Source organism: Neisseria weixii, assembly GCF_002327085.1.
Classification (GTDB): Bacteria; Pseudomonadota; Gammaproteobacteria; order Burkholderiales; family Neisseriaceae; genus Neisseria; species Neisseria weixii.
Genome location: NZ_CP023429.1, coordinates 634384 through 865069, shown reverse-complemented (window position 1 = coordinate 865069; position 230686 = coordinate 634384). Strand labels below are relative to the sequence as shown.

General features: G+C 48.9%; 216 protein-coding genes, 6 tRNA genes, 34 pseudogenes, 1 CRISPR repeat array and 1 riboswitch (1 of these 258 cut by a window edge). Of the genes and pseudogenes, 98 read left to right on the top strand and 158 right to left on the bottom strand.

What is annotated here, in order from left to right; genetic code table 11:
- Positions 1-189 precede the first annotated feature (189 nt).
- The 6 genes from CGZ65_RS04320 to CGZ65_RS04295 all read left to right on the top strand — a co-directional run bounded on the left by CGZ65_RS04320 (position 190) and on the right by CGZ65_RS04295 (position 5758).
- The gene (locus CGZ65_RS04320; protein WP_096294953.1) at positions 190-1605 is read left to right on the top strand and encodes an SLC13 family permease; all 1416 of its coding nucleotides are present in this window, start codon (positions 190-192) and stop codon (positions 1603-1605) included.
- 109 nt (positions 1606-1714) lie between these two features.
- The gene (locus tag CGZ65_RS04315) at positions 1715-2224 is read left to right on the top strand and encodes a peptidylprolyl isomerase (protein WP_096294952.1); all 510 of its coding nucleotides are present in this window, start codon (positions 1715-1717) and stop codon (positions 2222-2224) included.
- 181 nt (positions 2225-2405) lie between these two features.
- Entirely contained in the window at positions 2406-3233 is an 828-nt protein-coding gene (gene ypfJ, locus CGZ65_RS04310; RefSeq protein WP_096294951.1) for a KPN_02809 family neutral zinc metallopeptidase, read from the top strand.
- 110 nt (positions 3234-3343) lie between these two features.
- Positions 3344-4189, top strand: coding sequence for a 23S rRNA (adenine(2030)-N(6))-methyltransferase RlmJ (locus CGZ65_RS04305; protein ID WP_096294950.1), 846 nt, complete (start codon positions 3344-3346; stop codon positions 4187-4189).
- 141 nt (positions 4190-4330) lie between these two features.
- The gene (locus CGZ65_RS04300; RefSeq protein WP_096294949.1) at positions 4331-4720 is read left to right on the top strand and encodes a hypothetical protein; all 390 of its coding nucleotides are present in this window, start codon (positions 4331-4333) and stop codon (positions 4718-4720) included.
- 63 nt (positions 4721-4783) lie between these two features.
- Positions 4784-5758 carry a class 1 fructose-bisphosphatase gene (locus CGZ65_RS04295; RefSeq protein WP_096294948.1) on the top strand — a complete coding sequence of 325 codons (975 nt, stop codon included), beginning with the start codon at positions 4784-4786 and terminating at the stop codon, positions 5756-5758.
- A gap of 73 nt (positions 5759-5831) precedes the next feature.
- Here the strand turns inward: CGZ65_RS04295 and cls are convergent.
- Positions 5832-7323, bottom strand: a pseudogene (gene cls, locus CGZ65_RS04290) (cardiolipin synthase).
- Between the two features lie 222 nt (positions 7324-7545).
- Here cls and CGZ65_RS04285 point away from each other — a divergent pair.
- A complete protein-coding gene (locus tag CGZ65_RS04285; protein WP_096294947.1) occupies positions 7546-7869 on the top strand; it encodes a hypothetical protein in 324 nt (107 codons plus the stop codon).
- Positions 7866-10487, top strand: coding sequence for a pitrilysin (gene ptrA, locus CGZ65_RS04280; RefSeq protein WP_232507578.1), 2622 nt, complete (start codon positions 7866-7868; stop codon positions 10485-10487). Before CGZ65_RS04285 ends, ptrA begins: the two co-directional genes overlap by 4 nt.
- Before the next feature lie 61 nt (positions 10488-10548).
- On the opposite strand, the gene hemE is transcribed toward ptrA, so the two are convergent.
- From hemE to dnaQ, 10 genes and pseudogenes are all read right to left on the bottom strand, one after another.
- Entirely contained in the window at positions 10549-11610 is a 1062-nt protein-coding gene (gene hemE / locus CGZ65_RS04275; protein ID WP_096294945.1) for a uroporphyrinogen decarboxylase, read from the bottom strand.
- A gap of 162 nt (positions 11611-11772) precedes the next feature.
- Positions 11773-12996, bottom strand: a complete 1224-nt coding sequence (locus CGZ65_RS04270) for a heme biosynthesis HemY N-terminal domain-containing protein (RefSeq protein WP_096294944.1) — start codon at positions 12994-12996, stop codon at positions 11773-11775.
- The gene (locus CGZ65_RS13845; protein WP_232507577.1) at positions 12993-14279 is read right to left on the bottom strand and encodes a uroporphyrinogen-III C-methyltransferase; all 1287 of its coding nucleotides are present in this window, start codon (positions 14277-14279) and stop codon (positions 12993-12995) included. Before CGZ65_RS13845 ends, CGZ65_RS04270 begins: the two co-directional genes overlap by 4 nt.
- A 177-nt stretch (positions 14280-14456) precedes the next feature.
- Positions 14457-15176, bottom strand: a pseudogene (locus CGZ65_RS13840) (uroporphyrinogen-III synthase); the annotation flags it as partial.
- 139 nt (positions 15177-15315) lie between these two features.
- Positions 15316-15984, bottom strand: coding sequence for a thermonuclease family protein (locus CGZ65_RS04260; RefSeq protein ID WP_096294942.1), 669 nt, complete (start codon positions 15982-15984; stop codon positions 15316-15318).
- Positions 15985-16058: 74 nt separating this feature from the next.
- Positions 16059-16730, bottom strand: a complete 672-nt coding sequence (gene rpiA, locus CGZ65_RS04255; protein WP_096294941.1) for a ribose-5-phosphate isomerase RpiA — start codon at positions 16728-16730, stop codon at positions 16059-16061.
- A gap of 77 nt (positions 16731-16807) precedes the next feature.
- Positions 16808-17296: a 2-C-methyl-D-erythritol 2,4-cyclodiphosphate synthase gene (gene ispF / locus CGZ65_RS04250; RefSeq protein WP_096294940.1), complete on the bottom strand. Its 489-nt coding sequence runs from the start codon at positions 17294-17296 to the stop codon at positions 16808-16810.
- Positions 17297-17380: 84 nt separating this feature from the next.
- A complete protein-coding gene (locus CGZ65_RS04245; protein WP_096294939.1) occupies positions 17381-17761 on the bottom strand; it encodes a hypothetical protein in 381 nt (126 codons plus the stop codon).
- Between the two features lie 63 nt (positions 17762-17824).
- Positions 17825-18511, bottom strand: coding sequence for a 2-C-methyl-D-erythritol 4-phosphate cytidylyltransferase (gene ispD / locus CGZ65_RS04240; protein WP_096294938.1), 687 nt, complete (start codon positions 18509-18511; stop codon positions 17825-17827).
- A complete protein-coding gene (gene dnaQ, locus CGZ65_RS04235) occupies positions 18508-19233 on the bottom strand; it encodes a DNA polymerase III subunit epsilon (RefSeq protein ID WP_096294937.1) in 726 nt (241 codons plus the stop codon). The genes ispD and dnaQ overlap by 4 nt, the downstream gene beginning before the upstream one ends.
- Before the next feature lie 360 nt (positions 19234-19593).
- Between dnaQ and CGZ65_RS04230 the strand changes: the two genes are divergently transcribed.
- The 8 genes from CGZ65_RS04230 to clpP all read left to right on the top strand — a co-directional run bounded on the left by CGZ65_RS04230 (position 19594) and on the right by clpP (position 28645).
- Positions 19594-20070 carry a hypothetical protein gene (locus CGZ65_RS04230; RefSeq protein ID WP_096294936.1) on the top strand — a complete coding sequence of 159 codons (477 nt, stop codon included), beginning with the start codon at positions 19594-19596 and terminating at the stop codon, positions 20068-20070.
- A gap of 138 nt (positions 20071-20208) precedes the next feature.
- The gene (locus tag CGZ65_RS04225) at positions 20209-20898 is read left to right on the top strand and encodes a 16S rRNA pseudouridine(516) synthase (protein ID WP_096294935.1); all 690 of its coding nucleotides are present in this window, start codon (positions 20209-20211) and stop codon (positions 20896-20898) included.
- A gap of 539 nt (positions 20899-21437) precedes the next feature.
- Complete coding sequence (locus CGZ65_RS04220) at positions 21438-21635, top strand: CsbD family protein (protein WP_096294934.1); 198 nt, start codon at positions 21438-21440, stop codon at positions 21633-21635.
- A gap of 277 nt (positions 21636-21912) precedes the next feature.
- Positions 21913-23145, top strand: coding sequence for a sodium-dependent transporter (locus CGZ65_RS04215; protein WP_332457934.1), 1233 nt, complete (start codon positions 21913-21915; stop codon positions 23143-23145).
- A complete protein-coding gene (locus tag CGZ65_RS14880; protein WP_332457933.1) occupies positions 23103-23273 on the top strand; it encodes a hypothetical protein in 171 nt (56 codons plus the stop codon). Before CGZ65_RS04215 ends, CGZ65_RS14880 begins: the two co-directional genes overlap by 43 nt.
- Positions 23274-23535: 262 nt before the next feature.
- A complete protein-coding gene (locus tag CGZ65_RS04210; RefSeq protein WP_378595455.1) occupies positions 23536-25860 on the top strand; it encodes a DNA translocase FtsK in 2325 nt (774 codons plus the stop codon).
- Positions 25861-26521: 661 nt separating this feature from the next.
- Positions 26522-27832, top strand: coding sequence for a trigger factor (gene tig, locus CGZ65_RS04205; protein WP_096294932.1), 1311 nt, complete (start codon positions 26522-26524; stop codon positions 27830-27832).
- A 183-nt stretch (positions 27833-28015) separates the two neighbouring features.
- Positions 28016-28645: an ATP-dependent Clp endopeptidase proteolytic subunit ClpP gene (clpP, locus tag CGZ65_RS04200; protein WP_096294931.1), complete on the top strand. Its 630-nt coding sequence runs from the start codon at positions 28016-28018 to the stop codon at positions 28643-28645.
- A 65-nt stretch (positions 28646-28710) separates the two neighbouring features.
- Here clpP and CGZ65_RS04195 read toward each other — a convergent pair.
- From CGZ65_RS04195 to CGZ65_RS04180, 4 genes and pseudogenes are all read right to left on the bottom strand, one after another.
- Positions 28711-31190, bottom strand: a pseudogene (locus CGZ65_RS04195) (glycogen/starch/alpha-glucan phosphorylase).
- A gap of 275 nt (positions 31191-31465) precedes the next feature.
- Positions 31466-33458, bottom strand: a pseudogene (glgX, locus tag CGZ65_RS04190) (glycogen debranching protein GlgX).
- 150 nt (positions 33459-33608) lie between these two features.
- Positions 33609-37924: pseudogene (gene glgB / locus CGZ65_RS04185) on the bottom strand (1,4-alpha-glucan branching protein GlgB).
- Positions 37925-38172: 248 nt separating this feature from the next.
- The gene (locus CGZ65_RS04180; RefSeq protein WP_096294930.1) at positions 38173-38652 is read right to left on the bottom strand and encodes an FKBP-type peptidyl-prolyl cis-trans isomerase; all 480 of its coding nucleotides are present in this window, start codon (positions 38650-38652) and stop codon (positions 38173-38175) included.
- Between the two features lie 530 nt (positions 38653-39182).
- On the opposite strand from CGZ65_RS04180, the gene CGZ65_RS04175 reads away from it, so the two are divergent.
- Both CGZ65_RS04175 and CGZ65_RS04170 read left to right on the top strand, forming a co-directional pair.
- Positions 39183-39488, top strand: coding sequence for a hypothetical protein (locus CGZ65_RS04175; protein ID WP_096296092.1), 306 nt, complete (start codon positions 39183-39185; stop codon positions 39486-39488).
- Positions 39489-39645: 157 nt separating this feature from the next.
- Positions 39646-41016, top strand: a complete 1371-nt coding sequence (locus CGZ65_RS04170) for an FAD-binding oxidoreductase (protein ID WP_096294929.1) — start codon at positions 39646-39648, stop codon at positions 41014-41016.
- Between the two features lie 572 nt (positions 41017-41588).
- Here CGZ65_RS04170 and CGZ65_RS14875 read toward each other — a convergent pair.
- The 6 genes and pseudogenes from CGZ65_RS14875 to metF form a co-directional block, all read right to left on the bottom strand.
- Positions 41589-43816, bottom strand: a pseudogene (locus tag CGZ65_RS14875) (DNA internalization-related competence protein ComEC/Rec2).
- 178 nt (positions 43817-43994) lie between these two features.
- A CRISPR array of direct repeats spans positions 43995-44821; the repeat unit is 36 nt; unit sequence GTTGTAGCTCCCTTTCTCATTTCGCAGTGCTACAAT.
- 63 nt (positions 44822-44884) lie between these two features.
- A complete protein-coding gene (cas2, locus tag CGZ65_RS04160) occupies positions 44885-45211 on the bottom strand; it encodes a CRISPR-associated endonuclease Cas2 (protein WP_096294928.1) in 327 nt (108 codons plus the stop codon).
- Entirely contained in the window at positions 45204-46118 is a 915-nt protein-coding gene (cas1, locus tag CGZ65_RS04155) for a type II CRISPR-associated endonuclease Cas1 (protein WP_096294927.1), read from the bottom strand. Before cas1 ends, cas2 begins: the two co-directional genes overlap by 8 nt.
- 77 nt (positions 46119-46195) lie before the next feature.
- A pseudogene (cas9, locus tag CGZ65_RS04150) lies at positions 46196-49413 on the bottom strand (type II CRISPR RNA-guided endonuclease Cas9).
- A 354-nt stretch (positions 49414-49767) separates the two neighbouring features.
- Positions 49768-52041, bottom strand: coding sequence for a 5-methyltetrahydropteroyltriglutamate--homocysteine S-methyltransferase (metE, locus tag CGZ65_RS04145; RefSeq protein WP_096294926.1), 2274 nt, complete (start codon positions 52039-52041; stop codon positions 49768-49770).
- Between the two features lie 61 nt (positions 52042-52102).
- Positions 52103-52996: a methylenetetrahydrofolate reductase gene (metF, locus tag CGZ65_RS04140; protein WP_096294925.1), complete on the bottom strand. Its 894-nt coding sequence runs from the start codon at positions 52994-52996 to the stop codon at positions 52103-52105.
- Positions 52997-53117: 121 nt separating this feature from the next.
- On the opposite strand from metF, the gene CGZ65_RS14870 reads away from it, so the two are divergent.
- The gene (locus CGZ65_RS14870) at positions 53118-53996 is read left to right on the top strand and encodes a transposase (protein WP_332457942.1); all 879 of its coding nucleotides are present in this window, start codon (positions 53118-53120) and stop codon (positions 53994-53996) included.
- A 118-nt stretch (positions 53997-54114) separates the two neighbouring features.
- Here the strand turns inward: CGZ65_RS14870 and CGZ65_RS04130 are convergent, their stop codons facing one another.
- On the bottom strand, positions 54115-54447 hold the full coding sequence (locus tag CGZ65_RS04130; RefSeq protein WP_096294923.1) for a hypothetical protein: 333 nt from the start codon (positions 54445-54447) through the stop codon (positions 54115-54117).
- Positions 54447-54641: a Fe-S cluster assembly protein IscX gene (iscX, locus tag CGZ65_RS04125; protein ID WP_096294922.1), complete on the bottom strand. Its 195-nt coding sequence runs from the start codon at positions 54639-54641 to the stop codon at positions 54447-54449. Before iscX ends, CGZ65_RS04130 begins: the two co-directional genes overlap by 1 nt.
- Before the next feature lie 188 nt (positions 54642-54829).
- On the opposite strand from iscX, the gene CGZ65_RS04120 reads away from it, so the two are divergent.
- Positions 54830-55468, top strand: coding sequence for a hypothetical protein (locus CGZ65_RS04120; protein WP_096294921.1), 639 nt, complete (start codon positions 54830-54832; stop codon positions 55466-55468).
- A gap of 71 nt (positions 55469-55539) precedes the next feature.
- Here CGZ65_RS04120 and fdx read toward each other — a convergent pair whose 3' ends face one another.
- The 4 genes and pseudogenes from fdx to hscA form a co-directional block, all read right to left on the bottom strand.
- Entirely contained in the window at positions 55540-55881 is a 342-nt protein-coding gene (gene fdx, locus CGZ65_RS04115; RefSeq protein ID WP_096294920.1) for an ISC system 2Fe-2S type ferredoxin, read from the bottom strand.
- Between the two features lie 103 nt (positions 55882-55984).
- Positions 55985-56283 (bottom strand): annotated as a pseudogene (locus tag CGZ65_RS04110) (TIGR02328 family protein); the annotation flags it as partial.
- Between the two features lie 39 nt (positions 56284-56322).
- Positions 56323-56760 (bottom strand): tetratricopeptide repeat protein, encoded by a 438-nt coding sequence (locus CGZ65_RS04105; protein WP_096294919.1) that lies wholly within the window; start codon positions 56758-56760, stop codon positions 56323-56325.
- 53 nt (positions 56761-56813) lie between these two features.
- The gene (gene hscA, locus CGZ65_RS04100; RefSeq protein ID WP_096294918.1) at positions 56814-58676 is read right to left on the bottom strand and encodes a Fe-S protein assembly chaperone HscA; all 1863 of its coding nucleotides are present in this window, start codon (positions 58674-58676) and stop codon (positions 56814-56816) included.
- A 228-nt stretch (positions 58677-58904) separates the two neighbouring features.
- Here hscA and hpnD point away from each other — a divergent pair, with 228 nt between their 5' ends.
- The 8 genes from hpnD to cysD all read left to right on the top strand — a co-directional run bounded on the left by hpnD (position 58905) and on the right by cysD (position 66184).
- Positions 58905-59753 (top strand): presqualene diphosphate synthase HpnD, encoded by an 849-nt coding sequence (gene hpnD, locus CGZ65_RS04095; protein WP_096294917.1) that lies wholly within the window; start codon positions 58905-58907, stop codon positions 59751-59753.
- 259 nt (positions 59754-60012) lie between these two features.
- Positions 60013-60687 (top strand): CsgG/HfaB family protein, encoded by a 675-nt coding sequence (locus tag CGZ65_RS04090; RefSeq protein WP_096294916.1) that lies wholly within the window; start codon positions 60013-60015, stop codon positions 60685-60687.
- A 33-nt stretch (positions 60688-60720) separates the two neighbouring features.
- Positions 60721-61062, top strand: coding sequence for a DUF4810 domain-containing protein (locus tag CGZ65_RS04085; RefSeq protein WP_232507527.1), 342 nt, complete (start codon positions 60721-60723; stop codon positions 61060-61062).
- Positions 61059-61709 carry a DUF799 domain-containing protein gene (locus CGZ65_RS04080; protein ID WP_096294914.1) on the top strand — a complete coding sequence of 217 codons (651 nt, stop codon included), beginning with the start codon at positions 61059-61061 and terminating at the stop codon, positions 61707-61709. Before CGZ65_RS04085 ends, CGZ65_RS04080 begins: the two co-directional genes overlap by 4 nt.
- A 434-nt stretch (positions 61710-62143) precedes the next feature.
- Positions 62144-63514 carry a hydroxysqualene dehydroxylase HpnE gene (gene hpnE, locus CGZ65_RS04075; RefSeq protein ID WP_096294913.1) on the top strand — a complete coding sequence of 457 codons (1371 nt, stop codon included), beginning with the start codon at positions 62144-62146 and terminating at the stop codon, positions 63512-63514.
- A 70-nt stretch (positions 63515-63584) separates the two neighbouring features.
- Positions 63585-64250, top strand: coding sequence for a glutathione S-transferase (locus tag CGZ65_RS04070; RefSeq protein ID WP_096294912.1), 666 nt, complete (start codon positions 63585-63587; stop codon positions 64248-64250).
- A 97-nt stretch (positions 64251-64347) separates the two neighbouring features.
- The gene (locus tag CGZ65_RS04065; RefSeq protein ID WP_096294911.1) at positions 64348-65067 is read left to right on the top strand and encodes an SDR family oxidoreductase; all 720 of its coding nucleotides are present in this window, start codon (positions 64348-64350) and stop codon (positions 65065-65067) included.
- A gap of 202 nt (positions 65068-65269) precedes the next feature.
- Positions 65270-66184: a sulfate adenylyltransferase subunit CysD gene (cysD, locus tag CGZ65_RS04060; RefSeq protein ID WP_096294910.1), complete on the top strand. Its 915-nt coding sequence runs from the start codon at positions 65270-65272 to the stop codon at positions 66182-66184.
- A 219-nt stretch (positions 66185-66403) separates the two neighbouring features.
- On the opposite strand, the gene arsB is transcribed toward cysD, so the two are convergent.
- The 6 genes and pseudogenes from arsB to CGZ65_RS04030 all read right to left on the bottom strand — a co-directional run bounded on the left by arsB (position 66404) and on the right by CGZ65_RS04030 (position 74044).
- Positions 66404-67405 carry an ACR3 family arsenite efflux transporter gene (gene arsB, locus CGZ65_RS04055; RefSeq protein WP_096294909.1) on the bottom strand — a complete coding sequence of 334 codons (1002 nt, stop codon included), beginning with the start codon at positions 67403-67405 and terminating at the stop codon, positions 66404-66406.
- A gap of 63 nt (positions 67406-67468) precedes the next feature.
- Positions 67469-67882 (bottom strand): arsenate reductase (glutaredoxin), encoded by a 414-nt coding sequence (gene arsC, locus CGZ65_RS04050; protein ID WP_096294908.1) that lies wholly within the window; start codon positions 67880-67882, stop codon positions 67469-67471.
- 96 nt (positions 67883-67978) lie between these two features.
- The gene (locus tag CGZ65_RS04045) at positions 67979-68281 is read right to left on the bottom strand and encodes an ArsR/SmtB family transcription factor (protein WP_096296091.1); all 303 of its coding nucleotides are present in this window, start codon (positions 68279-68281) and stop codon (positions 67979-67981) included.
- 306 nt (positions 68282-68587) lie between these two features.
- Positions 68588-71037, bottom strand: a pseudogene (locus CGZ65_RS04040) (heavy metal translocating P-type ATPase).
- Between the two features lie 640 nt (positions 71038-71677).
- Positions 71678-72874: a GTPase HflX gene (hflX, locus tag CGZ65_RS04035; RefSeq protein WP_096294907.1), complete on the bottom strand. Its 1197-nt coding sequence runs from the start codon at positions 72872-72874 to the stop codon at positions 71678-71680.
- Between the two features lie 324 nt (positions 72875-73198).
- The gene (locus CGZ65_RS04030) at positions 73199-74044 is read right to left on the bottom strand and encodes a phosphatidylserine decarboxylase (protein ID WP_096294906.1); all 846 of its coding nucleotides are present in this window, start codon (positions 74042-74044) and stop codon (positions 73199-73201) included.
- Between the two features lie 159 nt (positions 74045-74203).
- On the opposite strand from CGZ65_RS04030, the pseudogene uvrA reads away from it, so the two are divergent.
- The 4 genes and pseudogenes from uvrA to CGZ65_RS13810 all read left to right on the top strand — a co-directional run bounded on the left by uvrA (position 74204) and on the right by CGZ65_RS13810 (position 79028).
- A pseudogene (uvrA, locus tag CGZ65_RS04025) lies at positions 74204-77060 on the top strand (excinuclease ABC subunit UvrA).
- Entirely contained in the window at positions 77038-77937 is a 900-nt protein-coding gene (locus CGZ65_RS04020; RefSeq protein WP_096294905.1) for a DUF6685 family protein, read from the top strand. The pseudogene uvrA and the gene CGZ65_RS04020 overlap by 23 nt, the downstream one beginning before the upstream one ends.
- Positions 77938-78027: 90 nt before the next feature.
- Complete coding sequence (locus CGZ65_RS04015; RefSeq protein WP_096294904.1) at positions 78028-78324, top strand: hypothetical protein; 297 nt, start codon at positions 78028-78030, stop codon at positions 78322-78324.
- 491 nt (positions 78325-78815) lie between these two features.
- Positions 78816-79028: a transposase gene (locus CGZ65_RS13810; protein ID WP_232507526.1), complete on the top strand. Its 213-nt coding sequence runs from the start codon at positions 78816-78818 to the stop codon at positions 79026-79028.
- A 7-nt stretch (positions 79029-79035) separates the two neighbouring features.
- On the opposite strand, the gene CGZ65_RS12750 is transcribed toward CGZ65_RS13810, so the two are convergent.
- Entirely contained in the window at positions 79036-79185 is a 150-nt protein-coding gene (locus tag CGZ65_RS12750) for a hypothetical protein (protein WP_157742704.1), read from the bottom strand.
- Positions 79186-79749: 564 nt separating this feature from the next.
- Between CGZ65_RS12750 and CGZ65_RS04000 the strand changes: the two genes are divergently transcribed.
- The 4 genes from CGZ65_RS04000 to CGZ65_RS15085 all read left to right on the top strand — a co-directional run bounded on the left by CGZ65_RS04000 (position 79750) and on the right by CGZ65_RS15085 (position 81755).
- Positions 79750-80364, top strand: a complete 615-nt coding sequence (locus tag CGZ65_RS04000) for an ankyrin repeat domain-containing protein (protein ID WP_232507525.1) — start codon at positions 79750-79752, stop codon at positions 80362-80364.
- A 375-nt stretch (positions 80365-80739) separates the two neighbouring features.
- Positions 80740-80815, top strand: a tRNA-Pro gene (locus tag CGZ65_RS03995).
- A gap of 170 nt (positions 80816-80985) precedes the next feature.
- A complete protein-coding gene (locus CGZ65_RS03990; RefSeq protein WP_096294902.1) occupies positions 80986-81294 on the top strand; it encodes a hypothetical protein in 309 nt (102 codons plus the stop codon).
- Between the two features lie 326 nt (positions 81295-81620).
- Positions 81621-81755, top strand: a complete 135-nt coding sequence (locus CGZ65_RS15085) for a hypothetical protein (protein WP_269768626.1) — start codon at positions 81621-81623, stop codon at positions 81753-81755.
- A gap of 169 nt (positions 81756-81924) precedes the next feature.
- Here CGZ65_RS15085 and CGZ65_RS03980 read toward each other — a convergent pair.
- Positions 81925-83204, bottom strand: a pseudogene (locus CGZ65_RS03980) (amino acid permease).
- A gap of 226 nt (positions 83205-83430) precedes the next feature.
- On the opposite strand from CGZ65_RS03980, the gene CGZ65_RS13180 reads away from it, so the two are divergent.
- Together CGZ65_RS13180 and CGZ65_RS03970 are read left to right on the top strand one after the other, a co-directional pair.
- Positions 83431-83583, top strand: a complete 153-nt coding sequence (locus tag CGZ65_RS13180) for a hypothetical protein (RefSeq protein WP_198345339.1) — start codon at positions 83431-83433, stop codon at positions 83581-83583.
- Between the two features lie 253 nt (positions 83584-83836).
- Positions 83837-84720 (top strand): annotated as a pseudogene (locus CGZ65_RS03970) (DMT family transporter).
- 58 nt (positions 84721-84778) lie between these two features.
- Here CGZ65_RS03970 and lepB read toward each other — a convergent pair.
- The 3 pseudogenes from lepB to CGZ65_RS03955 all read right to left on the bottom strand — a co-directional run bounded on the left by lepB (position 84779) and on the right by CGZ65_RS03955 (position 88389).
- A pseudogene (gene lepB / locus CGZ65_RS03965) lies at positions 84779-85764 on the bottom strand (signal peptidase I).
- Positions 85764-87554, bottom strand: a pseudogene (gene lepA, locus CGZ65_RS03960) (translation elongation factor 4). Before lepA ends, lepB begins: the two co-directional pseudogenes overlap by 1 nt.
- 134 nt (positions 87555-87688) lie before the next feature.
- Positions 87689-88389: pseudogene (locus CGZ65_RS03955) on the bottom strand (5'-methylthioadenosine/adenosylhomocysteine nucleosidase).
- 200 nt (positions 88390-88589) lie between these two features.
- On the opposite strand from CGZ65_RS03955, the pseudogene CGZ65_RS03950 reads away from it, so the two are divergent.
- Positions 88590-89722 (top strand): annotated as a pseudogene (locus CGZ65_RS03950) (PilT/PilU family type 4a pilus ATPase).
- Positions 89723-89791: 69 nt separating this feature from the next.
- Here the strand turns inward: CGZ65_RS03950 and CGZ65_RS03945 are convergent.
- From CGZ65_RS03945 to CGZ65_RS14855, 4 genes are all read right to left on the bottom strand, one after another.
- Positions 89792-90448 carry a sulfate/molybdate ABC transporter ATP-binding protein gene (locus tag CGZ65_RS03945; RefSeq protein WP_096294901.1) on the bottom strand — a complete coding sequence of 219 codons (657 nt, stop codon included), beginning with the start codon at positions 90446-90448 and terminating at the stop codon, positions 89792-89794.
- Positions 90448-91122, bottom strand: a complete 675-nt coding sequence (gene modB / locus CGZ65_RS03940; RefSeq protein WP_096296089.1) for a molybdate ABC transporter permease subunit — start codon at positions 91120-91122, stop codon at positions 90448-90450. Before modB ends, CGZ65_RS03945 begins: the two co-directional genes overlap by 1 nt.
- Before the next feature lie 191 nt (positions 91123-91313).
- The gene (gene modA / locus CGZ65_RS03935) at positions 91314-91880 is read right to left on the bottom strand and encodes a molybdate ABC transporter substrate-binding protein (RefSeq protein ID WP_332457932.1); all 567 of its coding nucleotides are present in this window, start codon (positions 91878-91880) and stop codon (positions 91314-91316) included.
- The gene (locus CGZ65_RS14855) at positions 91820-92056 is read right to left on the bottom strand and encodes a hypothetical protein (RefSeq protein ID WP_332457931.1); all 237 of its coding nucleotides are present in this window, start codon (positions 92054-92056) and stop codon (positions 91820-91822) included. The genes modA and CGZ65_RS14855 overlap by 61 nt, the downstream gene beginning before the upstream one ends.
- A 214-nt stretch (positions 92057-92270) precedes the next feature.
- Between CGZ65_RS14855 and CGZ65_RS03930 the strand changes: the two genes are divergently transcribed.
- From CGZ65_RS03930 to rlmB, 4 genes and pseudogenes are all read left to right on the top strand, one after another.
- Entirely contained in the window at positions 92271-92921 is a 651-nt protein-coding gene (locus CGZ65_RS03930; RefSeq protein ID WP_096296088.1) for an AzlC family ABC transporter permease, read from the top strand.
- Complete coding sequence (locus CGZ65_RS03925) at positions 92918-93217, top strand: AzlD family protein (protein ID WP_096294900.1); 300 nt, start codon at positions 92918-92920, stop codon at positions 93215-93217. The genes CGZ65_RS03930 and CGZ65_RS03925 overlap by 4 nt, the downstream gene beginning before the upstream one ends.
- 92 nt (positions 93218-93309) lie before the next feature.
- On the top strand, positions 93310-95028 hold the full coding sequence (locus tag CGZ65_RS03920; protein WP_096294899.1) for a phospho-sugar mutase: 1719 nt from the start codon (positions 93310-93312) through the stop codon (positions 95026-95028).
- 310 nt (positions 95029-95338) lie between these two features.
- Positions 95339-96087: pseudogene (gene rlmB, locus CGZ65_RS03910) on the top strand (23S rRNA (guanosine(2251)-2'-O)-methyltransferase RlmB).
- Between the two features lie 192 nt (positions 96088-96279).
- Here rlmB and CGZ65_RS03905 read toward each other — a convergent pair.
- From CGZ65_RS03905 to pdxH, 3 genes are all read right to left on the bottom strand, one after another.
- Entirely contained in the window at positions 96280-97209 is a 930-nt protein-coding gene (locus tag CGZ65_RS03905) for an aldose 1-epimerase (protein WP_096294898.1), read from the bottom strand.
- Positions 97210-97493: 284 nt separating this feature from the next.
- Positions 97494-98621, bottom strand: a complete 1128-nt coding sequence (locus CGZ65_RS03900) for a pseudouridine synthase (RefSeq protein WP_198345338.1) — start codon at positions 98619-98621, stop codon at positions 97494-97496.
- A gap of 248 nt (positions 98622-98869) precedes the next feature.
- The gene (pdxH, locus tag CGZ65_RS03895) at positions 98870-99502 is read right to left on the bottom strand and encodes a pyridoxamine 5'-phosphate oxidase (protein ID WP_096294897.1); all 633 of its coding nucleotides are present in this window, start codon (positions 99500-99502) and stop codon (positions 98870-98872) included.
- Positions 99503-99600: 98 nt separating this feature from the next.
- Between pdxH and dut the strand changes: the two genes are divergently transcribed.
- A complete protein-coding gene (gene dut / locus CGZ65_RS03890) occupies positions 99601-100053 on the top strand; it encodes a dUTP diphosphatase (protein WP_096294896.1) in 453 nt (150 codons plus the stop codon).
- A 64-nt stretch (positions 100054-100117) separates the two neighbouring features.
- On the opposite strand, the gene CGZ65_RS03885 is transcribed toward dut, so the two are convergent.
- Positions 100118-100714, bottom strand: a complete 597-nt coding sequence (locus tag CGZ65_RS03885) for an LURP-one-related/scramblase family protein (protein ID WP_096294895.1) — start codon at positions 100712-100714, stop codon at positions 100118-100120.
- A 144-nt stretch (positions 100715-100858) separates the two neighbouring features.
- Positions 100859-101047: a hypothetical protein gene (locus CGZ65_RS03880; RefSeq protein WP_096294894.1), complete on the bottom strand. Its 189-nt coding sequence runs from the start codon at positions 101045-101047 to the stop codon at positions 100859-100861.
- Positions 101048-101356: 309 nt separating this feature from the next.
- Between CGZ65_RS03880 and CGZ65_RS12740 the strand changes: the two genes are divergently transcribed.
- Both CGZ65_RS12740 and CGZ65_RS03870 read left to right on the top strand, forming a co-directional pair.
- The gene (locus CGZ65_RS12740; protein ID WP_157742703.1) at positions 101357-101698 is read left to right on the top strand and encodes a hypothetical protein; all 342 of its coding nucleotides are present in this window, start codon (positions 101357-101359) and stop codon (positions 101696-101698) included.
- Positions 101616-101819, top strand: coding sequence for a helix-turn-helix domain-containing protein (locus CGZ65_RS03870; RefSeq protein WP_096294892.1), 204 nt, complete (start codon positions 101616-101618; stop codon positions 101817-101819). Before CGZ65_RS12740 ends, CGZ65_RS03870 begins: the two co-directional genes overlap by 83 nt.
- Before the next feature lie 248 nt (positions 101820-102067).
- Here the strand turns inward: CGZ65_RS03870 and CGZ65_RS03865 are convergent, their stop codons facing one another.
- From CGZ65_RS03865 to CGZ65_RS03835, 6 genes and pseudogenes are all read right to left on the bottom strand, one after another.
- The gene (locus tag CGZ65_RS03865; RefSeq protein WP_269768639.1) at positions 102068-103744 is read right to left on the bottom strand and encodes a TonB-dependent siderophore receptor; all 1677 of its coding nucleotides are present in this window, start codon (positions 103742-103744) and stop codon (positions 102068-102070) included.
- Positions 103744-104109, bottom strand: a complete 366-nt coding sequence (locus CGZ65_RS03860) for a TonB-dependent receptor plug domain-containing protein (RefSeq protein ID WP_096294890.1) — start codon at positions 104107-104109, stop codon at positions 103744-103746. Before CGZ65_RS03860 ends, CGZ65_RS03865 begins: the two co-directional genes overlap by 1 nt.
- Before the next feature lie 266 nt (positions 104110-104375).
- On the bottom strand, positions 104376-105188 hold the full coding sequence (locus tag CGZ65_RS03855; protein WP_198345336.1) for an ABC transporter ATP-binding protein: 813 nt from the start codon (positions 105186-105188) through the stop codon (positions 104376-104378).
- 22 nt (positions 105189-105210) lie between these two features.
- Positions 105211-106209 (bottom strand): FecCD family ABC transporter permease, encoded by a 999-nt coding sequence (locus CGZ65_RS03850; RefSeq protein ID WP_096294888.1) that lies wholly within the window; start codon positions 106207-106209, stop codon positions 105211-105213.
- A pseudogene (locus CGZ65_RS13805) lies at positions 106206-107122 on the bottom strand (FecCD family ABC transporter permease). The gene CGZ65_RS03850 and the pseudogene CGZ65_RS13805 overlap by 4 nt, the downstream one beginning before the upstream one ends.
- A 300-nt stretch (positions 107123-107422) precedes the next feature.
- Complete coding sequence (locus CGZ65_RS03835) at positions 107423-108469, bottom strand: ABC transporter substrate-binding protein (RefSeq protein ID WP_157742699.1); 1047 nt, start codon at positions 108467-108469, stop codon at positions 107423-107425.
- Between the two features lie 376 nt (positions 108470-108845).
- Between CGZ65_RS03835 and CGZ65_RS13800 the strand changes: the two genes are divergently transcribed.
- From CGZ65_RS13800 to nudB, 3 genes and pseudogenes are all read left to right on the top strand, one after another.
- Entirely contained in the window at positions 108846-109037 is a 192-nt protein-coding gene (locus tag CGZ65_RS13800; RefSeq protein WP_232507523.1) for a hypothetical protein, read from the top strand.
- Positions 109037-110308 carry a mechanosensitive ion channel family protein gene (locus CGZ65_RS03830; RefSeq protein ID WP_332457930.1) on the top strand — a complete coding sequence of 424 codons (1272 nt, stop codon included), beginning with the start codon at positions 109037-109039 and terminating at the stop codon, positions 110306-110308. Before CGZ65_RS13800 ends, CGZ65_RS03830 begins: the two co-directional genes overlap by 1 nt.
- A pseudogene (gene nudB / locus CGZ65_RS03825) lies at positions 110305-110759 on the top strand (dihydroneopterin triphosphate diphosphatase). Before CGZ65_RS03830 ends, nudB begins: the two are co-directional and overlap by 4 nt.
- Before the next feature lie 82 nt (positions 110760-110841).
- On the opposite strand, the gene phoU reads toward nudB, so the two are convergent.
- Positions 110842-111531 (bottom strand): phosphate signaling complex protein PhoU, encoded by a 690-nt coding sequence (gene phoU, locus CGZ65_RS03820; protein ID WP_096294883.1) that lies wholly within the window; start codon positions 111529-111531, stop codon positions 110842-110844.
- Positions 111532-111724: 193 nt separating this feature from the next.
- On the opposite strand from phoU, the gene CGZ65_RS03815 reads away from it, so the two are divergent.
- Positions 111725-112258, top strand: coding sequence for an inorganic diphosphatase (locus CGZ65_RS03815; RefSeq protein WP_096294882.1), 534 nt, complete (start codon positions 111725-111727; stop codon positions 112256-112258).
- A gap of 51 nt (positions 112259-112309) precedes the next feature.
- Here CGZ65_RS03815 and pip read toward each other — a convergent pair.
- Positions 112310-113243: pseudogene (pip, locus tag CGZ65_RS03810) on the bottom strand (prolyl aminopeptidase).
- A gap of 135 nt (positions 113244-113378) precedes the next feature.
- Here pip and yciA point away from each other — a divergent pair.
- Both yciA and CGZ65_RS03800 read left to right on the top strand, forming a co-directional pair.
- A complete protein-coding gene (gene yciA, locus CGZ65_RS03805) occupies positions 113379-113834 on the top strand; it encodes an acyl-CoA thioester hydrolase YciA (protein ID WP_096294881.1) in 456 nt (151 codons plus the stop codon).
- A gap of 2 nt (positions 113835-113836) precedes the next feature.
- Positions 113837-114193 carry an MmcQ/YjbR family DNA-binding protein gene (locus CGZ65_RS03800; protein WP_096294880.1) on the top strand — a complete coding sequence of 119 codons (357 nt, stop codon included), beginning with the start codon at positions 113837-113839 and terminating at the stop codon, positions 114191-114193.
- A 223-nt stretch (positions 114194-114416) separates the two neighbouring features.
- Here CGZ65_RS03800 and CGZ65_RS15330 read toward each other — a convergent pair whose 3' ends face one another.
- From CGZ65_RS15330 to CGZ65_RS03790, 3 genes are all read right to left on the bottom strand, one after another.
- Complete coding sequence (locus tag CGZ65_RS15330; protein ID WP_232507522.1) at positions 114417-115115, bottom strand: PhoH family protein; 699 nt, start codon at positions 115113-115115, stop codon at positions 114417-114419.
- Positions 115100-115831: a PIN domain-containing protein gene (locus tag CGZ65_RS15325; protein WP_232507521.1), complete on the bottom strand. Its 732-nt coding sequence runs from the start codon at positions 115829-115831 to the stop codon at positions 115100-115102. Before CGZ65_RS15325 ends, CGZ65_RS15330 begins: the two co-directional genes overlap by 16 nt.
- 330 nt (positions 115832-116161) lie before the next feature.
- Positions 116162-117685, bottom strand: coding sequence for a fumarate hydratase (locus CGZ65_RS03790; RefSeq protein ID WP_096294879.1), 1524 nt, complete (start codon positions 117683-117685; stop codon positions 116162-116164).
- 827 nt (positions 117686-118512) lie between these two features.
- Here CGZ65_RS03790 and CGZ65_RS03785 point away from each other — a divergent pair.
- The 6 genes and pseudogenes from CGZ65_RS03785 to CGZ65_RS03760 all read left to right on the top strand — a co-directional run bounded on the left by CGZ65_RS03785 (position 118513) and on the right by CGZ65_RS03760 (position 126206).
- Positions 118513-119148: a 2Fe-2S iron-sulfur cluster-binding protein gene (locus CGZ65_RS03785; RefSeq protein WP_096294878.1), complete on the top strand. Its 636-nt coding sequence runs from the start codon at positions 118513-118515 to the stop codon at positions 119146-119148.
- Between the two features lies 1 nt (position 119149).
- Positions 119150-120777, top strand: a pseudogene (locus CGZ65_RS03780) (FAD-binding protein).
- Positions 120774-122030, top strand: coding sequence for a complex I 51 kDa subunit family protein (locus CGZ65_RS03775; RefSeq protein ID WP_096294877.1), 1257 nt, complete (start codon positions 120774-120776; stop codon positions 122028-122030). Before CGZ65_RS03780 ends, CGZ65_RS03775 begins: the two are co-directional and overlap by 4 nt.
- 309 nt (positions 122031-122339) lie before the next feature.
- Positions 122340-123821 carry a DASS family sodium-coupled anion symporter gene (locus CGZ65_RS03770; RefSeq protein WP_096294876.1) on the top strand — a complete coding sequence of 494 codons (1482 nt, stop codon included), beginning with the start codon at positions 122340-122342 and terminating at the stop codon, positions 123819-123821.
- A 130-nt stretch (positions 123822-123951) separates the two neighbouring features.
- Positions 123952-125355, top strand: coding sequence for a Trk system potassium transporter TrkA (gene trkA, locus CGZ65_RS03765; protein WP_096296086.1), 1404 nt, complete (start codon positions 123952-123954; stop codon positions 125353-125355).
- 143 nt (positions 125356-125498) lie between these two features.
- Positions 125499-126206 carry an SIMPL domain-containing protein gene (locus tag CGZ65_RS03760; RefSeq protein WP_096294875.1) on the top strand — a complete coding sequence of 236 codons (708 nt, stop codon included), beginning with the start codon at positions 125499-125501 and terminating at the stop codon, positions 126204-126206.
- Between the two features lie 173 nt (positions 126207-126379).
- Here the strand turns inward: CGZ65_RS03760 and CGZ65_RS03755 are convergent, their stop codons facing one another.
- Together CGZ65_RS03755 and CGZ65_RS03750 are read right to left on the bottom strand one after the other, a co-directional pair.
- Positions 126380-127150: a M48 family metallopeptidase gene (locus CGZ65_RS03755; RefSeq protein WP_096294874.1), complete on the bottom strand. Its 771-nt coding sequence runs from the start codon at positions 127148-127150 to the stop codon at positions 126380-126382.
- A gap of 147 nt (positions 127151-127297) precedes the next feature.
- Positions 127298-128239: a serine hydrolase gene (locus CGZ65_RS03750; protein ID WP_096296085.1), complete on the bottom strand. Its 942-nt coding sequence runs from the start codon at positions 128237-128239 to the stop codon at positions 127298-127300.
- 269 nt (positions 128240-128508) lie between these two features.
- Between CGZ65_RS03750 and clpX the strand changes: the two genes are divergently transcribed.
- Positions 128509-129807: an ATP-dependent Clp protease ATP-binding subunit ClpX gene (gene clpX, locus CGZ65_RS03745; protein ID WP_096294873.1), complete on the top strand. Its 1299-nt coding sequence runs from the start codon at positions 128509-128511 to the stop codon at positions 129805-129807.
- Between the two features lie 395 nt (positions 129808-130202).
- Positions 130203-132787 (top strand): annotated as a pseudogene (gene acnB, locus CGZ65_RS03740) (bifunctional aconitate hydratase 2/2-methylisocitrate dehydratase).
- Positions 132788-132971: 184 nt separating this feature from the next.
- Here the strand turns inward: acnB and CGZ65_RS03735 are convergent.
- Positions 132972-134012, bottom strand: a complete 1041-nt coding sequence (locus tag CGZ65_RS03735) for a zinc-dependent alcohol dehydrogenase family protein (protein ID WP_096294872.1) — start codon at positions 134010-134012, stop codon at positions 132972-132974.
- A gap of 182 nt (positions 134013-134194) precedes the next feature.
- Here CGZ65_RS03735 and mutY point away from each other — a divergent pair.
- Positions 134195-135247 (top strand): annotated as a pseudogene (mutY, locus tag CGZ65_RS03730) (A/G-specific adenine glycosylase); the annotation flags it as partial.
- A gap of 62 nt (positions 135248-135309) precedes the next feature.
- On the opposite strand, the gene tkt reads toward mutY, so the two are convergent.
- From tkt to CGZ65_RS13780, 4 genes are all read right to left on the bottom strand, one after another.
- A complete protein-coding gene (gene tkt, locus CGZ65_RS03725) occupies positions 135310-137298 on the bottom strand; it encodes a transketolase (RefSeq protein WP_096294870.1) in 1989 nt (662 codons plus the stop codon).
- A gap of 72 nt (positions 137299-137370) precedes the next feature.
- Positions 137371-137673: a hypothetical protein gene (locus tag CGZ65_RS13785; protein WP_232507519.1), complete on the bottom strand. Its 303-nt coding sequence runs from the start codon at positions 137671-137673 to the stop codon at positions 137371-137373.
- Positions 137674-137712: 39 nt separating this feature from the next.
- Positions 137713-138573: an aminotransferase class I/II-fold pyridoxal phosphate-dependent enzyme gene (locus CGZ65_RS03720; RefSeq protein WP_232507518.1), complete on the bottom strand. Its 861-nt coding sequence runs from the start codon at positions 138571-138573 to the stop codon at positions 137713-137715.
- Between the two features lie 31 nt (positions 138574-138604).
- Complete coding sequence (locus CGZ65_RS13780) at positions 138605-138736, bottom strand: GntR family transcriptional regulator (protein WP_232507517.1); 132 nt, start codon at positions 138734-138736, stop codon at positions 138605-138607.
- Between the two features lie 234 nt (positions 138737-138970).
- Here CGZ65_RS13780 and ccoG point away from each other — a divergent pair, with 234 nt between their 5' ends.
- The 11 genes from ccoG to CGZ65_RS03670 all read left to right on the top strand — a co-directional run bounded on the left by ccoG (position 138971) and on the right by CGZ65_RS03670 (position 143570).
- Complete coding sequence (ccoG, locus tag CGZ65_RS03715; protein WP_096294869.1) at positions 138971-140500, top strand: cytochrome c oxidase accessory protein CcoG; 1530 nt, start codon at positions 138971-138973, stop codon at positions 140498-140500.
- A 1-nt stretch (position 140501) separates the two neighbouring features.
- Entirely contained in the window at positions 140502-141053 is a 552-nt protein-coding gene (locus CGZ65_RS03710) for a FixH family protein (protein WP_096294868.1), read from the top strand.
- Positions 141054-141212: 159 nt separating this feature from the next.
- A complete protein-coding gene (locus CGZ65_RS03705; RefSeq protein WP_232507516.1) occupies positions 141213-141638 on the top strand; it encodes a DUF2062 domain-containing protein in 426 nt (141 codons plus the stop codon).
- The gene (locus CGZ65_RS13775; RefSeq protein ID WP_232507515.1) at positions 141632-141754 is read left to right on the top strand and encodes a DUF2062 domain-containing protein; all 123 of its coding nucleotides are present in this window, start codon (positions 141632-141634) and stop codon (positions 141752-141754) included. The genes CGZ65_RS03705 and CGZ65_RS13775 overlap by 7 nt, the downstream gene beginning before the upstream one ends.
- A 3-nt stretch (positions 141755-141757) precedes the next feature.
- A complete protein-coding gene (locus CGZ65_RS03700; RefSeq protein ID WP_232507514.1) occupies positions 141758-142282 on the top strand; it encodes a type IV secretion protein Rhs in 525 nt (174 codons plus the stop codon).
- 125 nt (positions 142283-142407) lie between these two features.
- A complete protein-coding gene (gene pgsA, locus CGZ65_RS03695) occupies positions 142408-142980 on the top strand; it encodes a CDP-diacylglycerol--glycerol-3-phosphate 3-phosphatidyltransferase (protein ID WP_096294867.1) in 573 nt (190 codons plus the stop codon).
- Positions 142981-143073: 93 nt separating this feature from the next.
- Positions 143074-143149, top strand: a tRNA-Gly gene (locus CGZ65_RS03690).
- A 17-nt stretch (positions 143150-143166) separates the two neighbouring features.
- A tRNA-Gly gene (locus CGZ65_RS03685) sits at positions 143167-143242 on the top strand.
- A 17-nt stretch (positions 143243-143259) separates the two neighbouring features.
- Positions 143260-143335 (top strand) — tRNA-Gly (locus CGZ65_RS03680).
- A 40-nt stretch (positions 143336-143375) separates the two neighbouring features.
- A tRNA-Cys gene (locus tag CGZ65_RS03675) sits at positions 143376-143449 on the top strand.
- 31 nt (positions 143450-143480) lie between these two features.
- A tRNA-Leu gene (locus tag CGZ65_RS03670) sits at positions 143481-143570 on the top strand.
- A 61-nt stretch (positions 143571-143631) separates the two neighbouring features.
- Here the strand turns inward: CGZ65_RS03670 and CGZ65_RS13770 are convergent.
- From CGZ65_RS13770 to CGZ65_RS12725, 12 genes and pseudogenes are all read right to left on the bottom strand, one after another.
- Positions 143632-144189, bottom strand: a complete 558-nt coding sequence (locus tag CGZ65_RS13770; RefSeq protein WP_232507513.1) for a site-specific integrase — start codon at positions 144187-144189, stop codon at positions 143632-143634.
- Between the two features lie 185 nt (positions 144190-144374).
- A complete protein-coding gene (locus CGZ65_RS13765) occupies positions 144375-144698 on the bottom strand; it encodes a hypothetical protein (protein WP_232507618.1) in 324 nt (107 codons plus the stop codon).
- A 68-nt stretch (positions 144699-144766) separates the two neighbouring features.
- Positions 144767-144901: pseudogene (locus tag CGZ65_RS14580) on the bottom strand (helix-turn-helix domain-containing protein); the annotation flags it as partial.
- 3 nt (positions 144902-144904) lie between these two features.
- Entirely contained in the window at positions 144905-145165 is a 261-nt protein-coding gene (locus tag CGZ65_RS03655; RefSeq protein WP_096294865.1) for a lipopolysaccharide heptosyltransferase, read from the bottom strand.
- Between the two features lie 10 nt (positions 145166-145175).
- Positions 145176-145613, bottom strand: a complete 438-nt coding sequence (locus tag CGZ65_RS03650) for a hypothetical protein (protein WP_096294864.1) — start codon at positions 145611-145613, stop codon at positions 145176-145178.
- A 1-nt stretch (position 145614) separates the two neighbouring features.
- A complete protein-coding gene (locus CGZ65_RS03645; RefSeq protein WP_157742697.1) occupies positions 145615-146394 on the bottom strand; it encodes a nucleotide-binding protein in 780 nt (259 codons plus the stop codon).
- Between the two features lie 112 nt (positions 146395-146506).
- Positions 146507-147379 (bottom strand): antA/AntB antirepressor family protein, encoded by an 873-nt coding sequence (locus tag CGZ65_RS03640; RefSeq protein WP_096294863.1) that lies wholly within the window; start codon positions 147377-147379, stop codon positions 146507-146509.
- A gap of 197 nt (positions 147380-147576) precedes the next feature.
- Complete coding sequence (locus CGZ65_RS12730; protein WP_157742696.1) at positions 147577-147750, bottom strand: hypothetical protein; 174 nt, start codon at positions 147748-147750, stop codon at positions 147577-147579.
- A gap of 956 nt (positions 147751-148706) precedes the next feature.
- The gene (locus CGZ65_RS03635; RefSeq protein ID WP_096294862.1) at positions 148707-149039 is read right to left on the bottom strand and encodes a virulence factor; all 333 of its coding nucleotides are present in this window, start codon (positions 149037-149039) and stop codon (positions 148707-148709) included.
- Positions 149040-149245: 206 nt separating this feature from the next.
- Positions 149246-149779: a TrbM/KikA/MpfK family conjugal transfer protein gene (locus tag CGZ65_RS03630; protein ID WP_096296084.1), complete on the bottom strand. Its 534-nt coding sequence runs from the start codon at positions 149777-149779 to the stop codon at positions 149246-149248.
- Between the two features lie 107 nt (positions 149780-149886).
- Positions 149887-150063 carry a hypothetical protein gene (locus CGZ65_RS13175; RefSeq protein WP_198345335.1) on the bottom strand — a complete coding sequence of 59 codons (177 nt, stop codon included), beginning with the start codon at positions 150061-150063 and terminating at the stop codon, positions 149887-149889.
- An 18-nt stretch (positions 150064-150081) separates the two neighbouring features.
- On the bottom strand, positions 150082-150219 hold the full coding sequence (locus CGZ65_RS12725) for a hypothetical protein (RefSeq protein ID WP_157742695.1): 138 nt from the start codon (positions 150217-150219) through the stop codon (positions 150082-150084).
- 144 nt (positions 150220-150363) lie between these two features.
- Between CGZ65_RS12725 and CGZ65_RS03625 the strand changes: the two genes are divergently transcribed.
- A complete protein-coding gene (locus tag CGZ65_RS03625; protein WP_096294861.1) occupies positions 150364-150933 on the top strand; it encodes a plasmid fertility inhibition factor family protein in 570 nt (189 codons plus the stop codon).
- Here the strand turns inward: CGZ65_RS03625 and CGZ65_RS12720 are convergent.
- The 6 genes from CGZ65_RS12720 to CGZ65_RS03605 form a co-directional block, all read right to left on the bottom strand.
- The gene (locus CGZ65_RS12720) at positions 150881-151276 is read right to left on the bottom strand and encodes a hypothetical protein (protein ID WP_157742694.1); all 396 of its coding nucleotides are present in this window, start codon (positions 151274-151276) and stop codon (positions 150881-150883) included. The genes CGZ65_RS03625 and CGZ65_RS12720 overlap by 53 nt on opposite strands.
- Positions 151254-151412, bottom strand: a complete 159-nt coding sequence (locus CGZ65_RS12715; protein ID WP_157742693.1) for a hypothetical protein — start codon at positions 151410-151412, stop codon at positions 151254-151256. The genes CGZ65_RS12720 and CGZ65_RS12715 overlap by 23 nt, the downstream gene beginning before the upstream one ends.
- Complete coding sequence (locus CGZ65_RS03620; protein WP_096294860.1) at positions 151391-151603, bottom strand: hypothetical protein; 213 nt, start codon at positions 151601-151603, stop codon at positions 151391-151393. The genes CGZ65_RS12715 and CGZ65_RS03620 overlap by 22 nt, the downstream gene beginning before the upstream one ends.
- A 922-nt stretch (positions 151604-152525) precedes the next feature.
- A complete protein-coding gene (locus tag CGZ65_RS03615) occupies positions 152526-152861 on the bottom strand; it encodes a hypothetical protein (RefSeq protein WP_096294859.1) in 336 nt (111 codons plus the stop codon).
- A 22-nt stretch (positions 152862-152883) separates the two neighbouring features.
- Positions 152884-153297: a S24 family peptidase gene (locus CGZ65_RS03610; protein WP_096294858.1), complete on the bottom strand. Its 414-nt coding sequence runs from the start codon at positions 153295-153297 to the stop codon at positions 152884-152886.
- On the bottom strand, positions 153264-153569 hold the full coding sequence (locus CGZ65_RS03605; RefSeq protein ID WP_096294857.1) for a helix-turn-helix domain-containing protein: 306 nt from the start codon (positions 153567-153569) through the stop codon (positions 153264-153266). The genes CGZ65_RS03610 and CGZ65_RS03605 overlap by 34 nt, the downstream gene beginning before the upstream one ends.
- Before the next feature lie 119 nt (positions 153570-153688).
- Here CGZ65_RS03605 and CGZ65_RS03600 point away from each other — a divergent pair, with 119 nt between their 5' ends.
- From CGZ65_RS03600 to CGZ65_RS03585, 4 genes are all read left to right on the top strand, one after another.
- Positions 153689-153901 (top strand): helix-turn-helix domain-containing protein, encoded by a 213-nt coding sequence (locus CGZ65_RS03600; RefSeq protein ID WP_096294856.1) that lies wholly within the window; start codon positions 153689-153691, stop codon positions 153899-153901.
- 11 nt (positions 153902-153912) lie between these two features.
- Complete coding sequence (locus CGZ65_RS03595; protein ID WP_096294855.1) at positions 153913-154701, top strand: hypothetical protein; 789 nt, start codon at positions 153913-153915, stop codon at positions 154699-154701.
- A 521-nt stretch (positions 154702-155222) separates the two neighbouring features.
- Entirely contained in the window at positions 155223-155489 is a 267-nt protein-coding gene (locus tag CGZ65_RS03590) for a hypothetical protein (RefSeq protein ID WP_096294854.1), read from the top strand.
- Positions 155486-155773, top strand: a complete 288-nt coding sequence (locus CGZ65_RS03585; RefSeq protein WP_096294853.1) for a type II toxin-antitoxin system RelE/ParE family toxin — start codon at positions 155486-155488, stop codon at positions 155771-155773. The genes CGZ65_RS03590 and CGZ65_RS03585 overlap by 4 nt, the downstream gene beginning before the upstream one ends.
- 60 nt (positions 155774-155833) lie before the next feature.
- Here CGZ65_RS03585 and CGZ65_RS03580 read toward each other — a convergent pair.
- The 4 genes and pseudogenes from CGZ65_RS03580 to CGZ65_RS03565 all read right to left on the bottom strand — a co-directional run bounded on the left by CGZ65_RS03580 (position 155834) and on the right by CGZ65_RS03565 (position 156961).
- A pseudogene (locus CGZ65_RS03580) lies at positions 155834-156219 on the bottom strand (type II toxin-antitoxin system VapC family toxin).
- The gene (locus CGZ65_RS03575) at positions 156216-156461 is read right to left on the bottom strand and encodes a type II toxin-antitoxin system Phd/YefM family antitoxin (protein ID WP_096294852.1); all 246 of its coding nucleotides are present in this window, start codon (positions 156459-156461) and stop codon (positions 156216-156218) included. Before CGZ65_RS03575 ends, CGZ65_RS03580 begins: the two are co-directional and overlap by 4 nt.
- 96 nt (positions 156462-156557) lie before the next feature.
- Entirely contained in the window at positions 156558-156770 is a 213-nt protein-coding gene (locus CGZ65_RS03570) for a hypothetical protein (protein ID WP_096294851.1), read from the bottom strand.
- Positions 156767-156961, bottom strand: coding sequence for a hypothetical protein (locus tag CGZ65_RS03565; RefSeq protein ID WP_157742692.1), 195 nt, complete (start codon positions 156959-156961; stop codon positions 156767-156769). The genes CGZ65_RS03570 and CGZ65_RS03565 overlap by 4 nt, the downstream gene beginning before the upstream one ends.
- Positions 156962-157467: 506 nt before the next feature.
- On the opposite strand from CGZ65_RS03565, the gene CGZ65_RS03560 reads away from it, so the two are divergent.
- The 4 genes from CGZ65_RS03560 (at position 157468) to CGZ65_RS03545 (ending at position 158795) form a co-directional block, all read left to right on the top strand.
- On the top strand, positions 157468-157707 hold the full coding sequence (locus tag CGZ65_RS03560; RefSeq protein WP_096294849.1) for an AbrB/MazE/SpoVT family DNA-binding domain-containing protein: 240 nt from the start codon (positions 157468-157470) through the stop codon (positions 157705-157707).
- A 34-nt stretch (positions 157708-157741) separates the two neighbouring features.
- Positions 157742-158026: a type II toxin-antitoxin system PemK/MazF family toxin gene (locus CGZ65_RS03555; protein WP_232507512.1), complete on the top strand. Its 285-nt coding sequence runs from the start codon at positions 157742-157744 to the stop codon at positions 158024-158026.
- 200 nt (positions 158027-158226) lie between these two features.
- A complete protein-coding gene (locus CGZ65_RS03550; RefSeq protein WP_096294848.1) occupies positions 158227-158514 on the top strand; it encodes a CopG family ribbon-helix-helix protein in 288 nt (95 codons plus the stop codon).
- Positions 158502-158795, top strand: a complete 294-nt coding sequence (locus tag CGZ65_RS03545; protein WP_096294847.1) for a type II toxin-antitoxin system RelE/ParE family toxin — start codon at positions 158502-158504, stop codon at positions 158793-158795. The genes CGZ65_RS03550 and CGZ65_RS03545 overlap by 13 nt, the downstream gene beginning before the upstream one ends.
- Before the next feature lie 27 nt (positions 158796-158822).
- On the opposite strand, the gene CGZ65_RS03540 is transcribed toward CGZ65_RS03545, so the two are convergent.
- The gene (locus tag CGZ65_RS03540) at positions 158823-159119 is read right to left on the bottom strand and encodes a hypothetical protein (RefSeq protein ID WP_157742691.1); all 297 of its coding nucleotides are present in this window, start codon (positions 159117-159119) and stop codon (positions 158823-158825) included.
- A 795-nt stretch (positions 159120-159914) separates the two neighbouring features.
- On the opposite strand from CGZ65_RS03540, the gene CGZ65_RS03535 reads away from it, so the two are divergent.
- From CGZ65_RS03535 to CGZ65_RS03525, 3 genes are all read left to right on the top strand, one after another.
- Positions 159915-160313, top strand: a complete 399-nt coding sequence (locus CGZ65_RS03535) for a phosphoglycerate kinase (RefSeq protein WP_096294845.1) — start codon at positions 159915-159917, stop codon at positions 160311-160313.
- Positions 160314-160378: 65 nt separating this feature from the next.
- Entirely contained in the window at positions 160379-160840 is a 462-nt protein-coding gene (locus CGZ65_RS03530) for a hypothetical protein (protein WP_096294844.1), read from the top strand.
- On the top strand, positions 160830-161375 hold the full coding sequence (locus tag CGZ65_RS03525) for a hypothetical protein (RefSeq protein WP_096296083.1): 546 nt from the start codon (positions 160830-160832) through the stop codon (positions 161373-161375). The genes CGZ65_RS03530 and CGZ65_RS03525 overlap by 11 nt, the downstream gene beginning before the upstream one ends.
- Positions 161376-161659: 284 nt before the next feature.
- Here CGZ65_RS03525 and CGZ65_RS03515 read toward each other — a convergent pair whose 3' ends face one another.
- From CGZ65_RS03515 to CGZ65_RS03495, 5 genes are read right to left on the bottom strand one after another with little or no spacing between them, the layout of a single operon-like run.
- Positions 161660-162157, bottom strand: a complete 498-nt coding sequence (locus tag CGZ65_RS03515) for a DUF4113 domain-containing protein (RefSeq protein ID WP_096294842.1) — start codon at positions 162155-162157, stop codon at positions 161660-161662.
- The gene (locus CGZ65_RS03510; RefSeq protein WP_096294841.1) at positions 162154-162609 is read right to left on the bottom strand and encodes a Fic family protein; all 456 of its coding nucleotides are present in this window, start codon (positions 162607-162609) and stop codon (positions 162154-162156) included. The genes CGZ65_RS03515 and CGZ65_RS03510 overlap by 4 nt, the downstream gene beginning before the upstream one ends.
- 6 nt (positions 162610-162615) lie before the next feature.
- Positions 162616-162825: a hypothetical protein gene (locus CGZ65_RS03505; RefSeq protein ID WP_096294840.1), complete on the bottom strand. Its 210-nt coding sequence runs from the start codon at positions 162823-162825 to the stop codon at positions 162616-162618.
- Complete coding sequence (locus CGZ65_RS03500) at positions 162826-163446, bottom strand: recombinase family protein (protein ID WP_089036151.1); 621 nt, start codon at positions 163444-163446, stop codon at positions 162826-162828.
- An 8-nt stretch (positions 163447-163454) separates the two neighbouring features.
- On the bottom strand, positions 163455-164129 hold the full coding sequence (locus CGZ65_RS03495) for a Fic family protein (protein WP_096294839.1): 675 nt from the start codon (positions 164127-164129) through the stop codon (positions 163455-163457).
- Positions 164130-164319: 190 nt separating this feature from the next.
- Here CGZ65_RS03495 and CGZ65_RS15075 point away from each other — a divergent pair, with 190 nt between their 5' ends.
- From CGZ65_RS15075 to CGZ65_RS03475, 5 genes are read left to right on the top strand one after another with little or no spacing between them, the layout of a single operon-like run.
- Complete coding sequence (locus CGZ65_RS15075) at positions 164320-164451, top strand: TraY domain-containing protein (protein ID WP_415906965.1); 132 nt, start codon at positions 164320-164322, stop codon at positions 164449-164451.
- Positions 164452-164456: 5 nt separating this feature from the next.
- Positions 164457-164564, top strand: coding sequence for a hypothetical protein (locus CGZ65_RS15320; protein WP_463139855.1), 108 nt, complete (start codon positions 164457-164459; stop codon positions 164562-164564).
- Entirely contained in the window at positions 164548-164820 is a 273-nt protein-coding gene (locus CGZ65_RS03485) for a type II toxin-antitoxin system RelE family toxin (protein WP_096294838.1), read from the top strand. The genes CGZ65_RS15320 and CGZ65_RS03485 overlap by 17 nt, the downstream gene beginning before the upstream one ends.
- Positions 164821-164845: 25 nt before the next feature.
- Positions 164846-165937, top strand: a complete 1092-nt coding sequence (locus CGZ65_RS03480; RefSeq protein WP_096294837.1) for a DUF262 domain-containing protein — start codon at positions 164846-164848, stop codon at positions 165935-165937.
- Entirely contained in the window at positions 165934-166764 is an 831-nt protein-coding gene (locus CGZ65_RS03475) for an MAE_28990/MAE_18760 family HEPN-like nuclease (RefSeq protein ID WP_096294836.1), read from the top strand. Before CGZ65_RS03480 ends, CGZ65_RS03475 begins: the two co-directional genes overlap by 4 nt.
- Here CGZ65_RS03475 and CGZ65_RS15070 read toward each other — a convergent pair.
- The 41 genes and pseudogenes from CGZ65_RS15070 to CGZ65_RS03295 form a co-directional block, all read right to left on the bottom strand.
- Positions 166715-166960 carry a DNA cytosine methyltransferase gene (locus tag CGZ65_RS15070; protein ID WP_198345334.1) on the bottom strand — a complete coding sequence of 82 codons (246 nt, stop codon included), beginning with the start codon at positions 166958-166960 and terminating at the stop codon, positions 166715-166717. The two genes, CGZ65_RS03475 and CGZ65_RS15070, sit on opposite strands and share 50 nt — an antisense overlap.
- Positions 166957-167757, bottom strand: a complete 801-nt coding sequence (locus tag CGZ65_RS03470; RefSeq protein ID WP_198345333.1) for a DNA cytosine methyltransferase — start codon at positions 167755-167757, stop codon at positions 166957-166959. Before CGZ65_RS03470 ends, CGZ65_RS15070 begins: the two co-directional genes overlap by 4 nt.
- A 56-nt stretch (positions 167758-167813) precedes the next feature.
- A complete protein-coding gene (locus CGZ65_RS03465) occupies positions 167814-168881 on the bottom strand; it encodes a relaxase/mobilization nuclease domain-containing protein (protein WP_096294835.1) in 1068 nt (355 codons plus the stop codon).
- Positions 168882-168891: 10 nt separating this feature from the next.
- Positions 168892-169443 (bottom strand): plasmid mobilization relaxosome protein MobC, encoded by a 552-nt coding sequence (gene mobC, locus CGZ65_RS03460; protein WP_096294834.1) that lies wholly within the window; start codon positions 169441-169443, stop codon positions 168892-168894.
- A gap of 67 nt (positions 169444-169510) precedes the next feature.
- A complete protein-coding gene (locus tag CGZ65_RS03455; protein ID WP_096294833.1) occupies positions 169511-170986 on the bottom strand; it encodes a hypothetical protein in 1476 nt (491 codons plus the stop codon).
- Between the two features lie 371 nt (positions 170987-171357).
- The gene (locus CGZ65_RS03445; protein ID WP_096294831.1) at positions 171358-173628 is read right to left on the bottom strand and encodes an LPD7 domain-containing protein; all 2271 of its coding nucleotides are present in this window, start codon (positions 173626-173628) and stop codon (positions 171358-171360) included.
- Between the two features lie 311 nt (positions 173629-173939).
- Positions 173940-175952 (bottom strand): type IV secretory system conjugative DNA transfer family protein, encoded by a 2013-nt coding sequence (locus CGZ65_RS03440; protein WP_096294830.1) that lies wholly within the window; start codon positions 175950-175952, stop codon positions 173940-173942.
- Positions 175953-176083: 131 nt separating this feature from the next.
- Positions 176084-176269, bottom strand: a complete 186-nt coding sequence (locus CGZ65_RS03435) for a hypothetical protein (protein ID WP_096294829.1) — start codon at positions 176267-176269, stop codon at positions 176084-176086.
- Positions 176270-176272: 3 nt separating this feature from the next.
- Positions 176273-176623, bottom strand: a complete 351-nt coding sequence (locus CGZ65_RS03430; RefSeq protein ID WP_096294828.1) for a toxin C-terminal domain-containing protein — start codon at positions 176621-176623, stop codon at positions 176273-176275.
- A gap of 89 nt (positions 176624-176712) precedes the next feature.
- The gene (locus tag CGZ65_RS03425; RefSeq protein WP_096294827.1) at positions 176713-177222 is read right to left on the bottom strand and encodes a thermonuclease family protein; all 510 of its coding nucleotides are present in this window, start codon (positions 177220-177222) and stop codon (positions 176713-176715) included.
- Between the two features lie 59 nt (positions 177223-177281).
- Positions 177282-177650 (bottom strand): single-stranded DNA-binding protein, encoded by a 369-nt coding sequence (locus tag CGZ65_RS03420; RefSeq protein ID WP_096294826.1) that lies wholly within the window; start codon positions 177648-177650, stop codon positions 177282-177284.
- 13 nt (positions 177651-177663) lie between these two features.
- Positions 177664-178161, bottom strand: coding sequence for a class I SAM-dependent methyltransferase (locus tag CGZ65_RS03415; protein WP_232507511.1), 498 nt, complete (start codon positions 178159-178161; stop codon positions 177664-177666).
- 35 nt (positions 178162-178196) lie between these two features.
- Entirely contained in the window at positions 178197-179288 is a 1092-nt protein-coding gene (locus tag CGZ65_RS03410) for an ATPase, T2SS/T4P/T4SS family (protein ID WP_096294825.1), read from the bottom strand.
- 57 nt (positions 179289-179345) lie between these two features.
- Complete coding sequence (gene virB10 / locus CGZ65_RS03405; protein ID WP_232507510.1) at positions 179346-180560, bottom strand: type IV secretion system protein VirB10; 1215 nt, start codon at positions 180558-180560, stop codon at positions 179346-179348.
- Positions 180557-181162: pseudogene (locus CGZ65_RS15065) on the bottom strand (TrbG/VirB9 family P-type conjugative transfer protein). Before CGZ65_RS15065 ends, virB10 begins: the two are co-directional and overlap by 4 nt.
- Before the next feature lie 93 nt (positions 181163-181255).
- Positions 181256-181384 (bottom strand): hypothetical protein, encoded by a 129-nt coding sequence (locus CGZ65_RS14575; RefSeq protein ID WP_269768624.1) that lies wholly within the window; start codon positions 181382-181384, stop codon positions 181256-181258.
- The gene (locus tag CGZ65_RS03395) at positions 181381-182124 is read right to left on the bottom strand and encodes a VirB8 family type IV secretion system protein (protein WP_198345332.1); all 744 of its coding nucleotides are present in this window, start codon (positions 182122-182124) and stop codon (positions 181381-181383) included. The genes CGZ65_RS14575 and CGZ65_RS03395 overlap by 4 nt, the downstream gene beginning before the upstream one ends.
- Entirely contained in the window at positions 182124-182249 is a 126-nt protein-coding gene (locus CGZ65_RS14570; protein ID WP_269768623.1) for a hypothetical protein, read from the bottom strand. Before CGZ65_RS14570 ends, CGZ65_RS03395 begins: the two co-directional genes overlap by 1 nt.
- Positions 182250-182313: 64 nt before the next feature.
- Complete coding sequence (locus tag CGZ65_RS03390; protein ID WP_157742690.1) at positions 182314-182478, bottom strand: hypothetical protein; 165 nt, start codon at positions 182476-182478, stop codon at positions 182314-182316.
- A gap of 17 nt (positions 182479-182495) precedes the next feature.
- Positions 182496-182963, bottom strand: coding sequence for a cytochrome C oxidase subunit III (locus tag CGZ65_RS03385; protein ID WP_232507509.1), 468 nt, complete (start codon positions 182961-182963; stop codon positions 182496-182498).
- 172 nt (positions 182964-183135) lie between these two features.
- Positions 183136-183705: a type IV secretion system protein gene (locus CGZ65_RS13755; protein WP_232507573.1), complete on the bottom strand. Its 570-nt coding sequence runs from the start codon at positions 183703-183705 to the stop codon at positions 183136-183138.
- 29 nt (positions 183706-183734) lie between these two features.
- The gene (locus CGZ65_RS13750; RefSeq protein ID WP_232507508.1) at positions 183735-183944 is read right to left on the bottom strand and encodes a hypothetical protein; all 210 of its coding nucleotides are present in this window, start codon (positions 183942-183944) and stop codon (positions 183735-183737) included.
- A gap of 53 nt (positions 183945-183997) precedes the next feature.
- A complete protein-coding gene (locus CGZ65_RS03375) occupies positions 183998-184207 on the bottom strand; it encodes a conjugal transfer protein TraH (RefSeq protein ID WP_096294822.1) in 210 nt (69 codons plus the stop codon).
- A gap of 15 nt (positions 184208-184222) precedes the next feature.
- On the bottom strand, positions 184223-184849 hold the full coding sequence (locus CGZ65_RS03370) for a type IV secretion system protein (RefSeq protein WP_232507507.1): 627 nt from the start codon (positions 184847-184849) through the stop codon (positions 184223-184225).
- A gap of 109 nt (positions 184850-184958) precedes the next feature.
- Complete coding sequence (locus CGZ65_RS13745) at positions 184959-185354, bottom strand: hypothetical protein (protein ID WP_232507506.1); 396 nt, start codon at positions 185352-185354, stop codon at positions 184959-184961.
- Entirely contained in the window at positions 185351-186184 is an 834-nt protein-coding gene (locus CGZ65_RS13740; protein WP_232507505.1) for a VirB4 family type IV secretion/conjugal transfer ATPase, read from the bottom strand. Before CGZ65_RS13740 ends, CGZ65_RS13745 begins: the two co-directional genes overlap by 4 nt.
- Positions 186112-186981, bottom strand: coding sequence for a VirB4 family type IV secretion/conjugal transfer ATPase (locus tag CGZ65_RS13735; RefSeq protein ID WP_232507504.1), 870 nt, complete (start codon positions 186979-186981; stop codon positions 186112-186114). Before CGZ65_RS13735 ends, CGZ65_RS13740 begins: the two co-directional genes overlap by 73 nt.
- Entirely contained in the window at positions 186872-187357 is a 486-nt protein-coding gene (locus tag CGZ65_RS13730; protein ID WP_232507503.1) for a hypothetical protein, read from the bottom strand. Before CGZ65_RS13730 ends, CGZ65_RS13735 begins: the two co-directional genes overlap by 110 nt.
- Positions 187257-187685: a VirB3 family type IV secretion system protein gene (locus CGZ65_RS03360; RefSeq protein WP_096294821.1), complete on the bottom strand. Its 429-nt coding sequence runs from the start codon at positions 187683-187685 to the stop codon at positions 187257-187259. Before CGZ65_RS03360 ends, CGZ65_RS13730 begins: the two co-directional genes overlap by 101 nt.
- Positions 187686-187696: 11 nt before the next feature.
- Positions 187697-187960 (bottom strand): hypothetical protein, encoded by a 264-nt coding sequence (locus CGZ65_RS03355; RefSeq protein WP_232507502.1) that lies wholly within the window; start codon positions 187958-187960, stop codon positions 187697-187699.
- 111 nt (positions 187961-188071) lie between these two features.
- On the bottom strand, positions 188072-188572 hold the full coding sequence (locus CGZ65_RS03350; RefSeq protein WP_232507501.1) for a lytic transglycosylase domain-containing protein: 501 nt from the start codon (positions 188570-188572) through the stop codon (positions 188072-188074).
- A gap of 1017 nt (positions 188573-189589) precedes the next feature.
- Positions 189590-191461, bottom strand: a pseudogene (gene thiC / locus CGZ65_RS03340) (phosphomethylpyrimidine synthase ThiC).
- 94 nt (positions 191462-191555) lie between these two features.
- A riboswitch (TPP riboswitch) is annotated at positions 191556-191652 on the bottom strand.
- Between the two features lie 122 nt (positions 191653-191774).
- Complete coding sequence (gene rfaD, locus CGZ65_RS03335; RefSeq protein WP_096294819.1) at positions 191775-192779, bottom strand: ADP-glyceromanno-heptose 6-epimerase; 1005 nt, start codon at positions 192777-192779, stop codon at positions 191775-191777.
- A gap of 68 nt (positions 192780-192847) precedes the next feature.
- Positions 192848-193810, bottom strand: a complete 963-nt coding sequence (rfaE1, locus tag CGZ65_RS03330) for a D-glycero-beta-D-manno-heptose-7-phosphate kinase (RefSeq protein WP_096294818.1) — start codon at positions 193808-193810, stop codon at positions 192848-192850.
- 125 nt (positions 193811-193935) lie between these two features.
- A complete protein-coding gene (gene pyrF, locus CGZ65_RS03325) occupies positions 193936-194673 on the bottom strand; it encodes an orotidine-5'-phosphate decarboxylase (RefSeq protein ID WP_096294817.1) in 738 nt (245 codons plus the stop codon).
- A 148-nt stretch (positions 194674-194821) separates the two neighbouring features.
- Positions 194822-195469 (bottom strand): adenylate kinase, encoded by a 648-nt coding sequence (gene adk, locus CGZ65_RS03320; RefSeq protein ID WP_096294816.1) that lies wholly within the window; start codon positions 195467-195469, stop codon positions 194822-194824.
- A 259-nt stretch (positions 195470-195728) separates the two neighbouring features.
- Positions 195729-196487 (bottom strand): 3-deoxy-manno-octulosonate cytidylyltransferase, encoded by a 759-nt coding sequence (kdsB, locus tag CGZ65_RS03315; RefSeq protein WP_096294815.1) that lies wholly within the window; start codon positions 196485-196487, stop codon positions 195729-195731.
- On the bottom strand, positions 196484-196666 hold the full coding sequence (locus tag CGZ65_RS03310) for a Trm112 family protein (RefSeq protein WP_096294814.1): 183 nt from the start codon (positions 196664-196666) through the stop codon (positions 196484-196486). Before CGZ65_RS03310 ends, kdsB begins: the two co-directional genes overlap by 4 nt.
- Positions 196667-196723: 57 nt before the next feature.
- Positions 196724-197764: a tetraacyldisaccharide 4'-kinase gene (lpxK, locus tag CGZ65_RS03305; RefSeq protein WP_096294813.1), complete on the bottom strand. Its 1041-nt coding sequence runs from the start codon at positions 197762-197764 to the stop codon at positions 196724-196726.
- Positions 197765-197775: 11 nt separating this feature from the next.
- Positions 197776-198600 carry a hypothetical protein gene (locus CGZ65_RS03300; protein ID WP_157742689.1) on the bottom strand — a complete coding sequence of 275 codons (825 nt, stop codon included), beginning with the start codon at positions 198598-198600 and terminating at the stop codon, positions 197776-197778.
- Positions 198546-198944 carry a PIN domain-containing protein gene (locus CGZ65_RS03295; protein WP_096294811.1) on the bottom strand — a complete coding sequence of 133 codons (399 nt, stop codon included), beginning with the start codon at positions 198942-198944 and terminating at the stop codon, positions 198546-198548. The genes CGZ65_RS03300 and CGZ65_RS03295 overlap by 55 nt, the downstream gene beginning before the upstream one ends.
- A gap of 114 nt (positions 198945-199058) precedes the next feature.
- Between CGZ65_RS03295 and xseA the strand changes: the two genes are divergently transcribed.
- The 3 genes from xseA to CGZ65_RS03280 all read left to right on the top strand — a co-directional run bounded on the left by xseA (position 199059) and on the right by CGZ65_RS03280 (position 202114).
- Positions 199059-200414 (top strand): exodeoxyribonuclease VII large subunit, encoded by a 1356-nt coding sequence (gene xseA / locus CGZ65_RS03290; protein WP_096294810.1) that lies wholly within the window; start codon positions 199059-199061, stop codon positions 200412-200414.
- Positions 200415-200551: 137 nt separating this feature from the next.
- Positions 200552-201304, top strand: coding sequence for a CDP-diacylglycerol--serine O-phosphatidyltransferase (gene pssA / locus CGZ65_RS03285; protein ID WP_378595251.1), 753 nt, complete (start codon positions 200552-200554; stop codon positions 201302-201304).
- Positions 201305-201310: 6 nt separating this feature from the next.
- Positions 201311-202114 (top strand): sulfite exporter TauE/SafE family protein, encoded by an 804-nt coding sequence (locus CGZ65_RS03280; protein ID WP_096294808.1) that lies wholly within the window; start codon positions 201311-201313, stop codon positions 202112-202114.
- Positions 202115-202190: 76 nt separating this feature from the next.
- Here CGZ65_RS03280 and CGZ65_RS03275 read toward each other — a convergent pair whose 3' ends face one another.
- Entirely contained in the window at positions 202191-202859 is a 669-nt protein-coding gene (locus tag CGZ65_RS03275) for a sulfite exporter TauE/SafE family protein (RefSeq protein WP_096294807.1), read from the bottom strand.
- Positions 202860-203042: 183 nt separating this feature from the next.
- On the opposite strand from CGZ65_RS03275, the gene lysM reads away from it, so the two are divergent.
- The gene (gene lysM, locus CGZ65_RS03270; RefSeq protein ID WP_096294806.1) at positions 203043-203519 is read left to right on the top strand and encodes a peptidoglycan-binding protein LysM; all 477 of its coding nucleotides are present in this window, start codon (positions 203043-203045) and stop codon (positions 203517-203519) included.
- A gap of 174 nt (positions 203520-203693) precedes the next feature.
- Here lysM and CGZ65_RS03265 read toward each other — a convergent pair whose 3' ends face one another.
- The 7 genes and pseudogenes from CGZ65_RS03265 to CGZ65_RS03235 all read right to left on the bottom strand — a co-directional run bounded on the left by CGZ65_RS03265 (position 203694) and on the right by CGZ65_RS03235 (position 208053).
- Positions 203694-203933 (bottom strand): putative hemolysin, encoded by a 240-nt coding sequence (locus tag CGZ65_RS03265; protein ID WP_096294805.1) that lies wholly within the window; start codon positions 203931-203933, stop codon positions 203694-203696.
- 77 nt (positions 203934-204010) lie between these two features.
- Positions 204011-204787, bottom strand: coding sequence for a TatD family hydrolase (locus tag CGZ65_RS03260; protein WP_096294804.1), 777 nt, complete (start codon positions 204785-204787; stop codon positions 204011-204013).
- 16 nt (positions 204788-204803) lie between these two features.
- Complete coding sequence (locus CGZ65_RS03255; RefSeq protein ID WP_096294803.1) at positions 204804-205154, bottom strand: PilZ domain-containing protein; 351 nt, start codon at positions 205152-205154, stop codon at positions 204804-204806.
- A 9-nt stretch (positions 205155-205163) separates the two neighbouring features.
- Positions 205164-206160: pseudogene (locus tag CGZ65_RS03250) on the bottom strand (DNA polymerase III subunit delta').
- Positions 206161-206250: 90 nt separating this feature from the next.
- Positions 206251-207549, bottom strand: coding sequence for an MFS transporter (locus tag CGZ65_RS03245; RefSeq protein ID WP_096294802.1), 1299 nt, complete (start codon positions 207547-207549; stop codon positions 206251-206253).
- Positions 207546-207736, bottom strand: a pseudogene (ccoS, locus tag CGZ65_RS03240) (cbb3-type cytochrome oxidase assembly protein CcoS). The gene CGZ65_RS03245 and the pseudogene ccoS overlap by 4 nt, the downstream one beginning before the upstream one ends.
- Positions 207736-208053, bottom strand: coding sequence for an HLGFF motif protein (locus CGZ65_RS03235; RefSeq protein ID WP_096296078.1), 318 nt, complete (start codon positions 208051-208053; stop codon positions 207736-207738). The pseudogene ccoS and the gene CGZ65_RS03235 overlap by 1 nt, the downstream one beginning before the upstream one ends.
- Before the next feature lie 303 nt (positions 208054-208356).
- On the opposite strand from CGZ65_RS03235, the gene CGZ65_RS03230 reads away from it, so the two are divergent.
- On the top strand, positions 208357-209553 hold the full coding sequence (locus CGZ65_RS03230; RefSeq protein ID WP_096294801.1) for an acetate kinase: 1197 nt from the start codon (positions 208357-208359) through the stop codon (positions 209551-209553).
- 856 nt (positions 209554-210409) lie between these two features.
- Here CGZ65_RS03230 and CGZ65_RS03220 read toward each other — a convergent pair.
- The 13 genes and pseudogenes from CGZ65_RS03220 to CGZ65_RS03165 form a co-directional block, all read right to left on the bottom strand.
- A pseudogene (locus tag CGZ65_RS03220) lies at positions 210410-211554 on the bottom strand (DUF445 domain-containing protein).
- Positions 211555-212360: 806 nt separating this feature from the next.
- Complete coding sequence (gene trxA, locus CGZ65_RS03215; RefSeq protein WP_096294799.1) at positions 212361-212693, bottom strand: thioredoxin TrxA; 333 nt, start codon at positions 212691-212693, stop codon at positions 212361-212363.
- A 63-nt stretch (positions 212694-212756) separates the two neighbouring features.
- Positions 212757-214303 (bottom strand): annotated as a pseudogene (locus CGZ65_RS03210) (ABC transporter ATP-binding protein).
- A gap of 51 nt (positions 214304-214354) precedes the next feature.
- On the bottom strand, positions 214355-215905 hold the full coding sequence (locus CGZ65_RS03205) for a fatty acid--CoA ligase (RefSeq protein ID WP_096294798.1): 1551 nt from the start codon (positions 215903-215905) through the stop codon (positions 214355-214357).
- Positions 215906-216044: 139 nt separating this feature from the next.
- The gene (locus CGZ65_RS03200; protein WP_123803772.1) at positions 216045-216419 is read right to left on the bottom strand and encodes a DUF6979 family protein; all 375 of its coding nucleotides are present in this window, start codon (positions 216417-216419) and stop codon (positions 216045-216047) included.
- 35 nt (positions 216420-216454) lie between these two features.
- On the bottom strand, positions 216455-217477 hold the full coding sequence (locus tag CGZ65_RS03195) for an ABC transporter permease (RefSeq protein WP_096294796.1): 1023 nt from the start codon (positions 217475-217477) through the stop codon (positions 216455-216457).
- A 32-nt stretch (positions 217478-217509) separates the two neighbouring features.
- Complete coding sequence (locus tag CGZ65_RS15060) at positions 217510-217677, bottom strand: type II toxin-antitoxin system death-on-curing family toxin (RefSeq protein WP_232507572.1); 168 nt, start codon at positions 217675-217677, stop codon at positions 217510-217512.
- 216 nt (positions 217678-217893) lie between these two features.
- A complete protein-coding gene (locus CGZ65_RS14565; protein WP_269768622.1) occupies positions 217894-218025 on the bottom strand; it encodes a hypothetical protein in 132 nt (43 codons plus the stop codon).
- Between the two features lie 28 nt (positions 218026-218053).
- The gene (locus CGZ65_RS03185) at positions 218054-219100 is read right to left on the bottom strand and encodes an ABC transporter permease subunit (RefSeq protein ID WP_096294795.1); all 1047 of its coding nucleotides are present in this window, start codon (positions 219098-219100) and stop codon (positions 218054-218056) included.
- Positions 219101-219203: 103 nt separating this feature from the next.
- Complete coding sequence (locus CGZ65_RS03180) at positions 219204-219692, bottom strand: hypothetical protein (protein WP_096294794.1); 489 nt, start codon at positions 219690-219692, stop codon at positions 219204-219206.
- Positions 219693-219754: 62 nt separating this feature from the next.
- The gene (locus CGZ65_RS03175; RefSeq protein WP_096294793.1) at positions 219755-220681 is read right to left on the bottom strand and encodes a CobW family GTP-binding protein; all 927 of its coding nucleotides are present in this window, start codon (positions 220679-220681) and stop codon (positions 219755-219757) included.
- Positions 220672-221142, bottom strand: a complete 471-nt coding sequence (locus CGZ65_RS03170) for a Fur family transcriptional regulator (protein ID WP_096294792.1) — start codon at positions 221140-221142, stop codon at positions 220672-220674. The genes CGZ65_RS03175 and CGZ65_RS03170 overlap by 10 nt, the downstream gene beginning before the upstream one ends.
- Before the next feature lie 118 nt (positions 221143-221260).
- Entirely contained in the window at positions 221261-222091 is an 831-nt protein-coding gene (locus CGZ65_RS03165; RefSeq protein WP_096294791.1) for an SDR family oxidoreductase, read from the bottom strand.
- A gap of 253 nt (positions 222092-222344) precedes the next feature.
- Here CGZ65_RS03165 and CGZ65_RS03160 point away from each other — a divergent pair, with 253 nt between their 5' ends.
- Positions 222345-222797, top strand: a complete 453-nt coding sequence (locus tag CGZ65_RS03160) for a c-type cytochrome (RefSeq protein ID WP_096294790.1) — start codon at positions 222345-222347, stop codon at positions 222795-222797.
- 100 nt (positions 222798-222897) lie between these two features.
- Here CGZ65_RS03160 and CGZ65_RS03155 read toward each other — a convergent pair.
- The 3 genes and pseudogenes from CGZ65_RS03155 to mltG form a co-directional block, all read right to left on the bottom strand.
- A pseudogene (locus CGZ65_RS03155) lies at positions 222898-224176 on the bottom strand (malic enzyme-like NAD(P)-binding protein).
- A gap of 262 nt (positions 224177-224438) precedes the next feature.
- The gene (gene tmk, locus CGZ65_RS03150; RefSeq protein ID WP_096294789.1) at positions 224439-225059 is read right to left on the bottom strand and encodes a dTMP kinase; all 621 of its coding nucleotides are present in this window, start codon (positions 225057-225059) and stop codon (positions 224439-224441) included.
- 451 nt (positions 225060-225510) lie between these two features.
- Positions 225511-226505, bottom strand: a pseudogene (mltG, locus tag CGZ65_RS03145) (endolytic transglycosylase MltG).
- Between the two features lie 131 nt (positions 226506-226636).
- Here mltG and ampD point away from each other — a divergent pair.
- The 3 genes and pseudogenes from ampD to ligA form a co-directional block, all read left to right on the top strand.
- Positions 226637-227194: a 1,6-anhydro-N-acetylmuramyl-L-alanine amidase AmpD gene (ampD, locus tag CGZ65_RS03140; protein WP_096294788.1), complete on the top strand. Its 558-nt coding sequence runs from the start codon at positions 226637-226639 to the stop codon at positions 227192-227194.
- 162 nt (positions 227195-227356) lie between these two features.
- Positions 227357-228592, top strand: a complete 1236-nt coding sequence (locus tag CGZ65_RS03135) for a cell division protein ZipA C-terminal FtsZ-binding domain-containing protein (RefSeq protein ID WP_096294787.1) — start codon at positions 227357-227359, stop codon at positions 228590-228592.
- Positions 228593-228728: 136 nt separating this feature from the next.
- Positions 228729-230686: pseudogene (gene ligA / locus CGZ65_RS03130) on the top strand (NAD-dependent DNA ligase LigA) (it continues 510 nt past the right edge of the window).

Below are 230686 nucleotides of genomic sequence, written 5' to 3'. Positions count from 1 at the left end.
ATTGAAATTGCCGCTAAAAATGCTTTACATTATATATATTTACACTATTTTCAATTACAAATATACTTCTATTCAATTATTACTATTATTTTGTATTTTGAACTCAAGCAATAAAGTTACGTTCTGAATAATAAAATAATCTTTTCGAAATTCTGTCTTTTTCAATTTACTCTCACAAAGGAACGCAGTATGGATTTACATGCAAAAGACAAATCCGAACACGCGGAGAACGTCGAGCTGCTCAGCGCACAAAAGCCGATTACCGACTTTAAAGGCCTGATTATCACTCTGATGGCTGCTGTGCTCTGCTACGGCATTTACCATATTCTGCCTTACGAAACCAATGCCAACAAAGGCTTGGCCTTGCTTCTTTTCGTGGCGATTTTGTGGTTTACCGAAGCAGTACACATTACCATTACTGCGCTGATGGTGCCGGTGGCCGGTGCGATTTTGGCGTTTCCGGAAATGGACATCAAAAAAGCCATGGCCGGTTTTGCCGATCCGACCATCTATATTTTCTTCGGTGGTTTTGCTTTGGCTACCGCCATGCACATGCAGCGCCTTGACCGGAAAATTGCTGTCAGCCTGCTGAGGCTTTCACGCGGTAACATGAAAGCCGCTGTCCTGATGATGTTCGGCGTAACCGCGTTTTTATCGATGTGGATCAGCAACACCGCCACTGCGGCCATGATGTTGCCGTTGGCGATGGGCATGATGGATCACTTGGATAAAGAAAAAGACCGTAAAACCTTCGTTTTCGTGCTGCTCGGTATCGCCTATTGCGCCAGCATCGGTGGTTTGGGTACGGTAGTAGGCTCGCCGCCGAACATGATTGCTGCCAAAGCATTGGATTTGGACTTTGTCGAGTGGATGAAGCTCGGTCTGCCGATGATGCTGTTGATTTTGCCGCTGATGCTGTTGTCTTTATTTATTATTCTGAAACCGAATTTAAACGATCGTGTTGAAGTCAAAGCCGAAGTGATTCCGTGGACTTTACACCGTGTCATCGCCCTGCTGATTTTCTTGGTAACCGCTTGCGCATGGATTTTCAGCTCGAAAATCAAAGCCACATTCGGCATCGCCAATCCGGATACCGTGATTGCCTTGATGGCGGCGATTGCGGTGGTGGTGTTCGGTGTAGCGCAATGGAAAGAAGTTGCCCGCAATACCGACTGGGGCGTATTGATGCTCTTCGGTGGCGGTATCAGCTTGAGCGCATTGCTGCAACAATCCGGCGCGTCATTGGCTTTGGGTCAACAAGTGGCAACCACTTTCTCGGATGCACATCCGTTGGTGGTGATTTTTGTGGTGGCGGCGTTCATTATCTTCCTGACCGAATTTACCAGCAACACTGCTTCTGCCGCGCTGTTGGTACCGATTTTTGCCACCATCGCCGCGCAAATGGGTTTGCCTGAAGAAGTATTGGTATTCGTTATCGGCATCGGCGCATCGTGTGCATTTATGTTGCCGGTGGCCACGCCGCCGAATGCGATTGTGTTCGGTACCGGCTTGATCCGTCAGAAAGAAATGATGAATGTTGGCTTATTACTCAACATCATGTGTATATTCTTAGTTGCCTTGTGGGCATACTTTGTATTGATGTAAGCAATCGCTTATCTTTGATTCAAGGCCGTCTGAAAATAATTCTTTCAGACGGCCTTGAATTTTCTCTGTTACACTCCATTTTCAAAAAATATTTAACGAAAGGAATCCCATGATTATTCTGCATACCAATAAAGGCGACATCAAAATCGAATTGGACTTTGACAAAGCGCCGGTTACCGCGGCCAACTTTGAGCAATACGTTAAAGACGGCTTCTACGACGGCGTGATTTTCCACCGCGTGATTAAAGGTTTTATGATTCAGGGCGGCGGCATGGATGAAAACATGAGCGAGAAAAACACCCGCGAGCCGATTCAAAACGAAGCGGGCAACGGCTTGTCCAACGACAAATACACCGTTGCCATGGCACGCACTTCCGATCCGCACTCCGCCAGCGCACAATTCTTCATCAATACTGCCGACAACGCGTTCCTGAACCACCGTTCTAAAGAAATGCACGGCCGCAATGTGGTGCAAGAATGGGGTTATGCCGTATTCGGCAAAGTAGTTGAAGGCTTTGACGTCGTGGATGCTATTGAAGGCGTAGCCACCAAACGCCACGGCTACCACGATGATGTGCCGGCTGAAGCGGTGATCATCACCAAAGCCGAAACAGTTTAATCGTTTATTCATTGATTTATGCCGTCTGAGCTTTTTTCAGACGGCATTTTTATTATCTGTGTATAAAGCACAAAATCACGCATTAAATTCAAATCATCATCCGCTCATTTTCACGCTAACGGAATTTTCCATTGTCACGTATAATAAGCAGCAAAACCATAACACCATAAGGAATCCACACATGAAATGGCAAGGACGCAGACAGAGCTCAAATGTAGAAGACCGCCGCGGCAGAAGCGGTGGCGGTAAAACGCCCGGCATCATCGGCATCATCGTATTGTTGGTCGGCGCTTATTACGGTGTCGATCTATCCGGTCTGGTCGGCACCCCAAACGCGGGCATGAGCCGGCAATCCACTCTCGACACTAAATTGGAAAGCCAGTTAAACGAACTCTCGCGCGTAGTCTTAGCCGATACCGAGCAGACGTGGAGCAAAGTTTTTGCCCAACACGGCCAACAATACCGCCCCGCCAAAATGGTACTCTACATCGGCGGCACATCCACCGCTTGCGGTACCGGTCAAGCGGCAATGGGGCCTTTCTATTGTCCGGGCGACCAAACCGTTTACTTGGATTTGTCGTTTTATGAAGATATGCGCACCAAATTAGGTGCTTCCGGCGATGCTGCCTTTGCTTACGTGATTGCCCACGAGGTCGGCCACCACGTACAAAACCTGTTGGGTATTTTGCCGCAAGTTACCCAAGCGCAACGTGGTGCGGGCAAAACCCAAGCCAATGCTTTATCGGTGAAACTCGAATTGCAGGCCGACTGCTTCGCCGGTATTTGGGCGCGTGATTCCATCAACCAAAACCTGCTCGACACCAACGACGTGCAAGAAGCCATGCTGGCTGCCGAATCCGTCGGTGATGACCGCCTGCAAAAACAGTCGCAAGGTTATGTCGTGCACGACAGCTTCACCCACGGCTCATCTGCCGAGCGCATGGCGTGGCTGAAACGCGGTATCGACAGCGGCGGCATCAATCAATGCAACACCTTCGCTGCCAATTGATTTTTAGCTTTGGGAAAGGCCGTCTGAATCGTTCAGACGGCCTTTTATCAAAATCCGCCGCATCAAATTTGCTATAATCCTGTCTCTTATTCACTTTTCAGACGGCCACCATGCTCAGCTACCGCCACGCCTTTCATGCCGGCAACCATGCCGATATGCTCAAACATTTCACCCTGTTTCTCGCCTTGGAATATTTCAACCGCAAAGACAAACCCTATTGGTATATCGATACCCACAGCGGCGCCGGTTTATATGATTTAGGCAGCAGCGAAGCACAGAAAGTCGGTGAATACAAGCAAGGTATTACCCTGCTCAACCAAGCGCAAAAGCTGCCCGGCGAGCTGGCCGAATTCAAAGGCCGTCTGAAACATATTCTACCGCAACAAAATCTTTATTGCGGCTCGCCCTGGCTGGCGCAAGCACTCACGCGCGAGAGCGACAAGTTGCGCCTGTTTGAGCTACATCCGAGCGACTTTCAACATTTGCAAAACAATATGCGCGAAGCCCGCTTAGGCCGACGCGGCATCATCAGCCGAAGCGACGGCTACCAAGGTCTGATTGCCCTGCTGCCGCCCCCCGCCCGTCGCGCCGTCGTACTGATTGATCCGCCGTATGAAGAAAAACAGGATTACCAGCGCGTGGCGCAAACGCTGAAAGAAGCGCAAAAACGCTTTGAATCCGGCTGCTACATGGTGTGGTATCCATGCTTGAGCCGCGAAGAAAGCCGTAAATTACCGGAACAATTACAAAAGCTTTCACCGACAAATTATCTGCGGGCCGAATTACACGTTCACACACCACACGCCGACGGCTTCGGTATGCACGGCAGCGGCATGTTCATCATCAATCCGCCCTATCTTTTGGCCGGACAGTTGCAAAACAACCTACCTGCGCTCACCGATATTTTGGCGCAAGACCAAGGGGCGAAATTTATGCTGGATTATCAAATTAAATAAATCCTATAGACTGTAGGCCGTCTGAATGATTCCGATGTCCTAGTCTTTAGATTATCCGCATATTGCCGCCAACCGTTAAAGATAGCATACACCTGCATTTTCCATTACAATTAACTACACCTTTTCAGACGGCCTTATCTCATGCGTCCACGCCTTTATTTACTTGCTTTATCCCTTACCCCGTTCTTGTTAAGCGCCTGCAGCGGTGCGGAAAACGATCCCGTTTCCCAAGCCGTCAACGAGCAAATGCGCAACGGCTTTATCAACGTGGTTTCCGGACAATGCGTCAGCCGCGTGCCGCAAGACCAGCAATTTGTCTCGGCAGAAAAAGTCCGCCAAATCTGCGACTGCACCGCCGGTAAAATGTTCGACAGCGTTTCTACGCAAGATTTAACCGACATGCTCGCAGGAAAAATCAGCCCGGAGCTCACCGACAAACTCAGCAGCGCCGCCATGGCTTGTGCTGAAGAGAGCATTAGCCGGCCTGAAGCTGCCTCAGCCGTGGCTTCGGAAATTACCCCGGCGCAATAAAGCTGAGCGTTAGGCCGTCTGAAACCCAAATTCCATGACTTTTATTAAAGAAAAGAGTGTGACATGACTACTTTAGCGCAATTTTTACCGCAACACCTGCAACAAAACGACGTACCCGCCGAATTGGGCAGCGTGTTGCAATCCGTTGTTTCCGCCTGTGAAGAGATCAGCGATAAAGTCCGCTTGGGCGCATTGGCCGGTGTGTTGGGCATGGCCGGAACGGGCAACGTGCAAGGCGAAGACCAGAAGAAACTTGACGTCATTGCCAACGATGTATTGATTGATGTATTGAAAAGCAATCCGAATGTCGCCGGATTGGCCAGCGAAGAAGAAGACACTTTTGTCGCCTGCAACGATAACGGCGGCTATTTAGTATTGTTCGACCCGCTCGACGGTTCATCCAATATCGATGTCAACATTTCCGTCGGCACCATTTTCTCGATTTTAGCCAAACCCGAAGGCGCGTTGGATACCGAATCTTTCCTGCAAAAAGGCCAGAACCAAGTCGGCAGCGGCTATGTGTTATACGGCCCGCAAACGCAATTGGTGTTCACCTTGAAGCACGGCGTATTCGTGTTCACCCTGAATGAGCAAAACGAATTTGTGTTGACGCAAGAAAATCCGCAAATTCCGGCTGCCACTAAAGAATTTGCCATCAATATGTCGAACCGGCGCCACTGGTTCGCACCCATGCGGCAATACATCGACGAGCTTTTGGCCGGTGAAACCGGCGCGCGCGGCAAAAACTACAATATGCGCTGGGTGGCCAGCATGGTCGCAGAAATTCACCGCATTTTGATGCGCGGCGGCGTGTTTATGTATCCGCAAGACAAACGCGACCCAAGCAAACCGGGTAAATTGCGTCTGATGTATGAAGCCAACCCGTTGAGCCTGATTTTCGCCCAAAGCGGTGGCGCGGCCAGCAATGCGCTGGAGGATATTCTCAGCATCCGACCAACCGGCCTGCACCAACGCGTATCGGTCATCATGGGCAGCCGCGAAGAAGTGGAACACGTTAATGAACTGCACAAAGCTTGATATTTAAGCTGACGATTGAGTTTGAATCACTGAAAACCAAAAGGCCGTCTGAAATTTCAGACGGCCTTTTATATCAAAGAAGCGGACTCATCAGGCGTACCACGTTTTCCACCAAAATCCACCATTTCGAGCGTTGCTGCCATTCGTCGGCAGAAATATATTGACTGTCGGCTAAATAACCTTGTTGCAAACCGTAAATTTTCTGCGTCATACCTTGGTCGTAAATCGCCAAGCTGATTTCCAGATTCAGGAAAAAGCTGCGCATATCCATATTGACCGTGCCGAACAGCGCATAATCGTCATCAACCGTCATGGTTTTGGCATGCAGCAGGCCGCCGTCAAACAAAGCCAGTTTTACCCCGATTCAAGCAGCATCGGATAATAGGCACGCGAAGCGTAATGCACCATGGTCGAATCAACCTTGGCTGGCACAATCAGAGTCACATCCACGCCGCGCTTAGCAGCTGAAGTTAAGGCCAGCAGCAGCGGTTCGTCCGGCACGAAATACGGCGTGGTTATGGTGATTTGATAAGTAGCCGCATAAATTGCGCTGACAATAGTTTCGTAAATCACATGACTGCTCTGTCCGGGCGCTGATGGGATCACTTGCGCGATGACATTGCCCTGCTTCATTTTCTCGGGTAACATTTGCGGAATGCGGTCTTCATTCTGTTTCAAATATTGCTGAATGCCTTGCAGGTTTTCATCATCCTCTACCGCCAAATCGGCAAAAAACACCACCGCCATTTCCAACACCATCGGCCCCGTACAGCGCATCATCACATCAATCCATTCGCCCACGCCGGAATCTTGTTTGAAATAGCTGGGGTCAACCAAATTGAAGCTGCCGGTGTAACCGATTTTGTTGTCCACCACCAAAATTTTGCGGTGATTGCGTAAATCAGTACGCGTGAACAAGGTTTTGAACAAACCCACCGGCAAGGCACATTCAATTTCTACACCGGCCTGACGCAAACGTCCGACCCAATAGCTGTTTAGAAAATCACTGCTGCCCACACCGTCGGCCAAAATCGCACAATCAACGCCGCGCCGGGCTGCGTTCATCAGCGCTTCCAATAATTTCTCAATCCGCCCTTGCGCATCAATAATATAAAATGCCATCATCGCCGAGGCTTGCGCTTGTTCAATATCGGCAATCATGGTGTCGATGATGGCATCGGTGGTGGAAAGCAAGGTCATGGCGTTGCTTTGCGTCGCCCCAAGCCGGTGGTGTGCGCCGCCACTTGGCTGATGCCGTGAAGATGCGGTTTCATTTGGCCACTGATGTCGAGATGCACATCATGCAGGTATTTTTCGGCAAATTCGCCGTAAAAGCGCTTCATTTCGTCACTGCGTTTGGCGCGTGCAGTCCCTAAGCGCGGTTCGCCGATTAAAATATAGGCAATGGTGCCAAACACAGGAAACAAAAATAAAATAATCAGCCAGGCAAATGTCGAACCGATGTTTTTTTGTTTGTATAGCACGCGCAGCATACAGGCCAAGGCTGCCGTGGTGTGGATAACGACGAAAATCTCCGTCCAAGTAATATCTTTTAAAAAAGTCATGCTCAAAATCAGGAAAATCAGAATAAGGCCATTATACGCCAAAGCCATGCGTTAACTGCCAACCGAATGCCGTCTGAAAATATATGATTGAGAAAGATTATCAAATTTTTTAAGTTTTGTTATACTGCTTCACTATTTACTGATTCCACCATAAATCTTTATTCAGACGGCATGATATGTTAAAAAAACATCTGAACAAATAGCCCACATTCAGGAGCGATAATGAACCGATTCTTTGGGGTCCGTACTGTTTATACCGCCGTTTTCACTGTGCTTTTAAGCATTTCCCTTCCCCATGCCGCCGCAGAAAATGTTCAGACGGCCTCTGCCACAGTGGCCACCCCTTACCGCTTTATCGGTGAAACCGTCCGCAAAGCGCCGAAAGACAAGGCCGAATACCGTGCGGTAGCGTTAGCCAACGGCATGACTGTATTGCTGATTTCCGACCCTGCTGCCAACCAGTCTATCATGGCCGCTGCGTTGCCAATTGGCTCGAAAGACGACCCATCACCCAGCAAGGCATGGCGCATTATTTGGAACACATGATTTTTATGGGCTCCAAACACTATCCTGATGTCGACGGGTTGATGACATTCTTACAAAAAAATGGCGGCCGTACCAATGCGTCGACCAATTTCATGCGCACCTCCTATCATTTCCAAGTCAACCATGATGCTTTTGACGAAGCAGTGGCGCGTATGGCCGATGCTTTGGCGTTTCCGATTTTGTCACCCGAATATTCTAAAAAAGAGTTGAATGCCGTTAATGCCGAATTAGTGCGCGCCAAAGCCAGCGATGCAGCTCTGCTGGCCAGTATCGGTGCCAACACGGTCAACCCGGCGCATCCGAGTGCCAAATCCTTACACGGCAGCCGCGAAAGCCTGCGAGATAAATCCGGCAGCAAGCTCCACGATGAATTGCTGAAATTCCACCGCCAATACTATTCTGCCAATCTTTTCAAGGCCGTTTTATATTCTAGGCAGCCGATAGAGCAACTGGCCAAACTTGCGGCTGATACCTTGGGCAAAATGCCGAATAAACAGGTGATTGAACCAAAAATCAATGTGCCGCTTTACCGTGAGCAGGATAAAGCCATTGTACTGCAATACAAGCCGCTTCGACCGGAAAAATCCATCACGCTCACGTTTGGTTATCCGAAAAACGAAGAACAGTTATTCCGCGCAAAAACCGGTGCTTATTTGGCTTATCTCCTCACCAACACCACCGCCGGTACGCTCAGCGATTATCTGATTAAAAACGGCCTATCCGACAGCGGCCTGCTTGCTTTGCCGGCAGACAACAACGGCGGCAATGAAAGTGCGTTTGTGTTGACCTTGGTCCTGACCGAAAAAGGCTGGCAGCAGCGCGACCGTATTATCTCGATGATTTTCCAGCAAATTGAGCTGATTAAGCAATCCGGTATCGACGATGCCTACTATCAGGAAATCCGTGAAAGCCTGAAGCAGTCCTTCCAAACCACGGATGTGCCGAAAAGCGCAGGCTATGCCGCCGCATTGGCCGAAACCATGCTGCGCTATCCGCTGGCCAATATTATTGATGCCGGTTTTGTTGCTGACGGTTTAGATAAAGCCGCAGTCATGGAAAAACTCAACGGCATGACCCCCGACAACATGCGTCTGATGGAAGTTTCAGACGGCCTCAATCCATCGCAACACACCACGCCTTATTTCGGCGCGGTGTACGATATCCGCCCGTTTACAACACAACAAAAAGCCCAATGGCTCGACTTCAGCGGCAATCCGAAATTAGTTTTGCCACAACGCAATCCTTATTTTGCCGATGATTTCTCAGCCAATGCCCAAGGCGTGAAACGTAGTCACCCCAAAGCGCTGCGCAACCAAAAAGGCTTAAAAATCTTCCACATGCCTTCGCAGCATTTTGGCGACAATCCCGAAGTTACCATCACCATGATGTTCAGCATCATGCCCAATCAACCCGACCTCAAGCTCGGTGTAGCGGCTCTGGCCTTCGGTTACATGAACGATTTGACGCAAAGCCAACTCAGCTACCAATCGAAAATTGCCGGTATGTCGGTGGGCATTACTCCTACGGAAACCGGTTTTGTGCTCAACAGCGGCGGCTATGCCCAGCATTTAGGCAAACTCACCACCGATTATCTGCGCAATTTCACTCAAACCCCGCTCAACGCCGATCAGCTCGAACAGGCACGCAAACGTTTACTGGATGGTTTGAAAGCCCGGAAAAAAGCCGGCAGTTTGGCGCAGACGGTATCGGCGTTCCATGATTTTGAACGCTATCCTACGTTCGACTGGGACGATCTTTATACCGGTGCCAAAGAAGTGAATTTACAAGACGTTGCCATGGTACGGAACCGTATTCTCAGCAACATCAACGGCCTGCGCGTCTTTTCATTTGGTAATTTTTCCGACAAACAAGCCAAAAGCCTGGTGCGCTATGTGCAAAAAATTGTGCCGAACGCCAATCTTGATGTCTATCGCATCCGCTATCCCGATGTCGGTCAATCCGAGCGCAAACTCAACCATATTGTGAATGTGCCGCATGAAGACAACGCTTTAAGTATCATCTACATGCCCAAAGACTACGAATGGTTGGAAGGCCGCGTACGTGCTTCGTTGCTGACCCGTATTTTGAGCCGTTGGTATTTCGATGATTTACGCACCGATAAGCAGCTCGGCTACAGCATCAGCCAAGGTGTTTATACCATCGGAAAAACAGCAGGTTTGCAGTTTTCCGTGCAAAGCGCTGATGCCACACCAGCCGAAATTATGCGCCACAATCAGCGTTTCTTTGAGGAAAGCTGGCAAAAACTGCAAGACTTGAGCGAGGAAGACGTGGTACGCCAGCGCAACAATATGTTGATTCACTTGCGCCGCAAGCCCGAATCGCTGCTTCAGGAAGCCGGGCGTTATGCCAATGACTTTCTCTATGGCAACTATGAATTCGATACCCGCCAAAAAATCATAGATTTAACGGAAAAGCTCACCAAGCAGGACTTACTCGATTTCTACCGCAAAGCCGTGATGGAACGCGAAGGTTTCGTGTTCGCTTCGCAAGCACTCGGCACCAAAGCGAAAGAAAGCGATGCCGCTCGATTTGAAGGCTATGAACGAGTAACCAGCATTGCCAAATTGCAAAAAGAATTTGAAATCAAAGAATATTAAATTTTGCTTTCAGTAAAATAAAAGGCCGTCTGAAATTCAGACGGCCTTTTCTAAGCTTCAATTATTTGTGGTATTGGCGCGATAATTCATGCACGGTATCAACCAAAATTTTAGCATGTTCCGGATTGGCGTGTTGATTGATGCCGTGACCGAGGTTGAACACATGGCCGCTGCCCTGACCGTAGTCGCCGAGAATACGCGCCACTTCGGAGCGGATGCTTTCCGGCGTACCAAACAAAGCAAAAGGATCAAAGTTGCCTTGTAAAGCAACCTTGTCACCCACTCTGCGGCGCGCTTCACCAATGTTGCAAGTCCAATCCAAGCCCAGCGCACCGGCACCGATAGCCGCCATTTTTTCCAACCACAAGCCACCGCCTTTGGCGAACACAATTACCGGCACTTGACGGCCTTCGTTTTCACGTTTCAAACCGGCCACAATCTGCTGCATGTATTGCAAGCTGAATTCTTCAAAGGCGGCATCGCTCAACACGCCGCCCCACGTATCGAAAATCTGCACCGCTTGAGCACCGGCATCGATTTGCGCATTCAGGTAAGCCGTTACCGCTTGGGCATTGGTGGCCAAAATTTTGTGCAGCAAATCAGGGCGCGAATACATCATGGTTTTGATGGTACGAAATTCCTTGCTGCTGCCGCCCTCCACCATATAGCAGGCCAACGTGAACGGGCTTCCTGAGAAACCGATTAACGGCACTCGGCCGTTTAAGGCCGTGCGGATGGAGGTAACCGCGTCAAACACATATTGCAATTTAGCCATATCCGGCACTTCCAATTTGGCGATGTCGGCTTCATGCTGCAGCGGGCGCTCGAATTTCGGCCCTTCGCCTTCGGCGAAATACAAACCCAAGCCCATGGCATCCGGCACGGTCAGAATGTCAGAAAATAAAATCGCCGCATCCAAGTCAAAGCGCTCCAAAGGCTGAATGGTCACCTCGGTTGCCAGCTCGGTGTTTTTACACAAATCCAAAAAGCTGCCCGCCTGCGCGCGTGTGGCTTTGTATTCCGGCAGATAGCGTCCTGCTTGGCGCATCATCCAAATCGGCGTGTATTCAACAGGTTGCTTTAAAAGAGCACGGAGAAAAGTATCGTTTTGCAATGGAATCATGACAGCTTTCTGAATATAAGGCCGTCTGAAAAGGCGGCCAAGAACAATGAAATATGCGCATTGTGTCATCGCGCATGATGAACGTATTGTAAACACAAAAAGGCCGTCTGAACAGGTTTCATGTGTGTTGAAACGTTTCAGACGGCCTTTAATTGAATGCGCTTAAGCTTTGGCAATCAGGGCGGCCGGTTCTTCCTCTTCCACCACGCTTTCCAACACCAGCTTGCGCTGGGCATCGGCTTTTTGTGGTTGGTTGGTTTCGTCGAACACACGCGCCAAAGCCAAATGGGCACTCAAGCTCGGTTTAATCGCCAAACTGGCTTCCAAGTAGCCTTGCGCCTTGCCCCAAAGCTGCTTGCTGTAAGCCAATTGGCCCAAATACATCAGCAATTGCGCATTATCCGGACGCGCTTTCAGCCAAGAGTCGGCGGTATCGATGGCTTTTTGCTGCTCGCGGTCACTCAAATAGCGCACGCTCCCGACAAAAGGCTCCAACAATTCGACCTGCTGCGTTTGCGGATAGTATTGGCTGACCCATTTCACCGCTTGCTCATACAAGCCCAAACGCTCATATTTTTGCGCAATTTCAATACACATTTCACCGGCTTTCAAATTATCCGGAATGCGCTTCAAGCAGACCTTCAGACCATTTGGATCGGAAGCCAGCGCCAACAGGCGGCGGTATGCCCAAATTTGATATTGTTCCGCTTCGTAATCGTTAATCGCACCGGCTTTTGCCAGCTTTTCTGCTTTATTCAACACGTCCAACGCATTGCCGTGATCAAAAGCGTAACGCAACTGTAAGCGCACCAAGCGGGTCAGGTTCGGGTTGATTTGCGCGGCGGCATTCAGATTCTCTTCAGCAGCCGGATAATCGCGGCGGTTCAACGCAGATTCCGCCAGCAGCAGACAGCGCGACAATTGCTGTTTTTTCGGTAGCAATTCAATGTCTTTCAGATAACGGTCACGCAAATCCAAATTGTCCATCTGGTCGGCTGCGTGTGCGCCGAGCATCAAAGCTAAAGTGCGGTTATCACCCGCTTCTTTGTTGGTCAGCACTTTGGCCGCTTCCAGTTCTGCTTTTTCAAAGCGGCCTTCAAAAAACGCCAAACCCGCGCTGTTTAAGGCATGCACGGCTTGATTTTCTTTGCGCGCCACACCGAAACGCTGCAAACGGCTCGGCACATTCAACACGCCGGCCAAGAATTTCACCAGCAAATACAAAATCACTACCGCCGCAATCAACCCCAGAATAAAGGCATGCAGGTTAATACGCAGCATGGTTTGCTCAACCACCACATACACATTACCGGTATAAATGCCCGATGCCAGCGCCAAGCCCACGGCAGCGGCAAATAAAATCACAATCCAAATGACGCTTTTCATGCCTGTTCCCCTTTTGCTTGCGCCGGTGTTTCTTGAGCGGCTTCGGGTTTGGCAGCAGGTGCGTCCGGCGTGCGCGGCTGTGATGCTTTGTTTTCAGACGGCAATGCAGGTGCTTCAGGCATAGCGGCAGAAGCTGCCGCCGGCGCAGAGGCCTTCGTTTCCACCGCTTCAGAAGCGGCTTTCGGCTCGGCTGCTTCCGGCGTGGCGGCTATGGCGGCTTGCGCACGGCTGCCATCTTGATAAGTGCGGACAGCGGCCAAACTGTTTTTCAGCACATCACCGCCGGTCATGCGGATATCCAAGGCTTTCAACTCGGCCAATTCTTTCAGCCATGATTGGGTGGCCGGTGATTTGTTGTCGAAATATTGTTTCACCGTGGCTTCGACATTGTTCAAATCGCTTTGATACACTTCACCGTTGTGTTGCAGCAAGGCAGTGCGGGCATCCAACAGGCGCAAGCGTAAGTTTTCACGTACAAAATAAATCTGCTCCGGCGACAGCAACATCGAATCGTTGCTCTCCAAATTGCGCACTTCCACCAAGCCTTTCAATGCGCCTAGCGATTTTTCCCAGGCATTTTCCCACCACGAAAGCTGCGGATTTTCCTGTACCTGCTCCACCGCACCCGGTTTCAGTGTGCCATCTACCACCAGCGGCAAACCGGCAACCGCTGCTTCCAAGCGGTCAATACGCAGAGCAGTACCGGAAACATCGACATAAGGCCGGCTTTTCAATTCGGCCAAATCGCTGCTGACGGCTTGCTTAATCGGCAACAACTCCGGGTGGTCGAAACGGCTCAAGCGGCTGTTGACATGTTCCAACACACCTACCGCACCCGGCACGTTGCCCGACAGCATCAATTGTTGCGCAGCCAGATTCAGCATGCTCTCTGCTTCGTCCACCAACCAATTGACGCGGCCTTTGACCAATTCCTGATAGGCTTTTCGGTTTAACTCGATTTGGTCACTGTTGGCTTTTTGCGCATTGGCCAAACGCTCGATTTCGGCTTGAATCGTGGTTTGACGGTTGATGTTGTCTTTCAGCAAAGAAGCGTTTTCAGACTCACCCAATGCGGCTTTGTCGATTTTTTGGGTAAAGGCCAATTCTTGATTTTTCAACACATTCTGACCTTGAACAAACAAGAAACCGCTCGCTCCCAAGCCCAACAAAGCCAGCACCAGCGCACCGGCGGCCAAGCCTTTACCGGATGACTGCTGAATCACCACGGGCGCTGGTGCTTGGGAAGATGACTCGTTTTTCGGTGTATTTTTATTGTCTGACATAGTATTTCCTGTAATTCGATGTTCAGCCGCCGCTGGTGCAGCTGGCTTCGGTTCGGCCGGCGCATTTTCGGTTGCAGCTTTTTCAGACGGCACGGCTTTGCCTTCGGTATCGACCGCAATCACGCGTTTGTCGTCGTTTTTGTTGATTTCAGGTTGTTTGTCTTCGGTTTGGCTCATATCGGCTCCGTTTGAGACATGGGATAAAGCCGCAGCATCGAGTGCGGCGACCAATTGGATGTTTTGGGCGCCGGCCTGCCGTAAAGCCTCGGCTACGCGCTCGTGATGGGTCAAGTATAGCAAGGTTTTCAAGCGTTGCGCCAATGGCGGCGGTACTTGTGCGAACAAGGTTTTCACGCTTTCGGCGGAGGTAATGTATGCCGCTTGCACATTTTTTTCAGAGAAATCTTGCCAATTCAATTCCTTAGGCCGTCTGAAATACACTTCGGCCACTGCCACGCCAAAGCCATGTTTGCGCAAATTTTCGATGAGGGCATCGCGCCCGCCATGACCGCGCACCACCAAAATTTTGGCATTTTGCGGCAGGTTTTGCCAAATCGGCAGCCGCAATACGGCTTCGCTGTCGTTGCCGTCGGCCGGGCTGAAAATTTCGTGCGGGGTAAAACGGCTCAAGGTTCGGCGGCTGGCTTCACCGACGGTAATTTGGACTTTCATGCCGTCTGAAAAATCAACATACGGCGCAGCGGTTTCGATGGCAGTCGGGCTGACCCAAAACACGGCATCGCATTGTTGGAACACTTCTGCCAATCCGGCCAGAGCGGTTTCATCGGGTTCGATTTCGATGGGGCTGAATGCAATGGCATCCTGCCCCAATTGACGGCACACAGCAATGTCTTGTTGCGCCCGCGCCTCGGGGCGCACAATTAATAAAGTGGACATATTCAGACGGCCTCTTTTGTTAGAATCTTGATGAATCGTGAGAAAAGAATCAAATCCAACATACCGATTTATTGCCGATTTCGCAAGTCTCGGCATTCAGACGGCCTGTTTGGCGGTAAGCAAAAAGGCCGTCTGAAAACTACCAGCCAAACCATTTGGGGCCCGTGCTTTGGTTTTGCTCAGTGTTTTGCTGTTTGCGAAAATCCCACGGCGCTTGCGGATTTTTTGCCCGCCACAAGCCTTTGCGGTCGCCTTTGGCTTGTTTTTGTGCGGCGGCGTATTCGGTAAACGCCAGTTTGTTTTGCTGCTTTTTAGCATAGTATTCGTAGTGCCATGCCGCGCCTTCATGCACCATCATCAGGTTCAAATCGGTATTGCCTTTAAACACTTGCGCCACTTCACGTCCGTAGCGGTCAATCTCGAATACTTTGATTTTTACTTTGGCATTACCGGCCACGGCCTTTAACTGGTCGCGCGAACGAGTGCCGTAGGCTTGGTTTATTTCCGGCGCATCAATATGCGCCATGCGGATTTTGTGTTTACGGCCGTTGCCATCGGTGACGTGAATGGTATCGCCATCGGAAATGCTCGTTACGCGGCCGGTATAATTTTTCTTTTGGCTTTGTTTTTGTTTGTCTGTCTGCTCAATGCCGGCCAATTCGTATAAATCGGGCAGCACGCTTTTACAATCGCTCCCCTGTTTGATACGCCCGACAACTTCGCCGCCGACTTTCAGCCAGTCGATTTTATCGCTGCTGTACCCTAAACCACCGGTTACCAAGGCTGCAATGGCCAACCATTTCAACATTTTGTTATTCCATTATTGTAAAGGCCGTCTGAAAAAATGTTTGTACTTTTTCAGACGGCCTGTAAGATGAGTATTTAATCCCGGCCCGGATAAATCACTTTGGTACCTTCTGCCGTACCCAATATCAGCACATCAGCGGCATTGCGCCCGAAAATACCGTTTTCCACCACGCCGACGATTTGGTTGATTTCGTCTTCACGCGTTACCGGACGGTCGATATTCAAACCATGCACGTCAACGATTTGGTTGCCGTGGAAGGTGGTCACACCGAGGCGCAGTTCAGGCTGACCGCCCATGGCCAACAGTTTGCGCGATACCAGTGAGCGGGCATTCGGAATCACTTCCACCGGCAGCGGGAATTTACCCAAGCGCGAAACGTATTTGCTCTCATCGGCGATACAGATAAACTTATCGGCCGCGCTGGCGACGATTTTTTCATCCAAATGTGCCGCACCGCCGCCTTTAATCATTTGCAACATGTGGTTCACTTCGTCGGCACCATCAATATACACCGCCAAATGGTGTACATCGTTGAGCGACAATTCCGGAATGCCGTATTGCGCCAACAATTCGCTGGATTTCTTTGAAGTCGATACCGCGCCTTTGATTTTTTTACCGCTTTTGCCCAAGGCTTCGATAAAGAAATTGACGGTCGAACCGGTGCCGATGCCGATGTATTCGTTTTCCGGCACAAATTCAACGGCTTTTTCCGCCGCAACACGCTTCAATTCGTCTTGTGTCGCCATAACTGCTTCTCCTTTATATAAGGCTGGAATGGATAGTCTGATTCTAACATTTCAGACGGCCTGCCGTCATCGCAGGATTATTCGCTCTCCGCACGCGCCAGCAATACCGCGGCCTGCGCTTCAATCCCTTCCACGCGGCCGAGATAGCCGAGCTTTTCGTTGGTTTTGCCTTTCACGTTGACGCACGAAATATCAATGCCCAAATCTTCGGCGATGTTGGCGCACATGTCGTCGATGTGGGGGCGCAGTTTCGGCTGCTGGGCAATAATGGTGCTGTCCACATTCACCACCCGCCAGCCTTCCGCCCGCACCGCCCGATAAGCCTCGCGCAGCAAAACGCGACTGTCGGCATCCTTGTTTTCCGCCGCCGTATCGGGAAACAGCTTGCCGATGTCGCCCAAAGCCGCCGCCCCCAATATTGCGTCGGTAATCGCGTGCAGCAGCGCATCGGCATCGGAATGGCCGAGCAGGCCTTTTTCAAACGGAATCTTCACACCGCCGAGAATCAAATCGCGCCCTTCGACCAATTGGTGAACGTCATAACCTTGTCCGATACGGATATTCATGTTTGCTTTCCTATTATATAGTTTCGATTTTCAAAGGCCGTCTTAAAGTTTTCAGACGGCTTCAAACTAATAATTAAAATAACGTCAGCATGTAGAGTTCTTGATATTTCTAAATTTCTTAATATCGTCTGACATACTCTTAATACAGCTGCTCGCATTACGATTCTGCTTAATTTCAAGAGGAATAAAACTGCGCGCTTGTTTCTGACGAATATAAAAATCAATCGAAGCATTATTCCAATAATCAGACTTTCGCATATCTAAAGAGTGACGAATTTCCCTTTTCCATTCAGCTACTCTTTTATGCTCCTGCAAAAATAAGGCAAATTCCACCTGCAACCAAATTTCCCAACCCGTGATTTCTGTTTTTTCAATAGTATTTAACCTATCAATAAACTCCTGCCGTTCACAAAATTCAGTCAATACCTCTTTTAAAAATTCAAAGTCTTTTTTAAGCGTATACATTTTCACACCTTAATTTTCACACCTTAATATGTTTTATTATCTTTTTTTAAAACTTTCTTATTATTACTGCACTTCTTCACATAACAACAACCGCACGATAAACTCATCCTGTGGCAAAGTCAGTTTCAAATTGCGCGTATCGCCCGATACCAGCAACGGTTTCACGCCCAACATTTCGACGGCGGAAGCCTCATCGGTTACACGCTCCAAATCCGCAACAGACAATGCCCGCTGCAATAAGGCCGCCTGAAAAAGCTGCGGCGTTTGCGCCTGCCATAATCCGGCGCGGGAAACAGTTTCTATCACCCGGCTGCCTTCACCGGCCCGTTTTAAGGTATCTGCCACCGGCACCGCCAAAATCCCGCCTTGCTCGGCATTGGCCGCCGCCTCAATCAAGCGGCTCAAGGCTTCAGAAGGCAGGCAGCAGCGCGCCGCGTCGTGTACCAGAATATTGTCGGTCTCCGCTGCGATGCCTTGCTGCAACAGGATATTCACACCGTTGCGCACGGTCTCGGCGCGCGTCTCACCGCCTACCTTAAATACGCCGACTTTATCGGAGGCCGTCTGAAAAATATTGTCTTCGGGCGATACGATGACCGCGATAAAATCAATCTTCTGATGCCGTTCGAAAATGCCGACGGTGTGCTGCAACACGGTTTTCCCGTTGATTTCGACATACTGCTTCGGCTTGCCCGCGCCAAAACGCGCGCCGACACCGGCCGTCGGAATCAAAGCGATATTGCGTTTCATGCCTGCTGCTCCGCCGTCGCTGATTTGCGCCAAATGCATTCATCGCCCAAGCCATCTAAATATTGTTCATGCTCCGCCAATTCGGTTTCATCAGCACGCACCACTTTCAGACGGCCGTTACGTGTGGTTTGCACCGGATTAACCGGCGTTTGTCCATCGCAGCTTTCTTCGCCGGCACCGCCCATCAAATCAAATTGCTGGCGGGTCATGGCCAAATAGACATCAGCCAATAACTCGCAGTCAATCAGCGCACCATGCAGCACGCGCTTGCTGCGGTCGACGGAAAACCGGTTGCACAATACGTCCAAACTGTTTTTCTGTCCCGGGAACATTTCGCGCGCCATCGCCAGCGTGTCGGTAACTTGGCAACCCAGTTCGCGCACGTTCGGCAAACCCATTTGGGCAAATTCACGGTTTAAGAAGCCTTCGTCAAACGGCGCATTGTGGGCAATGATTTCCGCATCGCGGATAAAATCGGCAATCTTATTTCCGACAGCCGCAAAAACCGGTGCGTTTTTTTCTTCCAACACTTCTAATGTCAAACCATGCACCTTAACCGCATCTTCGGGAATATCGCGTTCGGGGTGGATATAAAGATGCAGGTAATTGCCGGTCAATTGGCGGTTAATCATCTCAACACCGGCAAACTCAATCATACGGTTGGTCGGGTCGTCGAGAAAACCGGTGGTTTCTGTATCAAATATAATCTGGCGTTTGCTCATGTGTCTGTCCTTTTATCGTTGCCCGAATCATACTAAATCAATGCATGAAAGTATAGTTTGCAAAAGTTTAGTCAGATTTTAATTCATCAAAACACTCAGGCCGTCTGAAAATTTATTTCAGACGGCATCTATATTATTAAACGGCATCTCATCTATAAGAGTGCCGTGAAAGCTGATTTTGATATTTCCTGACTAAACTACTCACATTTTGAAATTTTTTTAAAATTAATTCCAATAAAAATCACAATCTTATGTATTTTTACATTAATAATAACAATTATCATTTGCAAATTAGAAAAAAGTCCGTATAATCCAATCCAACGACACTCAACGCAACGCACAGAAAGAAAGGAGAAGCACATGCCGGAAAGTATTTTTAAGCAAGTCTCTCTCAACATTCTGAGACTGCACCAACACACCATCCGCTCACTTCTGGCCACACAAGGCTGCGGCGATTGTGAAATACACGAGGCCGTATATGTAACTTTAGATGGCAGATATTATGTCGGATTACCGTGTATGCCGTCTGAAAGCCCGTCTGATACCGGAATCCTTCTGATTGAAGACAAAGCTTCACAAGCGCGCTTAAGCTGGGTTGCCCGCGCCCGTGAAATAAAGCAGAAAGACAATTTATACCAGCGTGTCAGCAGCGCCCTACAGCGCCGCTTGGAACGCAACAAAGGTAAGCACAGCCACGCAGCCCCAAGCTGCCTATTGGAGCTTACCCCGCAACAAGGCCGCCTGACCACAGGCAGCAAAGATTTGTCGCTCTCACCGCATGATTTGATGAAAGCACTTTATCCGGCAACACATAAATTAGGAGAATTTGCCTTGTAACAGTTTTGGTAGTGGTTTGTGTTCCTTTTGCGCCCCTTAATTATTTTAAAGGGGCGATTTTTTTGTTGTCCGCATTCTTTCAGATGGTCTGAATTACAGTACAATAGGCCGTCTGAATCTTTATCCCGCACACTATTTATGCAACTTCTCAAATATCTCCAATCGCAAGGCTTAGGCAGCCGTAAACAATGTCAATGGCTGATCGACAATGATTGCGTCGTCATCAACGGCGACATTTGGAACAACGCCAAAAGCATCATCGAGCCTGTCGATGTCAAAACACTCAGCATTGACGGTGATAATGTGATGGTTGTACCCATGCCCTACTTCTATATTCTGCTCAACAAACCCGCCGATTACGAAACTTCGCATAAACCTCAACAATACCCGAGCGTGTTCAGCCTGTTTCCCGACCACATGCGCAATATCGATATGCAGGCAGTTGGACGTTTGGATGCCGATACCACGGGCGTTTTGCTGATTACCAACGACGGTCAGTTCAACCATCGTGTAACATCGCCTAAACATAAGGTAGCGAAAGTTTATCGCGTCACACTCAAACACGCCGCCGGTGACAGCCTGTGTGAAACCCTGAAAAACGGTGTCCTACTGCATGACGATAACGAAACGGTTCACGCCGCCGAAGCTTATTTGGAAGACGCCAATACACTTATCATGGCGATTAACGAAGGCAAATACCACCAGGTCAAACGCATGGTGGCCGCTGCCGGCAACCGGGTCGAACAGCTGCATCGAGATAAATTCGGCGACTGGGACACGCAAAACTTAGCCGCCGGAGAGTGGAAATTTATCCAAATCCATTATTGAATTGCGGCCTGCAAAAAAATTATTACACATTTTGAATTTTTAAACGCAATAAAATCAAATGATTATTTAACTATTTTCAACATTAACAAAATTTAACACAAATATCTATGAACTATTATATAATTCGCCTGTCTGAGTAACACTTGCTTCGAGAGAAGTAAGTAAGTGAGTAAGACGTTTTCCCCGTAATGTGTTTGGCCATCTATACTTTTCCCCTTAGTATAGATGGTTTTTTTATCTTCAATTTATTATCAATCAAAAATCTATTTATGATTAATATTTTCTATAAAAAGAATAGGCTGTAGTCTCGCGCCTGAATCATCGCCCAATCATGATTTTGTCTGTTTTCTTTAAAATTTAATTGTTTAAGTAAATACTATTTAATTCATTTTGGATATTTTTCTAGAAAACAAGGAGATAAAATATTCAATTGTAAAGACGTTGATTTTTCCACTTGCACAGCCAAGTTGATTTAGTTACGATGGTTTCACACGCGACACAAAACGTGTACCCCTTAAAACGTAACGAAAGGAACTAGTATGAACTGGGATCAAGTAGAAGGTAAGTGGGAACAATTAAAAGGTAAGGCCAAAGTGAAATGGGGTCAGCTGACCGATGATGATTGGGCAGTCGTAGAAGGCCAACGCGATCAGTTGGCAGGCCGCATTCAAGAGCGTTACGGCTACACCAAAGAACAAGTGGAAAAAGAATTGGACGATTGGGTTAATGACCGCTAATCCGATAACTTTTTAAATGAACATTAAAAAAAACCTGCCTATGGCAGGTTTTTTCGTTTTCGTCATTTACTCATTTTCTTAACAACCAGATTCCTATTCAAACCAGTTTTTTCACCTATTTTATTTTCAGACGGCCTCACTTATTCCTGCCTTTCACTATAAAAATTGTATTTTTCAGCACTATTCACTATCAGCCTTTTTAATATTCAGCTAAATTGTATACCTTATCAGGCGTATAATATCGCCCTTTAGTTTTGTTTTTCATAAATATATTAATATGAATTCTTCTCAACCCCGTCAAACTTGGTCAAACCGATTAACCTATATTCTGACTGTTGCCGGTGCTACGGTCGGCTTCGGCGCTACTTGGCGTTTTCCCTATTTGGTCGGTGAAAACGGCGGCGGCGCGTATGTGTTTTTATTTTGCATTGCCATGATTTTAATCGGCATTCCGATGATTTTGGTGGAAAATGTCATCGGTCGGCGCAAAGGGGTCAATGCACTCGATGCCTTTGGCGGCCAACTCAACGGCAAACCCGTACCCAAATTCTGGAAGCTGGCCGGTTGGATGAGCTTACTCGGGGCATTCGGCATCATGGCTTATTATATGCTGCTTGGCGGCTGGGTCATCAGCTATATCGTCAATTTAATCGGCGGCGGCTTGGATGTTTCGCAACCGATTCACGGCGAGGCAACCAAAGCATTTTTTACCGAACACATTGAAAACAGCCCCTGGGTCATCGCGTTTTATACCCTGCTGTTTGTGCTGGCTAACTATTTCATTTTGGTTAAAGGCGTGATTGGCGGTATTGAAAAAGCGGCTAAATACTTAATGCCGCTGCTGTTTTTGTTCCTGATTACCATGGTGGTGCGCAACGTTACCCTACCCGGCGCGATGAAAGGCATCACTTTTTATCTGAAACCTGATTTCAGCAAAATCACCGCACAATTGTTTGTCTATGTTCTGGGGCAAGTATTCTTCGCCTTGAGCTTGGGCTTCGGCGTGATGATTACCTTATCAAGCTATTTGGATAAAAACGAAAATCTGGTTCAGACGGCCGTGATTACTGCCGTCACCAATACTTTAATTGCGGTATTGGCGGGCTTTATGATTTTCCCTTCGCTCTTCAGCTTCGGTGTGGCACCCGATTCCGGCCCGATCCTGGTATTCCAAAGCCTGCCTATTGTGTTTTCCAATATGTGGGCAGACCCTGTTTTTGCAGTGATTTTCTTCTCTCTGCTGCTGATTGCCGCGCTTACCACTTCTTTAACCATTTACGAAGTGTTGATTACTGCTCTGCAGGAAAAAACCAAAATCCGACGTGCCGCGGCAATTACTATTGTCTTAGGCGGTATTTATTGGGCAATATTCCGTCAATTTTGGCTTATGGATCTTGGCGGGACATCTCGATTTTCGGTCGCAATATTTTTGATGCTTTCGACTTTATCAGCGGCAATATTCTGTTTATGCTCACGGCTTTGGGCTCGGCGCTGTTTGTCGGCTTTGTGATGAAGGAGGAAGCGGAAGAAGAATTGCGCCATCAAGGCAACGATACCGCAGTCAATATTTGGTTCAACTATGTCAAATATTTAGTGCCACTGGTAATTCTACTGATTTTTATCAGCAACCTGATTTAAAACAACGACTGAAGGCCGTCTGAAATATTTCAGACGGCCTTTGTGTATATCACGGCAGCGGTTTATTGTATAATTCGACATTACGCACATTACTTTTAGCTACCGTTCCAGACGGTCTCTGCAACAGAATTCTATGGCTACCAAATCTACCAAAACAACCCCGAAACCCAAAGTCAAAGCCAAAACTGAAGCCGCCAAGCCCGCCGTGCGCCGCTCGGCCAAACCGCAGCCTGCTACCCAGCCTAATAAGTTGTCGGAAAGCCTGAAAGCAGCCAAAGCCTTACAAAAAGACGAAGAAAAAAAAGCCCGTCCCGAACATGTGGTCAATCTCATCAATGACACCATGTGGCTTTTGGGCTTGGTAGTGACCATTTATCTGGCGATTTCTTTACTGAGCTTCGACATGAGTGATCCCGCATGGTCGCGCAGCGTGGCCAACAGCGGCAAAGTGCAAAACTTCGGCGGCTTGTTCGGCGCCTATGTGTCGGACATCGGCTATTACCTGTTCGGCCTGTCGTTTTGGTGGTGGATTATTGCCTCAGGCATGTTCCTTTATAAAAACTTCCGTCCGCTGCAAAAACAAGAAAACCATAAACCCTACAATCACGGCGTAGCAGCTTTGGCCCTGTTTTTGCTGCTGGTATGCAGCCCGATTTTGGAACACTTCGCATTCGATGCCGTATTGAACGACTCACTGCCCGTGGGCGCCGGCGGTTTAATCGGTGCATTTGCCGGTTCGGGATTGAGTTGGTTGTTGGGCAAATCCGGCAGCTTATTGATTATGTTTGTTGTGTTGCTGCTGGCGATTTCGTTGCTGGCACAAGTTTCGTGGTTGGAAGTATTGGCCAAAACCGGCCGCAACGCTGAGAAAAACCTACAAAATCTGAAACAGAAAATTGCCGATAAAAAACAGCAAAAAGCCGACGATACCACCGATTTACGAGACACCAAACCGGCTCGCCGCCTGCTGAAAGAAGCCAAAACCATCATTGCCGAGCCTATGCAGAAAATCGAAGGCAGCAGCAGCAACCGCAAAGCCGTGACTGTATCAGTAGTGCCGCCGCCCAAGATCCAAACTTCTTTGTTTGACGAGCATGAAGAGTCACAAACTGTGGGCGAATACCACAAACCCGGCATGAATTTGCTGCGTATGCCGAAAGGTGAACCGGCAGCAGTCAACCCCGATATGCTGCAGCAAACTGCCGAGCGTATCGAATCCAAGCTGGCTGAATTCGGCATTGGCGTGCAAGTGGTGTCGGCTACCGCAGGCCCTGTGATTACCCGTTTCGAAATTGAACCGGCACAAGGCGTGAAAGGCAGCCAGATTGTGGCCTTAGCCAAAGATTTGGCGCGCTCGATGTCGATGCAGGCTGTGCGCGTGGTGGAAACTATTGCCGGTAAAAACACCATGGGCATTGAGTTGCCGAATGAACACCGCCAAGACGTGATGTTGAGCGAGATTTTATCTTCGGAAGTGTTTAACGAAGCCCAATCGAAGCTGACTGTTGCTTTGGGTAAAGACATTTCCGGCAATCCTGTAGTCGGCGACCTCGCCAAAATGCCACATTTATTGGTAGCAGGCATGACCGGTTCGGGCAAGTCGGTCGGCGTCAACGGCATGATTATGTCCATACTTTATAAAGCCACGCCGGATGAAGTCCGCTTCATCATGATCGACCCGAAAATGCTGGAATTAAGTATTTATGACGGCATTCCGCACCTGCTCTGCCCAGTTGTCACCGATATGCGCGAAGCTGGTCAGGCACTGAATTGGTGTGTGGCCGAAATGGAAAAACGCTATCGCCTGCTTTCACATGCCGGCGTGCGCAATTTAGACGGCTTTAATAAAAAAGTAAAAGAGGCCAAAGCAGCAGGCAAGCCGTTGCTGAATCCGTTCAGTCTCAATCCTGATGACCCCGAGCCACTGGAAACACTGCCGCTGATTGTGTTGGTGATTGACGAATTGGCCGATTTGATGATGACCGAACGCAAAGCCGTCGAACAGCAAATCGCCCGTTTGGCGCAAAAAGCGCGTGCCGCGGGCATTCACATGATTGTTGCCACCCAACGCCCAAGCGTCGATGTGGTAACCGGCTTGATTAAAGCCAATATCCCGACACGCATGGCCTTTACCGTGCAAAGCAAAATCGACAGCCGCACCATTCTCGATCAGATGGGTGCGGACGAATTGCTGAAATACGGCGACTCATTATTCCTGCAACCGGGCAGTGCCGAACCGACACGCGTGCAAGGTGCGTTTGTCTCCGATGACGAAGTGCATAAAGTCGTGGCTCATGTTAAAGAACAAGCCCCAACCCACTACATTGAAGGCTTGCTCAGTGGCGAAGCAGCTTTGGAAACGACCAATATCGTCAACCCCAATGCCGACAGCGACGAATTGTTCGACCAAGCCGTTGCTTTTGTGTTAGACAGCAAGAAAACTTCAATTTCTGCTTTGCAACGCCAATTACGCGTCGGTTACAACCGCGCAGCCAATTTAATGGAAGCCTTGGAAAACGCAGGCGTGGTAACGCCTGCCGACATCAGCGGCAGCCGTCGCATTTTGGCGCAAAAAGACCAGCTTTGATTCAAAGTATTGTCAAAGGCCGTATGAAAATGAATTTTCATACGGCCTTTGCTGTCTTCTATCTCGTTTTTTGGTCAAAACAATGATACCTCTTTTAATCTACCTGAGACCTTTGCAAAACTCCCTGAAAAGCCACTACACAAAGAACCGACGTCATTCCCGCGCAGGCGGGAATCCATCTTAAAATTTCAGAAACTTATTTTATTCAATAGTTTGCCATGTTCAAAAATATATTCCTGCCTGCGTGGGAATGACGGCTGCTTTGAATTTTATTAGTGGTTCATGAGATTTTGCAAAGGTCTCTACCTGTGTTTTCATGCTTAGCCATCACCTGCCTGCCGTCACTGCCAATTACATAATGATTATTCTGTACTTGCCCACTGTCGCCTATATGTTAGGAAACGCTATTACCGGAACCATCTATACTAAGTAGTAGCAACGCTGATATTCCAAACAACACCACAGGCCGCCTGAACCGGCTAATTTTCAGACGGCCTTATCGCCTATTATTCAAACATTGTGATATACTAGTTGGCTGAATTTTATCCCTTTTGCACCCAATGGCCGCCTGAGGCTGCCGATTGTCGCTTTGCCGAATTCGAAGGCAAATCACGCAAACAGGTTTCCATCCATCAATCAACAAGATATTTAAGGGCTTACGATGAGCGTAACTGTAGAAACTTTAGAAAACTTGGAACGCAAAGTAATTGTGTCTCTGCCTTGGGCTGAAATCAACGCAGAAACCGACAAACGTTTGAAACAAACCCAACGCCGCGTAAAAATTGACGGCTTCCGTCCGGGCAAAGCCCCATTGAAAATGGTTGCGCAAATGTATGGCGCAAGCACGCAAAACGATGTAATGAACGAATTGGTTCAACGTGCGTTCTACGACATCGCCGTAAGTGAAAACCTGAAAGTGGCCGGCTTCCCGCGTTTCGAGGGTGTTGAAGAACAAGATGATAAAGCAGCTTTCAAAATCGCCGCCGTTTTCGAAGTATTCCCTGAAGTCGTGATTGGCGATTTATCGGCACAAGAAGTTGAAAAAGTAACCGCTGCCGTTGGTGACGAGGAAGTTGAAAAAACTGTTGAAATCCTGCGTAAACAACGCACCTGCTACAACCACATTGAGCGGGAAGCAAAAAATGACGACCGTGTCATCATCGATTTTGAAGGCAAAATCGACGGTGAATTGTTTGAAGGCGGTTCTTCTAAAAACTACGCATTCGTATTGGGCGCGGGTCAAATGCTGCCTGAATTCGAAGCAGGCATTGTGGGCATGAAAGCCGGCGAAAGCAAAGACGTTGAAGTCAACTTCCCTGAAGAATACCACGGTCAAGAAGTGGCCGGTAAAACTGCCGTGTTCACCATTACTTTGAACAACGTTTCTGAGCCGACTTTGCCGGAAGTCGACGCTGAGTTCGCTAAAGCTTTGGGCATTGAAGACGGCGATGTTGCCAAAATGCGTGAAGAAGTAAAGAAAAACGTTAGCCGCGAAGTAGAACGCCGCGTTCAAGACCAAACTAAAGATTCAGTGATGGAAGCTTTGTTGAAAGCCGCTGAATTACAAGTACCTAACGCTTTGGTTAATGAGGAAGCCACCCGCTTGGCCAACGAAATGAAACAAAACTTCGTAAACCAAGGCATGGCTGATGCTGCTAACTTGGACTTGCCAATCGACATGTTCAAAGAGCAAGCCGAGCGCCGCGTATCTTTGGGCTTAATCTTGGCTAAAGTGGTTGAAGAAAACAAACTGGAACCAACTGAAGAGCAAATCAAAGCTGTTGTGGCGAACTTCGCCGAAAGCTACGAAGATCCGCAAGAAGTAATCGATTGGTACTACGGCGACGAAAGCCGTTTGCAAGGCCCGACTTCTTTGGCTGTTGAAAGCAACGTGGTTGACTTCGTATTGGGCAAAGCCAAAGTTACTGAAAAAACCTTGTCATTTGACGAAGTAATGGACGCACAAGCCTAATCTGCCGTTTGAAACATAACATCATCAAAGCACTGAAGCGGCGCAAAGCGCGCTTTGGTGCTTTTATTTATCCAGTACATTAATATTCAAGTTTATTAAATTGAAATGTCGGCCATTTGGCACCATTTGCAGAAAAGATATTTTACTGATTTCCATATCACTTACCTTACAGGAAAAGCCCGCATGACTCCAGACATTCAAAACTATCTCGTTCCCACCGTTATCGAACAAAGCGGCCGTGGCGAACGTGCTTTCGATATTTATTCCCGCCTGCTGAAAGAACGTATTGTGTTTTTGGTCGGCCCCGTAACCGACGAATCGGCCAATTTGGTGGTGGCGCAATTGCTGTTTTTAGAAAGCGAAAATCCAGATAAGGATATTTATTTCTATATCAATTCTCCGGGAGGCTCGGTAACCGCGGGTATGTCGATTTATGACACCATGAATTTCATTAAGCCTAACGTATCAACCCTGTGCTTGGGCCAAGCTGCCAGCATGGGTGCATTTTTGCTTTCCGCCGGTGAAAAAGGCAAGCGCTTTGCCTTGCCGAACAGCCGCATAATGATTCACCAACCGTTGATTCACGGTGGCTTATCCGGCCAAGCATCTGACATTGAAATTCATGCTAAAGAGCTGATTAAGATTAAAGAAAAACTCAACCGGCTGCTGGCCAAACATTGCGATCGCGATTTGGCTGATTTGCAACGCGATACCGACCGCGACAATTACATGTCTGCCGATGAAGCCAAAGAATACGGCTTAATCGATCAGGTATTGGAAAGCCGCAAAGCATTGTTGGCAGAAATCAATTAAAGTCGTTATACATTAAAATAGGCCGTCTGAAAGTTTTGCTTTCAGACGGCCTATTGCATCGCATCTTATTCAGGACGACGTGGCAACTCTTTTTCAGTCAACGGTTTGATATACCAAATATCGCGACAATAATCGGCAATCGAACGGTCTGATGAGAAGAAGCCCATGTTGGCAATGTTAATCAAAGCAGAACGGTTCCAAGCGGCTTTGTCTTTGAAATGCATATCTGCTTTGGCTTGCGTATCAATGTAGCTGCGGAAATCAGCCATCAATTGGTAATGGTCGCCATAAGGCTGTAAAACATCGTTATAGCGGGTCGGCTCTTCCGGTGAGAACGTGCCATGGCTGATTTGATTCACCACACGGCGCAAGTCATGGTCTTGTTCGATGTAACTCAATGGATCGTAACCATTGCGGCGAATTTCTTCCACTTGTTCAACCGTATTACCGAATATGTAGCAGTGTTCTGCACCGACTTTATCCAGAATTTCTACGTTCGCGCCGTCCAAAGTACCCATACAAATCGCACCGTTCAGAGCAAATTTCATGTTACTGGTTCCTGAGGCTTCAGTTCCAGCCAATGAAATCTGTTCGTGTAAGTCGGCAGCAGGAATGATGATTTGTGCCAAGCTCACGCTGTAGTTCGGGATGTACACCACTTTAATCAAATCGCGGATGCGGCTGTCGTTGTTGATGAATTTGGCCACATCGTTAATCAAGCGGATGATTTTCTTCGCCATGTAATAAGCCGAGGCGGCTTTACCGGCAAAGATAAACACACGCGGCTGCCAATCGGCATCCGGATTTTCCAAGATTTTGTTGTAGCGGTCGACAATGTGCATCACATTCAACGCTTGGCGTTTGTACTCGTGGATTCGTTTGATTTGAATGTCGAACAAAGCTTCAGGATTGACTTTGATGTCCAGCTCTTTTTCGATGTAGTCGGCCAAGCGTACTTTTGCAGCTTTTTTTACTTCGGCAAATTCGGCTTGAACTTGTGCATCATCGGCTTTGTCGTTCAATTTCACCAAATTATCCAAATGCAAACGCCAATCTTGTTCGCCCAAATGTTTGTCCAAGAATGCAGTCAATGCCGGATTGGCAATATTAATCCAGCGGCGCGGAGTCACACCGTTGGTAACATTGGTGAAGCGTTCCGGGAAGATTTTGGCGAAGTCGGCAAAAATGGTGTTGACCATCAAATCAGAGTGGATTTTGGCCACGCCGTTGACTTTGTGCGAACCAATCACTGCCAACCAGCCCATGCGCACGCGGCGGCCGTGGGTTTCGTCAATAATCGACACGCGACGTACAAATTCATCATCAAAATTACCAATCGCGCGCAAGGCATTCAGGAAGTAGGCATTGATTTCAAAGATGATGTCCAAGTGGCGCGGCAGCAGACGACCCATCAAATCTACCGACCAAGTTTCCAAAGCTTCGCTCATCAAGGTGTGGTTGGTGTAAGAGAACACTTTGCAGGAAATATTCCATGCTTCAGTCCAAGACAAGCCTTCTTCATCAATCAAAATGCGCATCAATTCAGGAATCGCCAACACCGGATGGGTATCGTTCAAGTGAATTGCTACTTCGTCGGCCAAGTTACGGATATTTGCTAAACGGCATTTATGGCGTGCAATGATGTCTTGCACGGAAGCGGAAACCAAGAAATATTCTTGTTTCAAACGCAATTCGCGGCCGCTTTCGGTCGAATCGTTCGGATACAAAACGCGGGAAATGTTTTCATCACTGTTTTGCGCGCGCACGGCAGATGCATAGTCGCCGCGGTTAAAGTCGGCCAAATCAAACAGATTACCGGCATGTGCAGCCCACAAACGCAATGGATTGGCCACGTCGCCACCATAACCCGGAATAATTTCGTCATAAGCCCAAGCCGAAATTTCTTCGCTCGGATGCCATTCCTTTTTGTCCCCATATTCAACACTTGGCCGCCAAAGCTGACCGCATATTGTTTGTTCGGACGGGCAAACTGCCATGCCAAATCCTGATCCAGCCACAAATCCGGTTTCTCAACCTGTTGGCCGTCAACGATTTCCTGCTTGAACATACCGTATTGATAGCGGATGCCGTAACCCATGGCCGGAATGCGCAAGGTAGCCAACGAATCCAAGAAACACGCAGCCAATCGGCCCAAACCGCCGTTACCCAAGCCCGGATCTTGTTCTTGCTCGCACACGTCGGAAAATTCTTTGTCCAATTGTTTGAATGCTTCTTCGAATTCTGCGTACACACCTTCGTTAATCAAGGCATTGACAAATGATCGGCCTAACAAGAATTCCATAGAAAGGTAGTAAACCATGCGCTTGCTGTTTTCGATATGGGCGCGACGGGTTTTGAGGAAATCCTCGGCAATCAAGTCACGCGCAGCCAACATGGCGGCATTCAGCCATTGATGCTCGTCGGCATCTTTCGGATCGACACCCAAAATAAAAATCAGTTTGTAAACAATGGATTTTCGGATGGTTTCTGCATCCGGTTTCGGCATAACATAATCGTAGCCTGAGATAGGAAGTTTCGGAGCCATGGCAGCCTTTCTTTTTTCGTGTGTTTCAAAACACGGTAAATGAAATCAGGCCGTCTAAAACGTTTCAGACGACAAAAAACAGGAAAATCGGTTAAATAAAATCCAACAAACAATCCGATAGAAAACTACAAAACAGTTTAAATTTAGGCAGACGGTGTATCTTTCTATAGGCCCATACTCTCAGACAGCCTCAGCCAACATCTAAGAAATCTTGAGCCGAATAGAACCGATATGCGTCGATTTTACCTGAGCTTCTATTAAAACACTATTAAAATCTATGCTTTATTCGCTTTGCGTAAAACCCATATACCCATGTGCGACACTTCGCATTGCCAGGAAAACGGTTCGTAATTAAATTTCTCAGATGGTACGCAAGAAACTTTCCAACTTCCTTGAGGTAGGTTAAATAACTGCGTACTACGCTTGCCGTTAACCAACAACAGCCATTCGTCATCCAGCAAAACCTGCATGGCTTTTACGGTGTGGTCATTCCAGCATTTATCCGTCATTTCAAGGCCGTCTGAATTAAGCCAAGTAACGTGCGTTTTATTCCACCATTCATCTGCATTTAATGATTTGATTTGTTTGCGTATTTCAATCAAATCATGCACGTATTCCTGTAACACGTGCGTTTCAGACGGCCAATCCAGCCATGTCGTGGCATTGTCTTGGCAGTAGCCGTTGTTGTTGCCCCGCTGGCTGTTGCCGAATTCGTCGCCGGAAAGCAACATCGGCGTGCCGGCAGATAAAAAAAGCGATGCCAGCAAAGCTTTGGCGGTGTATTGGCGCGACTGTAATACATACGGATCATCGCTCTCGCCTTCCACACCGTGGTTGTAGCTGAAGTTTTCATTGTGACCGTCGCGGTTTAGCTCGCCGTTGGGTTCGTTGTGTTTTTCGTTGTAGCTCACCAAATCCTGCAAGGTGAAACCATCGTGCGCGGTGATGAAATTGATGCCGGCCGAAGGCAATCGCTCGCTGTGATTAAACATATCGGCAGAGCCCGACAAACGCTCGGAAAATGCGCCGAGATTACCGTTTTCCCAACTCCAAAACGCGCGCATATCATCGCGGAATAAGCCGTTCCATTCGCAAAAGGTTGTGGAAATTTGCCGACATGGTAACCGTCTTCACCAATGTCCCACGCTTCGGCAATCATTTTACGGCCGGCCAACAGCGGATCTTGAAACAGCATATTGAAGAAGCGGCCATAAGTTTTAAAGTCCGGTTCGCGGCCTAAAATCGTACCCAAATCAAAACGGAAGCCGTCAACATGAAATTCTTCCACCCAATAGCGCAGGCTGTCCATCACCCAGCGGCTGATGTCACGGTTCACCACTTTGAGCGTATTGCCACAGCCCGACCAGTTTTCATATTCATACTGCCCGTCTTGCCAATACCACAACGAATTATCCATGCCGCGTTGACATAAGGTCGGCCCTTCAATGTCTTGTTCGGCAGTGTGATTGTAGACCACATCCAAAATCACTTCGATACCGGCCGCATGCAAAGCTTTGACTGCCTGCCTGAATTCGTCGGCGGCATTGTCGGGATTAGCCGCGTAATCGGGTTCTACCGCAAAATGCGAATAAGTGTTGTAGCCCCAATAGTTCGACAAACCCATTTTCTGCAAATGGTATTCGTCTAAATGCTGATGTATCGGCAGCAACTCAATCGTAGTGATGCCCAATTGTTGCAAATAGGCAATCACGCGTTTATCCGACAATGCTTGATAGGTACCGGCGTATGCCAAATCGGGGAATTGTTTGGTGAGTCCTTTGACATGCGCTTCATAAATCACCGTGTCATTCCAAGCAATATCGGGATGGAGGTCATCACCCCAATCGAAATCTGAAGGCGGCACCACCACGCTTTTGGGTGCAATGGCGGCATTATCACGGCCGTCTGAATGATGGAACCACGCCAGTTCTTTGGCATCGCGGTAGCGCGGTACCCCGTCAACCTGCTTCGAATAAGGATCAATCAACAGCTTTTGCGGATTGAAAAAAGCGCAATATGCGCCATACCCCTGCCCGTACACGCGAAAACCGTAGCGCTGTCCTGCTTTGACACCAGGTACAAAGCCGTAAAACACCGTGCCCGAACGGCAAGGCAGCTCTAAGCGCGTTTCTTTTTCCCCATCAAACAAACACAATTCAACCGATTGTGCGTAATACGAAAATACAGCAAAATTGACCCCGTTTCCTGCAAAAACACGCCCAAAGGATACGGGCGGCCTGCTTCAATATGCCATGCTTCGGCATTCATATCACTTACCTTATTCCAACTTATTGATTCAAACTGATGATGCGGTGATTAGGCCGTCTGAACCTACCAACATCAATACTGCCATAGTGCATTCAGCCTAAACCGCTGTTTCAGGCGGCCTCTGAAACAGCGGTATCCGATAAAACTTGCTTATTCTTCAACAGAATCGCTTTCAGGCTCTCCTATTTCAAGCATCTCAGGTTTATCGGCGGCTTTATACAAATATACGGTGGCCAACGGTGGAATTTTTACCGACAGCGAATTCGGTTTGCCGTGTGATGCGACTTCTTCACTCGCCACTTCCTTGCCCGCACTCACGCCGCTGCCTTTATAGGCGGTATGGTCGGAATTCATGATTTCATGATACACACCCGCCTGGTTCACGCCGAAGCGGTAAGCATCGTGCACCACCGGTGTGAAGTTGCTGATGACAATGATGGTATTACCTTCGCGGTCGCGGCGTTCAAATACAAAAATCGAATTGTTGCCGTCGTCGGTTACCAGCCATTCAAAGCCTTCCGGCCATTGGTCAAGCTGATACAGCGGTGCATTGGCTTGATAAATGTGGTTCAAATCGCGCACATAATCCTGCATGCCTTTATGCCACCCTCCTTCTTCTTCCAGTAAATGCCAATCCAAGCCTTCGTTGTAATCCCACTCGCGGCCTTGCGCAAATTCATTGCCCATAAACAGTAATTTCTTGCCCGGGAAACCGAACATAAAACCGTAATAAGCGCGTAAGTTGGCAAACTGCTGCCAGCAATCGCCCGGCATACGCCCCAACAGCGAATATTTACCGTGCACCACTTCATCATGCGACAGTGGCAACACGAAGTTTTCGCTGTATTGATACATCATGGCAAAGGTGATTTTATCGTGGTGGTATTTGCGGTTGATCGGGTCTTCCTGCATATAGCGCAAGGTGTCGTTCATCCAGCCCATGTTCCATTTGTAGCTGAAATTCAAACCTTCTTGACGCGTCACATTCGGGAAAGAAGTCGAATCTTCGGCGATTTGTGTCGAATTCGGCACTTCCGTTTTCAACATGGTATTGGTGTCATGCAAAAATGCAATCGCTTCCAAGTTCTCATTGCCGCCGTATCGGTTCGGAATCCACTCGCCTTCTTTGCGCGAATAATCGCGGTTAATCATCGAGGCGATTGCATCCACGCGCAAACCGTCGAAACCGAAACGCTCAATCCAATACAACGCATTGCCTTGTAGGAAGTTTTTCACTTCGTTTCGGCCGAAGTTGTAAATCAGCGTGTTCCAATCCTGATGATAGCCTTCGCGCGGGTCGGCGTGTTCGTATAAAGCCGTACCGTCGAACTTGTTCAAACCGTGGTCGTCCACCGGAAAATGGCCGGCCACCCAGTCGAGAATCACGCAAATGCCCGCATCGTGCGCCGCTTTAATCAAGGCACGCAATTCGTCGGGCGAACCGAAACGGCTGGTCGGCGCATACAGGCCCGTTGCTTGATAACCCCACGAACCGTCAAACGGATATTCCGAAATGGGCAACAGTTCGATGTGGGTAAAGCCCATGTCTTTCACATACGCCACTAATTCGGTTGCCAACTGCTCATACGTCAGCCAAAAATTGTTTTCCGGATTGCGCTTCCACGAACCCAAATGCACTTCATAAATGCTGATCGGCGCATCAATGGCGTTGGCGCGGGCGCGAAACTCCGGTTCGGCCACTTTATCCGGCAAACCGCGCACTACCGAAGCCGTACCCGGGCGTAATTCGGCGCCGAAAGCATATGGGTCGGTTTTTTGGCGTACATTGCCGTGGATATCGCGGATTTCAAAGCGGTATAAATCGTTGAGCTTGATGCCCGGGATAAACATCTCCCAAATACCGTTGTCGCGATGGAAACGCATTACATGGCGGCGGCCGTCCCATTGGTTAAACTCACCAATCACCGACACGCGCTGCGCATTCGGCGCCCACACAGCGAAGCTCACACCCTTCACACCGTCCACTTCGGCAAAGTGCGCGCCCAAGGTTTCATACGGCCGCAAATGCTTGCCTTCCGCCAATAACCATGAATCCATATCCTGCAGGGCTGTACCGAAACGATATACATCTTCTTCGAGGACGGCTTCACCATGTTCGCTGTATTTCACACTCAACGCATAGTCAGGCGCATCTTCCGGCAACACGGCCACGAAGAAGCCTCGTTCATCGATTTTTTCAGACGGTCTGATCAATTTACCGTCGTGGCGGTTGACGATGTCCACACTAAACGCTCCCGGAAACAGCGTACGCACCACTTCATCACCTTCTGCCAAACGGTGTCGGCCCAGATAAGCAAACAAATCATTGTGCGTCGCCAAAAACAGGCTCTCGACCGTGTCGCGTTCGACGGAATCCAGCTCGTGGTAAGTCTTGGTGTGGCTGTTTTTCTTCATGCGTACCTCGTCAATCATGGCAAGTTGTCCGCTCATCAAGCGGTGTTTAGGGAAATCTTCCAGCGTTACCGGCATTTTGCGCGCCCAATTCGGATAACCTTCGGCCACGCCCGGCACATTGAGGTTATCGCTCATACCCAGCAGGTTTTCTAATTGCAGGGCAAGCAGTTTGCACCCGGTTTGTGCAGCATAGCGATGCACCGCGCTCATCAAATCTTCGGTCATTTCAGACGGCATATCGGCATCTTCCGCCAAACAGCGGCTTTGTTTTAATTTAGCAAACAAATCGGCTTTATCGTGTTCGCGCTGTTGCAAGGCCGTCTGAAATGCTTTGCCATCGGCAATCGTACCCAAACGGTGCATCGTGGCCAAATCTTTACCGGTCCAATAGGCAGCCAGCGGTGCCACGTCGTGGTACTGATGACCGCAATCGCTTGATGCGGATAATCTTGCGGCCACTCGAAACCTTGTGCATTTTGGCTGAAATACACCACTTTATAGGCATACACCTGATAGCGGTAGAGCAATTCCCGTGCCTGATCCGGCACCGTGCCCAAGTCTTCGCCGATAATCACGCATTGATGGCGTTGGCTTTCCAAAGCCAAAATGGCAAACATCGCTTCGGCATCGTAATGCACATACGTGCCGTGATCGGCGGTTTGGCTGCCCACAATCCACCACAGGCGGCACAAAGCCATCACATGATCGATACGCAACACGCCGTATAACCGCATGTTTGCACGCAATAATTGGGCGAATTTTTCATAGCCGCCGTGTTTGAGCATATAAGGATTCAGCGGTGGCAGATTCCAGTTTTGACCGGTCGGCCCCAACGGATCCGGCGGCGCGCCGACCGACATATCCATGCAGTAATCGCGGCGGTTGAGCCAAGTATCCGAGCCGCCGCGCGCCACACCGACAGCCAAATCGCCGTAAATACCCAGCTTCACACCGTATTTTTGTGCAGCTTGGTTCACTTCGGCCAATTGTTGCGCGCACAGCCATTGCAGCCACATATAAAAACGGATTTCGCGTTCGTGTCCTTTGGCAAAATTCCGTACCGCTTCACTCTGCGGATCCTGGTATTCAGACGGCCACGATGTCCAACCAATCTCACCCGGTTGGTTGTAATATTGATCTAAGGCTTCAAACAAGCCGAAACCGCGCAAAGCTTCGCCTTTTTCAGCGGCAAAAGCGGCAAAGGCTTCGCGCTCGCGTTGGGCTTCTTCACACGTTTCTTTTTCAAACGCGTTAAATGCCAATTGCAGCGCATCGCGTTTAAACGCCCAAACGGCGGTATAGGTGACAGTATCGGTCACGCGCAAGGCGGCGATGCGTTGCTGGATATTCGGCTGCTCCAACCACTTTTTGGCTTTTTCGCCATAGTTGAACGCAGCGACCTTGGCAACATCCAAATAAATCGGATTAAGCCATTCACGCGATGACGGACTATACGGGCTGGCATAAGCCGGACGGCTGGTAAACAGCGCATGCAGCGGATTGATGCCGATAAAATCCAATTGCTGTCCGGCCGCAAAAACCATCAAATCGGCCAAATCGGTAAAGTCGCCTATGCCCCAGTTGCGTTCGGAACGCAAGCTGTAAAGATGCGTGGTCAGGCCGTTCATCCTCAGTCCGTCTGAAAGCGCTTTGGGCTGATAAACCGATTTCGGCGCCACAATCAAACGCAGTTTCACCGCCGCACCATCAGTTCCGGCTGACAATACATAATAGCCGGAAGCCAACTCGGGCAAAGCCACCCGCACGTTGCCATTGTCATCATAGGCATTTAAAACCCAGCTTTCACCAGCTTCGTTTTCTAAACGGCATTCTGCGGCTGAATGAAATGTTGCAGGCAAGCCTAGAGTTTGCACTTCCTGCTCGCTTGCAACTAAGGTATCAGCAAACAGGCCGTCTGAAACATCGGTTTGCTGTAAAACTTGAAGGATAGCCTGCAAAACTTCGGGCATGGTTTCGTGGTACACGCCGCCGATGTCGTAAAAACCTAAATCAATGCCGTGTTCGCCGGCTTGTGTTTCTAATAAGTTCATCGCGTAAATCTGCCGTTGCGGTTAAGGGTGTGTGAAGCTAATCTTAATATAGATTGCGCGGCATCAAATATGTAATTCGACGTAGGCCGCCTCTAAAGCGCATTTTTCTCAGCTTGATTTGATTTAAGCCAAAATTTGATAATCTTTTCAATCAGCTGTTTGGATGCACCAATCAGACCAAAGGCCGTCTGAAGGGTTCGACACACAGGTCAAAACTTTTCAGACGGCCTTTATCATCCGTTCACAAATTAGTGTTGGTGACCATGCGGACCATGTACATGGCCGTGTTCGATTTCTTCAGCAGACGCTTCACGGATACCTTCGACTGTCGCTTTAAACAACACTTTCATGCCGGCCAAAGGATGGTTGCCATCAACCACAGCTTTACCGTCAGCCACATCGGTCACGCGGTAAATCAATACTTCGCCAGTTTCTGGATCATCGGCTTCAAACATCATGCCCACTTCAACTTCAACCGGGAACACACCGACATCTTCAATGCGCACCAATTCCGGATCTTGTTCGCCAAACGCATCATCAGGCGACAATGCCACTTCTACGGTCTCACCGACATTTTTGCCGTGTAATGCTTCTTCAACCAATGGGAAAATACCATCATAGCCACCGTGCAGATACACGATCGGCTCTTCGGTTTTATCCAATAATTGGTTGTTGGCATCGTACATTTCATAATGCAGGGATACTACTGAATTTTTAGCAATCGCCATTTTGTCGTCCTTGTTAATTGTTACCACAGTTGATACAAGCTGCATTCTAACACAGAGCCGCTGCTTGAAGTGTGTCATCCTGACTGGCGGCACCGAAGAAAGCCGGCAAGCACCATCTTCCACCACTTGCAAATTAAAACGCCACTTTTTACAAATTAATAATTAATATTTGTTGTTGTTTTTCCACAACAAAATGGCAAAAACTTCTCAAATTTTAACACTTTGCCAAAATTTTCACGATTTTGTCACAAACACCTTCAAGCAAGATAATAAATAGTTGAATTCAAAAATATTTAATCGGAATTTTATGGATAATTGTTACAAAATTTCCAAAAATCCGGAACTATTTTGTTATTTTATCAAACTAAGTAATTCATTCTGCGCTCTCTCTCTTAATTTCACGCCGTTGCAATGGCTTATACGGTGGGGCATAATTAAGAAAATTCAGGAATGAATTTCTACTGTAAGAGGCCGCTATGCGGCCGTTTTTTAGTTTTTACTTAAATCGATTTAAAAAAGAAGGTTATAAAATGAAAAATTCATTGTTCGCTGCTGCTTTGTTATCTTTGACTTTGGCTGCTTGTGGTGGTTCTGAGCCGGCTAAAGAAGCTGCTGTTGAAGCCGCTTCTGCTGCTTCTGCTGCTTCTGTTGCTGCCGAAGCTGCTGCTGACGCTGCGGCTTCTGCTGCTACTGAAGCCGCTTCTGCTACTACCGAAGCTACTGTTGAAGCCGCTTCTGAAGCTTCTCAAGCTGCTACTCAAGCCGCTTCTGCTGCTGCTTCTGCAACCGACGCTGCCGCCTCTGCTGCCGAAGCCGCCACTTCTGCTGCTAACTAATATTCTGTTTCAGAATAAAAAGCAGGATACTTCTCTAAAGTATCCTGCTTTTATATTTTTCAGACGACCTTTGATACCTTCTGCCTGTGCCCAGTTTATTTGCAGATTTGCGCTATAATCCTGACTCCTCACAAAACAAACACTCATCAGGCACAGCATGCACTCCCACCTATTCTCCTCGTTTCAATCGTTTCTTCACGTTTCAGAAATTCTCGAACCGGCTCCTTCGTTTATCATCGACCAACGCCGCCGCTTCACATCTACCCCGGATATTATTCTACAACCCCATTCCGTTGAAAGCGTGCAAAAAATCCTGCGCTTTTGTCATGAGAACCACATCACCGTCACGCCTCAAGGCGGTAATACCGGCTTATGCGGCGCGGCAGTTGCCCGCCAAGGCGTGTTGCTCAACCTTTCTAGGCTCGACAAGCTGCGTGAAATCAACCTAGCCGACAACAGCATGACCGTCGAAGCCGGTATGATTTTACAACACGCGCAAGAAGCCGCCGCCAATGCCGGCCGTTTTTTTCCCTTAAGTTTAGCCAGCGAAGGCTCCTGCCAAATCGGTGGCAACATCGCCTGCAATGCCGGCGGGCTGAATGTGTTGCGCTACGGATCCATGCGCGATTTGGTATTAGGCTTGGAAATCGTTTTACCCAACGGCGAATTGGTTTCCCACCTGCAACCTTTGCATAAAAACACCACCGGCTACGACTTGTGCCATTTATTTATCGGCAGCGAAGGTACGCTCGGCGTGATTACGGCCGCCACCTTAAAGCTCTTCGCCCGCCCGCAAACCACCGCCACCGCATGGGTTGGCTTATCCAGCATTGATGAAGCAGTAAGTCTGCTCACCAAAATTCAAAGCCATTTTGCCGAACGCTTATCCAGCTTCGAACTTATCAGCCGCTTTGCCTTAGATTTATCGTCTCAATTCAGTCAATTAACCAAACCGACCGATGCTGATTGGCATATTTTGATGGAACTGACCGATTCCATTCCCGACACCGATTTGGCCGAACAATTGGCCGAATACCTTTACACTCAAGGCTATGAAAACAGCGTGTTGGCACAATCCGAGCAAAAACGTCAAGAATTGTGGATCTTGCGTGAAAACATTTCCGCTTCGCAGCGCAATTTAGGCACCAGCATCAAACACGACATCGCTACCCCGATTGCGAACGTGGCTGATTTTGTGACCGAATGCGCCGCTGCCTTAAAAGCACGTTTTGCTGATATCCAAATCGTTTGCTTCGGCCATTTGGGCGACGGCAGCCTTCATTACAACACCTTCCTGCCCGATATTATGGGCAACGAAGTGTATGAATACGAAGATATTATCAACACCATCGTTTACGAACATATTTTAAAACACCAAGGCACCATCGCTGCCGAACACGGCATTGGCGAAATCAAAAACCATTGGATTCCCCATGTACGCGATGCAGCTGAAATCGCCTTAATGCGCGCCATTAAAGCGCAATTGGATCCGCATGATATTATGAATCCGGGTAAGCTATTGCCCTAACATTTATCAAACCATCAGTCTGAGACCTTTGCAAAACCCCGGATTTGAGTACAGTTCAAAAGTTATAGCAGCACAGAAAGCGCAGACATATCATCAAGACAGGCAAGCTTTCGAGCAGCGCATAACGAAGAAATGTGACAAAGATGGGGATTTTGCAAAGGTCTCGGCCGTCTGAAAAAACATCTTTCAGACGGCCTATTTATTATTGCCCAAAGTTTAAGCAATATTTTTTCTTATTAAAATTCAAACAACAAAACCAGTTATCCACATGATTCACACATCATCACACACTTTAATCACGGATATCAGCCAAACTTATCCCGTGATGACTATTCCCAAGCCATCTCCAATTCGCAACAAAATGCCGTCTGAAATCATACTTTAAGCTTGACGGATTCAGCGCTTTTTGCATGAAAATCACTTTGCCTATTTTTTAAACAATTCAATTTTTTCTTTAAATTTCAATCCACAAACCTGATTATCCACAGCAGGATTCACACAAAGCAAGGATAACTATACTTTTGTTAAGTTTACGATCAGACTGTCTGAACGCATTTTTCCATGGCATTCACTCAATCAAACGGCTTTTTCTGCCAATAAAACTTTTCCTTTTTCAGACGGCCTTGGAAGACTTCCGCGCCACCGCCCAATTCGAATACCAGTGCACCCGATAAATCCGTACGCAACAATGTCGCCCCATGTGCCGCCACCCTATTTTGCACCGCCTTGGTCGGATGGTCGTAGCTATTGGCATAGCCGCTCGAGGCTACCGCATATTGCGGCGACACCGCATTCAAAAACAAGCCCGCGCTGGCCGTATTACTGCCGTGATGCCCCAAAACCAATACTTGGCTGTAGAGCGCATTACCGTATTTTTGTACCAAATCGACTTCGCCCTTCTGCCCATATCGCCGGTAAGCAACAACGCCTGCCCGTCGGCCACCACACGCAGCACGCAGCTTTCATCATTGTCATCCTTACCCGAATGCGCTTCAGACGGCCTTAAAAACTCGAAGACCACACCATTCCACACCCATTGCGACTCATCGCAAAACTCGGCTTGCGGATAAAATTCAGGCTGACCGGCCAGCAGCTTTTCGGGTGGTTGCGCACGCTCGACTGCCGTATAGCCGCCGTCGTGATCAATATCATGATGCGACAATACCAGCTTATCCAGCCGCCGGATACCCAACGCATTCAAACTCGGCACAATACCCGCACCCACCGCATGCGCCGTACCGGTATCGAACAGCAAACGTGTTCGCGCGTCTGCATCAACACCGACAGCCCCTGCCCCGCATCCCATACCCAAACTTTCAGACGGCCTTCCGGTAAAGGCTGCAAACGGTAAAACACAAACCCAACCAACACCAAGCAAGCCCAAGGTTTCAATGCCGTGCCGCGCGGCAGCAACAAAACCAAAGCAGCCAAAACCGCCAACACCATCAACGGCCACGGCGCAGCCGCCACCGCAAACTCAGGCGAATATGCCGCCAGCCATACCAAAAACCGCAGCGTGTATTCCCCAAAGCCGCCGCCAGCCATTGCAGCGGCGCAAACTGCACAGCCGAACCTAGTAAAGCCAACGGCGTCAACACCCAAGAAAACCACGGAATCGCCAGTAAATTCACCAGTGGACTCAACAGCGGCAGCGATGCAAACATATAACCCAGCAACACCACCGATAGCAACGTAGCTGCCCATTGCCCGCGCACAGCCAACCACCATCCGCACTCGTTCAGACGGCCTGCCGACGACCAAATCAGCGCTGCCACCAAGCCGAAAGACAGCCACAAACCTACACCCAATGCCGCCAAAGGATCAAACAGCAGCACCAGCGCCAAAGCCTGGCACCAACCTGCCCACGGCGATAAACCGCTGCCGCGCCACCACGCATAGGCAAACGCTGCCAACATCAACACACTGCGCTGCGTCGGCACACCAAACCCCGCCAAACCCGCATACAATAACGCCCCAGCACACCGCCCGTCAACACCCACAATCTCGGCCGCTTCGGCACCACAGGCAACATCCGCAGCAACAGTTTCACCAAAAAGCCGAACCACACCGCCACCATCGTCACATGCAGCCCCGAAATACTCACCAAATGCGTCAAGCCCAAAGGCCTAAACGCCTGCCACAATTCCGCCCGCAACGCCGATTGTTCACCAATCCCCAATGCCCGCATCAATCCGATGCCGTCTGAAAACCCATGCCCGTAAAGATTCGCCTGCTGCCAATTACGGCTGATGCGCTCACGCCAAAGCGTCAGATTCAGGCTGTCCGACTCACTCAGCAACACCCTGCCCTTACCCAGCGAACCCATACCACCCACACCATTGGCCAGCGCCCACGCCTCACGGTTCAGCCCGCGTAAATTTACTTCACCAACCACCGGCCGCACCCGCGCCGACACCTGCCAGCGGCTGCCCACCGGCCAATCACGCAGCTGATAATCCGACAATACCAGCCGATATTCGCCGCCATCCTTATCCCAAGCCTTGGCCGCAAACTGCACCCGCCGCTTATCACGGCGAGGCAAATCGTCCACCACCACCGTCAACGCCACATTCTCCACCCGCGCCACCGGCCATTGCTGCACCAAAGCCGACTCCGTACGCCATATTCCATAAGCCATGCTAAACAACACACACAACAACAGCGCCGCCGGTTTCCAACGCCAAGCCGCCAATAAAATCAACCCAAACGCCGCAAGCCAAACCCACAACGGCGGTATGACAGGCAGCAGGAACGACACCAATACCCCGAATACCCAACACGGCAATACATAACGCAACATATATTATTTCTCTTGTAATAGTTTTTTATTATGATAAATTAGAAATAATGGATATGCATAGAAAAAGCCGTCTGAAAAATATTTTTCAGACGGCTTTTATTATTGATTGGTGTTATTTAATTTCTTTCTCATTTCGCAGTGCTACAATAGATACACAAAACGAGACAATTAGAAGGTTGTTGTAGCTCCCTTTCTCATTTCGCAGTGCTACAATGGCTTCGCGCAAAATATCCTTCCAAGATCAGTTGTAGCTCCCTTTCTCATTTCGCAGTGCTACAATAATTAAATGAAGTTTAGCACAAACAAGGAAGTTGTAGCTCCCTTTCTCATTTCGCAGTGCTACAATAATCGGTTTAAACAATTCTTCAGAAAGCCTGTTGTAGCTCCCTTTCTCATTTCGCAGTGCTACAATAGATACCTGATTGCCGTTCCAAATCGGTAAGTTGTAGCTCCCTTTCTCATTTCGCAGTGCTACAATTTGTATTTTTCGGGGTTCTTCGTGCGAACTGTTGTAGCTCCCTTTCTCATTTCGCAGTGCTACAATACCCACATACGTCGCCAGCTTGCGCGCGGCGTTGTAGCTCCCTTTCTCATTTCGCAGTGCTACAATATCGCCTGTCGGAGCGTAGCGAACACTTTTGTTGTAGCTCCCTTTCTCATTTCGCAGTGCTACAATTCAAAGCTGGAAATACAAAGATGATGAGGCGTTGTAGCTCCCTTTCTCATTTCGCAGTGCTACAATATTGGATATTTTCTTACATCAGCATAACTAGTTGTAGCTCCCTTTCTCATTTCGCAGTGCTACAATTTTTTTAACCTTTATTGATAAATTTCAAAGGTTGTAGCTCCCTTTCTCATTTCGCAGTGCTACAATTTCGCAACCGCGCAGCCCAACTTTTTTTCGTTGTAGCTCCCTTTCTCATTTCGCAGTGCTACAATAATCAGGGTGTGGCTTGTTGCAGCGTAAGGGTTGTAGCTCCCTTTCTCATTTCGCAGTGCTACAATAAACCAAGCGGAAAGACTTATTCAATAAGGTTTTCCGCTTGATTTTTCTAACTTAAAACCTTCTTAAAACAACAATAATTGGTCTGCATTAACCTTTTTTTCTTGTACTTTTAGCTCTCCTAAAAGCAATTTCATACTGGCAAATTGCTTTTCTGTTACTTCCAAACAGCGTACAGAACCTTCTTCAGGCAAATTGGCACACAGCCTATTGTGGTGTTTTTGCAACGAATCCCTACCTTTTACAATTCTGCTGTAAACGGATAATTGCAGCATTTGGTAACCATCTTTGAGCAAAAAATGTCGGAATTGGTTGGCCACTTTTCGCTTGGCTGCCGTCGTCACCGGCAAATCAAAAAAAACGATAATTCTCATAAATTTCGCCTCACTCATATTGATATGCCTTTAATGTTTGTAACTCGGGTAATTTCAAAAAACGAGCATTTTTTTGACTCAAGGCCGTCTGAAACGATGAAATCATTTTATCAATGGCTGCCAATGTGCTGAAACTTTGCTGCTCAATCATCATTTGATGGTGTAACACGCTGATAAGCTGTTGTTTTGCCATTGTGTTTAATTGTTCTCTCAGACGGCCTCTCTCTTTTAATTGAATCACCATTAAATCAGCCAATGGGCGAAGCGGTTCGATAAAATCATCAGCTAAATTAAAAGGATTTAGCTCACTTTTATGAAACAAACCCAATGCAGGCAACCACCCATATAACACTAGGCTGCGCGCCACCGCTGCACGCAATACGGCGTAAGCATAATTTAAATGTGCGTTGATTTCATTGTCTTCTGTGCGGGTAAATCTTTCGCCAAACAAAACCTGAAAATACAATGCTGCAGCTTGTGCCTCTTGATTGCCGTTGTCGCCTGATTTCACTTCAGAAGCCAATATACGCAAGCGTTTAGCGGCAATATCATTACCGGTTTCATCTACACAAAAAGCCTGATTCAAAATTTTTTGTTTCACAATTTTTTGCCAAAGCTGCTTTTTAATCGGTTCGCCCGCATATATTTGCAGCTTCAAGGTTTTGAGTTGGCGGTGATATTGTGAAAACGGCAACCACTGTCCGCAAGGCAAAAATTGTTCATCACAGGTCAGCAAAGTTACGCCATTTTCTGCTAAGGCCGATAGTAGCGGCGCCGTGATCAATGTTCCATGATTTTCCACTACGATGACCGCAATATCTTCTAAAGGAACGGTATAACTTTCTCCTTCTTGCTGGATATTGAGTTGTTTACGCAGCAAAGATAACTTGCTGCTGTTTTGAATGAGTACGCTTCTCCAAGTCATCATAATGTCCTAAAATTATCATTTATCATTAAAGACGAAAAATCCCTGTTTCAGACAGCCTGAAACAGGGAGATAAATTAACGAACCAGTGGACGTTTTTTAGGACGACATGGGGTAATGTCTTTGCCAAGTTCATCTATTTGAAACTTTTGGAACGAAAGAGCAGTTTTTACACCAACACTTTGGAAAATACCATTTTTCCCTTTACTTATATCCATATCATGTATTTTAATGTCAATAGCACCGTTCGCTCTATTCAGACTAACAAAATATCCAAAGAATTCATCTTTCTTAGTTTTTAACTTAATCAAATCATTCGAATATAAACAGAACTTAAAGTCAAACGAATTATCCACAATAACCCACTCTGACTCATCTTTTAAAGCCACAATCGCCCTATCCGGCAAAATCCCCTTAGCAACCTGCCAGCTATAAATAGGCACTAAGAAATATTTATTATCTTTTTCAAATACATCTACTCTGACCATTGTGGCATTATCGGCCACGCCGTTTTCTTCTCGTACAAGCACCCCTGATTTTTGGACTTGCTCGACACGCACAGCCTTAACTTGCTGGGTAGGAAGACCATGTTTATCCAACTTGTAAAATGGCTCTGCAAAGGCTTTCACAGGGTCATTTCCGTAGTTTTCCAAACGCACTTTCAGAGAGTCGTATAATTTAGGCTCGCGGTCACGATTGACCATTTTCTCTAAATCCGAAAGTTTTAATTGCGTTAAAGGTACACGTAAGACACTGATACCTTCAGCTAAACGTTTAGGTGATTTAATGGTTTCTAAGTGTCCCTGTCCGCTCATCTTCCTGTTTGGTGCACGAGAAACAAACAGCGGTGTAACATATTCATGTACTGCCTCAGGCCGTGATGATAATTTATCTGCCAACAAAGCTTTTAGCGCCTCTGACGTATCGGCTATCTCAAATTGAGGGTCGCCTTCCGGACGGCCAAATACACGAATCATTACTTCTTGGCGGAAGAAATCCCAAGGCTGTGGGAAGCTTAATCGTGTGACTTCACCGGTTGTTTTATCAAGCATTTCACCATCAAATGTATTCATCTCACGATAACGCACGTAATTGGTGATTTTCTGCTGCATGGCAACCGTTGAACAAGCCACCACAATGGCATCCACGGCATGATGGCGGTCATTATTAGAACGTACTTTATGCAAGCCCCAGAAGCCGCGTAGAAGATTGGTGATTTGGCCATTAGAAGCAAACACGCGACGCTTACCTTTACCTTTCAACATCATATTATCGGCCACAAATTGACACAGGAATCGGCTCACATAGCGGGTATCATTAAGATTGCGCTCTTTGAAGCCTTCTTCATCAATTTTTTGCAGCAAAATTCTTTGTTTTTTACTGTATGGAAAACGGCAGGTTTGTACACGCGCAACAAACTCCCGCCATTCACGGCTATTTTCTTTACCATTAAAATATTCATATGGCGTTTGATTGCCTTTGTTTTGGTTCTCACTGCCCAATACCAGCACTTTATTATTAAAGCTGTCGTCCCATGTTCGTGAAAATGGCAAAGCATGGTCAATCTCAACATAGCCTTTTCCATTCAGACGGCCTAAATCAATTTCTTTGCCTGAATACAAGCATTGCCCATGCTGCTGCTCATACAAGCGCATTTTCAAAATATCTTTGGCTTTAGGCTCGCCGACAAAATGAGGGAAATATTCTTTAAACTTCGCCACCGCTCTTTCTCTATCACGGCGGTTTTCTTCTTGGCGTTTTTCAATATCTTTGCGGTCTTTATAAGATTTGCCCACTTCACGCGCCGTCTCGATATGAATCCGCATCGGCGATCCATATCGACGCACCACGGCATTAATGATTTTTCGTGCTTGAGACAAAGCGCGCAACACTACCGGATTTAGGATTTGGTCGGCCGGAATCGGCGGCAAATAAATTTCTTCACGCTTTTCTTTTTGCCCATAATGGTCGCCGTAAACCGACTGGCAAGCCTCATCATAACGCAGCCCTGTTCCATCAATGGCAGAATCTTACGTAACGCTTTAAGCGAAATTTGAATAAATTTCTCAAAATTCAAATGAAGAAGCAGCGCATTTAATTCCGCTTCCGGCAATAAGCCGTTCAGACGGCCTCGAATATCATCATCGGTTTTATATAATGAAAACGCCGTTCCAATTTCGTCTTGCAATTCAGGGCTATAAGCCAAGGGCAATTTCTTATCTTTCAAACCTTCTTTTTCTAAGGCCCGGCTAATGGCATGATAAGCTTTCATTTCCATCAAAGTGCCATTTTCAGCATTGTCTGCACCATAGCGCAAACCCTTGAAATGAGCAGTTTCATTCAGCTCCAATTCCTTACGCACTTGTGCATAAGTCAGCTTGGATTTTTGATAAGCTAAGTCAATCAGTTGGCTGCGTTCGCTATCCGTTAATGCCCGCTCTGTACCCTCTTCCAAAATCCGCAGATTATTCAGCTTAGTCAACCAAACAAAACGCTCGGCGGTGTAGGTATTTTTGGCCGCCTTATATTCAGCAGTTTCAAACGTACAATGCCCCAACATTTCCTGCACCGCATTACCGGAAAGTGCTGGGCGTTGAACCATCAACAAATCTTTAACTGCTTTTTTAAGTCCGTCTGAAACATGAGGATTACCGTATTCTGTTTGCTTTTCAAACAATAAATCCAATTCGGCAAGCAAATCTTTGCGGTTAAAAGTATGAGAATAATCACCGCGTTGATTGCGGATATGACCTGCTTCCTGCTCAAATTTTTTCACCGCCAATTCAGCAGGGGTACGGAATTGTTCATCTTTCAATGCCTCATGATTGGCCTTAACCCCAGAAAGCAATGCACCCAACTCTTTATCGGCACTTTGCTCTTCATTTTTTCGCTGCGATAAATAGCCACGGTGTTTTACTATATGCAACAATACTGCCGCCCATTCTTTAGGCATTAGTTTTCGGTCAAGCGCAGCAACACGCAATTGCCAAGGCATATTCGGCAAATCATTCACCAAACCTTTTTCATCAAAATCTGCTGACGATAAAACACCTTCCCGCTTTAATAAACGGCGCGCACGCAACAAACGATGCGCACGACGACGGATAATGCGCCGCTGGCTTCGCGCTTCTCGACGAACCTTATTCAAAGATTCACCCTCTTTGGCGGTTTCGGCCTTTTCAAATACCCGAACACCGACATCAATTAAGCGTTTTGGCATTTCCTGCTCATCAATCTCAATCACAGCCCAACCAACCGAGGCAATGCCAATATCCAAACCCAAAATATAATTCATCGGTTTCAATTTCGTGGTAATCATCGTTAACCCTTTGTATGGAAATGTTAAATATAAATATATCGCATCTGGGTATTTTTATGCAATTAAATTATTGACAACATTATTTTCCAAACGTAGAATTGATTCCATTGTTGCACTGCGAAATGAGAAACGTTGCTACAATAAGGCCACCGAAAGATATTTATATCTGTGCCGAAATGCACTGTTTATTAAGAATTCATTCTTAATAAACATCATGCCCCTCAAATTTCGGTTTTGAGGGGCTTAACTTTATCTAAAAATACTAAAAGGCCGTCTGAAAGATTCCCTCTTTCAGACGGCCTTTATCACTTAATTCAAATCAACTCAAAATCAAGCCAATTCTTTGCGCAGTTTCTCGGTAACGTTCATCATCACTTCCAACTGCTCGATGGTTTCTTTCCAACCGCGGGTTTTCAGACCGCAGTCTGGGTTCACCCACAGGCGTTCAACCGGTACCACTTCGATGGCTTTGCGCAGCAGGTGCTCCACTTCAGCTTCAGTTGGCACGCGTGGGCTGTGGATGTCGTACACGCCCGGGCCGATGTCGTTCGGGTATTTGAATTCGCCAAACGCAGTCAGCAGTTCCATATCTGAGCGTGAAGTTTCGATGGTGATCACATCGGCATCCATGCTGGCAATCGCAGGCAGAATGTCGTTGAACTCAGAGTAGCACATATGAGTGTGGATTTGGGTGCTGTCTTCGCAACCGGTTGAAGACAGGCGGAAGGCTTCACTGGCCCAAGCCAGGTAAGCATCCCAGTCGGCACGTTTCAAAGGCAAACCTTCGCGAATCGCAGGTTCGTCGATTTGAATCACTTTAATGCCGGCTTTTTCCAAATCCAACACTTCATCGTTCAGCGCCAGTGCGATTTGTTTGCACACGGTGCTGCGTGGAATGTCGTTGCGCACGAAAGACCATTGCAGAATGGTTACCGGGCCGGTCAACATGCCTTTCATCGGACGTTTGGTGAGGGTTTGTGCGTAGGTTGACCAAGCCACAGTCATGGCGTTCGGACGGCTTACGTCACCGAAAATCACAGGTGGTTTCACGCAACGTGAACCGTAGCTTTGTACCCAGCCGTATTGAGTGAACGCGAAACCGCTCAACAATTCGCCGAAATATTCCACCATGTCGTTACGCTCGGCTTCGCCGTGTACCAACACGTCCAGATCCAATTTCTCTTGCTCTTCCACCACCAAGGCGATTTCTTTTTTCATCGCAGCTTCGTAGTCGGCGGCAGAGAGTTCGCCCTTTTTAAATGCGGCACGCGCTTGGCGGATTTCGGTGGTTTGCGGGAATGAGCCGATGTTGGTGGTCGGCAGCAGCGGCAGGTTCAGCCATGCTTGTTGCGCTTTGATGCGCTCGGCAAACGGTGATTTGCGCTGGTCGGCATCGGCTGGCAGTGATGCCAAGCGTTGAGCAACGTCGTCGCGGTGGATTTCTTTGCTCGCGGCGCGTGAATCGGCAGCGGCTTGGCTGTCGGCCAATTCGGCGGCAACGGCTTCTCGGCCTTGGTTCAATGCGGTTTTCAACACGCGCAATTCTTGGGTTTTCTGCAAGGTGAAGGCCAACCATGAGAACAAGGCAGGTTTGTTGGCTTTCAGTTTTTCCTCTACCGACAAATCATATGGCGTGTGCAGCAGCGAACATGAGCTGGAAATCCACAAGCGCTCGCCCAATTGGGCTTGCAAAGGCTCAAGCGTGGCCAATACGTTGTTCAAATTAGCGCGCCAAATATTGCGGCCGTCAATCACGCCGGCAGACAATACTTTGTCGTAATCGGCAAATGCATCCAATTGCTCGGGCACGCGCACCAAATCAATGTGCAAACCATCTACAGGTAAGGCTTTCAGACGGCCTGCGTGTTCTGCAACCGAGCCGAAGTAGGTGCTCAACAGGATTTTTGCGTTCACTTGGCTCAAAGTGGCATAAACGTCCTGATAAGCATCCAACCATGCTTGTGGCAGGTCAACCGCCAATGCAGGCTCATCAATTTGAATCCATTCGGCACCGGCTGCCGCCAATTCGGTCAGGATTTCCACGTAAACCGGCAATAATTTAGGCAACAGGCTCAAACGATCGAATTCGGTTGCGCCTTTTTCTTTACCGATCCACAGATAAGTCAGCGGGCCAACGATGGTCGGTTTGGCTTTATAGCCTAAGGCTTGGGCTTCTTTCAATTGCTGAACGTAATGCGCGGCATTGGCTTTGAATTCGGTATCGGCGTGGAATTCCGGCACCAAATAGTGATAGTTGGTGTCAAACCACTTGGTCATTTCGATGGCGAACTGATCTTTATTACCGCGCGCCAATTGGAAATATTGTTCCAAGGTCAGGTTTTGGCTGTCGAAACCGAAACGCGCCGGAATCGAACCGGTAGCCACTTGCAAATCCAAAATGTGGTCGTAAAAAGTGAAATCGGCCACTGCCACGAAATCCGCATCGGCTTGGGTTTGATGTTGCCAGTTTTTCTCACGCAAACCTTTGGCCACGTCCAGCAGCTCTTGTTCGCTCACTTCTTTGCGCCAGTATTTTTCTTGCGCAAATTTCAATTCACGGAATGCGCCGACGCGCGGGAAACCTGAAAAATGTAATGTAGCCATGTGCTCTCTCCTGATTTAAAATGTTCGATATTGATTAAAAAAATAAAGGGTTATTCAATACTTAAGCGGCGTTCGGCAATGGGCGTACACCCAAAGTGTGGCAAATCGCGTAGGTTAATTCGCTGCGGTTGAGCGTGTAAAAGTGAAAATCTTTCACGCCTTCACGCGACAATACTTTCACCATGTCGATGGCAATACTCGCCGCCACCAGATTGCGCGTGCCTTGATCGTCGTCCAAACCGTCATACATACGCGCCAACCAGTTCGGAATCTTCACATTGGTCACTTGCGCCATTTTGCCTAACTGCTTGAAATTGGTGACCGGCAAAATGCCCGGCACGATTTCGGCGTCAATACCGACGGTCACGCAGCGGTCGCGAAAACGCAGATAGCTTTCGACATCAAAGAAAAACTGGGTAATCACATGATTGGCGCCGGCATCGATTTTTCGTTTCAAATTAATCAAATCCGCCTGCGCCGATTTGGCTTCGGGATGCACCTCCGGGTAAGCCGCCACGGAAATATCAAAATCGGCCACCGAACGCAATACTTTGACTAAGTCTTCGGCATAAAACGGCTTTTTCGCATAGCCGGCCGGCTCGTCACCACGCAAAGCGACAATGCGGCGGATACCGCTGTCCCAATAATCTTGCGCAATTTGCTTCAGCTCTTCAGGCGAGGCATCGATGCCGGTCAAATGCGGGGCAGCCTCCAAGCCGGTTTGCTGTTTGATGTTTTTGACGATGCCGTGTGTACGGTCGCGCTCGCCCGAATTGGCGCCATAAGTAACCGACACAAACTTGGGATGCAGGTTTTTCAGGCGGTGAATCGAATCCCACAGCATGGTTTCCATTTGCTCGTTTTTCGGCGGGAAAAATTCAAACGATACGTTGATATCGCCTTTTAAATCACACAAACTGTTGTTCAGTGCATTAATCTCTTTTGCGTAACTCATGGCTTTTACCTCTTTTGCAATGGTGCTGTGCTCTCTGTTAACGCTATCTTATGTTTTTCTTTATCATGAGTCAATTTCAAAATTTTCCAATTAATCATGAATTATTTTAATAATAAATTAAATCAGCATTTTATGGCAAATAAACATATTCTCCGATACAATTCCCCCATGGCCTATTCAGAAGACTTCAAACAACCCGTACTCAAAAAACTCCGTCAAGGATGGACGATTCGCAGAACCGCAAAAGAATCCGGCACCGCCATTCTCCACCATCACGCTTTGGAGACGCCCTCCGGCTCCCCAAGCCCCTCCAAAGCAACGGAAAACCCGCAAAATCAGCGCCCAGGCACTGCTCGAAGATGTCGGGCGTTATCCTGATGCCTATTGCTGTGAAAGAGCGCAACGCTTTGGCTGTTCCCATACCGCCATACACAAAGCATTAAAGCGATACGGCATCAGCTGCAAAAAAAAGACCAACCGCCATCCGAAAGCCGGCAGAAGGCTCAGAAAAAACTTCCTGAAGTTACTGCACCGCTACATCCGCCGTAACCGTCCGGTTGTTTGTTCAGACGGGAGCAAATTCGGAAAATCCTGTTACCGGCCTTACGCTTATGCGCCAAAAAGCCGGCGTTGTCATGCGCTTCATGATTGGCAGGGGCATCATCAGACCAATGCCGTTGGAGCGTTATTTCACGGCAAACTGTTTGCCGTCGGGCTGTTTGATTGCAGTATTGACCGCCGGATATTTGATGCTTGGGTGGAGCGGGTTTTGATTCCGGAGCTGCCGCAAAACAGTGTGGCGGTGATGGGTAATGCGGCGTTTCATAAGGGTAAGGCAGAAGCCTTGCTGAAGGAAAAGGGGCATACCGTGTTATGGCTTCCGCCCTATAGTCCCGATCTGAATCAGATAGAGAAAAAGCGGGCTTGGATTAAAGGTGTTGGGAATCGGCTGAGAATGGCGGATGTGGATTGGCTATTTCAGGCGTGTATCGATAAATAAGTTTATTTGTTATAATTACTTTCTCATAATTATTCTTTAATTCAAATAAATATTAAAAAAGCCGTCTGAAAAAGATTTTCTTTTTCAGACGGCCTTGAGCGCTTTATAAAATCCAATCTTAATCCTGCTTTTGCATTTTCAACCAAAACAAATGGCGGCAAGAATCAGTAAAGCGTTTGTGCTCCGGCTTAATGCGGCCATGCTCGGGATGCGCCAACACCTGATAGCTGATTTCGCATGGCAAACAAGTGACGGCATTGGGCTCGACATCAAAATTGCCTTCATCCTGCTCCATGCTGCAACGCAATAACGCGCCATCGGCGAAATGGTACACTGTTTCATCCAACACGCCGTCTGAAAGCTTTTCAGACGGCGTGTCTTCTTTGGCAATCAATGCCACACCACCCAAACCATGCGCAGCACGGGCATACAATCCCAGCGGCAAATCCATTATTCGGCTTCTTCAATCCAAGCCTGTTGCACCGCTTCGAGGATGCGCTCGCCGCAACGTGCCGGATCGTCGTCAAATTCGGGCAGCGCCATAATCAATTCGCGCAAATGGGTGAAGCGGATGGTTTTCGGATCGATGTCGCCGTGTGCGTCATACAATTCTTCGGCAATGCGTTGGGTATCAGTCCATTTCATGAGTGCGTCCTTTCGATGTGTAGCAGCTTGGGCCGTCTGAAACCATTTCATTTAATATAAGGCAAACCATCACCCAGATCAAATCAGGTTGGCAATGGATAATATACCCTAATTTACACTTGGCTATGCAACTAAATCGGCGTAAAAGGCTCTTAAACTCTATTTCCAGCAGTAATAAGGAATCGCTGATGAACAATGCTCTGAATGCCAAACTGTCTAAATTGGTTTACGGCCCGGTACCCCAAGAGCCTGATTATCTTACCAAAGCGCACCCCGTTGACCGTTTGATTCTGCTCATTCGCCATATCTACCATACCCTGGACGAGCAACACGGCCTGACGCAAGTGACTTTGCACATTCATTGCGGCAACATGCGGGGACAAGTGCGCCTGCAGCCGGTTGCGGCGAGCGCCAATTCCGCCGTGATTCGTTTGAAACGCTGGAATCTGTACCAACGCATTGCCGAACAAGTGCTCGGCTGCGGCCAAATATCGGTGTCGCTGGCAAAAGTGAAAGTAGAAGGCGCCATCGAGCAGTCTTATTGCGAAGAGATCGTGCAGCAAATGATTGACGGCTTTGGTTTGACCACTGATGAATCTACACTCTCCATCCAAGCGGCAGACAACGCTTTTGCAGAATTGCCCAAACAATCTTCTGCTTATTCCCAACCGGAAGCGCCACGTATTGTGTCCTCACGCGGTAAAAGCTTAAGCCGGATTAACACCCGGCCCAAAACGGAAAACTACGCCGCAGCGCAAGCAAGCTTACCCAAAGCTTCGTCCATTAAGGTTTCCCGTTTCAGCTTTGGCGGCTATAAACAAAAATAAGTTTGACTGTTTCACTTTATTATCAAGGCCGTCTGAAATCAAATAATGGTTTCAGACGGCCTTTTGATCAGTTAATGATCTTCGCGCGCATGGTTGATGGTGTATTTCGGGATTTCCACCACCAAATCCTCATCGGCCAACACCGCTTGGCAGCTCAAACGTGAATCGGCTTCCAACCCCCATGCCTGGTCAAGCAAATCTTCTTCAATTTCAGTCGGCTCTTCCAAACTGTCAAAACCTTTGCGGATAATCACGTGGCAAGTGGTACAGGCACAGGATTTTTCACAGGCGTGATCCACTTCGATGTCGTAATCCAACAAAACATCCAATACGGTTTTGCCTTCCGGTGCGTTATCGATAACCGCGCCTTCAGGGCACAATGTTGCGTGTGGTAATACGGTAATTTTCGGCATTTTTATGTTCTCGTTGATGTCAATGGTTTGCGTCGGGCATGTGCAGCACGATGCCTTTTTGCTTTAAATTGTCCAAGCATTCTCGCAGATAATCCGCATCATGCTCGGGATAAATCGGATTGTCGGCAGGTAATGACAATTGCTCGGCATAAGGCGGCTCGGTTTTACCGCGATACAGCGGGTCGAACCACGCTTCATCAGGCCGATAACCGCGCCGGTGCATTTCCTGCATAATCAGCACATGATACTGAAAAAGCTTATACGGAGGATGGGTAAACACATAATCCACCGTCGCATGCGGCCGCGCCCAGCCTGCCCGCGCAAGGCGGCACATTCGCGGTGTTGCCCTAAAAGCTGCCGGTGCGGCAATTGGCTAATCAAAGATTCGTGCCACAAGCGCATGGTTTTCTTTCATTATTTTTCAGACGGCCTGAATATTTATTAAGGAATCACAATGCCGTCTACTTTGGCCGCTAAAAATTGCAGGTATTTTTCGTCTTCTCCTTCCCACAATTCTTCATCGCCCAATTCATAGGCCGTCTGTAAGGCTTCGAGTGCGGCTTTTTCTTCGCCCAATTCAAATTGGCTTTGCCCCAAGCGCAGATAGATAAACGGATTATCCAGCGCATTGATGTAGGCCAACGCTTCGGTCAAATCCTTGACGGCCTGGCGGTATTTGCCGTTCAAAAAATGAGCGTCGCCCATCGCAGCCAAAATCCACGTTGCCGCTTCCCATTGCGATTTCGGCTCGGGCAGCAGCTTCCATGCTTCTTTGTATTGTTTAACCGCTTCGTTAAACTGGCCTTCATCCGCCAAATCATCGCCTTGATCGCACAACGCGCTGATTTGCTGGTATAAATCTTGGTTTAGTGATTCCATATTGACTTTCTTTTTTCAGACGGCCTTGATTTCAAAAGGCCGTCTGAAGCTGCTTAAATACTATCCACGCTCTGCCCCATCAGCGCGCGCTGGATGTTGCGGTTCATGCGTTTGGCGGCAAAACCGTCGGTGCTGTGGCTCAACGCGGTGACGGCGGTGCGAATCTCATCGGCATGGCCATTTTCTACACTGCCTTGCAAGGCAGTGATGTCGGCTTCGATTTTGGCCAATTCTTCCGCTTCGAGCAAATCGCTGTCGAGCTCAAGCGCGGCTTTGATGGCGTCCATCAGGCTTTCGGCTTCGACCGTGGCTTCGGCGCGCGCACGCGCGGCTTTATCGTCGGCAGCATTGCTCATGCCTTCTTTCAGCATTTGCGTGATGGTGCCATCGTCCAAACCGTAAGACGGTTTCACTTCGATTTGTGCGCTCACGCCGGTGGTTTGCTCTTGCGCCGATACCGACAGCAGACCATCCGCATCCACTTGGAAAGTCACCCGAATCCGCGCCGCACCGGCCACCATCGGCGGAATGCCGCGCAAAGTGAATTTGGCCAAGCTGCGGCAATCGGATACCAGCTCGCGTTCGCCCTGCACCACATGAATCGTCATCGCGGTTTGGCCGTCTTTAAACGTGGTGAACTCTTGCGCGCGCGCCACCGGCAAAGTGCTGTTGCGCGGAATAATTTTTTCCGCCAGGCCGCCGTAAGTTTCCAAGCCCAGCGACAAAGGCGTGACATCAAGCAGCAGCCATTCGCCGTCGGTTTTATTGCCGGCCAACACATTGGCCTGCACCGCCGCACCCAGTGCCACCACTTCATCAGGATTCAGATTATTCAAAGGCGTTTGGCCGAAAAAGGCCGCCACCGCCTGCTGAACATGCAGCATGCGGGTCGAACCGCCCACCATAATTACGCCCTTGATATCGGCCTTGGTCACACCCGCATCTTTCAATGCCTGCTTTACCGGCTCGATGGTTTTTTGCACCAAATGCTGTGTCAATTGATGAAATTCTTGGCACGTAATGGTCACATCAACCTTATGGCCGTCTGAAAGCGTGGCCTGCACGGTCGTGCTGGTTTCGGTGGTCAAGGTTTCTTTGGCTTCGCGGGTCAAGGCCAGTAATAATTGGCTGTCTTGCTCACTGAGTTTCGACAAGTCGGCACGTTCCAAAATATGGCAGAACACACGATGGTCGAAATCATCACCGCCCAACGCCGAATTACCGCCCGTGGCCTTCACTTGGAACAAACCTTGGGTCAACTGCAACACCGACACGTCAAAGGTACCGCCGCCCAAATCGTACACCACGAACGTGCCTTCCGAGCCGTTATCCAAACCATAGGCAATCGCCGCTGCAGTCGGCTCGTTAAGCAGACGCAACACGTTCAATCCGGCCAAACGCGCTGCATCTTTAGTAGCTTGGCGTTGCGCATCGTCAAAATACGCCGGCACGGTAATCACCGCGCCCACCAAATCACCGCCCAAGCTCTCTTCGGCGCGCGCCTTCAACGCTTTCAAAATTTCCGCCGACACTTCAATCGGCGTTTTCGCGCCCTGCCGCGTGTTCAATTCAATCACGCGTTCGTTGTTACCGAAGCGGTAAGGCAGGTAATGCGTTTCTTTCGATAAGTCCGCCAAAGTGCGGCCGATTAAACGCTTGACCGAACTGATGGTATTAATCGGATCGATTTTTTGCGCTTTCAGGGCATCCGCGCCGGCTTCCACGCGGCCGTCTTCGCAATAGCGCACGACGGAAGGAAAGGTTTTTCGGCCGCGCTCGTCAGATAGGCAAACAGCGCTGCCGCTGCGCACGGTAGCGACCAGACTGTTGGTGGTGCCAAGATCAATGCCGACGGCCAAACGGTGTTGATGTGGTGCGGCAGACATGCCGGGTTCGGAAATTTGCAAAAGTGCCATGATTGGTGTGCCTTTTGGTTTTATTGTGTCATCGGCCGTATTTTAACAGATTTGACGCCGATAGTTGAGTGGTTTAGTCGGGAATAATAGCCAATCTCAATGAGATTTACAGCCCTATCCCATATCAAAGGCCGTCTGAAAAACACAATTTTTTCAGACGGCCTTCAGTTCAACCCCAAATCGCTATACAATCCATCACCATAACCATACCAACTCACAGGACACGCCGTGCCACCCATCGAATACTGCCGCCAAAAAGCCGCCGAAAGCGGCTCCAGCTTTTTATCGGGCTTCAAATTCCTACCCGAACACCAGCGCGATGCAATGACGGTGTTATATGCCTTTTGCCGTGAACTCGACGACGTGGTCGATGATTGCAGCGACAAAAATACCGCCCAAACCGCGCTCAATTGGTGGCGCATCGACTTGGCACGCGCCTTTTCAGACGGCCTGCCCGAGCACCCCGTCAACCAAGCTCTACAGCCCGTGGCCCGCACCTTTAATCTGCCGCAAAGCGAATTGGTCGAACTCATCGACGGCATGCAGATGGATTTAGATCAAGCACGCTACGCCACGTTTGACGAACTCAAGCTCTATTGCCGCCGCGCCGCCGGTGTGGTCGGCTGCCTGATTGCGCGCATTTTAGGCTTCACCAACCCACGAACCCTTGATTACGCCGACAAAATGGGCTTGGCACTGCAACTGACCAACATCATCCGCGATGTCGGCGAAGACGCGCGCAACGGCCGCATCTACCTGCCGATGGAAGACCTACAACGCTTCAACATCCCCGCCGCCACCATCATGCAATATCAGCCCACGCCCGAATTTACCGAACTGATGGGCTTCCAAATCCAACGCGCGCGCGACACCTACCGCCAAGCACTCGCGCTGTTGCCCGCCGCCGACAAAAAAAACCAAAAAGTCGGCTTGGTGATGGCCGCGATTTATTATGCCTTATTAAACGAAATCGAACGCGATGGTGCGCAGAATGTGTTGAAATACAAAATCGCCATTCCTTCACCGAGAAAGAAACGGATTGCGCTGAAAACTTGGGTATTTGGGTTTAAGGTTTGAGTTTGGTTTCGAGATTTGAGTAGATTGGATTAGTCACTCAACGAGAATTGTAGAAATTTGGGATTGATGAGAGATGACTCAAATCTGCAAAACACATACGAAGATACTAAAATAAATGAATCATCCCCAGTCCTTAATATTCAGATTCCCCATAAGCTTACACCTATAAAATATGCCAATTACACCTTGAAAATTAGCAGTACTTTCTCATAGAATACCAAGCTTGAATGTGATTTTTTATCAAAACAGGAGAAGCTATATGTCATTCCCACTAAAAACTACTCTTTTGTGCACAGCGGTTATCGGATTACTGGCCGCTTGCGCAACCGAATCATCGCGTAGTGTGGAAGTAGCCAAAGTCGCTACCTACAATACCCAATACAACGGTATCCGCACCCCGATTTCTATTGGCAGCTTTGACAACCGATCAAGCTTCCAAAAAGGTGTCTTCTCTGATGGGGAAGACCGCTTGGGTAGCCAAGCCAAAACTATTTTGGCAACACATTTACAGCAAACCAACCGTTTCAATGTATTGAACCGTACCAATTTGAGTGCATTGAAACAGGAATCAGGCATCTCTGGTAAAGCTCAAAATTTGAAAGGTGCCACTTATGTAATTACCGGCGATGTTACCGAATTTGGCCGTAAAGATGTGGGCGATCATCAGCTATTCGGTATTTTGGGTCGCGGTAAATCTCAAATTGCTTATGCGAAAGTGGCATTGAATATTGTTGATGTAGCTACTTCTGAAGTGGTTTACTCCACCCAAGGAGCAGGAGAATATTCTCTATCTAATCGTGAGATTATCGGTTTCGGCGGTACATCAGGCTATGATGCGACCTTAAACGGTAAAGTATTGGATTTAGCTATCCGCGAAGCGGTCAATAATCTAACTCAGGCTATAGACAGCGGCGCATGGCAGCCTAACCGCTAAGAAGGGGAAGGTATGAAAAAAGGGATAACTTGTATGCTGCCTTTGGTTGCTGCGCTATGGCTAGCAGCCTGCGGCTCTGCACCGAAACAGATGTATTATTGGAAAGATTACAGTCCTACTGTTTATGAACACCTAAAAAATGATGCTTCTCCCGGTGAGCAAATCAGTAAAATGGATAAATATTTTACTGAAGCAGACCGCAAACAAATGGCAGCTGCTCCGGGTGCTCACGCCCACATGGGCTTATTGCTGATTGAGGCCGGACAAAACGAGGCAGCACGTCAACGGTTTGAAACAGAGAAACAGCTTTTCCCCGAATCTTCGGTGTTTATGGATTTTCTGTTAAAAAATAAAACTCAAGGGGGCAAAAAATGAAGTGGTCTAAACTTTTACTGCCTTTGGCGGCCAGCTTGGCTTTGAGTGCCTGCCAAACCCATCAGCCTGCACCGTTTGACTATACCGCATTTAAAGAAAGTCGTCCGAAATCGATTTTGGTATTGCCGCCGTTAAACGAGACTCCTGAAGTTAAAGCCACTTGGGGAATGTTGACGGCCACAACCATGCCGCTATCTGAAGCCGGTTATTACGTTTTCCCTGTTGCAGTGGCTGCCGAAACCTTTAAACAAAACGGCCTAACTAATCCGGCGGATATTCATGAAGTGAAGCTGGATAAACTACATGCGATTTTTGGTAATGATGCCGTTTTATATATCACTGTTAAAGATTACGGTACACGCTATCAGGTTTTGCAAAGCGTAACGACCGTCTCTGCTGATGCTAAATTGGTTGATGCGCGTAACGGTAAAGAGTTATGGAGTGGGCAAGTAATTTCATCCGATGCCGGACAAAAAGGCAATAACGGTTTGTTGGGCGCATTGTTAGGCGCGGTTATTGACCAAGTCGTAGGGACTTTGGGCGATAAAGGTTATGATATGGCGCAAGCAGCTGGCGTTCAGCTCCTCTCTCCCCAGAAAACCAATGGTATTTTATATGGTCCACGTTCACAGCACTACCTAAAATAGCTGGTACGATAAATTAAAAAAAAGCAGAGTCATGAGATTCTGCTTTTTAAACATTGCACACGCTAAAAAAACAACCTTATATAATATTTTTATAGAAGTTGCATATTCAAAATATATTACATTTTTATGATTTATATCTCACTAGATACTCCGCTATCACACCAATTTAAAATGAGTGAATCCCTACTTAAAATAAAAATGATATTTGCACAAGCAACCTGTAACATTTATATATAGACATCCAGAGGCCATTAAGAAAGCTTAATAAATAAGAAAGCTTTATAACAGCCAATAACTCACAACTTCTCTCTAAATATCATACAAACTAAAGCCCCCGCAACACGCCACCCCGCCAATCATTGCTATAATCCCATGGTACCGAATCTTTAGGCGTCTGAAACCTTTCTCCAACCCCCAATCAAAAAAGAAAAGCCATGTTCCCTAATCAACAATCCAAACCCAAAATTGCTGTCATCGGCGCCGGATGGGCCGGTTTGTCGGCAGCGGTTAAACTCGTACAACGTGCGGATGTTACGCTGTTTGAAGCGGGCAAACTGGCGGGCGGGCGGGCGCGTTCGTTTGGCGGTGACAAGGGCGGGTTTTCGTTTTTGGACAACGGCCAGCACATCATGATCGGCGCGTACCACGGTGTGTTGGCTTTAATGAAGCAAATCGGTGTGCGCGAGCAGGATGCATTTGTGCGGCTGCCAATGCAATGGTATTTACATGATGGTTTGCGCTTTCAGACGGCCGCTTTGCCTGCGCCTTGGCATATTTTGTTTGGTTTACTGCGCGGCAAAAATCTTTCGTTTGCTCATAAAGTCAAATTATTACGCGATATGCGCGCGCTACAGGACCGCCACCGATCAAGTCTGCCCGACACCGGCGTCGGGGCATGGCTGAATCAACGCAATACGCCGCGCAAATTGATTGCCCAGTTTTGGCAGCCATTGGTATGGGGCGCGCTCAATACACCGCTGGACAAGGCGAGCTTGAATATTTTGTGTAACGTGCTTTCAGACGGCGTGTGGGCGGATAAGGCCGGCAGCGATTATCTGCTGCCGAAAACGGATTTGGGCAACATCATTGCCGAGCCTGCTTTGGCCTTCCTGCGCGGACACGGCGCGCACATTCAAATGGAAACGCGCGTGCCGCGTTTGACCACCTTACCCGGTGGCCAAGTATCGGTCGACGGCGAGGCGTTTGATGCGGCGGTATTGGCCGTGGCGCCTTATCATGCCGCGGTTTTGATGCCGTCTGAAACGCCGGATTATATTCAGACGGCCTACCAAAATATCGAATATTGCCCGATTACCACCGTGTATCTGCGCTATAACGAACCGCTCAAGCTGCCTGCGGCGATGACGGGGTTTGCCCAAGGTACGGCTCAATGGCTGGTTTCTCGCGGTGCGCTCGGTTTGCCGCCTCAGGAAGTCGCCGCTGTGGTAAGCGTATCCGACCATGTTGGCGCAGCGAAGGCAGATGAATGGGCGGCCAAAATCCATGCCGATATCAAACGCGTCTGCCCCGATATCGGCGAGCCGGCCGCCTACCGTGTGATTACAGAAAAACGCGCCACAGTCGCCGCCACAGCCAGCCGCCGCCTTCCTGATTTGGCTTGGCTGCACCACCGCAAAATCTACCCTTGCGGCGACTACCTGCACCCGCGCTACCCGGCGACGCTGGAAGCGGCGGTTCAATCAGGTGCAGCCGCGGCAGATTTGTGTTTACACGAGTGGGCGGACAGCGGCCGTTTTGATGACGGTTTTTCCGATAGGCTCTTTTTCCGCAGAGCAAATATTTGATTGCCTTCGACCAAACACTTTGCATTGAAACATTTTTAATTTTGACTCCATGCCGTCTGAAAGGACACCCATGATTACCCTTCACGCCCTCACCCAATCGCGTGCCTACCGCATCGCTTGGCTGCTCGAATTGCTTAATCTCGATTATCAGGCCAATGTCGTTGCGCGCGACGAAACCACCAAGCTTGCGCCGGAAAGCCTGCGCCAAATCCATCCTTTGGGCAAATCGCCGCTGTTGCAAGACGGTGATTTGACGCTGCCCGAAAGCGGTGCAATCGTGGAATATCTCATTGGCCGTTACGGTAAAGATTCGACGCTCAAGCCGGCAACAGACAGCGCATCCTACCCCGACTACCTGTTTTGGCTGCACTATGCCGAAGGCTCGCTGATGCCGCTTTTGGTGATGTCGCTCGTGTTCCGTAAGATTGATGAAAAACCGATGCCTTTTTTTGCCCGGCCGATTGCGCGCAAAATCACCGGCGGCGTAAAGGAAAGCTTCCTTCATCCGCAACTCAAACTGCATTTGGGCTTTATCGAAGGCCGTCTGAAAAACCAAACTTGGCTCTTGGGCGACACGCTCACGGCGGCGGACGTGATGATGAGCTTTCCGCTGCAGGCCGCCCTCGCACGCAGCGCGCTGGATTTGCCGAATATTGCGGCCTATGTGCAACGGATTGAAACCCATCCTGCTTATCAACGCGCCGAATCCAAACTTGGCAAGCTTTGCATATTGTAATCGTTAGCAAACTGCAATACACTGTTAACATTCTTTAAAAGGCCGTCTGAACAAATCACTTTTCAGACGGCCTTAAGACAGCGATTAAGGAAACCCCATGTCCACTCTGCAAAACAAAACCATCATCGTCACCGGCGCATCGCAAGGTTTGGGCGAACACGTGGCCAAAGCCTACGCCGCCGCCGGCGCGACCGTGATTCTGATTGCGCGCCACCAAAAGCGCATGGAAAAAGTGTATGACGCGATTGTCGAAGCCGGCTACCCCGAGCCCTTCGCCATCTGTTTCGACCTCTTGACTGCCGAAGAAAAAGAATTCGACCAACTGGCCGCCACCATCACCGAAGCCACCCAAGGCAAACTCGACGGCATCGTGCATTGCGCCAGCTATTTCAACGCCCTGTCGCCATTGGATTTCCAAACCGTGTCCGACTGGATCAAACAATTCCGCATCAACACCATTGCACCGATGGGTCTGACCCGTGCGTTTGCGCCGCTGCTGAAAGAATCGCCTGATGCCTCCGTCATCTTCGTCAGCGAAAGCCACAGCGAAACCCCGCAAGCCTACTGGGGCGGCTTCGGCGCCTCCAAAGCCGCGCTCAACTACTTGGGCAAAGTCATCGCCGACGAATGGGAACGCTTCCCCAACCTGCGCGCCAATATCTTGGTACCGGGTGCGATTAACTCGCCGCAACGCATCAAATCCCACCCCGGCGAAGCACAAAGCGAACGCAAAACCTATGAAGACGTGTTGCCGCAATTCGTTTGGTGGGCAAGCGAAGAAAGCAAAGGCCGCACGGGCGAGATTGTTTATTTGTAAGATTCGGGCTGAACAAAGGCCGTCTGAAAATCATGTTTTCAGACGGCTTTTTTGTGTTTAAGCCCATGCCAAAGGTGCAATGCAATGCCCCCCTTCAGCAATATAACAAAATCATCTTTCTATCAAACAAACCATTCTTTCCCTTTTTCAGACGGCCTGTTTAAAGTATGCGCTATCGAGCATTCCACAAAAGAGAAACCGCATGTCTATCCAAAACCACCACCTCGGCTGGCTTGAAGCCGAATCCGTCCACATCATCCGCGAAGTCATCACCGAGGCGAAGAATCCGGCGTTGCTGTTTTCCGGCGGCAAGGATTCCGTTGTGTTGCTGTCGCTGGCGGTTAAGGCGTTTCAAATCGAAGGCCGCCCGCTGAAATTGCCGTTCAAACTGCTGCACGTCGATACCGGCCACAATTATCCCGAAGTGATTCAGTTTCGCGATGAAACCGTCGCGCGCACAGGCGTGCAGTTGGTGGTGGGCAGCGTGGAAGAATCCATCCGTAAAGGCACGGTCATATTGCGCCGCGAAACCGATTCACGCAACGCCGCACAAGCGGTTACCTTGGTGGAAACCATTGAAGAACAAGGTTTTGATGCGCTGATGGGCGGTGCGCGCCGCGATGAAGAGAAAGCGCGCGCAAAAGAGCGCATTTTCTCGTTCCGCGACGAATTCGGCCAATGGGATCCGAAAAACCAGCGCCCTGAATTGTGGTCGCTTTACAATACCCGCCTGTTCCAAGGCGAAAACATGCGCGTGTTCCCCATTTCCAACTGGACGGAACTCGACATCTGGCAATACATCGCACGCGAAAAACTCGCCCTGCCGCCGATTTACTACACCCACAAACGCGAAGTGGTCGAGCGCGACGGCCTGCTGATTCCGGTCACCCCGCTCACACCGAAACGAGACGGCGATGTATCCGTGATTCGTGACGTACGCTTCCGCACTGTCGGCGACATTTCCTGCACCGCCCCTGTCGCCAGCACCGCCGCCACACCGGAAGACATCATCGCCGAAACCGCTTCCGCCACCATTTCCGAGCGCAGCGCCACCCGCATGGACGACCGCGTTTCAGAAGCCGCGATGGAAGAACGTAAGAAAGCAGGCTATTTCTAAAATAGAAAAGCAAAAGCCGTCTGAAAAATTTCAGACGGCTTTTTTTGTTTTAGGCATATTTTCAAACCAATCCGCAGGGCGGATGCAAACCTGACGTTGGATGCTCTCCGAAACGTGACGGGTTGACACCCGTCCTGCAAATTGCCTGACAGGTTTCAGAGGTATTTTCTGACGATTAAGGCCGTCTGAAACGTTTTCAGACGGCATCCGTTATCTTGCTCAAGCGGCCTGACGGTTAATCCACCATACCAGCGACAGCATCACCGGCACTTCCACCAGTACGCCGACCACCGTGGCCAGCGCCGCGCCCGAGTTCAGCCCGAACAGCGAAATCGCCACGGCCACAGCCAGCTCGAAAAAGTTGCTCGTGCCGATTAAGCAGGCAGGCGCGGCGATTTCATGCGGCAGGTTCAGGCGTTTGGCCATAATCCGTCCCAAAAAGAAAATGCCGTAGGTCTGCACCAAAAGCGGTATGGCAATGAGCACAATCACGGCAGGCTTGACCAGAATGGTGTGCGCTTGAAAGGCAAACAGCAGCACCACAGTCAAAATCAGCCCGGCAACGGAAAACGGTTTCAGACGGCCTGCAAAGGCTGTCGTCGGTTTGCCCGCCCGGAGCAGATGCCTGCGCGTGAGCCAACCCGCCAGCAGCGGCAACAGCACATACAGCACCATGCTGAGCAGCAGCGTATTCCACGGAATCTCAATATCGCTCACATCCAGCAGCACGCCCGCAATCGGCGCAAAGGCGAAAATCATGATGATGTCGTTCACCGACACCTGCACCAGCGTGTAATTCGGGTCACCCTTCACCAGCTGCGACCACACAAACACCATCGCGGTACACGGCGCCACGCCCAGCAATATCATGCCGGCGATGTATTCCTGTGCGGATTGCACATCTACCCAATCGGCGAAAAACACGCGGAAAAACAGCCAGCCGACCGCCGCCATCGTAAACGGTTTGACCAGCCAGTTGATGACCACCGTCATTGCCAGCCCCTGCGGCTTCCTGCCCACGTCTTTCACGGCAGACCAGTCAATCTGCACCATCATCGGGTAAATCATCAGCCAAATCAGTACCGCCACCGGCACATTCACATGCGCCACTTCCATCCGCGCCACCCATTGGAACGCGTTCGGAAATGCCGCCCCCAAAGCCACGCCTGCAACAATCGCCAAAGCCACCCAAACCGTTAGGAAACGTTCGAAAATACCCATTTTGATACCTTGTTTTAATGATAAAAATCGAAAACCGGGCCGTCTGAAACATTTCAGACGGCATCAGTATGCCGTTGGCGGCTCAATCACACCGCCGTCTTCCTTAATAAACGGCTCGCGCAGCGACACGGGCGCAATGTCCAGAAACGTTTCAGACGGCCTGCATAGTTTCGTGCCTTTTTCCGTCACCACAATCGGGCGGTTGGTAAGCAATGGTTCGCGCAACATGGCGGTAATCAGCCCGTCGTCGTCCCAAGCGGGATTGCCCAACCCCAAAGCCGCATAAGGCGGCACGTTGGTGCGCAGCAAATCGCGCGGCGTAAAATTCATGGCATGCAGCAGACCGCGCAGCGTGGCTTCGTCGGGCGGGGTTTGCAGATATTCGATAATCTGCGGCTCGATGCCCAAATGGCAGATTAAGGCCAGCACATTGCGCGAAGTACCACAGTTTGGGTTGTGGTAGATGGTTACGTGCATATTAAAATCTCAACAGTTCAAGGAATATAGAAATATCCGGCTAAAAATTTTTCAGGCAAAATCGCGGGCTCGGGCCGTCTGAAAACGCATACGGCGTCAGCGGCAGCATTCTCCCGTTTCTGCACAGCAGTTTTGAGTGAGAAATCCGGTTAAGGCCATCATCAAATCCAATTGCGCAAAGTATCGGACAAACCGCCCTTCCTGTTTTGCGCAAACCAAACCTGCATGATGCAAGGTTTTCAAATGGAAAGACAAATTGTTCGGAGCGAGATTCAGGTGCTTGGCCAGATCTCCCGCCACCATACCTTTGCTGCCTGCGGCGGCCAATTGCTGGAAAACCGCCAGGCGGACGGGAGACGAGAGGCTTTCAAACAGTTTGCTTGCGTGTAAAGTATCCATGCGCGGCATTGTAATCCTGTCATTTCCATTATTCAAGATTTATTGAAATATTTTCGCAACTCATGCGTCAGATTCAGGCAGTCTGCACAACCACAAACAGGCAAAGGCCGAGGCTTTTGCAAAATCCCTATTTTTGGCACATTTCTTCGTTGTGTGCTGCTCGAAAGTTTGCCTATCTTTATGATAGGTTCTTCGCTTTCTGTGCTGCGGCAACTTTGAACCGCACTCAAATTTAGGGCTTTGCAAAGATCTCAGGCCGTCTGAAAAATTTCAGACGGCCTTCCGTTCCCCACCAAGCTACAACAATCACTTACGTTTCAACAATCTCATCGCATTACCCAGCACCAGCAGCGAACTCAAGCTCATGCCCAGCGCGGCAATCCATGGTTTGACATAGCCCAACACGGCCAGCGGCACAGCAATCAGGTTGTAAGCGGTTGCCCAAGTCAGGTTTTGCTGAATGATTTGGTGTGTGCGGCGGGCTTGGTCGAGCATCTGCGGGATGATGCGCATATCGTCGTTGAGCAATACCACATCGGCCCCATCACGCGCCACATCGGCACCACCGGCCACGGCCACAGACACATCGGCCTGCGCCAACACAGGCGCATCATTGATGCCGTCCCCCACCATCAACACTTTGCGGCCTTGTTTTTGCAGCGATTCGACATAGCCCAACTTATCTTCGGGCGTGGCTTCGGCCTGATAGTCATCCAAAGACAAGGTTTGGGCAACATGTGCGACGGCGGCTTCCCTGTCGCCGCTCAATAAGTGCAGGCGGATGCCTTTGGCTTTCAAATCGGCCAACATTTCCGCTGTGCCGGCCTTGATTTCGTCCTGCAGTAAAAAGGCCGTCTGAAAGCCGCTTTGGTTGCCGAGAAACACCATGCTGCCGTTGTGGGCGATTTGAGCGGCTTCGGGCAACGCGCCGGCAATTTCGGCGACAAACCCTGCCCGCCCCAATGCCCAGATTTGCGTTTGTCCGCCAAAGATAATTTGCGCACTCACCCGTGGCCGACACGGTTTACCCGTTGGCCGGCAATCAGGCTGCCTGAAAAGGTTTGATCGGAGGCGTGATTCAAAATGGCACGCGCAATCGGATGTTCGGATTGCTGCTCCAAGGCTTGTGCGATGGCTAATCCGTCTTCATTGTTCAGACGGCCTAAAGCGATAATGCGGCTGACGGATAATTCACCGCGCGTGAGTGTGCCGGTTTTGTCGAACACCAAATCATCAATCTGCCCCAAGGCTTCCAGGGCGTTTTTGCCGCCAACCAACACGCCGTCTTTGGCGAGCGAACCGGTGGAAGCGGCCAGCGCGGTCGGGGTGGAGAGCGATAAGGCACACGGGCAGGTAATCACCAACAGCGCCACAGTAATCCACAAGGCGGTTTGCACGTCGGCGTATAAGGCCCAGCCGATAAACACCGGCACCGCCAAAATCAACTCGGCAGCAACAAAATTAGATGCGTATTTTTCGGCCAATTCGGCCACACGCGGCTTTTGTGCCAAGGCGCGGTCGAGCAATTTCACAATATGCGACAAGCGCGTTTCACTGCCTATTGTGTCAGTGCGGATAATGAGCGGGCTGGCGGCGTTAAGCGTACCGGCAATCACTTGATCGCCAACACACTTGGACACAGGCAGGCTCTCGCCGGTGAGCATGGCTTCGTTGACTTCGCTCTCGCCCGATAAGACTGTACCGTCAACCGGAATCACTTCGCCCGGTTTCACCACAATCATCTCGCCGCGCTGCAATTTGGCGACTACAGCTTCTTCGGTTTCATCACTATTGGGATAATCTTTCAGGCGATGGCAAAACGCGGGCACGAGCTTCACCAAGCGCTCGGCTGCATCACCGGCTTTGCGCCGCGCGATTTGTTCCATAAAACGGCCGCCGATCAGGAAAAACATCAGCATGGCAATCGACTCGAAATACATGCCCTCACTGGTGTTTTGCATCATGCTGTAAATACCGGCGGCAAACGTCATCAACACCGCAATCGCAATCGGCGTATCCATACCGGCACGACGGTTTTTAAAATCGCGCCACGCACCTTTATAAAACGGTACGGCGCAATAAAACACCACCGGCAATACCATCAAAAAGCTGCCCCAATGCAGAACCTGCAGATAAAGCGGTTCGATGTCGTTACCGTAGAGATAGGTCGGCAGGGCAAACATCATGGTTTGCATGGCACACATACCGGCCACCGCCAAGCGCACGATAAATTGCTTGCGCTTTTTATTGGCCGACTCTTCCACCTTTCGCGCATCATAAGGCGACACGGTATACCCGGTTGACTGCACACGCAATAAAATATCAGAAAGCGCCACCTGGCCGTTATTCCACGATACACGTGCGCGGTGGGTGCTGTAATTCAAATCCACGCGTTTCACCCCGGGCAGACGCAACAATTGCTGCTCAATCAGCCACACACAGGCCGCACAAGTAATGCCGCCCAGCATCAACACCGCTTCGCGCTCATCACCCTCACCCACTTCAACAAATTCAGCCTGCACCTCGGGCAAATCATAGAGCTTGAGTTGCGACAAAATATCCTGCTCGGGTAAAGCAGCCTTTTCCGCATCGGCGGTTCGCTGTTTGTAGTAGTTGCCCAAACCGGCATCAATGATGCTTTGCGCCACCGCCTGACAACCCATACAGCATGTTTCACGCTCTTCATTGTCGTAAATTACGGGTAAATGAATATGCCCGGGGATTTCGAGTCCGCAGTGGAAACAGTTTTTCTTCATGATAGTAAATTGCGATTATTGCATTAGCACACAACAATCATGCCTTATAGAGTTTATACTTAGTATTTTGTATCTAAAACTTGTGTTTCATTATTGCACACGTTACTTTCAGACAGCCTATTTATTCAAAATAAAATGAAAATATTTTTAAATAATATTTTATTTATATTTTTCATAATATTAACTTTTTATCCAAAAATAAACGGTCAATTAATTTACCTTTTATCTGGAAATTATTCCGATTATCCGAATGTAAAAATGGAACTTTTTTTAAAATTTTAATACATTTTCAATTGACCTGCGAAAATTAAAATCGCATGCTACTCCCATATTCCGCATAAGACGGAAAACAACAAAGCAGAATCATCTGCGCAACAAAATACACATTGACGAAAAATACCTAATTAACTCACTTGGAATTATCATGATTGATCGCCTTATGCCCATCTTTGCCGTTATCGGCATCTTATCCAGCACTGTTTACCTCAGCTTGGCCGTTTGGATCTTGTATGAGAACCTTCAAAAAAAATCCAAGAAGCACGTAAATGTGAAGCAGATTACTGCCCGCTAATCCGAATTTCCCCTATCAAATTACTGCACCTGCATACAATTTGACTGCCTTCTTCCGGCCGTCTGAATTTCATTGGTAAACGCTCCCTGATTTACCTTTGGCTTCAGACGGCCTGTCTGTCAATGCATATTCAACCATCGCTTCGCGCAAGGCATCCAAACCCAAACTTTTCTCTACCGAGATATTCACCGCTACCGCTTTGCCGCGGTGATCGCGCAACACACCGGCTTCGCGCTCGCCTTTGGGCAACAAATCTATTTTGTTATACACCACCAATTGTGGGACTTCATGCGCCTTAATTTCCTGCAACACTTCGTTCACATCATCAATTTGACGTTGAAAATCCGGATTGGATGCGTCCACCACATGCAGCAATACATCAGCCAGCGCGGTTTCTTCCAAGGTCGCCGAAAAAGCCGACACCAATTTATGCGGCAAATCACGCACAAAGCCGACCGTATCAGTAAGAATCACACTGGCTTCATTCGACAGAAACAGGCGGCGCGCAGTGGTGTCGAGCGTGGCGAACAATTGGTCTTTCGCCAATACATCGGCCTTGGTTAAGCGGTTGAACAAACTGGATTTTCCGGCATTGGTGTAGCCGACAATGGCAAAGGTTTTCAGACGGCCTGATTCACGCGATTTGCGGCGTGTGGCACGCTGCTTGCGCACGCTTTGCAATTGTTTTTTCAACGCGGTGATTTTTTGGTTGATCAAGCGGCGGTCTGTTTCCAATTGCGTTTCCCCCGGACCTTTCAAACCGATACCGCCTTTTTGGCTCTGCATGTGGCCGTAACCGCGCACCAATCGGCCGCTCAAATGCGACAACTGCGCCAATTCCACCTGCAATTTACCTTCTTGCGATTGCGCGCGTTTGGCAAAAATGGCCAAAATCAGACCCACGCGGTCGAGCACACGGCATTGCAGTTCTTTTTCCAAATTGCGCTCTTGTGTCGGTGTCAGCTCGTGGTTAAACACCACCAAATCCACATCATGCTGCTTGACTGCGGCGGCCAGCTCATCGGTTTTGCCCGTGCCGGCAAACAACGCCGCATGCGCCTTATCGCGCTTGGCGGTTTCTATCTGTACCAAATCACCACCGGCCGCCTGCACCAAATCAGCGGCTTCTTCCAAGGCCGTCTGAAAAGATTGCTCGCGCAACTCATTGACACCGGAATAATCCGCACTCAACATCACCCCGACCAACATCACGCGCTCAGGTTTTTCCAAAGATTTATCAACGGGAAACAAACGGGCTTTACTCAAGATATTTCCTTTTTCAGACGGCCTGGGATTTTATAAAAATGTTGAACAGCCGACATACGAAAACGACGTCATTCCTACGCAGGCGGGAATCCGTTTTTAACAACAAGCTATTGAATAAAATAGGTTTCTTAAAGCCTAAACTGGATTCCGCCTGCGCGGGAGTGACGACTACTTTAAGGTTATTCGTTATCGGCTGAACCTTAAAAATCTCAGCCTAAATCAAAAATCCTATTCTACGTCAAACACGCCAAGCATGCGCTTGTTTCATGCATAAAAAAAGGTTTTCAGACAGCCGTCTGAAAACCTTTTGATGATTTGCTGCGGTTAAGATTCAACAGCCTTAGCCGCCGCTTCGCGCACTTTGTCCGCCGCTTCTTCAATCGCTGCTTGGCTGACTTCGGCGGTGTTTTCCGAAGCAGTCACCGGCTCGGCAGATTGCGGGGCAGTTGTCGCCACTGTTTGCAGCGCTGCATTTCCCGCATTCACCGGCGCATCGTCAAACGGTTTAGCCTCCGGTGATTTCAACGGCAACCGTGCCAAGATGGTGCTCACGCCGGTCACTTTGTCGCCAATCGCCACTTCGGCTTTAGCATCCAAAGGCAGGTAAACATCGACGCGCGATCCGAAGCGGATAAAGCCGTAGCGCTCGCCGCGGCTCAATTTGCGGCCGACTTGGGTATAACACAAAATGCGGCGCGCCACCAAACCGGCCACCTGCACAAAGGTAATTTCCCGGCCGGTAGCGGTGGTCACCAACACGGCATTGCGCTCGTTTTCGGTGCTGGCTTTGTCCAAATCCGCATTCAGGAATTTGCCGCGGTTGTATTCGACTGCCTCAACCGTGCCGTCCACCGGTGATTTTTGCGAATGCACGTTGAATACGTTCATAAAAATGCTGATTTTCAGGGCTTCGGTTTTGCGGTATGGGTCTTGCGCGCGCTCAACCACCACCACACGGCCGTCAACCGGACTCAACACCGCATCCGCATCTTGCGGAATGTAGCGTGCCGGATCACGGAAAAACTGCAACGCAAAAATAGTAAACAGCCAAAACGGCAGCGACAACCAGCCGTTGACAGCCGTCACCAACACGCTGGCGATAAAACCGATGGCGATAAACGGCCAGCCTTCGCGGGCAATAATCGGATGCGGATAAGAAGGTTTGTTCATGCGGATTCCTTTATTCGTAGGGTTTGGGGGATTATAACGGATTATCGGCGTAAATAGTCGGGCCGTCTGAAAAAATCGACACTGCACATCATCAGTTGAACTGACGAAAAGTGCTACAATATCCTATTCTCGATTTTATTTTCAGACGGCCTAAACACTATGTGCAACCATCATCACAAAAACGCTTCCGACAACGACACCATCCGCATCCGCGGCGCACGCACGCATAATTTGAAAAACATCGATTTGGATATTCCGCGCCATAAATTGGTGGTAGTAACCGGTTTGTCGGGCAGCGGCAAATCGAGCCTGGCTTTCGACACCCTTTATGCCGAAGGCCAGCGCCGCTATGTGGAAAGCCTTTCCGCCTATGCGCGCCAGTTTTTGCAGATGATGGATAAGCCCGATGTCGATTTGATTGAGGGTTTGTCACCCGCCATTTCCATCGAACAGAAATCCACCAGCCACAACCCGCGCTCTACCGTCGGCACCGTCACCGAAATCCACGATTACCTGCGCCTGCTGTATGCGCGTATCGGCACGCCTTATTGCCCGAGCATAACCTGCCTTTATCGAGCCAAACCGTGTCACAAATGGTCGATCATGTGTTGGGTTTGCCGGAAGATACGCGCATGATGATTCTGGCACCGGCGGTACGCGGCCGCAAAGGCGAATTCGTCGATTTTTTTGCCGATTTGCAGGCGCATGGCTTTGCGCGTGTGCGCGTCGATGGCGAAGTGTACACGCTGGATGAAGTGCCGAAGCTGGAAAAAAACATCAAACACGACATCGACGTAGTCATCGACCGTGTCAAAGTGAAAGCCGACATCAAACAGCGCTTGGCCGAAAGCTTCGAAACCGCGCTGCGCCACGGCGAAGAGCGCGCGTTGGCTTTGGAAATGGACAGCGGCGAAGAACATTGGTTTTCCGCGCGTTTTGCCTGCCCGATGTGCTCATACAGCCTGCAAGAATTAGAGCCGCGCTTGTTTTCCTTCAACAATCCGGTCGGCGCCTGCCCAAGCTGCGACGGTTTGGGCAGCAATAATTTCTTCGACCCGCAGCGCGTAGTAGCGCATCCTGAATTATCGTTGGCCGACGGCGCCATTGACGGCTGGGACAAGCGCAATCAGTTTTATTTTCAAATGATTCAATCACTTGCCGCCCATTATGATTTTGATGTGAAAACGCCGTTTGAAGAATTGCCGGCCAATATCCAAAAAATCGTGTTGCACGGCTCCGGCAAAGAAGTGATTGAATTCCAATACCTTTCCGAGCGCGGTGGCACATTCAAACGCAACCATGCCTTTGAAGGCATCATTCCCAATATGGAACGCCGTTACCGCGAAACCGACAGCGAAACCATCCGCGACAAACTGCGCGAATACCAAAGCCACCGCGCCTGCCCGAGCTGCGGCGGCGCGCGCCTGCGCAAAGAAGCGCGCTATGTGTATGTGGGCAAACAGCCGCTGCACGAGCTTTCCGCCTGGCCGCTCACCAAAACCCATGAATTCTTTGAACAACTTGATTTGGAAGGCAACAAAAAGCAGATTGCCGAAAAAATCCTTAAAGAAATCACCGAGCGCTTAGGCTTTCTGATTAACGTCGGCCTCGACTACCTCAACCTCGCCCGTTCCGCCGAAACCCTCTCCGGTGGCGAAGCCCAGCGTATCCGTTTAGCCAGCCAAATCGGCAGCGGCCTAACCGGCGTGATGTATGTACTCGACGAACCCTCCATCGGCCTGCACCAGCGCGACAACGACCGCCTGCTGGCCACCCTCAAACGCCTGCGCGACTTGGGCAACAGCGTGATTGTGGTCGAACACGACGAAGACGCCATCCGCGAAGCCGATTTCGTGATTGATATGGGCTCCGGCGCCGGCGAACACGGCGGCAACGTGCTGGTGGCCGACACCCCCGCCAAAGTCGCCGCCTGCAAAGAATCCGTTACCGGCCAATACTTAAGCGGCAAAAAGAAAATCGAAGTGCCCTCTGAAAGAACGCCTGTCAACTCCGAAAGAATGCTGGTGTTAAAAGGCGCGCGCGGCAACAACCTCAAAAACGTTACCCTCGAACTGCCGCTGGGCTTGATTACCTGCATCACCGGCGTATCCGGCAGCGGCAAATCCACCCTGATTAACGACACACTCGCCAAAATCACCGCCGCGAGCTTAACCGCGCCCACGAAGAACCCGCGCCCTACGACGATATCAGCGGCCTCGACCATCTCGACAAAGTCATCAACGTCGACCAATCCCCCATTGGCCGCACCCCACGCTCCAACCCCGCCACCTACACCGGCCTGTTTACCCCCATCCGCGACCTCTTCGCCGGCGTGCCGCTCTCGCGCGAACGCGGCTACAACGTCGGCCGCTTCTCGTTCAACGTCAAAGGCGGCCGCTGCGAAGCCTGCCAGGGAGACGGCGTGATCAAAGTCGAAATGCACTTCCTGCCCGACGTGTATGTACCCTGCGAAGTGTGCCACGGCAAACGCTACAACCGCGAAACACTGGAGGTGCAATACAAAGGCAAAAACATCAGCCAAGTGCTGGATATGACCGTAGAAGAAGCCCGCCAATTCTTCGACGCCGTGCCCACCGTATCGCGCAAACTGCAAACCCTGATGGACGTCGGCCTCGGCTATATCCGCCTCGGCCAATCCGCCACCACCTTATCAGGTGGCGAAGCCCAACGCGTCAAACTCGCGCTCGAACTCTCCAAACGCGACACCGGCCGCACTTTGTATATTCTCGACGAACCGACCACGGGTTTGCACTTCGCCGATATTGCCTTGTTATTAGAGGTAATAGGCCGTCTGAAAGGCAAAGGCAACTCGATTGTCATTATCGAGCATAATCTGGATGTGATTAAAACGGCGGATTATATTGTAGACTTAGGGCCGGAAGGCGGCGATGGTGGGGGGAGGATTATTGCCAAGGGTTCGCCGGAAGATGTGATGAAAGTTAAGGGGAGTTATACTGGGAAGTATTTGAAAAATGTTTTATTCAATTCTAAATAAAATTCAATTACTACGATTAAATATCTCCATTCGCAAATTTATTAATCAAAATGAGTTGTTTATTGTTAACTCACTTAAAGAACCCCAGAAAAGTATTGCATTATCAAGTGTAATTCGTTGGCATGATTGGCAAGATATAGATTCTTATTATTTTCATCACCCATATGGAGCAGCAAAAGGTTGGGTATATGAAGATCATAGGTATCAATTTCGTGAATTACGATTAGATGAATTCAAGTTTTTCGGAATATGTGAAATCATAGAAAACTGGGAATGTGAGCTTCAAGATGTTACAGGTTTAGCAGCTTCCAAGTCTGAATTAAGAGACTTTTTCAGCTTAGATGAGTTAGTTGAAAACAACTCTAAAGAAATGATTTTTCCAATCAGTCATGAGAAACTTGAGCAGAACCTAAATTGGCGTGAAATAAGGATTTTTCATAAAAATTCTTCTGATTACTTTGCAACCTATGTATGGGATAAACGTTTATTCCTCATCAATGCTGGCGGATCCCATCATTTTTCTGCTGCTCGCTATCTAGCCAAAAAGCTTAACAAAAAAATTTTCTTAAAAGGTAAACTACATAGTTATAAAATTAATGAAAACTCTGTATATTCACTTATTCAAAAATTTGAAATGTTTATCGTATCCAATCATTATAGCTTTACAAATGAATTTAGAGAGATAATGGAAACTTTCAAGGCTGATTACTTTATGCGATATTTGCCTGAACCATACAAAGAAAACTATTGTGTATTACTATTACCTCGTATCAACAGGCGTTCATTGCAAGTAGCTGAAGTACTTAAGCTTAATAATACGCTAGATTTTAGTGTATTTCTTAAGGAGCTTTTGAAAATACAAAATAGCAAATGGTAGCAAGCCGGAACAAGCGTAGCCTGAATAACCCGCACCACCGCGTGCGTGGCTACACCACACACCCTTGCTGCTTAAATCGGGAGACTAAGAATGCTGCAATATTCAGAAGTAGTGAAAACAATTGTTGTAAATCCGATTGCCCTGCTGGATGATGAGTTGAATTTCAAACTTGAAATTTTGAAAAACGGTAACGGGGAGTTTTACGCACGTTTGTTCAGATTGGAAACATACCAAGTAAAACCATCTTTCACCCAGGATATACTCGCAGATGAAGCGCAATATGTACTGGATTTGCATACCGTACCCAAACTCGGGGATACTGCTGCGCTTTCTGCGGAAGAATGTTTAAATTCAGCACTACAAGCATTACAAACGAAATTCGGCTAATGGTTATTTTTAATCCCTTTTAAAAGCAAGCGTAGCCTGCATAACCCACACCATCACGTGCGTGACTGCGCCACACACCCTTGTATGTTGAAACCGATACATTTCAGGCGGCCTTTTGCTTTCTCACCGCCTTTGTTATGATAGTGCAAATCGAAATAATAACAAAGGAAATAAATGTCGCACTATCGCCGCAACTACATCGAAGACGGCACGTTTTTCTTTACCGTTAAACTTGCCGACCCGAAATCGCGTTTACTAGTCGAACATATCAATCTGCTTCGCGAAGCCTAAGCCTCGGTGCAAAAACGCTATCCGTTTGAAACCCTAGCAATTTGCGTTATACCCAACCATTTTCATGCGGTTTGGCCTTTACACGATGGCGATTGCGATTATTCGCTGCGCTGGCGCTTGATGAAAACCCGTTTCTCACATCATTTCGCTGCATCGGATGGTTTATCCGCCAGCAAACAGCGGCGGCATGAAAAAGGGATTTGGCAGCGCCGTTTTACGAACATACCGTGCGTGATGATGCGGATTTGCGGCGTGCGGTGGATGATGTGCATTTCAATCCGGTGAAACATGGTTTGGCGGTTAAGGTAAAAGATTGGCCGTTTTCTTCATTCCACCGCTTCGTGCGTGATGGTTTGCTGCCGCCGGATTGGGGCGGGACGGCTGGGGCTCGGATAATGAATTTTGGGGAATGATGGAAACTTAAATAAACAACCGCGTGCGTGGCTGCGCCGCACACTCTACCGCCGACTCAACGATCGCTGATTCCGCGTGTAGGGCGTGTGCCCCGAAGCATAGGCGCATTCGTTGGGCTTCAAACTCGAATGCCGTCTGAAATCTTTGAGACAGCATTGCTTTATTTCCAATTCTTAAAGCGGCTGAATCAGGTTATTTTTGTCTCGCTGTTCCCCTAAACATTCGCATACCGGTCATACCTCCTCATCACAAACAAGCCATCTGAAAGGTTTCAGACGGCTTGTTTTATTCCAGCCCCTTAAGCTCGTTGCCCGAGCATAGCAAATAATTTTGCAGTTTTGGGCTTTTTCTTTAACTGTAGCGGTTAGGCTTACGTTATCTGCGGTTTTAACCAAACCGGCTTGGTGCATAAAATCGGCCGCCCTTATTCTTCCGGCTCTGACCCAATCAACGGCTTGGTGTTTTGGCCGCCCATCATGTTGAATACGGTTATCAGGGTAACACGGCCGTATTCTTCGCCGCTTTTTCTGCATTTTTAACCCCGTCTGCGCTGCTGCCGCTTTTACATTGAAATTAGGGTAAAATGTTGTTTCCGATTCATATCCCGATTAAGGAATACTTAATGAAACATTTCGCGCCGCCGCATTAAGCGCGTGCAACGGACATTCTGCGCCTCATACTCAATCAGCGGATGCTGCGGTTGCCACAGACGGCTGGCGTTTGGGCCGTGCGGATATGGAAGACATTGCCAATTCGGATAAGCTGCACTGGCGCATTTTTTACGAAAAGCCTTCGGAAAGCAAAGATGCGGCTTGGTTTGATGCGGTAAAACGCGGCGATTTTGCCAAGGTTAAGCAGATGGTGGAAGCCGGTCAGGATTTGGAAGCAAAAGACGAAGCGGCTTTAGGGCAAACGGCTTTCGGCTGGGCGGCATTTATCGGTTATGAAGACATTGCCGACTATTTGATTGAAAAAGGTGCCGACCTGCGTGCGACCGACCGCGGCGATGTGTATAACGTTTTGAAGTTGGCGGCATTGGGCAAAAACACCAATATCGTGAAGAAAGTGCATCATATGCTGCGCGCGGAAACGGATTTGAACGACCAAACGGTGGAAGACGACGGCGAAACGCTGATGATTGTGTCAGCCAGCAACGGGGGCTTGGAAACGGTGAAATATCTGCATTCGCAAGGTGCGGATTTGAATTTGGTCAGCAAAAAAGACCAAAGCGCGCGGTCGTTTGCTTGTGAAAAAGGCCATAAGGCGGTAGTGGAATACTTGGTTGCGCAAGGTGCAATCAACCATAAAACGGGCAAATCGGATTGTCAGAAATAAAAGCCGCTACACGTCTATCCTATAGGCCGTCTGAAGCATCGTCAGATGTAGGATGTGAGCCCTAAGGCACGCGTGTTGGTTGGGATCGGTCAATCCATACCCTCAAAGCCGTCTGAATCATTGATTTCAGACGGCCTTTTTCTATTCATTTTTATAAACTCGTTGAGATAAAAAACAACCCGAATCCCCGCATAACCCGCCCACCGCTTCCGTGCCTGCGCCATACCCCTTTGTTTCACAAGGTCTTGCCATCAGTAAAGCTTTGCCTGTACGGCAAGTAAGTTGGCTTTCCATCATCAAGCGCATATACTGAAATCTACCTCCCACCCTGTTTGCCAAATCACCCAACAATCTTTATAATTCCTACTTCTCAACCGGAATGTAGCGCAGCCTGGTAGCGCACCTGCATGGGGTGCAGGGGTCGGAGGTTCGAATCCTCTCATTCCGACCATTTAAAAAAGCAGCCTGATTTATTTTAGGGCTGCTTATTAATTTATTGGCCGCCTGAAATCTTTCAGACGGCCTTTTGTTTATCTTTTATAAAACTTTATGCACACTCTTCTGTTTTTTGAATACCCAGTTTTATAATGACAAAGTTCATTTTTTTAAAGGAATCTCATGATGAATCATGTTTTCAAATGGTTGCTGCTGGCAGCAATGGCTGCTTCGGCTTCCGCCGCTTCGGCGCGCAGTATGCACAAACACAAACCTTTGGCTTTGGAAGAAATGCCGCCGGTCTGTCAAGAATATTTCAAACGCGCGGAGGCGTGTTATCACAAGGTAGGCGAGAAAAAGGCGTTGTTCCAAAGCGGGAACACGACATTTTTGCGCCAATCGCTGCCTGCCGCCGATGAAAAACAGCGGGTGAGAATGTGTGAAATCGCGCTGCATGATTTTCCGCAAAAGGTCAAAAATTTGAATTGCGAATAATCATGCCGTCCAGGCCGCCTGAAAAGCAGCAATATGCTGCCGCCTTTCAAACGGCCTTCTTTATTTTTGTAAGAAAACTTTTATTTTTGCCATATTGTTGCGGAGGACAGCATTTATTATAACCCCGCTTCTTTAATCTTTTGTTTTTCTTACAGAGATTGATGATGACTTTGAAACCCCCTATCCGTATTGCGGCCACCGGTGCGGTGGGCAAATTGCGTATGCGGCTTTGTTCCGCATTGCCGGCGGGATTATGCCGGGACGCGGCCAGCCGATGATTTTGCAGTTGCCGGATTTGCCGCATACGCAAAAAGCTTTGCAGGGTCATGGAAATGCACGATTACGCGTTTCTGCTGCTGCTGGGTGTGTTTGCCGCCGATGATCCCGGAAGTGGCGCGTTAAAGATGCAGATTGCGATTTTGATTAGTGCCCGCGCTTGCGCACGCTTTGTAAGCCTCTAAATTTGAACGCAGTTCAAAGCGATAGCATCGCAATATGCGCAGATAATATTTGAAATATTTTCAAACGTACGAAAAGTGTATCGCGAAGAAATGTGCCCAAGATAAAAGGTTACAAAGGTTTCAGGCAGCCTGAAAACAAGCTGCCTGAAATTTTACCATTTTTATGACTTTACGGCTTACGGAATTTTACAGCATAAGCAATACCCAAAACACCGAACCAAACGGGCATATACAGCATACCTGTGAGCGTATCCGCGTCGCGCGAGAAAAGATAAAGTGAGAACACCAAAAATGCCAAACATGCCCAAGCCATCATCACGCCGCCTGGCATTTTGTACACCGATTGCGCGTGTAATTCAGGGCGCGTTTTGCGATATTTGATGTATGCCAACAAAATCATCATCCACACAAAAATAAAACCAATACTGGAAATGGTGGTAACGATGGTAAACATTTCCATAATGCTGGTGTCTTCGCCCACATAAAGCAAAATCAAACCCAATAACAACAAGCTACAAGAGAACATCAATGCGGGCGCAGGCACACCACGTAAATTCAATAAACCAAATACGCGCGGTGCAGATTGCGTTTTGCCAAGCCGTATAACATACGCCCTGTGGAAAACATACCGCCATTGGCTGAGGATAAAGCAGACGACAAGACCACCAAATTAATCAAACCTGCGGCAATCGGAATGCCAATCATGGTAAACATGTTTACAAATGGACTGATTTTGGGATCTACCATATCCCATGGCGTAACCGTCATAATTATGCTCAATGCCAACACATAAAACACAATCACGCGAATCGGAATGCGGTTAATCGCTTTAGGCAAATTGGTATAAGGGTCTTGCGTTTCTGCTGCTGCGGTGCCTACTAATTCAATGCCCAAAAAGGCGAAAACCGCAATTTGAAATGCCGAGAAAAAGCCCCCAATGCCGTGTGGAAAAATCCCACCTTCACGCATCCATAAATGACTCAACGACGCAGGAATGCCTGTATTTGGATTCACAAAACCCGTTGCAATCAAATAAACCCCTACCAAAACCAAGCCAACAATGGCAACAATTTTAATCAGCGCAAACCAAAACTCCATTTCGCCAAACAAACGTACCGTCAGCATATTCAACGACGCCATAATGAAAATACACGCCAAACCTGGCAGCCACAGCGGTACATCAGGCCACCAGAATTGCACATAACTTGTAATCGCAATAATGTCGGCAATACCAATCACAACCCAGCAGAACCAATAGGTCCAGCCGACAAAAAAACCCACACCGCGCCCTAAAATATCGTGGGTAAAATCGGTAAAAGATTTATATTCGAGATTTGATAACAGCAATTCACCCATGGCGCGCATGACGAAAAATAGAAAAAAACCAATCAGCATATAAGTCAGCAACACCGAAGGTCCTGCCAAGCTAATGGTTTTTCCTGAGCCCATAAACAAACCCGTGCCAATAGCACCGCCAATGGCAATCAGTTGCAGATGACGATTTTTAAGATTGCGTTGTAATTTGACTTCTTGTACTTTACTCATGATGGGTACCTCTTGCATAGTGTCAAACAATTGATGAACCATTGAGCTCATCGCGCTTTGTGTTAAAGAAAACACAATATAACTGAAAAATATGAAAAATAACAAGATTGTGTTAAGTTGATTTTTTAGAATGAAACTTTTGCACAAAGGTATGGAGCGTTCGGATTTGCTCAATGCCAACGCGGCGATTTTCAAAACACAGGGCGAAGCATTGAATAAAGTGACCGGTCGTGAAATAGGTCACCATTGGTGTGCCGCCGGATGGGTCATACAGCATCCCTGAAAACGTGATTTTCGGTTTTCCTGTGATTTGTGAAAACAGCAATTATCAAATTGTACAAGGTTTGGGTTTATCGGATGACTTCAGCCGGCAGCGCATTGCCCCACCTTGAACGAATTATTGGAAAAGCAAGAAGCAGTTAAAGATTTGGTGTAAGCCGCTATAATTGATGAGACCGTCTGAAAAGTATGGTTCTATTTACACCCAAAATATGGCACAATCCAAAGCCCGATTCATCCATATTTATAGGAGCATCATGTCTGAACGGCACGCCTTACATGCTGCACCGCTGCTGGTAGCCGGCTGCATTATTTTCGGCTTGGGCAGCCTGATTGTGAAATTTGTCGATGTTGGCTCTTATGCCATTGCCTTCTGGCGGTTGGCCATTTCTGGTGTGGTGTTTTTCTTCTTGGCGCGCTTTTTCGGTCAAAAATTACCCCAAAACAAAAAGCGGTTTACACCGCCCTGCTCTCCGGCGTTTTCCTTGCCTTTGATTTGGCGCTGTGGCATGAGAGCATCCACGCTGTCGGCCCCGGTATTTCGACCCTGCTCAACAGCCTGCAAATCTTTTTCCTATCCGCCATCGGCTTTTTCTTTTTCGGCGAGCGCTTAAGCAAACTGCAAATGCTCAGTTTGCTGATTGCCGTTACTGGTGTGGCCTTTATCGGCAGCCCGGAATTCAGTTACAACAGCGATGCCGTTTGGGGCTTCGTCAGCGGGATTGCCTCAGGTGCGATGTTGGCTTTATCGATGGTATTTATCCGTAAAACCCATCAAATCGAACATACCGCGCTGTTTCCTTTAATGATGATTTTAAGCTTCGGTGGCGCATTGTCGCTGATTTTGCCGGCCTTGATGTTCGATGCGGGCGCACTCTACCCGGCCACTTTGCGCGATGTCGGCTTGGTATTGATTTACGGCGTAGTGATGCAGTGTTTTGCTTGGGGTTTGATTGCTTATGCCATTCTATTACTGTCGCTCTCGCTCACCGGTCTTTTACTGCTTTCCGAACCCGTCGCCGCCTTAGTTATCGACTATTTCTGGCTCGACAAACCGATCAACGGCTTACAGTGGCTTGGGGCGGCGATGACGCTGCTGGCGATTTATTTGGGCTCGCTTAAAAGCAAACCGGCAGATTAATCGATATGGCAAAAGGCCGTCTGAACATGGTGTTTCAGACGGCCTTTCACATCAACTTTTATTTAATCGATGTACCGATTCGGCTCATATCGCCGAAGTTCATCCACACAAAAAATGCTTTGCCAACAATCAGTTTATCACTCACAAAGCCCCAGTAGCGGGAATCTTCACTGTTGTCGCGGTTGTCGCCCATCATAAAATAATGACCTTCCGGCACCGTGCATTTAAAGGCGGAGCCGTCTGGCGCGTATTCGCAGTTTTCACGATAAGCAAAATTGGCGCGCACGGCTTGCGGCAGGAAGCTTGGCTGCTCGGCCATTTTCAACACTTGGTAGCTGTGGTTGCCGATGTTTTCACGGAAGGCTTCGGCTTCAATATCCACCATGCCGTATTGGCGGGTGTTTTCGGCGTAAGTCTGCATGCCTTCGGATTGCTCGGTAATGGTTTGGCCGTTGATGCTCAAGACTTTGTCTTTGTATTCAACCACATCACCCGGCAAGCCGATGGCGCGCTTGATGTAGTTGATGCTCGGATTTTCCGGATAGGTAAACACCACCACATCGCCATGCTCGACTTTACCGGTCGGAATCAGCAAATTATTGATAATCGGGGTGCGGATGCCGTATGAAAACTTATTCACCAAGATAAAGTCGCCTACCACCAAGCCCGGACGCATCGAACTCGACGGAATTTGGAAAGGTTCGGCGATAAAGGTACGCAATACAAATACGATTAAGATAATCGGGAAAAGCCGTTCATGTAATCGGTAAAGTGGCCTTCGTCTTGATGCGCCGGATCTTTTTTCAGACGGCCTTTATGGATAAACCACACAATGCCGGTAAACACGACAAACACCAGCAATACGGCGGTAAAACTCATGAAAAAAGACAATACACCGAACACGCCGATCATCATCAGCAGATAGCCCCATTGCAGGCCGCTGCTCCATTCCCCGTTGTCTTCACGCACTTTGCTGCTTTTCAGATACAGCACCACGCCGAACACAAAGGCAGCGATGGCTGCAAACAATAAATTTGTACCCATTATTTGTCACTCACTTGCAAAATCGCCAAGAACGCGCTTTGCGGAATTTCCACATTGCCCACCTGTTTCATACGGCGTTTCCCGGCTTTTTGTTTTTCCAATAGTTTTTTCTTACGCGTGATGTCGCCGCCGTAACATTTCGCCAATACGTTTTTACGCAGGGCTTTGACATTTTCACGGGCGATAATCTGACTGCCGATGGCGGCCTGCACGGCGATGTCAAACATTTGGCGCGGAATCAGCTCGCGCATTTTGGCAGCCAATTCACGGCCGCGGTGTACCGCGCTTTGACGATGCACAATCAGGCTCAAGGCATCGACTTTTTCTCCGTTGACCATAATATCCAGCTTAATCAAATCAGAAGCTTGGAATTCTTTAAACTGATAATCCAACGAAGCATAGCCGCGGGAGGTGGATTTGAGCCTGTCGAAGAAATCCATCACTACTTCATTCATCGGCAAATCGTAGGTCAGCATCACTTGGCGGCCCATGTATTGCATATTGACCTGCACGCCGCGCTTTTGGTTACACAGCGTCATCACGTTGCCGACATATTCCTGCGGTACGAGAATGGTTGCGGTGATAATCGGCTCGAGAATGGTCTCAATCTGGCTGATGTCGGGCAGTTTGGACGGGTTTTCCACTTCGATTTTTCGCCGTTTTTCATCACCACTTCATACACCACTGTCGGCGCAGTGGTAATCAGATCCATGTCGAATTCGCGTTCCAAACGCTCTTGAACGATTTCCAAGTGCAGCAGACCCAAGAATCCGCAACGGAAACCGAAACCCAAGGCTTGCGACACTTCCGGCTCGAATTTCAAAGCCGCGTCGTTAAGTTGCAGTTTTTCCAAGGCATCGCGCAAGGCTTCGTAATCGTGGCTTTCCACCGGATACAGGCCGGCAAATACCTGGCTTTGCACTTCTTGGAAGCCCGGCAGCGGCTCGGCGGCAGGATTGGCCGTCAGCGTGATGGTGTCGCCCACTTTGGCCGAACCCAATTCTTTAATACCGGTTATCAAAAGCCTACTTCACCGGCTTTCAATTCCGCCTTCTGCACCGATTTCGGCGTGAACACACCCAATTGCTCGACCTGCGTTTCCGCTTTGGTGCTCATGAAACGCACTTTGTCTTTGAGTTTCAGACGGCCTTGTTTGATGCGGATCAGCATCACCACGCCGACATAGTTGTCAAACCAAGAATCGATAATCATCGCCTGCAAAGGCGCATCTTCGCCACCTTCAGGTGCCGGCACTTTGGCCACGATTTCTTCCAACACATCTTCCACGCCACGCCGCTCTTGGCCGAACACTGCACTGCGCCGATGGCATCGATGCCGATGATGTCTTCAATTTCCTGCTCCACACGCTCAGGGTCGGCGGCAGGCAAGTCGATTTTGTTTAACACCGGTACGACTTCCACGCCCAAATCAATCGCGGTGTAGCAGTTGGCCACGGTTTGCGCTTCCACACCTTGCGACGCATCCACCACCAACAGCGCGCCTTCGCAAGCAGACAACGAGCGCGACACTTCGTAAGAAAAGTCAACGTGTCCGGGAGTGTCAATCAGGTTGAGCTGATAAGTCTGGCCATCACGCGCTTTGTAGCTCAAAGCCGCGGTTTGCGCCTTAATGGTGATGCCGCGCTCTTTTTCAATATCCATAGAATCCAGCACCTGTGTGCTCATTTCACGCAATTCCAAACCGCCGCAATACTGAATGAAACGGTCGGCCAGCGTTGATTTACCATGGTCGATGTGGGCAATAATGGAGAAATTTCGGATATTTTTCATGTAGTTATTTTGATGAAAAGTTCAATGGTTCAAAAGGCCGTCTGAAAAAACACGGTAAGCTTTCAGACGGCCTTCCAAATAGAATTAAAATAGCTGCGTATTTTAGCGGAAATTTACTGTTTTTGCATGGGTTTTTAAAGCTTGGCAACAACCTCCGTCACCATCTTCGCCGAACTCACCGCTGCCGTTTTCAAAAATTCTTCAAAACTAATATCCGCTTTTCATCGGCAGAATCCGACACCGCACGAATCACGACAAACGGCGTATCCAATTGATGGCAAGCCTGCGCAATCGCGGCCGCTTCCATTTCGACCGCCTGTACATCATTAAAATGACCACGGATTTCCGCCACACGCTCGCTGCTGTGGACAAATTGGTCGCCGCTGACAATCAAACCGCGGTTGACTCGGGCGTGTTCAAACGCCTGCGCCGCTTCTTTGGCCACGGCCATCAAATGTTCATCACTTTCAAATACGGCAGGCTGCTGCGGTATTTGTCCCCACACATAGCCGAATGCGGTCACATCGACATCATGATGAGCGATGCGTTCGCCAATCACGACATCGCCGACTTTCAAACCCTTGCCTAAGCCGCCCGCGCTGCCGGTATTAATCACGCAATCGGGTTGGAACTGATGAATCACCCATGAAGTGGCAATCGCGGCATTGACTTTGCCGATGCCGCTCAATACCAACACCATGCGCTTACCGTTGAGTGTGCCTTCATAGGCATTAAATTTGCCGAATTGAAACGCTTTAATGTCGTCCATACGCGTTTTCAACAATTCGATTTCCTGCGCCATCGCACCGATTACGGCCACTGTGTTCATGCTCATTTCTTGCCTTTCTGAAAGATTTGCTCCGATTATAACCCAAAGCCGTCATCTTGCCGGTCTGTGTAAAACACAACAAGGCTTAATTTTTTATCGGATATAATCGGATATATTCGATGATGACACACCGATAAGCAGCAAGCTTGCTATAATATCCTTCTAAACTAATCTCCTTCCAAACTATTTTAAATACGAAAACGCAAATGTTTGATCCAAATAATCCACCCGGCGCCAAGGAAGAATTATTCGGTTGGCTGCGCCACATGAATAAATACAAAGGTTCAGATTTATTCATCACCACCAATTTCCCGCCTGCCATGAAAGTGGACGGCAAAATCACCCGCCTCAACGACACACCGCTGACGGCTGAAAAGTGCATGGAATTGGCTTTTTCGATTATGAATACCAAGCAAATCGAAGAATTTTCCAGCACCAATGAATGCAACTTCGCCATCAGTCTGCCCGACACCAGCCGCTTCCGTGTCAATGCCATGATTCAACGTGGCGCCACGGCGATGGTGTTCCGCGCGATTACCAGCAATATTCCGAAATTCGACAGTCTCAATCTGCCGCCGGTATTGAAAGATGTGGCCATGAAAAAACGTGGTTTGGTGATTTTCGTCGGCGGCACAGGCTCGGGAAAATCGACATCGCTGGCTTCTTTGATTGATTACCGCAACGAAAATTCGTTCGACCACATCATCACCATCGAAGATCCGATCGAATTTGTACACGAACACAAAAACTGCATCATCACCCAACGAGAAGTCGGCGTAGATACCGAAAACTGGATGGCAGCGCTGAAAAACACGCTGCGCCAAGCACCGGATGTGATTTTGATTGGTGAGATTCGCGACCGCGAAACCATGGATTACGCGATTGCCTTTGCCGAAACCGGCCACTTGTGCATGGCCACACTGCACGCTAACAGCACCAACCAAGCGCTCGACCGCATCATCAACTTCTTCCAGAAGAACGCCGCACGCAGCTTCTGACTGATTTGTCGCTGAACCTGCAAGCATTTATCTCGCAACGTCTGGTGCCGCGCGAAAGCGGCAAAGGCCGTGTGGCCGCGGTGGAAGTGTTGCTCAATTCTCCGCTGATTGCCGAATTGATCAATAAAGGCGAAATCCACGGTATCAAAGAGTTGATGAAGAAATCCGCCGCCCAAGGCATGCAAACTTTTGACCAAGCCTTGTACGAACTTTATGAACGCGGCGACATCAGTTTCCAAGATGCCATTCGCAATGCCGATTCCGCCCACGATTTACGCTTGGACATCCAATTACGCAGCCGTCGCGCGCAAAATGCGGGTCCGGATTTGGAGCTGATTTGAATCATTAAAATATATCAAAGGCCGTCTGAAACATTTTCAGACGGCCTTGATTCAATCCATCATTTAATCTCAATAAGCTTTTTCCAATCGTAATACCCCGTTTGCCATGTGCCAAATTTCCTGCCCCAAGGCTTCCGCATCGGCCCGGTCATGGGTAATCAGAATCATCGGCACACCCGCCATCTGCTGCAAATCCAATACTTCGCGGCGGGTGCGTTGGCGCAACTGGGCATCCAATGCGGAAAACGGCTCATCCAGCAGCAACAGTTTCGGCCCGGTAATCAACATCCGTGCCAAGGCTGTGCGCTGTTTTTGCCCGCCGGACATTTGGTTGGGATAATGGTCGGCAATGTGTGCCAACTCAAGCAAATCCAACCAATACTGCGCTTTTTCAGACGGCCTTTTGTTCGGATTGCGCCAACCTGTTGCCAAGCCGAAATCGATATTCTGCGCCACGGTCAAATGTGGAAACAGGGCATAGTCTTGAAACAGCAAACCGGCTTTGCGCGCTTGTGTGGCCAACTTTACGCGCTCATCCCACCATGTTTCGCCGTCGATGCGGATATAGCCGCTGTCGGGTTGCATCAAACCGGCCAGCAATTGCAAGGTCAGGCTTTTACCCGAACCGGATGCCCCTAAAATCACGATGCGCTGCGCATCAGATTTCAGGGCGACATTCAAGGCTAACGACGGCAATTTCTTGTGCAACTCGATATCAAACAACATTATTTTCTCCCGTCTTTCACGCACATTAAATGTCCGGCGGCCAGTAAAATCACAATACACACCGCCGACACCAGCACCACCAACCCATTGGCCAGCGCATCATCTCCGGCCTGCACCGCTTCGTAAATCGCAATCGACAAGGTCTGTGTCTGCCCCGGGATACTGCCCGCAATCATCAATGTGGCACCAAATTCGCCCAACGCGCGGGCAAATGCCAGTAAAATACCGGCCAAAATCCCACGCCACGCCAAGGGCAGGCTGACGCGGAAAAACACCGCCGCTTCACTCAGGCCCAACACCCTCGCGGCCTGCTCCCATTGCGGATTCACTTCTTCAAACGCCGCCCGCGCCGGTTTGAAAATCAGCGGGAAAGTCACCACCACCGCCGCAATCACCGCGCCCTGCCATGTAAAAATCAGGTTAATGCCGAACGTATCTTTCAGCCACACACCGAATGCGCTGTTGCGGCCGAAGGCCACCAACAAATAATAGCCGAGTACCGTCGGCGGCAACACCATCGGCAGGGTGAGCAATGTATCCAGCACATTGCGCCCGACAAAACGCCGGCGTGCCAAGGCAAAGCCAACCGCCACCGCCAACACGGTATTCAACAACGTGGCGGTCGCCGCAATTTTGAGCGAGAGTAATAAAGTTGTGAGTAAGGTTTCGTTCATAAGCGGGTGATGATTGAAGGCCGTCTGAAAGCATAAAGCATATAGCCGTTTAAAATAGAAATAAGACAAAGCGGCAGCTGCCGTGTACATCCGGTACATAAGGGAGCTGGCAACGCTGTATTATTTTTATTTTTAAGCCACTAGATTTATATTCTTTTTCAGACGGCCTGTTTCATTTTTCATTCGAAGCATCAAGGCTTTCTAAAACCATAACGGTTCAACACCGCCTGCCCTTGCGCCGACAACACATATTGCACAAACCGCTTGGCTTCCACCGCCTGCTTGGTGCTTTTGCTCACCGCAATCGGGTAAGACACGGCGCTTGGCGTCGGCACCGTCGCCAAAATTTTGACCTTGCCTTTCATCAACACGGCATCGGTGCGGTATACAAAACCGGCATCCACCTCACCGCGCGCGATGTAATCTAAAGACTGGCGCACGTTTTGCGTGGTGATGATTTTCGGCTGCAAACCCGCCCACAAACCGGCTTTTTCCAAACTGGCTTTGCTGTAGCGGCCGGCCGGCACGCTGGCCGGATTGCTCACGGCAATGCGGCCGAAATGTCGGCTTTGCAAATCGCCGAGTTGGTTTACCGCATACCGGCTGCTCTTCGGTGCAGCAATCACCAAAGCATTGTGCGCAAACGTTTTGCGGCTGCCGGCTTCAATCACATTCTTCTGCTGCGCCTGATTCATGGTCACTTCATCGGCAAAAGCCAATACATCCACCGGCGCACCCCGCACTGCCTGTTGCAGCAAAACCCCGAACCGGCGGTATTGAGCTTGATTTTACTTTGCGGATATTGTTTGTGATAGTGCGTGATGATGTCATTGAACGCATCTTTTAAGCTGGCGGCTGCAGATACGGTGATTTCCGCCGCGGATATTTGGCCTGCGGCAAAAGCGGTCAACAAAAAGGCATAGGGGATTTTCATACGGCCTACCCGATGAATAAAAAACGTTGTTGTACCATTTCTCTTCATGCCCTTTTATAATCCTAAAGAACTAATCAATTGGATTAACACCTCAACAGACCGTCTGAAAATCAATGGGTGTATAATGCGCTTTTTTCATATCGAAATGTTTCCCCATACCATGACGGCTTCCCCGAAACAAGAATTTTTACGCGGCATCAAAGACTGCTCGCCCATGCTCATCGGCTTGTTGCCGTGGGCGATTATTTTGGGTGTGCAAGGCGGACAGAAAGGCATGAGTTGGCTAGAAATGATGCTGATGACAGGAATGAACTTTGCCGGCGGCTCGGAATTTGCCGCGGTTGATTTATGGACTCATCCGCTGCCCATTCTGCTGATTGCGGGCGTGACTTTTATGATTAACTCACGCCATATTCTGATGGGCGCGGCCTATGCGCCGTATATGAAAAATGCACCGATGAAAAAAGTGTTGCCGTCGCTGTTTTTCATGTGTGACGAATCGTGGGCGCTGGGTTTGGCTGAAGCACAAAAGCGCAAAGCGGCCGGTTTGGGCGGCTTTAATTTTGCCTATTACGGCAGCACGTGTTTCATTATGTACACTACCTGGATTCTGTTTGCCAGTATTGGCGCGGCGGTCGGTCCGATGTTCGGCGATGTGGCCGCTTGGGGCTTCGGAATGGCTTTTCCGGCGGTGTTTTTGGTGATTATGCGCGGCTTGTGGAAGAGTTTTTCGGCGGTGCGGCCTTGGTTTGTCAGCCTGATTGTGGCGGCCATCACCTGTTTGAGTATTGACGGGCCTTGGTATGTACCGGCCGGCGCATTATCAGGCCTGCTCACGGCTTACCTGCTGGGAGCGCAAGAATGATTACGCTCGACTCCTTCCTGCTTTTTTGCGCCATGCTGTGCGTGACTTATTCCACCCGCCTCATCGGCTTTTTCGCCCTGCGCAACCGTACCTTGGGCAAACGCGCCCAAACGGTGATGGAAGCCGCTCCCGGCTGCGTGTTGATTTCGGTGATTGCGCCGTATTTTGTGTCCGACAAACCGCACGAACTGATTGCCATCGCCTTGACTGTATTGGCTGCCAGCCGTTTTTCGATGTTGGCCACCGTCATCGTCGGCGTGGCATCTTCGGGCATACTCGGCTATCTGATGCGCTGATGCTGCCGTATATCGGCTTAGGCAGCGCATTGTGCCGCAATAACGTATAATCTTGTTCATAATCCGTTTATTACCCCAAAAGGATGATTCAGATGGCCTATCAAGAAACGTATCAAAAATGGTTGGATTTTGCCGGCATGCCCGATTTCTTAAAACAAGAATTGTCGGCCATGGATGAAAAAACCAAAGAAGACGCATTCTATGTACCGCTGGAATTCGGCACCGCCGGTATGCGCGGCGTGATCGGCGCCGGTATCAACCGCATCAACCGCTATGTGGTGCGCCAAGCCACCGAAGGCTTTGCGCAACTGATTGCCGGCAAAGGTGAAGCCGCAAAAAGCGCCGGCGTGGTGATTGCCTATGATTCGCGCCATTTCTCGCAAGAATTTGCCTTTGATTCCGCTGCTTTGCTGGCACAACACGGCATTCAGGCTTATGTATTCGAATCTTTGCGGCCAACCCCTGAATTATCCTTCGCCGTGCGCGAACTCAAAGCCGCCGGCGGCATCATGATTACCGCCAGCCACAATCCGGCAGAATTCAACGGTTATAAAGTCTACGGCGAAGACGGCGGCCAACTGTCGCCTGATGATGCCGCTGCGTTGACCAAACTCATCCGCGCCGTGGATGATCCCTTCACCATCCAAGTGGCCGATTTCGAGGCTGCCAAAGCCGACGGCAAAATCAAGCTGTTGAGCGAAGAAATGGATCAAAAATACTTGGCCGCCGTCAAAACCGTCACCATCAATCCCGAATTGATTGCCCAACACGGTAAAGACCTGAAAATCGTCTATACCCCGCTGCACGGCACCGGCGAAATGATGGTGCGCCGCGCGTTGAAGCAGGCCGGTTTTGAATCGTTCGAATTGGTGGAAGAACAAGCCATCGCCGACCCGAACTTTACCACCGCGCCTTCGCCCAACCCCGAAAGTCAAGCCGCGTTTGCTTTGGCGGAAAAACTGGGTGCAGCAGTCGGCGCCGATTTGCTGCTCGGCACCGACCCCGACGCCGACCGCTTGGGCGCGGAAATCCGCCAAGCCGACGGCAGCTACTTAACCTTAACCGGCAACCAAATCGGTGCGGTCATGGCGAAATACATTTTGGAAGCCCACCGCCAAGCCGGTACGCTGCCGACAAACGGCGCGATATGTAAATCCATCGTTTCCACCGAATTGGTCGGCAAAATCGCCGAAAGCTACGGCGTAACCGTATTTAACGTTTTGACCGGCTTCAAATTCGTGGCCGAAAAAATCGCCGGATTCGAGCGCACACAAGCCTATAATTATTTATTCGGCTTTGAAGAAAGCAACGGCTACTTAATCAAACCGTTTGCCCGCGACAAAGACTCGGTACAAGCCGCAGTGATGTTTGCCGAAATCGCCGCCTACTACCGCTCGCGCGGCATGACATTGGCTGACGGTCTCGACGAAATCTACCGCGAATACGGCTATTATTTCGACAAACCGATTTCCATCACTATGACCGGTATTGACGGCGCAGCGGAAATCCAAGCGATTATGGGCAAATTCCGCGCCAACGCGCCGAAGCAGTTCAACGGCACCGACATCATCAAAGTGGAAGATTTCCAAGCGCAAACCGCCACCGATTCAGACGGCAAGGTCACCGCTTTGAACACATCGCCGAGCAATGTATTGAAATACTACTTGGCCGACGGCTCTTGGGTTGCCGTGCGCCCTTCCGGTACCGAACCGAAAATCAAATTCTACATTTCCGCCGTCGGCGGCAGCATGAACGAAGCCGAAGGCAAATTCAAAGAAATAGATAAAGAAATCAAAGCCTTTATCGCTTGATTAGTTTGTTTTTTTGAACAATAAGGACGAGGCCTTTGCAATACCCTAGACTTGAGTGCAGTGCGAAGTGAGAGCAGCACGGAAAACACAGATATATCATAAAGATAGGCAAGTTTTCGAGCAGCGCATAACGAAGAAATGTGCCAAAGATAGGGATGTTGCAAAGGTTTCAGGCCGTCTGAATCATTGATTTTCAGACGGCCTTTCGCTTATGTATCGATCAAATCGTTATTCATCCACGCCACAATTTTCACGCGCCGGCATGCAAATCCCGTATAATGCCGTCTGAAACATTTTCTTAAGTAAAACAATGGCCAACCAAAGATTGATTTACGGCTTCCACGCCGTTAACGCCCGCTTGTGGCAAAACCCGAAATCCATTACCGAACTCTACGTTCAAGAAGGCAAAAACGATGCCCGCACACGTGAAGTGTTGGAAAAAGCCGCCACCGAAAACGTGCGCCTGCATTTTGCCGATGCCGGCCGTCTCGACACCATCGCCAAAGGTGCGCGCCATCAAGGCGTAGTCGGTTTTATCGACGCTTCCAAAAACCACGTCCACTTGGAAGACGTCTTGGAAAACCTGAGTGAGCCGGCCTTTTTATTGGTGCTCGACGGCATCACCGACCCGCACAATCTCGGCGCGTGTCTGCGTACCGCCGATGCCATGGCGTGCATGCGGTGATTGCGCCCAAAGACAAAAGCGCGGGCTTGAATGCCACCGTCAGCAAAGTGGCCTGCGGCGCGGCCGAAACCGTGCCTTATATCACCGTCACCAATTTGGCACGCACCTTGCGCGAATTGAAAGAATACGGTATTTGGATTGTCGGCACCGATATGGGCGGCCAATCCGATTTGTACCACACCGACCTGCCCGAAAGCGTGGCGTGGGTGATGGGCAACGAAGGCGAAGGTATGCGCCGCCTGACACGCGAGCATTGCGATATGCTGGTATCGATTCCGATGTTCGGCACAGTCGAGAGCATGAATGTGTCAGTATCCGCCGGTATGGTGTTGAGCGAAACGCGCCGTCAGCGCGTGTTGAAAGCAGAACAATAAACCTACACATCAAAATGCCGTCTGAAAACTGTTTCAGACGGCATTTTTTCTTATAAAAAATGACTTTTACAAAACTCTTTATCACACTGGCAATATTAAACCCACGTCATTCCCGCCTGCGCGGGAATGAGGTCATCTTTATCTTTGTAATGATAAAAATCTAAAGCAATTCAACAGCCTCAGTTTTCAATATTACTCCTGCCAAGACAACACATAGCGCGTAGCAAACATCCGCATTTCCCCCGCCTGCAATACCTGCAGGCCCAAACCATTATTGAAACCGTCGGGCGCGCCGCTCAAATTTTCCAATGCAACCGAATCGCGCGTTGCCGGAATATAGATTTGCAGATAAGGATAGCTTGAATCCGGATAAATGCGCAGTTGCAGCTTTTCGCCGATCAACACGCAAGCCGGTTTGTCAAAATCGGCCAACACGAAACTGTTGTCCAGCGCGATGCCTTGCATACTCAAGGCCGTCTGAAAGCGGGTGTCGGGCAGAATATTGCCGTTGGCAACCAAATCTTGGTCAAATTCCAACCGCTCGCTGCTGTTGAGCTGCATCGTCCAATCATCAACTTTGCCGCCGAGTGTGAAATAAGGATGCCAACCGTCGGCCAACGGCATGGCGCGGTTGCCGGTGTTGGTTGCGCGTGTGGTCACCGTCAGGCCGTCTGAATCCAATCGATACACAATATTCAAACGATAGGCAAAAGGATAGCCGCTGTCGTCCTGGCGGTAATCTGCCGCCAGCTCCACCCAAGCCGATTGGGCATCCTCGCCACTTTGCACAACGGCAAAATCACAGTCATACATCAAGCCGTGCAAAGCGTGGCCGGCTGCCTGAAATTTACCCTCAAGCTGATAAAGCTGCCCGTTAAACTCATATTGACCATGCCGCACGCGACAGGCAAACGGGCTGAGTTTGACGCTGTGAAAACCATCTGTCAGCGTTTGGCGGCATTGCTGCGGCGATTCATGTCCTTTGACAGCGTTGAACCAAGTACCGTCAGGCCTCATGATTTCATAGCGGTTGAGCAGAGCGCCAAAGGTGTAAATTTCGGCACGGCATTGGCTTCGATGGTTTAATACAATGGTTTCTTCAGATAAATCAAGGCTGAACATCTTCGCTCATTTCTCCATACACAAAATGAGACCTTTGCAAAACCTTATGAACCATCAATAAAAACCAAAACTGCCGTCATTCCCGCGCAGGCGGGAATTCATCTTAAGATTATAATAAACCTATTTTATTCAACAATTTGTCATACTCAAAAATGGCTTCCCGCCTGCGCGGGAATGACGGCAGTTTTAAAGCAAACTGGCTTTTGGAGTTTTGCAAAGATCCCAAAATGCCGTCTGAAAATCATTTCACAGACATTCAGACGGCATTGATTTAACTGAACAGCTTACGAACGGCGGCGGTATTCGCCCGGCAGCAGCATATCCGCCCACTTCATAATATTGGCGACTTCTGCCGGATTCAATTCATAAAACTGGCCGCGTTTCAAGCGGTTCGGCAGACCAATCGGGCCAAAGCCCACACGCACCAAACGGCTGACAGTCAGGCCTTGGCTTTCGAAAATACGGCGTACTTCGCGGTTGCGGCCTTCTTTAATCACCACGTTATACCATTTGTTCATGCCCTCGCCGCCCTGCTCGTAAATACGCTCGACCTTGGCCAAACCGTCTTCCAGCATCACGCCTTCCTGCGTCAGCATACGCATTTGCTCGGTGCTCAGTTCACCCAACACGCGCACAGCGTATTCGCGCTCGACTTCAAAGCTCGGGTGGGCAAAACGCTGCACCAATTCGCCTGAAGTGGTCAAAATCAGCAAACCGCTGGTGTTGATGTCCAAACGGCCAATCGCCACCCAACGGCTGCTGGCCGCTTGCGGCAAACGGTCGAAAATACTCACGCGGCCTTGCGGGTCGTCGCGTGATACGATTTCGCCTTCTTGTTTGTAATACAGAATAATGCGCGGCAGGCGGTCGGCCCATTTCAGCTTGATGACATTACCCTTCACCGTCACATGGTCGTCGGGCGTGACTTTTTCGCCCAACTCGGCCACGCGGCCATTGACCGTCACCCAACCGTTGGTAATCCATTCTTCCATCTCACGGCGCGAACCCACACCCGAAGCAGCCAGCACTTTTTGCAAACGCTCCGGCTCAAAACGCGACAAATCGCTGCGCCGCTCTTTCAAATCGCGCGCGTGTTCCATGATTTTTTGGTTCGGATTGCGCACCATCAGCTTTTTGGCTTTAGAGACACGCTGTTTCGGCACACGCGGATTTTGCTCGGCCGTTTGGTCGCGGAAACTTGATTTCGCCGTTTTGCCTGCTTTCAGGCCGTCTGAAACGGCTTCGCCGCGTGCACGGCGGCCGCCTTTGAATTCGGTTTCTTGTGATTTGGATTTAAAGCCGGATTCGGCTTTCGGTTTGCTTTTGAACGATACGCTTTTCTTGGCGGGCTTTTGGGCGGCGGTGGACACGCCGTCACGCCATTCGCGCTTGCTGGTCGGCTTTTTGGCCATGATGAATCTCCTAACACGTTGGATATTTTGAAAACAACGGTTCTTCTGCGGCAAATGCGGCAGGACAGTTGGACAATGGATACTGAGGGAATACTGAGGCCGTCTGAAAAATTAAGCGCTTTCAGACGGCCTTTTATATCAACCGCGATTTTACCCTATTTTATTGAATTTGTGTTGGTTTTAATTTAGAAAAGGCCGTCTGAAAACAAATGGTTCAGCGCTTCATCTTTATTTCCAAGCCAATCCGATTAAGGCGACAACCGCTCTTTCACCCACACACCGTTTTCCAAGCGATACTGAATGCGGTCGTGCAAACGGCTTGGGCGGCCCTGCCAAAATTCAATGCGGTCGGGAATCACGATATAGCCGCCCCAATGCGGCGGGCGCGGCACATGCAGCGGGTGTTTCGCGCCGACTGCCGCGGCTTTCGCCACCAACATGGCTTTGCCGGAAATTACTTCACTCTGATTGCTCGCCCATGCGCCGATGCGGCTGGTGTAGGGGCGGCTGTCGAAATATTCGTCGGAAGCAGCCGCATCCAGTTTTTCAATGCGCCCTTCAATGCGCACTTGGCGCTCCAATTCAGGCCAGAAAAACGTCATCGCGGCAAACGGGTTGGCGGCAAACGATTTGCCCTTGCGGCTATGGTAATTGGTGAAAAAGACAAAACCTTGCGCGTTCACTTCTTTGAGCAGCACCATGCGGCTGTTGGGGCGGCCGTCTTCGCCGACCGAAGCCACGTTCACAGCCGTCGGCTCGTTGGCCTGCGAATGCATAGCTTCTTGCAGCCATTGTTCGAATTGGGTAATCGGGTTGCTGTCGCACTCTGATTCCGACAGCTCGCGTTTGCTGTAGTCTTCGCGGATATTGTGCAGATCCATGATGGTTCTCCTGTGGTTTGCTCTAATGATACGCTTTTTTTCAGACGGCCTCAAGCTTGTTATAATGCCGTCTGAAAAATATCAATGCGAGAAAAACCATGCAAATAGAAGTCGAACTGAAAATCTTAAACCCGAAAATGGCCGAGCAGCTTCCCGCCTATGCCACCCCCGGCTCCGCCGGCTTGGATTTGCGCGCGTGTTTGGACGAAGCGGTGACGCTGCAACCGGGCGAAACCTATCTGGTGCCGACCGGCTTGGCCGTGCATTTGGCCAATCCTGCCTACGCCGCCGTATTACTGCCGCGCTCCGGCCTCGGCCACAAACACGGCATTGTGTTGGGCAATCTGGTGGGCTTAATCGACTCGGATTATCAGGGCGAATTGAAAGTGTCGGTATGGAACCGCAGCCAAACCGCCTTCACCATCGAACCGATGGAACGCATCGCGCAAATGGTGATTGTGCCGGTGATTCAGGCGGCGTTTAAAGTGGTGGACGACTTTGCCGCCAGCGAACGCGGCGAAGGCGGATTCGGCAGCACCGGTAAGGCTTAAAGTTTTCATTTAAAAGGCCGTCTGAAAACTTTTGTTTTCAGACGGCCTTTTAAATGAAAACCGATTAACCGTCACCACGCTCCAACAGCATCACCATCATCACGGCATTCAACACCAGCACATCATCGCGCTCATCGGTTTGGGCGAGTTTGTCCAAGCTAAACTTGCGCTCGAAAAACGACGGCTCTTTTTTCAGGCAGTAAACTTCCTGCCCATCCGGTGCGGTGATTGCGTAAGTCGGATTGAGAAAATAACCGGTCAACGAGCCGAGCAGCGGAATTTCACCGATCAAGCCGTTAACCAAGGCCACCATCGGATTGGTTTCGCGCAGTTGATACACTTCACAGCCCTGCTCGTCGAACAGCACATAGCTGGTTTTCCACAACGATTTCATGCCGTGGCGCTGAATTTTGCCGATCGCATTTCCGCTTGGATCGCGCACGGTATAAACCGCATTGAAATCAATAATGCGGTCGGCTCGGATGTTGAACAATTCGGTTTTGTCGCTGCTGCTGCGAAAAATCTGCACCGACTCTTTGATTTTAAAAATCTTCTGCCGCGTGTAGGCAATTTCTTTGCCGTCGGCATCGAATACGGAAAAATCGTTTGACGGCGTAAAGATTTTGAATTGGAAATTTAAGGGAAAACGGATATTCTGCATGATGTTCTTCTCTGAAAACGGACAAAATTGCGCTATTTAAACCATCAATTTACTCTGTGCCCCATTCTCGCACACATACATCCGTTTCCCAAATCAATCCGATCCGATTTATCAAAAATTTATCGTCAATGCATAAAACGGTGTTTACTGCGAATCACCTTCGGGATTTATTTCTTTGATCTGACCATTTTGATAAGCAACGTGTTTCGCCAGTTCTTGTTGCGCTTCTTGCCAGGTGTGGCCGCATTGCGTGCATTGCAGCAAACCGTCTGGTGTATGGTGGCAATAAGGGAATTGACAATTCGGGCAATAAATATGGCTGCGGATTTCCATGGCTGGCTCCTTTCATTGTTTGCGAAGCTTATTTCAATATGCCGTCTGAAATGTTCAGACCACATATTGGCGGGTGAAAGCGATCGTTCTTCTTAATGAGACTGTTTGAAACTTGATTTGTTTTTATTATAAACATATTAATGGAAATATTTGCCAGATTCTTTAAAAAAAACTTGCCTAATCCTGCGAAATATTTAGATTATTTTATCGTATCAAAGGATTTTGTTATGGATTCCGCCGCTGCTGAAACCGTCATCCGGCATATTCAAACCCTTAATCAACCGGGTCTTACACCCTTTTAAAGGAATCATGTTGCATACTGCTGAGCCGCCGGTCAAAATCGATGTAATTTCCGAATACACCACCGTAACATTTATTTCATCGGGCGAGCAAAATATGCGGCTGGGCGAACGCTCTTTCATGGCGCGTATCAGTGATATGCTGTTTATTCTGTTCCGGCTACCCATCTCAAGCCGCTTTCTGCCTCAAATCAAAAAAACCTGCCATGTTCTGCAAGAGGCCTTGAACCCAAAAATGAACCGTTGCCCGCTTCATCAAATTATCGGGTATGGAGAAATCGGCTTTTTATCAGCATTTCAAAATGATTACCGGCTGCACGCCCTTGCAGTACCAGAAATCGATTCGTCTTAATCATGCCAAAAGTCTGATTCTGAAAAGTGATTTGCCCATTACCCAAACCGCCTATCAAGTGGGCTATGAAAGTGCCAACCAATTCAGCCGCGAATACAAACGCATCTCCAGCACCATCTAAAGAAGACCAGCAGGCCGTCTAAAAAAAAAAAAAAAAAAAAATAAAATAAACTGCCCCCAAAGTTGGACGATCTCTCCAACCTTAAAAGATGCAGTTTTCTTATTGACAAATATTCATCAGACTTCAAATGCCTAACCTTACTCCATTATTACCAAAAGCACAACCGACATAGTTCGTTTTCAGACGGCCTTGAAAACAAATATTCGACTTAAAACAGCTCAGTCAAGCCAAATCAGGATATAGCGGATTTAGAAGGTATAGCGCAAGCTGCCGACTACGCTGCGCTCGGCACCCCAATAACAATAATAGTCACATCCCGCTACATATTTCTTGCCGGTAAGGTTGGTGGCGTTGATTTGCGCCAACCAATTTTTGCCGAATCTGTATTGTGCCGAAGCATCAAGCAAGGTGTATGACGGCACTTTGTAGCCCGGTGAGTATTGCTCATCCGCCGTGCTACCGACGTATCTTAAGCCTGCGCCCAAAGTCAGACCGTTTAATGCGCCTTGGTCAAAGGCATACTTGACTTGCACTGAGGCTTGGTGTTCCGGAATCAGCGCAGTACGTACCGATTGATTGTAACTTAAATCTTGTTTGGAATCGGTGTAAGTGTAGGCCAAGGTTGCGCTTAGGTTATCGTTCAGGGCGACATCGGCTTGAAATTCGATGCCTTTGCCGCGGCGCTTGCCGATTTGGCGTTGAACAGCGCTGGCATCGGCCACCAAGGCATTTTTCTCTTCCAAGTCAAAGTAGGCAGCGGATAGCTTGCCATCCAGCCATGACGGAATGTATTTGATACCGGCTTCATATTGGCGGCCTTCGTACGGTTTGTAACCATTACCGTAAGCATCGGTGCCGGAAACCGGCTTAAATGATTCGCTGTAGCTAATGTAGGGCGACACGCCGGACTTGAAGTTATACATTAGACTCCCTTGATAGGAAGTATGGCTGACATCATAGCCGTCTGCGGTACCGTTGGAGAAAGAATCGGATTTGGCTTTATCGTGACGCATGCCGAGATTGGCTACTAAACCGCCATAAGTGAATTGATCCCGCAGATAGAAGCCCAATTGCTTTTGCTTGACTTCATAGCGTGTACCAGATTTGACGATACCACTGCTGCTGTTATCAGGTGTGAACAAATTGGTAGCCGAAACGCTGCCAAAACCGTTGTTAACACCGCCTGTGTTGGAGTGCAGGTAATCAATACCGCCCAAGAGTGTATTTTTCCAGCCATTGCCTTTCCACTCCTTGCTCAGGCGGTTGTCAACGGTGTGGGCGTTGACCGTGCCGTCGGTGTAACTGTAGCCTCGGTAGGCGGTGTCAACGCCGTCAGTAGACCAGGCAAATGTCCCAAGCCAATCTAAATCTTGATGGTTATAGCGGTAGTTTTGGGTAAATTTATAACCGTTGCCAAAATCGTGGTTCAATTCGTAGCCAATGGAATATTGGTTGCGGCGGATGTAATCGGCATCAGAATCTTGGTAATGGATGCCGTATGCGGTTTTTTTACCTGAAATCGGATACAACACACCTGCCGACGGTAAATGTACGCTGGTCGGTGTACCTTGTTGGCGCGAAATACTGCTTAAAACCGTCAATCCGGTTTGGTCGCTGATGTCCCAAGTCAAGCTAGGCGCAAAATAATAATCGTTGATTTTGCCGTTGAAATCCCCTTTGCGGCGTTCGACTTCGCCGACCATACGATAACGGACGCTGTTGTCGGCAGCCAGCTTGCCACTGTAATCACCGAATACACCGGCACGGCCTTGGGTACCGATACGTACGCCGACTTCACCTTGGGCTGTTCTGGTGGGCCGCTTGGAAATCAGATTGACCAAACCACCGGTTTCAGACGAACCGTAAGCTAATGAGTCCGCACCTTTGACTACTTCCACTGCTTCTAGGCCGTAAGTATTGGGAATTACGGTAAAAAGCCGTTTTGCATTACAGGCGAACCGTCGACAGCAACCGAAGCGTCGAATCCGCGGATTTTAATCCATTCCTGCTTGGTGTCGGTGCCGAACTGCCCCGTGCGTGCGCCCGATTCGTAAGCCAAAATATCTTCGACTTTCTCAGGAGCTTTATCGGCGATTTCTTGATGAGTGATGACGGCATTTGATTGTGCCGACTTGAATTTGAGGCCTTCGATTTTGCCGGCGGAACCGACGACTTGAACGGTATCAAGCTCGGCCGTTTGTTCAATATCCGCAGCCAAAACTGTACCTGCATAAATGCCGAGAATAGCGGCTGCCATTGCATTTTTTGTGAAAGTGCTGTTTTTAATCATGAGATTTTCCTAAAGCCCTCCGAAATCAATATCTTGTAAGGAGGATGCGCAAGACAAAAAAGTGTAATGATATAGGTTTTTATTTATATTTACAAACATAACTTATGTAATAGCCCAGCTCAAACAGAGCCGTTACCCAACATTTACTCAAATCAACTTGAGGCCGCCTGAAACTAGCCTGCCCCAAAATTGGATATTCCTCCAACTTTAAAAGGTGCAGTTCAAATTGTTCAGACGGCCTTTCGGTGCTTAACCTGCCAAAGATTCTACTCAACAGTATGCCCGTTTTCAAAACTTTTGAAACTTTCCCTACCAAAAGGAATACACATCGGCGTACCGTAAATCGGATCAGCAATCATCATGCTTTTAAGGCCGAACACGGTTTGCACGGTTTCGGCGGTCATCACTTCCTGCGGCGTACCGCGTGCGTGGACATTGCCTTGGTATAATGCAACTATTTCATCCGCATAGCGGCATGCCAGGTTCAAATCGTGCAATACCATCAGAATGGTTTTGCCTGTTTCACGGTTGAGTTGTTGCAGTAAATCGAGGATTTCGATTTGATACGACAGATCCAAAAAGGTAGTCGGCTCGTCAAGCAGCAGATAAGGTGTATCTTGTGCCAAAGCCATGGCAATCCATGCCCGCTGCCGTTGTCCACCGGATAAGGTTTTCACCGCCTGCTCTGCAAAAGCGTCAGTTCGGGTCAGGTGCATGGCGTTTTCGACGGCGGCATCATCGCCGGGCTGCCATGCCTTACCGAATGTACGGTGCGGATAGCGGCCATAGCGCACCAATTGGCGCACGCTAATGCCCTCGGGAGTGGCCGGACTTTGCGGCAACATGGCCAAGCGGCGGGCGAATGCTTTGCTGCCGTATTCATTTACTGCTTTTCCGTCCAATACAATCTGCCCGCCCGTCGGCTGAATCTGCCGCGCCAAAGCTTTGAGCAGGGTGGACTTGCCGCAGCCGTTGGTGCCGATGAACACGCTGATTTTGCCTTGGGGGATTTGATGTGACAAATCGCGGATAACGGTATGGCTGTCGTAGGCAACGACCAAGTTTTGACCATGAAGCATAATGTTTCCTATTGAAAATGTTTCAGACGGCTTTAGGCTTAAGCGAAAGCAGAAAAACCAGATACAGTCCGCCCAAAGCCGCCGTAACGATGCCGGCAGGCAACGGAGCTGGCGTCGGCAGCAGACGCGCAGTCAAATCGGCGGCCATCATCAACACGGCACCGGTAAGCGCGGCGGGCACCACCATCGGCCGGTCTGTCTGCATCATGCGACGTACAATGTGTGGGGCTGCCAAGGCCAAAAAAGATACAGGACCTGCCACCGTAACCGCTGTAGCCGCCAATGCCGTCGCCGCCAACAACAGCAGCCATGAACTGCTTCTAACCGGCACACCCAAACCCGAAGCGGTATCGCGTCCCAATGCCAACAGGCTCAAACGTGTGTTGAGTAGCATTAAGCCCGCCAGCAACAAGGGCATGAACGTCCACACGGTGACAACGTGCTCCCACGACCGCGCTTCGAGACTGCCGCTCAGCCATGCCGTCATCTGCTGCGCGTTTTCCTGACGCACAGCGGTCAAGCCGAACTGCACCAGCGCCATTGCCGCCGCATTCACCGCCAAACCGCTGACGATAATCTCCATACCAAAATTCAGACGGCCTTTGGTGCCCAGCAGCACCAAAACCAACACCGACAGCGCGCCCAGCAGCGCGTCTTGCGCAATACCCAAATACCCCGGCCAAAGCAATCCTGCCGCCACCGCCCCGACTGCCGCGCCCGCATTGACACCGATGATGTCGGGGCTGCCCAAAGGATTGCGCGTCAGGCTTTGAAATACTGCCCCCGCCGCACCCAATGCCGCACCCGCGCCCGCTGCGGTCAGAGTGCGCGGCAGCCACAAATCATAAAACAGCCATTGCTGCATCGGGTTAGCGGTACTGCTCAGGATATCAGCTATATTGCCGAGCAGGAAATGCTGTTTGCCCCAAATGGCAGACAACACCAGCAATCCGGCCAAGATAATGATTAAGCCCGTCTGAATCTTGCGTTGGCGCTTTAAAGGCAGGAACAAACTTTTCATTTTGCTGCCCCTTTCAAACGCAGCGCGACCACATACAGCAAGGGCGCGCCGGCCAAGGCGGTAATGATGCCGGTAGCGACTTCCGCCGGTGCCGATACGACCCGTGCCAAAATATCGGATACTACCAGCAGGCACGCACCAATAAACAAGCTGTAAGGCAACAGCCAGCGGTAGTCGTTGCCCGTCCAGATTCTCGCCAAGTGTGCAGCCGCCAAGCCGACAAATGCCACCGGCCCCGCCACCGCGACGGACGAACCGGCCAATACCGCCGCACATACCAACACCGCCAGTTGAACAGGTAACACTTTTGTACCCAGCGCACGCGCCGTATCCGTCCCCAGCGCAATCAGGTTGAGATGATAGCCCAGTAGTAAAGCAGTGACGGCAGCCGGAACGGCAAAAGGCAGCATTTGACCGAGACCGGCCAAGGTCACGCCGCCGAACGCACCGCTGTTCCAAAAGCGCAAATAGTCAAATAAAACCGGATTGAGTTGCGACAGCAACGACACATACGCGCTCAAGGCCGCACCAATAGCTGCCCCGCTAACACCAGCTTGCCATAAGCTCCCCGCCGGCTGCTCAAGCCAATGCTGCAAATCACTACAGATACCACCAACGCACCACCTAAAGCCAGCCAGAATTCGGATACGTTTTGCAGAAAAGGCAGCGGCAGCGCAGAGACGATGGCCGCCGCCGCACCCGCGTTCACGCCGAGCAAACCCGGATCGGCCAGCGGGTTACGCGTCAAGCCCTGCATCAATGCGCCCGACAAGCCCAAAGCGGCACCGCAACAGGCGGCGGTAAAAGTGCGCGGCAAACGAGAATCGATTACCCAATCGTTATACACACGCAGGCCGTCTGAAAACAGGTAATGCTGCAAATCGCCGAAGGCCAAAGGCTTAGTGCCGAACACCAAGCCACACGCCAGCGCGACGACGGTCAACAAAACGACGGCCAACAGGCCACAAAATAAGGTTGCCGTGGATTTCACAGCTGCTCCTTGTCGGGAAAAAATGATTTATTGTTGAGACCGTCTGAAACCGGAAAAAAGTTTTCAGACGGTCTTTCCGGTTTTACTGCCCTATCGGATTAGCGGCTTCCAAACAGATATTGTTTGAAGCGAATGCCGTGTACACCCAGTAAATAAAGGGCTGGCAACGCCGTATTATTTTTATTGGAAACCACTATATTCCACCCATGTTTTCAGACCGCCTCAATCCAACGCGTTTTCAATACGCGTCCAATCCGCTTCCAAACGCCTCAAGCCCCAGCGCAAACTCTGCGGAGTGGCCTGATACATGGCGGCATTCACTTCGCGGTCGAGCAGCGGCAGGTATGTGCCACGTTTGACAGCCTTGATTTCACGGAATAACGGCCTCGCCTCCACCATTTTTTGATCTTCCTCGCTGAAAAACCAAGTGATGACGATGTCGCTCTGATTGAGTTTGTCGGCGTTTTCCAAGCCTAAAGCCACCGACCACGAGCCTTCATCGACACTCATCTTCACCAAATCAGGCGACATTTTCAGACCGAGTCCGTACAAGGCGTCCACGCGCGGTTCACCTTCGGCATAAACCGACAATTGCGGACTGCGGGCACCGGAGTAAATATAGGCGAAGGTTTTGCCCTGAAGTTTGGGGTGGCGACGGCGGAAATCGGCATATTCCGCGCCGATTTGGGCTTTGAGGGCGGCCGCTTGTTTCTGCTTGCCGAAAGCGGCGGCAATGATGCCGATTTGTTCATCTACTGTCGTCATCCACGGTTTGTGCGGATGGGCAATGACAGGGGCGAACCCTGACAGCAGACGGTAGTTTTCCTCGGACAAGCCCGATTGCGTGGCTATAATCAGATCTGGATTGAACGAAACCAGTTTTTCCGCATCCAATTCGGGATACATCACCACCGTGGGCGGCAAAGGACGCTTCTGTTCAGCCATAAACTCTTTAAACCATGGCATGTAGCCATTTTCATCCCCTCCCCAAAGATTGGCTTCCATCGCCACCGGCTGGATGCCCAAAGCCACCACCAAATCAACCGTACCCGCACCCAACACAACTACGCGCTCGGGTGCTTTTTGCAAAGTCACGCTGCCCAAGCTGCCATTGAGGGTGACCGGATATTGATGGCCCGCCCGTTCGTAAACCACAAACGGCTTGGCGGCCTGCTGCGCTTGTGGGCGGCAGGCCGTCTGAAAAATAATGCCGGCGACCAATAATAACGCCGTCGACAGCTTGATGATTCGATAAAACTTGAATGTCACGATATGCTTAGGAAAACAGAAAATAACAAAAAACAACTTACAAATGATAATTATTATTTATAACATGTGCGGTATTATACACATTTCCAAACATATTTCATCCTGTTTTTAACCTTAATCCGCATGGTGCTTGGCATCGGGCAATCGAGTACCGATACCTTTAAACTGGCGAAATCAGAAAAAACCCTGCCCTCATACAATCTCTGCTTTTCAGACGGCCTCCCCCTCCAAACCAAGCTTACAAATACTTTAATTTTCCATACTTTCTTTCAGTCAACTAATGCTAAAATCTACTGCCCTACTCCCACCGAACCACTTAAATAATTTATTATTTGCAATCTGTAGAGCAATCACCGACCCATCCACGAGAATACTTATGCTTTTTTTATCTGCCAACACGGCCAAACCTGTAGCCGAAGCGGCCAATCATCTTTTGGAATCGACCGGCAACGGCTTGAAAGAATTTTTTTCAATCTGTTTGCGCGTAACCAATTTACTTCCCACCTGCTCGAACGCAGCTTCAGCGAACCCATCGGCTGGCTGGAAATCGGCATCACCGTTGCGCTGATGATAGCGACTTATTATTTATCGGAATTTCTGATTCGCAAATATCCCGTTCTGCCCGACCGCAAGTGGGCAAGTGCACGCCATATTGCCAACCGCCTGCTGTGGCCTTTTCTACTGCTGATTTGCTCGATTATCGCGCTTTATACGTGGAACTTGTTTGAGCTGCGTTCGGTATGGCTACGCTTGCTCATAATGGCGGCACGCTGGATGATTCTGATTCGCTTGGTGTTGTCTTTGGTGCATGCCGCGTTGCCGAGACATAAAGTAACCGACTGGCTGGAACGCTTCTTATCCGGCACATTGTGGGTATGTTTTGTCATTTGGTTGTCGGGTATCGATGATTTGCTCATTGGCATTTTGCAAGATACCAAGCTCAGCCTCGGTTCGATTAATCTAAGCGTGTACACCATTCTCACCGGCCTGTTGTGGGTGGCGGTGGTATTGACGTTTGCCATGTGGCTCAGCCGCCTGATTGAAGGCTGGTTGATGAAAAACCACCACATGGACATGAACTTGCGCATCGTGATGTCAAAAGTGGTCAAAGCTTTCTTAACCGTGCTGGCGATTCTGATTGCGCTGCCGCTGGTAGGCATTGATTTGACTGTATTATCGGTATTTGGCGGCGCACTCGGTGTCGGCATCGGTTTCGGCCTACAGAAAGTAGCCAGCAACTACATTTCGGGCTTTATCATTTTGGGCGACCGCTCTATCCGCCCGGGCGACCGTTTGACAGTGAATAACTTTACCGGCTACGTCACCAAAATCACCTCGCGCTTTGTGGTCTTAAAAAGCGCCGCGGGTGGCGAAGCCTTGATTCCGAACGAGACTTTCATCACATCCACCGTAATCAACGAATCTTACACCGCCAAATCTTTGTGGCAGAGCATCGACGTACAAGTCGCCTACCACACCGATTTGGCCTTGGCGATGAAGATTATGGAAGAAGCCGCCAAATCGCAGGAACGCGTACAGGCCGACCCATCGCCAAAAGCCTTTTTAATCAGCTTCGGCGATAACGGCGTTAATCTGCGTGTCGGCTTTTGGGTAAAAGACCCGGAGAACGGCTTTGTCGGCCTGTTTTCAGCAATTTTGCTGGATATTTGGAAACGATTTAACGAAAGCGGCATTGAGTTCCCGTTCCCGCAACGCGAAATCCGCATTCTCAATGAAGAGCGCGCACCTGATAATGCCGCCATGATACGCGCCGGTATGGAAGTGAAAAAGTATACGCGTTCCGACAAAAATTTCGAAGCGGAACACGACGACCGATGAGCAAACCGCTGAAATACCCTATCTCCGCCTTAGTGGTGCTGCACGATAAAGACGGCAACATTCTCTTAATCGAACGCACCACACCACAAGGCTTTTGGCAATCGGTCACCGGCAGCATCGAGCCGGAAGACAACAATATTTTTGCCGCCGCCAAACGCGAAGTGTGGGAAGAAACCGGCATTTCACTTTCAGACGGCCAATTGCTTGATTGGCATCAAAGCACGGTATATGAAATCTACCATCATTGGCGCCACCGCTACCCCAAGGCGTGTTTGAAAACCGCGAACACATCTTCTCCGCCGAAATCCCGCGCGATACGGCCATCACGCTGCAAGCGGCGGAACATGTGGCTTATGGCTGGTTTAACGCCGAAGAGGCGGCGGAAAAGGTGTTTTCGCCGTCAAATAAACGCGCGATTTTAGCTTTGCAAAAAAGGCTGGAGAAACAATAACCAATGCCGTCTGAAACCTGTTTCAGACGGCATTTTTTTCGGGAAACGCAGCAGATTCATCTCCCCAAACCTTCAGACGGCCTTAAAAATTCTTGTGAATCTCATCCACCGGCACATGGCGCACATCAATACCGCGCACCAGATAAACCACATGTTCGCAAATATTTTTCGCATGGTCGCCAATGCACTCGGCCGCTTTGTTCATCAACATCGTTTCCATGCCGATGCCGTACGGGTCTTCCATCATATAGGTCAGCAAGGCGCGCGACTGATTGTGGTAAGCCATGTCTAAAGATTTATCCAACTCGTTGATTTTCAGAATGGTTTCATCGTCCAAGCGCGCAAACGCATCCAAAGATTGGCGCAACATCGGCACCGTCATTTCCAGCAAACGGTGCGTATCATAAAGCTGCTTGCAGCTGACATGGTGTTTTGCAATCAAACCGTTGGCGTGCAAAGCGATTTTCTTGATTTCATCGCCCATACGCTCCAAATCCACAATCACGCGGCTCACGGTCAATACCAAACGCAAATCGCCGGCAGTCGGCTGGCGGCGCACCAAAATCGTTTGGCAGGCATCATCAATCGATACTTCCAACTCATTGATTTTATCGTCGTTTTGCACCACTTGTGCCAAGATTTCCTTGTCGGCATCATTAAATGCTTCCAGAGTTTGTCCGAGCTGCTGCTCAATCAAACCGACCATGGCCAATACATCGGTGCGCACCTGTTCCAATTCCTGATGGAAATGCGATGAAATATGCTCGGACATTCTCGTCTCCTAGATTAAGAAGCCCTTAAAATATCAGGTTTTGATGACAATATTTTGACAAAAATATTTCAACGCGCATCTGTTGTCATCAATCATCCCCTTCCCGTCACACAAACCCTGTTCAATGTTCAGACGGCCTTTTGTTTGCTATACTTTACCCGTTTAACCCAACCTATTTTCAAAGGAAACATACATGGCAGATTTTAACCAAATCCTGACCCCGGGCGACGTAGACGGCGGCATCATCAACGTAGTCAACGAAATCCCTTGCGGCAGCAACCACAAAATCGAATGGAACCGCAAACTGGCCGCCTTCCAACTAGACCGCGTAGAGCCGGCAATTTTCGCCAAACCGACCAACTACGGCTTTATCCCGCAAACTTTGGATGAAGACGGCGACGAACTCGACGTATTGTTGGTGACCGAGCAGCCGTTGGCCACCGGCATCTTCTTAGAAGCCCGTGTGATCGGCGTGATGAAATTCGTCGACGACGGCGAAGTGGACGACAAAATCGTCTGCGTACCGGCCGACGACCGCAACAACGGCAACGCCTACCAATCATTGGCCGACCTGCCGCAGCAATTGATCAAACAAATCGAATTTCACTTCAACCACTACAAAGACCTGAAAAAAGCAGGCACCACCAAAGTCGAATCTTGGGGCGATGTGGAAGAAGCCAAAAAAGTGATTAAAGAATCGATTGATCGCTGGAACAAACAGGCTTGATTTGAATTGAAATAAAAGGCCGTCTGAAATTTCAGACGGCCTTTCCCAATCTTACCAATCTGCCCTTTCCTCCATCTCCGCCACCGCTTCTTTCAACGCCGTATCCAACCCTCGTCAAACGCAGAATGACCGCCCTGCACAATACGCAATTCGGCTTCGGGAAAGGCTTGCGCCAGTTCCCATGCGCTTTGCATCGGGGTGCATAAATCATAGCGGCCTTGGCAGATGATGGTCGGAATATGGCAGATTTGATTGATGTTGTTCAAAATCGCTTTATCGCCTTGCAACCAGCCTTGATACACAAAATAATGCGTTTCTATGCGGGCGATGGCGAGTGATTCTTGCGCGCCTTCGTCCACCTCTTTCGGCTCAAACCGCACCAAATAGCTTTCCCAATCTGCCCATGCCTTGGCCGCTTTCAGACGGCCTGGTTCGTCTTCACCGTGTAATAATTCGTGATACGCGGCAATCAGATTGTTGCGTTTGTGTTCGGGAATTGGGGCGAGAAACTGTTGCCATTGGTGCGGATAAATTTGGCTGACACCGCCCTGCTCGTTCAGCCAAGCGGTTTCAGACGATCTGCACAGGAAAATACCACGCAGCACCAATCCGGCCATGCGCTCGGGATGGGTTTGGGCATAGGCCAAGGCCAACGTGCTGCCCCATGAGCCGCCGAACACCAGCCATTTTTCAATGCCGAGCATGCGGCGCACGGCTTCAATGTCGGCCACCAAATCCCAAGTGGTGTTTTCTTCGACGCAGGCATAAGGCAGCGAGTGGCCGCAACCGCGCTGGTCAATGATCACAATCCGGTACACATCGGGATGAAAAAATCCGCGACACGCCGGCGAAGCGCCTGCACCGGGCCGCCGTGCAGAAAAATCACCGGCAAGCCGTCGGGATTGCCGGATTCTTCCCAATAAATTTGATGGCGTGCGGATACGGGCAGTAAGCCGCTGCGGTGCGGTTCGCAAATCGGGTGCATGGGAAAATCCTGATGTAAAGTGGAACAAAATTTTAGCATTGAAAATAGGCCGTCTGAAAGTCAGGATAAAGGTTTCAGACGGCCTGTTTTCATCGTAAAATAAAGTTTGATTTGCATGACAACAAAGGAAGAAACATGAGCGGAAACCAAACCACCCACGCCAAGCCCGAAGGCGAATTGATGCTGCGCACGGTCGCGCGGCCGAAAGACACCAACACCAATTTAGATGTGTTCGGCGGCTGGATTATGTCGCAGATGGATTTGGGCGGCGGCATTTTGGCGGCGGAAATCGCGCAAGGGCGGATTGTCACGGTTTCGGTGCAGGAAATGAGCTTTCTGCGGCCGGTCAAAGTCGGCCATGTGGTCGGCGTGTATGCACGTTGTTTGGGTGTGGGCAATACCTCGCTGAAAATTGAAGTGGAAGTGTGGGTGAAACCGTTTGTCGCCGATGAGCCGAATATTCCGCTCGAGCTGGTCACAGAAGCGGTATTCACTTTCATTGCCATCGACCACGAAGGCCGCCCACGCCCGATTCCGCGCGACAATAATCCGCGCTTGGATGCATTTTTATCGCCGAAACAGGCCGTCTGAATATGAATCAGGCCACTTTATTCAGCGGCATTACAGAACGCTTCGGTGCCGAGCCGCAGTATTTGTGGGCGAAATTTCCTGAATACGCTGTGTTCCGCCATACTGGGGGAAAGCAGAAATGGTTTTGCGCTTATCTGCCGGTGGCCGCTGAAAAAATCGGTCGCAACGGCAATGATAATGTGGCTTTGCTGAACGTGAAATGCCCGCCGGAAATGGTCGGCGGCTTGCGGCAGATGCCAGGTGTTTTGCCGGCTTATCACATGAACAAAACGCATTGGATAAGCTTGGTCTTGGCGGAAGTGGATGCGGATTTGGTGTGGCAATTGCTGGCGCAGAGTTTTGCGCTGACGAAAAAGTGATGAAACGCGAATCTCTTTTTTTAGGCAAATAACCATGCCGCCTGAAACGTTTCAGACGGCATGAGACCTTTGCAAACCCCGGATTTGAGTACAGGTCAAAGTTATAGCAGCACAGAAAGCGCAGACCTATCATTTAGATAAACAAGTTTTCGAGCAGCGCATAACGAAGAAATGTGCCAAAGATGGGGATTTTGCAAAGGTCTCGACATGATTATTCTTCATCCTACAACACTTCCACCGCAAAATCCGACAAACGCGAGCGTTCGCCTTGCTGCAACGTGATGCGGCCATAGTGCTGCCAGCCTTTAAACCGCTCAACCACATAACTCAAGCCGCTGCTGCCTTCGGTGAGATACGGCGTGTCGATTTGCGCCAAATTGCCCAAGGATACCACTTTCGTGCCTTTGCCTGCGCGGGTAATCAGGGTTTTCACCTGCTTGGCGTTCAGGTTTTGCGCTTCATCGATGATGACGAATTTGTTTTGAAACGTGCGCCCGCGCATAAAATTAAGCGAGCGCACTTTAATGCGGGCGCGGATTAAGTCGGACGTGGCTTTTTTCGCCCATGCGCTGAATTCGTCGCCGTCATTTTGCTGGGCCAATACTTCCAAATTGTCTTCCAGCGCGCCCATCCACGGATTCATTTTCTCTTCTTCCGTGCCCGGTAAAAAGCCGATGTCTTCGCCCACCTGCACAGTGATGCGGGTCATGATGATTTCGTTGTAGCGCTTGTCGTCAAAGGTTTGTGTCAACGCGGCGGCAAGCGTCAGCAGCGTTTTGCCGGTGCCGGCCTGCCCTAGAATCGTTACCAAATCAATTTCGGGATCCATCAATAAATTCAAGGCGAAGTTTTGTTCGCGGTTGCGGGCGGAAATGCCGAATACATTGTTGCGGCCGCTGTAATCTTTTAAGGTTTCGAGCAACACTTTACCTTGGTTTGCTCGATAACGCGTGCGCTCAAAGGTGGTTCGCCGTGTTCGTCCACCAATAATTCGTTGAGCAGTAAATGCGGCGTATCTTTGCCTTCGATATGGTAATAGGCGCGGCCGTTTTCCTGCCATGAATTCAAATGCGTGCCGTTGTTTGCCCAAAATTCCGGTGTGAGTCTGCGCAAACCGCTGTATAGAATATCGCTGTCTTCCAATACGTTATCGTTAATGTAGTCTTCAGCATTCAAGCCCAGCGTGCGCGCTTTGATGCGGATATTGATGTCTTTCGACACCAATGCGACATAACCGTAATCACCGCAAATGCGGTACGACAGGCTCATCACCACCGCTAAAATCTGATTATCGCCGGCTTGTCTGCTCAATACTTCGGGCAAATCGGCCTGCAGCATTTCGGTTTGCAGAAACAATTTACCCTTGGCATCGGCGTGCCCCAATACATTCAGCGCAATACCCTGATGCAGCCCATGCAGCTCGGCGTTGAGCAGTTCATCCAGATAACGGCTGGTCTGACGGGCATTACGCGCTACGTCAGACGAGCCTTTTTTGTGATTGTCCATTTCTTCCAAGGTCACCATCGGAATAAAAATGCCGTGTTCCTGAAAACGGAACAGGCAAGACGGGTCGTGCAACATCACATTGGTATCGGGAATAAACAGCTTGCGGCTGCCACCGGTGAGCTTTGGAGACATGGTGCGTTCCTTTTTGTGGTTGAGATGAAATCGGCTTCAGTTTGGCAAAGCTGTGTTACAAAGGCATGAAATAAATATCAACACCTTGATACCTTTGAAAAATTTTCATTTTGGACATTTCTTCGTTATGCGCTGCTCGAAAACTTGTTTATCTAAATGATAGGTCTGCGCTTTCTGTGCTGCTATAACTTTGACCTGTACCCAGATCTGAAGTTTTGCAAAGATCTCACCTTAATTTTATTGGGTTTAGAGATTGGTTGATTGTGACAAATATGAAAAAGGCCGTCTGAAAAAATAGTTTTCAGACGGCCTTTGATGATTTAAACCCGATTAGTTTTCAAGCGGAATGATACCGATTTTGGCTTGCCATTGTTTCGGTGCGATGGCGTGGATGGATTGGCCGTCGCTGTCGACCGCCACGGTCACCGGCATGTCTTTGACGTCAAATTCGTAAATGGCTTCCATGCCCAATTCAGGAAACGCCAGCACCTTGGCACCTTTGATGGCTTTGGCTACCAAATAGGCCGCACCGCCCACCGCCATCAGATACACGGCTTTGTTGTCGGCAATGGCTTCGCAAGTGGCGGCACCGCGTTCGGATTTGCCGATCATACCGAGCAGGCCGGTTTGTTCCAGCATTTGGCGGGTGAATTTGTCCATGCGGGTTGCGGTAGTCGGGCCGGCCGGCCCCACCACTTCATCACCCACCGGGTCAACCGGGCCGACGTAGTAAATCAGGCGGTTGGTGAAATCAACCGGTAATGGCTCGCCTTTGTTCAACATATCGACCATGCGTTTGTGCGCAGCATCTCGGCCGGTCAGGATTTTGCCGTTGAGCAGCAATACGTCGCCGGTTTTCCATGTAGCCACTTCTTCTTTGGTCAGGTTGTTCACGTCAACGCGTTTGCCGTTGTCGGGATTGTAGGCGATATCCGGCCAATCTTCCACGCTCGGCGGTGTCAGCCCTACCGGACCTGATCCGTCCAATTCAAATTCAATGTGGCGGGTGGCCGCGCAGTTCGGAATCATGGCAATCGGCTTCGACGCAGCATGGGTCGGGTAATCCAAGATTTTCACGTCCAACACGGTGGTCAATCCGCCCAAACCTTGTGCGCCGATGCCCAATGCGTTGACTTTCTCAAATAATTCCAAACGCAGCGCTTCGGTGGTCGACAGCTCGGCGCCTGATTCTGCTTTGGCTTGCAAATCTTGAATGTCGATATGATCCATCAGCGATTCTTTGGCCATCAACACGGCTTTTTCAGGCGTACCGCCGATACCGATGCCCAAAATGCCCGGCGGACACCAGCCCGCGCCCATGGTTGGAATGGTTTTCAATACCCAATCTACAATGTTGTCAGAAGGATTCAGCATCGCCAATTTGGATTTGTTTTCCGAGCCGCCTCCTTTGGCTGCGCAAGTCACTTCTACTTTATCCCCCGGCACAATGCTCATGTGAATCACGGCCGGCGTGTTGTCTTTGGTGTTTTGGCGTTTGCCCGCAGGGTCGGCCAATACGGAAGCACGCAAGGTGTTGCCTTCCCAAGTATAGGCACGGCGCACACCTTCGTTAACCATATCTTCCACGCTCATTTCGGCATCCCATTGCACATTCATACCGACTTTCAAAAACACGGTGGCAATACCGGTGTCTTGGCAAATCGGGCGGCGGCCTTCGGCACACATGCGGCTGTTGACCAGAATTTGTGTCATCGCATCTTTGGCGGCCGGATTTTCCTCTTTCTGCCACGCCTGATAGAGCGCGTCGATATAATCTTTCGGGTGGTAATAGCTGATAAACTGGAAAGCATCGCAAATGCTGCGGATGAAATCCTCTTGTTTGATGACGGTCATGGCAGTTCCTTTATTAAATAAAAAAGTTTGGTTTGTGTTGTTGTGGGCAGAGCCTGTTTTCAGACGGCCTATTTGTAAGCGTTATAGTGCTTGTTTTTAAGGCAGAAAAACAGTCTATATTTGCTAATCTTTTGATTTTCCTTTAATTTAATAACTGATAAATTTACTCAGAATTTGATAACCTAAATCTTTTGCCTGTATATCAATTGGGAATAATCTTACATTTCATCGAGGCAATGGTTAAACTTTGTCTATGCCGGCCAACTTTTGAATACAGGGCTGTTTTCAAAATGAATTACCTATCATTCTGTTTTCAGACGGCCTTTTGCGGTAATTTAAACTACACAATCGCAAAATCTTTGTCATCTTTTTAACAACAGCGTTTGACCAACATCAAGTTACATGCGATTAGTGAAATTAAACAACACAACAGCCCATGTTCTGTGATTTCAATTTTTCATAATAATATTCAATTAATTATGAAAATATCTGATTTATAAATAATGGTATTTATTTTTAAAAATATTCCGATTTTTTTCTATTTCTATTTTTTATGAAATTATTTTTCTTTGGTAATCAGTTTTTTAGCATTCAACCGGTTTAAAATCACGCTTTTTTTGTTCACAATCCTTCAAACAGCCTCGCCATCCCCGCCTACCATCAAATTTACCTTAATTTCTGCTACACTTATTACATTAAATAAGCCTTGATTTATAACAAAAAATTCCTGACGAATCTACTCAGGTTTTAAAAATCAAAACTTATGTAATAAAAATACATAAAACAACACGCCACTATTACTCTTTCTTTTCAACAGGACACAACCCATGAGTGATTTGATTACCCTCACCATCGACGGCCACGAAGTACACGCTTCTCCCGACTCGTCCATTATTCAGGCCTATGCCCGTGCCGGCAGCGCGCTTACCGCAAACGTCGGCTGCATGGGTCAAGGTGTCTGCGGCTCGTGCCGCTGCATGGTGCGCAAAGAAGGCGAACGTGATGTCACCACCGCTCTTGCTTGCGAAACCAAAGTTGAAGCCGGTATGCAGGTAAGCTTTATTGATTACTTTATCCCCGAGCATATTCAGTATTACGACATCAAAGAAATCGGCGATGGCTGGAACTGGCTCGACGACACCGCCAAATCTTTCCCCGAAGCGCAAAACTGCCGACACTGCGGCGGCTGCAACCGCGCCTGCCCGAAAGGCTTGCAGGTTGAAAACGGCGTAGCACAGGTGGTATTGGGCGATTTCGGCGCGGCGGCGGATACTTTCGACCAATGCGTGATGTGCAACTTATGCACTCTCGCCTGCCCCGAACACATCCGCCCCAACCATCTAGGCTTGTTTGCCCGCCGCATGAAAGCCGCACGTACGCTGCGTCCGGTGGATTTGATGCGCCGTCTGCGCGAAATCGACAGCGGCAAAATGCGCGTGGAATTTGAAGAGGAGGCCGTCTGAAATGGAAAAGCAAGTAACAGGTATTGATTACGAAACCGCTTTGGCCAATTTGCACGGGTCATCATTGGAAATGCGCACTGATTTGCCACCGAAAGACGAATTATTAAGCCGCTTCCACCCGACTACCAACCGAGCGCGCGCGTGAAGCTGCCGATTGGTCCGAATGCCGGCGACTATTGCCATCCTGATTTGGCCAAACTGTTAATCAGCCGGCCTTTGATTGACGATTACGATTTATCGCGTGCCGAACACGTTAATACCGATGTATTGGTAATTGGCGGCGGCGGTGCAGGTGCGGCAGCGGCCTTGTCGGCCAGCGAAACCGGCGCCCGTGTGATGATGGCAAACAAACTGCGCATCGGCGACAGCAATACCGTGATGGCCGAAGGCGGCATTCAAGCGGCAGTCGGCACCGAAGACAGTTTGCAACAACACTTTGACGACACCATCAAAGGCGGCCACAACGCGGCGAAAAAGGCTCTGGTGGCACAAATGGTTACTGACGCACCATCGGCCATCCGTTGGCTGATTGGCTTGGGCATGACTTTCGATTTGGCGCAAGGTGCCGACAGTAACGGCCATCTAAGCCGCAAACGCGCCGGCGGCACCACCGTGCCGCGCATTCTGCACTACCGCGACTTTACCGGTTTGGAAATGATGCGCGTGTTGCGTGAAGCGGTGGAGCTCGATGAAAACATCACCCAATTCAACCGCCATCCGGCCATCGAATTGTTGTCCGATGAACACGGCCGTTGCGTCGGTGCGATTTTGTACGATTTGGAAAAACGCAGCCTGCTGCTGGTACACGCCAAATCTGTGGTGTTGGCAACCGGCGGTTCAGGCCGTCTGCACTTGCAGGGTTTTGCCACATCCAACCACTACGGCGCAACCGCCGACGGTTTGGTGATGGCCTACCGCATCGGCGTGAAATTGCGTGATGTCGATTCCTTCCAATACCACCCCACCGGCGTGGCACACCCGCCGCACTTGGCCGGCGCTTTGATTTCCGAAGCTGTCCGTTCGGCAGGCACCAAATTGGTGAACGGTTTGGGTGAGCGTTTTGTCGATGAATTACAACCACGCGACGTGGTCGCCGCCGCGATTTTGCGCGAAGTGGCAGAAGGCCGCGGCGTGGTGCGCGACGGCCAAGTAGGCGTGTTCTTAGATACTCCGCGTTTAATTGAAAACGATCCCGAAGTGTTGAACCGCTTGGTTACTTTAGGCCACGTTGCCCACAAATGCGGTGTGGATCCGAAAGTAGAACCGATGATGATTCACCCGACGCTGCACTATCAAAACGGCGGCATGGAAATCAACGGCGACGGCTCGACCACCGTACCGGGTTTATACGCGGCAGGCGAAGTCACCGGCGGCATTCACGGCCGCAACCGCCTGATGGGCAATGCCCTGCTCGACATCATCAGCTTCGGCCGACGCGCCGGAGTGGCGGCGGCCAACTGCGGCTTACCTTTGAAAAAAGTACGCGGCGGTGTGGATCATGTGCATGATTTACAACGTGAAATGACCCGCGCCGGTTTGAGCAGCGATGTCAAAGCGCCGGTATTGTATCCGGATTACGGTAGATTCGATTTACGCGAACACGCAGGCTTGAAGGAGGTGCAATCATGAATCAGGCCAACCAAAACTTATTACACCCCGCCCGCCGGGTAGGCGCAGATTTGGCTGCTTGGCGCAATGTCGGCGGCGGAGAAGGCTTGCTGGCGGCATTGGCCGACCCGCAAAATATTGTGTCGAAGCTGCAAGAAGCCAACTTGTGCGGCATGGGCGGCGCCGGTTTCCCGACTTGGCGCAAATGGGAAGCGGCGGTCGCCGCACAAAGCAAAAACGGCGACAAATACGTCGTGTGCAACGCCAATGAAGACGAACCGGGCACTTTTAAAGACCGTGTGTTACTGGCGCAAACCCCGCATCAAGTGATTGAAGGCGTATTGATTGCGGCCGTAGCCTGTCGCGCCAACAAAGCCGTTCTGTATGTAAACCCGCACCAAACTGAATCGATTGCTTCGCTGATTCCGTCGATTGAACAATGGAAACAAAGCGATTTGTTTATCCGCATTGAAAACTATCTCGGTAAGCCTTTGGATCTGCAACTGGTGGAAACATCCGGCCGCTACATCGGCGGCGAAGAAACCGCGGTGATTTCGTGGCTGGAAGGCGGTTTCCCTTTCCCGCGCCGCAAGCCGCCATTCCCTGCGGAAAGCGGTGTCAACGGCGAACCGACACTGATTAACAATACCGAAACGTTTGCCAATATTCCGCAAATTTTGGCCAAAGGCGCAGAATGGTACCGCAGCTTAGGCTTGGGCGATGCGGTCGGCACCAAACTGTATTCGTTATCAGGTGACGTGTTAAACCCGGGCTTATACGAATTGCCGATGGGCACCACGCTTTACACGCTGATTTTCGAATATGGCGGCGGTATGCTCGAAGGCCGAACCTTCAAAGCCGTGTTTACCGGCGGCCCGTCGAATACCCTGCTGACAGCCAAAGATTTAGATGTACCGCTGGATTTTGTGTCCGTGCGCGAACGCAAATCCAGCTTGGGCACCGGTGCAATGATTGTGATTTCGGAAGGTACCAGCGTGGTACGTAAGGTATCGGAATACGTGGAATTTTTTGCGGCCAACTCTTGCGGCCAATGCCCGCCTTGCAAGGGCGGTACGTTCCAACTGTCGCGCCTGCTCAACCGTGTGGACACCGGCATCGGCACCGCCGACGACTTGCGCGCCTTACAAAGCCTGTGCCAAATTTTGCCAAAAAGTGGCCGCTGCGGCTTGATTGACGGGGCGGTTACCGTGTTGCAAAGCTCATTGCGCACCTTCCCGGAAGAATACGGTTTGGCATCGGCTGAGCAGGACTAAACCTATTTTTCAGACGGCCTTGACAGCGCATGTTGTCAAAAAGGCCGTCTGAAAATTGATGTATGCCATCCATCGTTTTAGTGTTGGCCAAGATTTCAGACGGCCTCAAGGTTTTACGCTATGATACCGCCTGAATCGCTACCCAACATCAAAAACACACCCCGACAGACTGCTTTGGCTTTTTTCAAAGCCGTCTGAAAAACATAAGAAAAACATCAAACTGCACATTATTTTAATCTTTCAGACGGCCTGATTGAAAAAGGCCGTCTGAAAACAGTTTTGACAATACTTCATGATTGGAGATGAAACATGGGTTTTAAACCTATACCTGCGGCGGTCGCGCTGGCGCTGACGCTGCTGATTTGGTTCGGCATCCCGGTGCCGGAAGGTGTGTCACCGCAAGCGTGGCACTTGTTGGCGCTGTTTGTCGGCATTATTGCGGGCATCATCGGCAAAGCCATGCCGATTGGCGCGATGGCCATGTTGGCCATTACTTTGGTTGCGCTCACCGGCGTGACCGTGCCTGAATTGGTTGACGGCAAGCCGGTAAAAAATCCGGCCGGCCAAGCCATGAAAGATGCTTTGAGCAGCTTGAACAACTCGCTGATATGGATGATTGGTGTCGCCATCATGATTTCACGCGGCCTGCTGAAAACCGGATTGGGCGCGCGCATCGGTTATTTGTTGATTTCATGGTTCGGCAAACGCACTTTGGGCGTGGGCTACAGCTTGGCGATTGCCGATTTGTTTATCGCACCGGTCACTCCGAGCAACACCGCACGCGGCGGCGCGATTGTACACCCGATTATGAAATCCATTGCTTTAAGCTTTGATTCCAATCCGGAAAACGGCACTGAAGGCAAAATCGGTAAATATCTGGCCTTGGTCAACTACCACGCCAACATCATCACCTGTTGTATCTTCATCACCGCCACCGCACCCAACCCTTTGGTGGTTGAGCTGGTTGCCAAAGCCACCAATTCCGATATCCACCTGACTTGGGGTACTTGGTTTATGGCGATGGTGGTGCCGGGTTTGGTCGCCTTGCTGATTATGCCTGTGGTGCTGTATTTCCTGTATCCGCCTGAAATCAAGCAAACACCGAATGCCACTGCGCTGGCCAAAGAAGAATTGCGCAAAATGGGTCCGATGCAGCGCAACGAAAAAATCATGCTGGCGATTTTCTTGTTGCTGCTGGTGTTGTGGGCAGGTGTACCGGAAATGTTGTTCGGCGTGAAAATCGACGCCACTGCCACCACTTTCTTGGGCTTTTCATTGTGTCTGCTCACCGGCGTATTGACTTGGGAAGACGCCTTGAAAGAAAAAGGCGCATGGGATACCATCGTTTGGTTTGCCGCTTTGGTGATGATGGCCAACTTCTTAAACAAATTGGGCTTAATCGGCTGGCTGTCTGATTACCTGCAAGCCGGTATTTCCGGCATGGGTTTGGATTGGGCCGGTGGTTGTGCCTTATTGGTGGCGGCTTATGTGTATTCGCACTATATGTTTGCCAGCGGCACTGCCCACGTTACGGCCATGTTCGGCGCATTCTACGGTGCAGGTTTGGCATTGGGCGCTCCCCCTATGCTGTTTGCCTTAGTGATGGCTGCATCGACCGGTATTATGATGTCGCTCACCCACTACGCTTCCGGTTCTTCTCCGGTGATTTACGGTTCTAATTTCGTCACCATGCAGGAATGGTGGAAAGCGGGCTTTATCATGAGCGTGTTGGAACTGCTGATTTTCGGCACCATCGGCATTATGTGGTGGAAGGTGCTGGGTTACTGGTAATCAACACCGTAAATTGACCTAACATGAATAAAGGCCGTCTGAAAATTCGTTTTTGCTCCGCAGAAACTTCGTTTTCAGACGGCCTTTGTTATACAATAAACGCATTCTGTTTATTCTCAATTCAATTACCGTGAAAATCCTGATTCTCGGCAGCGGCCAAGTCGGCTCGACCGTTGCCCAAAACCTTGCTTCCTTATCCAGCAATGACGTTACCATCGTCGATGTCGATGAAAAAGCCCTGCAACAGCTCAGCAAGCTCGATGTGCAAACCATCATCGGCAACGGCGCATCTCCTTTCGTGTTGGAACGAGCCGCCGCCGCCGATGCCGATTTGCTGCTTGCGCTGACCCGTAGTGACGAAACCAATATCGTTGCCTGCAAAATCGCTGCTGATATTTTCAACGTACCCAACCGCATCGCACGCGTGCGTTCGAGTGAATATTTGGAATACAGTTTTCCCAACAAAGAAGGCGAAGACAGCAACAGCTTAAATATTTTCGACATCACCGAAACCATCAGCCCCGAGCAATTGGTGACTGAGCAATTGGTCGGCCTGCTCAGCTATAGCAGCACGTTGCAGGTCTTGAATTTCGCCGACAATAAAGTGCAGATGGTCATTGTTCAGGCGAGGCAAGGAGGCTTACTCGTTGGCAAGGAAATTGCCGACATCAACGCTCATCTGCCTGAAGGCATCGACTGCCAAATCTGCGCCATCTACCGCAACAACCGCCTGATTGTGCCGTCATCGAAAACCGTAATTATCGAAGGTGACGAGGTGTTTTTTGTCGCCAACATCGACAATATCGATGCCATCATCCGCGAATTGCGCCCGAAAGAACAACGCAGCCGGCGCATCATGATTGCCGGAGGCGGCAACATCGGCTACCGCTTGGCTAAAAAACTGGAAAACAAATACGACATCAAAATCATCGAATACAACGCCACCCGCGCCGAATGGCTGGCAGAAAATCTCGACAATACCTTGGTGCTACACGGATCGGCGAATGATGAATCGCTGCTCAACGAAGAATACATCGACGAAATCGATATTTATTGCGCGCTGACCAATGATGACGAAAACAACATCATGTCGAGCCTGCTGGCAAAAAACCTCGGTGCCAAGCGCGTTATTGCCATTGTCAACCGCTCCAGCTACGTTGATTTGCTGGAAGGCAACAAAATTGATATCGTGGTTTCTCCCCACCTGACTACCATCGGCTCGATTCTGGCACACATCCGCCGCGGCGACGTGGTGGCCGTGCATCCGTTGCGCCGCGGTACGGCCGAGGCAATTGAAGTGATTGTGCATGGAGATGAAAACACTTCCGCCATTGTCGGCCGCAAAATCAGCGATGTTAACTGGCCGACCGGTTGCCATTTTGCTGCGCTTGTGCGCGGTGAAGAAGTGATTATGGGGCACCATACCGATGAAATCCTGCAAGAAGGCGACCATGTGATTTTCTTCGTTTCCCGCCGACGCGTGTTGCGCGAACTGGAAAAACTGATTCAAGTAAAAATGGGGTTCTTTGGCTAAATAAACCGCCGGTTTTATAAACATAACCAAGACCCTCGAACACAAAATCGCGACAAGTGAAACGTATTTTCAGACGGCCTGATACCATTTTGTATAACAATATGCTAGATTATTGCCCTATAAATCACCCGAAAGGAAAAGCCATGCTCCGCCCGACTTTAACCGCTTTATTATTTGCCGCGGCCCTGCCCGCCGCCGCCGAACAATTAAATTACAATATTGTCGAATTTTCCGAAAGCGCTGTGATGGAAGTGCCGCGCGACACCATGACCGCCCGTTTCCAAGTGCGTGCCGAAGGCAAAGATCGTCAGGCAGTGAATGCGGCATTTATCAGAAAATTCAATAGTTTCAACCGACAAGCCAAAAACAGCGCTTTCAAAACCGAGCTACTCAGCCGCAACGTTTCACCGCGTTATCAATACACAAACGGCAAGCGCACGCAAACCGGCTGGGAAGAACGCGCTGATTTCAAAGTGGAAAGCAAAGACTTCGCCGCGCTCAACCGTCTGATTGCCGATACCCAAAATGATGCCCATGTCGAATACACCTATTTCAGCGTATCCAAAGAAAAACGCGAATCAGTGATTGACGAAGTGAGTAAATCAGCCATCATCCGCTTCAAGCAACGCGCGCAAACTTTGGCTGAAACCTTAGGCCACCGCGATTACAAAATCGTCAAAATCAACTTAGGCCACATCGGCAGCAACAGTGTGCAATCAGGTCAAATGGCCGAAAGTAAAATGTATCGCGCCGCCGCACCGGAAGCCGCCATGATGATGGATACAGTGGAAACTGCCTCGCCTGGTACGGAAGAAATCAGCATTACGGTTGATGGCTCGGTTCAGATGTAAGGTTTCAGACAGCATATCAACCGAGGCTTTTGCAAAAGTCTCAACTTGCCTATCTAGATGATATGTCTTCGCTTTCTGTGCTGTTGTAACTCCGAACCGTATTCATCAAAAAAGGCCGTCTGAAACGGGCCATTCGTTTCAGAGGGCCTCATCATTTCTATTTCAGCTTTAAATCAACGTTTGTTGCGCTCGTAAATCGGCATCACCTCCGGCAGCATTTTACGGATGGCGTTAATGCGCGCATCGTTAGCCGGGTGTGTGGATAAAACCGAAATCGGTGTACCGCTTTGTGCTTGATTCATTTTCTGCCAAACACTGATGGCCGCTTGCGGATTATAACCGGCCTGTGCCATCAGGCGCACACCGCCGGCATCGGCTTCATTTTCCTGATAACGCGAAAACGGTTTGGTCGCCGCCAAGTCCGCACCCAAACCGATCAAATTACCGTCTACTCCGGTTGCGCTGGCCAAAATCGAGCCGCCGATACCGGTCAAGACTTGGCCGCCGATGGCCTTTTTGCTGTGCTCTAACAAAGCATGGGTCATTTCATGACCAACTACAGCAGCAATTTCATCATCAGTGAGCTTCAGTCGCTCCACCATGCCGGTGTACATCGCCATTTTACCGCCCGGCATCGCCCATGCGTTTATTTCATTGCTGCGAATCACATTCATCTGCCAACTAAACGGCACGCCGGTGCCGTTAGCCTGATTGGCATAAGGCTTCATGCGGTTGAATACGGCATGAACGCGATGTGCGGTTTGCGATGTGATATCCAAAACGCCTTGGCTTTGCGCCTTTTGCATGACCTGCGTATAGTTTTTCGCGGCGCTTTGGTTTAAAGCAGCAGAATCATAACCGACCATGTCCGCCACTGAAGTACAACCCGTCACCGCCAACAAAGCAGCGGTTAACCATGCATAATGTTTGTTTTGAATCGTCATAAATGGCTCCCAGTTACCAGTTAATGGACACAATATAACGTGTAAAGGTGGTTTCAAATGCTTTTATACGTAAAATATACGTAAAAAGGCCGTCTGAAACCTTGTATCTTTCCGATGATCTTCAGACGGCCTTTTTTAACCAAATCATTACGAACGGGTTTGCAACATCCAGGATTGGATACTGCGCGCGTCGTTTACTCGTGTCAGCGAGCTTGGTGAATTCAGCAATACGATGGTGACCGGCTGATTTTGCACATTGGCTTTTACCACCATTGAACGGCCTGCCTCACGGGTGTAACCGGTTTTCTGTAATTCGATATTCCATGAGCCTTCTCGAACCAAGGCATTGGAATTTTTATAGCTTTGACGACCGCGAACGGTATAAACCGAGCCATAATTAGACGTTGAATTTGAACGAATCGACGGATATTTACTCGCTGCCGCAACCAAACGGCTCAAATCATGTGCCGTAGAGACATTACGGAAATCCAAACCGGTCGGCTCATAGAAACGACTGTTGTACATACCCAAGCTTTGTGCCTTGGCATTCATCGCTGCGACAAACGCGCTCATACCGCCCGGATAAGTGCGCCCCAGAGCATGTGTCGCACGGTTTTCGCTGCTCATCAGGCTCAAATGCAGCAATTCGCTGCGGGTTAAGGTAGTACCTATACCCAAACGGCTGCCGGTGCCTTTCAAACGGTCAATTTCAGCCGGTGTAATTTCAACCATTTGGTTCATATCCAACTTGGCATCCAAAATCACCATCGCACTCATCAATTTGGAAATCGACGCAATCGGCATCACACGATTGGCGTTTTTCTGATACAACACTTCGCCCGTGCGGTTATTCAGAATCAGCGCAGATTGCGACAAAAGCAAAGGCCCTGCCATCATGGCTTGGGCTTCCACCTTACCGGCTTGCGTTTCGGCAAATGCGCCCAACGGGTCTTGCTGGGTTGGGAAATTCTGTTCTAAAAACTGGCCCAATACGTCCATATCATCGGCGGCAGCCGGAAATACACTTGCCGCGAGTGCCACGCCCAAGCAGGCCGCACTTAATTTGTTACACCATTTTTTTACTGACATAGCGGTATCTTTCACAGATTTGTTCAACATTTCAATCAATATATTCCAACATTTTCGGCAATTTTAAAAAAAATGTAAAGCAACTCATTGAATTTTTGCGTTTGTTTGCAAGCTTTCCTTAAATTTAATGCGATGTGGAAATTTTCGCAACAACTCACCGGCAAATTTGATAAACCCAGCGATACTTATTATACTTAACCGCTTTACTAAGAAATCATGCCGGAAAGATTTCTTCGCGGCTTTCATATTAATATCTTAAAGAATAAATTATGTCTGAAGAAAAACGCTCATGCTCGTTCTGCGGCAAGTCAGAACACGAAGTCAAAAATTTGATTGAAGGCGAGCACGCTTTTATTTGTAACGAATGTGTTGAAACCTGCGGTGTTATGCTGCAAGACTCCGATAGCGGCGCACCAGCCGAATCAAGCGACATCAAAACTACCGAAAACAGTGCGCTGCCGACTCCTGCCGAAATCGTGGCCAACCTTAACGACCACGTTATCAGCCAAGAGCACGCCAAAAAAGCCTTGGCGGTTGCTGTTTACAACCATTACAAACGCTTACGCCACCCCAAAGCCAACGGCAATGTTGAATTATCCAAATCCAATATTTTGCTGATCGGCCCGACCGGTTCCGGTAAAACCTTGTTGGCGCAATCCTTGGCGCGCAAATTAGACGTGCCTTTTGTAATGGCCGATGCCACCACCCTAACCGAAGCCGGCTATGTCGGTGAAGACGTGGAGCAAATCATTACCAAGCTATTGAGCAAATGCGATTTCGATGTCGAAAAAGCACAACGCGGGATTGTGTACATTGATGAAATCGACAAAATTTCCCGCAAGAGCGACAACCCGTCCATTACTCGAGACGTATCGGGAGAAGGTGTGCAACAAGCTTTGCTGAAACTGATTGAAGGCACGGTTGCCAGCGTTCCGCCACAAGGCGGCCGCAAACATCCGAATCAGGAATTCATCAACGTCGATACCACCAACATCCTGTTTATTTGTGGCGGCGCGTTTGCCGGACTAGAAAAAGTCATCCGCCAACGTACGGAAAAAGGCGGCATCGGCTTTGGTGCAGCGGTACACAGCAAAGACGAAAACATCAATATTTCCGAATTGTTCGAAACCGTCGAACCGGAAGACTTAATCAAATTCGGCCTGATTCCTGAATTAATCGGCCGTTTGCCGGTGATCGCCACCTTGGCCGAACTGGACGAAGATGCCCTGATTAACATCCTAACAAAGCCGAAAAACGCCTTGGTTAAGCAATATCAAATCTTATTCGGCATGGAAAATGTCGAATTGGAAATCGAAGAAAATGCCTTGCGCAGTATTGCCAAGCAAGCGATGGAGCGCAAAACCGGTGCGCGTGGCTTACGCTCGATTGTCGAACGCTGCCTGCTCGACACCATGTATCAATTGCCGGACTTGAAAGACGTGAAAAAAGTCGTTATCAATCAAAATGTCATTGACAAAGGCGAAGACCCAATATTGCTGCTGGCTGACGGCAGCGAATACAAAGAGCTTAACGCAGCCGCGAAAAAAACGCGCAAAAATACCAAATAAAGAGCTTTGCAAAACCCTAGATTTGAGTGCAGTTCAAAGTTGTCGCAGCACAGAGGACGAAGAGATATCATCAAGATAGGCAAGCTTTCGAGCAGCGTATAATGAAGAAATGTGCCAAAGATAGGGATTTTGCAAAGGTCTCAAATAATTTGCAATATCAAATCATTGCGTAAACAGGCCGTCTGAAAAATCTGTTGTTTAAAGTATCGCTTTACGCTCAGATATTTTCAGACGGCCTAATTCTTAATATGAGAAAAAATCTTTATTACATCTTACAACAAGAGTATTTTCATTTCTTTAAAATTAGTCTATGATGATAAAGAAGGATTGTTCACAATCTTTAACGCAAACTTTCGCAATCCCTCAGAAGAAAAACACCATAAAGGAACAAAGAGATGTTAGAAGCCTATCGCAAAGCCGCTGCTGAGCGCGCCACCCTTGGTATTCCTCCCCTCCCTCTCGATGCACAGCAAACTGCCGACTTGATCGAGCTGTTGAAAAACCCGCCTGAAGGCGAAGGTGAATTCTTAGTTGACCTGTTGGTTAACCGTGTTCCGCCGGGCGTAGATGATGCCGCCAAAGTGAAAGCCTCTTTCTTGGCTGCCGTTGCCGAAGGAAGCGCTTCCAGCCCATTGATTTCTGCAGAATACGCCACCGAATTGCTCGGCACCATGCTCGGCGGTTACAACATCCATCCGTTAATCGAATTACTCGACAATGACCAATTGGCACCTATCGCTGCCAAAGGTTTGAAACACACATTGTTGATGTTCGATTCATTCCACGATGTACAAGAAAAAGCCGGAAAAGGCAATGTTCATGCTAAAGAAGTGTTGCAATCATGGGCTGATGCGAATGGTTTACTTCTCGCGAAGCTGTTCCTGAAAAAATTACGGTAACCGTATTCAAAGTTGACGGCGAAACCAACACTGACGACTTGTCTCCCGCACCTGATGCATGGAGCCGTCCCGACATTCCTCTGCATGCCTTGGCTATGCTGAAAAACCCGCGCGACGGTATCAACCCTGATAAACCGGGCGAAGTGGGTCCAATCAAATTATTGGAAGAATTGAAAGCCAAAGGCCACCCTGTCGCTTACGTTGGCGATGTAGTGGGTACCGGTTCTTCGCGTAAATCAGCGACCAATTCTGTAATCTGGCACACTGGTGAAGATATTCCTTTCGTACCGAACAAACGCTTCGGTGGCGTATGTTTAGGCGGTAAAATTGCCCCGATTTTCTTCAATACCCAAGAAGACTCTGGCGCATTACCAATCGAAGTAGACGTATCAGCTCTGCAAATGGGTGACGTTGTCGACATCTTGCCATACGAAGGCAAAATCGTGAAAAACGGCGAAACTGTTGCAGAATTTGTGTTGAAATCTCAAGTATTGTTGGATGAAGTGCAAGCCGGTGGTCGTATTAACCTGATTATTGGCCGTGGTTTGACTGCCAAAGCGCGCGAAGCTTTGGGTCTGCCTGCTTCTGATAAATTCCGCTTGCCGCAAGCACCTGCTGAAACCAAAGCTGGTTTCTCATTGGCGCAAAAAATGGTTGGTCGCGCATGTGGCTTACCTGAAGGTCAAGGTGTTCGCCCGGGTACTTACTGCGAACCACGCATGACGACTGTCGGTTCACAAGACACCACCGGCCCGATGACCCGCGACGAGTTGAAAGACTTGGCTTGCTTGGGTTTCTCTGCCGATATGGTTATGCAGTCGTTCTGTCACACCGCAGCTTATCCGAAACCGGTTGACGTACGTACCCACAAAGAATTGCCTGAATTTATCTCTACTCGTGGCGGCGTATCGCTACGCCCGGGTGACGGTGTGATTCACTCATGGTTAAACCGTTTGCTGTTGCCGGATACAGTCGGCACCGGTGGCGACTCACACACCCGTTTCCCAATCGGCATTTCATTCCCTGCCGGTTCTGGCTTGGTAGCCTTTGCCGCGGCAACCGGCGTTATGCCTTTGGATATGCCTGAGTCTGTATTGGTACGCTTTAGCGGCAAATTGCAACCGGGCGTGACCTTGCGCGATTTGGTGAACTCGATTCCATTGTATGCCATTAAAAACGGTTTGCTTACGGTTGCCAAAGCCGGCAAGAAAAACATCTTCTCCGGCCGCATCTTGGAAATCGAAGGTTTGCCCGATTTGAAAGTTGAACAGGCATTTGAATTGTCTGACGCTTCTGCAGAGCGTTCCGCAGCCGGTTGTACCGTGAAGCTGAACAAAGAGCCGATCATCGAATACATGACTTCTAACATCGTGTTGATGAAAAACATGATCGCAGATGGTTATAAAGATGCCCGCACTTTGGAACGCCGCATTAAAGCCATGGAAGCTTGGTTGGCTGATCCGCAATTGTTGGAAGGCGATGCCGATGCCGAATATGCGGCGGTTCTCGAAATTAACATGGACGACATCAAAGAGCCAATCATCGCCTGCCCGAACGATCCGGACGACGTATGCTTCATGTCTGAAAAATCAGGCACTGTGATTGACGAAGTGTTCATCGGTTCTTGTATGACCAACATCGGCCACTTCCGTGCGGCTTCTAAATTGCTCGAAGGCAAAACCGATACTTCGGTTCGCCTGTGGATTGCGCCACCGACCAAAATGGATGCAAAACAACTGTCCGACGAAGGTCACTATGGTGTATTGGGCCGTGCCGGCGCACGCATGGAAATGCCGGGCTGCTCATTGTGTATGGGTAACCAAGCACAGGTGCGCGAAGGCGCGACTGTAATGTCGACTTCAACCCGTAACTTCCCGAACCGCTTAGGTAAAAATACCAACGTGTTCTTAGGTTCGGCAGAATTAGCCGCGATTTGCTCTAAACTGGGTAAAATCCCAACCATCGAAGAATACCAAGCCAACATCGGTATCATCGATGAAAACGGTGATCAAATCTACCGCTATATGAACTTCAACGAAATCGCCACCTACAACGAAGTTGCCGAAAAAGTGAATGTATAATTAGCGTAGGCTAAACCATCAAAGGCCGTCTGAAAGTATTTGCTTTCAGACGGCCTTTTAGTTTAATTGTCATTAATCAATCAGTAGCGGGAGCTTAAAGCATAAAATCACAAAGCCATCTGAAACATATGTTTCAGACGGCTTCTTCCAAACAGTAGCGTGATGTAAATCACATCCTGACTAATTAATCCGCAATCAACACCACTTTCATGGCTTGATTTTCAGATGCATGTTTGAACACATGATACGCTTCTTCCAATTCACTGAATTTAAAGCGATGGGTAATCATTTTGGTATAATCTACCGAGCTGGTCGAAATCGCTTTCAGCAGCATTTCGGTGGTATTGGTGTTCACCAAACCGGTGGTAATGGCAAGGTTTTTGATCCACAGTTTTTCCAGTTTGAAATCAACCGGCTGACCGTGTACACCAACTACCGCGATATGGCCGCCCGGTTTCACGATTTCTTGACACATGTCCCAAGTAGCCGGAATGCCGACTGCTTCAATCGCGCAGTCTACGCCGTCCTTACCAACAATATCGAATACTTGTTTTTCCACATTACCAGAGCTTGGATTAATTAAATGGGTCGCCCCCAACTCTTTTGCCATTTTCAGACGGTTTTCGTCCATGTCGCAAACAATCAATACTGCAGGACTGTAAAGCTGTGCGGTCAACAAAGCCGACATACCCACAGGACCGGCACCGGCGATAAATACGGTATCACCCGGCTTTACATCGCCATATTGCACACCGATTTCATGTGCGGTCGGCAGGGCGTCACTCAACAACAAAGCCACTTCATCATTTACCGAATCAGGCAACGGAATCAAGCTGTTGTCGGCATAAGGCGTGCGCACGTATTGGGCTTGTGTGCCGTCAATCATGTAGCCCAAAATCCAGCCACCATTACGACAGTGTGAATAGAGTTGTTTTTTACAGTTGTCGCAAGTACAACATTTGCTTACGCAAGAAATGATAACCTTGTCGCCTGCCTTGATATTTTTTACAGCCGAACCTACTTCCTCTACAATACCTACACCTTCATGACCGAGAATGCGGCCATCGGCAACTTCCGGATTTTTACCTTTCCAAATGCCTAAGTCAGTACCACAAATTGTGGTTTTAACGATTTTTACTACCGCATCGGTCGGGTCGATAATTTCAGGGCGCGGCTTTTCTTCAAAACGGATATCGTTCGCTCCGTGGTACACCATAGCTTTCATAGTACAGCTCCTTTTATTGTTTGATGAAACGAAAAAAGATGAAACTTCACATTACAGTATACCTTATTTATAGTCCTACTACTGATGAAAGTCAATTTCAGTTTTGCCAAATGTTATAATATATCACCCTGTTTTTAAACTATTTTTGATACAACGCAAACCCTCCTGATTTAATCTGAAGCCATGCCCCAACCCCTACTTTTTCAGACCGCCTTATTCAATGGCAACGCCAACACGGCCGCCATCATCTACCTTGGCAGACCCAAAACCCCTACACCGTTTGGTTGTCGGAAATCATGCTCCAGCAAACGCAAGTGGCCACCGTATTGGATTATTATCCACGCTTTCTGAACCGCTTTCCTGATGTTGAAAGCTTGGCCAATGCTGCCGAAGATGAGGTTTTATCACTATGGGCAGGCTTAGGCTATTATAGCCGCGCACGTAATTTGCACAAAGCTGCCCAGCAAGTGGTAAAACAATTCGGCGGCGAATTTCCGCAAACGCGAATCGAATTGGAAACCCTATGCGGCGTCGGTCGCAGTACTGCCGCCGCCATTTCCGCCTTTGCATTCAATCAGCGTGAAACCATATTAGACGGCAACGTCAAACGTGTGTTGTGCCGCGTATATGCACTTGACGGCAATCTGCAAAACAAGAAATTTGAAAATCAGCTCTGGCAGCTTGCCGAAAGCCTGTTGCCGCCTAAAAACAACGATATGCCCGCTTATATCCAAGGCTTGATGGATTTGGGTGCAACCGTGTGCAAACGCACCAAACCACTTTGCCACGAATGCCCGATGAACGACATTTGCCAAGCTAAAAAGCAAAACCGCATTACTGAATTGCCGCGAAAAAAAGCAGCAGTCGAGGTACACACCCTGTCTTTGTATTGGCTGATCGTACGCAACCAGGATAATCAAATCCTACTGCATAAACGCCCGACCAAAGGCATTTGGGGCGGCCTGTATTGTGTGCCGTGTTTTGAACACTTAACAGGCTTATACCAATACACCCAAGAAGCCCTAAATCTCGATTTAGACAGCCTCAATGAAGAAGCCGCGTTCACACACCGCCTGACCCATCGTCTTTTGATGATTACCCCGTTTACCACAGACGAAAGGCCGTCTGAAAAGATTTCAGACGGCCTGTGGGTCGCACAAGAAGATTTGGCCGCTTATGGTTTACCCAAACCCTTATTGAATTATCTCAATCAAGCACAAAAAAGCTTATTTTAATGTTGCGGGTTCACCCCAATAAAAAGGCCGTCTGAAATATTTCAGACGGCCTTTGTTCAAACTTATTTTACTGACAAAACAGATTTTACGGTTGCAACCACATTGTCTGTGGTGAAGCCAAACTCTTTAAACAGCAATTTTGCCGGAGCTGATTCACCGAAGCGGTCGAGGCCGACTACTTTACCGTTTAAGCCGACATATTTGTACCAACCATCGGTCACGCCTGCTTCTACTGCGACGCGCGGCAGATTGGCCGGCAATACGCCGGCTTGGTAAGCGGCGTCTTGGCGGTCGAACACGTTGGTTGACGGCATAGACACTACGCGCACGGCGATACCTTCTTCAGCCAAAGCAGCTTGCGCATTCAAGGCCAATTCGACTTCCGAACCGGTGGAGATGATCACAGCTTTAGCCTCGCCTTGTGCTTCGCTGATCACATAGCCGCCGCGTTGGATGTTGTTCAATTGTTCATCGCTGCGTTGCAGGAACTTCAAGTTTTGACGGCTGAAAATCAGGCTGCTCGGGTGATCGGCAGCTTTGACTGCTTCTGCCCATGCCACCAGCGATTCGGCGGTGTCGCAAGGGCGCCATACGTCCATGTTCGGAATCAGGCGCAAGGTGGCAGTTTGCTCGACCGGTTGGTGTGTCGGGCCGTCTTCGCCCAAACCGATGGAATCGTGGGTAAACACGAAAACCGGGTTGATTTTCATCAGTGCCGCCATGCGCAAGGCGTTGCGTTGATATTCACTGAACATCAGGAAGGTGGCGCCGAAAGGTTTCACGCCGCCGTGCAGTGCCATACCGTTCATGATGGCGGCCATGCCGAACTCGCGTACGCCGTAATGCACATAATTGCCCCCGTTTTGAGCAGTAACGGCTTTGCTGTGTGACCAGTCGGTCAGGTTAGAAGGAGTCAAATCTGCCGAGCCACCAACAAATTCCGGCAATACTTTGGCCAAAGTTTCGATGCTGTTTTGGCTGGCTTTGCGGGTAGCGATGGTTTCGGCTTTGTCGCACACTTCTTTCAAGGCTGTCTGAACATAAGCGTTGAAGTCTTTCGGCAATTCTTTTTCCATGCGGCGTACGAATTCGGCAGCTTCTTCAGGGAAGCGGCTTTGGTATTCAGCAAACAGTTTGTTCCATTCGTTCTCCAATTGGGCGCCTTTTTCTTTGGCATCCCAACCTTCATAAATTTCTTGCGGCACTTCAAACGCGGCATACGCCCAGCCCAAATGTTTGCGCGTGGCTTCGATTTCTTCTGCGCCCAATGGTGCACCGTGGGTTTTGTGGCTGCCTTCTTTGGTTGCGGCACCTTTACCGATTAAGGTTTTGCAGCAGATGATAGAAGGCTTATCTGTTTGAGCGCGTGCAGCGTCAATGGCCGTCTGAATCGCAGCGGTATCGTGACCGTTGACATTCGGGACAACATGCCAGCCGTAGCTTGCAAAACGTTGCGGAATATCTTCGGTAAACCAGCCGTCTACTTTACCGTCGATGGAGATATTGTTGTCATCATACAAAACAATCAATTTGCCCAAGCCCAAAGTACCGGCCAAAGAGCAGGCTTCGTGAGATACGCCTTCCATCAAGCAGCCGTCGCCCAAGAACACGTAGGTGTAGTGATCGACGATCTCCAAACCGTCTTTATTAAACTCGGATGCCAAGATTTTCTCCGCCAAAGCCATGCCGACTGCATTGGCAATACCTTGACCCAACGGACCGGTAGTGGTTTCCACACCATCGGTGTAGCCGTATTCCGGGTGACCGGGGGTTTTACTGTGAAGCTGGCGGAAGTTTTTCAAATCTTCAATAGAAACATCGTAACCGGTCAGGTGCAACAGGCTGTATAAAATCATCGACGCGTGACCGTTAGACAACACAAAGCGGTCACGGTTGTAGAATTTCGGATTGGCGGGATTGTGGTTGAGATATTGCGTCCACAAAACTTCGGCCATTTCAGCCATGCCCATCGGCGCACCCGGATGGCCGGAGTTGGCTTTTTGTACCGCGTCTGCGGAAAGGAAGCGGATTGCGTTTGCCAGTTGTGACATCAGTACCTTCTTTCTTTTAAAGATGTGAATGTGGGGAAACGGTTTGAATTATCGCTTTATTTTCCAGGGCTTTCAAGCACAGTATTGCGACAAAACCAAAGGCCGTCTGAAAACCATGCAGAAAATTTTCAGACGGCCTCTACACTCAATATATGGTTTTACGGTCTGCATTGAGTGTAGAGGCAATATCGTCGGCCAAACGTGCGCAATCCGCCAAATCGAGATTGCTGAACTAATGCGCACCGAACCGCTTTTACCAAAGTGAAATGCTGCACAACTTTGCACCGCCCAGCCCTTTGCTGCCAAAAACTGAATCACCTGCACTTCATTGACCACCGGCAGCCAAATATGGAAACCTTCACCATTTTTGCCCAAGAGAAAAATGCCGTGTTGATTCAAACATGCAAACAAGGTTTAACGGCGGATGCGATAGTTTTCTGAAATTTTATACATAGCCTCCCCTTCCAGCTGCCGCCACAGTTGCCAAGTCAAATGTTGCAGGATTTTGCTGATCCAACGCGACCCCAAGGTGAAACGCTTTTTCATGGCATGCAGGATATTGCTGTTGCCGGCCGCAATCGCTATGCGTGCATCGGTGCCCAGAAATTTGCTGGTAGACGTGGTGTATATCCATTCACCTTCAAAACCTTGCATGCCGTGAAAAGGCTGCTGGCTTAAAGCCGCCCAATGGTCATCGACAATCAGCAAGGCAGCACGCTGATTCAAAAATGCCTGCCATTGCTGCCAACGCGCGCGGCTGTAATTAATACCGGTCGGGCTATGCGCCCGCGGCGTGAGAATCACCACAGAAAAATCATTGATCAATGGCTCAGGTATCACCGCCCTCTCATCATCCATCCGTAAAGACACGGCTTCTAACCGTAAAGTAGCCAACAACGCAGGCAGCGGCGGCCAGCATGGATCTCCAATCAAGACTTTACTGCCGCTGATGCAGCGTTGCATGAGAATACGCTCGATAATATCCAAGCTGCTAGAAAGCAACATCAATTCGCTCTCAATGCCGATATATTCGGCCAACCATTTTTTTAAAAATTTCATCAATTCAGGATGGTCGCCATAATTACCCATATCGGCATTCAAGCTGTAATGATCGAACAATTCCGGCGTCAGCGGCAACAAGCGGCGATCGACATTGCCCGAAGCCAAATCGACCAAACCCCGCGGAACAGCGGTTTCGCTGTGAAGAATTTCAGTTTTATGCGGTACAAAACTGCCGCAGCTGCCATCGGTATGGATGATGCCGGCTTCACGCAATTGTTTATAAGCGGCTGATACCGTATTGGGATTAACACCTATCAGCTAAACTGCGCACCGTCGGCAAACGGTAGCCTTCAGACCACACTTTGCGGCGGATAAGCTGTTCAATGGATTGAGCAATATTGGCAGCGGTATTGCCTTTAGGCTTCAATTGATTCATACAAATCTTTTTTTGTATCAGTTCAAAAAACATTTTTTGTATCAGTTCAAAAAACATTAGATGAATTTCTAAATATCAGCAAGCAGTTTGGTCGGCAGGAGCAGTAGAAAATGTTATGATTACAAAGTTCCCGCTGCAAACATTTTTCAGATTGCCTAGGCCGTCTGAAATGGATTGCAAAACACACCACCATGATCAAAAAATATTATATTAATATTTATTAAGGAACAAGCTATGTCTGCCGAAGAAAAACCAACCCCGGCCGCCGAACATCATGTGAACGAGCCGCAAGCCGAGCCTAAACAATACAGCCAAGCGCAAGCCAAAACGGAAAAATCAGCGCCGCCGACACCTGCCAAACCGAAATCGGCTGCGATTCAAATTCATCCGGTGGGCGAACGTATTCACCCGAAAAAAGCCGAAGGCCGCTTTGCCAAACTGCGTATTGCCGCAGTATTGGCCACGCAATTCGTATTTTACATCATTCCATGGTTTAACTGGTCTGACCGCCAAGCGGTATTGTTTAACATTCCCGAGCGCCATTTCTATATCTTCGGCTTGTCTCTGGGCATGGGCGACTTGATTTACCTGGCATTATTGCTGATAATTTGCGCCTTCGGCCTGTTTTGGTGGACAACCATCGCCGGCCGCTTGTGGTGCGGTTATTCTTGCCCACAAACAGTTTATACCGAAATTATGCTGTGGATTGACAACTCAGTCGAAGGCGACCGCAACAAACGCCTGAAGCTGGACAAATCGCCGTGGAATTTCACCAAAATCCGTATTAAAACGACTAAATATCTGCTAATTTTCCTGTTCTGCGCTTGGACAGGCATTACCTTTGCCGGTTGGTTCACGCCGATTCGCGAATTTGTACCGGCTTTGTTTAACGGCTCGGCAGGCGGCGGGGCTATGTTTGCCGCAGCCTTCTACGGATTCATGACCTTCTTCATGGCGCACATCATGCGTGAAAAAGTGTGTCTGCACATGTGCCCTTACGCCCGCTTCCAAAGCGCCATGTTTGACAAAGACACGCTGATTATTTCTTACGATTACGAACGCGGTGAGCCGCGTGGTGCGCGTAAGAAAAGTGTTTCGCGCGAAGAAACCCCGCTGGGTGACTGTATCAACTGTAATATGTGCGTACAGGTATGTCCGGTCGGCATCGACATCCGCGACGGTCTGCAATACCAATGTATCGGTTGCGCCGCCTGTATTGATGCCTGCGATGAAATCATGGATAAAATGAACTATCCGCGCGGCCTGATCCGTTACACCACTGAAGGCGCATTGGAACATGAGTATCCTGAATCCGACATCAAGAAACGCTTGAAGCGCCCACGCGTAGCCGGTTACGGCGCAGTATTGGCCGTCGTGATTATTGCCTTTATCACCGGTATTTCTACCCGCAAAATGGTTGAAGTGGATATCTTGAAAGACCGCGGCGTAATGGTTCGTGAAAACAACCAAGGCTGGCTGGAAAATGCGTATAATCTGCGCATCATCAACAACAGCGAATATGACCAAGTTTTGACCGCAAGCGTCAAAGGCTTCGAAGAAATCACATTAACCGGCTTACCGGAAGAAGGCTTGAAACTGCCTGCCCGTGAAACCATCACGATTCCGGTGCAAGTCTCCACCATTCCGGAATATGCCGACAAAGGCAGCCACCCTATTGAATTTACCTTCGTTTACCAAGAATCAGGCAAAGCCGATTCGGATAAAGTGGTGATTGAAGAAGAAGCAACCTTTATCGGAGAGTAATGTGCCACAGAAAAAAAATGTCCAACCTTGGTATAAAAACTTCTGGCCGTGGTTTCTGATGGTCGGCCCGATTTTTGTGGTGATTGCCAGCGTATCCATGTTTTTTGTTGCCAAGCAAAACATGACCGACTTGGTATCCGACGATTACTACAAAGACGGCAAACACATCGGAATTGAATTGCATCGCGATGAAGAAGCAGTCAAACGCCACATTCAGGCGCAGGTATTGATCAGCCCGGATATGGATAAAGCCAAAGTATTTGTCAGTGGCGATTTCGATACTAAGCAGCCGGTTCAACTGCAATTGATGCATCCGGCCAAAAAAGCGGAAGACCAGACCATCACGCTCAAAGCAGTGGAAAGCAACGGAGCTGCCGACCGCATGGAATACGAAGCCGTATTCAAACCTTTACCTGTCACCAATCACTGGTATGTGCGTGTAGCTGACACAGCCGGTATCTGGCGCGTGGAAAACAAATGGATCACCAGCCAAGGTAATGCCATTAATCTGACCCCGATGGATAAACTCTTCGGTACGGATAACGGTCAGTAAAACTCAAGGCCGTCTGAAAGAAAATTTTTTCAGACGGCCTTTTAACATCTGTAATTTAGGCAAACTTTAACGAGGCTTATTTTTTTCAAACGGCCTTCTCTTTAAAATTCAGCTACAATCCACCATATTACGCCGTATGTTTCACTCCAACACCCATCCATGAACCAACCCAAGTCCAACGGTTTACGCCAAAAACTTCCCAACCGCCAGCAGATTTTCTCATCGCGCTGGAGCAAGCCTTTTGCACCACTGTTTGACAAACCCTATTTCTGGACGCTCAACCGCCGTCAAGCTGCGGTATCGGTGGCGGTCGGGATGTTTTGCGGCTTAATGCCCGGCCCCACCCAAATGCTGAGCGCACTGATTGTTGCCTATTTCTTGCGTACCAACCTGCCGGTGGCCGTGTTCAGCACGCTTTACACCAACCCTATTACCTATATGCCGCTCTACTACACCGCCTATAAAATCGGCTCGCTGATTTTGGGTGTGGAAGCAGCAGACTCGCTGGAATTCCAAGCTGGTCGGATACACATTTTTTCAGCGAGCTTGGTACTTGGCTGTTGGGCGCGGGCAAACCTTTGTTAGTCGGCGTACCGGTTTTGGGTTCTATTTTGGCCGTAATCGGCTACGTCGCCGTATTGGTCGGCTGGCGATTGCGCACCCAATATCATTGGCGCAAACGAAAGGAAGCGCGTGAGTAAACATTGGCGACGCTTGACGGCAAACGAAGTCGAATTGGCACGCCGTGTTTTTCAGACGGCATTGATTATGCCCGCGTCAAAATCTATCGCGGCATTCCCTATCTACCCGATATCAATGTGGCCATTGCCCCCAACGGCAACGTTTACTTCCCACGCCAAAACTGCCCTGCTGATTTCGCGCTGGCCGGCCACAGCTATCAAATGTGGCTCATTCACGAACTTACCCATGTTTGGCAGCATCAGCTCGGTTTCAAAACATGGTGGGCCGGCATATTGCTGATGGCAGTCGGCGGCTATGTGCGCCGCAAAGCCTATGTTTATCCTCCGCCACACGGCATCGAACATTTCAGCGACTTAAATATGGAACAACAGGCCGACCTACTCGCCCATTATTATGCCGCACGCTATTTGCCGCATAATCCCCATAGCCACCACCTGCACGCTTTTCAGACGGCCTTACATGCATTTTTAGACAACCCATTGCAGCGACAATTACTACCTCACTACCGAAACTTCAGCATCATCTAACCTACCCTGCGCAGAGCTTCGTGCCGGAATTTTTACCCTCAGAGATTATCGGTAGCCGATGAAATTCGCTATAATAGCCAACTTGATATCAAGCGAACCACCAGCCTACCGAAAAGGTCGCCCCAATGCCTTGGAATATTCCCATTTTTCTCACCTGGATGCGCGTTTTGCTCATTCCGGTATTTACCATACTTTTTTATCTGCCGGAAAACTGGGCAGATCCTCAAACCGTCAACTGGACAGCCGCCATTATCTTTGCCGTGGCTGCTATTACCGACTGGTTTGACGGCTTTTTAGCACGCCTGTGGAAACAAACTTCCGACTTCGGCGCATTTCTCGATCCTGTTGCCGACAAACTCATGGTTGCCGTCGCCCTACTGCTGCTCGTTAGCCTTGACCGTACTTACGTTATCTTCGCCATGATCATCATCGGTCGCGAAATCACCATTTCCGCACTACGCGAATGGATGGCACAAATGGGACGGCGCAACAGCGTGGCCGTCGCCACCATCGGCAAATTAAAAACCACCGCGCAAATGGCTGCCATCTTATTGCTGCTCATCGGCTTACCTAATTTCCACGGCTTCGACTTAATCATGATTGGTAACATATTGATGTTTATTGCATCCGTGCTCACGATTTGGTCGATGTTCTATTACCTGAAAATGGTTTGGAAAGAAATGGCGCAAAAAAGTTGAAAAAAATGATGCAAACAGCTTGACGATTGGAATCAAATCCATAATAATAGCGTCTTCCTTGTTACGGCGTGTAACAATCAGTATTAAATTTGAGCGGGAATAGCTCAGTTGGTAGAGCGCAACCTTGCCAAGGTTGAGGTCGCGAGTTCGAGACTCGTTTCCCGCTCCATTCAAATTTAATTAAATGCGGGAATAGCTCAGTTGGTAGAGCGCAACCTTGCCAAGGTTGAGGTCGCGAGTTCGAGACTCGTTTCCCGCTCCATTCAAATTTAATTAAATGCGGGAATAGCTCAGTTGGTAGAGCGCAACCTTGCCAAGGTTGAGGTCGCGAGTTCGAGACTCGTTTCCCGCTCCAAATAACAAAGTTGTTTGAAATAAAGCAACTTTTTTATTATGGCGGGATAGCAAAGTGGTTATGCAGCGGATTGCAAATCCGTCTACGCCGGTTCGATTCCGACTCCCGCCTCCACTTTCAATAGTTTTATTCCGATAAAACTATTGCCCGGGTGGTGAAATAGGTAGACACAACGGACTTAAAATCCGTCGACCCTAAACAGGTCGTGCCGGTTCGATTCCGGCTCCGGGCACCAATAATTCATTTAATTACTGATACTTACGAATTTAAATCCTTATTGAGGGCAGCCTATTTTTTTAAGCTGTCTTTTTGCTTTGTGCCTTATCTGTGTCAAATAGTACATTTCCTGTATCAACATGGTTGACTAAGTCATGCAGAACTTGCGCGTGTTGATGTAAATGCTCAGGCGAAAGATGAGAGTATCTTTGAACCATGGCAAGTGTCTTCCAACCACCCATTTCTTGAAGTACCCTTAGCGGAACACCACGCTGAACAAGCCAGCTTGCCCAAGTATGGCGCAAATCATGCCAAGTGAAATCTTCTATTCCTGCTTCCTCAAGCGAACTTTTCCAATATCGGCTATTTATATCCGTTATCGGCTTACCTCGCTTATTCACAAAAACAAAAGTTTCATGCCTTCCTATTTGACGTTCCAATACCGAAACTGCTGTTTGGTTTAGCGCAACACCTAACGCCTGGCCAGCTTTCATTTCATCAGAATGAAACCAACAGACCTTCCTTTCCAAATCAACCTGATTCCACTTCAATCCCAAGACATTAGCCTGACGAAGTCCGGTATTTAAGCTGAAAATGATTAGATCAGCAAAATATCGTGGCTTCGCAACATCTATCAATCGTTGAGCCTCTTCAGGTTTTAACCAGCGAATACGCCCATTATCCTCCTTATACTCTTCAATATATGGGGCTTTCTCTAACCACTCCCACTTATTGACGGCAGCACGGAGAATTGAACGTATTAGCGAAAGGTATCGGTTTTTGGTACTGTTTTTACAAGGTAGTTTCGCAACTATGCTATGTATCAAATCGCGGTCGATATGATGTAAAAAACACCTCTCAGCTGTGTAAGGGTGTTAATTTTGGCCATATCGTCCGCTATGGTTTTTTTATGCGATTTTTCTTGAATCCAACGTAAGGCAGCTTCATCCCAAATCCGCTTAGGCTTTTCGCCTAGCTGAGAAATACGCCATGCTTCATATTTGAGTTTATCCCTCAATTCTTCCGCTTCACGCTTTTCTTTTGTTTGAGCAGACCGTCTAACTCTTTTACCGCTGGGTGCGATAAAATCGATATACCAGATACCGTTACGTTGGTAGATTCCGCTATTGCTTTTATTGTTAGGCATTTTTCTTCACTCCTGCTTTCGAGTGATGCCTGCACCTGAACATTCTCCAATGTGATTATAAAATCGTCAAGTGCGGCTTGGGTAATACAATAAGCACGCCCAGGTTTACTTGCCTTTAAGCGTCCTTGCTTTATATAGCTGCGAATTGTGTCAACATGGCATTTACAATACTCAGCAACCTCTTCAGCGGTATAACTTTTCATAAGCTACCCTTTTCGCATAATTTCGTAAATCTCATAATCCGCGTTTTCAAGCCATAACGACAACTTTTTAAGAGCCGCATACCGTTTGATGCGCGGCTCCAACATCAGGAAACTGTCCGGACCGATATAGAAAATCAGGCAGAGATAACCCTGCCTGTCCGTATCGAGCGGAACCAGCCGGTAGTGCGGAAACCGGTCTTCCGTCGGAACAAACGACGGATTGACTTTGACCGTAGCTACAACTGCCTTTTCTTCTATCAGCATGGCTAACCTCTCAAATAAATTTCAGTAACAGGCTCAACAAGCAGAAAACCAAAAAAGCAGCCAGCCAAGACCGGTTCGTCTTGGCGGCAATTTCGTCTGCCAACGCCTTGTTCTGAGCCGCAATCTTCGGCTGCATGGCCGCATAAATACGGCCTTCGGCATCTTGAAGCTGCCCGTCGCTTTTGGCCAATAAGTCTGCCAAAATCTGCTCCCGATAGGTTTTTAACTCTTTCGCCGCCGCCACCGTTTCTTTCAGCGCATCGTCCATTTCCGCCGCGTACTCGGCCAAGCTGTGCCGAATGCCGATACGCTGCTCTTCAAACAAGGCTTTCAGACGGGCTTCCTGCACCAACAGAATAGCGATAACGGGGTCATCTGCCGTCAACTTGATGCCTGAAACGCGGAATACATCGTTAATGATGGCTTCTACATCTGCCTGTTTAGCCATATCACGCCTCTTGTCCGTTCGGTTTTACTACGGTTTTTGCCGGCTCCGTCCCGGTAGCCAAGAACGGGATTTTGTCCAGTTGTCCGTACAATTCACGTTGCACGGTTTTGAGGCGTTGACGCTCCATGATGCCGAACGACCGGATGGCCTCGTCAAAAGTCAAACTGTTGCTGACCATCACTTCGATGTCTTTACCGTAGGTATCGGGATTGCGCAGCCCCAAGTTGATCATGCCGATAATTTTCGATTTATGTTCCTGATAGACAGGCAGTTCCGTGAACCCTTTGCCGTCCGGTGCTTTGATTTCGCCTTTGTATTCGTTGAGCCAAACCACAATATCGGCATCAATCCCTTCGGCGGTCTGTTTCAGGCCGGACAGACAGTCACGCAAATCCTGCCCGCCCGTTACCGGCACATGCAGTACCAGGCGTATTTTTTCTTCTTTCAGCAACTCGTCAACATGGTTTTCTGCGATGTACGACATCAGCGGCACAAATGTAGCCGCGCCGTTATCCACCACACCGATACCTTTTTCATTGATGATTTTTTCCATCAGCCCGTCAAACACACGGGTGTTGATGGTATTGTTTTCCGTCAGAATCTTAACCATTTCGGGCTTGAGTTCCTTAAAGCGGCTAAACGTCTTATTGACAGGATCGGTGTCAAAGCAATGGACAGTATCATTAGCGGCTTTGGCTTTCAAATACTGGGCAAGAATCGTTGAAGACAGCGACTTACCGACACCGCCTTTACCTTGCACGATGAAATGGACTTCTTTCATAGCATAAACCTTTCGTTTTGTTTGCGTATGTTTTTCACAAAAAGAAACCTGCTCGTCCGAACAGGCTTTCGTTTGTAAAAAAAGCCGTCTGAAAATTTCAGACGGCCTGTACTTATCGGACCAATTCCGACAATTCGGTCAATTTGTTTTCATAACATCTGTATCGGCAATGTTCGCTTTCCGTCCATGCTCTCCAGCGCAATTCGTCATCAGATAACGGCGCAGCCTGTTTCAAATAAACCTCCAAATCTACCGCGCGGTTCATCGTACGTTGAAACGGAAACGACACACCGTTGCGGTGTTCCAAAATACCGGCCAGCGTATAGCGTGCCATTTTATCGAAGAAGCCTTCGATAAAGCCCAAACCCTGTCTGGCCACATTACGCGCATATTCCGACATATAGCGTGGCGAAAACGACAGCGCGTGATAAGCGGATTCGGGATTGTTGCCGGCCAGTTCGATAACTTCGTCAAACCATGCTTCGCCGACGGCGTAGGCTTCGCCCCAATCGTACAGCCCCCTTTCATCGACAGGCGGAACCCAGTTGATCAGCCGTCCCTGTCCGTCCCGTCGGGTAAACGACAGGTCTTCACGGTTGCGGATTCGGCGTTTGACTGTGGCGGGGAGCCGTTTCTTTTCAGACGGCCTTTGCGCTTGATGCAGCTTTTTCTCGCACTCGATGAAATAGCGGCGTGCGGCGCGGCCTTGTTCGTTGCGCTCGACCATCGCCAGTTCTTTGGCCATGTCCAGCGTGATGTGGTATTCGGTTGCCGCTCTGCCTCCTTTGGGTTTTACTGAATTTTTAGTAAAACTCAAAAAGTCTTGATTTTCCTGAAATCCGTACTCGTTAATACGGTTTTTAATCCAGTCGTTAAAACGACTGGATACCTGCAAAAATCCGTGCAGTTTGCGCGCATCGCAAAGCAAGGTTTCGGAATCGGAAAGTTTGCCGCTGAATACGGGAATGAGGTTTTGATTGTTCATTGCTGAACTCCTAACGTTTTAGTTTCAAATTGCCCACTTAGTGGGTGGGCGGGCTTCAACTACCGACGTTAGACGGCGGAACTTATTCCCCTTGCGGGTATTGTATTAGGCTCTCTCAACCCGCCATTGCAAGATGGCGGCCTGAAACGGAAATTTCAGGCATAAAAAAGCCGCAACTGACGGGTGCGAATGAACCGCTAACGTTTTAGTAGTGCGGCTATCGTGCCTGTTTTGCGGCGGTTTGTCAATGGTTTTTCCGTGTTACCAAAACCAAACCCGCCTTGATTAAAGCGGGTTTGGTTTTGAAACAGTTTCAGACGGCCTGAGGTGGGCAAGAAACGTGCGGGTTGGCGGACCGTGGTATCAGACACGGCAAGCCTTGCGGCTTCCTACACGCGCCTGCCCATAGGGGCGCGTTATGCAAACAAAAAACCGCAAAAGCGGCATTGTGTGCCTGATACGAGAGAAACAGGCCGCCAAGCCTGCGCTGCTATTGAACAGCGCATTCATAGTAGCAAGTTTCTTTCTGTCAGGCAATAAAAAAACCGCAAATCGCGGATTTTAGGTGGGCGGGCTTCAACTACCGGTTCTAGACGGCGGAACTTATTCCCCTTGCGGGTATTGTATTAGGCTCTCTGGACCCGTCATTGCAAGATGGCGGCCTGAAACAGAAATTTCAGGCGTAAAAAGCCGCAACTGACGGGTGCGATATGAACCGCTAGAACGAAATAGTGCGGTCATCGTGCCTGTTCTGCGGCGGTTTGTCAATGGTTTTTCCATGTTACCAAAACCAAACCCGCCTTAATTAAAGCGGGTTTGATTTTGAAACAGTTTCAGACGGCCTTGTGACCTGCAAAAACTTATGCAGTTTGCGCGCATCGCAAAGTAGGGTTTCGGAGTCGGAAATTTTGCCGTTGAATACGGGAATGAGGTTTTTTGAATTCATTTTGTTTGCTCCGTTGGATTTTAAACTTCCGTCTCCAGCCGCCAAGCTGGGAGGGGCGGAAACTAGGCAGGTTGGCGGACTGCTCCAACGGTCGCAGCACACCTTGCGGTGTCCTGCCTAGCTCGCCCCGTAGGGATTTCCCCGAATTTGGGGAAAACTGAAACGGATTGAATTTGCAAACAAAAAACCGCAAAAGCGGCATTGTGTGCCGTTGGAAAGAAACAGGCCGCCAAGCCTGCGCTGCTATTGAACAGCGTATTCATAGTAGCAAGTTTCTTTCGGTCAGGCAATAAAAAAAACCGTTTTCGGCTGAAAACGGGTTTTGTAATGGTTTGTTAAGTTAGAAACCGTACGAACATTTCTGACGGTTTTGGGAAATTCTCAACCAACCATTTTGAGATTTGTCTTATTGCGCTTACGGCGAAGGTTTTTTTTTATGGCAGGCATTAGGTCATTGCGCTCTTCGATACGGAGCATGCGGATGTCTTTTACCGACTCTTCCAACCAAGCATATTCTGTACTTAAATCTTGCACTGCGGTAACACAGGTTACGGCATCAACGGTATCGTCGCCAAAATAGACCGATCCTTGTTGCCGAGTAAAACCGTAGTCGGTTAAGAAGTCGGCAATATCGTCGTATGCCTTCCGCCATGAAGCCGAAGGATACCGTTTTTCAAGTTCTTTTGTATCTAAGTCAAAGGTAATGGCATACATGTGAAAAGCCTTGTATCAGCAATAAAAGAAACAGGCCGCCAAGCCTGCGCTGCTATTGAACAGCGCATTCATGGTAACAAGTTTCTTTCTGTCAGGCAATAACCCGCTTCTGAAAAAGCCGCTTTCGTTTGTAAAAAAAGCAGCCCCGATTGAGGCTGCCAAAACTGCTTTAACACTTTATGCCGAATGTTGAAGCAGGAGTGAACTTAACGCACATCCACCCATCTGCCGCCGTTTTTCTCTTCGCCGACATAGCGGACGGCATCACCGGCCGTTGTCCATCCATGCTCAAAGTAGGCTTTGCAATACGACGGCTTAGACGGACGGATATAGGTTTTGCTGACAATCGGGCAACTGTCCCGGTCACGGGAATAGTGATAACGCGGACATTGCCGAACCTGTACCGTATAACGCATAACGCGGTTCAGTTCCTTCGCGTCGCAACGGCCCGCTCCTTCAGCAACGGCATTGACCAATTCAGGCATGCCCTGATTATTAGAGGTAGGACAGAGCTTTAAAAAATTCTTACGCGCGGTAATGGTTTTGTGCAGCCGTTTATGTTTGATACTGAAATAGCGGCGCAACGAATCCGTGCATTCAGACGGCCTGTCGCCTGACGACAAACACAGAATGGCTTCGCAAGCCAAACGGACATCGCCGGTCAGCAGATCGTCTGCCTGAGCCGGCAAAGCCGCCATCAGCGCAACGGCCACGGCCGCCGCAGGTAAACACTTCTTCATATTCACTCCCATTGCATTGATAGACGAAAAAAAGGATAATCACCGTACCCCTACGAGATTATCCGTTTCTCCTAAGAAAAAGCCGCTTTGGAAACAAAGCGGTTTTTTCATTGCCACGCGATTGTGCGGACTTCAAATTGATGGCCGACCTGCACGATGTTCACACACAAATCCATATTGCCGCGCATCAGCAAATCCACCTGTTTGGACGCGGCTTTCATCGAACCGTAACGCCCGAGCAGACGTTCACGACATTTTTTCAGACGGCTTTTTTTCGCAAACATTTCAATCTCCTTCCACATTCAGGATTGGTTTTCCAACTTGTCGGCAATGGTATCCGCGTATCCGGCATTACCGTTCATTTCACAAAAATCCACAAACATCTGCCAATGCTCGCCGAGAAAATCGGCCAACAGGCGTTTTTCAAAGTTTTCCAGCATGAAGGTTCCTTTCGGTTTTAAGAGTAAAGAAAAGGCCGTCTGAAACACACACTTTCAGACGGCCTTTGCCATAGGCGGGCATTCCGCTGCCTGTGTTAAGATTGGATTACCACATCTTCTCTTTCCACGAAACAGGAAATGCCCATGGAACTTAAACCATTAAAACTTGATTGGGATATTAAATACGAATTTACACTCAATAACAGTTCTCCAGTCGAACCCATTTTGATTTTTGAAATCCCGGTTAAAAGCAGAACAGTATATATGTTCCTGCCATTTCATGATTACCCTTACCACAGCGGATATATCCTGCTGCTTGACACCACCTTATTTCTCGATGCGTGGCGTATGTCGAAAAATGATGAGGACTACCCAAACTATCATTTAGGAAATGAAATATTGTGGTGTAAAGACAGAAAATTTCAGAATACGGGATTTCTGTTCAATCAAGGCAGAAAATCTCCCGTTCCAGTCATCAGTGAGTTAACTTTTGATAAAGATAAAGGCATTGTTTTCTCCGATAGCCTGACAAGAACCATTTGGCTACTTGCCAACGGAGCGGAATATTTACCGGTGTTCAGTAAAACCCGTCAGAATGCCATGCTCTTACAGCAAGCTGCGGGCAGAACCGGATGCAATATTTATGCCTGCCATGACTTTCTCACTCATCATTTCCAAACACTAAATCATCAATATCGGGAACTAATGCCCTGATTTCGTCCAAATACGCCCTAAAATAGTAACGTCCATCCGCATATTGCGGATTCAGCAGCAAAAAACGCTCCATACACCGTACCGTAAAGGCAACATCGTCCATACTTCGACCCGTAGGCAGGTTGTGCAATGCTTCGGCCAATTGCCCTGCCGGATTCAGCCGTTGCCGCAAATCGCAAATATCCAAATTCTTGACAGGCCGGTTTTCCGAATCGTACAAACCGCCACGCCCGAAGCCGAGATTTCTGATAACGGTAAATGCTTCCCGGGCAAGTAATACGGACAGAACCAGTATCTTTTGCCCACGGTTATTTTCCATCTCACCCTCCCAAATAATACCCAACCATCCGCCGTTTCGTTTCCGCAAACTCTTCCGTCCCGCGCTCGGCACTAATACTTTCGACATAATCGTCAAACAACTGCCCATCTACTTCCATAATCACGCCGTCTGAAAGTTTCAGTTCGTCGATAAACCACAACGAATGACGGCCATTAGAAGAAAACGGGTCTCCGCCGTATTTTCGGGCTTCTTTTTTACGAACGCCCATTTTTCGGCAATCTCGCTGTCCGTCCAGCCGTTCTTCTTCAAGATATAATGCTCAGCCAGTTCAAGCGAATCAAACAAACCATGACGGTTGCCGTCGTCAGACACAAAATACTTGGTTTCCATTTCAACCTTCCTAAAAATAACTTTTGTCATTATTACAGCAGTCTTAGTGCTATAATGACCGTACCCATACTGAAACCCGCTTCATCAAACGGGCTTGGGTCTGGATACAGACCGAAGACGGCGTGTGAGGCCGTCTGAAAATGCGTGTTACCGGACACGCGCAAAGGGCATTACCGCCCTACATCTGCCCGACAGAGGCAGTTTTATCAAGTCAAATTGTCAGTCAGGGCTTCTCCGCAGATTTGCCCAACATCGGAATTACGTTCCGATTTTTTCCGTTCAACAGACCGCTTGACCCGGACGCACCCGCGCTACCGGTTAGTCGGTCTTTTTTCTTTCAGGTATGTTGACGATACCCGCAACCGTTTGTCCGATTTGACAAAGGCTGTTCTGCCTCCGAACGGTTGCTACGTTAAATTCAGCCACAAATGATTTTCCCACACGACAACGACACAGACGGCGGTGCGGCATAGGCATTTAAAGGCTGGTTGTTAAAGAGCTTGTTATCGATATATTAGCCATAGGTAACATTATTTGCAAGAAAAATATTAGCCTTGGCTAATATTTTACATTCTAATTACCGCATAGCATTGAATTTAAATAACTTTATTTTTTAAAAAATAAAAGCCCCGAGAATTCGGGGCTTCATTCAAAAACTTCTATCATTTTCTTGAAACTTCAGCTAATAAGGCTTTCCTAATAGAGGAGAAAGTCAAATGACTTTTGATCTGATAAATTATAAAAACTGCTGCCAATAAGGCTACATACAATGGAAACACAACTGGGTTTAGAGCTTTTTCAAGCGAAGGAAAAATTGATAAAACGGGAGGCAATATAAATTTCAAAATTCCTGGGAAACCAAAGAGTAAAAATAATGTCGCCCATATTGCTGGCCATTTATATTTCTGTTTTATCACTAATTTTATATTATATAAATTAGGGCAGTCTCATTTAAATTATCATTTTTTACAAGTACATATTCCCCAAGTTTTTTTCGTTTATCGAACAAAGCATACACTTGGACATTATGCCCAGGTCTCATTGAGACTCCCCAGTTATTCATCCTAAAGCAACTCTCATTACCTTCATCATCAAGTAGAAAAAACTCCGATGTTTCATGCGTTGTGCTTTTGATGGATACATAATCAAAACCGCCACCTGAAACATGGGTACTAATTTTAGTATTTGCATCAGCAACAATACCTGAATAGCATACAAGTTGAAAAAATCTATCTTCAAAGACAACTTCTGATTTCATAATTTTCTCTATTTTATGGCTTTTAAAATCTTTGAAATATCTGTGACTGGCCAAGAAGAACCTTTCCAACAACGACCATAGTAGATTTATCTTTAGGAGAAATTTCCCAGCTTTTATATTGCCGATTATCAGAAATAACTAACAGATTACTTCCAGCCATTTGTAATCTTTTTAGATGTAAGTGATTGCCTACTATAAATAAGTAAATCCCATCTCCATCATATCGATTGGTAGAAATATCTACAAATACCAAATCACCGGGTTCCAATGTACCCGACATATTGTCTACTTTGATATTAGTTAACCTGAGGCTGCTAGGATTTTTTGCTGTAAAAATTCTTCTGTATTGGTCTTCAGTATATTCAATATAAGATATATTGGCCGCAATATCAGACGTATTAATCAGATATTGCGCAAGAATATCTTCTCCAAGCATTTTGACTGTATAGGGGACGTAACAGATTCATGAGGTTTTATATTTCCATTTTTAGTATCAGCCCAAAATCCTTTGCCACTAGCCAACCAATCTGGATCACATTCCAAGAATTCAGAAGCGCGAAGCAGATTCTGTCCTTGTAGCGTTTTAGTGCCACCACTCAACCATTTAGAGACAGAAGGCGGTTTAACTTTGCAATATTTGGCTAAATCAGCTTGTGTTTTATCCAAGTCTGACAAACGTTGTTTGATTCTATCAGCAAGTGTATTCATTTTTTAATTATCGCTGCCAATTATTTTCCTTTGGGAAACTACAATCATTCAGTTGTTGATTTATTTATTAGCCATAGGTAACATATAAACTCAAATTTTTCGATAGTAGGCAAATACTGATGAGCGAACGCACATTACGAGAATGGTTGAAACAACGCCGTGGTCGGGTAACAACAATGGCTAAGGATTTAGACATTAACTACACATGGATTTCCCAAATTGCGAGTGGCAGGAAAAAAGCTCCACTTGAAACGGCAATTAAAATCTCGGAATACACCAATAATGAAGTGACGGTGGAGGCAATTGCTAAAGCCTATAAGCCAAAAAAATAGGGCTATCTGCAATGTTCATCGCCGACCTGCGCCTCTACCTCCAAGACAAATTCATCCAAGTCTATGATGAATTTATGCCCCTGTGCGCGCACGATTTTCAGACGGCCTCATTCCTGTCCAACCTGTTTTGGTGGAGCGACGTGGCTGATAAAGAACCTAAAAAACAGGGCTGGGTTTATAAGACTGCCGACCACCTGAAAAAAGAACTGGGCCTGACCCGGCGCGGCTATGAGAAGGTGCGCCGTATCCTGTTGGAACAGGGTTTGGTTCAATACCGGCGCGGCGGCATCCACGGCAAAATGCACTGGTATATCAACCGTGAAGTGCTGCTGGCCAAAATCTGCGGATTACGCGGCGTTGCCGTACCGAAAACCGACAGCAAACATCACTATGACCGCGACAATTTCCGTATTCCCAAATTTATCCCGCTCAAACTTTGGCACGACTGGCTGGATATGGTGGCCGAGAAAGGCAAAACGGCCGGCCATTCCATGAAAAAGAAAGCCGTGAAGCAACTGGCGGAACTGCACAATAAAAAGCTGGATCTGAAGCCGATTATGGAAAAATCGGTTCTGACGGGTTGGATAGGATTCTTCTTTAATGACAAAAACCAACCGTACAGGCCGTCTGAAAAAACCGTACGGGAACAGGCGGAACAGGTAAAACGTGAGCGGGAGGCCGAATATAAAGCCAAACTGGAAGAAGAGAACAAACCGCCACCCGACAAGGAGGCTGTCCGCCAAAACGAAGGCTATCAAGCCATACAGGAATATCTGAAAAAGCGGAAACTAAAAAAATAACTCAGCGCAATAAGGTCTGAAGCCTTGTTGCGCTTTCGTGCTGTCCAAACCTGCCTAAAATCCGTCTTCACCCTGCTTTTGAGCCTGGCTCGGGCAGTTTTTTACGGCTGATACCCTGTATCGGCCGTTTTTTTATGCCGTTTTGATGATTTTAAGGTTTCAGGCCGTCTGAAAAGCCGTTTCGGCTTCGTAGAAACTGCGTTTTAAAAACCTTTATAAATCATGTCTTTGTACAATTATTGCAAAGTACAATGTACAGTTAAGACAAAGGTCTTTGTACGCTAAAGCCGATCACTATACAGACAGCCCTTTCAGAGACCCTTTCAGACACTTAAAGTGCCTGATTTTTGTGCAACCGTCTCAATCATTGTGGATATGGGATTTAGTGGATAGATGTGCTGTTTTTGAGGGGGGATATATACAGGTTTTGTGGATAAGTAGCGGTATGGATACAACACACTTGCAGTTTCTGCGGTTTGTATATATATTTTATATATATTCATTTAATCAGGAGATATAACATGGCTCAATTCATCATGAATGTTCCCGATACGGAAAAAGAAGCTTTTATGGAAGCTGCACGGCAGTCGGATCGAAACGCTTCCCAGCTTGTACGTGAGTTTATGCGCGATTATATTGAGAAGCAGCGTTATGAAGCTTATGTCCGAGCCGAAGTCGAAAAAGGCTTGGCTGATATTGCAGCAGGACGGATAACCGGTGATTCTGAAGTTCGTAGAAAAATGGAAGCGAAATTTGCTTTGTGGGCGGCTGAGGAGCCATCTGAATGAATATCAATTGGTCCGAACGCGCCGTCGAACAATTGGATAAGCTGCTTGAAGCAAGGAAAGATTTTGCCGGAACAGTCTCTGCGCAAAAGGCTTTTTGGGAAATTGAACGGCTGCTTGAGTTGGCGGCCACCCAACCCAAAATGGGCAAACCCGGAACCGTTAAGGATACCCGAGAGCTGTATCCGCTTCGTTACCGTCTTATATATCAAATTGACAAAGAAAATGTACTGAATGTCATTGCAATACTCCCTCAATGGCAAAAATGGCCTGTTGATGATTTTTAGAATCCGAGTGGTAAAAAGCCGTCTGAAATTTCAGACGGCCTTATTATTAAAGATGAATTTTCATTTGCCTGCATCAATAACCCTGATTCCGTATTGCGGATATATCCGTCAACGGTCATCAGTTCCAAACCTTCCGCTTGGGTCTGGGCAATCAGCATCCTGTCAAAAGGATCTTGATGTATCGCAGGAAGCAGTCCGGCCTGCTTGGCGTGGAAGAAATCTATAGGGAGATTCTCAAAATCCTCTTGCCCTATCACATCAAAAAACTCTTCGGGCAGTTTCAGCAATCTTTTATTCAGCTTGATTGAAATCTCCCAAATACTCGCAGCACTGACAAAAATCAGATTGTTGGGGTTTTCGATCAGTTTGCGGGCATTTTTGCCTAATTTCCCGTCATCCAATACCCACCACAGCACAACGTGCGTATCCAATAGGATTTTTCTCATAGGGAAGATGTCTCAAATAAATCTGCGGTATCGCTATCACTTTCAAGGATTCGGGAAATATCGGTATTTTGGGCATGGCTGAATTTTTTCAGGCTGCCTGCTTTCCGTTCCTGTTTGATAATACCGGTCAATTGGACACATGGTTTTCCCGCTTTGGCAATAATGACGGTTTCCCCAGCCTCGGCTTTTTGAATCAATTGGCTGAGATTGGTTTTTGCCTGATGGATATTTGCATGGAACATGGCGACGCCTTTACTTAGTTCAGTTAGCTAATTATAGATTGTATTTAAACAGATCGCTACTGCTCAATAACCGAATCAAAGGCCATCTGAAAGCGTTCAGACGGCTTCTTCTTGTTTTGCCGGATGTTCAGGAGTTTGGTTTATCCCGAACAATTCATCGTCATCAGGTGGTATGTCAGTCCAACTGAATTTTCTGGGTTGGGATAGCTGCGACTGTTCGGAATCGTTTGACTGCTGTTCCGGCTCGGGAACGGTCTTCGGCTTAACCGTTAATTGATTAACATCATCTGATTTTTTCGATACTTTCACCGTCGCAGAAACCGTCTCCTGCCCCGGGAGCGGATAAACCAGTTAATCGTCGTCAGTCCGGCACGGACACCGTTTTGCGCCAAAAACTGCTGAATCTGCTTTTGGGAAAACCCGTTTTTCTTGAGCAGCAAAATATCGGCTTTGAACGGCTTCAGCTTCGATTGACGGCCTTGCCCTGTTTGACCGGCCATAAAATTTTCAACAGAAATACCCATATCCAATCACAGTCTAATTAAAACTATCTATAACCTATTATACATCCAATATAATCTATCTTCAATCCAATATCATCTAATTCAGACTATATTTCAGCCTAACAAAGGCTAGTTATTGGATTATATAAAATCTAATTATAATCTAATATAAACCTATTTATAATCTAATTCAATCTAATTTAAAACTATAATTAATCTACTTCAAACTATCAATATCTAACTAATGAGCTAATCCATCTCCCTCCGCGCGTACCTCCTCCTTCAAAAACGGATATTTTCTAAGAAAGAAGTGTATTTCTGCTAGAACGCAGGATATATTTGTATTACAAGCGATATTTTTACTGCGCCAAGTGCAGAATTATTTTTTTAATTGTATTTGCAACAAAAAGGCCGTCTGAAATTTTCAGACGACCCGAACCTTGTATACTAGCAAAGAAAGTTATACAATGTATAACATGCTTAAGATTAAGAAGGAGAGAACAATGCAACTGGCTATTAAAAAATGGGGGAACAGCGTAGGTGTTCGGATTCCTGCTTCCATCTTGGCAGCATTGCAGTTAAAAGCTGATGCGCTGGTCGATGTTCGCGAAGAAAACGGCAAAATTGTGATTGAACCTGTTAAAAGCAGGTATTGCTTGGATCAGCTTCTGTCTGCCATTACCGATGACAACCTTCATCAGGAAATTTCGAGCGGCGAACCCGTCGGCAAGGAATTGTTATGAGCAAAAACTATATACCGGATGTAGGGGATATTATTTGGCTGAATTTTACTCCCAAGCCGGGCATGAGCAGGCCGGACATCGACCGGCTGTTGTGTTAACTCCGAAGGCTTATAACAAAAACACCGGGTTGCTGATTTGCTGTCCGCTGACAACTCAAGTAAAAGGTTATCCTTTTGAAGTTAATATTGACGGCAGCAGAAAGAATGTTGCCCTTTCCGACCAAGTGAAAAGTTTGGATTGGCGTATCCGGCAAGCTGTTTTAAAGGGAAGGTCTCGGACAGCGAATTGGAAGAAATCCGGGCAAAAATTTCTGTTTTGATTGGATTGGGCAATCTTTGATAACGGGAATTAACTTCTTTGCATATTGAATAACCAGGCCGTCTGAAAATTTTCAGACGGCCTAGTTATTTCTAGTCAAGTTGCCCATTAAAGGTTAAAAGAATTAATACCGCCACGCCAAATTACCCTACTAAAGTATATAATGGTAATACCTTTTAATACTTTTATTCGGAGAATAAAATGAAACCGAAAACCGTGCCTGTGGCCGTCAAATTACCGCTGGAAATCAGAGACCGTTTGAAAGCAGTTGCCGAAACCCAAGATCGCTCTGTGCATTGGTTGATGCGGGAAGCGGTCAACCAATTTTTGGAACGTGAGGAGCAGAAAGCTGCTTTACGTGCCGCAGCCGATGCTTCTTGGGCCCACTATCAAGAAACCGGCCTGCATGTTACGTTGGAAGAGGCGAATGTATGGATGGGTGCAATTATTGAGGGAAGAGAAGCCGGGGAATTGAAATGCCACAAGTAATGTTAACCGAACATGCGACGGCTGATTTACGACGGCTCTACGATTTTTTAGCACTGAAAAACGAACAAGCTGCACGAAATGCGGTAAAAGCCGTTAGGGACGCTTTGGCAGGTTTGGCACAATTTCCTGCCGCCGGCCGTTTTTTTGATGATGAATACCGGGAATGGCCGGTTTCCTTCGGAGATGCAGGTTATACCATTTTATATCGGATTGATCCTGAAACCGTTGTGATTGTGGCGATTAAGCACCAATCGGGAATTGAGTTACAGTTTTCCGGTTAAGATTTAAATAAGGCCGTCTGAAACCGTTCAGACGGCTTTTTCTTGGTTTTCCGGATGTTCAGGAGTTTGGTTTGTCCCGAACAGTTCGTCGTCATCGGGAGGTGTGGCTGTCCAACTGAATTTTCTGGGTTGGGATAGCTGCGACTGTTCGGAATCGTTTGACTGCTGTTCCGGCTCGGGAACGGTCTTCGGCTTAACCGTTAATTGATTAACATCATCTGATTTTTTCGATACTTTCACCGTCGCAGAAACCGTCTCCTGCCCCCGGGAGCGGATAAACCAGTTAATCGTCGTCAGCCCGGCACGGACACCGTTTTGCGCCAAAAACTGCTGAATCTGCTTTTGGGAACCCCGTTTTTCTTGAGCAGCAAAATATCGGCTTTGAACGGCTCCAGCTTTGATTGACGGCCTTGCCCTGTTTGACCGGCCATAAAATTTTCAACAGAAATACCCATATCCAATCACAGTCTAATTAAAACTATCTATAACCTATTATACATCCAATATAATCTATCTTCAATCCAATATCATCTAATTCAGACTATATTTCAGCCTAACAAAGGCTAGTTATTGGATTATATAAAATCTAATTATAATCTAATATAAACCTATTTATAATCTAATTCAATCTAATTTAAAACTATAATTAATCTACTTCAAACCATCAATATCTAACCAATGAACTAATTCATCTCCCCTCCGCGCGTACCTCCTCCTTCAAAAACGGATATTTCCTAAGAAAGAAGTGTATTTCTGCTAGAACGCAGGATAGGCAACGAGTGCCAAAAAACGCCCTAACGCGTTTTTTAAATTCCGCCATATAAAGCGGAAACGCCGCAGAGCGGCTGAAGGTTTGAACAACCATCGGGGCAGCCGCCGCCGTGTTGTTGGTTGATGTCTAAATTTCAAAGCGCAAAAAGTCCAGACCAAGACGAGTGTCTTTGCACGTCTTCCACCTTTTCCACTACGCCGCAGAGGACGAACCGGACAAAGATGAAAGCCGCACAAAGCCAGTCTGGACTTTTTGCGCTTTGAAATTTTTTACGACATCACAACACGGCGGCGGCTGCCCCCGATGGTTGTTTATTTATGAACGAACCTTGATGAAAGGAGTATCCGATGGGACTGGATATGTACGGCTACACCATGCGTGCCGAGTTTGTCGGCGACCGTCAAACCGATGTGAATGTGCGTGAAGAAGAGCAGGAACAGGCAGGGCTTACGCACTTTGCCTACTGGCGCAAATTCAATCATCTGCATGGCTGGATGGAAAAGCTGTATCGGGAGAAAGGCGGCAGCAAAGAATCGTTCAACTGCTGCACCGTTCGGCTGGAGCTTGAAGACTTGGCGCGGTTGGAAGCGGATTTAGACGGCGGAAAACTGGAGCATACGCCCGGCTTTCTCTTCGGTGGCGAAGAAATCTACCCTGAAGACATTACCGAAACCAAAGCCTTTATCGAAAATGCGCGTGCCGCCATTGCCGCATGGCTGGCCGTGTTCTATGACAGTTGGTGGTAAGGCGTTTGTAACTCTGTTTTTCAGACGGTCTGAAGGCCGTCTGAAACCTCGGAAAGGAAACCGAAATGAAATACCGATTTGAATACGATAAAGCCGGCCGCCGCCTGATGGTGGCGGAACTGGATGATGAGCTTGACTGTATCAACTGCACCGATGAAGACCTTGACTGTTTGGGCGGATACTACCGAGACATGACCGTCATTTTCGACATCGACCTTTACTGCCGTCTGCATCGAATGCTGATGGCAGCGGGCGATGACCGTAAACAGGTCAAGGTCTATATGGATGCGACGATACGGAGTGTCAGCGGCTCGTTTGAATATGCGTTGATGGGGTGCTGTCTGGAAATCTGTTTTTACAGCAGTTTTGACGTGGAGGCGCATTGGTTTTGGCAGAACACGAACATTGATTTTAATGTGGCATTGGCATTTCCGCCCGAATTTTACGCAGACCCTGCCGCGTGGTTTGAACGGGAAACCAAAGCGAAGGGCATTAAAAACCATGAAAAAGGATGGGATGATGCGTGAAGAAAAAAACAGGGTGGGACATATCGTGCCCCTGATTGAAGCACTCGAGCCGAGACAGATACGCGACGTATTCATCACGGTGTGGCGCGATGTTGCAGGGCTGAATGAAGGTTTGACGGCAGATGACTGCATTGAGATTTTCGCAGGTGCGTTAAAAGGCAGTTCGGATTTTACTTACGATTTGCTGAAGCAGACTTGTGATGACTACGGTGTCGGCACGGTGACGGAGACATTCGCTTTGCTGCCGCGTGGAGAGTATGACAAGCTGTTTTCAGACTGCTTGAAAGGTGAAATTCCTGAAGGCGTTCGGCTGGATACTCAAGCACTCATTAACCTTTTGATGCTTGAAAATGTAGCCGATGTTGAAGCAAGTATCCGAAAAGGTTGTATCAATGCTACATATTTTATGAATTCGGACATGAAATATATCTATGATATAGGTATTGATGATAAAGAAATTCAATGGAAAGTAGAAGATTTTAAGACTGCTTATGCTGGGACTTGGTGGACAATCGACATAATCGTTCACCACTAAGCGGATGAAAAGAGGCCGTCTGAAGAACAGGTTTATCTTTCAGACGGCCTTTTTGAAGAAAGGATACTGCGGCCAAAGCCAGCGGCAGCTGCCGAAAAATCCCGCAGCAGCCCCGTTTCCGGCTCTCAAGGTTCGGCAGAAACGGCCCCACGCCCCCAAGCCGGACTTGACCGTGCCGTCTGCTCCGATACCTGCGGCCATCTGCGCCACCGGCAAGCCCAAGCCCGACTTGCCCCCTCCTGCGGGATTTTTTTATGATTGAATTTCTCTTTTTGAGTAAGAGTTCATGAAAGGATAGGCAAGTCGAGTACCCTGGTCGTATAACATGGGCTTAGTTTTTGTCGGTTCATCCAAAGGTGCTTTTTTAAATCAACGATCAATTTCAGGCTCATCAAATTGTTGGGATGTTTTTGAATATCCTCTGAAACGCTCTGATACAAATTCACCTTAGCTTGTAATTGTGCTTGTGGCGGTAATTGCTGAATAATTTTCTCAGCTTCATGAATAATTAACTTCTGCTTAGGTGACAGCAAATGTTGATTTTCCTGATATACCTTATCAAGCTGTTCAAATTGGATTTGGAGATTTTGAGATTGAGTAGGCTCCTGTATCACTTTATCCATCATACGCCCAAGCATTTCTTTGTTGGGCGGTACATCAATTAAATGGCCTTCATAACGTTTGGAATGAGGTACACTCAGCGCGTTGGCCATGTTCCACATCTCGGCATCAACTTTGGAATAATCCATTTTTAAATTTTGCTCGTTTGCAAGCTGGGTCATAAAAACCTGCAAAGTGCGGCCATTCCCTCTGGAAACGGATGCGAATAATTGGCTTCAATCATGATGCCGACCAATTTTTCCTTAGCCGTCTTCAAATCCAGTTTTTCAGCTTGCAAAAATTCTTGAGTGAGCTTTTGGATTTCCTGCCATTTATCCTGTAATTTTTCAGGTTCTAAAAAGAATGTAACTGTTTTGCTTAGATTATTTCCCTTTACAGACGGTCTTGTCCTTTCTTGTCCAGCCCACTCATAAATATCACCAAATAACGCTTTATGAATATCTTTCAAATGAGCTAAATCATAGCTGCTATGGTCTAGCTTGATTTCACCTGAAAGAACGGCTTCAGCCTTCATTGCGCTATGGTGGTATTCAAACTCATTTAATGCCGTTTGATCCGTAATACCTAATTTATTATGAAAAAGGCCGTTTTCATCAGTATAAGGATTACTCATAGGCTTTCATATCCAAGTTCTCGATTCAGCGAATCCTTCAAATACCTTATTTTGCTGAACGTACTCAAGCATTTCAGCTGTAACTTGCTCTCTACTTACCCGACCATCCGCAATAGCCAAGCGAATGCGTTGCATGGTTTCGGTTGGCTGAAAGCCTTCGAGGGCAAATATGGAATCAACTTGTTTGCTCACGTCTTCATTTAAATGAATGGGCATCTAATTTCCTTTCAATCTGTTTTTGTATTGTCTCATCACGAGCTTGACCAATGCTTCACTACATCCGGCCAATTTGGCAGTTTCTTTGATTGTATGGTGCTGGCGCAGTTCAATAACCAGTTTGTGTTTGGCTTTATCGGCTACACGACCTTTGAACCGTCCTTGCTTCTTAGCTTCAGCAATGCCGGCAGCTTGCCGTTGTTTGCGCTGCTCGTAGTCGTCTCTGGCCATTTGCAGGGCGATTTTCAGCAGCATGGTTTGTATGCTGTCTAAAACGATTTTGGCGATTTCGGAATCGGTTTGGATTTGGCTCAGGTCTATAATGCCGGGAATGGAAAGGAACGCGCCTTTTTCACGGATACGGTTGACCAGCTTTTCCGCCTCTGCCAGCGGCAGGCGGGTAATGCGGTCGATATGCTCGGCGATGATGACATCGCCTTGTCGCAGGTCGGTAATCAATTGGTTCAACACGGGGCGGTCGGCTCGGACACCGGAAGCCTTTTCTTTATAAACGCCGGCGATATAGTAGCCTTCGGCCTTTGCTTTCTCAATCAGGGCATTCTGCCGCTCGAGATTTTGCGCTTCTGTGCTGACGCGTTGGTAGATTCTTGCTGCTTTCATAGCCGGCCTCAATAGTCGATACCCGAAATGCAGTGCTGATACAGGAACGCCGCTACTTCGCTGTCATCGCCGGAGCGGTAGAAGGCAGACAGTTTTTCGTTGAACTCGGGCATTTTTGCCTCGGCGATTTCCAAAATACCACAGCCTTTTGCCATCATCAGGGCATTGGCAAACAGCGTGGCCGTGCGTTTATTGCCGTCCCAAAAAACCTGCTGCCGCATTAAGGCCAGCATGGTGCGTATGGCGGTTTCGGTGGTTGAGCCGCTGTGCGTTTCGATGCTGTGCATCAGTTCTGCCACTTCCGCTTCGGCCATGACCGGCGGCGTATGGCGCGAACCGTCAAACAAGGTTACGCCCACGGAGCCGGTGCGGAATTCGCCCGGAGCCAGCGAATCGTCTTGTGCCACCATATTGTTGATTTTCTTCAGCAGGGCAATATCCACAGGCAGGCCGTCTGAAAGGTGCTGTATCACATACTGATACGCGCGCTTCAGGTGGAGAATGGTCTGAATATCGCCTAAAGAAGCTGAGGCAACGTTATGGCCGTTGATAATCTGTTCGGTCTGCAACAACGTGGTCTGGCAGTTTTCAAAGCGGCTGAGATTGTGGATTTGCGCCACAAGAACCTTTTTGGCCAAGAAGAGGTTTTCTTTCAGGCTGAGTGCGTATTTGTCGGGATACATACCGAATCCTATGATTAATTTGGGCATACCCTGATTGTCTAATGTCAGAATCAGTCAAATAATGGGTAATTTAATATATTAGGGACTTTATTTATCCACATATAAATTATCTACTCTATTTGACCATGCGGCAATCTGATTTACACATTCTACCCTTTTACAACATTATCTCTGCTATAATTTGCTATACATGTATAGCAAGGAGGAAAAAATGCTTGCAATCCGTTTGCCTCAAGAAATCGAAAACCGCTTAAGTGTCTTGGCTGAGAAGACTGGCCGTACCAAAACCTATTATGCCGAGAAGCGATTCTCGAATATTTAGATGACTTGGAAGATTTTTATCTAGCTGAGCAACGCTATACCGACATTCAGGCCGGTAAAAGCAAAACCGTGTCGCTTAATGATGTGATGAGGGACTATGGTTTGGAAGATTGAGTTGGATAAATCGGCTGAAAAAGAGCTGAAAAAATTGGATAAGCAGACGGCCATACGGATTTTGAAATTCTTACACGAAAGAATTTCAAAATCCGAAGACCCGAGAAGTATCGGCGAAGCCCTCAAAGGCTCAGCATTAGGGGATTACTGGAAATATCGGGTAGGTGATTGCCGAATCATCGCTAAAATCGAAGACGGAATCATGAAAATTCTGGTTGTACGAATCGGTAATCGACGCGAAGTATACAAAAGATAAGTATGGATTTACTGGAGAACAATATATGAAGCAAACAGAACTATTCATGCCAGAGAAGTTAGATACTCTTGAGCAGGAAATTAAAGAAAAACAAAAAATTACGGATCACGAAATAAGAGAATTTCCTGTAAGTGTCATTGTGGAAAAATTCATAAATGGCCTTGAAGAGGATGAGGCGGAGCTTTATATTCCTGACTATCAGCGCGAATTTGTTTGGACTGAAAGTCAACAATCCCGTTTCATTGAATCAATGCTACTCAATTTACCTATCCCATATCTTTTTGTTGCAGATACCAATCAAAATGATGATGGAAGGTTGGAAATTGTTGATGGTAGTCAACGCATTCGAACATTGGTAAATTTTTTGACTGGTGAATTGCAATTGAATGGCCTAGAGAAGTTGCCGTCTGCAAATGGTTTACGCTTTACTGACTTTGGTAAATCTCGCCAACTTCGCTTTAATCGTAAAACCTTGCGCATGATAGAGTTAACTGAGCATGCAGATGAAGAAGCTCGTCGTGAAATATTCGATCGTCTGAATAGCGGTGGAACACGCTTGAATGATATGGAACGTCGATTTGGATCTGATGATCAACCGTTCTATAAATTCTTAAGCAATATAAGGGACAAATATGCTCCTAAAAATGGGAATGGATTGTTAAAAAAATTATGCCCTATTTCACAGGCAAGAGAGAAACGTGCAGAGTATCCAGAGTTGATTCTAAGGTTCTTTGCATACTCAAATAATTATTTAAATTTTCACCACCGTGTAGATAAATTCCTAGAAGGCTACGCTGAACAAGAAGATCACGATTTTGCAAATTTGGAAAGTGAATTTATCCTAATGCTAAATTTTGCTCAAGAACTTTTTGGAGATCAGGGCTTTCGTAAAAAACCTAATGATAATTCTGTTCCTAGAATTCGATTTGAAGCCCTTTCCGTAGGCATTATTTTAGCACTTAGGAAAAACCCTGATCTCAAACCACCCTCAACTTTACCAGAATGGCCATATAGTGCTGAATTTAAAGCACACACTCGTTCAGATGCCAGCAACGATAAAAATAAAGTAAAAAGTCGAATTGAATATGTCCGAGATAAATTATTAGGTGTTAAATGAATAAAAAATGGCATTACTTACCGGAGGTAAGCAGCTGCTTTAGCGAGAAAGTAGAAGAAATTGAACGTCATTTAAGTCTATTGGCGATTATGTTGTCCAAAGGAGCAGTCATTGAATATAAGTCAGATATGGGAAAAATGAAACAGAAAAGAGTATTAGAACTGTGTGATACTCATCCTTTGAAAGCCGGTGCAGTACTCATGATTTACAATTTTATTGAATCTATCAGTACAGCGCTAATGAAAGATATTCATGAGTATTTAAATGGAGAATTACCTTCAAGGGCATTAACTGAAATATCAGAAAAATTGCGTAATACGATCATAAATTTTAATTGTAATTTAAAATTGAATGATCTTAAGGAGTATTTCGACAATTATGCAAATAAAGAAGATAGTATAGATAAGATACTAATTGATGGATGGCTAAAGAAATCAAAGGAGTTAGCTACTGAAAAAGACGATGAAGGAGTTTCGTATGATAAATATTTCAATGGTAATGTAGATTTTAGAAAATTAAAGACTGAGTTAGATGGATTGGGCTTAAAAAGCTGCCTAATAGATGATATTGTTTCTGACAAATCCAGAAGGCGTTATAAGATTCATGCAGATTCCAAAAAGAAGCGTCCATCATCAATTTTAGAAATTAAATCAGGACGTAATCGCCTAGCACATGGAAGTATGACCTTTTCCGAATTTGGCCAAAAGAAAAGCCTTGATGAAATCAAAATGCACTTTGAAAACATCCAAGGCTTTTTCGATGGATTATTTGATATTATTAACAACTCTTTAAAGCAGCAATACCATGTACAAAACTTAAGCCAATAATCTCCCCTAGACGTACAGGAACCGCATTGCCTATCATTCTTGAAATAGCTGAAATAATAGGCTTCTCATCAGACGGAAAAAACTGATAATCTACAGGAAAACTCTGGAACAAGGCTGCTTCGCGTAATGAAATGGCACGGTCTTGTTCCGGATGACCAAAGCGGCCATTCCCAAAGCCGGTACATAACGTAGTCATAGTTGGGCAGGCTTATCCCATTCCATTCTGCCATATACCCCTCTGTAGGTTTGTCCACTTCGCTTTGTATGACAATTCGCCCGTAATTCTTTTGGCCAATCTAGCCATGTGCCTCCTGGTTTGGAGGCTCTAATACGTTTCATATTTAAATCATTTAGCCTAGAACTTCTGTGAAGTATATCTGTCTTATGTTGCTCACCTGAGGTAATTTTAGGCAATTTACCAATTATGTCCCTGACCGTAACATGATTATCGGCGTGAGTGGGAGGCAGTAATTCAATATTGCCAATACGAGAAGCCAGTAAAACATGACGTTGTCGCATTTGTGCAATTCCATAATCTGCACATTTTACTTTCGCTGCCCATATCTCATAACCTTTTTTTCTAAGCTCTTCAACAAAATCATGGTATACCTGATGTTTTGTAACATCTGGTACATTCTCCATCGTCACAAGCTCAGGATTAACTTCCTTAATTAAACGCGAAAAGGCGTATAGTAACGGCCATTTTGTGTCATTTCTTACATCTTTTCCTTGATTATATGTAGAGAAAGGTTGGCAAGGTGCGCAACCTGCTAAAAGCTTAATAGCCCCATCCGAATAATGTTTGAGAATTTCATTGCCTGAAACATCTTTTACATCTCTCAAATGAAACTTGGCACCTTTATTATTATGTTCGTATGGAAAAGCACAGCTTTCTTCAATATCATACCCTGCTTTTACAACAATGTTTGCTTTTATCAAACCTGCAGTTAAGCCTCCTACTCCACAAAATAAGTCTACTGCTTCGATTCTCATATAAATGCTCCCTTTTTTATCATTATATCAATATCACAGAAAATAATCGAGAAAAGCTAACGCGTAATATCATCATTTTGAAGGTATTCCGATATTTGTTCTGGATTCTGTGTTTTTTGTCCATTCAGACGGCCTTGCGCGTCATCATACTGCCGTTGGGCTTGTGTGGTAAACGGCTGGCCGGCCATATCTTTGGCCAGTTTGCTGATCATCCGTGCTTCGGTTTTGTGCCCCATTTTGTACAGTTCTTTGGCAATCAGGCCGTATTCGGACAAAATGTAGCCACGGGTTTTCATGGCCTCCTGAAGATAAGGGTGTTTCAGACGGTCGCTGTTTTGCATGGCTTTTATCAGTTCGGCCGCCTGCTGCTGGTGGACATTGCCGGCGACACCGCGCTGCAGCATGGCACGCAGTAAACCGTTTTCCGGTTTGACGGTTCGGCCCCGGTGCTGCCGCCTTGTCGCCGCGCACTCCACGCCTTCTTCCCTGAGCTTTTCGGCAAAACGGACGCGCCACTCGAACAGGTCGTTTTTACGCGGGTTGAGCCGCCCGCCGAATGCGTCGCGCATTAACACGCATAAGTGGACGTGCGGGTGTTCGGGTTCGTCGGCCTTCTCTGATTCATGGTGCAGCGCAAAAACGTATGGGTGGTCGCGGAACTGTTCGGCCGCAAAATTTCTTGCTGCGTTCAGTACCGCTTGCGGCGGCGTGCCGGCGGGCATGGACAATACGATATTGAGGGCTTCGCGGTGTTTGCTGTTGTCGGGGATATTGAGCTTTTTCCAGTCTTCGGTCAGCGATTTGACGGCTTTCTTACCGTCCAGCTTTTCGCCAGACTGGGTTTCTACCGTGATTTTTCCGTTGCGCGAAATATAGTCCAAATGGTTGACGACACCCTGCATACCTTTGGAAAACCGGCTGAGCCGCTTGGGGATTTTCACCATCACTTCGGGATGTTTTTTGGCGGCTGCGGTCAGGTTGGCCAAACCGCTTCCCGGTTTCAGCGGTATGCCCGATTTGCGGCGGTGCTTGGATTTTCCTATCAGAACACCGGAATCTCTGGCTTTGACGGCGCGGGTTTTATAACCTAAAAACCAATCGTCGATTTTTTTGTTGAGCGACATGGCGGTTCTCCTATTTGGCAGCCAAGCGTTTGCGGTTGGTTCTCAAAACACCGGCCACTTTTTCGGTGTGCTGTTTGATAATCCGTGTCAGCTCTTTGATATGTTCGGATGTAACAGATGCGCTTTCGCCCATATTGAGCTGTCGGGCGATTTGGTTCAGGTTGCGGCCGATACTCAGAAGCTGATAGTTGGACCGGTACAGCACGTCCACTTCGGCGGCCGACAAAGACGGATGTTTGCGGATATACGCCTGTACAATATCGCGCACGACATCGTTCACGCTGCTGTGGTGCTGCGCGGCGGCCATTTCCAAATAGGCGCGGTCTTTTTCGGGCAGCCGCACGGTAATGCGTTTGCTGCCTTTGGGTGTCGGCAGTTTGACGAGTTCGGGTTCTTCGGCTTCATCTAACTGAGCCTGTAACAGTTTTTTGGCCAATAAAGATACGCTGTCTTTACCATATTTCTTTAAAGCCAAATTCCGCAATGCTTCCAGTTCACTTTCGGTCAGTCCGAACACTCGGACCGGGCGGCGTTTGTCGGCGGTATCGATTGCATTGTTCATTGCTTCTCCTGAAAAGCATAAACCCCGACAAGCTGTATGCTTTTCGGGGTTTCAGACGGCCTATTGTTCAGCGTTCGGCAAACAGTTCCTGCTGCTCAGGTGTTCTTTCCGGTTCGCCCTTTCCGTTGATACGGCTGATTAGGTTTTCGTAAAAATTCACGCGCACCTGCAACTGCGTCTGTTCGGGCAGCCCCTTGGCCAACGCTTCCATGCCGCTTTCCATAAACCGGCTGAGTTTGCGGTCGGTATCGTTTCCTCCGGCCAACAACCGTTCATATTCCTGCTTGGCCGTTTGCAAGCGTTCGGACAGGCTCTTCGGCATATACAGGGCTGACAGTTCGGGATATTCGGCCAATACGTTTTCCGGGGGCAGTTGGGTTGGGTCGGGCTTTTTCGTCCAGCCGTGCCGCTCCGCCAGACGGTCGATGATTTTTTCCGAATAATGCTTTTCAGACGGCCTTTGCGGTTCTCTCTCCGCTTCAAGCTGCCGGCGCAGGTAGTTGTTTACATTGATGTCGTCGTAATACGGGATATGCGGCGACAGTACCGCCTGAGTTTCCACCATATCGCGTGCCATTGCTTCAAATGCGGTTTGGCGCGGATTTTTGTAACCGCTGCCGATGTAGTCTGAAGGTTTGATTTGCCCGTCACGCAATCTTTCGATATAGCGGGTAATGTCTGCCAACCGCTGCTGCGTCATCTCTGTGGTAATGCCGCTGCGCTTGCCGCTGTCTGTTTCCCGGCCGTATTCTGTCAAACCGGTATCGTCAATGCCGGCGGCGGCCAACCGCTCCCGCTGTTTTTCGATAGCCGCCGGCAGGCTTTCCACCGCCCTGAGCCAAGATGCTTTGAATGCCTTGAGGTCTTGCCCCTGCAAACCAAAGTCGGGCAAAGGCAGAAAACTGCCGTATCCGTTTGCTTTGAGGTTTTCAGACGGGCTGTCCGTATTGGCAGCCTGCTTGTCGGCCGGCGACTGCTGTAAAATTTCCATACGGCTGCCTGCGGGTTTGACAGGCTCAAGGCTGTTTTTCTGTTCCTGTCGGTGTAGGGCGCGGATTTTGCCGTAGGTTTCCTTGAACCGCAGCCGCTGTTCGGGTGGGATGCCCTGTATATGGCCGTAGCCGAATTCCTGTTTGTCTTCAAACCAAATGATGCGGGCTTTCTCTACACCCTTCACAAAAAAGCGGTTCGGATACTTGCGCCATTGGCTGATTTCTCCCGATTCCAGCAGGGGCTTCAAACAGTCCGGAATCGGGGTGCGGGCGACACGGTCGATTTTCTGCTGCTCACGTTCGATGGCGCGTTGCGTTTTTTCGATGCCCTCCTGCATGGAGCGCAGGCCGTCGTTCTGCCGCGCCCAACGGTTGAGGGTCGCACGGCCGTTGCGTTTGTCGTTGAGTGGCTGTCCGTTGGCGGATTTCACATCATCAAAATGCGCTTGCAGACGTTGGTCGAATGCAGCCTGCTTGTCGGCCAACGACTGCTGCAAAATCTCCATGCGGCGGCTGCCTGCGGGTTTGTCTTTGTCGTGTTCTTTTTCCATTGCTTACTCCCGGATAAAAACAGCCCGAAGCACGGCGGCTTCGGGCATAGGCAGATTGTCGTAATTGCTCACATCTCGGCGGAGTTTTCCGGAGTCATGATGTTTCTTTCCCGATATTCCGGTCTCCGGCCTTATCCGCCGCGTCCCTGCCGGCATATCGGATCCGGCTTCCTTCCGTCGATACGTAACGGCTTCCGTACACACGGATTTTCAGACGGCCTCCGGGCATTTTTTTCAATACATCGCAATACATCAGGTAATCTATTTTGGAACGGCTGTTCAACGAATGCGTGCATTTCAACACATGAATGCCTGCCCACGCTTCAGAGAGCTTTTTATGTATCGTCCTGCCTGTCATAGGTCTTCTCCTTTTATCGTGAAATTTCCGGTTCCTGCTCCTGGCTGCGTTCGTGACGGGGCTGTTGCTCAAGCCCCGGTTTCTGTCCTGCCGGTGTCTGTGTGTGTGAAGGAATCTGAATCGGATGCGGCAAATCCAGTTTGCCGCCCTTCATCATCTTGGCCGTGTGTTCGTAGTAATTGCGCAGCGCGTCGGTGCGGGTACCGCCTTCCAAACCGCGCAGCGTGTCCGTCACGCCGCGTTCGTAAAACGCCAGTTTCTTCTGCTCGTTTTTACTGAGTTTCCGGGCTTTTTCGGTATAGACGGTTTTGGCCGACACGAAGCGGGTATCTTGTGCGGCCGCTTTCATGTTGTCGGTTTGATGCACGACTTCGGCAGGCACTTCTTCCTGTCCGAGGCTGTGAACCGGCACACCGATGTCGGTATCGGCCCGCGGCGATGAGTTGACTTGGCTTTCAGACGGCATGGTGCTTTGGGCTTTCAAGCGTTCGGCGGCAGCCGGCATTTCGCGGTCGGGTTCGCTGCGGACGCGTTCTTCCCGTTCTGATTCAGGCTTAGCCTGCGCCTTATCCTGCTCAGGCTTGGCGGCCTCTGTCCGCCTCTCCTGCCCGCGCGTCAGTACCGGCTCGATGCCGTTTTTCGCATAGCGTTCGCGCAAGGCTTCCACCTGCTGCAAATCGGCCTGCGTCGGCGTGTAGCCGCTGGTTTTAATGCCCTGTGCGGCCGCTTCGATGAACATCATCTGCCTGAATGCCTTGCTGCCCGAAATCTTGATGTTGTCCCAACCTTTGGCCTTGACCACTTCCAGCATATCTTTCACGGTTTGCGGATCTTGCAGCGAAGTTTTAAGTTGTCGGCCTTTGTCTTCAAACAGTACGGTTTTGCCGTCGGCGGCGGAATAAAACTTGCCGCCAATCGCGTGATAACGCGTTTTAAGGGTGTCGGGGATACGGTATTCCAAATCCAAAACCGCTTTTTTGGCCTGTTCAGACGGCATGGCTGCCGTTTCAACATCGGGCTTTGGGGTGTTTGTTGTTTTGGCGGTTTCGCCGGCCGCTTTTTGCTGCGGTTGGTTTTGCTCATGCTCTTCAGGGTGGGCTGAACGTTCGGTTTCCTGTATGCGGCCGTCAAATTCGATGCTGTTGGCCTCTGCCGCTGTTGCGGCTCGGGTTTCGGTTTTCATTTGCTGCTCCTGTTGTGAAGGAATATCGGATTCGGTGTTGCCTGCTGTTTGGGAAGGCTCGGGATTCGGTTCAGGCCGTCTGAAACGGTTTTCAAATGCCGCACGCACGGCTTCGGTTCCGGCCAGATTGTACAAATCGTTAAAATCGCTCGGCAGCGGCGGACGGCCTTTTTCGTCCACACCTTTGCCTTTTTGAAACTGCTGAATCTGCGTCATGGTAAATTCGGGCTGTACTGCCGTGGCTTGGCCGTTGAAAAACGCAGCGGCCTGCCGTGCCTTTTTGATACCGGTCTGCGACGCGTCGTTATCGACCGCAATCACCACCGGCACCTGTTCGGGCAGCGTTTGGGAAAGCCGCTCTGCTACCGCCACCATATTGCCGGCGTTAAAGGCGATGATGACCGGCCTGCCCGTTGCCTGATGAATGCTGGCGGCAGTCGCATAACCTTCGGCCAGCACCACGCCGTTGGGCACGTCCTCCGATTTGCCGATAAAGGCATAGCCGCCTTCTAGCTGACCGCCCGACAAAAAGCGTTTGCCGCCGTCTTGGTTGATGGATTGCAGGTTGACGATTTCGCGCCCGTACAAAACCGGAATCACGAGATTGCTATCGCCGTTGTATTCGTTTTGTCGCAAACCGGCGACAACCGCCGAATCCGTAATGCCTTTGGCCGCCAAATACGGATGGCTGAGATCGGCCGGACGGCTGTTTTTCCAAACCGTCTGCGCCGTACCTTTCACTTTCTGCCGCGTGCGCTGCCGTTCGGCCTCTGCCGCCTGTCGGCGTGCTTCCGATTCGGCTTTGCGCCGCGCCGCTTCTTCGGCACTGGGCGGCGTATAGGGCTTCTCGGGTTTCCAGCCGTTTTGCCGGGCCATTTTCCAAACGGTTTCGATGTGCCACATACCCGGCTTCAGGCTTTTCCATGTCGCTTTCGCACCGCGGGCGGAATAGCTGTCGCCGCGCTGGGACCACTCGTCCCACAGGTCGAAACCGTTTTCGCCCAATTCGTCTTTCAAAGCTGCGCCGATATGCCACCAGTCGTCGCGGTCGTGCGGTTCGATGTAGCTCAGTGCGCTGCGGATGTTGTCGATGTCGCTCATGTTTGATTACCCCAAAAGAAAAAGGCCGTCTGAAAAATCGTTTTCAGACGGCCTGATACGGAATGCGTGTATAATTGCGTCGGGGCTGGTAGCAAAAAAGCCCCATTGCAGTGGGGCTTTATGCTGAAACCGCCCTAGAAAGGAAGGTTTCAAGTATGAACCATACCCTGCGTAAAGGTCGTTCATGGCTGAGACTGCGAACAGTCGTTAAGATTATCTTAGCCCTGTTCCTGCTCTTAGTCAACTGACGGCTGAAATAAAACCGAAAGGTTTTCCCGTCTGCCCCAAAGGGCAGACGGTTTTTTTTACACTCAAGCCGTCGGCACTGCCTGATTACCGAGAATTTTTTGAACAAACGGCATGGTATCCGCGCCCCAGTTTTCCAGTATGACCGGCACCAGTTGGGCGACGTAATCCGGCGGGCTGCCCGGCGGGATGAGGACACTCAGCAGCGAACGGGCGATGTCTTCCGCATTAGACGCATCTGCCCAATGGAAGCTGTCTAACGCTTCCGGTGGTACAAATTCAGCTTTCGGTATCGCTGCACTTACCTTATTCACTGTACGAACATCCAAAGGCGGAATCACCGGCAGCGGCCGGTTGGCGCGTTTGCTGAACTCCGGGTCTTGGTAATAAACGATTTTCTGCGCGTAAACCGGCCGGCTGTTGCCCAAACTGATGATGCAGTCGCTTTTGGGCATCATCTTGAGTTCGTCCGGATTCATCACCGCCCTGCGCTGGTCGCTGGTACTGGTGCTGCGGCTGCCGAGCTTACCCGCCGAACGTGAAACCGATTTGGCCTTGTAGGTCTCGTAACCAATCAACTTGCTGTACTCCTCCGCGTCGGTCTGTTCGCGCGGCGGATAAACGATTTGGCAAGCGAAATTGGTGAAGAAGGTACGTGTTGCGTCGCGGCCGTACAGGTCCGTTACCTGTGAAGGCGTTTGGATAATCAGCAGCAGCCGCAAGCCGTAACCGGCGATGTAGGACACGCCGTGCTGAATCGCCGGTATTACGCCCAGAGCGGTAAATTCGTCCATCAGCAGGCAGCATTGGTATTTCAGACTGTCGGGATTGTTGGAAGGTAAGCCCTGCTGCACGTTTACCGAAACCAACTGGCTGAAAAACAGGTTGGTCAGCCGTGAAAAAACCGCCGTTTCCGTTGGTACGATGCCGATATAAACCGTCATCCGCTTTTTGCGCACTTCGTCCAAGTAGAAATCGTCGCCGCTTGTAGCCGCTTCTACCACCGGGTCGATAAAGATACCCAAAGGGGCGGTCAGCGTGGCCAGAATGTCGGCACCGGTTTTGGCATTGCCGTTGGCAAAGCCCATCAAGAGGCTGCGGCAGTTTTGGCTCAATTGCGTCTGCGGTTGTTGGTCGCGCAACATCACTTCATCTTTAATCCATTCGGAAAGCGTGCGGCCGTCCGAAGGCGTGGTCAGGCGGAACAGGTTGGCCAATGTGGTTTTGTTTTCCTGAAGAGAAAGATCGCGCTCGTTTTCGGTTTCAATCATGTAAAGCAGCAAACCGACAAACAGGTTTTGCGCCGATTCCTGAAAGAAGGTTGCGCTGCCGCTGTCTTTAACCGGCTTCGGATACATAATGCCGGCAATGTCTTTCACGTCTTTGTAGGTGTAAACCGGATTGCGGCGGATATAGGTGCAGGGATTCCAGCGGTGCGACACCAAAGGTGCGTTGGGATTACGCTCGTGTTCGGGCATACGGCCGGCCGGATTGAACAGGAAGACTTCTTGGCCGTGTTCCGCACGGTAGCCGCCGCTAATAAGGAAGTTTTCCAGTTTCGGGTCAAAGACCACCATGCTGTCGCGGTAATGCAGGCAGTTGGGGATCACAATGCCGACGCCTTTGCCCGAACGGGTCGGTGCGGCCAGATACAGAAACTCATTGCCTGCCCAGCGCAGGTAATCGTTGCCGTATTTGCCGATGAGCAAATCCGGTTCTTCACCGCCGTAAAACTTCTTTTTAAGCAAGCCGTGCCTGACGATTTCCGAACGTTTGGCAAACCGCGCAGAGCCGTGCAGTTCGCGTTTGGGCTTCATCAGCACCGCCGCGCAAATGATGACTGCCGTCACTGCCGGAATCAGCAGCGCAATAAAGGCCGATACTTCAAAGGCCGTCTGAGCACCCGGTTTCAAACGGTCGTAATAGTGCCAGTAGCGGTACAGCATACCGACGGACGGCTCCGCTTTCAGGCTCAGCCATGTTGCCATGACGGTACTGCCCAAATACAGACCACCGGCCAAGCTGAGCGGCACGAAGATACCCAACGCGGCCAGCAGGCCGAAAAACTTGTTTTTCATCTTCTACCCCATTAAAAAAGCCCGCACGGGGCGGGCATACGGTTACAGTTTTTTTTCAGACGGCCTTACTGCGTCCAATGTAACAAAACAGCCTGAAAATCACTTTTCAGGCTGCCGGCTCGTTTTTACGGCTAAATATGTAAGGCACAGTACACCTTGTCGCCGTCAAAACCTTTGCTGACCAATTTGACGGTTTTGAATGTTTCTCCTTCGTCATCGGTTACGACAACAACCAGTTCTTGGTCTTCAAAGGTTTTTAATTCCTGAATCACTTGGGCAATGCTTTTCTGTCTGTCATCCCATTCGGTCATGTTCATTGTTTAATCTCCTATGCGTACTGTTAAGTCTTCGTTATAAGTGCCGAGACGGGTCTGTTTGCTGCCTAAAGCCGCAACGGTTTTGGTCGCTTTCCATGCTCCTCCCTTGTGGCTGTCAACATCGGGAGTAATGTACGGCAATCCTTTGACTTTTGCAGCTTTAGTCGCTTCATATACGGCTTGTCCGCTGGAAACCTGCCCGGTCTTTCTGTAACCGATTCTTTCCGCCGCTTTGGTTGCTGCTGCCGTTGTGGAAAAATACGGGGCAGCATATACGGAACCCAGCGGTAAAAATACGGTACCGGCCAAACTTAAAGCAACCAAAAGCGGATGCAGTAATTGCTTGGTTTTCATACGTCATTTCCATTCCCAAGTTGATGGAGTGAATATCCTAATTTTAAGGAATGAAAAAAGCAACCTAATTCATTTTCAGACGGCCTGCGTCAATGCCGTTGGCGGTACTCGGCCGGATTGACCGGACGGGCATCTGCCCACAAGCCCGATTTGCCGATTCTGGCCGCTCCTTCCGCACGGAGCATTACGGCATCTTCGTTATGCCGCCGGTACACCCAGGCATATCCGGCAGCGACCATCGCGTGATTGACATCACGTCCGTTTACATTAACCATGCCGAGTATGCGGCCGTACCGGTCTTTACCGTAGACGGTAACGGACACCGTTTTCCCGAAAACCAGTCCGGACAAAAACTCCTGGGCATCCCGGCCGTAAGCCTGTGTTTTTTCCGGGGCATCGATGCCGCGCAGACGGATGGTCGTCTTTTCCTGTCCGGACAGACAAAGGAAGGTATCGCCGTCGGCAACCCCGACCACACGGCAGCGGAACTCATGCCCGGTATCGGACAGACCGTGATACCACCAGCCCGCTGCGGCGGTGGCGATGGATAAAAGAACGGCCGGTATCGAACCGGCCGCCTGTCTCAATTTCGGAAACATGGGGGCACTCCATCAGGAACGGCTGTGTAAAAAACAGCCGGTTTGTTTTTCAGACGGCCTTACAGATAATCCAAACCGGCTGCCGTTTCTCCCTGCTGCTTGGTATGGATAATCTGCATTTCCCCGGCGATGATTTCATATACCGTTTTCTCAACGCCGTGATGGCCGTAGCGGCGCGACTGCATCTTACCGGCTACCCATAGGCAGTCACCTTTTTTCATATAGCGGCAAACCGTTTCCGCCTGTTTGCCGTACAGCACGACGGTAAACCATTCGATACGCTCGCGCGGTTCATTGGTGGCCTTGTCGCGCCATTTTTCGGTATAGGCGAGGGATATGGTGGTCACCGGTGTTTGATTGGCCAAATAACGCAATTCCGGGTCTTTGCCCAAATTGCCCATCACTTCGATACGGTTCAGGTATGGCATGATAAAGTCCTTTTTATTTCATAAAAGTAAACCACAGCGTCTTGCCGCGTTTTCCTGTGGTGTGACCGAACAGCGGTTTGTAAGGCGTAAGTTCCAATACTTGTTCGGCTCTGATTTGGTCTTCGTTCCATTTGAAAACCAATACACCGTCTGCTTCCAAAACACGGAAACATTCGGCAAAGCCCTGCCGCAAGTCTTCCTGCCATGTTTGCCCCAGTTTGCCGTATTTGAGTGCCAGCCATGATTTCGCACCGGCATGAACAAGGTGGGGCGGGTCGAAGGCAACCAGTTTGAATTGACCGTCCTGAAAAGGCAGGTTGCGGAAATCCATGCGGATGTATGGGTGAATTTCCAGACTGCGCTGATATTTTCTGTCTTTCAGCCGGTGGGTTTCGCTGCGTATATCGCCAAACAGGGCGTGCGGGTTCTGTCGGTCAAACCACATCATGCGACTGCCGCTGCATGGGTCGAGAATTTTAAGGTGCATTGGAATGTCTTCAGTACAGTTCATTTTCGTAATCCTTACCAAGGCATAAAAAGCGGCCGTTACAGACGGCCTTGCATGGCATAAAATTTTTCAACGGGGTCGTAATAAAGCTCCGTCATACGCGTTTTTTCAAAATAGCAAATCACATCAATGGTTGCCCGAACCGTATTCAAGATGTAGGAATGATCCATATTTTGGCCGGCCGGAGATTCCATTGCCAACTGTGCGATACGGTAGTGGACGGAACGGGCATCATTAGCGTGAACCGAAGTCAAACCGCCCGGGTGTCCGGTATTGAGTGCAGCCAAGTAGTCCCATGCTTCATCGCCGCGAAGCTCGGTCAAAAAAATCCGGTCGGGTTTCAAACGCATGCAGGCAGCCACAATCATTTTGGCCGAAATGTGTTCTTTATAGAAAAGATGGGCATGGTTGGGGTGATTGGGCAGACTCAATTCGTGCGTATCTTCGATGGTAATCAAACGCTCGTTTTCAGGTATTAAATCGGCAAGGGCTTTGGTAAAGGTGGTTTTGCCGGAACCCGTACCGCCGACCATGCAGATGTTCAGCTTGCGTGCGATCGCAATTTTAAAAAACTCGGCCAGATTTCCGTCGGCCTTATGCTCTAACATCAGATATTGCCAGTCAGCCAGCTTCACACCGTAAGGCAGCTTCATTTTGTCGCAGATGTCCCGGACATAGCGGTTGTCTATTTCAATTTCCGCAGCCTCACGGCATTCGGGTACGCCGTGCGCAGATACATCGTTAAATGCTTTCAGACGGCCTGTCTCGATATAGTCACCCAAGCTGAAACGGCTGTTGGACGGCTTACGGAAGGCAAACACCATTGTGCCGTCTTCGCAAGAAGGCGGCATCATGATGTGGCCGCGTTCGCCGTCAGGCAATGTCACCGAATGGATAGGAGATTCGTAACTGATGTGTTTTTTATTAAACGTACACAGCGTATTGGCCAGCTTTTCCAATACGGGCAAAGTCAAATCGGGACGTTCATATCTGATACGCCCGTATTCCCCTTCTAAAAATACCTCGCCCGGACGGTTGATAAAAACTTCCGTTATCCCCGAAGTATTGAGGTATTCGGTTAACTGAAGTTTGTCCAGCAGATTGCGGGACGAAATGGAACTGTCGTGCATATCTGTTCCTTTAACGGTCATTAAAAATTCAGCTGCTTACTGAGAAGCGGCTTGGGCTTAATAACGGTTGGAAACCGTTACGTTTTCATAGACACCGGAAAAATCGACATCGCGGGCGACAAAAATCATGATTTCCGTCCCCTGATTCACATAACCGGTCGGCGGAATGTTGATGCTGTTTTTCAGGATTTCCGTTGCAATATCTTGAGCCGATTCCGTGGTCGTCTCAAAACTTACTTCGGTTCCCTTATTGCTGCGCCGGTTATTAGCACCGTCAACAACGTCCTGAATCATGCTGATCATGACCGCGCCGCCGATGCGCTGCCAAAAGTGGTGTTTGACTTTGGCCGGATGGCCGGACGCACCCAATGGATCCCCGCCGGGACTGTCCAATGCCACACGGATGCCTTCCGGCGTTTCGAGCGTATTCCATAATGCAAAAACCCGTGCCTGTCCTTGCGTCAAAGCCGATGTCTGTTCACCGATGACCGTTGAACCGCGTTCTACCAAAAGGGTGGAACCGTCTGCGGAATAAACGTCTTTCGTTACCTGACAGCGGACCAGCCCCGGATGTGTGGTAACGATTTTGGTGGTGGTAACGCAGGATATGCCCGTTCCCCGGCTCATGAGATAAGTCGGATCGCCGCGTTCTTCAGCCTGAGTGGCGCGATATACCCCAGGACGTAATTTGGCTGTCAACGGATTACCCGAATAGGTGCCGGCAGTCTCATCTGTTGAACCGATTGACCCGCTGCCGCCTTCCGGCCGGTTTTCCCCTGATGAACCCGAAAGAGACATTGGCGAACCTCCGTTCAGACCGACCGGTGTCAAACTGCTGTCAAACCTTTCGTCAGGAGCCGGCCCGGAAGCCGCTACAGGTTCAACCGGTTCCGCAGGAGCCACAGCCTCCGAGGCAGGCTGTGGCTCCTGCGGCTCGGGTGCGACGGTATCGGAAGCAGGCCGATTATCGACTGTTTCCAACAAATCCTGCTTTTCGGCTTCCAAATCCTTGCGCCCCGTTTGCCCGCTGATGGAATTTTCTTCAGCCTGAACCGCCGCCTCATCCTCCCCGCCGGTAAAACTTAAAATACCGCCGACGGCAACAGCAGTCACCACCATTGCAGCAAGGAAAAAGCCGACCGTTGCCATCGTCCTTTTCTTCTTGACGTTCAATTCGGTGGGAATACCCCGTTCGACGGTTTTGTCGCCGATACGCTCTTTCAGGCTCCGGGGTTCATTGTCCATATTGAAGTTATCATCATTCAGGTTCATTTCTTACCCTTTCTCAAACGTACGGTTCTGCCTTTGGTACTGCCGGTCATGTTGAATTTGCCTTTTGCATCATAGCTGCGGTTTTCTATGCCCAATACCGATTTGCCGAGACGTAAAACAAATTTTTCCGCCGTCTCATGAATAACCAGCGTATCGCCTTCGACATGGCTGTTTACGGCGGCTTCCGTTCCGTCGCTGTTTACCCGGAAAACCGCCGGCAGGCTTTTGGCATCGTCGTAACGCAGATAGGTAAACCTGCCGTCATCGTAAACCGATGTGGGTGCGAGAGCCTTCTTACCCTTACCCAGTAGTTGCGGTTATAGTCCCCGCCGGCTTTGTTCCTACTCTGGCTGCTGCGCAAGACGGCAGCGGCCTGAACCTGTTTCTGTTCCTCCAGCAACTGCTTGTAACGGGCATCTCCGGGTAATTGAATGCCAAATATAGGTCGGCTGCGATTTACTGCCGGCCATACTCAGATGAAGTGCATATCTGCGCTTCTTATTTGTTGTAAACAAAAGGTTGGTCGTAGGCTGATGGTTTAAGGGTTTGAAATAGATATTGTTCCCCTTGCTGGTCAAACCCCAAGCCTTACCGTAGCCCATTGCCAATGAAGCACTGTCACCGCTATTGATGGTTTCCCATCCTGCAACTGGATCATGGTGACGAAGCCCGGCTTGGCTTTGATATTGACCACATCATTGGGTTATAGTCAACACTTTGGATACGCCCGTCATAGACGAGCGTTTGGGTGTTTCGGCAGCATAGGCCGTCTGAAAAAACAAACCGGCCATCAGGCCGGTTAAAATGAGTGTTTGTTTCGTCATGGTGCCACTTCCTCCGTAACATCATAGCTCAGCACTTGGAAACCCAAAGGATTGATCAGACGGTCTGCCTCTTTCATCGGTGTCGATTTGAATTCAAAGGCAATCGTCGCAATCATTTTTTGAGGCGGAATCGGTTGGGCGTTTTCCTCACCGGTAACGGGTATCACCCTTTTTTCAAACCGTACTTGGGCCATGTCGCCGACAAATGAAATATTGGTGACTTTAACCACTACCTTGGCATGCTGCTTAAGAATCTTATGCGGTGCCGCCGGACTGTTGTAAAACGCTTTGAACACAGCCTGAACCTGCGGTGCGCTGAGCAGGTTGGTGGCATCGTAAGTCGCCTGAATCTTATCCCAGTCATAGCTTTCACGGTAGCGGACATACATGGCCAACCAGTAACGGTTAATCACTTCTTCATACTTCATCTGCTTGTTCTTAATGGTCGTCAAGATGTCTACCGCGCCGGTTGTATCATTCACGCGCGCAACAAAGGGAATGACCTCTTTAAAAGGGGTCAGACCCATGACGGCGGCAACGGCCATACCTGCGACAACCAGCGAGCCGATACCGAAGTACCGCCAAGTTCTGGCATTGTTCTGAGCAGTTTCAACTAAAGATTTTTCAAAACCGTTAGCCATTTCCAACATTTGGTTCACTTCCTGATTGACAGATTTTTTACGCTGTTTTTCCAAGGCTTCTTCTGTCACAGGCTGTTTTTTGCGGTCACGTCCAAACATTATTTCACTCCGGTCTGATAATGGGGATTAAGGGGAAACGGCTTGCCTGAAGGCTGTTTCGGCGCAGAAGAACAGGCAGCTGCCATCAATGGCAACACACCTAATAAGAAAACGATTTTTTTCATGACAATTCCTTTGAATATAAAAAAATCCGGCGGACAGCCCACCGGATTTCAGTTGGTTTATCGGTCAGTAATCGTCCCAATATCTGCGGTTGTTGGCCGCACGGATAAAGACGATTGCCCAAAAAGAAAATGCAAAAAACATGATGATACCGACACCCAAGTTGGTATCGCGGTTGAGGTAGCCGTAAATAAAGACGGCTATGGCCAAAATACCGAAAACTTTTTTCATCGCATACTCCTGTTCCATCAGGTTGACAGTTCCCTGTCCTGCGCATAGTCGTTCACAAACGCACTCCAGTTCCTGCCGTCGTAAAGATTTTTAATGATTACCGTGCTGCCGTCCCTGCCGAACAGATAAATGGTGTACGTCTTAAAGAATAAACCTGCGGCATCCTGACGGTATAGGGCTTGGTGGAAATTTTCCCAGCGTATGCCGCGCATTTTTGATGTCCACGGCCAAACACCTTTGAAATACCAAACGCCGTCCCGATTAAAATATGCCTTACAACGCCGAACCCGGTAAACCATCCACAGAAACCCTGCCGTATAACAGACCGTCAGCACCATCAACAGGTTCACCGCCAATGTTTTATTCATAGTCACACCGAAATACGACATCATCGGAAAAACGGCAAGCACGATACAAAAATAGAGTAAAAAACCGACTGACAAATAGGGAATATATGCAACCCAGGACAAACGTGCAGTCATCATTCATATCCTTTCAATTTACGGAAGTTTGGTTCTCACGCTGCCGCCGCTGCTGCGGTTTGAAGCGGCTTTCATAAAGGCTCCGCCTATTTTGCCTGCGGTGCTGCGGCAAAACCGCCTGCCCGGGCCAACGACATCAACTGACGGCTTGCACCTTGAACAGCCGCTCCACCGGTTAATGCAGAAGCAATACTCGGAATATTAAATACGATAATGACGAAAATAATCGTCTGTAACAGGAAGACGGGGGTAACATCTCAACCGCCGCATAATCTAAAATGCCACCACTCAAAGCCATAGTTATAGTCCTATCGAAAACAGCCATCTGTACTTTGGTCAAAAGTACAAACATCGTGCAGGTAATGATATGGTTCAGGCATTGTCCTATCCAATTCATCCCATACTGCCGGGTTGACGGAAACAGCAGGCAGCCCATAAAGAACACACCTATCATCAAAACCAATGCCAAAGAAATTTTAGCTACCATATAGAAAGCAAAAGAAAGGCCGATAATTAGAGCAGCACAAATTGTAATAATTAATGCTATTTTAATTTCCAGTCCTAAATGGACACCTATTTCCATCCAACTATATTCATTATGTATGTCAGATATTTTTCCCAATAACTCTCTCACCATACTCCAACTGGCATCCATAGCTGAAGCATTCACCGAGTATCCACCGGAAAAAATAGCGGCAATTTCATCCGGCAAACCGTAAATCAGATGGGCCAATTTCATATACATCGCGGGCGAAAAAGCCAACGAGATGATCACTACCCAGCCCATACATTTTTGACAAAATCGATAAAGGCCACATCAAAACTCTGGCTGTAGTAATCCCATATAACCAGCAAAACATATATGGCAAAGGCTGCGGCAAACAGCGGTGTCAACTGACTGATAAAATCCCCCGTTCTGTTTAACAGGTTCGCACCTAAATCCGCCCCCAGCGTGTTGGATAAATCTGCAAAAAAAGTCGACATTTATCTCTCCAAAAAAAAGCCACTACCTAAGTAGTGGCTTGAATCAGGCAGGATTAGTTTTTCATACGTGGAAATTCTTTATCACAATCAATATTCGTTTTCTTAATGATATTTTGCCTGCGACAAGAATCATTTTGCTTATTTCTCTCACTTTTTTCTATATCATGATTCATTTTTTCGTAGAACTTTTCTTCTTCTGACTGTCCGCAGGCAGACAAAAGAAAAGTGATACATAATAATAAGCCAATTGCTTGAATTTTCATTTCCACCCTTCCAAATTAAGTACAGGATTTATTGCTGTCTTTGATGACATTTTGTCGTCGACAGCTATCACGAGCCGCACGTTTTTTCATTTGAACCTTCTCATCCAGTTCCATATAACGATACAGCATATCCAGATTGGTCTGGTTTTGCTGGATTTTGCTGTTTTCCAGCGCAATACGGTTTTGAAGGTCTTGTGCGGCTTTAATGTCGTTGGTTCGGTTAATCTGATTCATCAGTTTGTCGATGTTTTTCATACGCACTTCGGAATCCTGAATCGCGCGTAAAGTCAGATCAAACTGCTTGGACAAACGCTCAGTATCGGCATTCGCATTATAGCCTTTAGAGTTCAGCAAATCCTTATAGTTCCCATCTTTCAGCTTTTCAGCCGACCGGTAAACCTTTTTCCATTCGTCCGGCAATTGCTCGTAGGCCTCGGTTTTCAGAATGTTACCCAAGTTACGGTTGCCCGTTACTGCTTTTACCTGGCTTTTCAGTTCGTTGATTTGCTTAAGCTGATTATCAACCTGCTCTTTCATTACGATGGCCTGTTCAACCATTTTGGCAATGGCCGCACCGTCAATGACGGGAATACCGCCGGCTGTGGCTGAAGGCATACCCAATACCAAACTGCCGCCGACCAAGACGGCGCAAACCGTTTTGTAAAGTTTTTCAATTTCATTTGAATTTCCTTTTTAAACCAAAAATAAATAAGCCGTCTGAATATTCAGACGGCTCCGTCACTCCATTTATTCAATGTGCGGCTATTTCCTCCTTTTTACCAACCACCCGTTCCTGTAAAACAGGCAACCATACGTCGGGATCTTCAGACCCGACCTCCTCGATAATCCGGTTCATCAGATTGACGTTTTCCGAAGTGCCGGACAACACAACCAATTCTTTGTCGAAGTCGTGCAGATCCAAAGTCGCAAACGCACTCTGTTTGCTCTGTTTGATTAAGAATGTACGGCTTTCCAATGACAGTTTAAGCAACTCCGTACACTCTTTTTCCGTCAGACCGCACCGGTAATAAGATTCCCTGCTGCCGTCGGGATTAGGCAGAAAAATCTTAGTCGGTGTCTGCTGGATAATGGCTGCAAAATTAGGACTGTCGGCAGCATCTTCAGGTGACTGGGAATCAAGTATCATGAATTCACCCAGCTTACGGCCTGTTTCAGCGTTTTGAGCATAAACTCAGAGGTAATCTCAAAGCGGTCTGCATACCAGAATTCCGCAATCACGGAAGCCATCAGGCTGCCTTCTGCGGAAACCCGCTCGGACATCATATCTTTCAGATAAAACAGATAGGCCAATACCGGCCCTGTCGGTTCGTAATCTTTTTTCAGGATACAGGTCACGTCCAAACCAATCCGGTAAAAAGATTCCGGATTGAAACGGTTTTGAAGGCTGTCCAAGCACCAGGCAAATTCACCGTTTTCACTTCTGCACCATTTCGACAAGCGGGTACGCAGGGAATTGGGCATAGTCGAGTACGGCAGGTTATCCAGCAGCATACTGAAATTGCGGTTCTCGAAATTGATTTCATACAGCGTATCAACCGCCAATTTAATCTGCCCCTCCTCTTCTGCCGTGGCACCGTCGGCACATTGTTTTACCAACCGATATAAAAAACTCCGTGTTTTAGGTATATCCGGCAATTGGAACGGATTGAAACCGCTGTCCTGTCCTTCCTCAAGGTAATAATAAGTACCTTTCAAAGCACGCACAAAAATTTCCATCCCGCGATCCAAATCCAATACGAACATGTAGGGATTGAACCGTTCCATAAAAGTCAGGACAGTTGTCTCCAAAGCGGTTTTACCCGTACCTGTTGCACCGGTAATCAAGGTATGTCCGGCAATCCTCTTTCCTTTCATGTCCTTATTTTTAGCGGTAAAGTGCAGGTTCAGGTTAAAAAGCGTATTGGATAAGGTTTTGAGCGGCATGACCGGAGAGCCGTCACCAATCGGATTCCCCACGATTTTCCTTGCGAATAATTGTGCATACCGAACACGGTTGCCAAATTGTTGGTCGTTTTGGGAATCATCCGAGGACGTTTTTTGTAACCGGGAACCTGGCTGAAAAATGTGGACGGCATCGATAAGGTGGATTGGACAAAACGGTAGGTACCCGACGTGAGAAACTCTGTCGCAACGGTCGTACCGTTTTTGCGTGCATCTTTGGCCGTGTTGCCATAAACAATCAGTCCCGCCGAATAATCGCCGAACATCAGACGACCTGCTGCCAATGCTCCTTTACCCTCCGACAATTCATCCTGCTGTTCTATTGCTTGGTCTTGTGCGCTCACCAATGCGTTTTTCTGCTTATTGATGGCCGTCTGCATTTCCGAGTTTTCAACATAAACAAAACTTTGTGTCAGGGTAAATTCGCACGGTAACGACAAAATCGACAGCAAAACCATGATTTTGCTTTTACCGAAGTCTTTCAAATCATAGCAGGTCGCAAATTTCTGATGTGTCGGCGTTCTGATTTCCAGAATATCCGTACCGAAATGCAAATCGGCACAAGGAATAATCTTATAAGCAGCAGTCGGCGATAAAGGAATGTCTTCACGGATACCGCCGTTAATCAGCGTTCCGATAAATTGATAGACTTCCGAAAACCGAACGCCGTTTTGATTCTCGTAAGTTCCCAATACATGAGGGTCAAACGGACTCAATGCCCTTACCATCAGTTGCAGCAGTTCTTCTGCTTCTTCGCGGCCGTCTGAAAAATCCTGATATTTCAATACCCCTGAAATATAAAAAGGTTTCATAATACTTTTTTTGATTGAATTGACTGATGTAGTTGGCAGCAAAGTCCCGGCTGAAGGCCGTACCGAAATCATAATCGCGCTTCAGTTTGATTTCCTGACGTTGGATATGCGTCCATAATGCCAGCCGGTTGCCAAACTGCTTGCCGACGGTTGCAAACAGGTTTTTCAGCGTTTCGTTCGCGGCTATCAAATGACTGTCATTCACTCCTTCAAACGGAATACCGTCCAACTTGATGGCAAACATCATATAACCGTCTTGATAGTGAACGATATTTTCAGCTATGTGCTGACTGACTGGCGGCAAAAAGTCTTGCTGCGGTTGCTGCTTCGTCATTTTTTTGTACAAATCGCTTGTAATCATCTCGATCTCTTCCAAATTTAGTTGCGGTAATCGTGAAGTTGTTGCCAAAGTTTTCCGAACCTTTGCGTTTGAACCACCAATAAACTTCCAGCCCCAAAATCCTCAAGGCTTGGTCATCCCGCTTGACCAATATGCGCAGAAAAAACAATATCGGTAATCCCGGCAAAAAAATGGCCAATGCCCTCAATCCGAGCATGGGTATCAAGCTGAGCGTACCGAACATCATCAAAATGAGGATGATAAATGCCGGAAGAATGGGTACTCCGGCAATCATTGCCTGACGTGACATACCGTCGTAGGTATTGTATTCGTGTTCAATATCCATTTCCGGCATATTATCCATACTCGTTCTCCTTAGAATGTGGCGGATTTACCCCAATCGAAGATTGCCTTACCGATTGCCAAACTTGCACCGGCTACGAAAATCCAACAGCAGATCTGAATGATGTCTCCCAATGTTTTATGGCCGAAATAACCCCAAACGGCTACTGCCAAGATAGCTACCCCGGACAAAATGGCAACAATACCGTAGAAACCCTGTACCAATTCCTTGAGACTGCCCTCTGCCGTTGACAGCCCTCCGGCAGCCAATGCCATTTGAGCAAAGCCCAAAATCATTGAAAGAAAACGGCTTTACCCCATTGACGGGTATTTTGACTAACTGTGATCATCATTAACTCCATAAAAAAACCGCATAAAGCGGCAACAAAAAAAGCCCGAAGGCCACACTTAAAATTCTTGAAACACGTCCCATGCCTCATGCCGGCGTTTCATGGCCACCGGAACAGCCGTGGCCGTTTCCACTTGGGCGACTGCCATTTTCGGTTTGGCAGACGGCTTAACCGGCGGAGTAAAAGAAGCAGTCATCAAAGACGGGTTTTTACTCAAGCGTGCATAGCGGTATTTCACGTTTTTCACATACGCACGGGTTTCTGCGTAAGGCGGAATACCCCGGTATTTGTCGACTGCGCCTTCGCCGGCGTTGTATCCGGCCAAAACCAAATCGATATCGCACCCGGTCGGGTGATTTTTATCGGGATAACGGTTGCACAAAAAACGCAGATAACGCGTGCCTGCAATCAGGTTCGGCTCAGGCTGATACAGATGCTTCGGATTTACGCCCATCCGCGCCGCCGTCGGCGGAATTACCTGCATCAGACCGCGCGCATTTTTGTGTGATAAGGCGTTCGGATTGCCTGAACTTTCGCGCCCCATTACCGCCCAAATCATTTTCGGGTCAAGACGCTGGGCCGCCGCATGTTTTCAACTAACACAGCATACTGTGGAAACGTTAATTTCTCTGCGTTTGCTACTGAAGCTAACAGCAACACCGTCAAGAAAACTTTTCTTCTCATCCAGCCTCCTTTCAAAAATAAAAAAAGCAATATTTAAAGCCTTTGAAACTAAGGATTTAAATATTGCTTCTGTGTCAAAATTGTGACGGGGAAGTACATATCAAGATTGGCTATAACATTGTGTGCAGACATCAATCTTTAGTATTTTCAATTAGTTATAAATTTAAATAAAAACTTAAAATCCGTCGACCCTAAACAGGTCGTGCCGGTTCGATTCCGGCTCCGGGCACCACCACTCATTTTTATTCCTGCTTATTCAGGGAACTAATATAAAAAGCCGTCTGAAAAATCAGACGGCTTTTTTACTAGGTTTTTCTGGATTCTGTTTTGTGATAAGTATATTGTTTGTGACGCACTATATATATAAATTATGGTGTTTTTTCAGACGGCCTGAGATGTAGGAAATTGTCGGGTTGTTTACACTTTTTATGCAAAACAGCTTTTATTTTCTGCCTAAATGATTGTTTTAGGATTGTTGAGCATTATCAAGAACCATGCGGCGTTGCCGTGCCTTTCGGCATTCTTGACAACACTCAAAAATCCCAAAATGGGTCTTCAAGCAAAAAAGCAAAAGTGTAAACAACGCTAGGATTTTCTACACTAAAACCAAACAGCCGTCATTCCCGCGCAGGCGGGAATCCATCTTAAAATTTCAGAAACTTATTTTATTCAATAGTTTGTCATGTTCAAAAATGGATTCCCACGCAGGCGGGAATGACGTCGATTCTTTGTGCAGTGGCTTTTCAAGGAGTTTTGCAAAGGTCTCGGCCTTTTCATCAAATGAAGAGCCAGTTCCGACATTGTCTTTAAATAACCTTCCGCTTAAGCTATTCTCATCAAACCGCAATAAAACGCCGTCTGAAACACAATCGTTTCAGACGGCGTATTTTTATCAACTATAAATCTTAGCGCCCTGCTGCACAAATTCCACCGCTTTTTCCTGCATACCCTGCTGTGCGGCAGCATAGTCGCGCACTTCCTGCGTGATTTTCATCGAGCAGAATTTGGGGCCGCACATTGAGCAGAAATGCGCGGTTTTGGCGCCTTCGGCCGGCAGGGTGGCATCATGGAAACTTTCGGCGCGTTCGGGGTCGAGGCTTAGGCGGAACTGGTCGCGCCAGCGGAATTCGAAGCACGCTTTTGATAAGGCATTGTCTCTCAGTTGCGCGCCCGGCCAGCCTTTGGCCAAATCGGCGGCATGGGCGGCGAGCTTGTAGGTGATGATGCCGGTGCGCACGTCTTCTTTATCGGGCAGGCCCAAATGTTCTTTGGGGTAACGTAGCAGAGCATGGCCGTGCCGTACCAGCCGATATTGGCTGCGCCGATGCCGGAAGTGATGTGGTCGTAGCCCGGCGCGATGTCGGTAACCAAGGGGCCGAGCGTGTAGAACGGCGCTTCGAAACAGTGTTGCAGCTCTTCTTCCATATTGGCGCGAATGCGTTGCAGTGGCACATGGCCGGGGCCTTCGATCATCACCTGCACATCGTGCTGCCAGGCTTTGGCGGTCAATTCACCCAAGGTGTGCAATTCGCCAAACTGCGCCGCATCGTTGGCATCGGCCATGCAGCCGGGGCGCAGGCCGTCGCCCAAGCTGAACGACACGTCATAAGCCTTCATGATTTCGCAGATTTCGTCGAAACGGGTGTAGAGAAAGTTTTCCCGATGGTGCGCCAAATACCATTTGGCCATAATCGAGCCGCCGCGCGACACAATGCCGGTAAGCCGATCGGCGGTAAGCGGCACATAACGCAGCAGCACGCCGGCATGGATGGTGAAATATTCCACGCCCTGTTCGGCCTGTTCGATCAAGGTGTCGCGGAACAAATTCCAAGTCAAATCTTCGGCAATGCCGCCGGTTTTCTCCAAGGCCTGATAAATCGGCACGGTGCCGATGGGCACGGGCGCGTTGCGTGTAATCCATTCGCGTGTTTCGTGGATGTGTGCGCCGGTGGACAAATCCATAATCGTGTCGGCGCCCCAACGCAGCGCCCAAACCATTTTTTCCACTTCTTCGGTGAGGCTGGAGGTTACCGCCGAATTGCCCAGATTGCCGTTGATTTTCACCCGGAAATTGCGGCCGATAATCATCGGTTACAGCTCGGGGTGGTTGATGTTGGCGGGAATAATGGCACGGCCGGCGGCCACTTCGCGGCGCACGAATTCGGGGGTGATTTGGTCGGGATGGGTGGGAATTTGTGCGCCCAAGGCTTCGCCGGCGTGTTGTTTGATTAATTTGGCGTATTCAGGCCGTCTGAACAGCTCGTCCATTTTCATCTGCTCGCGCAGGGCAACAAACTCCATTTCCGGCGTGATGATGCCTTGGCGGCATAGTGCATCTGGGTCACGTTGCGGCCGGCTTTGGCGCGGCGCGGGCGGGTGATTTGGTTGAAACGCAAATGGGCGGTTTTCGGATCGTGCGCGCGCTCCTTGCCGTATTTGCTGGAGAGACCGCTCAAGATTTCGCTGTCGCGGCGTTCGTCTATCCACGCGCTGCGGATGTGCGGCAGGCCTTGTTTCAAATCGATTTCGGCGTTCGGATCGCCGTAGGCCCGCTGGTGTCGTAAACGGGAATCGGCGGGTTGACCTCGCGTCCGTGTTCGGTTACCGTGTCGTCTTGGCCGATCTCGTGTAAGGGCACGCGCATATCGGGGCGGCTGCCCGAAAGATAGATTTTGCGTGAGTTGGGGTAGGCAAACTGAATACCAAAATCGTGGGAAAGCTGGTCGAGTTGGTCGGCTTCATTGCCATTGGTTTTGAGTGCCATAAAAATGCTCCTGTTTCTCGTTTAGAATAAAACGAAACAGGAGCGGCGTTTGGGGTTTCAGACGGCCTGATGGATTCAACAAGGCCGTCTGAAAAATAAACTCGCTGAAACTCCCACGCAGGTATTATCCTGATCGGGTGGTATAAGGGTAATTCTCAGCCGCGCATGGCGCAGCACCCCTGTTTCGGTTAAGGAAAATTAAAGCATAAACGGTGAATATTGTAAATTCTGATTTGTTTGTACTGATACTTTCTAACAAAGATCACAGGCCGCCTGAAAGCATTTCAGACGGCCTGGAGATAGCATTCGGCATTTAAACCAAGTTCGCCAACATCCAGTGCACATAGCGGCTCACGCCTTCTTTGACATCAAAGAAAGATTCATTGTAACCGGCTGCACGCAGTTTGCTGATATCGGCTTGGGTAAAGCTCTGGTATTTGCCTTTTAACGCGTCGGGAAACGGAATGTAGCGAATCAATTCTTCTTTCACTAATTCGTCCAAGCTCATTTCCGGCTTGCCTTCGGCAGAGCGGCAGGCATTGACGGTGGCGGCGGCCAAGTCGTTAAACTGCTGGCTGCGGCCTGTGCCTAAGTTGAAAATGCCCGACAATTCAGGATTATCGAAGAAGAACAGATTCACTTTCGCCACGTCTTCCACGCTGACGAAATCGCGGGTCTGCTCGCCGTTGCCGTAACCATCATTGGCGCCGAACAGATTCACATAGCCGTTTTCACGGTATTGGTTGAAATGATGGAAAGCCACCGAAGCCATGCGGCCTTTGTGCTGCTCCATTTGGCCGTAAACATTGAAATAGCGGAAGCCCACTACTTGCGCGGTCAAGCCCTCTTCCATGCGGCGGCGCAATACTTGGTCGAACAGAAATTTTGAATAGCCGTACACATTCAGCGGTTTTTCCAATTCGCGCTCTTCGCGGAAAATCTCGCCCTTGCCGTACACCGCCGCGCTGGACGCATAGAGGAACGGAATATGCTCATCTTGACACCAATCCAGCAAATCCAGCGTATATTGATAGTTGTTGTCCATCATATACAGGCCGTCGTGGTTCATGGTATCGGAACACGCGCCTTGGTGGAACACAGCTTCAATATCATCATAAGGCAAGGCATGTCCGCGCACTTGGCGGATAAATTCGTGTTTGTCGAGATAATGGCTGATTTCGCATTCGGCCAGATTTTTGAATTTTTCGCCGCGCGTCAGGTTATCCACCGCCACGATGTCGGTGATGCCGCGTGCATTCAGCGCTTTGACAATGTTGCTGCCGATAAAGCCGGCCGCGCCGGTTACGATGATGGTCATAACAATTCCTTTTGTTTTTCAGACAGCCTATTGAATCAAGGCCGTCTGAATCGTTGAATATTCGATGTTTATTGGTCGGCCAACGCGGTTTGCAATTCATCAAACGAGCAAACCGCCGTCCCCAATTTCGCCACCACCACACCGGCGGCGGTATTGGCCAAATGCATGGATTCGGGCATGGTAAAACCGGCCGCCATCGCCAAGCCCATGCCGGCAATCACGGTGTCGCCCGCGCCGGAAACGTCATAGACTTCCTGCGCACGCGTCGGCTGGTATACCGCTTCGCCGTCGTTAAACAGCGTCATGCCTTCTTCACTGCGGGTCAGCAAAATAGCGGTCAAATCAAGGTGACGGCGCAAGTATTGTGCTTTGTCGGTCAACTCGTCTTCGTTGCGCCAGCTGCCGGCCACTTCTTTCAATTCGCTGCGGTTTGGCGTAATCAAAGTCGCGCCGGCATATTTTTCGTAATCATCGCCTTTCGGGTCAATCAACACGATTTTTCCCGCCTGTTTCGCCCAGTCAATCATGTCGGCGATGTGGGTCAGACCGCCTTTGCCGTAATCAGAAAAAATCACCGCATCGTAATCAGGCAACACTTCCTGATAACGCTCTTTCACCTGTTCCAACACTTCGTGATGCGGTAATTCTTCAAAATCCAAACGAATCAATTGCTGGTTGCGGGCAACCACGCGCAACTTGACCGTAGTGGCGATTTGTCCGTCGCGCATTAAATAAGATTCCACGCCGTCCTGCTGCATAAGCCGGTCGAGCGAATCGGCCGCTTCGTCATGGCCGGTTACCGACAACAATCCGGCCTTACCACCCAAGGAAGCAATATTGCGCGCCACATTGGCCGCCCCGCCAGCACGTTGGTCGATTTGATTGATTTTCGCCACAGGAACCGGTGCTTCAGGCGAAATGCGCGATACGTCGCCGAACCAATAACGGTCGAGCATGACATCGCCCACCACCAGCACGCGGGCTTGGGCAAAACGTTGTTGTACATCTGCTGCTTGGAATTTTTGTACCATATGGAATTCCTGATTTGGGTATACTGCCTGATGGCGTGAATCGTTTTTCGCGCTCACGCCGATATGCTTTTTTCATTCAATGCTATTTGTTTTTCAACCCGCTCTGGTTTTAAGGCCGTCTGAAATTATTCCGTCGGATTGGCCACTCGGTTCACTTCACGCAACACGGCAATCGGGTCAGCGGCTTGCGTCACCGGGCGCCCCATCACCAAATAAGTCGAACCGGCGGTCAGGGCTTCGGTAGGGGTCATGATGCGGCGTTGGTCATCGTTGTTACCGGCAATATCCAAGCGGATGCCCGGTGTTACCAACACAAAATCTTCGCCTAATTCGCGGCGCAACGGCGCGGCTTCCAAAGGCGAACAGACAACACCGTCCAAGCCCGAGCTTTGGGTTAATTTAGCCAAGCGCAACACTTGCTGCTCCGGCTCGATGTCCAAACCGATTTCCGCCATGTCGCTTTGTTCCATACTGGTCAATACGGTCACACCGATCAGCAGCGGTTTTTGCGCATGATTGGCAATGGCTTCGGCCGCGGCTTCCATCATGCGGCGGCCGCCCGAAGCGTGCAAATCAACCATCCACACACCCATATCGGCCGCCACGCGGCAGGCTTGGGCTACGGTATTCGGAATATCGTGGTATTTCAAATCCAAGAATAGTTTAAAGCCTTGGTTAATCAGCTTTTCCGCCAACGGCCGGCCGGTTGCGGTAAACAATTCTTTGCCGATTTTGATTTGACACAGGCCCGGGTCGAGCGTGCGCACAAAATTCAGCGTACCGGCTTCGTTGGCAAAATCCAAGGCCACTATTACCGGCGTACGGGTTTGCGGCAGGTGAAAATCAGTGATTAACGGGTTCATTATGATTCCTATCAAAGCAAGCCGAACGGCGGAATCCGCACCAGCCTTTATCATCAGTTCATCTGGATTTTAACAGTTTTTCCATACAAAAAGGCCGTCTGAAAAAATTTTTTCAGACGGCCTTTTTATCTTTATCATGGGTACAAAATTATTTACCCAATTCAGTCAATACTTGCTCTTTTACCGCCTCAACGGCTTGGGTGCCGTCAACTTTGATGTATTTCGGCGCGTGTTCGCCTTCCAGTTTGCTGTAAAAATCCACCAGCACTTCGGTTTGCTCGTGGTACACATCCAAGCGTTTTTTCACGGTTTCTTCTTTGTCGTCATCACGTTGGATCAAATCTTCGCCGGTCACGTCGTCTTTGCCTTCGGTTTTCGGCGGATTGTAAGCAACATGGTAAGTACGGCCTGACGGCAAATGCACACGGCGGCCGCTCATGCGGTCGACAATCACACTGTCGGGTACGTCGATTTCTACTACCGCATCCAAATCCACGCCGGCTTCAACCATGGCTTCGGCTTGCGCCAAGGTACGTGGAAAACCGTCGAACAGGAAACCGTCTTTGCAGTCATCTTGGGCGATGCGCTCTTTAACCATGCCGATGATGATGTCGTCGCGCACCAGACCACCCTCGTCGATGATTTTTTTCGCTTCCAAACCCAGCGGCGTGCCGGCTTTGATGGCGGCGCGCAACATGTCGCCCGTGGAAATTTGCGGAATGCCGAAAGCGGCGGTGATAAATTGCGCCTGCGTGCCTTTACCTGCGCCTGGTGCACCCAACAATAATACTTTCATGGTTTGTCCTCTGTTTGTGTTAATGATTTTTACATTACTATCATAATACTTTACACGCCGTCTGAAAAGGTTTGCGGCAAGCGCACGGTTTTCAGAATGGCCTGAGACCTTTGCAAAACCCTAGATTCGAGTGCAGTTCAAAGTTGTCGCGGCACAGAAAGCGAAGACATATCACGAAGATAGGTAAGCTTTCGGGCAGCGTGCAACGAAGAAATGTGCCAAAGGTGGGGATTTTGCAAAGATCTCGGCCTGTATGTATTTATGCTTGAAACGCCTGCAGCACACGCTCTAAATCCTCTTGCGTATCCACGCCGGCGGCCGGTGCATGTGAGGTGACTTCCACCGCAATGGGAAAGCCGTGCCACAACACACGCAACTGTTCCAACGATTCAATGGTTTCCAACGGCGACACACTCATCTCGGCATAGCGTTTCAGGAAACCGGCACGGTAGGCATAAATGCCGATGTGGCGCAAAACCGGCGTTTCCTGCGGCAATGCACGCAGATTTTCGCGCATGGTGTCGCGCGGAAACGGAATCGGCGCCCGGCTGAAATACATGGCATTGCGGTTTTTATCCAGCAACACTTTCACCACGTTCGGATTCATAAATTCATCGAAATCGTGCAATTCATGAGCGGCGGTGGCCATTTGCACATTGTTTTCCACCAACACTTCGGCAGTGCGGTTAATCAGCTCCGGCTCGATTAACGGCTCGTCGCCCTGCACGTTCACCACAATCAAATGTTGTGGGAGATTGAGCGTTTTCACCGCTTCGGCCAAACGCGTGCTGCCGCTCTCATGCGTATCCGCAGTCATCACCACTTCCACACCGTGCGCCTCGCAAGCCGCTTGAATATCGGCGTGATCGGTGGCCACCACCACGCGCGCTGCATGGCTTTTGGCGGCCTGTTCTGCCACACGCACCACCATCGGTTTGCCGTGAATATCGGCCAACGCCTTACCCGGCAAACGTGAAGACGACAAACGCGCCGGAATCAACACCACAAATTCGGTCATGCGTGCAATTCCTCTTCGGTTAATTCACGCGCTTCGTTTTGCAGCATATAAGGAATACCGTCACGAATCGGATAAGCCAATTTCGCTTGGCGGCTCCACAATTCCTGCTTGTCTTGATGGTATTCGAGCGGGCCTTTGGTCACGGGGCAGACCAAAATATCTAAGAATTTTTTTTCCATGGTTTCGGCTTTCTTTGGGAAAGTGTTTGGTGGTCGTCCGGCGTATTTGATTCAATCTTAATCAAACCGTTTCGATGACGATTCGATATTCAGACGGCCTAATACAAAATCAGCTAAATCAGGCTCGATTATCGCACAAATAGGCAATACCCACACATGATTTAAAGCATCGGAATCGAGGCCGTCTGAAAGTTTCACCGCATCTTTTTCAGTGATGAACACAAAATCGGCGCGTGGCAAATCCTGCGGCGTGATGGCGGCATGGTCGGGCAATGCGAGCGTTTGTTGCAGTTCAATGCCCAGCGCACGCAAAGAATTAAAAAAGCGCTCGGGCTTGGCAATGCCTGCTGCTGCTGCGGCACGGCTGTTTTTCAGACGGCCTAAATCCAATTTTTCAGACGGCTGGTTCAAGCGGTAAATCTGGCCGGTTTCGATATGGCTGGCAAACATATGCTCAGACGGCCTGAATGCCGGATTCTGCCCACCACTCACCACCACCGCAGCCACCGAAGCCAAACGCGATAAAGGCTCGCGCAAACCGCCGTTGGGCAGCCAATCCAAATCATCGCGCGCGGTATCGGCGAAGGGAAACACCACAATCTCTACATCGCGCTGCAAAGCATAGTGTTGCAGACCGTCATCAGCCACAATGATTTGCACATGCGGATGAGCCGCGAGCAACGCCCGACCGGCCTCCACCCGACGGCTGCCCACCGCCACCGGCGCACCGGTTTGGCGGTACAGCAGCAAAGGCTCGTCGCCGGCTTGCGCGGCGGTGCTGTCTACAGTTAACACATGCACATCTTTTTCCGTCCGCCCATAGCCACGGCTGATGATGCCCACGTTTAGCCCGCGCTGCTGCAAACCCGACACCAGCGCGGACACAATCGGTGTTTTACCCGCGCCGCCTGCGTGGATATTGCCCACAACCACTATCGGCACAGGCAATTTTTCGCTCGGCGTGCGCCCCGCCAAAAAATCCTGCCGCCGCTTGGCCGCAATACGGGCGAACACGGCCGACAGAGGCTTCAGCAAAACACGAAGCCACGGCTTGGGCTGTTGCCAATGTTGTTCGATGATTTGATGCAGCTTGGGCATTCAGACGGCCTTTACTTTTTGTAGGTTATTTTTCCTGTTGTGCCAACAGCAAACTTCTTCTTATCAACCAAAACTTTTATTAGCTTTTCAATTTGCTTATCACTTAACTTTAAAGTTGATTTAAAAGAATTGGTTAACGTCTTGACACTTGCAGGCTTGTTTTTCGCAGATTTATTAAAAAATTCCGCCACCTTCTGCATAATTTTAACGTCTTCTTCTTTGCTGACAATAATACTTTGCGAAGGAATAGGCACAACCAAAGGAAACGGAGGATATTCTATTTTCTGGTCCTTAATTCTCAACATACCTTCCCGCTCACAATATTTCAAAATATCGCTGATTGTGTTTTGGTCAATATCGAAAAATAAAATTTTAGCTTGGTTGGTCAAAACATTTTTTGCGCCTTCCACGCTCTTTACTTTTGATTGAACCAGTTTTTGCGTTAATCTCTCTAAAATATCATTACTGTTCAGATGATATTCCACAAAATTGGTATCTGCATTTTGCGTGATAAATTGCTTATCTTTTAACTTCTGAAGCACCAATGCAACTGCCGCCATTTTTTCTTCGTGATTAAACGGTTGCAAATCTGATGCCAAAATAGTGAGTAAGCGCGTCTGTAAATTACCCATCACGCTGGGCTTGAATGCGTCCGGCCTCATCAACTCAAAGAAAACTTTTTTCGTACACTCTCCGATAAAAGCAGCACGCTTATATGCTTCTACGACAAGCTCTTCCTGAATCATTTTGTTATCGGCATTTTCAGACGGCCTTTCTACTTTCACCCTTTCCAACAATTCAACTTCATTTTTTCGCGCTTCGTCCAATGCTGCCAATCGCACAATCCCTTTGCAGTGTCCCCATCTTCCAAATGCTCAACCAAAACATCAAAACCACCATCACGCGACAAAATACAAATTAATGCTTCATCATCCTGTTCTGTAATTTTGCCCAAATAATAAGCCAAGTAAAAATCGAGCACATTTTTGCCTGTTTTAGCAACACGAACAAAATGAACATTTTTACCAAAACGGCACAACGCTTCGCACAACTCAACCGATAGGCTCTTTTGCTGCAATTTCCCCAAAAACAACCAAATATGACAGCTTTTATCATCCAATCCGTTTAATTGCTCTGCTTGCGGCTGCACATTTTCAAAATCAATCAAAATATGTTTCATGTTCTTCCCGTATAGTATGTTTTTAGTTCATTACTATAGCATTGAATCGGTATCCTACAAAGGCCGTCTGAAAACCTTTATAATCCCGACTTTCCCCAATCACCAACACCCGCCATGTCCGATTTATTTACTGCCGCTTCCCTATCCGTTTCCGAACTCAATGCGCTGGCCAAAAACCTGCTGGAAGACCATCTTTCCGGCTTATGGATTGCGGGCGAGGTGTCGAATCTCACGCGGGCGGCGAGCGGGCATTATTATTTTTCGTTGAAAGACAGCCGCGCGCAGGTACGTTGTGCGATGTTTAAGGGGGCAGCGGCACGTTTGAGCCAGCCTTTAAAGAAAGGCGATCATATTGAAGTCAGCGGCAAAATCAGTATTTACGAAGCGCGCGGCGAATTTCAGATTACGGTTAATGAAATACGCATGGTCGGTTTGGGGCGTTTGTATGAGGCTTATGAGAAGCTGAAAGCCAAATTGCAGCTTGAAGGCGTGTTTGATTTGGAACGCAAAAAACCGCTGCCCACTCATCCGCAAACCATCGGCATTGTTACCAGCTTGGCGGCGGCGGCTTTGCGTGATGTGGTGTCGACGCTGAAACGCCGTGCGCCGGAAATTCCGGTGATTATTTTTCCGACCGCGGTGCAAGGTGCAGGCAGCGAATTGCAGATTGCCCAAGCGATTCAGACGGCCTCGGCGCGGGCGGAATGCGATGTGTTGATTGTGTGTCGCGGCGGCGGCAGCATTGAAGACTTATGGGCGTTTAACGAAGAGCCGGTAGTGCGGGCGATTGAACGATGTGTAATTCCCGTGGTTAGCGGCGTCGGGCATGAAACTGATTTCACGCTGGCGGATTTTGTCGCTGATGTACGCGCGCCCACGCCGACCGGCGCGGCGGAATTGGTCAGCCCCAACCGTTTGGAATTGCTGCACAAATTGACACAGGCGCAAGGCCGTCTGAAAACGGTGTTGCAGCAGCGTTATTATGATGCCAGTCAAAAAGTGGATTGGCTGGCGCGGCAAATCCGCCACCCGCGCCAAAAATTAAACGAACAGCGTGTGCAGTTGCAGGGTTTGGCGCAGCATTTGCGCTTTGCCATGCAGCAGAACCACCGCTTTAATGCGCAACAATTGTTGCGCCAAACACAGGTTTTGCAGCACTTACGCCCTGATGTTTCACCGCCGAAACGAGAAGTCGTGCAATTTCAGACGGCTTTAACGCAATCGTTTGCCATTTTGCTGAAGCAACGCCGGCAAACCTTGGAAAAGCAATCCGCGCTGTTGGAAGCCGTGTCGCCGCAGCATATTTTGGCACGCGGTTTTTCGGTGGTGAAAAACAGCCGCGGCCAAGTGGTGCGAAGTTCGGCCGGATTGAAACAAGGGCAAAAACTGCATATCGTGTTTGCCGATGGTGAAACCGATGTGCGCGTCACCGGTGAAACGGCGCAACCCGATTTGTTTGATTTTTCGTGACGCCGCTTCCACGCCGGCAAAAATACGAAAACCGCCGATACGCAAGCTGTTCTGTTTGAGAGTTGCCATCATTTGAGAAACAGTATAAGGTATCCCTACTTCAATAATATGCATTCTTACGGAAAAATATGGAAAACATGGAAAATCCCAACCCGATTCCGCCACGCGCGTCTTTACGTCAGAACAGCATTTACCTTTTGCCCAATTCTTTCACGATTGCGGCGCTCTTCGCCGCATTTTACGCCATCACCCAAGCCATGCACGGCCATTACGAAACGGCGGCGATTGCAGTGTTTATTGCTATGCTGCTCGACGGCATGGACGGCCGCGTAGCACGCCTGACCAATTCGCAAAGCGCATTCGGCGAACAGCTCGACAGCCTGGCCGACATGGTCAGCTTCGGCGTGGCACCTGCGTTGATTGCCTATAAATGGCAGCTTTGGCAATTCGGCAAAATCGGCTACTCGGTAGCATTTATCTATTGCGCTTGCGCCGCTTTGCGTTTGGCTTTGTTCAATACCTTAATCGGCAAAGTGGACAAACGCTGGTTTATCGGCATTCCCAGCCCGACTGCCGCTGCGCTGATTGTCGGTCTGATTTGGGTCAACCACAGCGTCGAGCGCTTCCCCGGTGTGCATTGGTGGGCGCTGGGTATTACGCTGTTTGCCGGTTTGTCGATGATTGTACAAATCCCGTTTTGGAGCTTCAAAGAAATCAATATCCGCCGCAAAGTGCCGTTTATGGGCATGGTATTGGCCGTGTTGGTTTTGCTGCTGGTGACATGGGAACCGTCGCTGGTGTTATTCCTGTTCTTCTTTGGCTACAGCCTGTCGGGCTATATTTTGGCGGCGCGCCGTTGGTTACGCAAACGCCGCCACAAAACCGTTTAATGTTTTATGATTAATCTTGATGTAATTCTCGCGCTGCTGGCCGGCGGCTGCGCGGCCGGTTTTTTGGCCGGCTTATTCGGCGTCGGCGGCGGCACGATTATCGTGCCGATTGTTTTGTGGGTATTGCATTTGCAATACGGCGGCGAACACCCTTACGCCCAGCATTTGGCCATTGGTTCGTCATTTGCGGTGATGTTGTTCACCACCTTATCCAGCATTTATGCACAACACAAAAAGCGCTCTATCGACTGGCCGACTGTCGGCAAAATGTCGCCCGGCATGATTGGTGGAGTATTTATCGGCGCGGCTTCGGCCAAATTCATTCCCACTTACGGGCTGCAAATCTTCTTTATCGTCTTCATCACGCTGATTGCCCTGCGTACACTCATGAACAGTAAGGCCGTGCCTTCACGCCGTTTGCCCGGCTTCGCCGGACTTAGCAGCGTAGGCGTGATTTTCGGCACGGCATCAAGCTGGGTCGGTGTGGGCGGTGGTTCATTGTCGGTGCCGTTTTTAATGTATTGCAACATGCCTTCACACCGCGCCATCGGCACATCCAGCGGCCTCGCATGGCCGGTTGCCGTAGCGGGCACAATCGGTTATTTGGCGGCAGGCCGGCAGATTTCCAATTTACCTGAAGGCTCGCTGTGTTTTATCTATTTACCCGCTGTCTTGGTGTTGAGCATAGCCACCATGCTGTTTGCCCCATTGGGTGTAAAGCTTGCGCATAAGCTGTCTGCCGATAAACTGAAAAAAACTTTCGGCGTGCTACTGCTGTTGATTGCACTGCGTATGTTGTGGAAGTTATAAACAACGCAAACTATTTCTGAAACAAAAGGCCGTCTGAAACAGATTCTTTCAGACGGCCTTTTATCGTTGTGTCTAGCTACATAAAAAATACCGCCAAACGCCACACTGCCCACGCAGCCACCAGCAAACCGGCAATGAAGCGCACTTTACGGTTTTGCAGAAAGCTTTTCAATTGCGCAGCAAAGAAGCCCATCGCCAGCAAATTCGGCAGCGTGCCCAACGCAAACGCCAGCATATAGAGGCCGCCATGCCATGCATTGCCGCTTCCTAAGGCATACAAAGACGCACTGTAGACCAAGCCGCAGGGCAGCCAGCCCCACAGCATACCCACGGCAAAACAAGCCGGAACCGAGCGGATAGGCAACAGTTTGTTCAACACAGGATTTAAGCGCTTCCACACCGGCCGCCCCAATCCTTCGATTTTGGTTGCCATGCTGGAAATGCCCGCCAAATAAAGCCCCAGCAGCAGCAACAACACATTTGCCGCCACATACAGGATATTTTGCAGCCACCGTGTTTCATCCAACGAAATCCCGACTTGGCCGACCAAGCCCAAAATCAAACCAATCAGCACATAACTGCCCACACGCCCCAAGTTCAGCAGGATAATCAATCCTGCCCGATTCAGGTTGGGCGGCAGCTGCAATACAAACGCGCTGCTTAAACCGCCGCACATGCCTGCGCAATGGCCACCGCCGAAAAAGCCGAGCAGAAAAAGGGTGAGCAAAGTGATTTCGTTGTTCATGGTGGGGTTGTGGGTAAAGTTTCAGATTGTTATTGTAGCAATAATGAAGACTGGCCGCCCGCATTTGTAAAACAAGGTAATACAAGCCTTGCCCTGCTTGTATTTCGGCGTGTTTCGTATGATTATTGATTTATTCGGATAGCCCGAATTTTTTAAACACATTTAATTTAAAGGAGTGGATTTATGGGTTTGTTCAGCTTTATTAAAAATGCAGGAGAAAAACTGTTTGGCAAAGACGAAAAAGAAGTGGCCGCACAAGCAGCAGCCAACGTCGATGATTTGAACACCAAAGCAGCAGCAGCCATCCAAACGTACATCGAGAAACAAAACTTAGGCCTGACCGGCTTGGCAGTGGCTTTTGACGGCGCCAGCGGTAAAGTTACCTTGAATGGCTCGGCTCCTTCGCAAGAAGCGGCTGAAAAAGCAGTTTTGGCGGCAGGCAACGTAACCGGCGTTTCTGATGTCGACAACAACCTGCAATTCCCTGCCGAAGCAGCAGCGCAATATCACGATGTAGTCAGTGGCGACACTTTGTCTGCCATCGCGAAAAAATACTACGGCGATGCCAACCAATACATGAAAATCTTTGAAGCGAACAAACCAATGTTGAGCCACCCTGATAAAATTTACGTGGGTCAGAAATTGCGTATTCCTGCATAATAAATTGATTTAATGATAAAAGACCGTCTGAAATTTTCTTCAGACGGTCTTTTGTATGGCTATCTAGTCGTTTTGACATAGAAATAAAACAAGGCAACAACGGCCGCCACGTACACCCAACACATGAGTAAGTTGTAACGCTGTATTACATTATTTCTATTTTAAACAATTACATTATTGATGGTGTTGACGGAAATATGCCCATTCTTCCACCACATTGCCATCGGGTAAGTGGCATTCGCCATATTCATTGCCTCGCGCATCTTTTTTGATTACCGGCTTGCCACCCTGCTTCACGCAAAATTCGGCAGCGGGATTAGCCATGCCGACTACCGGCGATTCAGGCTCGTTTTGTTGCGCGCAAGCGGCCAATGCAGCAGCAGTGATGACAGCCATAATTAACGCTTTCAACATTTTATTTCCTTTCCATCATTCAAACAGGCCGTCTGAAAAACATAAAATCATGTAGGCAACTCATTTTTCAGACGGCCTTATTCCACCCGGCGCGGCACTTTTTGAAACAACTGATAAAAGTTTTCCGTGGTATACACGGCCACGTCTTCCACCGCTTCGCCACGCAGCTGGGCGATGAATTCAGCGGTATGGCGCACATAAGCCGGCTCGTTGCGTTTGCCGCGTTTCGGTACCGGCGCAAGGAAAGGCGCATCGGTTTCCACCAGCATTCTATCTTTCGGTACATATTTTGCCGCTTCCTGAATCTGCGACGCGTTTTTAAAGGTTACAATCCCGGAAAACGAAATATACAGCCCCAAATCCAATGCGCCTTTGGCAAAGGCCACGTCTTCGGTGAAGCAGTGAATCACGCCTGAATTGGTTTGAGATTCTTTTAATATGCGCAGCGTATCTTCGCCGGCATCGCGGGTATGCACGATTACCGGCAGACCGGTTTCATTCGCCGCTTGAATATGATCGGCAAAACGCTGATACTGCCAAGCCAAATCGCCTTTGCACCAGTGGTAATCCAAACCGGTTTCCCCAATGCCGACCACTTTCGGATGCTGCGCCTGCGCCACCATTTCGGCTACGGTAAAGTCTTCCGCTTCTTCGCTGTCGGGGTGAACGCCGATGGTGCAGTAAATCTGCTCGTGCGCTTGGGCGATGGCGAACACTTCGTCAAAGCTTTGCTTGCTCACGCTGATGGCGAGCGCTTGCTTGACGTCGTTTTCCGCCATATTGGCCAACACTTCCGGCAGACGGCCGGCCAAGCCTTCAAAATTCAGATGGCAATGTGAATCAATGAGTTGCATAAATAAACCGGCTTAATTAAAGGGTAAACGTGGCACGGTCGCTGCGCAATGCATTGCCCAGCTCATCTTCGATAATGGATTTGGTTTGCAGGCAGTTTTCGTGAGATGAAAACGCCAAGCCAATGCCTTTCGGGCGGTTGGCCGAGGTACGCGCCGGATTAATCCATGCGACTTTGGTCGGTAAATAAAGCTTGGGATGCTCGCCGATTTCTACCGCCAACAAAATGTCTTCACCCAGCGAAAACACATCGTCGGTCGGCGCAAACAGACCGCCGTATTCAAAAAACGGCATGTAGCAGTTGTAAAGCGTGGTTTTTTCTTTTAACTTCAAAGCCATCATCTTGGCCGGAATTTCTTTAGTGCTCATCGGGTGACCTTATTTATTTTGCCAAAAGTTGAGATATTCAATTAGGATATATTCAAGCTGCATTTTAACACTCAAGGTATGGTGTCCGTAAGGGCTGAGTTGATTCAGAAGGCCTGTAAGTGCAAATAAGCGGTGTGGTTCGGTTTTGGCGGCAACGGCTGCCGATTGCGCCGCAAAATCGGGATAATAGAGCGGCGGCATGTTTTGCTGCGCCAAGCCGACATCAATCAGCCATTTTGCAGCCAATCAATAACCACGGCCAGCGGCTGCTTCTGTTTGTCAAACGCCGCCGCATAATCCAGCATCGCCAGCAAACGCGGCGCGGCGAGTATGTTGAGCAGGCCTTGGCGCGAATCGTCTAACTCGTGCACAACATCAAATAATGGCGCACCGCTGTGGAAGGCCAGCAAGGCAGCCGCATTGTCCATACCCTGCTCTTGCAGATAAGCCAAGGCCTCATCACGGCTCGGCGCAGGCAATACCATCTGCCGGCAGCGGCTTTTAATCGTCGGTAACAATTTATCCGAGCGTGCGTTACCAGCAGAAAAATCACATGCTGCGGCGGCTCTTCCAAGGCTTTGAGCAAACCGTTGGCCGCTTGCACATTCATGCTTTCAGCCGGATGCACCAACACCACCCGCCACCCGCCACGCACAGCCGTGAGATAAATATTCTCGACAATATCGCGCACGGCATCGATTTTAATCTGCAGCAATTTGCGCCCCACGCTGCCATCTTCCGGTAATTCGGGCGTGAGTTCGTAAAAATCGGGATGGCTGTTTTGGGAAAACAAATGACACGAAGCGCATTCGCCACAAGGCTGATGGTTTTCAGAGTGCGAAGCCTGCCCGTGGTACGGCCTTTCACACAGCAACGCCTGCGCCACATAACGCGCAAACGCCGTTTTACCGGTATTTTGCTTACCGGTAAACAGCCATGCATTGGGCTGGTTCTGCCAATGCGCGGCAAGCTGCTGCCATTCTTGCTGATGCCACGGATAAATCATGCGCTTGAAAATCAGGTTGAAATAAGCGTTTATTATACAGATAAACGAGAAAGACCGTCCGAATTTTCAAACGGCCTTTCAGGTTATTTATCAACGGTTTTTCTTCAAAATGAAACGCGGTTCGCGTTTAATCAGATAAACAAGCAAAAGCATATTACCCAGTGCCACAATCAAATACAGCAAGGTAATGCTTTCAAACAACATCAGCAATACCGCGCTGATAATCGCCGCCGTCACCATAAAAATACCGTTAACAATATTGTTGGCCGCCACGGCATGCGCGCGGAAGGTTTCGCTGGAGGCCGTCTGAAGCCATGTGTAAAGCGGCACAGAGAAAAAGCCGCCGAAAAATCCGATGGCCGTCATGGCCAACATCACAGGATAAGCATTGGCTTGCGATAAAAACCACATAATACCGCTGAGTTCAGCAAAACGTTGGCCGTGCGTGAGCCACACCAACAGCAAACCGCTGGCGGTCAGGCCGATGGCGCCGACAGTTACCAGCCCCAAGCGCAAATGTTCGTGGCTGAGTTTGGCACACAATACCGAGCCGATGGCGATACCGATGGAAAACAGTGCCAGCATCAGGTTAAACACATTATCGTTGCCACCCAGATGGATTTGGGTAAAAGTCGGCAATTGGGTAGTATAAACCGAGCCGACAAACCAAAACCACGAAATGCCGATAATGGCGGTGAACACAGGTTTATGAGACACGGTTTCGCGCATTAAACCCATCGTGCCTTTGATGATGTTGAGTTCGATCTTGGTATCCGGATCCTTGGCGGGTACAGACGGCATAAACAGGCTGGCCAAAGTACCGCAAACCGCCACCGCCATCACCACCATGCCGACCATGTGCGGCGGAACACCGGCCAAAGATGTGCCCAAAATCTGCCCGAACAAAATGGCGATAAACGTGCCCGACTCAATCAGGCTGTTGCCCATCATTAACTCTTTATCATTCAAATAATCGGGCAAAATGGCATACTTCAACGGGCCGAACAAGGTCGATTGCGTGCCCATGCAGAACAGGCAGAACAGCAACAGCGGCGCAGATTGAATGTAAAAACCATACGCCGCCACGGCCATCACGATGATTTCCAACACTTTAATCCAACGTGCCAGCACGGCTTTATCAAAACGGTTGCTCAGTTGGCCGGATAAAGCGGAAAACAGGAAATACGGCAGGATAAACAGCAACGCGCCCAGATTCAGCATTTGGCTGGCCGGAATCCATTCGTTGCCGCCCAAACCGTAGAAGCTGATCATCACAAACAGCGCCGTTTTAAACACATTGTCGTTAAACGCACCGAGAAACTGCGTGCCGAACAAAGGCAAGAAACGGCGGCTGGTTTTGAAATCGAGATAATCTTTTTTGATGCTCATTTGGCTTCGTCTTCGGCTGAATCTTCTTTGTCAAGCAGTTTGTCGGTGGAATCGTCGTCCATCAGGATGCGGTAGGCCGGTCCCTCCAAATCGTCGAACTGGCCGTGTTTGCCCGACCACCAGAAAAAAAGCCGATGATAAAGGCCAAAATAATACTCAGCGGCACCAAAAGATACATACTTTCCATTACATCATTCCTGTCAAATCGTTTAAAACCAGCATTTGGCCGGATAAGGTCAGGTATTCGTTGCGGATGGCGCCGATATTGGTGTCACCGGCAAAGAGTTCGACGCGGTCTTTTTCCACGCGCCAAAGCAATGGCTCAGCCACATCCTGCCAAGGCTGCAACGCCATCACCGCCGCTTGGTCTCCGGGCGTTTCTTCGCTGTGGAGTTTGACGGCAAACTGTCCGCTTTGCGGCTGGGTTTCGGATTCGTCATCGGCCAGCATGATGAAAAAGCCCAAATGCTCGCCTTGTTGGGTATGAATACTGAAATAATGCATGGTTTTGTCTTTAAATAAATCATATATTAAATAAATCATATAAAAGGCCGTCTGAACGGCAGATCAATGCCCTCTGCTTTTGGCTTTCAGGCGGTTTCTATCTTAGCATCTTTTTGTGTGCAGCAGTTTGCCGTGACCAATGCTTGAAATAAATAGAGCATATCAACATAGTCGGCCTGCGGCATTGACTTTTTATATCGAATAGACTAGCCTTTGAATGTTTTTATTAACCTGTTTCAGACGGCTCTCCCGCGTTTTGGCAATCATACCACAGACCGTCTGAAAACCTTTAGGAGCCTACAGATGTCTCAAAAATTGATTTTGGTTTTAAACTGCGGCAGTTCATCATTAAAAGGTGCTGTTTTAGATAACGACAGCGGCGACGTGTTGTTGAGCTGCCTGGCAGAAAAACTGGGCTTACCCGATGCCTACATTACCTTCAAATTCAACGGCGAAAAACACAAAGTTGAATTGACTGCCGGTCCGAACCACACCGGCGCAGTTGAAGCCTTGATGGAAGAATTGAAATCACACGGCTTCGACAGCCAGATCGCCGCCATCGGCCACCGCATCGTGAGCGGGGGTGAAGCATACAGCGAATCAACCTTGATTACCGAAGACGTGATTGCCGGTATCGAAAAATGCATTCCGTTGGCGCCGTTGCACAACCCTGCCAACCTGTTGGGCGTGCGTGCTGCCCAAAACATTTTCAAAGGCCTGCCAAACGTAGCCGTATTCGACACCGCGTTCCACCAAACCATGCCGGAACGCGCTTATATGTATGCCGTACCGCGTGAGTTGTACAGCAAATACGGCCTGCGCCGCTACGGTTTCCACGGCACCAGCTACCGCTATGTAGCTGACGAAGCTGCCCGTTTCTTGGGCAAAGACAAAAACGATTTGCGCATGGTAATTGCCCACTTGGGTAACGGGGCATCAATTGCCGCCATCGCCAACGGCGTATGCCAAGACACCAGCATGGGTTTGACTCCGCTGGAAGGATTGGTAATGGGTACGCGCTCGGGCGACGTTGACCCTGCGGTATTCGGTTTCTTGGCTGAAAACGCCAATATGACCATCGCGCAAGTGACCGACATGCTGAACAAAAAATCAGGCTTGCTGGGCTTGTCTGAATTGTCAAGCGACTGCCGCGCCATCGAAGAAGAGGCGGCCAAGGGTCACTCCGGCGCAGTATTGGCGCTGGAAGTGTTCTGCTACCGCTTGGCGAAATACGTTGCCGGCATGGCAGTAGCCGCCGGTGGTTTGGACGTATTGGCCTTCACCGGCGGTATCGGCGAAAACTCCGACCTGATCCGCAGCAAAGTGTTGGGCTACTTGGGCTTCTTGGGTCTGAATGTCGATCAAGACGCCAACTTGGCTGCCCGCTTCGGCAATGCCGGCGTGATTACCACTGCCGACAGCAAAGCCGTTGCCGTGGTGATTCCAACCAACGAAGAGTTGATGATTGCACACGACACCGCACGCTTGAGCGGTCTGTAATCCAACCGTTAAAAAAGCCCTGTTGATTGTCAACAGGGCTTTTTTGTATTCGTTTTGTTCAAAACAAGATAAAAAAGTGGCCGTCTTTCAAGCGGGCGGGATACAGGCTTCATTACCAGCTTTTCAGACGGCCTTTGCGTTTTCCGTAATAAGTTTTAGGGAGATAATCGGATTTTTTAAATCCTGTTGTTGTTTTGATTGGGCAAGATTCGTGTTACTTTTTTATTCTGTAAGATGTCATCACCATCCGAAGATAGTGATGACGTTTTCCCGCAATTTTATTGCTGAGTATCGCAACGGTTTTCCGTTTGATGATTTCCGCGTAATATGTTTGCTTTTTTCATGAAGAAACCCAACAGATTGCCGTTATTTTCTTGCGCACCGTTTTGTTTCTTACTGTCTATCAAGCAAAGTGCATGCCAAAAATTTAAATCCCGCCCAATAAATATATAACTATATATTTTAAAAATAAAAATATATAAAAAAAACATGCATAAATCATTAAATATACATATCGCCTAATAGTATCCAATCACGGCAATATGCTTTTTTTTGTCATCTTTTTTTGATTCTCGGCAGGTATGATGTTCTTTTTTTGGCACATGACAGAATTTGTCACTTTTAATAGCCATTTACAATCAAGATAAAAATAAACAGCTACTGTCGCCAAACCTTATTTGGCCATTTGAAAATTTCTAAATAAATGATTCATCAAAATAATTTAATCAATAAACCATGAAAATATTTTAAATAAACGCAATTTCATGCTTGAATGGCTTTTTTGTTTGCTTGAAAATAAATAATATGAAAAGGCCGTCTGAACGTTCATCTTTCAGACGGCCTCAAACTTATCTTGCTACCCCAACCATTGCGACACCACATAAATCGCCAGCCCGACCAAGCCACCGACCAGCGTGCCGTTGATGCGGATATACTGCAAATCCTTACCGACGCTGAGCTCGAGTTTTTCAACCATTTGCGCGCTGTCCCAGCTTTTCACTTTATCGGCCACAAATTGCGCCGCCTGCTCTTTATAACGCATAACGAAATCGCGTACCATCAGCGATAGGCGCACATCCGCCCTGCGCATAAACTGCGGATAGGCTTCCGCCTGCGACAGCATATGATCAAGCAGTTTTTGCAATTGCGCGGCGCACAGTGAATCAGTTTTAGCCACATCATCCTCTGCCCATTTTTGCAGCCCTTTCCAAAAACTTTGCAAGCTGTTTTGCAAGGCTGGTGATCCGGCAATCTGCATTTTGGCGGCTTCTAAACGGCGGTGCCACAAACGTGAAGTCTGCAGCCGATCAATAATGGCATCGTATTGCTCGTCAAAGCGGCGGCGCATGGCATTTTCATCACCTTGCATGGCAGCAGCCAAATAACCGTCTGCCCAATCCAAAGCCTTAGCAGCCGCCCAATCATCCACTTTTTCTACCACTGTTGATTTCAGCGCGGCTTTGAATTTATCCCAGGTACTCGGTGCATCGCTTTCGATTTTGGCCGCCCATTCGCGCAGGTTTTGCTCCAACATTTCGCGCGTTTCGGGATTTTCAGCCAGCGGCGCAATTGCTTCAATAAGCTGTAATACAAGGTTTCGTGCATGCCGTGCTTTTTGAGCAGCAGCAGGCCGTCTGAAATCGTTTTGGCGATTTTCTCGCCATTGTATTGCTGCGCCAACATCATGCCGGAAAAGCGCGCCACTTGCTCGGGCTTGGCGATGTTCAACAGCAGCGGAATCTGCTTGGCCACCCACGGCAACCATTGGCTGCGCACCGATTCGCCCGCCAGCCAACTGAGTAATTTATCACTCGGCTGCGCCTGATACACCCTTAACGCAATCGGTTTGCCCTGCAAAAAATTGTTTTCAATAAACCGACCCAACTCATCGGCAATCCGGGCCTGATTGCGCGGCAAAATGGCGGTATGCGGAATCGGCAGACCCAAAGGCCGTCTGAACAACGCAGTTACGGCAAACCAATCGGCCAGCGCACCGACCATCGCTGCTTCGGAAAAGGCTTTCACATACGCCAACCAAGGATAATGCTTGAGATACAGTGTGGACAGCACAAACAACACGCAAGCGGCCAGCAGCAGGCCGGTTGCCCAGCGGCGGCTGCGACGTAACCGTGCTTTAGCCTGCGCCAAGCGCACTTCTGCCGATAATGTGTGCATGATGTTCCTTTATTTGCCAACCGATAATGAAATTATAGCGCAGGCCGTCTGCAACCGCTGCCCTCATTTGCCCAATTTTTAAGCAACACATTTTTATGTTTAGATTTCATAAAGATAGATGAGTTATCAACAGACTGCACACAATTCTCGCTTGTCGTGCTGTGATTAAGCTTAATCTTCGCTTAAATTTTAAGCAGCATTATTTTTCGTTTATCTATCAATAAAAAAGGCAATTTATACACAGGCTGCGCACAGCTTTGATGATGTGAACTGTGTGTTTTCTGTTTCAGACGGCCTTGTTCTTAATATCACCAAGCCGCTTAAATTTCAATCAATTTGATTTTTCGTCTATCTTTCAAAGACCAATCCTACTTTTCCACAGTTTGCTGACAGCGTGAGACCTTTGCAAAATCTTCATTATTGGCACAGTTCGAAGTTAGAACAGCACAGAAAGCGCAGACATATCACTTAGACAGGCAAGCTTTCGGGCAGCGCATAACGAAGAAATGTGCCAATAATGAAGATTTTGCAAAGATCTTACTTGTCTAAACATTCTGCCTATATCTTTTCCGCAGCAAAAGGCCGTCTGAAACCACAAGGTTTCAGACGGCCTTTTTTATTCGTTCAAAGATTTAAGCGATAGACGCATCCAAGAATGCAGTCAATTGGCCTTTTGCCAATGCACCTACTTTAGTGGCCACGTTTTGACCGTCTTTGAAAACCATCAAAGTCGGGATACCGCGCACGCCGAATTGGTTCGGGGTATTTTGGTTGTCGTCGATGTTGATTTTCACGACTTTCACTTTACCTTGGTATTCGGCGGCAACATCGTCCAAAATCGGGGCAATCATTTTGCAAGGGCCGCACCATGATGCCCAGAAATCCAACAATACCGGCACGTCTGATTTTAAAACGTCTTGTTCGAAGTTGGCATCAGTAGTGTGTACAATCAGTTCGCTGCTCATAGTGTTATCCTTTCAGTTCAGGTTTTTTGTATATTGGCAGAATAGGGCTAATGGCGGAAAATTTCAAGCCCCTGCGTGCAACAATAGATTTTGCGTATACGCGGCATGAGGATTTGCAAACACGGCATCCAAATCCCCTCTTCGACAATCTGCCCGTCTTTCAACACCATTACGCGGTGCGAAAGTGCGCGAATCACCGCCAAATCATGGCTGATGATGATGAGGCTCAAGCCGTGCTGACGCTGCAAATCGGCCAGCAAAGCCAAAATCTGTTGCTGCCATTGTACATCAAGCGCGCTGGTCGGCTCGTCCAGCACCAAAATTTTCGGACGCACGATAATCGCGCGGGCAATGGCAAGCCGTTGGCGTTGGCCGCCGGAAAACGCATGCGGATAACGCGTCATCACGTCTTCAGGCAAACCGACTTGGCGCAAGGTTTCCGCTACTCTCTCGCGCATGGCTTCGCGGCTCAACTGCGGCTCGTGTACGCGCAAGCCTTCGGCAACGATGTCGAACACATTCATACGCGGATTGAATGCGCCGAACGGGTCTTGAAACACCATTTGGATTTCCCGGCGTAATTCGGGCCGCCATGCTTGGCCGTTGATTTGCAGACGGCCTTCCGCATCCGTCAAATTCATCACCGCTTTGGCCAAGGTGGTTTTGCCGCTGCCGCTCTCGCCGATGATGCCCAAGGTTTCACCCGCTTTCAAATGAAAATCTAAGGGTTGCAGCAGAATTTTGCGGCGTTTTTTAAACCAACCGGCCTGCTCTTTTACCGATACGCTGATGGCTTCACCTTCTAACACAGTCGCAGGATTTTGCGGCAAATCCACCGCCTGCCGCACCGCGCCGGCATTGAGCAGCATCTTGGTGTATTCGTGTTGAGGCCGTCTGAACACGTCTTCCACGCTGCCTTGCTCGACAATACGGCCATGCTGCATCACCACCACGTCATCGGCAAAGCGGCGCACCAAATTCAAATCGTGGCTGATGTACACCAAGGTCATACCGCGTGCCTGTTGCAAACGCGACAGCAAATCGAGAATTTGCGCCTGCACCGCCACATCCAGCGCAGTGGTCGGTTCGTCGGCAATCAGCAATTTCGGCTCCGCGGCCACCGCCATCGCAATCATCGCCCGCTGCCGCTGCCCACCCGATAATTGAAACGGATAGGCAAGGGCTTTTTCTTCGGGCTGCCGAATGCCGGTTTCACACAAAAGCCCGACGGCGCGCGCCCATGCTTGTTTGGCGGTCAGGCCCAAATGCAGCATCAATACTTCGGCAATCTGCCTGCCCACACGCATCACAGGGTTTAAGGCCGTCATCGGCTCTTGGAACACCATGCCGATGTCGCGGCCGCGCAGCTTTTGCAGACTGCGCTCAGGCAGCGTCAACAAATCCGTGTCTTCAAATTTCAGACGGCCTGTTAACGACACCGCCGGATTCAGCCGCATCATCCCCTGCGCCAACACGGTTTTGCCGCTGCCGCTCTCGCCGACAACCGCCAGCTTTCGCCCGGCTTGCACGGTAAGGTTGATGTCGTACAACACCTGCTTGCCCGGGAACGAAGCATAGAGGTTTTCGATGTGTAAAATCGGGGTCATGATGGATTCCATAGCATAAAAGCGTGATTGGCCAACCACGCTTTTCAGACGGCCTTATGAGGCCGATTGCTCTTCTTTCAGCTGCTGTTTCAACACGCGTTTCAACACCTTTCCGGTGGCGTTTTTCGGCAGCCCGTCTTTAAAATAAATGTGCTTGGGCACTTTAAAATTCGCCAGATTTTTGCGCAAATAAGCGCGCACTTCTTTTTCATCCAGCATCATGTTGTCTTTGACCTGCACAAAAGCGACGATTTCTTCATCGGCATATTGGTCTTTCACGCCAATCACCGCCGCCGCTTCCACCGCGTCCATTTTATACAGCGCTTCTTCAATCTCGCGCGGATAAATGTTTTGGCCTTTGGAAATAATCAAATCTTTTTTGCGGTCGACAATGAAAATAAAGCCGTCATCGTCAATCTGCACCAAATCACCCGTACGCAGCCAACCGTTGACAATCGCTTCGTCGGTCGCGCCCGGCATATTCAGATAGCCTTGCATCACCGCATCGCTTTTGACGATGAGTTCGCCCACGCCGCCTTTTTCTACTTCCATCAATTCGTCGTCAACCGCTTTGACTTGGTAACCCGGTAGTGGTTTGCCCACACTGCCGACTTTTTGCTGCTCCAAGGTGTTGACGGAGACCACCGGCGAACACTCGCTCAAACCATAGCCTTCAATCAGCTTGGCTTTGGGGAACTTGGCCTTGAAATCCAAAATCGTTTGTTCAGCCAAAGGCGCACCGCCGCTGACAAACAGGCGCACACGGTTGAACCAGCGGAAATACCACGGAATCTTCGCCTTACCCATTGCGGTGTAAATCGCCGGCACACCCAAGAAAATGGTCGCGCGTTTGAACAAAACCTGTTTCAACACATTGGAAAACGGAAACACCGATTTCACCAAAATAATCGAGCAGGCCATGTAAATCGGCAGCAGCACCATCGCCGTCAGCGTGAAGCTGTGGAACATCGGCAGGAACACGACAAAGCGGTCTTTGCGCGAAATCCGAAACACCTGCTCCACGTCTTGCAGGTTGGAAAACAGGTTTTTATAGGTAATCAGCGCACCTTTCGGATGGCCGGTGGTGCCCGACGTATAGATAATGTGTGCCAAATCATCAATGGCCGGCTGACGGCTTAAATCCGGCTTTTCCGGAAACGACAAAGCCGCCGCAAAATGGGCGTGTTTTTTATCGGCCAACGGCTTATCGCCGATCCAAATGGTTTTCTCCAGCTTGGTTTTGTCTTCCAAGCCTTTGACTTCTTTCAGGCCGTCTGAAGCAAATAGAAACTTGGCACCGCAATCATTGAGAATATAGGCAAATTCGTCGTTTTTCAAAAACGTATTCATCGGCACAGCCACCGCGCCCAACGCCGTAACGGCAAAGTAAGCCACGATGAATTCGGGCGAATTCGATACGGCCAGCGCCACTTTATCGCCGAACTTCACATCAATGCTTTGCAGATAAGCGGCCACCGCGTCGACCTGCTGCTTGAATTGTCCGTAAGTGATTTTTTTTTCGTCGTTGAAAATAGCGGTCTGTTTGGCGGATTGGCGGTTCGCCGACACCAGCATTTGGTAAAAATTATTGTAGCGGTAATTCATAAAGTAAAAGTTTCTTGTTAAAGCGGCTTCATTTCCCCACACAGCCAAACGGCGTGTAAATGCGCATTGTATAGAATAGGAATGCGGAAGGTAAGGCTGCGGTTGTAAAAATTTGATTGTATGTTTTCAGACGGCTTTATCAAATAATCAAGCCTTTATTCCACAATGCTAAAACAACACCCATCCGCCCGTTATGCTCTTTAGACTCTTCTATCACCGCATTCCACAACCTCTTTTTATTCTCCGCCAAACAAGGCTTTTGCTTTAATAGTTTCACAGCTTTTATGGCATATTGAGCATTTCGGGATTGAGGCTGATGGCTAAATTTTGCAGGAACATTTTTAATCAAGCCGGATTCAGCCAATCCTGGAAATGCATTTTCAGGGCATCCCTTTTTCTGCACAGATACGCTCTTATTACAAATTCTTGCCGCATTTAGCCATGCTGATTCATAAGATTCGGTTTCAGGTAACAATTCAATTGCCTTTAGAGTCATTTCTTCATAAGTTGTCATTGTACATTCCCCTTTCATTGTCAGGCCGTCTGAAATCAATTCCGCGCCCGCACGTCAAATGCATGGCGCAAGCCTTCGCCCACCATCACCAACAGCAGCAACATCACCGTCAACGCGCCGACTGCCGACAAGCCTATCCACCATGCATCGAGATTGTCTTTGCCCTGCGCCAACAGCTCGCCCAAGCTGGCTTGCGAAGCGGGTACGCCCAGCCCCAAAAAGTCCAAGCTGGTTAAAGCCAACACCGCACCGGAAATGCGGAACGGCAAAAACGCCAACACCGGCGTGAGGCTGTTGGGCAGAATGTGCCGCCACATAATCGTGCCGTTGCCCACGCCCATGCTTTTTGCCGCCAACACATAATCGGCCTGACGGTTTTTCAAAAATTCGGCGCGCACATAGTCCGACAGCCCCATCCAGCCGAACAGCGACAACAGCAGCAATAAAATCAGCAAGCTCGGATTAAAAAACGACGACAAAATAATCAGCAGATAAAGCTCGGGCAGGCCGCCCCAAATTTCCAAAAAGCGCTGAATCAGCAAATCGGTTTTGCCGCCGAAATAACCTTGCACCGCGCCCATCACCACGCCGATAAACGTGGTCACGGCGGTCAAGGCCAGCGCAAACAGCAGCGAATCGCGGAAACCATACACCAAACGCGCCAGCACATCGCGGCCGCGGTCATCCGTGCCCAGCCAATGCCGTTCAGACGGCCTTGCCGGATCGGGTTGGGTGTCGAAATCATTTAAGGTATTGGCGGCGTAAGGATTGGGCAGATACAGAGCAAAATTGCCGTCGGACGTGATGTTTTGACGGATTAAAGGGTCGAGATAATCGGCAGGCGTGTCAAAATCGCCGCCGAATTCGGTTTCGTGATAGGTATTGATGAGCGGAAAATAGGTTTTGCCCTGATACCGAATCCACAGCGGCTTGTCGTTGCTCCACAGCGGCGCGGCCAGTGCCACGGCAAACAGCACCGCCAGCACGCGCAATGCCAACCAGCCGCGTTTGTGCTGCTTAAAAGCCTGCCATGTGGGATTGTGAGAGAGTGTCTTCATCGTTGTGTTTTGTTGAGGCCGTCTGAAAGGTTTTATAGTGTCAATTGATATAGGAATTCGGCTACATGCTCCGCCATCAAATCATCCAAACCGGTATCGTATTGAATACCCACACCTTGAATTTCCAAAAAGGTGAGCATGGTAGCCAAGCCGGTACGTTTATTACCGTCAACAAATGCATGGCCTTTCGCTAGAACAATGCCATACCGAGCGGCAATTTCATAAATATTTTCGATTTGGTTGTAATAAATCTGCTAATCGATTCTGCCGAGCACTTTCCAGACGTTCAAAATGAACACCGGCACGCCCTACCCCCGGTTTGCCGGATAATTTCATCGTGCACAGCCACCACAAAACCAACATTAATTCCCTTCATTTATATGCCAGCTTTTCTAATTCGTTTTTGTGTGCCGCAATCACGCGTTGGCACTGTGCAGAACCAAACGTTTGCCGGCTTCATCATTTTGCAGGGCAATATCCACCACTTTATTGGCTTCACTTTTATAATGGCGACTGCTTGATTGTTTAATCTCTTTCAAACTTTTCATTGTTTTATCCTCAAATCTTTCAGACGGCCTACTTCTGCCCGCCAAAATGAATGCGCGGATCGACCCACGAATAGGAAATATCCGACAACAATTTCGCCAGCAGCCCCATCAGCGTGAACACATACAGCGTGCCCATCACCACCGGGTAATCGCGCTTCATCACCGCTTCGTATGACAACAAACCCAGCCCGTCGAGCGAAAACAGCGTTTCAATCAGCAGGCTGCCGGTGAAAAACGCGCCGATAAAGGCGGCCGGAAAACCGGTAATCAGCGGAATCATGGCGTTGCGGAACACGTGTTTCCACAAAATCTGCCGTTCGGGCAAACCCTTGGCGCGGGCGGTATAGACATACTGACGGCGGATTTCTTCAAGGAATACGTTTTTGGTCAACACCGTCATCACCGCCAGATTACCCGCCACCGAAGCGGTAACCGGCAAGGCCATGTGCCACAGATAATCTTTGATTTTGGCAAACGTGCTTAAATTTTCCCAGTCATCGCTCACCAAACCGCCCTGCGGAAACCATGAGAAAAAGCTGCCGCCGCCGAACAACACCAGCAATACCAAGCCCAACACGAACGGCGGAATCGTGTAGCCGGCCAACACCACCATGCCGGTGAACATATCAAAGCGGCTGCCGTCGCGCACCGCCTTGGCAATACCGAGCGGAATGCAAATCAGATAGGTCAGGAAAAACGTCCACAGCCCCAAGCTCATCGAAACGGGCATTTTTTCTTTCACCAATTCAAACACGGTTTGATGATGAAAAAAACTCTCGCCCAAATCAAATCGGACAAAGCGCCCGACCATCTCAACAAAACGCGTCAACGGCGGCTTGTCAAACCCGTAAAGCGCATTCAACGCCGCTATGTCATCGGCGCTCAAGTTGCCCGGTTTCATCATATTCACGGCACCGCTACCCGCCTCGCCCACCGCCGCACTTTGGGTCAGCTGCTGCACCATCTGCTCCACCGGCCCGCCGGGCACGAATTGGATAATCGCAAACGTTACCGCCAGAATACCGAGCAGCGTGGGGATTAACAGTAACAAGCGTTGGAAAATATAACGCCACATGGGATTTGCTTTCTTGAGTGTTGAGGCCGTCTGAAAACAAAGTTTCTACGAAGCTAAAGCAAAATTATTTTCAAACGATATCATTGTTTTTCAGCTAATGGCCTTAATTGGAAAAATTAGAACTAGTTATATTTACGATTAATACTACCAATGAACAGACAAACAAAATTGCCTTTAACCAGATTGGCTGAATTTTCATTTTTTCTTGAGCAAATTTCTCAAACCACCCAGATATTAACCCATTAAATATTGCAACATAAAGTCCCACAAACAAAAATGAGGATAATACACCATAGCTGCCTTCCTGATTATTCGGGTCATATAACAATGAAAATACCGTAACTCCCGCAAGAAAAGACAACACTATAAGAATTAAGTCTCTCAACTCTGATATTATTTTATTTTCATAATTGTTTATAAAATTAACATGATTAATTAACCAAGGAATCTGCCGGAAAAACTTAATAAAAAATATCATTGATAAAAATATGAATATTGCAACAGGGCTGACAAAAGCTCCAAATAATGCATCTAAATTCACGCTAACAGCTTTATATTTAGAACTCACTACAATAACAACACCTGCCAGCATCCCTATTGGGAAAAAAACTTGTAGTTTTGAACAAATGCTTCTCTTTTATTTTCCTAGTAACATTATTTTTCCATCGCTTCATTCAATTTCTGCTGAATCAAATCCGCGTCAAACGATTTGGCAATCAGCTCAAACCGCGAATCGCGCCGCCATGAAACTTGGTTCGCGCCCCATTGGCCGTCTACCCAGTTGAGCCACACCCATGTGCCGAGCACTTGGAACACGCCTTTGGCGCGCACTAAGCCTTCGGTCATTTTCGGCAGGTCGTTGAAAAAATGGGTCAGGCGTTCGCCGTCGAATTCTTTACTGGCAGGGAAAGTGAAGCCTTCGGATTGGAAACCCATGGTGTTGTCGGGCAAGGCTTTGATGCGGTAGCGTGATTTTTCGACCACCGGAATATCCAGCCATTGGATATCAAGCTGGGCATTTTGCACTTCAACCACTTTGGCTTTCGGCGGGAACAATTTAGATGCTTTGTCGTGAAATTCGGCCATTTGCTCGGGCGTACACAAACCGGTTTTGCTGGCCACCAGCACATCGCACACGCCGATTTGGTCTTTATACAAGGCTTGGTTGGCGTAATTCAGGTCGATGAATTGGCGTGGATCGACCACGGTAAACACGGCGGCGATTTCTACCAAGTCTTTCAACGGCGGGGCTTTGAGCTCATCAATCACGCTGGCGGCGTGTGCCAAACCGCTGGCTTCAATCATCAGTCGGTCGGGTTCGGCATCGCGCAGCATTTTTTGCACGGTGCTGCCCATTTGTGCGCCGGCAGTACAACACAAACAACCGCCGGCGATTTCGGCCACGGGAATACCGTCGTCACTCAATACCGCGCCGTCAATACCGATTTCGCCGAATTCGTTGACGATAATCACCCATTTTTCATTCGGGTCTTTTTGCGCCATCAGACTTTTGAGCGCGGTGGTTTTGCCGGTACCCAAGAAGCCGGAAATCAGGTGGACTTTGGTTTTCTTTACTGACATTTCTTGCAGATTCCTGTTAAAACAACGTGTTCTTCTTTCAACGCAAAGCCGCTTTCGGCCACGCCGGCACGTAAGGCCGTCCATTCTTGGCTCAAGGTTTGCTCATCAACCGCACCGCACTCGGTGCACACCAGAATAAACGCGCTATGGTGGGTGGCGATTTCTTCGTCATCATGGCAATGCTCGCCGCACTCATGCTGCGCGTGGCTGCACAATACATAACCATTCACCGCAGCCACTTTGTGCAACACGCCCTGCTCCGCCCAAAAATCTAAAGCACGGTAGGCGGTAGGCGGCGCAACCACACCTTCGCTTTGCTGCTGCATCAGCGACAAAACATTGTAGGCCTTAATGACGCCGGTTTGCTGCAACACGATATCCAGCACCTGCTCGCGTAAAGCGGTTACCTGCGCGCCGTCAATGCGGGCTTGTTCTAAAATTTTCTGTTTCAAAGGATTCATTAAGGGGCTTTCAGATGGCCTTTTCAGATGGTCTTATTATAACGTGTTTGTCTATATTCAGATACATCAAGGCCGTCTGAAAGCCTTATGCTGCTTTCAGACGGCCTGTAAGAAAGACTTATTTAAACCATGATTTGATTCTGCCGAATAATGAGGTGCTTTGTTTCTCGAAGCTCTCTTCGGCCACCGCCACAGCAGTGGTTTCGTCTTTGGTGACTTTGAGCGGGTTGAACGTTTGCGCCACCGGCATGATTTCAATGGCGTTGACGTTCATGTGCGCCGGACGCTGATACAGCCACAAAGCGGTGTCGGCAATGTCTTGCGGGCGGATAAACTGCACGTTTTTATATAAATCGGCTGCGCGTTCGTCATCGCCTTTAAAGCGCACATTGGAAAACTCGGTATCGCCGCACAGGCCCGGTTCGATGTTGGTGACGCGGATGTTTTTACCCGCCAAATCTGCGCGCAGATTCAGACTGAATTGGCGCACAAATGCTTTGGTCGCGCCATACACATTGCCGCCCGGATAAGGGTATGTGCCCGCAATCGAACCTAAATTCATGATGTAGCCCTGATTGCGTTCCACCATCTGCGGCAACACTTGGCGCGTGAGAAAAGTCAGGCCGACGATGTTGGTTTGAATCATGGTTTCCCAATCGCCGAAATCGGCTTTGTCGGCATTGTCCAAGCCCAAGGCCAAACCGGCATTATTAATCAAGCAGTCGATTTCGCTGAAATTTTCCGGCAGGCTGTCGAGCGCATTACGGATGGATTCGGTTTTGGACACGTCCATTTCCAGCGCGTAAAACTGGCCGCCCAATTCATCGGCCAATGCCTGTAATTTATCCAAACGGCGCGCCGCACCAATAACATGGTAGCCCGCCGCCACAAAGCTGCGGCACATCGCTTCGCCGAATCCGGCCGAAGCGCCGGTAATCAAAATCGCCATACTGTTTCCTTTCATTTTTCACACGGTTTCAGGTATGATTGCATCCTTTTATTTTTCAGACGGCCTGAGACCTTTGCAAAACCCCGGATTTGAATACAGTTCAAAGTTATAGCAGCGCAGAAAGCGCAGACATATCATCTAGATAGGCAAGCTTTCGGGCAGCGTAACGAAGAAATGTGCCAAAGATGGGGAGTTTGCAAAGGTCTCGACCTCACCGTCTTTCATCAACACAATCATACCACAAGGACACACCATGAAAATCAAAACTTCCCTGATTTTTGCGGCTACCGCTTTTGCTCTTTACGCCTGCGGCGGCGCACCTGCCGAGCCCAAAGGCCATATTTCGGAAGAACGCACCGCCGCGTTCAAATTGATGATGCCGGAATTCATGAGCATGGGCAAAATGGTGAAAGGCGAAGAAACCTACGTTGTCGAGACCTTTAAAGCCAACGCCGCCAAATTTGCCGAAAGCAGCAAAAAACCATTTGAACATTTCCAATCCGACCCGCAAGGCAATGGCGATGCGCTGCCGGCTATTTGGCAAGATGAAGCCAAATTCAAAGCCGAAGAAGAAAAATTCCATGCCGCCGTGGCCAAACTCAACCAAGCGGCTCAAGGCGGCAACTTGGAAACCATTAAAGCCGCTTACGGCGAGGTGGGCGCCAGCTGCAAATCATGTCACGATATGTACCGCAAACCGAAATAAATGGGGCTTATTGACATAATCAAGGCCGTCTGAATGTTTCAGACGGCCTGTGTTTTAGGGTTTTGATTCAATCAGGCAAATTGCCCGATGAATTCAAAACTTACAGCTTCCATTCGCTCAATTTGGCCTGGTAAGCGTCCAAATCGGTAATCGGACGGGTCGCTACACCGCTTTCCATCGCTGCTTTGGCAGTAGCAGCGGCTACGCGTGGCAACAGACGTGAATCGAATGGGGTTGGAATCAGGTAATCCGCACCGAATTCAAATTTCTTGCCGTAAGCAGCAGTGACTTCTTCGGTTACTTCTTCCATCGCCAAATCAGCCAAAGCGTATACGCAAGCCAGTTTCATTTCTTCATTGATGGTGGTTGCACCGCAATCCAATGCGCCACGGAAGATAAATGGGAAACACAATACATTATTCACTTGGTTCGGGAAGTCGGAACGTCCGGTACCGATGACCACGTCCGGGCGGGTTTCCTTCGCCAATGGCGGCATGATTTCAGGATTCGGATTCGCCATGGCAAACACGATTGGTTTGTCGTTCATGGTCAACAGCATTTCAGGAGTCAATACATTCGCGCCGGACAAACCCAAGAAGATGTCTTTGCCTTTTACGGCATCGGCCAAGTTGCGTGAGCCGTTGTCTTCTACCGCGTAGAATTTTTTCGATTCGTCCATGCGGTCTTTATCTTCACGGGTTTGGTAAATCACCCCTTTAGAGTCGCACACGGTCACGTTTTCACGTTTCAGGCCGACTGCCAACAATTGGTTCAAACACGCAATCGCAGCGGCACCTGCGCCGGAACATACCAAAGTGGATTCGCTGATGTCGCGGCCGGTGTGGCGCAAAGCGTTCAATACGGCGGCAGCGGTAATGATGGCGGTGCCGTGTTGGTCGTCGTGGAATACCGGAATTTTGCAGCGTTTGCGCAATTCTCGTTCGATGTAGAAGCACTCGGGGCTTTAATATCTTCCAAGTTGATGCCGCCGAAAGTCGGCTCCAATGCAGCGATGATGTCGACTAATTTTTGTGGGTCTTTTTCGTCGATTTCAATATCGAATACATCCACGCCGGCGAATTTTTTAAACAATACGCCTTTGCCTTCCATCACAGGCTTACCGGCCAGTGCGCCGATGTTGCCCAAACCCAAAACGGCGGTACCGTTGGAAATCACGGCAACCAAATTGCCTTTGGCGGTGTATTTGTAAGCGGCTTGAGGGTCGGCTTCGATTTCCAAACAAGGGAATGCAACACCTGGAGAGTAGGCCAATGCCAAATCTTCCGAAGTGCTCAGAGATTTTGTCGGGTAACGGATACTTTACCCGGAACGGGAAATTCGTGGAATTTCAGTGCTGCATCTTTTAATGTATTTTCCATTGTGCTAATCCTGTTGCAATAATTTATGCTGTGAAGAGTGTATGCCGTCTGAAAATCGGTCAGGCGGTAAGATACAAAAGCAACAAACTCGATAATTTCAAGCTGATGTAATCGGGCGTAATTCTAACATGCAACCCTGATTGGGCATACCGTTAATTTGATTATTTTTATCAGCAACAGGAAAGTATTTGATAAAAAGCAAGGAAAGCCGTCTGAAAAATGTCAATCTTGTTTTTCAGACGGCCTTTTGTTTATTTTTGAATTAAATCCCGAAATGACGGCTTAATGCGGCCTCGATATCCTGCTTGACCAACTCACGTTCGCGGTTGCTGTCGATTACAGCATAACGCTGTGGTGCGGCAGCGGCGCGGTTCAAATACGCCTCACGCACCCGCATAAAAAAATCCGCCTGCTCCTGCTCGAAACGATCTTTCTGCCGTGCTTGAGCAATACGCGCCATCGATACATCCAACGGCACATCCAGCAGCAGCGTCAAATCAGGATGCTGCCCCTGCTGTACCCACTGTTCCAAAATTTCAATATCTGCCAACGGCACCCCGCGACCGCCGCCCTGATAGGCAAACGTTGCATCGGTGAAGCGGTCGGATACCACATGGATGCCCTCATCCAGAGCCGGACGGATAACCGACTCAAGATGCTGCTGCCGCGCTACGAACATCAATAATGTTTCTGCCCGCAGGCTGACTTGGGTTTGCGGATTAAGCAACAGTTCACGCAAGGCTTCGCCCATCGCCGTACCGCCCGGCTCGCGTGTAAAAACCACCGGCAATCGGCGTTCGTCAAACCATGCCTGTATCACCGCCAAGTTGGTTGATTTTCCGGCACCGTCTATACCGTCGAGCGTAATGAATTGCGCGTTCATGGAATTCCTTAAATCTAAATAGCTTACATAATAAGCCGAGACCTTTGCAAAACCCTATCTTTGGCACATTTCTTCGTTATGCGCTGCCCGAAAGCTTGCCTGTCTAAATGATAGGTCTGCGCTTTCTGTGCCGCTATAACTGCGAACTGCACTCAACCTTAGGGTTTTGCAAAGGTCTCAGGTGTAGAAAATCCTAGCGCTGTTTACACTTTTGCTTTTTTGCTTGAAGACTCATTTTGGGATTTTCGAGTATTGTCAAGAATGCCGAAAGGCACGGCAACGCCGCATGGTTCTTGATAATGCTCAACAATCCTAAAACAATCATTTAGGCAGAAAATAAAAGCTGTTTTGCATAAAAAGTGTAAACAACCCGACAATTTCCTACACCTCAGGCCATCTGAAATTTTACAATATTATTGTATTTTCAGACGGCCTTTTATTCATACGGGTCTTACTTTTTCAAAATATACTTGCGCACAGCGGCATTGTGTTCATCCAAAGTATGACTGAACTGGCTCAAGCCGCTACCGTCCATTTTTGACACGAAATAGAGGTATTTTTCGGTCGAAGGATGCGCGGCAGCTTCCAGTGCCGCCTTGCCCGGCAAGGCAATCGGGGTTGGCGTGAGGCCTGCGCGGGTGTAGGTGTTGTAGGGGTATCGCGTTGCAAATCGGCTTTTCGGATGCGCCCTTGATAGGCGCTACCCATGCCGTAAATCACGGTCGGGTCGGTTTGCAGGCGCATACCGATGGCCAAGCGGTTTTTAAACACCGACGACACATGCGCACGGTCGGCCGGATGGCCGGTTTCTTTTTCAATAATGCTGGCCATAATCAGCAATTCATACGGATTTTTATACGGCAGCCCGCTCTGACGCTCGTCCCACGCGGCGCTGAGTTCGCGCTGCATGGTTTTATAGGCCAAACGGTAAATCTGAATATCGCTGCTGTCGGCATCGATTTCATAGCTGTCGGGGAAAAACTGGCCTTCAGGGTTTGAATTTAAAGCGTCGGGCGCGATTTCGGCCATCAGCTTTTCATCGCTCCATTGGGCGGTGTCGTGCTGAATGCTTTCGGTTTCATTGATGATTTTGCGCATGGTGGCAAAACGCATACCTTCTACAATTTTCACGCTCACGGTATCGGGACGGCCACTGCGTAATTTTTGCAACACATCCCACGCCGATGCTTTGGCCGGCATGCGGTAAGTGCCTGCTTTTAACTGATTGTGCATACCGGTTGCATACGCGGCCAACATCAATACATGACGGTTGTAAATCAGCCCGTCATCAGCCAATTTGCGGCTCACCGACGAAATGCCTTGGTTTTTAGCAACTTTCACGCGGTAGGTTTTACCGTTGTCTTTTGGTACGAACAACAATGCCGCTACCGCCGCCATCACGGCCAGAAAAAACACCAGCAGCCATTTCAACAATTTATTCAACATGGTAGGATGTGCCATCAAGTTTAATCGGGCGACAGTATAACCGAATGCGCTGTCTTTGCCGAAGATTTACACTTAACGCAGCATTTGTCGAATAATCGAATAAAAGTATTATATTAAAGGCCGTCTGAAACATGAATTTTGCATCTTCTTGGCAACAAGGGCGCTGGTCGGCTGCCCGCCAAGCCTATTCGCCCAATTTTGAAGCCCGCCCTGCCAGTGAAAAAATCTCTCTGGTGGTACTGCACAATATTTCCCTGCCTCCGTTTGAATACGGCAACGGCGCAGTAGAAAAGCTGTTTACCAACCAAATCCAACCGCAGCAACATCCGTTTTTCAGCGTGATTCACGCTTTGCGGGTATCCAGTCACTTTTTCATCACCCGCGAAGGCGAAGCGGTGCAATTTGTTTCCTGCGACGACATGGCTTACCATGCCGGCGTGTCGTCATTCCAAAGGCATGAAAAATGCAATCTGTTTTCCATCGGCATAGAAATGGAAGGCTGCGATTTCGAGCCTTTTGCCGAAGCGCAATACCAAACCTTGCACCATCTGTTAAACGCATTACAAGCGCAATACCCCATCACAGCCATTACCGGCCATCAGGATATCGCCCCCGGCCGCAAAACCGACCCCGGCCATTTTTTCGACTGGCCACGCTTAATCAAAGCAGGTTTTCCGGTAGAGCGTTGACTTTTTCAGACGGCCTGAAGCAAAGTTGCCGCCGGTTTTATGCTTAATGCTGTCAGAACAGTTAAATTTCGTTATAATCCGAACATTACCGTGATGTCCCGATTGCGGTTCGAATCCGGCATTGCGCCACTCCAGAAATTTCTTTCCCCAAGAGTGCCCACCATGATTATTATCGTTTTAGGCCTGGCCATTATTTTGGCCGTGATTGCCTACAATATGTATCAAGAAAACCAATACCGCAAACAAGTGCGCGAGCAATTCGGCCATTCCGATAAAGATGCACTGCTGGCCAGCAAAACCAGCCATGTGCGCGACGGCAAAGAATCCGGCGGCCACGGTTTGTTGTTGAAAAAGCAAAAAAAAGCCGAAGACGCTGCTTTGCGCAACCTGCAAGAGCAAGATGAAATTTATGCCGCCAAAGCCAAATTGGCGAAACCCTCAGCCATCAAAACCGACATCGAGCTCGCGATGGAGGACGATTTCACTGACGAGCCGGTTCATCACACGGTGATTGGTCTAAACAATGAAATCAACACCCAAACCACTTCTGCCACACAACACGGCAATTTGGTGAACTTGGATGAATTGGTACAAGTTGAGCTGCCTTGGTTCGACCCGCGCTTTGACTATCTGGCCTATATTGCTTTGAATGAAGCGCAAGAATTGCATGCCCTGCCGCGCTTGTCTAACCGACACCGTTTCCAAATCATCGGTTGTACCATGGACGACCGCTTCCAAGTGGCCGAGCCGATTCCGGGCGTGTATTACCAAGGCTTTGTGATGGGCCTGCAAGCCGTCAGCCGCAATGGCTTGGCTTTGCCGGAAGAATTGGGCCAATTCAACCAACAAGTTGCTGCCTTTGCCCAATTGGTAGGTGGCCACGTACGCTACACCGATTTGCCGGCTTTTGTCGAAGTTGCCCAAGCACTCGACAGCTTCTGCGAACGTGTCGACCAAACCATTGCCATCCATTTGGTATCACGCTCCAGCATCAGCGGCTTGGAATTGCGCTCGGCTGTTGAAGGCGTGGGTTTCAATTTGGCTGAAGACGGCACGTTCCATTACCCTGATGAAAACGGCAATCCGATGTTTGTCTTGGCATCGCTCGACAATTCACCGTTTACCGGCGCCTTGCTGAACAACCAAGCCTACCGTGGCTTCAGCATGCTGTTCGACATTCCGCACATTCCGGCCGGTGAAAAAACCTTCGACCTGTTTATGGACTTGGCGGTTAAACTGTCCGGCCAGTTGAGCTTGGACTTGGTTAACGACAAAATGGAAGAAGTGTCTACCCCTTGGCTGAAAGACGTGCGCAATTATGTATTGGCGCGCCAGGAAGAAATGCTGAAAGTGGGCATCAAGCCCGGCAGCAAACAATCGCTGCGTTTGTTCTCATAAAGCTATTTCCCCAAAAAAAGCGGATACGTATCACAGCGTATCCGCTTTTTTCAGGTAAAATCCATCTATCTATTTTATGTTTTTTTCATACGGCCTGTTTTACCATCATTCAAAGGCCGTCTGAACATTTTCAACCATGAACGCAACCGAACAAAAAATCAAAAACCTGACCACCCTACTCAACCGCTACGCCTACGAATACTACACACTCGATGCGCCGACGGTGCCCGATGCCGAATATGACCGCCTGTTCCGCGAACTGGAAGCCTTGGAAGCGGCACACCCTGATTTGAAACAGCCCGACAGCCCGACCCAGCGTGTCGGCGGCGCGGCTTTGGATGGTTTTGCCAGCGTGCGCCATACCGTGCCAATGTTATCGCTGAACAATGCTTTTTCACCACAAAACGAAGAAGGCGTGTTCGACCATAAGGAAATGTATGCTTTTGATGAACGCGTGCGCGGAGGTTTAAACGGTACGGCGGTTGAATATGTCATTGAACCCAAATTCGACGGCTTAGCCATCAGTCTGCTGTATCGAAACGGCGTACTGGTGCAAGCCGCTACACGCGGTGATGGCGCAAACGGCGAAGATGTCACGCAAAATGTGAAAACCATCGCCAATATTCCCTTGCGCTTACACGGCGATAATGTGCCGAAACTGATTGAAGTGCGCGGCGAAGTGTTGATGCTCAAAGCCGATTTTGCCGCACTCAACCAACGTCAGACCGAGCAAAACCAAAAAACGTTTGCCAATCCGCGTAATGCCGCCGCAGGCAGCTTACGCCAACTCGATTCCAAAATCACCGCCCAACGCAAACTGCACTTTTTCGCCTACGGCATCGCGCAACAGGAAGGCGGCTTCGTTTCGCAAGAACACATTCAAGAATTGGCTTACTTGAGCGAACTCGGCTTCAGCCTTCCCTACGGCCAATTCGGCTGTTTCCCGAATATCAGCGAAGTATTGGCTTTTTACGAACAAATGCAGCAAAAACGCTCTTCCCTGCCGTATGAAATCGACGGCATGGTGGTCAAGGTCAACAGTTTGGCGCAACAAGAAACGCTGGGCTTCATTTCACGTGCGCCGCGCTGGGCGATTGCGCACAAATTCCCTGCCGAAGAAGCTTTGACCGTGGTGGAAGCGATTGATGTGCAAGTCGGCCGCACCGGCGCCGTCACACCGGTAGCGCGTCTGCAGCCGGTGTTTGTCGGCGGCGTAACCGTCACCAATGCCACCTTGCACAACGAAGGCGAAGCGCAGCGCAAAGACGTGCGCATCGGCGACACGGTGATTGTGCGTCGCGCGGGTGATGTGATTCCCGAAGTGGTACGCGTGGTGTTCGACCGCCGGCCGATGCAAACCATTGAAACACAAAATCATCTTTCAGACAGCCGGCAAGATGATTTGTTTGCCACGCCGTCTGAAAACACATCTACTGCCACCGAACCGCTCTACCCACAATACCGCCTACCCGAACATTGCCCGATTTGCGGCAGCGACATCGAGCGTGAAGAAGGCGAAGCCGTGGCACGTTGCAGCGGAGGCATGCTGTGTCAGGCGCAGCGGGCGCAAGGCTTGATTCACTTTGCTTCGCGCAAAACCATGGACATCGACGGCCTCGGCCAACGCCAAATCGAGCAACTGGTGGCGCAGGATTTGGTGCGACATTTTGCCGATTTATACCGTCTGGACATCGCCACCTTGCAAAAAATGAAAGAAAACGCCGAGCAAGCGGAAACGCAAACTAATACAGAAGATATGCCGTCTGAAACCCCTTTAATATTTTCAGACGGCCTCAAAAGCAGTAAAAAAGCATCGCCAACCAAGTGGGCACAAAATATTCTAGACGGTATCGAAGCCAGCAAACAGCCTGATTTGGCACGTTTCCTATTCGCACTGGGCATCCGCCATGTTGGCGAACGCACAGCCAAATCATTGGCACAGGCATTTGGCGATTTAGAAAAAGTCCGCCACGCGCCCGAGCCTGTTTTAGCTTGTTTGCCCGACATCGGCAGCGTGGTCGCGCATTCGATTGCCCGCTTTTTCGCCCAACCCGAGCAGCAAAACATGATTGACGAATTACTGGCCGTCGGTGT

What these genes read in the sequence shown, in the direction of transcription:
- CGZ65_RS03415 (WP_232507511.1), bottom strand. Translation starts at nt 178,161, where the DNA reads ATGAACTGTACTGAAGACATTCCAATGCACCTTAAAATTCTCGACCCA.
- pssA (WP_378595251.1), top strand. Translation starts at nt 200,552, where the DNA reads ATGGAAAATCCCAACCCGATTCCGCCACGCGCGTCTTTACGTCAGAAC.
- CGZ65_RS03510 (WP_096294841.1), bottom strand. Translation starts at nt 162,609, where the DNA reads ATGAGTAATCCTTATACTGATGAAAACGGCCTTTTTCATAATAAATTA.
- CGZ65_RS03255 (WP_096294803.1), bottom strand. Translation starts at nt 205,154, where the DNA reads ATGAGCACTAAAGAAATTCCGGCCAAGATGATGGCTTTGAAGTTAAAA.
- CGZ65_RS03830 (WP_332457930.1), top strand. Translation starts at nt 109,037, where the DNA reads ATGATAGCGACTTATTATTTATCGGAATTTCTGATTCGCAAATATCCC.
- pgsA (WP_096294867.1), top strand. Translation starts at nt 142,408, where the DNA reads ATGCCTTGGAATATTCCCATTTTTCTCACCTGGATGCGCGTTTTGCTC.
- CGZ65_RS03480 (WP_096294837.1), top strand. Translation starts at nt 164,846, where the DNA reads ATGAAGCAAACAGAACTATTCATGCCAGAGAAGTTAGATACTCTTGAG.
- rfaE1 (WP_096294818.1), bottom strand. Translation starts at nt 193,810, where the DNA reads ATGGTACAAAAATTCCAAGCAGCAGATGTACAACAACGTTTTGCCCAA.
- CGZ65_RS03815 (WP_096294882.1), top strand. Translation starts at nt 111,725, where the DNA reads ATGGCAGATTTTAACCAAATCCTGACCCCGGGCGACGTAGACGGCGGC.
- CGZ65_RS03235 (WP_096296078.1), bottom strand. Translation starts at nt 208,053, where the DNA reads ATGCATTATTTCAGTATTCATACCCAACAAGGCGAGCATTTGGGCTTT.
- CGZ65_RS04215 (WP_332457934.1), top strand. Translation starts at nt 21,913, where the DNA reads ATGAATTCTTCTCAACCCCGTCAAACTTGGTCAAACCGATTAACCTAT.
- pyrF (WP_096294817.1), bottom strand. Translation starts at nt 194,673, where the DNA reads ATGAACCCGTTAATCACTGATTTTCACCTGCCGCAAACCCGTACGCCG.
- ampD (WP_096294788.1), top strand. Translation starts at nt 226,637, where the DNA reads ATGAATTTTGCATCTTCTTGGCAACAAGGGCGCTGGTCGGCTGCCCGC.
- mobC (WP_096294834.1), bottom strand. Translation starts at nt 169,443, where the DNA reads ATGAACAATGCAATCGATACCGCCGACAAACGCCGCCCGGTCCGAGTG.
- CGZ65_RS03205 (WP_096294798.1), bottom strand. Translation starts at nt 215,905, where the DNA reads ATGAATTACCGCTACAATAATTTTTACCAAATGCTGGTGTCGGCGAAC.
- CGZ65_RS12725 (WP_157742695.1), bottom strand. Translation starts at nt 150,219, where the DNA reads ATGCTGGAAAACTTTGAAAAACGCCTGTTGGCCGATTTTCTCGGCGAG.
- CGZ65_RS03615 (WP_096294859.1), bottom strand. Translation starts at nt 152,861, where the DNA reads ATGAAATCAGAAGTTGTCTTTGAAGATAGATTTTTTCAACTTGTATGC.
- CGZ65_RS03880 (WP_096294894.1), bottom strand. Translation starts at nt 101,047, where the DNA reads ATGGAAATCCGCAGCCATATTTATTGCCCGAATTGTCAATTCCCTTAT.
- lysM (WP_096294806.1), top strand. Translation starts at nt 203,043, where the DNA reads ATGGGTTTGTTCAGCTTTATTAAAAATGCAGGAGAAAAACTGTTTGGC.
- CGZ65_RS03885 (WP_096294895.1), bottom strand. Translation starts at nt 100,714, where the DNA reads ATGCAGAATATCCGTTTTCCCTTAAATTTCCAATTCAAAATCTTTACG.
- CGZ65_RS03500 (WP_089036151.1), bottom strand. Translation starts at nt 163,446, where the DNA reads ATGAAAGCAGCAAGAATCTACCAACGCGTCAGCACAGAAGCGCAAAAT.
- cysD (WP_096294910.1), top strand. Translation starts at nt 65,270, where the DNA reads ATGTCTATCCAAAACCACCACCTCGGCTGGCTTGAAGCCGAATCCGTC.
- pdxH (WP_096294897.1), bottom strand. Translation starts at nt 99,502, where the DNA reads ATGGATCTGCACAATATCCGCGAAGACTACAGCAAACGCGAGCTGTCG.
- CGZ65_RS03945 (WP_096294901.1), bottom strand. Translation starts at nt 90,448, where the DNA reads ATGTTGTTTGATATCGAGTTGCACAAGAAATTGCCGTCGTTAGCCTTG.
- arsC (WP_096294908.1), bottom strand. Translation starts at nt 67,882, where the DNA reads ATGCACGTAACCATCTACCACAACCCAAACTGTGGTACTTCGCGCAAT.
- CGZ65_RS04090 (WP_096294916.1), top strand. Translation starts at nt 60,013, where the DNA reads ATGTCATTCCCACTAAAAACTACTCTTTTGTGCACAGCGGTTATCGGA.
- CGZ65_RS03755 (WP_096294874.1), bottom strand. Translation starts at nt 127,150, where the DNA reads ATGACGATTCAAAACAAACATTATGCATGGTTAACCGCTGCTTTGTTG.
- CGZ65_RS03495 (WP_096294839.1), bottom strand. Translation starts at nt 164,129, where the DNA reads ATGTATCCCGACAAATACGCACTCAGCCTGAAAGAAAACCTCTTCTTG.
- CGZ65_RS03295 (WP_096294811.1), bottom strand. Translation starts at nt 198,944, where the DNA reads ATGAAACATATTTTGATTGATTTTGAAAATGTGCAGCCGCAAGCAGAG.
- CGZ65_RS13175 (WP_198345335.1), bottom strand. Translation starts at nt 150,063, where the DNA reads ATGTTTGCGAAAAAAAGCCGTCTGAAAAAATGTCGTGAACGTCTGCTC.
- ispF (WP_096294940.1), bottom strand. Translation starts at nt 17,296, where the DNA reads ATGAATATCCGTATCGGACAAGGTTATGACGTTCACCAATTGGTCGAA.
- CGZ65_RS03465 (WP_096294835.1), bottom strand. Translation starts at nt 168,881, where the DNA reads ATGTCGCTCAACAAAAAAATCGACGATTGGTTTTTAGGTTATAAAACC.
- CGZ65_RS03385 (WP_232507509.1), bottom strand. Translation starts at nt 182,963, where the DNA reads ATGATGACTGCACGTTTGTCCTGGGTTGCATATATTCCCTATTTGTCA.
- dnaQ (WP_096294937.1), bottom strand. Translation starts at nt 19,233, where the DNA reads ATGAGCAAACGCCAGATTATATTTGATACAGAAACCACCGGTTTTCTC.
- CGZ65_RS03585 (WP_096294853.1), top strand. Translation starts at nt 155,486, where the DNA reads ATGAATATCAATTGGTCCGAACGCGCCGTCGAACAATTGGATAAGCTG.
- CGZ65_RS03600 (WP_096294856.1), top strand. Translation starts at nt 153,689, where the DNA reads ATGAGCGAACGCACATTACGAGAATGGTTGAAACAACGCCGTGGTCGG.
- CGZ65_RS03310 (WP_096294814.1), bottom strand. Translation starts at nt 196,666, where the DNA reads ATGGAAAAAAAATTCTTAGATATTTTGGTCTGCCCCGTGACCAAAGGC.
- CGZ65_RS03750 (WP_096296085.1), bottom strand. Translation starts at nt 128,239, where the DNA reads ATGTCAGTAAAAAAATGGTGTAACAAATTAAGTGCGGCCTGCTTGGGC.
- lpxK (WP_096294813.1), bottom strand. Translation starts at nt 197,764, where the DNA reads ATGCCCAAGCTGCATCAAATCATCGAACAACATTGGCAACAGCCCAAG.
- CGZ65_RS03625 (WP_096294861.1), top strand. Translation starts at nt 150,364, where the DNA reads ATGGAACTTAAACCATTAAAACTTGATTGGGATATTAAATACGAATTT.
- CGZ65_RS03605 (WP_096294857.1), bottom strand. Translation starts at nt 153,569, where the DNA reads ATGAATACACTTGCTGATAGAATCAAACAACGTTTGTCAGACTTGGAT.
- CGZ65_RS15075 (WP_415906965.1), top strand. Translation starts at nt 164,320, where the DNA reads ATGTATAGCAAGGAGGAAAAAATGCTTGCAATCCGTTTGCCTCAAGAA.
- CGZ65_RS03200 (WP_123803772.1), bottom strand. Translation starts at nt 216,419, where the DNA reads ATGACAACTTATGAAGAAATGACTCTAAAGGCAATTGAATTGTTACCT.
- CGZ65_RS04230 (WP_096294936.1), top strand. Translation starts at nt 19,594, where the DNA reads ATGCCGGAAAGTATTTTTAAGCAAGTCTCTCTCAACATTCTGAGACTG.
- CGZ65_RS03860 (WP_096294890.1), bottom strand. Translation starts at nt 104,109, where the DNA reads ATGATTAAAAACAGCACTTTCACAAAAAATGCAATGGCAGCCGCTATT.
- cas2 (WP_096294928.1), bottom strand. Translation starts at nt 45,211, where the DNA reads ATGAGTGAGGCGAAATTTATGAGAATTATCGTTTTTTTTGATTTGCCG.
- CGZ65_RS03770 (WP_096294876.1), top strand. Translation starts at nt 122,340, where the DNA reads ATGGGTTTTAAACCTATACCTGCGGCGGTCGCGCTGGCGCTGACGCTG.
- CGZ65_RS03550 (WP_096294848.1), top strand. Translation starts at nt 158,227, where the DNA reads ATGAAACCGAAAACCGTGCCTGTGGCCGTCAAATTACCGCTGGAAATC.
- dut (WP_096294896.1), top strand. Translation starts at nt 99,601, where the DNA reads ATGCAAATAGAAGTCGAACTGAAAATCTTAAACCCGAAAATGGCCGAG.
- ccoG (WP_096294869.1), top strand. Translation starts at nt 138,971, where the DNA reads ATGTCTGCCGAAGAAAAACCAACCCCGGCCGCCGAACATCATGTGAAC.
- CGZ65_RS03360 (WP_096294821.1), bottom strand. Translation starts at nt 187,685, where the DNA reads ATGGATAATATGCCGGAAATGGATATTGAACACGAATACAATACCTAC.
- yciA (WP_096294881.1), top strand. Translation starts at nt 113,379, where the DNA reads ATGAGCGGAAACCAAACCACCCACGCCAAGCCCGAAGGCGAATTGATG.
- CGZ65_RS04020 (WP_096294905.1), top strand. Translation starts at nt 77,038, where the DNA reads ATGTTTTATTCAATTCTAAATAAAATTCAATTACTACGATTAAATATC.
- CGZ65_RS03900 (WP_198345338.1), bottom strand. Translation starts at nt 98,621, where the DNA reads ATGGCCAAAAAGCCGACCAGCAAGCGCGAATGGCGTGACGGCGTGTCC.
- CGZ65_RS14855 (WP_332457931.1), bottom strand. Translation starts at nt 92,056, where the DNA reads ATGAAAATCCCCTATGCCTTTTTGTTGACCGCTTTTGCCGCAGGCCAA.
- tmk (WP_096294789.1), bottom strand. Translation starts at nt 225,059, where the DNA reads ATGAACGCGCAATTCATTACGCTCGACGGTATAGACGGTGCCGGAAAA.
- CGZ65_RS12740 (WP_157742703.1), top strand. Translation starts at nt 101,357, where the DNA reads ATGTTGCATACTGCTGAGCCGCCGGTCAAAATCGATGTAATTTCCGAA.
- arsB (WP_096294909.1), bottom strand. Translation starts at nt 67,405, where the DNA reads ATGGGTATTTTCGAACGTTTCCTAACGGTTTGGGTGGCTTTGGCGATT.
- kdsB (WP_096294815.1), bottom strand. Translation starts at nt 196,487, where the DNA reads ATGACCGAATTTGTGGTGTTGATTCCGGCGCGTTTGTCGTCTTCACGT.
- CGZ65_RS03455 (WP_096294833.1), bottom strand. Translation starts at nt 170,986, where the DNA reads ATGGAAAAAGAACACGACAAAGACAAACCCGCAGGCAGCCGCCGCATG.
- CGZ65_RS03245 (WP_096294802.1), bottom strand. Translation starts at nt 207,549, where the DNA reads ATGAGCATCAAAAAAGATTATCTCGATTTCAAAACCAGCCGCCGTTTC.
- CGZ65_RS12750 (WP_157742704.1), bottom strand. Translation starts at nt 79,185, where the DNA reads ATGCTGTCTCAAAGATTTCAGACGGCATTCGAGTTTGAAGCCCAACGA.
- tkt (WP_096294870.1), bottom strand. Translation starts at nt 137,298, where the DNA reads ATGTCACAACTGGCAAACGCAATCCGCTTCCTTTCCGCAGACGCGGTA.
- trxA (WP_096294799.1), bottom strand. Translation starts at nt 212,693, where the DNA reads ATGAGCAGCGAACTGATTGTACACACTACTGATGCCAACTTCGAACAA.
- ptrA (WP_232507578.1), top strand. Translation starts at nt 7,866, where the DNA reads ATGATTTTTATGGGCTCCAAACACTATCCTGATGTCGACGGGTTGATG.
- CGZ65_RS03610 (WP_096294858.1), bottom strand. Translation starts at nt 153,297, where the DNA reads ATGCTTGGAGAAGATATTCTTGCGCAATATCTGATTAATACGTCTGAT.
- CGZ65_RS03525 (WP_096296083.1), top strand. Translation starts at nt 160,830, where the DNA reads ATGATGCGTGAAGAAAAAAACAGGGTGGGACATATCGTGCCCCTGATT.
- CGZ65_RS13765 (WP_232507618.1), bottom strand. Translation starts at nt 144,698, where the DNA reads ATGCCTAACAATAAAAGCAATAGCGGAATCTACCAACGTAACGGTATC.
- CGZ65_RS13750 (WP_232507508.1), bottom strand. Translation starts at nt 183,944, where the DNA reads ATGTCGACTTTTTTTGCAGATTTATCCAACACGCTGGGGGCGGATTTA.
- CGZ65_RS03595 (WP_096294855.1), top strand. Translation starts at nt 153,913, where the DNA reads ATGTTCATCGCCGACCTGCGCCTCTACCTCCAAGACAAATTCATCCAA.
- xseA (WP_096294810.1), top strand. Translation starts at nt 199,059, where the DNA reads ATGTCCGATTTATTTACTGCCGCTTCCCTATCCGTTTCCGAACTCAAT.
- CGZ65_RS03870 (WP_096294892.1), top strand. Translation starts at nt 101,616, where the DNA reads ATGGAGAAATCGGCTTTTTATCAGCATTTCAAAATGATTACCGGCTGC.
- CGZ65_RS03230 (WP_096294801.1), top strand. Translation starts at nt 208,357, where the DNA reads ATGTCTCAAAAATTGATTTTGGTTTTAAACTGCGGCAGTTCATCATTA.
- CGZ65_RS04105 (WP_096294919.1), bottom strand. Translation starts at nt 56,760, where the DNA reads ATGGAATCACTAAACCAAGATTTATACCAGCAAATCAGCGCGTTGTGC.
- CGZ65_RS03790 (WP_096294879.1), bottom strand. Translation starts at nt 117,685, where the DNA reads ATGACCGTCATCAAACAAGAGGATTTCATCCGCAGCATTTGCGATGCT.
- CGZ65_RS03430 (WP_096294828.1), bottom strand. Translation starts at nt 176,623, where the DNA reads ATGAAAACCAAGCAATTACTGCATCCGCTTTTGGTTGCTTTAAGTTTG.
- CGZ65_RS03160 (WP_096294790.1), top strand. Translation starts at nt 222,345, where the DNA reads ATGAAAATCAAAACTTCCCTGATTTTTGCGGCTACCGCTTTTGCTCTT.
- tig (WP_096294932.1), top strand. Translation starts at nt 26,522, where the DNA reads ATGAGCGTAACTGTAGAAACTTTAGAAAACTTGGAACGCAAAGTAATT.
- CGZ65_RS03420 (WP_096294826.1), bottom strand. Translation starts at nt 177,650, where the DNA reads ATGCCATACCTGAACCGTATCGAAGTGATGGGCAATTTGGGCAAAGAC.
- phoU (WP_096294883.1), bottom strand. Translation starts at nt 111,531, where the DNA reads ATGTCCGAGCATATTTCATCGCATTTCCATCAGGAATTGGAACAGGTG.
- CGZ65_RS03575 (WP_096294852.1), bottom strand. Translation starts at nt 156,461, where the DNA reads ATGTTCCATGCAAATATCCATCAGGCAAAAACCAATCTCAGCCAATTG.
- virB10 (WP_232507510.1), bottom strand. Translation starts at nt 180,560, where the DNA reads ATGAACCTGAATGATGATAACTTCAATATGGACAATGAACCCCGGAGC.
- CGZ65_RS04300 (WP_096294949.1), top strand. Translation starts at nt 4,331, where the DNA reads ATGCGTCCACGCCTTTATTTACTTGCTTTATCCCTTACCCCGTTCTTG.
- clpP (WP_096294931.1), top strand. Translation starts at nt 28,016, where the DNA reads ATGACTCCAGACATTCAAAACTATCTCGTTCCCACCGTTATCGAACAA.
- CGZ65_RS03280 (WP_096294808.1), top strand. Translation starts at nt 201,311, where the DNA reads ATGATTAATCTTGATGTAATTCTCGCGCTGCTGGCCGGCGGCTGCGCG.
- CGZ65_RS03515 (WP_096294842.1), bottom strand. Translation starts at nt 162,157, where the DNA reads ATGACCCAGCTTGCAAACGAGCAAAATTTAAAAATGGATTATTCCAAA.
- rfaD (WP_096294819.1), bottom strand. Translation starts at nt 192,779, where the DNA reads ATGACCATCATCGTAACCGGCGCGGCCGGCTTTATCGGCAGCAACATT.
- CGZ65_RS15325 (WP_232507521.1), bottom strand. Translation starts at nt 115,831, where the DNA reads ATGTCTCCAAAGCTCACCGGTGGCAGCCGCAAGCTGTTTATTCCCGAT.
- CGZ65_RS03350 (WP_232507501.1), bottom strand. Translation starts at nt 188,572, where the DNA reads ATGATTTGGGCGGTAATGGGGCGCGAAAGTTCAGGCAATCCGAACGCC.
- CGZ65_RS04065 (WP_096294911.1), top strand. Translation starts at nt 64,348, where the DNA reads ATGTCCACTCTGCAAAACAAAACCATCATCGTCACCGGCGCATCGCAA.
- CGZ65_RS04030 (WP_096294906.1), bottom strand. Translation starts at nt 74,044, where the DNA reads ATGAACAAACCTTCTTATCCGCATCCGATTATTGCCCGCGAAGGCTGG.
- CGZ65_RS04320 (WP_096294953.1), top strand. Translation starts at nt 190, where the DNA reads ATGGATTTACATGCAAAAGACAAATCCGAACACGCGGAGAACGTCGAG.
- CGZ65_RS14880 (WP_332457933.1), top strand. Translation starts at nt 23,103, where the DNA reads ATGCTCACGGCTTTGGGCTCGGCGCTGTTTGTCGGCTTTGTGATGAAG.
- rpiA (WP_096294941.1), bottom strand. Translation starts at nt 16,730, where the DNA reads ATGGCGACACAAGACGAATTGAAGCGTGTTGCGGCGGAAAAAGCCGTT.
- CGZ65_RS03355 (WP_232507502.1), bottom strand. Translation starts at nt 187,960, where the DNA reads ATGATTTTGGGCTTTGCTCAAATGGCATTGGCTGCCGGAGGGCTGTCA.
- CGZ65_RS13735 (WP_232507504.1), bottom strand. Translation starts at nt 186,981, where the DNA reads ATGAAACCTTTTTATATTTCAGGGGTATTGAAATATCAGGATTTTTCA.
- adk (WP_096294816.1), bottom strand. Translation starts at nt 195,469, where the DNA reads ATGAAAGTATTATTGTTGGGTGCACCAGGCGCAGGTAAAGGCACGCAG.
- CGZ65_RS14575 (WP_269768624.1), bottom strand. Translation starts at nt 181,384, where the DNA reads ATGACGAAACAAACACTCATTTTAACCGGCCTGATGGCCGGTTTGTTT.
- CGZ65_RS03475 (WP_096294836.1), top strand. Translation starts at nt 165,934, where the DNA reads ATGAATAAAAAATGGCATTACTTACCGGAGGTAAGCAGCTGCTTTAGC.
- CGZ65_RS03630 (WP_096296084.1), bottom strand. Translation starts at nt 149,779, where the DNA reads ATGAAGAAGTGTTTACCTGCGGCGGCCGTGGCCGTTGCGCTGATGGCG.
- CGZ65_RS03990 (WP_096294902.1), top strand. Translation starts at nt 80,986, where the DNA reads ATGAATCATGTTTTCAAATGGTTGCTGCTGGCAGCAATGGCTGCTTCG.
- CGZ65_RS13780 (WP_232507517.1), bottom strand. Translation starts at nt 138,736, where the DNA reads ATGAATCAATTGAAGCCTAAAGGCAATACCGCTGCCAATATTGCTCAA.
- metE (WP_096294926.1), bottom strand. Translation starts at nt 52,041, where the DNA reads ATGGCTACATTACATTTTTCAGGTTTCCCGCGCGTCGGCGCATTCCGT.
- fdx (WP_096294920.1), bottom strand. Translation starts at nt 55,881, where the DNA reads ATGCCGAAAATTACCGTATTACCACACGCAACATTGTGCCCTGAAGGC.
- CGZ65_RS03930 (WP_096296088.1), top strand. Translation starts at nt 92,271, where the DNA reads ATGCTCATCGGCTTGTTGCCGTGGGCGATTATTTTGGGTGTGCAAGGC.
- CGZ65_RS13845 (WP_232507577.1), bottom strand. Translation starts at nt 14,279, where the DNA reads ATGTCAGACAATAAAAATACACCGAAAAACGAGTCATCTTCCCAAGCA.
- CGZ65_RS03925 (WP_096294900.1), top strand. Translation starts at nt 92,918, where the DNA reads ATGATTACGCTCGACTCCTTCCTGCTTTTTTGCGCCATGCTGTGCGTG.
- CGZ65_RS03855 (WP_198345336.1), bottom strand. Translation starts at nt 105,188, where the DNA reads ATGCTTCATGGTCAAAACTTGGTCGTTGCCTACGACAGCCATACCGTT.
- CGZ65_RS03640 (WP_096294863.1), bottom strand. Translation starts at nt 147,379, where the DNA reads ATGAACAATCAAAACCTCATTCCCGTATTCAGCGGCAAACTTTCCGAT.
- CGZ65_RS04070 (WP_096294912.1), top strand. Translation starts at nt 63,585, where the DNA reads ATGATTACCCTTCACGCCCTCACCCAATCGCGTGCCTACCGCATCGCT.
- CGZ65_RS03565 (WP_157742692.1), bottom strand. Translation starts at nt 156,961, where the DNA reads ATGGCCGGTCAAACAGGGCAAGGCCGTCAATCGAAGCTGAAGCCGTTC.
- CGZ65_RS04270 (WP_096294944.1), bottom strand. Translation starts at nt 12,996, where the DNA reads ATGAAAAGCGTCATTTGGATTGTGATTTTATTTGCCGCTGCCGTGGGC.
- CGZ65_RS04285 (WP_096294947.1), top strand. Translation starts at nt 7,546, where the DNA reads ATGAACCGATTCTTTGGGGTCCGTACTGTTTATACCGCCGTTTTCACT.
- CGZ65_RS13180 (WP_198345339.1), top strand. Translation starts at nt 83,431, where the DNA reads ATGAAACTTTTGCACAAAGGTATGGAGCGTTCGGATTTGCTCAATGCC.
- CGZ65_RS03440 (WP_096294830.1), bottom strand. Translation starts at nt 175,952, where the DNA reads ATGAAAAACAAGTTTTTCGGCCTGCTGGCCGCGTTGGGTATCTTCGTG.
- CGZ65_RS03410 (WP_096294825.1), bottom strand. Translation starts at nt 179,288, where the DNA reads ATGCACGACAGTTCCATTTCGTCCCGCAATCTGCTGGACAAACTTCAG.
- CGZ65_RS04045 (WP_096296091.1), bottom strand. Translation starts at nt 68,281, where the DNA reads ATGGATACTTTACACGCAAGCAAACTGTTTGAAAGCCTCTCGTCTCCC.
- clpX (WP_096294873.1), top strand. Translation starts at nt 128,509, where the DNA reads ATGTCTGAAGAAAAACGCTCATGCTCGTTCTGCGGCAAGTCAGAACAC.
- CGZ65_RS03180 (WP_096294794.1), bottom strand. Translation starts at nt 219,692, where the DNA reads ATGCTGGCAGGTGTTGTTATTGTAGTGAGTTCTAAATATAAAGCTGTT.
- CGZ65_RS04175 (WP_096296092.1), top strand. Translation starts at nt 39,183, where the DNA reads ATGAAAAATTCATTGTTCGCTGCTGCTTTGTTATCTTTGACTTTGGCT.
- CGZ65_RS03445 (WP_096294831.1), bottom strand. Translation starts at nt 173,628, where the DNA reads ATGAGCGACATCGACAACATCCGCAGCGCACTGAGCTACATCGAACCG.
- CGZ65_RS03470 (WP_198345333.1), bottom strand. Translation starts at nt 167,757, where the DNA reads ATGAGAATCGAAGCAGTAGACTTATTTTGTGGAGTAGGAGGCTTAACT.
- CGZ65_RS04080 (WP_096294914.1), top strand. Translation starts at nt 61,059, where the DNA reads ATGAAGTGGTCTAAACTTTTACTGCCTTTGGCGGCCAGCTTGGCTTTG.
- CGZ65_RS03135 (WP_096294787.1), top strand. Translation starts at nt 227,357, where the DNA reads ATGATTATTATCGTTTTAGGCCTGGCCATTATTTTGGCCGTGATTGCC.
- CGZ65_RS04315 (WP_096294952.1), top strand. Translation starts at nt 1,715, where the DNA reads ATGATTATTCTGCATACCAATAAAGGCGACATCAAAATCGAATTGGAC.
- CGZ65_RS14565 (WP_269768622.1), bottom strand. Translation starts at nt 218,025, where the DNA reads ATGAAAAGTTTGAAAGAGATTAAACAATCAAGCAGTCGCCATTATAAA.
- hpnE (WP_096294913.1), top strand. Translation starts at nt 62,144, where the DNA reads ATGTTCCCTAATCAACAATCCAAACCCAAAATTGCTGTCATCGGCGCC.
- CGZ65_RS04180 (WP_096294930.1), bottom strand. Translation starts at nt 38,652, where the DNA reads ATGGCGATTGCTAAAAATTCAGTAGTATCCCTGCATTATGAAATGTAC.
- CGZ65_RS03165 (WP_096294791.1), bottom strand. Translation starts at nt 222,091, where the DNA reads ATGGCGATTTTGATTACCGGCGCTTCGGCCGGATTCGGCGAAGCGATG.
- CGZ65_RS13755 (WP_232507573.1), bottom strand. Translation starts at nt 183,705, where the DNA reads ATGTATATGAAATTGGCCCATCTGATTTACGGTTTGCCGGATGAAATT.
- CGZ65_RS04130 (WP_096294923.1), bottom strand. Translation starts at nt 54,447, where the DNA reads ATGGATTTGCCGCTGGGATTGTATGCCCGTGCTGCGCATGGTTTGGGT.
- CGZ65_RS03705 (WP_232507516.1), top strand. Translation starts at nt 141,213, where the DNA reads ATGAACCAACCCAAGTCCAACGGTTTACGCCAAAAACTTCCCAACCGC.
- CGZ65_RS03395 (WP_198345332.1), bottom strand. Translation starts at nt 182,124, where the DNA reads ATGTTTGGACGTGACCGCAAAAAACAGCCTGTGACAGAAGAAGCCTTG.
- CGZ65_RS04170 (WP_096294929.1), top strand. Translation starts at nt 39,646, where the DNA reads ATGCACTCCCACCTATTCTCCTCGTTTCAATCGTTTCTTCACGTTTCA.
- CGZ65_RS04245 (WP_096294939.1), bottom strand. Translation starts at nt 17,761, where the DNA reads ATGTATACGCTTAAAAAAGACTTTGAATTTTTAAAAGAGGTATTGACT.
- CGZ65_RS03800 (WP_096294880.1), top strand. Translation starts at nt 113,837, where the DNA reads ATGAATCAGGCCACTTTATTCAGCGGCATTACAGAACGCTTCGGTGCC.
- CGZ65_RS04220 (WP_096294934.1), top strand. Translation starts at nt 21,438, where the DNA reads ATGAACTGGGATCAAGTAGAAGGTAAGTGGGAACAATTAAAAGGTAAG.
- CGZ65_RS03760 (WP_096294875.1), top strand. Translation starts at nt 125,499, where the DNA reads ATGCTCCGCCCGACTTTAACCGCTTTATTATTTGCCGCGGCCCTGCCC.
- CGZ65_RS04015 (WP_096294904.1), top strand. Translation starts at nt 78,028, where the DNA reads ATGCTGCAATATTCAGAAGTAGTGAAAACAATTGTTGTAAATCCGATT.
- CGZ65_RS03590 (WP_096294854.1), top strand. Translation starts at nt 155,223, where the DNA reads ATGGCTCAATTCATCATGAATGTTCCCGATACGGAAAAAGAAGCTTTT.
- CGZ65_RS03535 (WP_096294845.1), top strand. Translation starts at nt 159,915, where the DNA reads ATGGGACTGGATATGTACGGCTACACCATGCGTGCCGAGTTTGTCGGC.
- iscX (WP_096294922.1), bottom strand. Translation starts at nt 54,641, where the DNA reads ATGAAATGGACTGATACCCAACGCATTGCCGAAGAATTGTATGACGCA.
- CGZ65_RS03505 (WP_096294840.1), bottom strand. Translation starts at nt 162,825, where the DNA reads ATGCCCATTCATTTAAATGAAGACGTGAGCAAACAAGTTGATTCCATA.
- CGZ65_RS03620 (WP_096294860.1), bottom strand. Translation starts at nt 151,603, where the DNA reads ATGGAAACCAAGTATTTTGTGTCTGACGACGGCAACCGTCATGGTTTG.
- CGZ65_RS04085 (WP_232507527.1), top strand. Translation starts at nt 60,721, where the DNA reads ATGCTGCCTTTGGTTGCTGCGCTATGGCTAGCAGCCTGCGGCTCTGCA.
- cas1 (WP_096294927.1), bottom strand. Translation starts at nt 46,118, where the DNA reads ATGACTTGGAGAAGCGTACTCATTCAAAACAGCAGCAAGTTATCTTTG.
- CGZ65_RS03435 (WP_096294829.1), bottom strand. Translation starts at nt 176,269, where the DNA reads ATGAACATGACCGAATGGGATGACAGACAGAAAAGCATTGCCCAAGTG.
- ispD (WP_096294938.1), bottom strand. Translation starts at nt 18,511, where the DNA reads ATGAAACGCAATATCGCTTTGATTCCGACGGCCGGTGTCGGCGCGCGT.
- CGZ65_RS03265 (WP_096294805.1), bottom strand. Translation starts at nt 203,933, where the DNA reads ATGTTGAAAGCGTTAATTATGGCTGTCATCACTGCTGCTGCATTGGCC.
- metF (WP_096294925.1), bottom strand. Translation starts at nt 52,996, where the DNA reads ATGAGTTACGCAAAAGAGATTAATGCACTGAACAACAGTTTGTGTGAT.
- CGZ65_RS04120 (WP_096294921.1), top strand. Translation starts at nt 54,830, where the DNA reads ATGAACAATGCTCTGAATGCCAAACTGTCTAAATTGGTTTACGGCCCG.
- CGZ65_RS15070 (WP_198345334.1), bottom strand. Translation starts at nt 166,960, where the DNA reads ATGACTACGTTATGTACCGGCTTTGGGAATGGCCGCTTTGGTCATCCG.
- CGZ65_RS03175 (WP_096294793.1), bottom strand. Translation starts at nt 220,681, where the DNA reads ATGTCAGTAAAGAAAACCAAAGTCCACCTGATTTCCGGCTTCTTGGGT.
- CGZ65_RS03560 (WP_096294849.1), top strand. Translation starts at nt 157,468, where the DNA reads ATGCAACTGGCTATTAAAAAATGGGGGAACAGCGTAGGTGTTCGGATT.
- CGZ65_RS03905 (WP_096294898.1), bottom strand. Translation starts at nt 97,209, where the DNA reads ATGTTCAGCCTTGATTTATCTGAAGAAACCATTGTATTAAACCATCGA.
- CGZ65_RS04260 (WP_096294942.1), bottom strand. Translation starts at nt 15,984, where the DNA reads ATGTTGAAATGGTTGGCCATTGCAGCCTTGGTAACCGGTGGTTTAGGG.
- CGZ65_RS03195 (WP_096294796.1), bottom strand. Translation starts at nt 217,477, where the DNA reads ATGAAGACACTCTCTCACAATCCCACATGGCAGGCTTTTAAGCAGCAC.
- CGZ65_RS03785 (WP_096294878.1), top strand. Translation starts at nt 118,513, where the DNA reads ATGAGTGATTTGATTACCCTCACCATCGACGGCCACGAAGTACACGCT.
- CGZ65_RS03260 (WP_096294804.1), bottom strand. Translation starts at nt 204,787, where the DNA reads ATGCAACTCATTGATTCACATTGCCATCTGAATTTTGAAGGCTTGGCC.
- hscA (WP_096294918.1), bottom strand. Translation starts at nt 58,676, where the DNA reads ATGGCACTTTTGCAAATTTCCGAACCCGGCATGTCTGCCGCACCACAT.
- CGZ65_RS03645 (WP_157742697.1), bottom strand. Translation starts at nt 146,394, where the DNA reads ATGAAAGAAGTCCATTTCATCGTGCAAGGTAAAGGCGGTGTCGGTAAG.
- CGZ65_RS15085 (WP_269768626.1), top strand. Translation starts at nt 81,621, where the DNA reads ATGGAAATGCACGATTACGCGTTTCTGCTGCTGCTGGGTGTGTTTGCC.
- CGZ65_RS03170 (WP_096294792.1), bottom strand. Translation starts at nt 221,142, where the DNA reads ATGAATCCTTTGAAACAGAAAATTTTAGAACAAGCCCGCATTGACGGC.
- CGZ65_RS03635 (WP_096294862.1), bottom strand. Translation starts at nt 149,039, where the DNA reads ATGTATGCCATTACCTTTGACTTAGATACAAAAGAACTTGAAAAACGG.
- CGZ65_RS03485 (WP_096294838.1), top strand. Translation starts at nt 164,548, where the DNA reads ATGGTTTGGAAGATTGAGTTGGATAAATCGGCTGAAAAAGAGCTGAAA.
- CGZ65_RS03655 (WP_096294865.1), bottom strand. Translation starts at nt 145,165, where the DNA reads ATGCTGATAGAAGAAAAGGCAGTTGTAGCTACGGTCAAAGTCAATCCG.
- hemE (WP_096294945.1), bottom strand. Translation starts at nt 11,610, where the DNA reads ATGATTCCATTGCAAAACGATACTTTTCTCCGTGCTCTTTTAAAGCAA.
- CGZ65_RS03545 (WP_096294847.1), top strand. Translation starts at nt 158,502, where the DNA reads ATGCCACAAGTAATGTTAACCGAACATGCGACGGCTGATTTACGACGG.
- modB (WP_096296089.1), bottom strand. Translation starts at nt 91,122, where the DNA reads ATGAACGAAACCTTACTCACAACTTTATTACTCTCGCTCAAAATTGCG.
- CGZ65_RS13745 (WP_232507506.1), bottom strand. Translation starts at nt 185,354, where the DNA reads ATGATACTTGATTCCCAGTCACCTGAAGATGCTGCCGACAGTCCTAAT.
- CGZ65_RS13800 (WP_232507523.1), top strand. Translation starts at nt 108,846, where the DNA reads ATGCTTTTTTTATCTGCCAACACGGCCAAACCTGTAGCCGAAGCGGCC.
- ypfJ (WP_096294951.1), top strand. Translation starts at nt 2,406, where the DNA reads ATGAAATGGCAAGGACGCAGACAGAGCTCAAATGTAGAAGACCGCCGC.
- CGZ65_RS03775 (WP_096294877.1), top strand. Translation starts at nt 120,774, where the DNA reads ATGAATCAGGCCAACCAAAACTTATTACACCCCGCCCGCCGGGTAGGC.
- CGZ65_RS03920 (WP_096294899.1), top strand. Translation starts at nt 93,310, where the DNA reads ATGGCCTATCAAGAAACGTATCAAAAATGGTTGGATTTTGCCGGCATG.
- CGZ65_RS03735 (WP_096294872.1), bottom strand. Translation starts at nt 134,012, where the DNA reads ATGAAAGCTATGGTGTACCACGGAGCGAACGATATCCGTTTTGAAGAA.
- CGZ65_RS03375 (WP_096294822.1), bottom strand. Translation starts at nt 184,207, where the DNA reads ATGAAAATTCAAGCAATTGGCTTATTATTATGTATCACTTTTCTTTTG.
- CGZ65_RS03185 (WP_096294795.1), bottom strand. Translation starts at nt 219,100, where the DNA reads ATGTGGCGTTATATTTTCCAACGCTTGTTACTGTTAATCCCCACGCTG.
- CGZ65_RS04295 (WP_096294948.1), top strand. Translation starts at nt 4,784, where the DNA reads ATGACTACTTTAGCGCAATTTTTACCGCAACACCTGCAACAAAACGAC.
- CGZ65_RS03390 (WP_157742690.1), bottom strand. Translation starts at nt 182,478, where the DNA reads ATGAAAAAAGTTTTCGGTATTTTGGCCATAGCCGTCTTTATTTACGGC.
- CGZ65_RS04225 (WP_096294935.1), top strand. Translation starts at nt 20,209, where the DNA reads ATGCAACTTCTCAAATATCTCCAATCGCAAGGCTTAGGCAGCCGTAAA.
- CGZ65_RS03425 (WP_096294827.1), bottom strand. Translation starts at nt 177,222, where the DNA reads ATGTTTCCGAAATTGAGACAGGCGGCCGGTTCGATACCGGCCGTTCTT.
- CGZ65_RS03850 (WP_096294888.1), bottom strand. Translation starts at nt 106,209, where the DNA reads ATGAAAAGTTTGTTCCTGCCTTTAAAGCGCCAACGCAAGATTCAGACG.
- CGZ65_RS03650 (WP_096294864.1), bottom strand. Translation starts at nt 145,613, where the DNA reads ATGGCTAAACAGGCAGATGTAGAAGCCATCATTAACGATGTATTCCGC.
- CGZ65_RS04305 (WP_096294950.1), top strand. Translation starts at nt 3,344, where the DNA reads ATGCTCAGCTACCGCCACGCCTTTCATGCCGGCAACCATGCCGATATG.
- CGZ65_RS03530 (WP_096294844.1), top strand. Translation starts at nt 160,379, where the DNA reads ATGAAATACCGATTTGAATACGATAAAGCCGGCCGCCGCCTGATGGTG.
- CGZ65_RS14570 (WP_269768623.1), bottom strand. Translation starts at nt 182,249, where the DNA reads ATGAAAAAAATCGTTTTCTTATTAGGTGTGTTGCCATTGATGGCAGCT.
- CGZ65_RS03275 (WP_096294807.1), bottom strand. Translation starts at nt 202,859, where the DNA reads ATGAACAACGAAATCACTTTGCTCACCCTTTTTCTGCTCGGCTTTTTC.